Below are 230686 nucleotides of genomic sequence, written 5' to 3' on the forward strand. Positions count from 1 at the left end.
AGAGCCAGCCCGTGGAAGGTCAACGTCGTCACCCGTGACATCTCATCCCCCACAAGGTCACGCAGCCTGCTGCGCAGATCAACCACAGCCGCCCGGTTAAAGCAGAGTACGAGTATCGATGTCGGTCGAACCCGCTCAACCCGCAGAAGCCAGGCTACCCTGTGGATGACCACCCTGGTCTTGCCGGCTCCCGGTCCGGCCAGAACCAGCATGTTCTGCCCTGCCGGCGCAGAAACAATTTTCTGCTGATGCCTGTTACGCAGGGAAACCACCAGTTTTTCCCATGACTGCTCACTTGTGGCCCGTAAAATGGACTGCTTTCTACCAGGGAAAAACCGTTGGAGAAAGCTCTCCCTGTCGTCATTGAAATATGAGGCCACCAGCCGCATGGCAGAACTGATTTTCAGCAGTGCCTGGCGGGCATACTCGTTCATCACATGGATCTGGAAATTCTGCTCTTTGTAATGCGTCTCAAGCGGTTCAAAATCCTTTTTGAGATAGCGCCGTGACCTTGCCTCCGGGTGAAGGTGGATGGTCATGGCCTGGCGAAAAACAGCCAACCCCTGCTGCAGATCAATAACCCGATGCTCATGCATGAAGGTCAGAGCCCGTTCCGCGGCGGCCAGAGGATTTTTCAGCAGCGGCAGCAGGGTCAGATCCGCCTTCAACCCCTCGATAACCCGCTCCAGGGTAAAGGTGACCATGAGGGTGGCACTGGGCTTCTGATCTTTTCCAACAGCCTGCAATATGACCTCCAGCGCCACCCGGGCAGACTGCTGACGGATATGCATGGTTGTTTTGATATCCTCCCAGGTTCGAAGCAGGGAAACCGCATAGCAGTTCCCCTGGATTTTTTTAACTTTCAGCGAGCCCTTCTGCCCCGCAAGCCCTCGTCCATCCCTGCTCAGACCGTAGAGCAAATGTTGCAGTACCTCGGGATTGGAAGCCGTACTTCCCCGATCGATCAACTTCTGATTCACCTGACGAAGATCAAGCTCCAGATGCTGTTCAACTTCCGCATCCCAGGCCTCTTTGCTGAGAAGATCGACAAAGTCCCGCTCCAGTGCGCAGAGGGTCTCCAACTGCTTTTCCGCGCTGTTTTTCACCTTGTAACGCAGCCAGGCCGAAAGCGTGGTTTCCTTGGTGAGCAGTCCCTGTTCAGCCATGTCGTGCAGGGTTTTCAACACCCTCTGGCTTTCGGTTTCATCCCCTGGTTCATCCTTGTCCCTTGCAAACGCAGAATAACCAGCCAGCTCATCGGCGCTGAAACTTTCATCCTGCCTGTCTTGCTGCATCAGCTCCCTGAGGATGACAAGCCACCGCTCCTGCTGCCGTCTGGAAAGCCCCAGGTCCGCAATCTTTTTTTGAGCCTCTGCAAGATCTTTCACCAGGGGCCTGCCCTGGAAGACCCTGGTGTAGTTCTCGTTGCGCTCAAGAAAACCCGCACGTTCAAGCCAGGCCAGCGCTGTCCGTACCCGGGTTTCGGGATCTGTTTTTTCCATCTCATCAAGTTCAACCACCTGCTGGCGAATGATGTCTCCAGCGGTCATCACCACCTCACTGGTGCCTCTTGCGGCATAGCGAATCCCACGCAGGATCTGGCTGATATCCTTTCGGGCGAGGCGGGAAAAACAGGAGAGCTGAAACTGTTTTTCAATATCCTGCTCGTCAAAGACCAGCACACATTCCGCCTGCTGCAGGTCCCGTCCTGCACGGCCCGCCTCCTGGAGATAGTTTTCAAGCGATCCCGGGATATCGGCGTGGATCACCAGCCGCACATCCTCCTTGTCGATTCCCATGCCAAAGGCATTGGTGGCACAGATGATCGGTAATTCCCCGCTGATAAAAGCCTCCTGCAGACGCTTTTTTACCGGGACCTCGAGTCCGGCATGAAAGGGTTCCACCGTATAGCCCTGGTCTGCCAGAAACTCAGCCATGAGTTCGGTGTTTTTCCTGGTGGCACAGTAGATGACAACGCTGCCCCTGCCCTCTTCATATCGCTCCTGCAGCAGACTGAGAATGGTACGGTTTTTTTCACTGGTCTCCGCGCTTATCACCTGGTAGCTGAGATTGGTCCGTTCATGGCCGCCTTCAAAAAGCTTTACCTTTTTTCCAAGCTCTGACTGGATAAGGTCAACGATTTCCCGGCGGACATCCTTCTTGGCCGTGGCTGTGAAACACTGTACCGGAGGAATTGCCGCCTGCGCCTCCTCTGCCCGTTCCCGAATAAACCGGATGGCGTAGAGATAATCCGGCCGGAAATCGTGGCCCCATTTGGAAAGGCAATGCGCCTCGTCAAATACCCAGGCGCCGATCTCGCGCTGGCGGACCGTGGAAAGAAAGGAAGGGTTGCGCAACTGTTCCGGCGAGACGTAGAGGATACCGATATCACCAAGCCGCACCGCCTCGATGACTTCCGCCCGCTCCACCGGGGTCAACATGCCGTAAAGCGCGGCAGCCAGCCTGGTTCCTGTCTGCCGGCAGAAGTTATCGACCTGATCCTTCATCAGGGCCTGCAGGGGCGAGATGACAATGGTCAGTTGATTACACCGCCTGTAGCGCATTATTGCCGGCAGCAGGTAACAAAGCGACTTGCCGCCACCGGTCGGCAGGACGGCAAACATGGTCCTGTTGCCGGCCGCAGCCCGGACAATTTCCCCCTGCAGGCTTTCCCCGGTCTCTGTTGCCGGATGTGGACGAAAGGACGGAAAACCATAGTATCGTTCCAGGGCGGCCTGCGGATCGAAATGCCCGCTGCAGTAAGAACAGGCCGGATCCCTGCAGTCCACATCCCGCAATCTGCGTAGCACTGTCGTAATCTGCGGAAAACGGCGTCTCACCCAGGGCGGCAGGATGGAGTTGCCGTCCGCAACCGACAACCAGGCACTGACATAGGCATAGAGAACAGGCTCCCCAACCCCGTCGTGAAGTTCATCCACCAGTTGCTGCGCGGCTGTCCTGCAGCCATGCTTGCCGGCAAACCAGCCAAAGGCCTCAAAAAGATCTGCACCGGTCAGGAGAGGAATCCCCATGGCCGCAAGCGATTCACCAGTACCTCGAAACTGCCTGCTCTGCTCCAGAAAGCCGCGAGAGTGAACAACCGATTCATCACCGGCTGCAAACCGCTCCACCAGCGCCTGCCACTGCTCACAGAAGATGCGTCCGGCAAGACGGGCGTCATGTTCAGGATTACTCATGCTGTCCCGGACAATTTGATAATCCTTCACCAGTCGATGGTAGGGGTTTGCCGGATAGGCAAGGGGGGAGAGAACAAGGGTATCGATGGCCGGTTTTTTCAGTAGCAGAAGATCGGGGGCAATTGCCTTGAGGCGGGGGATATCATGGTCGATGATATTGTGACCGAGCAGAAACCTGGCATCCGAAGCAAACCCGGAGAGTTCTTCAAGCGTTTCAGGGGTGATCCTCTTGCCTGGTCTGCAGAGGAAAACCTCATCTCCCAATATGCCGGCCAAAGCATAGATCACCCCATGCTCGTTGACTTCAATATCAAGGAGCAGGCAGCTCTTGAGAAAATCCTGACAGGGATTGTTCACCATCTCAAACCGGTACGGCTGTTCAGATACACATAACTCTCTTGCCATATACCACAACAATCCGGAAATTTGAGGCATTTTTCATGCAATCTGCCCGGAACTCCCGGCCAATACCGCGCTGATGCTGCTGGCTGTGGCCTGTTCACTCCTTGACCGGCAGGCAGGTTGCACGACTGGCGAAGGATTTCGAAAACCAGAGCGGATTTACCGAACAGCTCTACCGGGTGCACACCACCGCCAAACGAAGGAAGATTACCTGAGCCTTCACAGATTTTGTCAGTGGTGAGCAATCGCCCCATGCGAAACGATTCGCATGGGGCGATTTTCATGTCTCCTGGACCAGGGCCAGCAGGCAGGCGCCTATGGTGAGCAGCAGGGCGGTTACCCGGCCCTGGATCAGGCGGAACCTGGTGTCCTGCAGGAGATCGGCCAGCCACTCGCCCAGGCATGCGTAGAGGAACAGGGCCGTCCCGTTGAGAACCATGAATGTCGTGCCAAGGAGCAGGCACTGGGCGGTGGTGTTGTGGTGATCATCCAGAAAGATGGGAAAGAGCACCGAGAAAAAGATGATCGCCTTGGGGTTGGTGAACGAGGTGAGAAAGCCCTGGCGGTACCGGGCCAGGGCAGTGTCGTGGCGGTCTTCCTGCCGCAGCTTGAGCGGTGTATCCTGTTTCCAGAGCCGGATGGCCAGGAGGAGGATATAACCGACCCCTACCCACTTGACCGCGTGAAACAGCAAAGGCGCGTTTTTCAGCAGCAGGCCCAGGCCCAGCGAGGCCAGCAGGATCTGGATGCTGTTGGCGCTGACATTGCCGGCAATGGTCTGGAGCGCCTTCAGGCGTCCATAGCGGATGCCGTGCGACAGGGCCAGCAGCACCGACGGTCCCGGAGTCAGCACCAGGAGCGTGACCGTGGCAACGAAGATGGGCCAGTTTTCCATATCTTCCACCCGGCCGGTGGTCAGGCCCGCTGCCGGTAATACTGCGGGTTGACAAAGGAACCGACCAGGAACAGCCCGGCCAGAAATCCGCCGATATGGGCCCAGAAGGCCACCCCGCCGCCGGCGGCGGCCAGGGCCGGCAACCCGCCGAGCAACTGGATCAGAAACCAGTAACCAAGCATGGCAATAGCCGGCACCTCGAAGGTGGTGATAAAAAAGCCCAGGAAAACAAGGGTGTGTACCCGGGCGTGAGGGTAGAGCCTGGCATACCCGCCCATTACCCCGCCGATGGCCCCGGAGGCCCCACCATGGGCAGAATCGACGAGGGCTGGGTCATGGTCTGGGCGGCCGCAGCGGCAAGGCCGCAGACGAGATAGAAGGCGAGGAAACGGACCGGGCCCATGGCGTCTTCCACATTATCGCCAAAGACCCAGAGAAACCACATGTTGCCGATCAGGTGGAACCAGCCGCCGTGCATGAACATGTGGGTGAGGATGGTATAGAAGCCTCCCTGGCCCTGGATCACGCAGTACAGGTCCCGACCGACCTGAACATGGGTTCCCGGCGGCACAAGCCCCAGAACCTTACCGGGGATCAGGCCGAAATAGCACAGCGAGCGGGCCAGAGCCTGGTGCGCGCCAAAGCCCTGGAGAAACATCCACGAGGCCACGCAGGCGACGATGATGCTGATGGTCGCCACCGGCGTTCGGACCGTCGGGTTGACGTCATGGAGAGGAAACATGGCCTACGGCACCAGCCGCACCGCGCCCTTGTCGGCCGAGGCGGCAAAATGGGCATAGGCGCGCAGGGCCGGAGACACGGTCCGCTCACGGTCCGGAGTAAAGGCTGCCTCGCCTTTGGCCTCCTCTTCGGCCCGCCGGCGGGCCAGTTCGTCCTCGGAGATCATCAGGTTGATGGTCCGCTCCGGGATGTTTATATCCACGGGATCACCGTTGCGAACCAGGCCGATGGCCCCTCCCCCGGCCGCCTCGGGCGAGACATGGCCGATGGACAGGCCCGAGGTGCCGCCGGAGAACCGGCCGTCGGTGACCAGGGCGCATTCGGCGCCCAGGTGCATGGATTTCAGGTAGGAGGTGGGGTAGAGCATCTCCTGCATGCCTGGTCCGCCCCGGGGCCCTTCATAGAGAATGAACACCACGTCCCCGGCCTTGATCTCGCCGCCGAGGATGCCCTCGCAGGCGTCCTCCTGGGAATGATAGACCCGGGCCGTACCCTTGAAGTGAAGAATGGAGGGATCAACGCCGGCGGTCTTGACGATACAGCCGTCAACGGCGATGTTGCCGTAGAGCACGGCCAGCCCGCCATCCCTTGAATAGCTGTGCTCCAGATCCCGGATACAGCCAGCGACCCGGTCCCGGTCCAGTTCGTCGTACATGGTGTCCTGCGAACCCATGACCAGGTTGCGGCCCTTGCCTGCCGGGGCCGAGCGGTACAGTTCAATGGCCTCGTCGGTCACGGTGTCGCGCATGATATCAAACCTGTCCAGGGCCTCGGCCAGGGAGAGCCCGTCGGCCCGGGAGACCGAGGTGTCCACCAGCCCGGCCCGGTCCAGCTCGCCGAGGATGCCCAGGATGCCACCGGCCCGGTTGACGTCTTCCACGTGGTAATGGGAGCTGGGCGCCACCTTGCACAGGTTGGGCACCTTGCGGGAAAGGGCGTCGATATCCGCCATGGTGAAATCCACCCCGGCCTCGTTGGCAATGGCCAGGATATGCAGCACCGTGTTGGTGGACCCGCCCATGGCGATGTCGAGCGCCATGGCGTTCATGAACGAGGCCCGGGTGGCGATGGAGCGCGGCAGAACCGAGGCGTCCTCGTTATCGTACCAGGCCTCGCACATGGCCACGATCCTGCGGGCCGCCTTTTCAAACAGACCAAGCCGGTTGCGATGGGTGGCCACCACAGTGCCGTTGCCTGGCAGGGCCAGGCCCAGGGCCTCGTTGAGGCAGTTCATGGAGTTGGCCGTGAACATGCCCGAGCACGAACCGCAAGTGGGGCAGGCCGAGCGCTCGATGACCGCGATCTCCTCATCGGATACCGAGGCATCTCCGGCCATGACCATGGCATCCACCAGGTCCAGGGCCCTGTCGCCGGCATGACCGGCCTCCATGGGCCCGCCCGAGACGAAGATAGCCGGAATATTGAGCCGCATGGCTGCCATGAGCATACCCGGGGTGATCTTGTCGCAGTTGGAGATGCAGACCATACCATCCACCTTGTGGGCGTTGCACATGTACTCCACACTGTCGGCGATCAGCTCCCGCGACGGCAGGGAATAGAGCATGCCGTCGTGGCCCATGGCGATGCCGTCGTCAATGGCGATGGTGTTGAACTCGGCCGCGAAGCAGCCCTGCTCCTCGATATATTTCTTGACCTGCTGGCCGATCTCGTGCAGGTGCACGTGGCCGGGCACCATCTGGGTAAACGAGTTGACCACCGCGATGACCGGCCGGCCGATCTGTTCTTCTGTCATGCCGTTTGCCCGCCACAGTGCCCGGGCACCGGCCATGCGCCGGCCCTGGGTGGTTACGGCGCTGCGAAGTGGAATAGCCATGGTGTAAACTTCTCCTTAACTTAAAATCACTCTTTCGATTTTTTCCTTGTATTTTACCCTGTCCACGCGATAGTACCTAATCAGGGTGCTTTGTCAATTTTTCCCTGAACCCGTGACGGAAAATTATTTCTGATATCTATGAGACAGCAGGAAATCAATTACTGGATCACCGCCATGATGCAGACCCACGGCCGGGTCTCTGACCTGAACATCACCGTGGGCCGCCCTCTCCAGGTGGAAAGCGACGGGGTGCTGGTGCCGGTGGACGTGGAACCGCCGGTCACCGAACTGACCCCGTTCCAGGCCGAGGTCTTCGCCCTCAACCTCATCGGCGGCAACCGCCGCCTGCTGCGTGACCTGGTCACCAAGGGCTCCTGCGACCTTTCCTACTCCCTGGAAGACACGGCCCGTTTCCGGGTCAACATCTTCACCCAGAAGGGCTTTTTCACCTCGGTACTGCGGAAGCTGGAAACCAAGATACCCTCCATCACCGGCTTTGACTTTCCCGAGGCCTTTGAGAAAATGGCCCGGGAAAAAAACGGCCTCATCCTCTTTACCGGTGCCACCGGTACCGGCAAGACAACCTCCATGGCCGCCATCCTCAACCGCATCAACGAGGAGCGGGCCATCCATGTGGTCACCCTGGAAGACCCGATCGAATACATCCATCCCCACAAGAAGGCTACCTTCAACCAGCGGGAAATGGGCGATGACTTCGACACCTTTGCCGGCGGCCTGCGGGCCGCGCTCCGCCAGGCGCCCAAGGTGATCCTGGTGGGCGAGATCCGTGACCGGGAGACCCTGGAAATAGCCCTGACCGCGGCCGAGACCGGGCACGTGGTCTTCTCCACCCTGCACACCATCGATGCCGGCCAGACCATCAACCGGATTCTCGGCATGTTTGAAAAGGATGAGCAGCCCCAGATCCGCAACCGGCTGGTGGATACCATCCGCTGGATCGTCAGCCAGCGGCTGCCGCCCCGGATCGGCGGCGGCCGGATCGCGGCTCTGGAGATCCTCTGCACCTCGCTGCGGATCAAGGATCTCATCCTCAACGGCGAGACCGAGGAAAAAACCTTCTACAACGTGCTCAAGGAAGGCTCGGCCCACAACATGCGCACCTTTGACCAGCACCTGCTGGAACTCTACGAGCAGGGGCTGATCACCGAGGAATCGGCCATTGCCTACTGTTCGCATCGCAGCGAAATCAAGCGCGGCCTCGATACGATCAAGGCGGCCCGGGGCGAAAAGACCTCGGACATCGAAGGACTGGCCGTGGAACAGGAAGAGAAGGACCCCTTCGGCTGGTCTTGACCGTAACCGCCCACAGAGAAAAAGAACCCGCAGAGCCCTATGATATCATCCTGCCCCCACTGCCAGACAAAACTGCAGTTCACCGAGGCCCAGAAGGCCAAACTGCAGCATGCACTGGCCCGGCTGGAACCGGGAAAAAACCTGAGCATAAAATGTCCCAACTGCCACCAGGCCATCAGGCTTGGCCGGGAACACACCACCGACAAAGGCGACCGCGGCCTGCGGCCGCCGCCACCGCCTGACATCAACTGGCTCAAAGATGGCCGCTTTGAAACCGACGACAAGATTCAGGACGTGCCCATGGCCCTGATCATGCACCCGGATCCAGCGGTGAGCGAAAAACTGAAGACCGCCATGGAGTCGGTGGGATACCAGGTCATGATTGCCGAATCCGTTGCCAACGCCCGCGAACGGATGCAGTTTGTCAACTTTGCCTGCGTGGTCCTGCACAGCCGCTTCGAGGGAAGCAGCCTGGACGAGTCCACCTTTCACCAGTTCATGCGCAAGATGGCCATGGATCGCCGGCGCTATGTCTTCTATATACTCATGGGGCCGGAATTTCACTCCCTCTACGACCTCCAGGCCCTGTCCTGCAGCGCCAACCTCGTGGTCAACGATCAGGACCTCAAATACTTCGACACCATTCTGCGCAAAGCCATTCCGGACTACGAAGAACTCTTCGGCCCCCTGCTGGAAGAACTTGGTGCCCATGGCAAACGCTGATCTGCCAACCGGGATCAGGTTGCGCCTGCCTGAAAAATCATGCAAAAAAAGACAGTTTTTCAACAGGAAACAGTTGTTTTTCGAAAACAACTTTGGTAATAGAGGGTTTTTACACCTGAACTGAGTGTTTCACTGGGCCCGTAGTGGAAAAAAATAAATCATTTTAAATGGTTTTCTTTCCAGACCGGCGTAGTCAGGCGAAACCCTTCGGGATTTTCATATTGGTCCGGCCCGCCCTGCCTGTGACCGCCTCCTGAAGGATGGACCGCCAGGGGAATTCACCGGGCTCGATACACCCCGGGACGACCTGAAAAACAACTGAGTGCAGGCAAACAGTACTGCCCATGGGGGGCAGTATTTTTATTTAACTTTTTACCCGATAATCTCAAACGGCTGGCATGTGCCGGTCAACAGAGGAAGTGCAACCCATGACTGAAAATGGAACTCAGCCCGCCATGGCGGCAGAAGAAAATGGCACCGAGGAGATGAGCTTTGCTGAACTCTTCGAGCAGGAAGACAACAACACGGTTATCAAGGTAGGCGAGGTAGCCATCGGTACGGTCGTTGACATCAACAACGATGCCGTACTCATCGATGTGGGGGATAAGGCGGAAAGCTACATCCCGCTTTCAGAATTCCGCCACGAAGATCCGGACCGGGAAATCAAGATTGGCGACCAGTTCGAGGTATTCATTGAAAAACGCAAGGAAGAGGGCGGCCTGCAGCTCTCCCGTGAAAAAGCCATTGCCATTAAAGTCTGGGAAAAGATAGCAAAAATCCAGGAAGAAGACGGCACCATCGAGGGCCGTATCGAGAACCGGGTCAAGGGCGGCATGTCCGTCGACATCGGAGTTCCGGCCTTCCTTCCCTATTCGCAGATCGACCTGCGGCCGGTCAAGGACCTGGACAGCCTCATCGGCAAGACCTTCGAGTTCAAGATCCTCAAGTTCAACCGCAAACGCAACAACGTGGTTATCTCCCGCCGTGCCATTCTCGAAGAGAAGCGGGCCAAGCTGCGCGAGAAGATGCGTTCCACCCTGGAAGAAGGCCAGACAATCCGCGGCGCCATCACCAACATCACCGACTACGGTCTGTTCATCGACCTCGGCGGCATGGACGGCCTGTGTCATATCACCGACCTCTCCTGGGGCCGGGTATCGCATCCGTCCAAGCTCTATAACGTGGGCGACGAGATCGAGGTCAAGATCCTCAAGTATGACAAGGAAAACGACCGTGTTTCCCTGGGTGTCAAGCAGCTCAAGTCCGATCCGTGGGAGCGGGTACCGGAAGAGTATGCCGTCGGCTCCCGGGTCAAGGGCAAGGTGGTTTCCATCACCGATTACGGTGTATTCGTGGAACTCGAGGAAGGTGTCGAGGGACTGGTCCACATCTCCGAGATGAGCTGGTCCAAGAAGCCGCGCCATCCCTCCAAGATGGTCACCGTGGGTGACGAGATCGAGGTTCAGGTACTCAAGGTCGAGGCCGAGACCAAGCGTATCTCTCTGGGCATGAAGCAACTGCAGCCCAACCCGTGGGATGTGGTCGAGGAGAACTATCCGGTCGGCTCCATCATCGAGGGCAAGATCAAGAACATCACCGATTTCGGTATTTTCATCGGCATTGAGGAAGGCATCGACGGCCTGATTCACGTCTCTGACCTCTCCTGGACCGAGCGGATCAAGCATCCGTCCGAGAAATATGCCAAGGGTGAGACCATCCAGGCGGTTGTCCTGAAGATCGACAAGGAAAACGAGCGTTTCTCGCTTGGTGTCAAGCAGCTGCAGCCGGATCCATGGCAGGCGGCCCTCAGCAACTACCCCACCGGCTCCACGGTGGAAGGCACGATCACCAATGTCACTGATTTTGGTGTGTTTGTGCAGCTTGAGGAAGGGATCGAAGGACTGGTGCATGTCTCCGAGATCAGCCGCGAGAAGGTCAAGACCCCCGTGGGCATGTTCAATGTCGGTGACCCTCTCAAGGCGATGGTCATCAATGTATCGCCCGAGGACCGCAAGATAGGCCTGTCCATCAAGGCGCTCGAGCAGAAGGATGAAACCGGTTCCATGCCTTCGGAATACGAGCCCAAGGAGACCGCCGGCCCCTCCACCTTTGGCGACCTGCTGAAAAAAGCGGCTGCCGGGGGACAGGACGACGAATCAAACAAATAAGATCAAACTGTAACGTATTGAATTATAAGGGTATTTGGTTTGCAACCAGTACCCTTTTCCCATTTTGCCAGGACAGGGCCCTCTCTGTGCCCCTGTCCTGGATTTGAAAGAGGTAGAGTAACAATGCTTAAACGGGAACTGGTTAATGAAGTTGCTGAGCAGCTGGGCGGATACTACAAACAGGATATCGCCCGGGCAGTGGACATCATCCTGGAAGAGATATCCCAGGCGCTGGTTGATGGACGTCGGGTGGAAATCCGTGGTTTTGGCAGTTTTTCCGTCCGGACACGCAAGCCGCGCACAACCAAGAATCCGAAGACGGGTAAGATGATGAATATTCCTGCCCGCAAAACACTCCATTTCACCATGAGTAAATCACTCAAGGAAGTGCTTATCGAGGAGTAATCGCAGGAAACCAGGTCTTGGCCGGGGCTGCAGAGGTGGCCCCGGCTTTTTTTATTTCTGATTACCACTGAAATTCAGCCACCATTGAATGAAGGTGTCGGGGCTTGCTTGTTGCACGGGTGTCTGTGGCCTGGATGGCCACAGTCAAGCCCCCAGGGACGGGTTTATGGCGTCCCGTGAAACAAGCGAGGCCCGACACCGGTTTCAATGCTGAAGATTGATGGTAATCACATTTTTTATTTTGCTTTTCACTGTCCGCAGCGAAAAGCACGGGGGACCGGGCGGAAGCTACAGGAATACGGAGATGTCGCCCTTGCCCTCACGCAGGATCTCGGGCTGGTCGTCGACGAGGGAAACAACGGTGGAGGGGTTGGGAAAGACTTCGCCGCCGTCGATTATGAGGTCCACCTGGGAGCCGAATCGGTCGGCCACATCATAGGCATCGATCACCGGCTCTTCATCGTCTTCGCGCATGGCCGAGGTGTTGAGAACCGGGTTCCCCAGGGCCTCGACGATGGCCAGACATATGGGGTTGTCCGGCACCCTGATACCAACGGTCTTCTGCTTGGTCAGCATGATTTTCGGCACCAGCTTGGTGCCGGGCAGGACAAAGGTGTACGGACCGGGCAGGTTCTTGCGCATCAGCCGGTAGGCCGTATTGCCCACATGGCTGTACCTGGCGATGTCCTTGAGGTCCGGACACATGAAGGAAAAGGGCTTGTGCTTGGGTCGCTTCTTGATCTGATAGACCCGCTTGACCGCCTTCTGATTGAAAATATCGCAGCCGATACCGTACATGGTATCGGTGGGATAACAGATGACTCCGCCTCTCTTGAGGACATCGACAACCTGGGCAATGAGCCGGGGCTGTGGATTGTATGGATTTATTTCGAGTAATGAAGCCATAGAAGAAAGATGCGGATGAACCCCGGCAGCCGGTGATGTGGTCGCCGGACCGGACGAAGCGTTCTGATTTTACTGCAGGATCAAATAAAGCAGGAATCTCCCGCCAGTGCCAGAGATATTTTTTATAACCCCGTTTTCTTTTACCGCGTAACATGCTACACTGCGCGATAGGAATAGTTACTACCTAACCGGCGCGGACTGACCGGATCCTGGTAGTTTCCAGTTACCACGAACGATGAAAACTCCTTCGGCCCCAACGGATCCGGGGGAGGTTTTCAAGTAAAAGGAGTTCCAATGTTCAACGAGGATATCCCGCCGGCATATACCTTTGACGACGTCCTTCTCATACCCGCGGCTTCCGAGGTTCTGCCATCGGAGGTCTCGCTGGCCACCCGCCTCACCAACAAGATCAAGCTCAATGCCCCCCTGATCAGCGCGGCCATGGACACGGTCACCGAGCACCGTACCGCCATTGCCATGGCCCGGGAAGGCGGCATCGGCATCATCCATAAAAATATGAGTATCAGTGACCAGGCCCGGGAAGTCGAGCGGGTCAAGAAGTCGGAATACGGCATGATCATCGACCCGGTCACGGTCACCGAGGACCAGTCGGTGGCCGATGTCCAAAATATCATGCGCACCTACAAGATATCCGGTCTGCCGGTACTCAATAAGGAAAAGCTGGTCGGCATCGTCACCAACCGTGACCTTCGTTTTGTCTCGGACGACAACCTGAAGGTGCGCGATGTCATGACCTCCAAAAACCTGATCACCGCCCCGGTGGGCATCGACCTGGAGCACTCCAAGGCCCTGCTCCACGAACATCGCATTGAAAAACTGCTCGTTGTCGACGAAGAAGGCAACCTCAAGGGGCTGATCACCATCAAGGATATCGAGAAACTGAAAAAGTATCCCAATGCAGCCAAGGACGATATCGGCCGGCTGCTGGTCGGTGCCGCCATCGGCATCTCCGGCGACATGCAGGAACGGACTGCCGCCCTGGTGGCCGCCGGCGTGGACGTGGTGGTGCTCGACTCGGCCCACGGCCATTCGGCCGGGGTCATCAAAGCCCTGGAAATGGTCAAGAATCTCTTTCCCGACCTGCAGGTGATTGCCGGAAACGTGGCCACCGCCGAAGGCACCGCCGACCTGATCAGGGCCGGGGCCAATGCGGTGAAGGTCGGGGTCGGACCCGGCTCCATCTGCACCACCCGTATCGTTGCCGGTGTCGGTGTGCCCCAGCTCACCGCACTCAAGAACTGCACCGAAGAGGCCAAGAAACACGGTATCCCGATCATTGCCGACGGCGGCATCAAGTTTTCCGGCGATATCTGCAAGGCCATCGGTATCGGCGCCCACACGGTCATGGTCGGCTCGCTCTTTGCCGGCACCGACGAGACACCGGGCGAGACCTTCCTCTACCAGGGGCGCAAATACAAGGGCTACCGGGGCATGGGATCGCTGGGCGCCATGAAGGAAGGCTCTTCGGACCGGTATTTCCAGAAAAAGGAAAGCTCCAAGCTGGTGCCCGAGGGCATCGAGGGCAAAGTTCCCTACCGGGGTCCCATCTCCGAGATGATCTACCAGCTCCTGGGCGGACTGCGCTCCGGCATGGGCTACGTAGGCGCGGCAACCATTGAAGAGCTGCACAAACGGGCCCGCTTTGTCCGCATATCGCCGGCCGGGCTGCGGGAATCCCATGTCCATGATGTCATTATCACCCGGGAAGCGCCCAACTACAGAACAGAGAGCATCTAGTCCGCCACATGCCGGGACTGATGCCAACCGACCACCCTGATACCCACATTACGTGATTCCATGGCGACACATACTGAAAAGATACTGATCCTCGATTTCGGCTCCCAGACGACCCAGCTCATTGCCCGGCGCATCCGGGAGCAGAAGGTGTACAGCGAAATCCACCCCTACAATCTGCCCCTGGAAAAGATCAAGACGCTCAAGCCGTCAGGCATTGTTCTTTCCGGCGGACCGGCCTCGGTCTACGACGAGGACGCACCGATTTCCGACCCGGGCATCTTCGAGCTCGATATCCCGGTGCTCGGTATCTGCTACGGCGCCCAGCTGATGATGCAGCAGCTCGGCGGCCGGGTGGAGAAGGCGGAGAAACGCGAGTTCGGCAAGGCCGAGCTTTCCATCGAGTACACCGGCGGTATCTTTGCCGGCATGGAAACACCACCCATTCATTACCAGGTATGGATGAGCCACGGCGACCGGATCGAGGAGCTGGCCCCGGGGTTCGAGGCCACGGCCTCCAGCCCGCACTCGCCCTATGCCGCCCTCAGGCATCGGGAGAAGCCCCTTGTCGCGGTCCAGTTTCACCCTGAAGTCGCCCATACCCTGATCGGTACCGATGTCCTGCGAAACTTCATTTTCGGCATCTGCGGCTGCACCCCTTCCTGGACAATGCATTCCTTCATCGACACCACGGTGGAGGAAATCCGCCGCAAGGTGGGTGACGACCGGGTCATCTGTGCCCTGTCCGGCGGGGTGGACTCATCGGTCACTGCCGCCCTGGTCCACCGGGCCATCGGCGATCAGCTGACCTGCATCTACGTCAATAACGGGCTCATGCGGACCGGCGAGTCGGAAAGTGTGCTCCGGTTTTTCCGTCAGAAAACCAGCCTCAAGGTCATCGACGTGGACGCGACCGACTACTTCCTCGACCAGCTCAAGGGGGTGGCCGATCCGGAGGAAAAACGCAAGCGCATCGGCTACGGATTCATCAAGATCTTCGAGGAAGAGGCGAAAAAGCTTGGCGAGGTCAAATACCTGGCCCAGGGAACCCTGTATCCGGATGTCATCGAGTCGGTTGAATTCCGTGGCAAGGCTCCCATCAAGTCGCATCATAACGTGGGTGGCCTGCCCGAGCGCATGCAGCTGGACCTTATCGAACCGCTGCGGGAACTGTTCAAGGACGAGGTCCGGGAACTGGGCCTGGAGCTTGGCCTGCCCGAGGAGGCTATCTACCGCCAGCCCTTCCCCGGGCCGGGGCTGGGTATCAGGATCATGGGCGAGGTCACGGCCGAACGGCTCAACATCCTCCGCCAGGCCGATGTCATTGTCCTGGATGAGTTTAAGAAAGAAGGCTGGTACCGAAAGGTATGGCAGTCCTTTGCCGTGCTTCTCCCCATCCAGACCGTGGGCGTCATGGGCGATGGCCGCACCTATGAACATGTGATCGCCATCCGCTGCGTGGACAGCAAGGACGCCATGACCGCGGACTGGTCCCGGGTGGACTACGACCTGCTGGGCCGGATATCCAACCGGATCATCAACGAGGTCCGCGGCGTGAACCGGGTGGTCTACGATATCTCATCCAAGCCTCCTTCCACCATCGAGTGGGAATAAAAAACAAGAGACCGGGAGACAGGGACACTGAGACAGCGGGTATTTTCTTTTCACCCCTCGTCTTGAGTCCCGACTCCCCATAGAATATGCTCAAAACCGGAATATACGTCGACGCCGAGAATATCAAGATGAGTGGCGGGTACGGCATGCGCTACGACGTGCTTGTCGATCTCGCCAACTCGGGCCACTCCGTTATGCTGCGTGCCAACTGCTACCTGGCCGAAGACCGGGAACGGACCAAGCGTGACCAGGAGTATCGCCACAAGGTCTATGCCTATCACGATATTCTCCGCCAGTGCGGGTTCAAGATCATCAAGAAGTATGTCCGCCGCTACCAGGACGAGGACGGCAACGTCACCACCAAGGCCAATGCCGACATGGACCTGGCCATCGATGCCCTGCTCCAGGCCCGCAACCTGGACCGGGTGATTCTGCTCACCGGTGACGGCGATTTCATCCGTCTGGTCATCGCCCTGCAGAACATGGGCTGCCGGGTGGAGGTCATCGGCTTCCGCAACGTCAGCCATGAACTCAAGGAGGTGGCGGACGCCTACTTCTCCGGCTACCTGATACCGGGCCTGCTGCCCATCCACCAGAACGGCAGTGTCCAGAATGACGAGTGGCAGCGGGGCACGGTGACCAGCTTCCACCCGGATCGCGGTTTTGGTTTTTTCCGGTATTATCACATGGTCGATGGTGTCCTGATCCCGCAGACGGTCTTTTTTCATCTATCCCAGTCTTCCCTGGACGGGGATTACCACTTTCAGGACTCCTCCCAGATCTTCGAGTTCCGGGTCATCAACAATCCGGCCAACGACAACCGGTCCGAGGCCAGAGACATACGGCTGGTGCGCGAAAACTGAGCCTCCCGGCCGGCAAGCAGGAAAAATCGGTATGTGGAAGGTCACAGTGGATAACGACAGATGTCAGGGCTGCGGAACCTGTGTGGACGCCTGCCCCGGCGAAGTATACGAGATGGTGGATAACCTGGCCAGGCCGGTCCGGATGGACGACTGCCACGGCTGCCATACCTGCGAGGCGCTCTGTGAGCAGGATGCCTGCCATATCGAGGCCCGGTAGCGGGAGTTGCTCTTCTCTTCGTCCCCCTGCACCAGGCACCGGCAGAGCTGACACCGGCTGTGGTGCTCCCATAACCCTGGAACCTGTTTCCCATGCATATTGATCTCCTTTTTGATCTGGATGGCACCCTGTGCGATCCTCGAACCGGTATAGTCCGCAGTTTCAACCATGCTCTGCGCGCCCTTGGCCGGCCGGAACTGCCAGGCGAGGAACTGGAGCAGTTCATCGGCCCGCCCCTGGAACAGGCTTTCGAGACGCTCTTGCCCGGCAGCGACGAGACCGTGATAGCCCAGGCAGTGGCCGCGTTCCGCAAGCGGTATGTCGCCACCGGCTGGAGAGAGAATATGGTCTACGGCGGCGTTCACGAGGTCCTGCAGGGACTGCGGAGCAAGGGCTATACCATGGCGGTCTGCACGGCCAAGCGCACCGACATCGCCAGCATGATCCTGGAACATTTCCAGCTCAGCCCCTACTTTGCCGGGGTGTTTGGCGCCGACCTTGCCGCGACCAAGTCCCGCCTGGTTGCCCGCCTGCTTGAAAACAACCTCTGTAGCGATTATACCTGGATGATCGGCGATCGGTGTTACGACATCCTTGCGGCAACGGATAACGGCCTGCGGTCCGTCGGGGTGCTCTGGGGCTACGGTTCGGCGGAAGAACTGGAACAGTGCCTCCCCAGCCTCTTTGCCCGGCTGCCGCACGACCTGAAAAACATTCATTTTTCATGACATTTTGACCTAAAAGGACTATTTTTGTCTGCTTATCGGACCCTGTGGTCCGGCGGGATGAACTCCTCCCGGTTCCACTTCTGGTCCATGCCGGACACCACAACCCGTCCTGAGCGTAACGAGGCGCGTCATGATCTCTGTTATCATTCCGATATATAACGAAAAGGATTCAATAGATCCCCTGCAGCGCGATATAGAGCGGGTAATGAAAGGACTGGAGCAGGAGTATGAGATCCTGTTCGTCGATGATGGCAGCACCGACGGTTCCACCGAGCTCATCCGGGAAAAAGAGACCAGCAGCCCGGCAATCCGGGCCATCTTCTTTCGCAAGAATTTCGGTAAATCAGCGACCCTCAACGCCGGTTTCCAGGCCTCCAGGGGAGAGATCATCTTTACCATGGACGGCGATCTGCAGGATGACCCCGAGGAGATACCCAGGTTTCTGGCCAAGCTGGACGAAGGATATGACCTGGTGACCGGCTGGAAGGTGAAGCGCAAGGATCCGCTGGAGAAACGGCTGCCCTCCAAACTGTTCAACGCCATTACCTCCAGGATGAGCGGCCTCAACCTGCGGGACTACAACTGCGGCTTCAAGTGTTACCGCCGGGAAGTGATCAAGGAAATTCGCCTGTACGGTGAACTGCACCGCTTTATCCCTTCCTGGCCCACAAGAAGGGTTTCCGGGTGGCGGAGATCCCGGTGAAGCACCATGCCCGCCGGTTCGGCCGCTCCAAATTCGGCCTGGAGCGATATTTCCGCGGCTTTTTCGACCTGTTGACCGTGGTTTTCATAACCAACTACCTGACGCGGCCCATCCACTTTCTCGGCGGCATCAGCACGGTCTTTTTCGGAAGCGGGGTGGCGATATTCTGTTATCTCTTCTTTGGACGCTGGATTCACGGCCAGTCAATCGGTACCAGCCCGCTTTTCAGCATATCCATCTTTCTGCTGGGAACCGGTATACAGATCTTCACCATTGGGCTGGTGGCGGAACTCATTGTCCACAACCGTGAACGCGATAACATCCAGAACTATTCCATACGCAAATAATAACCTTGAAACTCATTAAATTTTTCACATCTTCCAGCATCGGCACCGGCGTCGACTTCACCATCTATACCGTGCTGTCCACCTTTCTCTTTCCGCCGGTCGCCAACCTGATCAGCGCCGGGGCCGGAATGGTGACCAACTATGTCATCCAGCGCCGCTTTGTCTTCGAGGCCTCCAGGTCCATACCGGTTTCCTTCATTCTCTCGGTGCTGTTTTCCCTGGGCGGGATCGGTCTGGGTACCCTGTTCATCTATATACTGATCCACATTCCGGTCATGCGCCAGCAACCGGTCATGGCCAAGATCATCAGTACGGCCATCATCTTTTTCTACAACTACGAAACAAAGAAAATCGCTTTTGGTGACACAAAGGAGCGGTCTGTTGCGTCCAATTACTGATTTCATCCTCCAGCGATTTCCCCTTTTCATCGGTCTCTATTTTCTCGCCCACCTGTTTCTGCGCCTCCTGAGCAACAACACCCTCACCATCGACGAATCGGAGCAGATGCTGGTATCCCAGTATTTCAGCCTGGGCTATAATGCCCAGCCGCCGCTCTACACCTGGATCCAGATCCTGTTCTTCAGGATCTTCGGTCAGTCGATCCTGGCCATTGCCCTGCTCAAGAACCTTTTTCTCTACCTGCTCTATCTCTTCACCTGGCTAAGCGCCAGAATGATCAGCCGGGACAGGCTGGTGGCCGCCCTGTCGGCGCTTTCCCTGATCCTGCTCTTTCAGATCGCCTGGGTGGCCCAGATCGACCAGATCCACTCGGCCGCGGTCACCACGACCGCAGCGGCGGCCCTCTATTTTTTCCTGCGCCTGATCAACCATGGCAGGGCAGTGGATTACCTGCTCTTCGGCATGGTCTCCGGCTGCGGACTGCTGTTCAAGTACAACTTCCTCCTCCTGCTCCTGGCCATGGGCCTCACCTGCCTGTTCCATGCCGAACTGCGGCCCAGAATCCTGACCCGGAAGGTCTTTCTGGCCCTCGGTCCAATCGTACTTATCACCCTGCCCCACACCCTCTGGTTCATCCAGCACACCGGCCTGGCCACCGGCGAGACCATCCAGCGGATGAACATGGACGATATCGGCCACCCGGTCCAGGACCGGCTCCGCGGCATGGCCGATCTGCTCAAGGTCAGCCTGGCCTTTGTCAGTCCCTTCTGGCTCATCTTCCTGCTCCTGTTTCGCAGGGGCCTGGGCCCCACCCGCTACCCGCAGAGCAAAATCCTCGGCTCTATCCTGATCTGGATCGTGGTCCTCCTTGTCCTCATCATCATGGCCAGCGGCATCTCAAACATCAAGGAGCGATGGCTGCAGCCCTATCTCTTCTTCTTTCCCCTCTGGTGCCTGCTCCATGTCCACGAGTCAGCCCTGCGCACCAGGGCGGCAAAACTTGCAGCCACTGCGGCACTCTTCATGTCCCTGGTTCTCCTGATCATCCCGCTGCGGCTGGTAACCATCGATCTCACAGGGAAACCGCACCGGGAAAATTATCCCTTCAGGCAGCTTGCCCAGCGGATTCAAAGCCGGGGAATCAAACCGCAGCTGATCGTTGCCGAGGACATGTTCATCGGCGGCAACCTGCGTCTCTTCTTTCCCCAGGCCAAAGTCCGTACGCCCGCCCTGCCCATGGGACCGCCTCCCAAAGCGGAAACGATCCTCCTGGCCTGGCACAACCACAAGCCGACGCTGGCCCCGGAAGCCCTGGACCCGGAGAGCTACCAGTGCGTGGAATACAAGGAGAGCATTCCTTTCAAATTCTCCCGCAAACTGCTCTACAGGCCGCACTACCTGGTCTGCAGAGACCTGAAATGAGAGCGTTCCCGGCCATGACACATCATCAGCCCATGTTCGCAGGCCCGCAATGAAGCCCCCGCCCGCTGTCAGATCGCCGAGTGCGAAAGAAGCCGTCGCCGTCGCCGCGTCTGGTCCTCTCGTCCTGGCCGGTGATATCGGCGCGACCAAGTCGGATCTCTGCCTGTGTCGGGAAACGGAATCGGGTCTAGTGACAGTCCGGGAACAGAAATATCGCAACCAGGAGTGGAACTGCCTGGAGGCCATTATCGATGATTTTCTCTCTCTGGAGCCGGAAAAGCCCCGGGCCGCCTGTTTCGGGGTAGCCGGACCCATCCGGGACAACCGGGTGCGGATGACCAACCTTGGCTGGACCCTGGACGCAGTCAGGCTCCAGGACCGGTTTACTATCAGGCAGGTGGCGCTGATCAACGACCTGGTGGCCATGGCCCTGGGTACCCTGGAGCTGCCGTCCCGGGATCTCAAGCCCATAAACCGTGGCCAGGCAGACCCTGCCGGTGCCATAGGCGTGCTCGCCCCGGGTACCGGCCTGGGCGAGGCCTTCATCCTCCGCCTGCCCGCCGGCCCCCTGTCGGACAGTCAAGCTGTCCCACCGTCGAACAGTCGAGCTGTCCCACCGTCGAACAGTCGAGCTGTCCCACTGCCGTGCGGATCCGAAGGGGGGCACGTGGACTTCGCCCCGCGCGACGAATTGCAGATCGAGCTGCTGCGATACCTCAGGCAGCGAAAAGCGCATGTCAGCGTCGAGGATGTCTGCTCCGGCCGGGCCATTCCGATGCTCTATGATTTTCTCGACAGCCACACCGGCGCCGGCGAACGGCTGCTTTCATTCCAGGATCCGGACCTAGACCCGACAGCGGCCATTGTCCAGGCCGCCCGCCGCAGCCTGGAGGGACGGGAGGGCGGCAGCGACCTGGCAGTCAGGGCCCTCGAACTCTTCTGGGACATCCTGGCCGCCGAGGCTGCCAACCTGACACTCAAGGTGCTCTGCTGGGGCGGGATCTATATCGGCGGCGGCATGCCGCCCCGGATTCTCCCCTTTCTCAAGCCGGACCGGTTCCTGGACCGTTTTGCCCGCGGGGTCTACCGTGACCTGCTGACCGCGGTCCCGATCCATGTTATCCTGAACCCGAAAACCGGCCTGCTCGGCGCCGCTTCCCGGGCCCGGGCCCTGCTCCGGGAAAAAAGCTCCTGAACCAGGTAACCAGACATTTTCTGCGATGGGCACCCATCAGGGCAGACCATCGCTTCCTTCCACGTTCCTCATCCCGCTATGCAGCGTCGTACGGTCTATAAAATCGCTCTTGCCGGCACGGCCCTGGCCCTGTCGGTCCTGTTCTATCTCCTGGAACTGGATCAGTACCTCACCCTGGACATGCTCAAAGCCAGGCAAGGGGAGCTCACCGTTCTGGTCGCCCGCCACCGGGGCATCATGATCATTGCCTACATGATCGTCTATATCGTGGCCACCGGACTGTCCCTGCCCGGGGCCGTGATCCTGACCCTGGCCGGCGGGGCCATGTTCGGCCTGGTCACCGGCACCATCGTGGTCTCCTTTGCCTCGACCATCGGCGCGACCCTGGCCTGTCTGGCGGCCCGGTACCTGCTGCGGGACTGGGTCCAGGAACGGTTCGGGGACAAGCTGCGGACAATAAACGAAGGCATGGCCCGGGAGGGTGCCCTCTATCTATTCTCCCTGCGCCTGGTCCCGGTCTTTCCCTTTTTCCTCATCAACCTGGCCATGGGCCTGACCTCTATCCGGCTCACCACCTTCTATCTCGTCTCCCAGCTCGGCATGCTGCCGGCGACCATCGTCTATGTCAATGCGGGTCGGCAGCTCGCCCAAATCCAGTCACCAGCGGATATCCTCTCCCCGGGTCTGCTGATCTCCTTTGCTCTCCTGGGCCTTTTGCCCATAACCACTCGCAAGCTGCTGGACCTGTACCGTCGACACCGGGTTCGGCCATGAGGTGCCTCCATGGCTAAGTTTGATTATGACATCGGTATCATCGGCGGCGGGGCCGCCGGATTGACTGTCACCGCCGGCGCGGCGCGGCTCGGCGCCCGCACCCTGCTTATCGAAAGGGAACCTCTGCTGGGTGGCGACTGCCTGCATTACGGCTGCGTTCCCAGCAAGACCCTGATCCGGACGGCCCATGTCTATCACACCGTCCGGCAGACAGAGCTCCACGGCCTGCCCGGCGCAGAGATCGGCCCGGTGGATTTTTCCCGGGTGGCGGCCCGCATCCGGGACGTGATAGCCACCATCGGGATCCATGACAGCGTGGAACGGTTCCGCGGCCTCGGGCCACGGTGCTCTCAGGCCAGGCCGAATTTCTCGATGAGCACAGCGTGCGGGTCAGCGACCGGAGGATTTCGGCCAAAACGTGGGTGATCGCCACCGGCTCGTCATCGGCCCCGCCAAGGCTGGAGGCCCTGGAAAACATCGACTGTCTCACCAACCGGGATATCTTTTCCCTGGAGCGGCTGCCTGCCACCTTCATCGTGCTCGGCGGAGGGCCCATTGCAGTGGAGATGGCCCAGGCCTTCAACCGCCTCGGCAGCCGGGTCCTGCTGGTACAGCGCTCAGGCCAGATCCTCTCCCGGGAAGATGCGGACATGGCGGACACGGTCATGGCGGCCATGGCAGACGAAGGGGTGAAATTTTTCCTCAACACCACGGTCACCGATGCCCGGCAGGAGGGTGACGAGAAAATCATCACCGTGGTCTCCGGAGATGGCAGAACCATGGAACTGCGGGGGGACGCCGTGCTGCTGGCCCAGGGACGAACCGGCAATCTGACCGGCCTTGGCCTTGAATCCCTCGGCATGGAACGTACGGGCGGTTTTCTGGCCGTGGATAACCGGATGCGCACCAGCCTTCACCACATCTATGCCCCGGGCGATATCAATGGCCGCTTTCAGTTTACCCATGCCGCCGGCTACGAGGGTGGGATCGTGGTGGCCAATGCCATCTTTCACCTGCCGCGGAAGGCCGATTACACCTGGATGCCATGGTGTACATACACGGATCCCGAGCTGGCCTCCATCGGCATGAACGAAAAAAGCGCTGCCAAGGCCGGGATCGAGGTGCGCGTCTGGCGCGAAGATTTCCAGGCCAATGACCGGGCTGTTACCGAGGCACGCACCCGGGCAGTCTCAAGCTGGTTCTGGACAGCAGAGAAAGGATCCTCGGGGTGCAGATAGCCGGGCCCAGGGCCGGAGACCTGATCGGTGAGTGGGCGGCCATGGTCGGCGGTCGTATCAAACTCTCCACCCTGGCCTCCACAGTCCATCCCTATCCCACCCTGGCCGAGATCAGCAAACAGGTGGCCGGCTCGGTGCTTGGCCCGAAACTCTTTTCCAACCGGGTACGAAAGGGGCTGCGGTTTCTTTTCCGATTCCGCGGTCCGGCCGTTTCCCCTGTCCCGGAAAAAGACTGACAGGAACCGGCCCCAGGAGCCAAGATTACATTTATGCAATGGTCTTGACGGCCTTATCGCTAAGTATAATTGTATGAGCTGCGTGGAACGAATACCTGAAGATCTGCCATCTGCGGATAGTGGTGCACCGTCATCCATGGATCAGGTCAACCCATAAACCGATAGCCAATGGAGCACATCATGAGAATACGACAGCAGCGCCCGAGAATGCGCGTCATCGCCGCTCTCTTCCTCTGTTTTTCCCTTCTGCTCTCCGGCCCCGTGCTGGCAGAGAATAACAACAGCGATATCGAAATGCTTGCCCGCTCGGCCAAGGCCTTTGCCGCGGTGGTGAAAAAGGCCGCCCCGGCGGTGGTGCATGTCCGGGTGGAAAAAACGGTCCAGGGCCAGCAGGGCGGTCCCCAGGGACCCAACCCGTTTGATTTCTTCAACGATCCCTTCTTCGAGCGGTTCTTCGGTCCCCAGTTCCGTCATCCCCAGCCCCGGCAGCGCAAATTCAAGCAGCAGGCCGCAGGCTCGGGATTCATCATCTCCAGCGACGGCTATATCCTGACCAATAATCACGTGGTCCAGGACGCCGACAATATCACCGTCCGCATGGCGGACAAACAGGAGTTCAAGGCCAGGATCATAGGTACGGATCCACAGTCGGACGTGGCCCTGATCAAGATCGACGGCGAAAACCTGCCGGTCCTGCCCCTGGGTGATTCTGACAGGCTGGAGGTGGGTGAATGGGTTATCGCCATCGGCAGCCCCTTCGAGCTCAGCCAGACCGTTACCGTGGGTGTGGTCAGCGCCAAGGGCCGCTCCGGCATAGGCCTCAACGATTACGAAAACTTCATCCAGACCGATGCCGCTATCAACCCCGGCAATTCCGGTGGCCCACTGCTCAACATCTACGGTGAGGCCGTCGGTATCAACACCGCCATATTCTCCCGCTCCGGCGGCTACATGGGCATTGGTTTCGCCATTCCAATCAACATGGCCAAGGCCATTGAAAAGCAGCTGCAGAAGAGTGGCAAGGTCATCCGCGGCTGGCTGGGCGTGGTTATCCAGGATGTCAATGAAGACCTGGCAAAATCCTTTGACCTGAAAACTGCCAGCGGTGTCCTGATCTCCGAGGTGACCGAGAAGTCTCCGGCGGCCAAAGCCGGCCTGCAGCAGGGAGACGTGATCATTGCCCTGGACGGAAAGAAAATCAAGGACGTGGCTGAGCTGCGCAACCGCATCGCCCTCACCGCTCCCGGCAGCGAGGTGACCCTGACCATTGTCCGGGATGGCCGGGAAAAGAGCCTCCAGGTGACCATTGGTGAACAGCCCTCTGACTTCGGCAGTATCGCCTCCAGGGGTCCGGCCGGGGACACCGTGCTCAAGGACATGGGCCTGACCCTGCAGAACCTGAACGATATGCTGGCCGAACAGTTCGGCTACGAGAAGGGCCAGGGTATCCTGATCGCCGACGTGGCGCCGGACAGTCCGGCAGACCGGGCCGGCCTCCAGCCGGGCCAGCTCATCGAAGAGGTGAACAAGGTCCGGGTTCACAACATCAGGGAGCTGAAAAAGGCCCTGAAACGGTCCCGCTCCTCCAAACAGATTCTCCTGCGGATCCGCGCTGGTGAATACAGCCAGTATGTGGTCCTGCGGGCGGAATAATTCCTCCTGCCAGCAAAAGCGGCGCCGGTTACCGGCGCCGCTTTTTTTTTCAACCAGTGACGGGCCTGCCTGCCACCAGATGGGCACCGTTAAGGAAACGGTATGGAAATACACACTATTGACGAACTGAAACAGGCCCTGCGCGACTTCTCGGCCCGCCGGGACTGGGACCAGTTTCACACCCCCAAGAACCTGGCCATGGCCCTGATCGTCGAAGCGGCCGAACTGGTGGAACAGTTCCAGTGGCTCTCGCCGGAAGAAAGCATGGATCCTGACCCGCAGCGCCGGGAGGCGGTAGCCCTGGAAATGGCCGATGTGCTGATCTACCTGGTACGGCTGGCCGACCGGCTGGACATCGACCTGCTGGAGGCGGCCGGGCGAAAGATGGTCCTCAACGCCAGAAAATATCCGGCCAGGCTGGTTCGCGGCCGGGCCGACATGGCCGCCAGACCGGAGACCGATCCATGATGACCCCGCGGGAGGCTGCGGGTTGTTTTGTCTCTCCCGACCAGGTCGACATCCTGGAACCCCTGGGCAGCGGCAACATCAATGATACCTGGCTGCTGCAACTGACGGGCGGAGAGAAGCGGATCCTGCAGCGGCTCAACCCGGTGGTATTTACGGAGCCGGAAGGTGTTATCAGGAACATGCGGCTGGTCACCACCCATCTCCGTGAGCGGTTCCACGGCCTGGCTGCGGTCTGTACCATGGTCCCTACCCCTGAAGGGAAGTACGGGGTGGTCGATACCGACGGCTCCTGCTGGCGTCTGCTCACCTATATAGGCCACACCAGGTGTCTGAACAGCCTGCACAACAAAGACCAGGCCCGGGAGATCGGCCGGATGCTTGGTCTCTTCCACCGGGGTCTTGCCGATCTGGATCCCCATCTGTTGACCGATCCCCTGCCCGGCTTCCACGACACGCCGGCCATTCTTGCCCGATACCATGCCCGCCTGGCCCGCTCGGAGCTGAAAAACCGTCCAGAGAAGGATTGCCAGCGCTTCATAGAGGCCAGGAGCGAACTCGCCACTGTCCTGGACTCCGCCGACCGGCAGGGCAAGCTCAGCCGCCAGGTGGTCCACGGTGATCCCAAGGTGGCCAACTTTCTCTTTGCCGAAGACTCGGACACCGTGGTCAGCCTCATCGACCTGGACACGGTCCGTCCGGGCCTGCTGCTCCATGACCTGGGCGACTGTCTCCGGTCCGCCTGCAACAGGGCGGGCGAGGAGGTGAACGACCCGGAAATGGCCCTCTTTGACCGGCAGATATTTCGCGGTGTACTGGAGGGATATTTCGCCCGGGCCGGCTCCCTGCTGCAACCGGGCGACCGCGAGCACCTTGTGGCCAGTGCCCGGGTGCTGGCCTTTGAACTGGGTATCCGTTTTTTTACAGATCATCTGGCGGGAAACCGCTATTTCAAGGTACAATACGAGCAACAGAACCTGCTGCGGGCCAGGATCCAGTTCGCCCTGGTCCGGTCCATGGAAGAGCAGGAACAGGACCTGCGGGAGTGCGTGGCCTCCCTGTCGGCGTCCTGCATCCCCCAGTCCTCCGCACTCGGGAGCCTCCCATGATTATCGGCATCCTCAAAGAGATCAAGACCGACGAGTACCGGGTATCCATGACGCCTGCCGGGGTGGAAATCCTCCACCAGGCCGGGCACGAAATCCTGGTGGAAAAAAACGGCGGCATTGGCTCCGCCTTCACCAACGAGGAATACGTTGCCCACGGGGCGCAGATCGTTGACACCCCGGAGGAGATCTATCGCCGGGCCGATATGATCATGCATGTCAAGGAGCCGCAGCCCTCGGAATACCCGCTGCTGCGCCGGGGCCAGATCCTCTTTACCTACCTGCACCTGGCGGCCAGCGAGGACCTGACCCGGGCCCTGATGGACAGCGGCGCGGTCTGCATCGCCTATGAAACCATTCAAAAGGACGATGGCTCCCTGCCCCTGCTCACTCCCATGAGCGAAGTGGCCGGGCGCATGTCGGTCCAGGAGGGGGCCAAGTACCTGGAAATGGCCCATGGCGGACTCGGGGTCCTGCTCGGGGGGGTCCCCGGGGTGGACCCGGGTAACGTGCTGATCATCGGCGGCGGAGTGGTGGGTGTGAACGCGGCCCGGGTAGCCTGCGGCCTGGGCGCCAAGGTGACCATCCTGGACACCAATATTGACCGGCTCAGATATCTCTCCGACATCATGCCCAGAAACTGTTTTCCGCTCATGTCAAGCCCGGCGGCGGTCCGCGACCTGATCCAGCGGTCCGACGTGGTCATAGGTGCGGTCCTGATCCCCGGGGCCAAGACCCCGAAACTGGTGACCAGGGACATGCTGGCCACCATGAAGCCCGGGGCGGTGATGGTGGATGTGGCCATTGACCAGGGCGGCTGTTTCGAAACATCCCACCCCACCACCCACCGCAACCCGGTCTTCAAGGTGGACGGCATCATCCATTACTGTGTTTCCAACATGCCCGGCGCGGTACCCAAGACCTCTACCCAGGCCCTGACCAACGCCACCCTGCCCTATGCTGTGCAGCTAGCCGACAAGGGCTGGCAGCAGGCCATGCGGGAGAGCCCTGAAATTGCCCGGGGCGCCAACGTGGTGCTGGGCCGGATCACCTACAAAAATGTGGCCGAGACCTTTGGGCTCGAATACGTTCCCCTGGAAGAGCTTCTCTGACCCCGGGTACCGGGCGGAGCGGACTTCAATGGAAAAACAGTCTGTTCGCCCCATACTCCTGTTGCATTATCCGTGCACTCGGGCTATAAGGTTACATTGCCTTTCGTCTCCCGCCTGGAAGCCGATTCCCGCTGCTTGTACTCCGGTTCATCTGTATCCGAATCCAGCCTTTCCCTTCGAGTCAGCCTGTACGTACAACTGCCAGCCCGATTCTTTGCAGGCCCGGGCCGAACAGGCATCATTGTTCAATCCCATATCAAAAAAAAATCCATACAAACGGAGCAGTAGATGAACATCAGCGAAGGAAAACAGGTATCCATCGAATACACAGTAACCCTGGACACCAACGAAACCATTGACACCAACGTCGGCCAGGAGCCGCTGACCTACACCCAGGGTGCGGGCGAAATCATTCCGGGCCTGGAAAAAGCCGTGGAAGGAATGGCGGCCGGCGAGAGCATGACCACCACCATTGGTCCTGAAGATGCCTATGGCCCGACCAATCCGGAGGCACTGGTGGAGGTTCCCCGGGACCATCTGCCGCCCGAGGCGTGGGAAGTTGGTGCCCAGCTCCGGGCCGAAGGCCCGGACGGACAGACCGTGGAAGGGGTGGTGGCCGAGCTCAGGGACGAGACCGCCATCGTCGACTTCAATCATCCCCTGGCCGGCAAGACTCTCCATTTCGAGGTCAAGATTATCGACGTCCGGTAATACGACCGCCAGGGCCTGTTCCCTGTCCCGGAGCCGGGGCAGGGAACAAAATTCTTCGCGGCAGGGAATCAGGTGGCGCTGCGCAGAGATTTACGGACAAAGAGCAGCAGCCGGCCAAGGCTCAGCTCGCCGGCAAAGCCACGCCACCGGTTTCTGAGAACCTCGGAAAACGGTACCGGCCGCGCCGCCAGGGCCGTGCCGAAGGCCATCTGCCTGGCCGCCAGCCGGAAATCTTCCATGGTTTTAACCGTATAACCTCCCAGGGAGGCCAGCAGGGACGGTATGGAACAGGCCGGCAGTTCATGCCGCTGCCAGCCGCCGGGCAGTTCCATGAAGAATTGCATCCCCCGGCGATGCACCCGGTTGCCCATGACCACTGTCTGCTCCAGGTCACCCGCCGGGATAGCTGGCCGGGAAAAATCGATAATAACGGCGTTTTCCGGAATCCGTCGGTGGAGTCGACAGGCCATGAAATCCCGGCCCCTGGGCAGGAGATTGACAACAAAATCCACCTCCTGCAAACGACGATCGGCCTCCTGTTCATCCACCAGCCTCACATCGTCCCTGCGGGTATAGCGGACATCGACCATCACGGTCCGATAGCCGTCCGCACCAAGATTGCTCTCCAGCAGCTCTCCCAGTTCTCCTCCGCCAAGGATAGCCACCGAAACCTGCCAGGGTCGGCGCTGGCCCCTGGCCGCCATGTGATTGACCGCCTCCTGAATGCTGAAAATATTACCCATGGTGGAACTGTAAATGGGCGGTTCAATGGGAATGTTATGCCGTTTTTCAAAGATAGGCCCTAACTGTCCGGCCAGTCCGATAGCCCGGGCACCTGTAAGTTTCTTGATCCACAACATCCGCCGGAGTATGGCCTCGGCCTTGTGCCGGTTTTTCCTGAGCATAAGCTGCATGGGCGGATCAGGAATAACGAAATAGATCCCCACCGGCAGCCAACCGTCCATGATAAGGCCGGCCGGGGTGGGCCGAGCGGAAAAAAACCGCCTCAACCAGGAAATGTTGGGGCAAAGTTCATTACACTCGGTATCGTCGGTGGGGTAGACGAGGAACAGGGTTTTGATCATTCCAGTCAGGCCAAGGGCCCAGATCAGCAGCCAGAGCGGCCAGCGCAGGAGCAGGCCGTAGACCAGAAAAACAAACTGGCGCAGGTATCTTTTCATGGTGTCCTCCTTTATCTTTGTTCTCGCTTGGCCGCCTCACCCCTCCAGTGGCTTGAACAAGGCAGCAAACAGTCTCGATTCTTTTTTTATCGGTCGCTGGTAAGATATTGATTATCTGTTTGTTCAAAATTAATTACACAAGAATTACTTTTTGGTTATTTTGCGGCCTGGTTTCCGGAAAAACAGGCCGTAAAAACAAAAAAAGGCCGCGTCATCCTGCGATAACGCGGCCTCTGCCGAACCTGGATCTGTACTAAATTTTTAACCTATAACTTATCCATCAAGCTCCCGACCAATAGCGCCGGCTATCTCCTCGAGGGTATAGGGCTTTTTCAGGTAACTGCGGACTCCCAGCTCCAGGGCTTCCCGCACCCGGTCGGTCTCGGAATAGCCGGAGACGATGATCACCTTCTGGTCCGGGTGCAGCTGGCGGATTTTCCGGTAGGTATCCAGGCCATCCATTCCCGGCTCCATGATCATATCCAGCAGGACAAGATCCACCTCCATTCCCCCCTGCAGGGCCGCCACCGCCTCTTCGCCGCTGGCGACCGTCTCCACCCGGTAGCCCAGGGTGGTCAGAATGCTGTTGCCAAGGGAGCGTTGTTCCGGCGCATCGTCGACCAGAAGAATCCGCTCGCCGCTGCCATGTTCGATCCGCCGGGCTCCACCGGCCTCACGGGCCTGTTCCCTTTCCCCGGCTTCTGCGGCCGGCAGGAACACGGCGATGGCCGTGCCCCGGCCCCGAACACTCTCCACATCCAGGTAGCCGCCATGATCCTTGACCGTCCCCCAGACCACGGTCATGCCCAGCCCGGTGCCGCTGCGTCCCATGATCTTGCTGGTGTAGAACGGCTCAAAAATCTTTTCCAGGTTTTCTCTGGAGATACCCACCCCGGTATCTGTGACCGTCAGGACCACGTAGTTTCCGGGAATAATGGTGTCATACCCCTGCCGCGATGAATCGAGCCACCGATTTTCGGTGGTCACCACCACGGTGCCCTCCTGCTCGATGGCCTCAAAGGCGTTCACCAGGAGATTCATCACCGCCTTTTCCAGGTGCAGCGGCGAACCGATGACAGTCTGCAAATCTCCGGCGAGCCTGGTTTCCACCCGTACTTTGGGATATTCCTGCTTAAGGGCGATGAACTCCGGGCTCTGGAGATAGCTCCTGACGATTTCATTGAGCTGCACCTGCTCCTTGACCGAGATCCCCCGGCGGGCCAGGGTCAGGAGATCCTGGACAATGGCCGCGGCCCGCTCACCGGCCCGCTTGATATTCTGCAGCGGCACCCGCATCTCGCTCTCCGGCGGCAGTTCGAGAAGCAGCAGGTCCGGATAGCTGACAATACCGGAAAGAACATTGTTGAGATCATGGGCCACCCCGCCGGCCAACCGCCCCAGCAGTTCCATCTGCTTGGCCCGCAGCAGTTCGGCCTCCAGCCGCATCCGCTCCTCCTCGGCCCATTTCCGTTCCTCTATCTCGATCCGCAGGTGAGCATTGGCCCGCTCCAGCTCATCGGTCCTCAGGGCAACCCGGATCTCCAGCTGGTCGCGGATCTCTTCCAGCTCAGCCTCCTTCCTGCGCAACTGGTCAACGGTGTCGGAAAGAACGCGTTGTTTTTCCAGCATGGCGTCCCACGCCCCGGAGCGGCTATGCTCCACCAGAAAGGCCAGGACACTGACCAGCAGGAAAGAAGGGATGAAGCGGATGGCGAAGTCCCGGGTGTACACATTCACCAGATCGCTCAGGAGATCAAAGGTGAGGAAACCGCAGCAATAACAGAAAAGTAGACTGGTAGCCAGTATGCCCTGGCGCAGTCCCAGAAGATAGAGGGAAAAGAGGGGGAAGGTGTAGAGCCACATGAAGGCGGTGGTATGAACCCCGCCGATAAAAAAAAGATAACTGAAAAATATGCCGACAATGGTGACCCCGACACGGGAGACCAAAGGTTCGTTCCCGGTCTGGCGCAGGTAGAGAAAGAGGCCGGTATAGACAACGGCCATGACAAAATCCGCCAGGCCAAGGGCCACCGCATCCTGCACCAGGGCCACCGCTCCCAGGACCAGCAAAAGGATGATGCCGAGAATCAGGAAGGTATTAAGCAGAAAAATCCTTCTTCTGCTCTCACTTTCATGGTGCTCGCGCAGTCCACTGTAAATTAAAAAACGCATCGGAATCCCGAAAGTATTCTGCCCGGACAGGGAAACTCCCGCACCGGACCAGCCGATGACGGAGTCGATGCCTGCCCGGCAGGATCTCTTTCTCTCCCCTATACCTATATGATACCTGAAACCGGGAGGAGAATGGAAATAAAAGCTCCCTTTACGGACCCGGCCCGAAGGGTGGAGGCAGATTAAGCCTGCTTTTCTTCTTGTGGCAAGCTAAATTTTCAGCTAACACAGGGGACAGCGCCATATACTGCGCCCTACCAGATACCTTGGAACAGAACGCTGGTCAGGGAAACAGACAGAGCTCCCACATAAAAAAACAGACGGATCCAACATGCAAACAGTCACCGAGTCTCCCTTCACCCTTCTGCACAGCTCCAGCCAGTGCCGGGCCCGCTGCGGCGAGGTCAGGACCCTGCACGGTACCTTCAGAACCCCGGTCTTCATGCCGGTGGGAACCCTGGGCACGGTCAAGGGCGTGACCCCTGAAAATCTCAAGGAGCTGGGGGCCCAGATCATTCTCGGCAACACCTACCATCTCTTCATCCGTCCCGGCCACGAGCTGATCCGCTCCTTTGGCGGCCTGCACGGATTCATGAACTGGGACCGGCCCATCCTCACCGATTCCGGCGGATTCCAGATTTTCAGCCTTTCCGACCTGGCCACCATCACCGAGGAGGGCGCTGCCTTCCGCTCCCATCTCGACGGCTCGAAACTTTTTCTCAGCCCCGAAGATGCGGTCCATGTCCAGGAGGCCCTGGGCTCGGACATCATGATGGTGCTCGACACCTGTATTCCCTACCCGGCCACCCGCGACGAGGCGCGCCGGGCCACGGCTCTCACCGGCAGATGGGCCCGACGCTGCCGGGAAGCCCAGTCCGGGACCGGCCAGCTGCTGTTCGGCATTGTCCAGGGCGGCATGTATCCGGATCTGCGGGCGGAAGCGGCCCGGGAACTCATCGATATCGGTTTTGACGGCTACGCTCTCGGCGGCCTGAGCGTCGGCGAACCCAAGGAGCTGATGCTGGAGATGCTCGAGGCATCGGTTCCCCACCTGCCCCCGGAGTACCCGGTCTATCTCATGGGGGTCGGAACTCCGGAAGACCTGGTGGAAGGCGTTTATCGCGGGGTGGATATGTTTGACTGCGTCATGCCCACCCGCAATGCCAGAAACGGAATGCTCTTTACTTCGCGGGGGAGACTTGTTATAAAAAATTCCTGCTACCGGGACGACAGGCGACCGGTTGACGAGGCGTGCAACTGTTACACCTGCCGCCATTATTCACGGGCGTATCTGCGGCATCTTTTCACCAGCCGGGAGATACTCGCGTATCAGCTCAACAGTATTCATAATCTGCATTATTACTGTCAGCTGATGGCGGACATGCGTCAGGCAATCGCCGAGGACCGGTTCGAAGCATTTCGCAGCAGCTTTTACGCCCTGCGGGAGACCCCGCAGGAAGAAAGGTAGACCCCATGGCTGGAGGACGGTCACCGCGCCACCAGCCACAACAGACAGTGAAAGTCCATTCCGGACCCGTTATCGTATCCAGCGGACTTTCAGCAACAACCTTGTATCCGGAGGATATATCCATGACAGGAATTGCATATGCCGCGGGCGGAGCCCCGGCAGCCGGACCGGCCGGTGGCCTGGCCTCGTTCGTACCCCTTATTCTGATCTTTGTGATCTTCTACTTTCTGCTCATCAGGCCGCAGCAGAAAAAGGCCAAACAGCATCAGATCTTTCTCAACAACCTGAAAAAGGGCGACGAGGTGGTCACCAGTGGCGGCATCTTCGGCAAGATCACCGGTCTGACCGATACGGTCGTGACCCTGGAGATCGCCGATGGCGTGCGGATCAAGGTCACCCGCGCCTCCATCCTCGCCTCGGCGGCCGATACCCGCAAGCAGGCCGAAGCGCCTGCCAAGGGAGGATGAGGCATAGGAGGCTGCTGATTTTTCATCGTGCATGAAAAAGAGAGTTTCCAGAGGCCGGACGACTGCCAAGAGCAGTTGCCCGGCCTTTTTTCATGGTTCTTCCGCTGCCGATCAGCCTGCGGATTCCTGCCAGGCCACCCCCTGAACCCTTTCCATGGAACGTATCGTCCACAGCTCCCATGACGGCAACCATCCCACGGTGGTGGCCGACCAGGACAGTATCCGTATCCTGCGCTTTGGCACCGGGGCCCGGCAGAGCTGTGTCAACACCATGGAACCTCACCAGCTGGTCCTCGAATACACCCGCTGGATGATGACCGGCCTGCTCCTGACCCCGTCACCATCCCGGTTCATGGTCCTTGGCCTGGGCGGCGGCGCCATTGTCCACTACCTGCTGCACCGCTACCCGGGCTGCCAGATCACGGCGGTGGAACGCTCCCTCCAGGTCATCGACCTGGCCCGCTCCTGGTTCCTGCTCCCGGACGACCCCGCCCTGACCATAGTGCACGGTGACGCGGACGCCCATATTGCCCGGGACGATACGCTCTACGACATGATATTCGTGGATATTTTTGAACCAAACCACATGTCACCCCTGCTCTATGAGCCCGAATTCTACTCTCGGGTCCGGGCCCGGCTGGCCCCGGACGGTGTCATGGCGGTCAACCTGTGGAACGGTGAGAAAAAACCCTTTCTTAAGGCCAGAAACGCCGTCCGGAGCGGTTGCGGGGACCAGGTCCTTGAACTGCCGGTCAGGAAACGGAGCAACCTGATTCTGCTGGGCTTTGAAGACACTGTGCCAAGGCAGCGGATCCGCCGGGCCCGCAAGAGGGTGGTCGAACTGGAAGAGCGGCTGGGGTTGCCGGTGGGCAAATATCTGAAAAAACTGCGCCGCACCAATCGCTCCCTGCTGCGCAACCTGCTCTGTCCACTGTAAGCCGCGACCGTTTCAGGAGGAGATCCGGCTTCCCTGGTACACCCCTTTTTCCGCCAGGGCCCGGTGGAGCATGCGGGTCAGCCGCGGAGGCGGGACATCCCACCGCGGTCCGATGAGCAGGTGGAGATGGGAACGGGACCAGAGCCTGTGAATGACCACCCCGGGCGGTATGCGGGGGAGAATCTCTGTCAGCAGTTCGATGTAGGCCGGGGCGTCGAAAAGGGGAATCGGGGCCGCCCGGTGCATGGCATGGAGCGGAGTGTGGCGGATCACCTGCAGGTGGTGCAGCTTGATGGCATCGAGCCCATGGGCGCAGACCGTGTCGACCGTGGCCATCATATCCGCCCGACTCTCGCCGGGGATCCCCATGATGAGATGCACGCCAAGACCCAGGCCGACTGAGCGAATGCGGTGCGCCGCCTCAAAGTAGCACTCCACCCCATGGTTGCGGTTCAGAAGCTGCAGGCTGCGCTCGTGGACGGACTGCAGGCCAAGCTCCACCAGGATTTCCCGGCCACTTTGCCGGGCAAGATCCGCCAGGGCCCGGACCAGTCCGTCGGCCACCGCATCCGGCCGGGTGGAGAGGATCAGCCCCACGCAGTCCTCGACCCCGAGGACCTGCTCAAGCATGGGCAGCAACCGGTCCAGCGGGAGCGCAGTGCAGGTTTCCTGCTGAAAGTAGCCGAAGTAGAGGCGAAACCGGTCGCGGAGCAGATAGCGACTCCCCCGGGCGATCTGGATTTCGATGGGATCGACGGCGTGGAGATAGTTGGGGGTGAAGCTGTCGGCCAGACAGAAGATACAGCCGCCCCGGGCGCGGTTGGGACAGGGATGGCCGGTGTGGAGGGGGATCTTGCCCACCGGTTGGCCATATCGATACCGGTAATGACGACTGAAGGTATTGATCAGTGGGCCCGGGAAGTCCAGGCTGCCGGATACGGGCTCCGTGTTTCCGCCGGCCCCGGTCTGGCGCGTCACGCCGCCATCCAGCTCACAACCGCTCGTAATAGCGCTCACCGGCACAGGCGCGGCAGAGGATACGGCCATAGCGCTCCACCTCCCGGCAGTCCTGGACCCAGTCGCCGCACCCCTCACACTGGACCCGCCGTACCGGCCGGCCCGGCATGTCGCATTCGGAGATCTCCACCCGCACCTCTTCCACCTTGAACAGCTCCTCTTCCGGCATGATCCGGTAGGCGTCAAGCTGCTGCTGGTACTTGTTGCCCACCGCCGGGGCATATTTCTTCGCCAGTTCCCGCGATTCCTCCCTGGCCGTGATCCGGACCGCGCGGCCGGTCTCCAGGTTGACAAAAGTGGCAGCCATGATCCCGAAATCCTTCCAGCGCATGGAGCGCTTGCCCAGGCTGCAGCCGGTAACCGACTGGATGGCGTCGGTGGCGCACCTGTCGATCTCGACGACCACATAGAGCTTCTTGCGGTCATTACCCTTGGGATCATCAATGCCTATCAGCCTGAGCCCAAGCATGGACATCCGCACCCCGATCACCTGTCCGGCACAGACATGGCCGTGGATCTTTGTCGATATTTCAAGCAGCTTTTCAAAGGATTCCATAGTTGCAAACCTGTAGAGTTGTACAGAAAATCACCATGATCTGCCTGTTTCCATGATAATTTTCATGTTTGGTTGTGGCCGGATACTGCGCATGTCCGCTCCAGCCCTGCCGGGTTATCATGGAGCGCGGCCCAGTCGCAGGGACGGGCCCGCCACCGCCGGACGGTGGAAAGGGAAGGAGACTGAAACGCTCAATTTAGGAGAAACAAACCTACCGCGCCCGGGAGGCAGCTTACCTGGAGGCGGCAGCAGTGTCAATCAACAGCAACACGCCTGTCCTGGAGGACGAGAGGCAGGGGCCGGGAAATGGTCTCGAAAAGTTCCTTGCAAAAGCCACACTCATCGCATTGATGGGCGCACATGGAGAGGATATTGGCAAAATCGAACGACAGCCCGCGGTTATCCACGTAAAGCCGGTCGGAAAGGTGGTACATGGCGTCAAGCAGCTCCAGCAGATTACCCTCCCAGCGGTGCTCGATGTAGGCGGTAACGGTCCTGGTCAGAAATTCCGGTCCCAGGGTCCGGCCGCAAATCTTGATGGATTCCACGTGATAGAGGTAGAGGTCCGTGTCCTCCGGGCGGATGAAGGGAGACTGCAGCAGACGGTGCGGCTGCTGCTCCACCAGCCGCAGACAGCCCAGTTCCCGGTTCAGGTGATAGGTGCAGTCCCGCCCCATGAGATTGGAAAAGGCAATGTAGGCGTCATGGGACAACTTGTAGGGACAAAAGGGCAGGCAGCCCTCATTGGCCAGCAGTTCCAGGCCTATCTGCGGCAGTTCCTGGTCCCGCTGCAGGCCGATGGCGGCCAGCCGGTCCAGGTCGCGGTTCAGGGAACGATCCAGGATTATCTTTGCCGGCCGGCGGAACCCGGTTTCGCGAATATAACCCAGCTGGGCCTCGATACGGGCAAAGCTGTCGAGCATGGTGTTGACGCTGGGCACGGCCTCGAGCAGGGCCACCAGGTCGGGCGCGGCATCGGCGAGCAGCTGCAGCAGGTAATGGTCACTGTAGATGATGCCGTCTATGCCGACCCTGGAAGCACAGTGATCCAGAATCTCCACCAGGGCGCGCAGGGCTTCTGAGTCGGTGAACAGGGCAGGTGAATAGAAACGGCTGTTGAGCAGGACATAGCGCCGTGGTCCCATGATGGTGCCCAGCAGCTCCAGGGTGGACTCAAGCGCCGCGTGATCAAAACGAACCCGGCTGTCAAAGCCGTGGTTGCCCGGCAGTTCGAAATGGATGGATTCCAGGGCCGCGACATTGTCTGCCAGAAAAGAGGCATACTGCGGATCGGGGAGAAAGGGGACATTGAGAAAAGAAGTCATGGCTGCTGCTCAATCGTTTTCCTGGATCCGTAAGCTGAACGCCTCTGTCACCGGTTCATGTTCTTGCGTAAAATTCCGTGGACCTCTGCCTGGTTCAGTTCCGGTTCGGTTCGGAGAATCACCCTGTTGCCGGGATTGGCCCGATCCAGTTCCTCGCCCCGGGCGCTGATCATGCCGGTCACGATACAGGAAACCGTCTCCAGACCACGGCCAAGATACTCAACCCGGTCACCGGTCTTGAGGACATTGCGGGTCTCGATCTCAAGCGGCCTGATCCCGCGGACTATGCCCACCGGCGCAAATCCCTGAGCTGTACGCATTGTATCATAAAGCATGGCGTCAGCTGAAGGGCGGCCATCAAAAAAATTCTGGGTCTGACCCCGGGTCCCTGTTTTCTCTATTTCTTCCGAAAAGTTATGTGGCAGAATAATTTTGCGCGGATCCTCTCCGGCCTGCAGCCGGGAACCGATCCAGTCCAGGGCCGCCCGGTAGACCCTGACCACGCTCCCCACATACCCCATGGATTTCATCCGTCCCTCGATCTTGATGGAATCGACCCCGGCCTCGACAAGCTCGGGCAGGCGGGGCAGCAGACAGAGATCCTGGGAGTTGAAGATATAGGTCCCCCGCTCGTCTTCCTCCACCGGGAAATACTGGCCCGGCCGCTTCTCCTCAACCAGGTGATACGAATAACGGCAGGGATGGGCACAGTCGCCCTGGTTGGCGTCCCGGCCGGTGAAATAGTTGGAGAGCATGCAGCGGCCTGAATAGGAGATACAGAGCGCGCCATGGACAAAAATCTCCAGTTCCACGTCGGTGGCATCCCTGATCTGGCGGATCTCCCCGATGCCCAGCTCCCGGGCAAGGTTGAGCCGCCGCACCCCCTGCATGGCCCAGAAACGGGCACTGGCCGCATTGGTGACATTGGCCTGGGTGGACAGGTGAAGCACCATCTCCGGTACCGTCTCCCTGGCGGTGAGGAGGATACCGGGATCGGCGATGATCAGCCCGTCCACGCCGATGTCGGCCAGGAAACGAAGATACTCCGCCAGGCCGGCAAAATCTCGGTTATGGGCAAAGATGTTGACCGTGACATAGACCCGGACCCCATGTTCATGGGCATAGGCCGTGGCCTGGCGCATCCCCTGGTCATCAAAATTACCGGCCCGGGCCCGCAGGCTGTAGTTCCTGCCGCCCAGGTAGACGGCATCGGCCCCGTAATGGATAGCGGTGACCAGTTTCTCGAAATTCCCGGCCGGGGCCAGCAGCTCGGGCAGCCTGATATTTTTTTTACTCTGTTTTTCCAGTGTCATGGTGTACCTCTACGGGATAGAATTGGTAAGAGAGGTACCGTAATTGGCCGGGAAAGTCCAGCGCTGTGCCCGGCCCCGGCAGGAGTTCTCAACCATGGCTGACATCACCATCATCGACACCCACACCCATCTGGGCGACCGGAATTTTGATCCGGACCGGGAAGAGGTTCTGGCCCGGGCTGCGACAAAGGGCGTCCAGGCTGTCATTGCGGTGTCCGAGACCATCGAAGACGCCCTTCGCAACCTGGAGCTGGCAGGGAGCCACCCGATGATCCTCCCGGCGGCCGGGCTCTATCCCGGCTGTGTCTCCCTGGAAGCGTGTGACCAGATGACAGCTCTCATACGGGCTGCGGCGGACCGGCTGGTCGCCATCGGCGAGGTGGGGCTGGATTACCGGCTGGCAAAGGAGGACGAAGAACGGCGGCTGCAGCGCCAGGTCTTTGCTGCGTTTATCCACCTGGCCAGGGAACTGGACCTTCCCCTCAACATCCATTCCCGCTCCGCCGGGCGCCATGTGGTGGCCATGCTCCTGGACGAAAAGGCGGAGAAGGTGCACCTGCACGCCTTTGACGGCAAATGGTCCGCGGCCCGGCCAGCGGTGGAAGCGGGCTGGTATTTTTCCATTCCTCCGTCGATTGTCCGTTCGCGCCAGAAACAGAAACTGGCCCGCCACCTGCCCCTGGCCAGCCTGCTCCTGGAAACCGACAGCCCGGTGCTGGGCCCGGAACCGGGAATCCGCAATGAACCGGCCAATATCCTGGTGGCTGCAAAAGCGGTGGCCGAGCTGAAACGCATTCCCGTGGAAGAGGTTCTGGCCGCGGCCCGGGAAAACAGTCGAGCACTGTACGGCATATGAAAACATTTCTCCTAAGATCGGCCAGGTATCATCCGCAAATTACAGGCGAACAGATAGACGATTTATCAGCTCTAAACAGTTGACTTATCCTCCCGGTGCTCTACTTTACAGCTACACTCATCAGCAACAAACCAGTCCGTTCGAGAAGGAGGATAGTGCCATGCTGAAGAAAAATTACACCAAGACAGGGCGCCGTTGTCGGGTGACCTTCAAGTATCCCAACGAAGAACAGGCAAAAACTGCGGTCCTGGCCGGAGATTTCAACCAGTGGTCCACCGACGCCACCCCGATGAAAAAACTGAAAGATGGCTCCTTTTCGGTGACCATCACCCTGCCGGCGGGCCAGTCATACGGCTACCGCTATGTGCTGGACAATACCACCTGGGTTAACGATCCGGCGGCAGACCGATACGTGGCCAACGAGTTCGGTGAACAAAACTCGGTGGTCGAACTCTGATCCACCGGCCCGAACACAACACCTTACTACTCCCTAAATTGAGTATCCAGTATGGATATCCCCTATTTTCATGTCGATGCCTTTACCGATCAGGTCTTCAAGGGTAACCCGGCCGGTGTCTGCCTGCTGGAAGGGTGGCCCGCAGACTCCACCCTCCAGGCCATCGCGGCGGAAAACCGCCACTCGGAAACCGCCTTTCTGAGCCGGGATGGGGCTGACTGGCGCCTGCGCTGGTTCACCCCGTCCATGGAGGTGGATCTCTGCGGTCACGCCACCCTGGCCGCCGCGGCCGTCCTTTTTGCACAGGAACTCATCCCCACCGACCGGGTGCAGTTTCAGACCATGAGCGGTCCTTTGGCCGTGGAGCGATCGGAGAACGACCTCTATGTGCTCGATTTTCCAGCCCGTCCGGCCCAGTCCGTCGAGATTCCGGCAGGGTTGGTGGAAGGGCTTGGCCAGGCACCGCTGGCGGTCTACAAATCACGGGACCTGCTGACCATTTTCAACAGCGAGGAGGAAGTTCGGAGCCTGAAGCCCGACTTTGTCCGGCTGGCCACCCTGGACTGCCTGGCGGTGATCGCCACGGCCCCCGGAGAGGAGGTGGACTTTGTCTCCCGCTGCTTTGCCCCGGCCGCCGGCATTGACGAGGACCCGGTCACCGGCTCGGCCCACTGTACTCTCATCCCCTACTGGGCCCACCGGCTGGAACGGAAAAAACTCCACGCCCGCCAGATCTCGGCCCGGGGCGGAGAGCTACTGTGCGAAATGGCCGGGGAGCGGGTTCTGATCGGCGGTCGGGCCACCCTCTACCTCTCGGGAACCATCCACCTCTGACATAAATTTCGGGCCCGATTTTGCCGATAAAGAGCACAAATAGAAAACATCAATTTTTTCTATTCGAACTTTTCTTGACAATCCACTCTTTTCAGTTTAGAGATGCTCCCGACCATCTGGTTCAGAAACAACTTTTTTCCCGTTTCCCCCGCCTGATTTTTATATTCTGCTTCTAAGAAAAACTGTAATAAAATTCTTGCTCTTTGTGACACACTGTAGTACACGAGTAATGGTAACCACTATCTTTCACCATGCGGACCAGTCATGAACAAAGAACAGTTTTCCAAAGCTAGATCCATTCTTGGCAAGACCCAGAAACAGCTTGCTCAGCTCCTTGGAGTTTCCCTCAAGGCGGTGCAGAGTTATGAGCAGGGCTGGCGTTCCGTTCCCCTGCACGTCGAACGGCAGGTCTATTTCCTGCTTGTCAACCGTCGCCAGAAGGATCAGCCCAGGAAACGGAAGGATTGCTGGACCCAGAAAAAATGTTCCAACAAGAAAAACTGCCCGGCCTGGGAATTTCAGGCAGGCCATCTCTGCTGGTTCCTCAGCGGTACCCAGTGTGACTGCACGGTGGACAAAGACTGGAAAGGCAAGATGGAAGTATGTCGCAACTGCGAAGTTCTTGCCTCGCTCCTCTGACAGACCAGTGAGAGCCGCTCGCACAGGACATTTTCAGCGGTCTTGAAAACAGCCCGAAGCCCGAGGCTACCCGGCGCTGCCTGCTCCTTTCAGTTCCCTTTCCCGCCCCGTGGAAAAGTCCCCGGTATCCGTCTAACCCACGACAGATTCAGAGTTGCCCATGAAAATCGGTATGGCCATGAGCGGTGGCGTTGACTCCAGCACAGGAGCGGCGCTCCTGCGCAGGCAGGGTCATGAGGTGCACGGTTTTTTCATGCGGTTGCCGGTTCCGAACCAGGAGGACCAGATCCGCCGGGTCGGGCAAGTTGCCGACATGCTGGGGATCCCCCTGCATCTGGTGGACATGGACCAGGTTTTCACCGACACGGTCATCGACTACTTTCTCTCCACCTACCAGGATGGCCAGACCCCCAATCCATGTATCCGCTGCAACCGTGAGATCAAGTTCGGTTCTCTCCTGGATATCATGCAGGAACATGGCATGGAGCGGGGCGCCACCGGCCATTACGCCCGTATAGCCACGGACGGGGACAGGCCGGTGATCCGACGGGGCCGGGACCAGCGCAAGGATCAGTCCTATTTCCTCTGCCGGATCCGGCCGGAGCGGCTGTCGCGGATCCTCTTCCCGCTTGGGGAGCTGCACAAGAAACAGGTCTATGATCTGGCCGAGGAGCTGGGGCTCAGCGGCTTTCGCCAGCAAAAGGAAAGCCAGGACGTCTGCTTCCTCAGCCACTGCAGCGTGGCCGAGTTTCTCCGCCAACATGGCGGTCCGGAGCTGCCCGGAGATATTGTCGATACCCGGGGCCGGGTGCTCGGCACCCACCGGGGAATATGGAAGTACACCATCGGCCAGCGCCGCGGTCTCGGCATCCCCGATGCCACGCCCTGGTACGTGGTTGCCCTGGACGGCCGACACAACCAGGTGATCGTTGGCAAGGATGAGGAACTCTGGCGCCAGAGCATCGATCTCTGTCAGGTGGAATGGGCCCTGGCGCGGACCATGCCGTGGGAAGGTCTCATTCAGCTCCGCTCCCGCCACCAGCCGGCCCCGGCCACCGTGACCAGAACTCCCCGGGGCTGGCGTGCGACCTTCCAGAGCCCGCAGCGGGCCATCACCCCGGGACAGTTTGCCGCCTTTTATGAAGAGGACCGACTGGTGGGCAGCGGGATTATCGCTATCCCTCCTGAATCCTCAACCTGAGAATCTGACTTTTTTCACCACATGAAAAAGATTGCCATAACCACCCTGGGCTGCAAGGTCAACCAGTACGAATCAGCCTCGTTCATTTCCGGTTTCGAGGAGCGGGGCTGCGACCTGGTTCCCTTTTCCTCGGACGCCGACGTCTATGTCATCAACACCTGCGCGGTTACCGGCCGGGCCGGACAGCAGTCGCGCCAGATGATCCGCCGAGCCATGCGCGCCAACCCGGATGCCAGACTGATCATCACCGGCTGCTATGCCCAGATCTGTTCCCGGGAGATCCTGGATATCGTCGACCGGGATGTCTGTATTATCGGCAACGGCAATAAACACCTCCTGGTGGATGCGGCCCTGGCCAGGGAGCAGAGTGACCTCTCCATGCTGATGACCGATATCTCCACCAGAAAAGAGATCTGCCACCTGCCGGTCAGGCGGATGAGTGGCCGGACCAGGGCCTATCTGCGGATCCAGGACGGCTGCAACAACTTCTGCTCCTACTGCATTGTGCCCTATACCAGGGGCCGCAGCCGCAGCATGGCAATGGACGAGATCCTCAGGCAGGCCAGAGTGTTTGATGACCAGGGATACCGGGAACTGGTGATTACCGGCATCAATGTCGGCAAGTATGGGTTGGACCTGGAGGAAAAAGATCTCTCCATCTATTCACTGCTCGACCGACTCTGCCGCGAATTTCCCCATATCCGGATCCGGCTCAGCTCGGTGGAACCCACCGAGGTGAACGACGCCCTCCTGGAGCTGTTCGGCCACCGGAACTTCATGCCCCATCTCCATATCCCCCTGCAGAGCGGTGACAACGAGGTGCTGGCCCGGATGAACCGCCGCTACACAGCCGAAGACTTTGTAGGCGTGATCAAGCGGATCCTTGGTACCGTACCCCATGCCGCCATCGGCTGCGATGTCCTGGGCGGATTTCCCGGCGAGACCGACCGCGCGGCCGAAAACACCTACAACCTGCTGCACAACCTGCCCCTCACCTACCTGCACGTCTTCCCCTATTCCCGACGGCCCGGCACCCTGGCGGCCAGGATGGAGAATCAGGTGCCAAAAGACATCAAGGATGAACGGGTCCGGAGACTGCGCGAGCTCGACCAGCTGAAACGGCAGGAATTCTACCGCAACCATCTGGGACGGACCGTGGAAGTACTGGTGGAACGCCGCAACAAAAAAACCGGCCTGCTGCAGGGATTCAGTGACAATTACATCCCGGTGCAGCTCAAAGGCCCGGACCGCCTGGTCCGCTCGGTGGTCACGGTGCGCCTCGACCATCCGGGCGACGGCCACGTTCACGGCATACTGGAGGAACAGCACACTTGAATCAAGGTTGCCCTTAAAAATGAGAATTTTCGTTCGGGAACAAGGAGCGGAGAAATTAAAAAATAGCGCATATTCGGGCATATGCGAGCATTTTTCATTGCGTCGGTGACGCAGTTATCGGGCGAAAAGACAATTTTTCAGGGTGGCCTTAAACCCGGGTGACTGGTAAGATACCACTTGAAGTGGCAGCTGCATACCATCCCTAACCAGATTCCCGGGCCCGATACAGATGATTGGAGAAATCATAGCCATTGGTGACGAACTGACCTCCGGGCGCATCGCCAACACCACCAGCCGGTTTGCGGCGCACCATCTCTTTGCAGCCGGCCATGAAATTGTGGCCATGCACACCATCGGCGACACGCCGGAGCTCATCGGCGAAGCACTCAAGCGCGCCATCCGGCGGGCCGATTTCGTCATTGTCACCGGCGGGCTGGGCTCCACCACCGATGACCTGACCAACGAAGCGGTCACCCGGGCCCTGAACCGGCAGTCCATCCTCTACCCGGAGCTGCTGGAAAAAATCCGGGCCCGGCTGCGCGAAAACCACAACCAGGACAACGGGCTGGAGAAACTTGCCTGGCTGCCGGAGGGGGCCGAGATCCTCACCGACAAACGCATGGCCGGCTACATGCTTGTCCATGATGGCGTGCCCATTTTTTTCCTGCCCGGCGTGCCCTCGCAGATGAAACATCTGCTGGTGGAGGAGGTCCTGCCCCGGCTGGCCACCTGGACCGGCAACAACCGCAAGCATGTCCGGCTCCGAGTCTACCGCACTTTCGGCCTGCCGGAGCTGGAAATCAACCGGTTGCTCAGTGATATCGAGAAGACAAAGCGGGTCAAGATCGGCTACTATCCCGTGGACTGCGAGGTCCATGTCAGCCTGACCATCCTCGGCCGGGACGATGACGAGGCCCGGCGGTTATTCGAGGAAATGGACAGCGCCATCACCCGGATCCTGGGGGACGCCATCTATGGCATCGACCGGGAAACCATGGCCATGGTGGTGGGCAGACTGCTCCAGGAGAGCGATCGGACCATCGGGGTGGCCGAGTCCTGCACTGGCGGCCTGATTGCCAGTAAAATCACCGAGATACCAGGCTGCTCGAACTGGTTCACCGGCGGAGTGGTGGCCTATGCCAACAGCGTCAAGGAGTCCCTGCTCCAGGTGGACCATGACCTGCTGATCCGGTATGGAGCGGTTTCCGACCCGGTGGCCGAGGCCATGGCCCGTGGTATCGGCCGGTGTACCGGGGCCCCGGTTACCCTGTCGGTCACCGGCATTGCCGGACCCACCGGCGGGAGTGAGGAAAAACCTGTGGGCACGGTCTATTTCGGGCTGGGCTTTGACGGGAACATCTCGACCCATCTCTACCGGTTTTCCGGCAACCGCAAGGCTATCCAGGAGCACGCCGCCATGACCGGCCTGGACATGGTGCGGCGGACCCTGCTGGACGAGAGAAAGGCTCGCGGACCACAGTTCCCGGAACCACCGGTCCGGGAACTGGTCGACGACGACACAACTCAGTGTACCGGCAACAGAGAGTATTGACTTCCAGCCGCATGACCGACACGCGACAAGATTACCGGAACGTACTGTTACATACAAGGAGACATGGAATATGGCCCAGACGGCTCAGCAGATAAAGGACGGCAAACTCAAAAGCGTGGACAACGCCATCACCCAGATCCAGCGCCAGTTCGGCAAGGGATCCATCATGCGACTGGGTTCCAACGAGCGGGAGAATATCCCGGTCATCCCCACCGGTGCCCTGTCCATCGACATTGCCCTGGGGGTAGGCGGACTGCCCCGTGGCCGGGTAACCGAGATCTATGGCCCGGAATCCTCGGGCAAGACCACCCTGGCCCTGCATGTCATTGCCGAGGCCCAGCGGCGCGGCGGCACGGCCGCCTTCATCGACGCGGAGCACGCCCTGGATACCGCCTATGCCGAACGCCTCGGCGTGGACGTGGACAACCTGCTGGTATCCCAGCCCGACTTCGGTGAACAGGCCCTGGAGATTGCCGAAATACTGATCCGTTCCGGCGGCGTGGATGTGGTGGTTATCGACTCGGTGGCCGCCCTGGTACCCCGGGCCGAGATCGATGGCAATGTGGGAGACCAGCACGTGGGGTTGCAGGCCCGGCTCATGTCCCATGCCATGCGGAAATTCACCGGGGTGCTCAAGCGGACCAACACTGCCCTGATCTTCATCAACCAGATCCGGATGAAGATCGGGGTCATGTTCGGCAACCCGGAGACAACGACCGGCGGCAATGCCCTCAAGTTCTATTCCTCTATCCGGCTGGACATTCGCCGCATGACCCAGATCAAGGACGGCACCGATATCATCGGCAACCGGACCAAGGTCAAGGTGGTCAAGAACAAGGTGGCTCCGCCGTTCAAGCAGGCCGAGTTCGACATCGTCTATGGCGAGGGAATCTCCAAGATGGGTGACCTGCTCGACCTTGGAGTGGAACTCAATATCATTGACAAGTCAGGGGCCTGGTACTCCTACCAGGATGAGCGGATCGGTCAGGGACGGGAAAATGCCAAGTCCTTTCTCAAGGAACACCCCGACATGGCGGGCGAAATCGAGAGGAAAATCCGGCTGGGTTACGGTCTGCCGGTGGAAGATATGGCCGAACCGGCTGCCAAGGCTGAAGACAAACCGGCCTAGCAGACCTCCGGAGCCTGGTTCCGCCCCCTCTCCCCCGGAAAGCAAAATAAAAATCCCCTGCCAGAGAGATCTCTGACAGGGGATTTTTATTTTTAAAAAGGAGAAAAGATCAGATGGTTCCGCGCCACATCAGTCGATGGCAATTTTCTTCTGCTTGGACTCCTTGGTGCGCGGCAGGCGAATTTCCAGCACACCATCTTTGAACGAAGCCTTGGCCTTGTCGCCATTCACATCTTCCGGCAGCCGGAAGCTGCGGGTGAAGGAACCGTACCTCCGCTCGATCCGGTGATAATCCTTCTTGTCCACCTTCTCTTCCTGCTTCTTCTCTCCGGAGATGGTCAGGCTGTTTTCGGTGATGGTCACGTTGAGATCATCCTTGTTGATGCCAGGCAACTCGGCCTTGACCACCACTTCATTGCCATCCTCGTAGATATCCACCGATGGATTGAGCCCTTCCATTTTCGGGACCGGCATCAGTGGACTGGACAACATGGCGAAGGGGTTACGGAAAAAGGTTTCAAAATAGCGGTCCATTTCCTCAAACGGGGAAACAGCCTGCATCTCTTCTCTTGTAACCAGTTCTCCCTTATCTTTCTTCTTTCCCATGACACACCTCCTTGTCCCAGAGTTTTTGGATTGAATGGAAATCACTCAATTCCAACTGGTTACAAAATAAGCAGACAAAGGAGCATGTCAAGATCTCCCGCCCTGTACCAGTGAAAAAATTCAAAGCTGATACGTCTCATGCTGCCCCGGCATGCAGGTATGCCTGTGGCCCAGGGTGCGGGCGAAACTCTCCATGGCCTCCTCTTCACCGTGGACCAGGAAGACATGCTCCGGATCACCGGTACGGCGAAACCACTCCAGCAGCTGGCTGCGTCCGGCATGGGCGGAAAAACCGCCGATGGTGTAAATCGAGGCCTCGACCGGGATCACTTCGCCAAAGATCTTCACCTCCCTGGCCCCGTCGATGATCTGCCGGGCCAGGGTGCCCCGGGCCGCGTAGCCGACAAAGATCACGCTGCACCGCTTCCGCCAGAGATTATGCTTGAGGTGATGGCGGACCCGGCCGCCGGTGGCCATGCCGGAACCGGCCATGATCACAGCCCCGCCCCGGATGGCGTTGATGGCCATGGACTCGCTGGTTTCGCGGGTAAACTGCAGCCCCGGCAGGTCAAAGGGATCGCGGCCGTCATGGAAAATACGGTAGGCTTCCCTGTCGAAACACTCGGGGTGGCGGCTGAAAATCCGGGTGGCCGAAATCGCCATGGGCGAATCGAGGAAAACCTGCATGATCCCGGGAAGATCCCCCTTTTCTACCCCTTCCCGGAGGTAATAGAGGACCTCCTGGGACCGCTCCAGGGCAAAGGTGGGGATCACCACGTTACCACCCCGGCGAAAGGTGGACATGATAGCCTCGTAGAGTTCCTGGACCGAGGGCAGCAGCTGTTTGTGTTCCCGGTCACCATAGGTGGTCTCCATGACCACCACGTCCACCGGCGGCGGATGGGCGGGATCGCGAAGAATGGGCCGATCCGGATAACCCAGATCGCCGGAGAAGAGTACTTTTTTCCGACACCCTTTTTCCTCGAGCTCCAGGACAATACTTGCCGAGCCCAGGATATGGCCGGCATCGATGAAGGTGGCCTGGATACCGTCCCACAGTTTGAGGGGCTTGTTGTACCGGGCGGTGCGACCGAAATAATCCAGGGCATTCAGGGCGTCCAGGGTAGTGTAGAGAGGCTTGATATCCTCTGCCCGTCGGCCGTGCCGGGCGGCTTTTTTCGACTTCCAGCGGGCATCTTCCTCCTGGATGTGGGCCGCGTCCAGCATGACCAGCCGGGCCAGTTCGCGGGTGGCCCCGGTGGTGATGATCTCGCCCCGGAAACCGCGCTCCACCAGCAGCGGAATCCGGCCGCAATGGTCGAGATGGGCATGGGTCAGGAGAAGATAATCCACGGTGGACGGATCAAAACCGAAATCCCCGCGGTTTTCCTCTTCGATCTCCCGGCCACCCTGGTACATACCACAGTCGATCAGGATCCGGCGGCCCCGGCAGGTGACGAGATGACAGGAACCGGTTACTCCCCTGGTGGCGCCATGGAATGATATCTTCATTTTTTCCTCCCCCGGCACTCCGGCCCGGCCAGGAGCGGGCTGTCGTTTTTCTCGTGCCATTCCAGGATGCCCTGCCAGACCTCTTCGGCCTCCTCGGCATACCAGAACAAATCCCGGTCCTCGGGATCGATCACTCCCTCGTCCACCAGAAAGTCCACATCCACGGTCTGCCGCCAGAACTCCTCCCCACCAGGACCACCGGCAGGGGGGCGATCTTGCGGGTCTGGATCAGGGTCAGGGCCTCGAACAGCTCGTCCAGGGTCCCGAAGCCGCCGGGAAAGGCCACCAGGGCCTTGGCCCGCAGCAGGAAGTGCATCTTTCTGATGGCGAAATAATGGAACCGGAAACAGAGTTCCGGGGTAATGTAGGGGTTGGGAAACTGTTCATGGGGCAGGGTGATGTTGAGCCCGGCCGACTTGGCCCCCACGTCATAGGAGCCCCGGTTGGCCGCCTCCATGATCCCGGGACCGCCGCCGGTGATCAGGATGAGCCGGCAGTCCTCGGGCCCGGTCCCGGCATTGCCCACCAGACGGCCAAACTCGCGGGCCACCTCGTAATAGCGGCTTTTGGCCTCCAGCCGGCGGGCGATTTCCAGCTGCCGCGCCAGCCCCTTGTCCCGGGGATGCTCGGCAACCTCCTGCTCCAGCTTCTCCACCCGTCGCCGGGCCGCGGCCGGTTCCGGGATCCTGGTGGATCCAAAGGCGACAATGGTATGCCCCACCCGGTGCTCCTCCAGGAGCAGTTCAGGCTTGAGGTAATCGATCTGCAGCCGCACCCCGCGGGTCTCGTACCGTTTGAGGAAATCCGGATCTTCATCTGCCTGGCGATAGCCCGGGCTCTGCATGATGGTTTCAACCCGGGACAGGGCCTGAGGGTCATCCTGCAGGTCTTTGGGCAGGTGCCACGGCAGGGGAGTGGAACGGAAATGGGGATGGGCCGGGGCGGGTATTTCCCGCTTCCGGCTGTGCCTGGTTCTTTTTTTCATCGGTACACTCCAGAAGGTTGTGGGCAGGGCAGCCTGATTAGAATTTACGGGCCGAGAGTCCGAGCATCAGGAGGGCAAGGCCATCCACCATCAGGCTGATCCCGACCAGGACCCCCACCAGCCACATGGCGGAAAATGGCCAGCTGACCAGAAACACGCCGGCCATGATCATGGAGAGTATACCGTTGAACAGGGTCCAGCCCCAGCCGGGCAGGGGCCGCAGAACAAAAGAAAAGCTGATGGAGGCAAAGCCGTCGAGGAGGAAATAGATGATGAGTACCAACCCCAGTGCCGCGGCGCCGGCTGCGGGATAGAGGCCGATCAGCAGCCCCAGGGCAATGAGCAGAAAAGGCTTGAGCCAGGCCAGGGCGGTGCGGGAATAGTTGATCCAGGTCAGGTAGGCGACCACCACCCCGCTGAGCACCAGCAGAAAAGAAATCAGCAGGGAAATGGCCACGGTGATCACCTGGGGCATGATCACCCCGATCAGGCCCAGAACCAGCAGAACAACACCGGTGATAATGGTCGCCCTGCGGGTCCGACCGTCCATGAAGATATCCAGGGATACGCTGCGCATCGCTCTTCCTCCTTGTCCGTTATTGTGTCCTGGCGCCTGGTGACGCCCCTCTTTTATACTCCATAGTAATCGAGTCAGACTCTTGTCAAGGTCAGCACATCGGTCCCGGCCTTGAACATCAGAACCTGGGCAGGTATGGTGTGCAGTATGCCGCGTCCCGTGAACCTTTCCCGAAAAATGGCCTCTTTCCGTGATATCGCCAGCCACCACCTTTTCAGACAGCTGCTGGTGGTTATCCTGGTCTTTTCCCTCTTTTCCGCCATCGGTTCCATCGCCCGGGCCCACACGGCCCAGTTCGAAGCCTGGATCGGCTCCCTGGGACTCACCGGCATGCTGGTCTTTCTGGCCGCCATGACCGTGCTGCCGCTCATCGGCGTGACCCAGACCCTGTTCGCCTTTGTCGGGGGACCCTGTACGGCCTCATGCCCGGGCTGATCATCGTCCTGACCGGGGCCACGTTGAACTCCACCCTGGCCTGGTTTCTTGGCCGGATCCTGCTGGCCGAACGGGTGGCCCGCTCGCTCGAAAAACGGCCCCATCTCCACATGATCGTCCAGAAAGCCCGAAACGCCGGACCCGGCGTCCAGATCCTCATCCGGTTGCTTCCCCTGCCCGCCGCGCCCCTGTGCGAGGCTCTGGGAGCTGCCGGAGTGCAATTTACTCCATTTTTTATCGGAAACCTGGGCGCAATCCCCATTTGCCTGCTGCTCAACTATTTCGGCTATACCGCCGCCCATGTCACCCGGGCTACCTCGGGCACTTCCACCCTCAGCTCCACACATATTACATTGCGTATCCTGGGACTTGCATTATTGTTTATCTGTATTTGCCTCACCATCCGATTTGCACAGCGAAAACTTCTCACAGGGAATGACAGGAAGCCATCATGAAACAGACAAATTTCATCGGGAACGGAAAAAAACCTGACATCGAAATCAACAAGACCACCCAGGAGAAGTTCTGGCAGAGCCCGGGCTTCACGTTTCTGCTCTACCTGATTTTCATCATGGTCTCCTTCCAGCTCTACCAGGGGTACCAGCAGGTCAAGCAGGAAGAGATTCCCTATTCGCAATTTCTTGAATACGTGAACAACGGCCAGGTGGCCGAGGCCGTGGTCACCGACAAGGTGATCACCGGAACCCTGACCCTGCGTGACGAACGGACCGGCAAACAGCGCCGCTTCATCACCGTTCCGCTGTCCTGGAATCCGGACCTGGCCGAATCCCTGGAAAAGAAAGGGGTCAAGTTCACTGTCCGCCAATCCAACAACTACCTGGCCAACTTCTTCTTCAACTGGGTGCTGCCCTTTGGCCTGCTCTTCTTCCTCTGGGGGGCCATGGCCAAGCGCATGGGCAATATGGGGCGTGGTTTTCTCAATATCGGCAACAAGATCCACATCCACCCCGACGATGCACCCAAGGTCACCTTTGACGACGTGGCCGGGGCCGAGGAGGCCAAGCAGGAACTCAAGGAGATCGTTAATTTCCTCAAAGATCCAAGCAAGATCCAGAAGCTGGGCGCCCGGATGCCCAAGGGCGTGCTCATGGTGGGCCCCCCAGGTACCGGCAAGACTCTGCTGGCCCGGGCCGTGGCCGGTGAATCCGATGTGCCCTTTTTCAACATTTCCGGCTCCGAGTTCATCGAAATGTTTGTCGGTGTCGGCGCGGCCCGGGTACGGGAACTCTTCGAGCAGGCCCGCAAACATGCACCCTGCATCATCTTCATCGACGAGATCGATGCCATCGGCCGGGCCCGCGGGGCCGGACCGGTGATGGGTGGCCACGATGAACGGGAGCAGACCCTCAACCAGCTGCTCACCGAGATGGACGGCTTTGATTCCTCCACCGGCGTGGTGGTCATGGCGGCCACAAACCGGCCGGAAATCCTGGACAAGGCCCTGCTCCGGGCCGGCCGGTTCGACCGCCAGGTCCTGGTGGACAAACCCGACCTCAAGGACCGGGAGGCTATCCTCAAGCTCTATGCCTCCAAGATGCAACTGGCCGACGACGTGGATCTCCACGTGGTGGCCCAGCGTACGCCCGGCTTTGTCGGCGCCGACCTGGAAAACATCTGCAACGAGGCCGCCATACAGGCCATCCGTCAGAACCATGACAAGGTCACCATGCGTGATTTCGAGGCAGCCATCGACCGGGTCATCGCCGGGCCGGAGAAGAAAAACCGGGCCCTCAACCCGGAAGAAAAACACCGGGTTGCCTACCACGAATCAGGACATGCCCTAGTGGCGGAGACCGTCCCCACCGGCGAACCGGTACACAAGGTATCCATCATTCCCAGGGGCGTGGCGGCCCTGGGCTACACCCTGCAGCTGCCGGTGGATGAAAAGTTCCTTTCCACGGAACAGGAACTCAAGGATCAGATCGCCATCCTGCTCGGCGGCCGCGTGGCCGAGGAGCTGATCTTCGGCGACGTGTCGAGCGGGGCCTCCAACGACCTGGAACGGGCCTCGGAGATCGCCCGCTCCATGATCACCCGGCTGGGCATGAGCAAGAAACTCGGCCCACTCACCTATGGCAAGCATCACCAGCTGCAGTTCCTGGGCGGCGAGGACCATGAAGAACGCAACTATTCCGAGGAAACTGCCCGGATAATCGACGAGGAATGCCGCGAGCTGGTGGAAGAGGGCCATGCCCGGGCCCGGAACATCCTCACCGAAAACCGGGCCGCCCTGGACGCCCTGGCGTCCACCCTTGAGGAAAAGGAGGTCCTGGACGGCGAAGTGGTCAAGGAGATCATCGAGAAACATTCGAGCGATAAATAACGGTCATGACCGGCCGGGAATTGAAGAAAAGAGCGCCCGAGGAACCTGCGGAACTGCTGAGCCTTAAGGAAGTGATCGCCATGGGCGTGGGCGGCATGGTGGGCGGCGGGATTTTCTCCGTCCTCGGTCTGGCCATTGCCCAGGCCGGTCATGCCGCACCGCTTGCCTTTGTCCTGGGCGGGGTGATCGCCATGCTCACCGGGCTCTGCTATGGTCGGCTCGGGCTCAGATTCCGCTCCGACGGCGGCAGCTTCACCTATCTCGAACACGCTTTCACCAATCAGAACCTGGCCGGGATCGGCGGCTGGCTCCTCCTGCTCGGATACGTGGGCACCATGGCGCTCTACAGCTACACCTTTGCGGTCTACGGCTCGGCCATGCTCGGCACCGACATGCCGGCAATGCATCACCTGCTGGAATCCCTGATCCTGCTGGCCTTTTTCGGCATCAACCTGTACGGGGTCAAGGCGTCCGGTACCAGCGAGCTGATCATTGTCACCGTCAAGATGCTGATCCTGCTTCTCTTTGGAATCATCGGCCTGTTCTATGCCCGGACCGACTATCTGCTGCCCCTGTTCAACAAGGGCGTGGGAGGGCTGTTCATGGGGGCGGCGCTCATCTTCGTGGCCTACGAGGGATTCGAACTGATCCCCAACGCGGTGCATGAAATGGAGGACCCGGACCGAAATCTGCGCCTGGGCATTATCTGGTCCATAGCCCTGACCATCGGGGTCTACCTGCTGGTCTCGCTGGTGGCGGTGGGCAACCTGCTGCCTGAAGAGATCAACAAGTACAAGGAATACGCCCTGGCCGAGGCGGCCAAACCCTTCCTCGGCCAGGCCGGCTTTCTCCTCATCGGCCTGGCGGCGCTGTTTTCCACGGCCTCGGCCATCAACGCCACCATGTTCGGCACCGCCCGGCTCGGCATGGTGATGGCGACGGAAAAGGCCCTGCCCCGGGTCTTCGGCTTCCGGCGGCGTCAGAACAACATTCCCTGGGTCAGTCTGATCATTATCACCGTTCTGACCCTGTTCTTTGTCAACATTGCCGACCTGACCATCATCTCCTCCTTTGCCAGCTCTACCTTTCTGCTCATCTTCGCGGCCATCAACCTGACCGCCTTCCGGCTCCGCCACCGGATCGGCCTGACCACGGGAATACCTCTCTCCGGGTTAGCCCTGACCACGATCTCGTGGCTGACCCTCATGTACTACCTCTACCGCTCGAGTCCGGAGAGCCTGGGCTGGATTGGCTGTTTCTACCTGTCGGTCATCGTGGTAGAACTGTTCTTCTCCAAGCGCAGGCGTATCTTCCCGGTCCAGAGCCCGGCATGAGAACCATTTTGACGGACCGATTCCAGGAGCGATGAACAGATGAGCGTTATGACCGAATACGCCATGTATGCCAAGACATTCATCGGCATCCTGTCCATTGTCAATCCCCTGGGGGCCATCCCGGTCTTCCTTTCCCTGAGCGTGGACAGGTCCCCGGACGAGTGCAGGAAGATCGCCAGGATCAGCGCCGTGGCCGTGGCCGTCATTCTTCTGGCCGCAGCCTGGACCGGCGACACCATGCTGGCCTTTTTCGGCATCAGCCTGCCGGCCTTCCGCACTGGCGGCGGCCTGCTGATCCTGCTCATGGCCATTGCCATGATGCATGCCCGCCAGAGCCATGCCAAACAGAGCCCCGAGGAGGCCGATGCCAACCTGGAAAAGGACGATATCGCCGTGGTGCCGCTGGCCATCCCCCTCATGGCCGGACCGGGTGCCATCAGCCTGGTCATTGTCGAAGCCCATCACGCCGCGGCCACCGGCCTGATGGAACGGCTGCTGCTCAGCGGCTGTATCGTCCTGGTCGCCTGCGCGGCCTGGCTGAGCCTGCGGCTGGCCGAGCCCATCGGCAAGCGGCTGGGCACCACCGGCTTGAACATTGGCATCCGGATCATGGGGCTTCTGCTCTGCGCCATCGGGGTGCAGATGATCGCCGAGGGGTTGAAACAGCTCTTTCCCGCCCTGGGCTGACCCCGGCCACGGGCGTGGGATACATTATTCAGTCAAGCTACAAAGGAACAAAGAACCATGGACATCCACATCCTGCAACACGTCCCCTTCGAGGGACCGGGCCATATTCTCACCTGGACTGAAAAAAACGGCCACCGGGTCACCTACAGCCGTCTCTTTGACGATCCCGCCCTGCCTGACCCGAACACGGTCGATCGGCTGGTCGTCATGGGCGGGCCGATGAATATTTACGAATATGACCGCTATCCCTGGCTGCGGGCGGAAAAGGCGTTTCTTGGCGAAGTCATCGAAGGCGGAGGCAGGGTGCTCGGCATCTGCCTGGGCGCCCAGCTGATCGCCGACGTCCTCGGGGCCAGGGTCCATGCCGGCGCGCACAAAGAGATCGGCTGGTTCCCCATTTCCCTGACACCGGAGGCCCGGGAAACCAGGGTCTTTGGTTTTCTGGAACCGGAACTGACCGTCTTTCACTGGCATGGCGACACCTTTGCCATTCCCGAAGGGAGTATCCACCTGGCCCGTAGCGAGGCGTGCGAAAACCAGGCCTTTCTTTACGACGACCGGGTCCTGGGGCTGCAGTTTCATCTGGAATCCACCCCGGAGAGTGTCGAGCTGATAACCCGCCACTGCCGGGATGAACTCGTCCCGGCGGCCTGGATCCAGAGCGGACGCGAAATAAAAGAGGTTCCCCGGGAGCGCTTCCTGGCCATCAACACGGCCATGGAAGGTATCCTCGACCGACTTTTCAGCTAAATGAATCTCCAGCGGATGACGGGCCTGACTGCTTCGCTCGGGACAGCCCCTGAACCTCCCTGTCAGCCAGGACCTGGCTTTCCCGGAAACGAATAAGGGCGGCCAGGGTATCGCAGGTGGGGGTTTCCACCCCGAGACGCTGGCCCTGCTCGGCCACATAACCCACCAGGGCGTCCACCTCGGTCCTTTTGCCGTTTTCCAGGTCCTGGAGCATGGAGGGCCGATGGTTGCGGGTCAGGGGCAGGAGATGATCATAGAAGACCCGTCGGTAGGCCTCGGCGTCGGGCCACGGGGTGGAGCCGCCCATGGTCTCGATGACATCAAAGGTCTCGTCCATGATCCGATCCATGACCCGCCGGGTTTCACCATGGTCGCCCAGGGCCCCGTAATGGACCCCCAGCAGGGCGCCGAGGGGATTGAGGGCGCAGTTGTAGAGCAGCTTGGCAAAGAGGTCGCGGTGGATATCCTCCACGGCGATGCAGGGAAGACCGGCATGGTTGATGGCCTCGGCCAGGTGGGCGGCAGACTCGGGGATATGGCCGGGCCGGACCGAGCCTATGTGGATATCGTCCGCCGTGGCGGTGATCCGCACCAGGCCGGGCCGCTGGATTTCGAACCCGGTGATCACCCGGGCCCGAGCGTCCGCTCCTCGCCAAAAACCATGGCCACCTTTTCCACGTTGCCACAACCATTCTGCATGGATACCACCGGGCCATCAAACCCGTGAAGACCGGCCAGGGCCTGGACCGCGGTCTCTGTATCATAGGCCTTGGTGGTGATCAGTCCATAGTCGTATCCTGCCCCGTCAACCCCTTCCAGGTTCGACAGCAGGCCCACCCTGTCCAGGGGAGCGCTGAACTCGCCAAATATCCCGCTGACCTGCAGGCCGGCATCACCAATGGCCTCGATGAACCGGGCCCGGAGCACCAGGTCGACCCGGTGGCCATCGGCGGCCAGCATACATCCCAGGGCCTGCCCCAGGGCCCCGGCTCCAAAAATCAGAAATCGCATTGTCTCCACCCTGTACTGTCTGAAGGGTACCTTGAAAAATCAGATATTTTGTTCGAGTTCAAGGAACAGTGAAAAATAAAAGCGCAGCATATTAACCATATGTGAGCATTTTGTTTTTCGCTGTGACGCAGAAATCGGGCAAAATGGCAATTTTTCAAGGTAGCCTGAATTGCGGTTGCTCTCTTCCCAGGAAGAACAGGAAAACTCCATCCACGGAGAAGACAGATAAACCTTGTCATGGTATACCATTTTCTTATACAAGCCCTGCCACCACTCCTCAATCCGTAAGCGACATGGTAAACGACATTCTATGGAAATCATCCTCATCGCGGCCATGGCTGCCAACCGCGTGATCGGCCACAACAATACCATCCCCTGGGATATTCCCGGTGAACAGACCCGGTTTAAGGAAATCACCATGGGCCACTCCCTGATCATGGGCCGTAAGACCTGGGAATCCATCGGCCGGCCCCTGCCCGGCCGGCGCAACATCGTGGTTACCCGCAACCGGGACTACCGCGCCCCGGGCGCGGAAACCGTACACAGCCTGGACGAAGCCCTGGAGCTTTGCCGGAGCGACCGGGCGGCCCGGGTTTTCGTCATCGGCGGCGAACAGCTCTACCGCCTGGCTCTGCCCCTTGCCCATACCCTGATCCTGACGGTCCTGGACCGGTCCTACCCGGGAGACACCTCCTTTCCCCCCTTCAGTGAAGAAGAATTCCAGCTGAAGGGCTCGGTGGAGGTGGCCGCCGTCCAACCCTACACCATCCAGACCTGGCAGCGCCGGTAGGGACAGCGTCCGGAGAAAACAATAATCTTTCTCAAATTCCTGTTGACAGGTCTACGCTGTCCAGGATATATCTTTTCTATAACCTGGACGCTGGTTATCGGTTTATCCTATTGATCGCCAGAGTTTTCCATTCATATCAAACCCGGGAGGGATCCATGAAACAAAATGATCTCAAGAAACTCCTGGCCAGCCTGGGTGTGGCCGGCCTGATCAGCGCAGGTGGCATGGCGCCGCCGGCCGTACAGGCATCGGGCAGCGGTGGCAGCGGCTGAGGCGGCAGTGACCAGGTCAGCAGCGCCGGGAGCGCTGCAGAAGAAGAGCAGATGACGGAAGAAACCAAGAAGAAAATACTGGAAACGGCCGAACAGGAGGCCGAGGAAATCACCAGAAAGGCCAGTGAAGAGGCCAAAGAGGCTGTTGAAAAAAACCTCAAGAAAAAGAGTGGAACCAGCGGCTGAGGCGGTTCGAAAAATTAAACGTGCAGGCTGCACGTTCAGAAAACAAGAGAAAGCCGGTAACCCATTGAGGTTACCGGCTTTCTGCGCTTTTGCCCCGCCCTTGCCCATTACCCCCCGTTGTTCCAGGAGCCGCTCGTGAAAAAATCCAGCCCGGAAAATATCTACTCCGCCTGCTGCCGGTATCTACCGCCCCTGCCGACCGTACCGGACCATGACCTGGTCTCCTGGCTGGCAGACCATCCACATCTGTATACCGAACATCCTTTTCTCCCGGACCTGGCGCGACTGGAACAAGCCCTTCACTTCCTGCGCCACACCCCTCCGCCCCTGCCGGAAACAGTGGACAGGCGGCAGATCAACCCGGCCCTGGAACTGCTGTCGCTGAACTGGCGCCAGCTGTCCCGGCTGCTGGACGATCCGGCGATCCGGCCCGAGCCGGGGCAGGAATTCGTTCTCGCGGTCCGAAAGCCGGACACCGGCGAGGTGACGGTCCGCACGGCCACCAGCCATGACCTCCTGGCCCTCAAGCTGGTCAGCGAGGACATGGATGAACGCCAGACCGCCCGGGAAGGCGGGGTCCCGCTGGCAACCATCGAGGCCATCCTGTATCAGGCCATGGAGCAGGGGCTGATCCTTTCGCCCCCCTCGCGCATAGCCAGGCCGCCGGACTTCCCCCGGGGCGAGGTCTCGGATCCATCGTTTTTCACCGCTTCTGTCTTCACCCTCCAGTGGCATATCACCCAGACCTGCGATCTCCACTGCCGCCACTGCTACGATCGCAGCGACCGGGCCACAATGGAACTGGCCCAGGGCATCAAAATCCTCGATGATCTCTATGATTTCGCCAAGGCCCACCATGTCCATGCCCAGGTCACCTTTACCGGTGGCAACCCTCTGCTTTATCCTCACTTCAACGAGCTCTACCGGGAAGCGGCCGAGCGCGGTTTTCTAACCGCCATCCTCGGCAATCCCATGCCCAGGCACCGACTGGAAGAGATGCTTGCTGTCCAGAAGCCGGAGTTCTACCAGGTGAGCCTGGAGGGGTTGCAGCCCCATAACGACTATATCCGCGGCCCGGGCCATTTCGAGCGGGTGCTGGCTTTTCTAGACCTGCTCCGGGAACTGGACATCTACTCCATGGTCATGCTGACCCTGACCCGGGCCAACATGGACGAGGTGCTGGAACTGGCCGAACTGCTGCGCGACAGGGTGGATCTCTTCACCTTCAACCGGCTGGCCATGGTCGGTGAGGGCGCTTCCCTGGCCTCGGCCCCGTTCGAACGGTTCGAACAGTTTTTAAACAGGTACATGGAGGCCTGCCGGGACAATCCCTGCATGGGGCTCAAGGACAACTTTTTCAATCTGGTACGCCACAAAAAAAAGATGGAGTATACCGGCGGCTGTGCCGGATACGGCTGCGGGGCGGCCTTCAACTTTGTCTCCATACTGCCCGACGGAGAAGTCCATGCCTGCCGCAAACTGCCCTCCCCCATGGGCAATATCTTCGAGAACTCCCTCCAGGAGATCTATCACAGCCCGCAGGCCCGCAAGTACCGCCGCGGCTCCTCGGCCTGCGCGGACTGCGCCATCCGCCCGGTCTGCGGCGGCTGTCTGGCCGTGACATACGGCTTTGGCCGTGATATCTTCACCGAGTTGGACCCCTACTGTTTCAGATAACACCCCACATCACTTCCCGGAAACCTGAACATGCGCCGATTCTTCATAGACCCTGACCAGGCCGGAAACGACCAGGTGGAGCTCAGCGGTCCGGAGGCCAGACACCTGCGCACCGTACTCCGCATGCAGCCCGGTGACCGAATCGAGCTCTTCGACGGTACCGGGGGGTAATGACGGCCGAAATCTCCGGTTTCGGTCCACACACCGTGGTGCTGCGCATCCTTGAGCGCCACCGGGCCGCCCCTCCGGACCGGGCGTCGCTGACCGTGGCCCAGGCCCTGCTCAAGGGCAAGAAGATGGACCTGCTGATCCAGAAATGCACGGAACTTGGGGTGCACACCCTGCAACCGCTGCAGACGCGGTTTGGCGAAAACAGGACCCGCCTGGACCGCCAGCACCAGCGGTGGCAGCGGATCATGCTCGAGGCCTGCAAGCAGTGCGGCCGGACCTGGCCCATGCGGATCTGCGAACCCAGAAGCCTGGAACAGTTCGACACCGACAATTTCTGCGAAAAACTCCTGCTCTGGGAACAGGAAAGCCGCAACCCGCTGCCTGCGACCAATTGGCCGGCCTCGGCCTCCATCTGCCTCCTGCTCGGCCCCGAGGGAGGATTTCACCAGGCAGAAGTGGCCCTGGCCCGGAAACGCGGTTTTGACACCGTATCCCTTGGCCGCCTGGTCCTCCGGGCCGAAACCGCGACCCTGGCGGCGGTCTCCATCATCCAGTTCCACACCGGTGCCCTGCTGCCGGCCTGAAATCCCTTCCTCTCTTTTCCGTACCTGCGAACCTCTTTTGAAATCCCATCGGTTTCATGCTAGAGTGCGGGACCGATTTGCCAAGGCAGGGGCTTGGCCCCCTTTTCTTTTTCTGCAACCGGAATTATCCAACATATTCTCATGCGGGCAGTACTCCAGAGGGTGAAACAGGCACGGGTTACGGTGGACGGGCGGGAGACCGGCGCCATAGGCGCGGGGCTGCTGGTCCTGCTCGGTGTCCACCGGGACGACACACCAAAAGATGTTACCTGGATGGCCGACAAGGTGGTCAACCTGCGGATATTTGAAGACGAACAGGGGCGGATGAACCGGTCTGTTATTGATATAGCGGGTGAAATCCTGGTAGTATCCCAATTCACCCTGCTTGGCGACTGCCGCAAGGGGAGGCGGCCCTCCTGGTCGCACGCCGCTCCGCCCGAGATGGCCGACCGGCTCTACCGCGATTTTGTCAGGGCCATCGAGGCGCGCGGCATCCGGACGGCCACCGGCGAGTTCCAGGCCATGATGGAGGTCTCCCTGGTCAACTCCGGACCGGTGACCATGCTGCTGGACTCGCACAAAATTTTTTAGCCGGCAATGTGATCCCTTCAGGGGATACCATCGCCTGAAAGGTGCTTCCGGCGTGCAGCAACAAGGACTAACACCGCCACAAGCGGTGGTGACCGTACGAAACAGAGGCGTTGAAACCTGAAACTCTCACAATCCTGGCAATCATCCATGACCACATTTACTCCCGGCACCACCTACAGCTCCTTTCGGCTTAAGCGCAGCCAGTACATCGAAGAGATCGACTCCACGGTCTACCTGTTCAGGCATGAGCAGCTGGGCACCCCGGCACTTGCCATCAAGAACAGCGACCCGAACAAGACGTTCTGCATCGCCTTCCAGACCGTGCCCACCGATTCCACCGGGGTGGCCCATATCCTGGAGCACTCGGTGCTCATGGGGTCGAAGAAATATCCGGTCAAGGATGTGTTCGGAGAAATCCACAAGGGCGGGCTCATGACCTTTCTCAACGCCATGACCGGCTCCGACACCACCTGGTATCCCTTTGCGACCAGGAACATGAAAGAGTACTTCAACATCATGGATGTCTACTGTGATGTGACTCTCAACCCCCTGCTCGAGCGGACCACCTTTGAACAGGAAGGATGGCATTATCACAAGGAAGCGGAAGACCAGCCGCTGCAGTACCAGGGCGTGGTGTTCAACGAGATGAAGGGTGCCTTCTCCGACCCCATCCGAGCCATTTTCCACCACATGTTCGGCGGCCTGATGCCCGGCTCCACCTATGCCCACGAATCCGGTGGAGACCCGCGCCACATCCCGGATCTCACCTATGAACAGTTCGTGGCCTTTCACCGCAAACATTATCATCCCGCCAACGCCATGCTCTTCTTCTACGGCGACGCTCCTCTGGAAGAGGAACTGGCGTACGTCCAGAACAACTTCCTGGCCGATTTTGCCACCGCTGATGCACAGGGACGGGGCAAGGTGGCCATCGAACCCGGCCGGGAAATCGACGAGCCGGTGTTTATCGAGGACACCTACGGGGTGCAGCCCGGCAGCGACACGAAGGAAAAGACCTTTCTGGCCGTTGGCTCGGCTGTGGGCGACATGACCCAGCGCAAGCGCAATGCCGCCTTTCAGATCATCGCCTCCATTCTCTACAATTCCGATGCCTCACCCCTGAAGAAAGCCATCCTCAAAGCCGGTCTCTGCAAGGATTTCGGTGGGCTGTTCCTCTCCAACTCCTGTTTCAAGACCTTCATGATGACCTATCTCATCGGGTCGGATCCGGACAAGCGCGACCAGTTCCTGGCCCTGTACCAGGAGGTCCTGCAGACCATGGTGGACCAGGGGCTGGACCGGGAGCTGGTCCTCGCGGAACTCAACCGGTACGAATTTTCCGTCCGCGAAGAGGGCAACAAGGCCCAGCGCGGCCTGGACCTGATTTCCAAGGCCATGCCGGCCATGAAGTACGGAACCGATCCTTTCGAGGCCCTGCAGATCGACGAACTGCTGCGCGAAATCCGCCGGGACGCCCTGGAAAGTGATTATTTCGAGCGGCTGATCCGTGAACGGCTGCTGGAAAACCCGGCCACCGTGGCGGTGACCCTGAAACCGGACCCGGAGAAGATGATCCGGACCATGCAGGAAGAGCAGGCCCGGCTGGCGGCCTACGAGGCCACCCTGGACAAGGAGGGCATCCAAAATCTGATCCGGCGGACCCGGGAGCTGATGGAGCTCCAGCACCAGCCAAACGACGAGGAGAAGCTCAAACTCCTGCCCCGCCTTGGCCTTGACGACCTGGAACGGAACATCGATTTCCACCGCTGTACGCCCCGGGACCTGGCGCAGCGCCCCTTCCTGGTCAACGAGCTGCCCACCAACGGTATCGTCTACCTGGACATAGGCTTTGACTGCCGGGGACTGGACCGGGAGCAGCTCCTGGCCCTGAACCTGTTTGGCACCATTGTCACGGAGATCGGTACCTCGCGCCTGGACTACATGGCCTTTGCCAAGGAACTGGGTATCTGCACCGGCGGGTTCCACCACTCGTTCCATGCCCACCTCCATCTCGAGGACCCGACCAGCCCCCGCCCCACCCTCTGGTTCCACGTCAAGATGCTCTCCAGCTACCTGGACCGGGCGCTTACCCTGCTGGAGGAGGTGTTCACTGATGTCAGCTTCGCGGACCGGAGCCGGATCCGGGAGATCGTCCAGCGCGAATTCGCCTGGACCGAACATTCGGTGCAGAGCGAGGGCTACGGCCTGGCTTCCACCCGGGTTTTTGCCCGCCTCGGACTGGCCGGCCAGTACAACGAACATGTCAGCGGGGCGGTCAACTACCTGAATCTCAAGGACCTGGCCAGCCGGTACGAAGAGCGGGAAGAGAAGTTCCTGGAAACCCTGGAGACGATCCGGCGCCATGTCTTCCGGCGGGGCAGCGTCATGCTCGCAGTCACCGCCGGCCGGGAAGATATCGCCAGGCTGGAGGCCCGGATGCCCCTGGTCAGCAGCCTGCCGGAGAACGGGGACAATACCGCTTCCCAGCTCGCTCTGCCCGATTTCCCCACCTTCCCGGCCCGGCAGGCCTTCTGCACGTCGGCCGAGGTGGTGTACAATGTCATGGGCTGCACCCTGTTCCCGGACCCAGAGAAGTATGACGGCCAGTTCGAAGTTCTCAAGACCTGGCTCTCCAGAGATTATCTCTGGAATACGGTCCGACAGATGGGCGGGGCCTACGGCTGCTTCATCCAGTTCAACCACATAAGCGGCAACTTTGCCCTGGTCAGCTACCGCGACCCGCAGATAAGAAAAACCTACCAGGCCTACGAAGCCATAGAAGAGCAGGTCCGGGAGCTGAACCTGCCCGAGCCATCCCTGGAACAGCTGATCATCGGCACCTATGCCAACTTCAACCCCCACCAGGGACCGGCAAGCAAGGGAGCCACAGCCCGCAACGAATACCTCTCCGGCATCACCCCTGCCTACAAGCAGCAGCGGATCAGCGAAATCCTCGATACCCGCTGCGCCGATCTGCAAAAATTCGCGCCTCTCTTCAAGTCCCTGCGCACGAAAGGCAGCCTGGCAACCATCGGCAATATCGAAAAAATTCAGGAAAACAAAGACCTGTTCGAGAACATCGAAAAACTGTAGTCGGGGGAGTTGGAGTCAAGTCTGCCATTGACCTTTTTCGAGCATTATCTTTTTCTCTATGCTCTCCAACTTTTGCCTCAGCTCAACATCCCGCTGTAACTGTTTCCTGATCCGGATGACCGCACTGGAGACACTGCTGTAAGTTGGCAGGTTGAACCGCTGGGTATAGACCCCGTTCACATGACGCATGCAGCGGGAAATGTTCCCTTCCGGAGTCCGGACCAGCAGGTGATAACGGTTTGGCATCAGACAATAGGCAGCCACCCGGAGATGATGCATTTCCACGACTTCCTGGAGAATTTTGAGAAAAAGACGGTAATCCGCCGCTCCGGGGAAGATTTCCTCCCCCCGCCGTCCCCGGTTCATCACATGATACCGTGCACCGGGATATGCTATTCCGAAGTGGTCTTGACATATTCTGCGTTTATACTCCTTACCAACAAAAGTCAACACGGACCTGATCCCCGACGCCACATTATAATTTCCGGAAATATTCAACATTAAAACTTCCGGGTATTACAATTATCCTTCTCGAAAACTCTCCCTGCAGAACAGTGCGACAATTTGCCATATTTCATTAATCCCACATCGTAGTAATCCTTTACAGGTAAGCAATTGCCCCGCGGAAGAACTGCAGTTCAAGCGGCAACAGTGTAGAGTTATTTTCCCTGCCAAAAAACAATCCCTGCTCTCCCCGCGGATGCCCGCGGCGGTCCCGAGATTGTCTTTCCGTGTTGTCGTTTTTCCCTGACTGCAGGCTACCTTGATCGGTTGCCACTGTTCATCCGGCCTGCAGATAGAAAGCATCTTTTTTCACCATCGATGCCCTGCGGCGGCAATTTTTCACATACATTTTTTATCTGGAGGATGGGGACAACGAACAACAACTGCAACACCAACAAAAAAAGGAGGAACATCGAGCATGAAAAAAAGCACACAAAGAACACTGATCGCGGCCACCTGCCTGGGCCTTGTCTTTGTCCTTGGGCGGGTCACCACGCTTTCCGCCCAGGAGGCGGATTCAAGCAGTGCCTGTATCAACTGCCATACCGATCTTGAGGAGATGGACAGTTACGGAGCGGCGTCGGCCAGTGGCGGTGCCGCCATTGCGGGCTGAGGCGTTTCAGCCCCTCAGGTGAGGGGCCGGGACACCTTTGGCGTTGCCAGGGATTTTGTTGAATCAGAACATGGAGAAATAGGCTGCATCAACTGTCATAAGGGACAGAACGTCGACGACAAGGATGAAGCGCACAAGGACATGGTCAAGGATCCGTCGGAAGAAGGCGGCGGTGGCGTGTGCAGGGAATGTCACGAGGAGATTGCCTCCACCTACAAAAACGCCATGCACTACAATCTGACCGGCATCCTGGATATCGTCGGCACCATCACCTCCCCGCACAAGATGGCAGACACCTTGCTGCCGGAGGCCTGGAAACTTGACTGTGCAGACTGCCATGCCAGCTGCGGTTCCTGTCATGTAGCCTGGCCTGCTGTAGCCAAGGGCGGCCTGCTTGACCGCCACCGATTCAAACGAACACCCCCCATGGACAAAACCTGCTATGCCTGCCATGGTTCCCGCTTTGCCGGTGAATACATGGGCCGACTCGGCGCCACCGCCGACGTCCATTACGAAAAGGGCCAGATGGTCTGCACCGACTGCCATTCGGCCGAGCAACTCCATAACACCCAGCCCGAAGGGGTGAAACGCTACTATGCCACCAAGACCATCCGCTGCGAACAGTGCCATCCGGATGCCGCCAAGGCTGGTGAATCCAAGGTAGCCATGCACAACGCCCATCCGCAGGGCACCCTTGCCTGTGCTGTCTGCCATGCCAATACCTACTTCAACTGCGCCAACTGCCACGTATCGCTGGATATCAAGAAACCCGGCGAGATCAAGGTCATCTTCCCGTCCGAACCCCTGTACACGTTCAAGATCGGCACCAACATCGACCGTTCACCGGAAAATCCCTACAAGTACAACCTGGTACGGCACACGCCCATGAAGAAGGACTCCCTGGCCTCGCTGCGCTACTTCCAGGCAGTGCTCAAGGGTGCGCCCGGACCGGAAGACCTGGTCGCCAACTACGACGCCCTGCCGACCTGGAATTCCGCCTCAGTGCACAATATTCAACGTCGAACGAAACAGAACAGCTCCTGTAATGCTTGTCACGGCCACAAGGAACTCTTCCTCACCGAAGCTGACCTGGCCAGGGACGAACCAGCGGCAAATCAGAAAATTGTCGTGAAGAAAATCCCGGCTGAGATCAAAAAGTAAGATGGTCGGCAACGTGGAGACAATCATGCACAGGCAAGAACAAAGGAGTATTTCAATGAAAAGGAAACTGTTAGAATCTGCGATATGCACGCTGTTGCTGGCCGTGGCGGTTTTCATGGCCGCCCCGGCGATGGCCGGCACCACCCCGCTGGTAACCACCCAGTGGCTGGCAAAGAACCTTGGCGCCAGGGACCTGGTCATCATCGACGTCCGAACCGCGACCAACTATGGAGTCGGCCATATCCCCGGCTCCTTCAACATTCCCTATGTCGGCTGGGAGCCCTTCAGTGAGAAGCGCCAGTGCCAGCTGATGCCCAAGCCTGAAGATTTTACCATGATGCTCCAGGGCATCGGGGTGAACAAGTCGTCCCACGTGGTCATCTACGATCACGGCAACTCCATCGGCGATGCCACCAAGGGCGCGGCCACGGTCTGGATTCTCGAGGCCATGGGCCATACCAATGTCTCCTACTTGAACGGTGGCTTCACCAAGTGGACCTTTGAAGGCCGGATCATCGACAACAAGCTGCCGAAATCCGAGCAAGGCGATTTCGTCGCCCACTTCGATCCCGCCAAAGTAGTTTCCCTGGAGCAGATGCTGGCCACGGTGCAGAAGAAAGACGCGATCATCGTCGATGCCAGAAGCAGCAGCCAGCATTTCGGGGCCAGCAAGCGCGGTGATGTGGAACGGTTCGGCCATGTTCCCGGTTCCATTAACCTGCCGGCACCCTATCTGAACAATGCCGGTGCCAACCGGGCGCCTGCGACCATCAGGAGCAAAAATCAACTGGCCGCCATGACCAGGGGCGTCGGTATTCCGGCGGACAAAAACGCCAGGATTATCGTGTATTGCAACACCGGCCAGTACGCCGGCATGGATTATTTCATTCTCCATGACATTCTCGGCTACAAGAACGTCGCTGTCTACGACGGCTCGATGCTCGAGTATGCCGCAGACGATGATCGGCCGCTGGTTACCTTCTCCTGGGGCAGGTCAGGCAAATAGGCCTGGCCGCAACCAGCAGGAACGGATCTTTGTCCGGACCGCAGCCACCAGTGCAATGAAATACTCCGACGCCAGCTGTTCCCGGCGACGGATACTTTTCTGGTAACTCATGGAGGAATAGAATGAAGAGAGCGTACCAACAAAAAACGTCCTTTCTGGGCGTACTGCTGTGCATATTCTTCCTGCCCGGCCTGGTTATGGCCGCAGGGAGTTCCCTGGTAAGCGTCGAATGGCTTGCCAAAAACCTGAACAAGAAGAATCTCGTCATCCTGGATGTGAGCGAATTCATCCATTACGAGAGCAAACACATCCCGGGCGCGGTCAAGGCCTTTGGCCCGTGGATGACCATGAACAGTGAATTTGTCGGCTTCATGATGCCGGATGAAACGGAGCTGGTCAGCATGCTGCGGGGATATGGGGTGAACAACGACTCCTTTGTCGTGGTCTACGACGAGGGCATCACCTCCAGGGACACGGCCAAGAGCGCCCGCGCCCTCTGGACCCTGCACGCCCTGGGCCATGACCAGGTCGCCATCCTGGATGGCGGCATGGCAGCCTGGGAGCAGAGCGAGCAGCCGGTAACCACCAGGGCGGCCACGCCCTTTGGAGGCAACTTCAGCGGCAAGCTGCAGGCCAGCAAGATCGCCACCCTGGCCGAGGTCAAGGCCAAACTGGGTTCAGGCAAGGTCACGTTTCTGGACAACCGTTCGCCGGACCAGTACTTCGGCCACGAGAAGAACAGTGAAATAAGCCGGGCCGGCCACCTGCCCGGATCGCTGCTCTGGCCCGAGTCCTTCATGACAATCGCCGGGGTTGACTTTGCTCCCTCCTATTTCAGGGACAAGGATGAACTGGAAAAAATGGCCAGGGGAGTCTACCTGCCAGCCGATAAAAAGGCGGAAATCATCACCTACAGCAACCACGGCCTGGCCGCATCCATGGGCTATTTCGTCCTCCACGACCTGCTTGGCTACAGGAACGTCAAGGTCTTTGACGGCTCCATCCTGGAGGTCGCCCCGGCAGAAGACGTCCCCATGGTCGTCCAGAGATGGGGATGGGAGAAGATGTAACCTGAACCACTGACCATTCGTTGTCCCCGGATGGAGAGAGGCGGGAATGCCCGCCTCTCTTTTTTTGTCCAAAAGGCAAACCATTCCTCGCGACATACGTCCTGCTGCGGCGTTGCTCCTCGTGACATCCGCTTCCATGAGAAGGCTTGTCAAGAAAAGTTCGACGTGGCGAACCATTTTTTTTATAAATCCCTGTAACGTCAGGCTTCCATTCGCATTCATATAAAGAGCTCAGCCATAAGCTCGATGCATCGTACAATCCGTCGTGGAAGCTGCAACCTCCGCGGCGGTCTTTGAATATGTCACTGGCTGATGACGGACCGAGCGGTGTCACGCAGTCTTCCGGACGGGACGTTTTTTTGAGGGAGATATTAAAAACTCTCAACTGCCTTTGGAAACAGAAGGAAAAACATCCTTTTTTCCCTTTGTTCACTCTCTGGTTCAACCGGGTTTTCTACGCAGCCTTTGCCAGGGGGCGAGATTGCGGTTTGTAAAAAGGGTCATATATCTCACCGTGCTGCCAGAGGCGATGCATGAGTACCGCCAGTTTTCTGGCTACGGCAACCACGGCACGACGCTTTGCGTTTTTACCTCCCCTGGCTGCCAGGCGAAGACCAAATCTTCGTAAATTGCAATCCTCTCCAAAAGGTCCCAGGATGTACTGGGCCGAACCGACCAGTAACCTCCGCAGATAGGGGTTGCCCGCTTTGGTTATCCGAAGCTGCCTGTCGGTTTCTCCTGACTGGTCGCGGCGGGGAGTCAGGCCAAGAAAACATCCAACCTGTCTACTTTTGCCAAATCGTGCCGGGTCTTCCACGATTAATAGAAAGGCCAGGGCCGTCAGAGGACCAACTCCTTTTATGGCCCGCAATAATTCGGTCTCCGGGTATCGCTCCGCACTGATACGCTCTATTTCCCTGTCAAATTCTTTGATCTGGGACGTAATCTGGCCGATAATTGTCAATACAGGCTCCAGAGCGCCACGTAAGTCTTCAGGAAGATGTTCATCTGCCTGCCGGTGAAAACTGTCTGCGCTGCATCCCGGCAGGCGATATCCCAGCGCCTTGACACTGCCACGAACATGGTTGATCAGGCTGGAGCGGTTCCTCACCAGGACATCCCTGGCCTGCAATATCTCCAGATCAATCTGGGCCTGTTCGCCCCTGTGGTTGACCGGATAGAGCAGATCAGGATCCATCCGGGCTATGCGGGCCAGCATTTCAGCGTCTCTGGTATCTGATTTATCGTTGCTGTCCCAGATGGCGCGTAATTTACGAGGGTTGCCAACCAAAACATGGCAGCCCAGCCTGGATAACAGCCTGCTGATCCAGGCCGAATGGGTACCGGCTTCAAGGGCAACAGTTGCCCCTTTATGGGGTGAGAAAAACTCACTCAACGCCTCTCTGGTATTAGTAACCGTATCTCGACGCACGATTCGGCCTGCATGATCAACAATACAGATAACATGATTTTTATCGCCAAGGTCCATTCCGATTGTTACATTGTGCATGGCTGGTTCTCCCAGGTTGTGCAGCATTCGACTGCGGTTATTCTTGAGCGTGTTTATAACACAGCTCGCGGGGAATCAGCCTTCTCATTTTACCTCCGCGGTGTCACGTATCGGCAGGCGGAAATGACGAGGTTGCCGGAGGTTGCCTCCCCGCTCCTGCGGGGTAAACGCCATAGGCGGGCGACAGGGAAGGAAGATCCACCGTAAAGATGGCCGTCCTCTTTTTTATTCAAATATTTCTGAAAAAGTTTTCCTTATAACCGCAGGGATTTCCTGCTTCGCCAGGGAATAGTAGGATGTCTTCCCCTCATTGCGAAGATGCACGATACCACCCTGCCTCAACAGTTTTAACTGCTGGCTGGTGGCGGGAATGGAGAGTTGCAGTATTTCGGCCAGTTCACATACACATAATTCTCCACCCTGCAGGCTCATAATGATCTTCAGCCTGGTGGCATTCCCGAGCAGCTTCAGTTTTTCGGCAACTTCCTGCAGGGCATGCTCATTACCGATTATTTCTTTTGCCTTGCGTATATTCTCTTTAGACTTGCAGTTTATCCTGCAGACTTCTTGCAAATTTTTCATAAAGTTTCTCTGCAGTCGATTCAACCAGGTCATGAAAGGTCATAACCAGGAACGCAGCAGGCAGCGGGATCAACCCGCTACCTGCGCCGTATGGCATGGTTTCCGACCAGAGACTATGCCTCCCGGCCAAGCTTAGGGGCACAACTCAAAATATTTTCCATAATCTGTTCTTTCGTAATCTTGCCCGTCACCCTGACCTTCAGTTCCCTGTCAGGTACAATTTCAAAAGACTCCACATTCTCTCTGAATGCCGGGGTGCAGCACTGACACGTCCCGCTCTGGCATTCCTGTACCTGCTTTTCGATCAACTCTCGTGGTATTTCATCAGAAAAAATAATCTCAACACAACCTTCTCCCTGCTCCACCGTTGCCGGTATGTCCTTTTGCTTCCCGCTCATAACGACCTCCCTGGATGAATGATGGAATCAAAATCATTTTCGAATATTCGAAATACATAAAACGTAAATTTTTGCCTGTCAATTTTCTTCAGACTGTGCAGCCAAAAATCCTTTCCGCTTTCCTGTAGCCAGGCCGTCCTGTTTTGTGAACCGGGGAACTCATGCCGGAATATGGTGAAACAATCAAGCAGTACGTTCCTGGAGCTTGGGGAGAAAACGAGGCCTGCTTGAGATCCTGGATGCACTTGAAGGAAAACGGTTAATGGGATAGGGTTCTGTTACCGGCAAAAATCGCCCACCATGGAGTACCATGCCCCGTGACCCCCTCTTCCCCTTCCCCGGATATCCTGCTGAGAAGAGCGACCCGAGCCTCGGTGGCCGTCGCCGTGGTGCTGATCGTCGGCAAGCTGGCGGCCTGGCTGCTGACCGGATCGCTGAGCGTCATGGCCTCGCTGGTCGACTCTCTCATGGATGCGGCCGCCTCGACCATCAACCTGGTGGCCGTGCGGTTGTCCCTGAACCCGGCCGACAGCGAACACCGCTTCGGCCACGGCAAGGCCGAATTCCTGGCCGGTCTTGCCCAGGCGTCCTTTATTGCCGGCTCCTCCTTCTTCCTGCTCATCCACGCGGTGGAGCGGATGCGCAACCCGCAACCCCTCAATGACGCCCGGGCGGGTATCATCATCATGGTACTGGCCATTGCCATCACGCTCCTGCTGCTGGCCTACCAGTACCGGGTCATCCGAAAAACCAACTCGACCGCCATCAGGGCGGATGCCCTCCACTACGCAACCGATATCCTGACAAACGCCGGGACCATACTAGCCCTGGTCCTGGCCCGCTATGGCTGGCCCGGACTCGATCCGATCTTTGCCATAGTCATTGCCGGTTTCATCTTCTACAGCGCCTGCAAGATCGGCTACGATGCCGCCCAGATGCTGATGGACCGCGAGCTGCCTGCCGAACTGCGGGAAAAAATAATCAGCATCGCCGAGAGACCGCCCCAGGTCCGCGGCGTGCATGACGTGCGGACGAGGCAGTCGGGCCAGACTATCATGATCCAGCTCCACCTGGAGCTGGACGACGATATGCCTCTGCTGCGTGCCCATGGCGTGGCCCGGGCCGTGGAAAAGGATATCCTGCGCAACTGGCCCGAAGCCGATGTCATCATCCACCAGGACCCGGTCAACATCAGCCGGAAACTCGGCACCACCAGGTTCACCGACTGAAAACAGGATGATCATTCCGGCAATCAAAAAACTCAAGGCGACAACGACGCACCAGTCGACAACCAGCAGCTCAAGCGCTCGTACAGCAGCAGGCCCCAAATTACCGCCACGTTAACGAGCGTCATAAAAACAGCGCCTGAACCGATATCCTTGGCCCGCCCGGAGAGAACATGGTGCTCAAGACTGATACGATCGACAACTGCCTCGATGGCGGAGTTGATCAGCTCGACAATCAGGACCAGTAGCAGAGAGCCAACCAGCAGCGATCTCTCTACGCCTGAATTTCCCAACCATAGCCCCAGCGGTAGCATCACCGCAACCACCAGCAACTCCAGCCGGAATGCCTCTTCACACCGGAATGCCGCAGCCAGCCCCTTGAACGAGTGAAGCATGGCCTGGTACACATGGCGGAGTCCCCGGTAATCGGGCTTATTACAAAGATGCACCCCTCTGTTCTTCCCCTTCTGTTCCATACAGGATCTCGCTCCCTTGCCGACTTGATGCCCTCAACAACGTTACAATATCTCACGGCCTGCCCTGTTACGGGCTGACCGGGATCACCCTCCTTGCAGTATCCTCAAAACTAAGCCTACAACCTAACCCATTAAAAAATCAATATTTTTAAAAAATTTTCCAAAACCACTGCTGCCAGGAGATCTTCTGCCGGCAGATTCAGATGAACCTGATATCTGCCGCGTTTTTCGTCGTTATCGGGCCTGGGAGTTTCGGATATGCATATTGCTCCTTGAATGAGTGGAAATGATTGAGTATAGACAAATTTCGTGGAGATGAAGCTGTGGAGGAACTTCTTTATCAGAACTAAAAGGAGAAATTGTATGGGGGCGTACGAGGAAATTTTCAAAAAAAGCATTGAAAATCCGGAAGAATTCTGGGCCGAGGCGGCCGAAGGCATTGACTGGTACAAGAAATGGGACACTGTGCTGGACCGTTCCAATCCTCCCTTTTACCGCTGGTTCTCCGGCGGTGAAATGAACACCTGCTACAATGCGGTGGACCGGCACGTGGAAAACGGCCGCGCCGACCAGCCCGCGATCATCTACGACTCACCGGTCACCGACACCATCCGCAAGATCACCTACCGCGAACTGCGTGACGAAGTAGCAAGCTTCGCCGGAGCCCTGAAGGGCCTTGGCGTGGAAAAAGGCGACCGGGTCATCATCTACATGCCCATGATTCCCGAGGCCCTGGTGGCCATGCTGGCCTGTGCCCGGCTGGGGGCCATCCATTCGGTGGTCTTTGGCGGGTTTGCTGCCAACGAGCTGGCCATCCGCATCGACCATGCCCAGCCCAAGGTCATAGTCTGTGCGTCCGGCGCCATCGAGGGCAAGAAACAGCTGGCCTACAAGCCGCTGGTGGATTCGGCCATCGAGCAGTCGGATCACAAGCCGGAGAAATGCGTGGTCTTCCAGCGCGACTTTGTTACCGCCGAGCTCCAGGAAGGCCGCGACCTGGCCTGGCAGGACATTGTCAAAGACGCCGAGCCTGCCGACTGCGTGCCGGTCCTGGCCACGGATCCGCTCTACATCCTCTACACCTCCGGGACCACCGGTATGCCCAAGGGCGTACTGCGCGACAACGGCGGCCATGCCGTGGCCCTGCACTGGTCCATGAAAAACATCTACAACGTGGATCCCGGCGACGTCTACTGGGCGGCTTCTGATGTGGGCTGGGTCGTGGGCCATTCCTACATCGTCTACGGGCCGCTGCTCAAGGGCTGCACCACCATTGTCTACGAGGGCAAACCCATCGGCACCCCGGATGCCGGGGCCTTCTGGCGTGTCATCTCCGAGCACGGGGCCCGGATCATGTTTACCGCACCCACGGCCTTCCGGGCGATCAAGAAGGAAGATCCCAACGGCGAGCTGCTGAAAAAATACGACCTCTCCAAATTCGAAACCCTGTTCCTGGCCGGCGAGCGGCTCGATCCGGACACCTATCACTGGGCATCGAACCTCCTCAAGGTGCCGGTGATCGACCACTGGTGGCAGACCGAGACCGGCTGGGCCATTGTCGCCAACCCCATGGGCATCGAGCAGTTCCCGGTCAAGCCCGGCTCGCCCACCAAGCCGGTCCCGGGCTATGATGTACGTATCCTCGATGATACGGGCAAGGAACTGGGTCCGAACGAGGAAGGCAACATCGTGGTCAAGCTGCCCCTGCCGCCGGGTACCCTGGCGACCCTGTGGCGTAACGACGAGCGGTTCATCAAGTCCTACATGGCCACCTTCCCGGGTTATTACGAGACCAGTGATGGTGGCTATATCGACGAGGACGGCTACGTGTATGTCATGGGCCGGATGGACGATGTCATCAACATTGCCGGCCACCGGCTCTCCACCGGGGCCATGGAAGAGGTGATCGCCACCCATCCGGACGTGGCCGAGTGCGCGGTCATCGGCACCGATGACCAGCTCAAGGGCCAGATCCCGGTGGGCTTTATCGTCCTCAAGGCCGGGGTGACCAAGGATGCCGAGGAAATCAAGGCCGAGCTGGTTCAGATGGTCCGGGCCCAGATCGGTCCCATTGCCTGCTACAAACAGACCGCGGTGGTGACCAGGCTGCCCAAGACCAGGTCCGGCAAGATCCTCCGCGGCACCATGCGTGCGATCGCCGCCGGCAAGGAGTACCGGATGCCGTCCACCATCGACGATCCGACCATCCTGGAAGAGATCACCGAGGATCTGAAAAAGCTGGGCTTTCCCAAGTAACAGCAAGCAGGCGATGGATCCCTTCAAGAAATACCATCGCCCGGCTTACATCCCGGAGAAATGAACAGGGATAACACCGCCTTAAGCGGTGATGTCCCTCTCTGTTTACATGCTATAGCAAAACTGGGAGAAGCAGGGATTTCACCGTCTTTCAGGCGAAGACATCCCTCTCTAACGCGATGAAACTACATGAATACCAGGCCAAGGAACTCTTTGGCCGATACGATCTGCCGGTGCCTGAGGGGCAGGTAGCAGAGACGGAAGAAGACGGGCTACGCATAGCGGAAAAACTCGGCTGTCCCGTTGCCGTCAAAGCCCAGGTGCATGCCGGTGGCCGGGGCAAGGCCGGCGGGGTCCGGCTGGCCCGGAGCCAGGAAGAGGCCCGGGAAGCGGTCCAGACGATCCTGGGCATGACACTCCAGACCGCCCAGACCGGCGGCCAGGGAAAAATAGTCCGCAAGATCCTGCTGGAAAAGGGCGTGGACATCGAGCATGAATACTACCTCTCCATTCTTCCGGACCGGGCCACGGCCAGCCTGATGATCATCGGTTCCACCGAGGGTGGGATGAACATCGAGGAGGTGGCAGCAACCACACCGGAAAAAATCATCCGGGTCCGGGTCAACCCGCTGACCGGCCTCCAGCCCTTTCATCTGCGCCGGATGGCCTTTGGCCTCGGCCTGACCGGCGACCCGTTCAAAAAATTCTGTGTCCTGCTTTCCAACCTGTACAGGGCTGTGACAGAAAACGACCTCCTGCTGGCCGAGATCAACCCCCTGGCCAGGACCTCAGATGGTGCTTTCGTGCTGCTCGATGCCAAGGCCGAGGTGGATTCCAGCGCGCTCTTCCGCCACAAGGACCTTGCCGCGCTGCATGACAGCGGAGAGGAGGATCCCCTGGAGGCCGAGGCAAAAAAATATGGCCTCAATTATATCCGGCTGGATGGTACTATCGGTAATATGGTCAATGGTGCCGGCCTGGCCATGGCCACCATGGACATGATCAAGCAGGCCGGGGCCGAGCCGGCCAATTTCCTCGACGTGGGCGGCGGTGCCGATGCGGAGATGATCGAGAACGGCTTTCGTATCCTGCTCTCCGATCCCAAGGTGGAGGCCATTCTGATCAATATCTTCGGCGGCATTCTCCGCTGCGACGTGCTGGCCACCGGCGTGGTGGAGGCGGCCCGGAAGATCGGCCTGTCCCTGCCGGTGGTGGTCCGCATGGAGGGCACCAATGTGGAGGAAGGGCGAAAGATCCTCGCGGACTCGGGCCTGGACCTGATTTCAGCGACAGATCTCCAGGACGCGGCGGAAAAAATAGGCAAAATCGCCACCGCTGCAGCGGCGCACTGAGGCAGAGACAAGACCATGAGCATATTCATCGACCAAAACACAAGACTTCTTGTCCAGGGGATCACCGGCCGGGAAGGACGCTTCCATACCCGGCAGTGCCGGGACTACGGCACAAACGTTGTTGCCGGCGTCACGCCGGGCAAGGGTGGTCAGGACGTGGACGGGATCCCGGTGTTCAACACCGTGCGCGACGCCGTGGCCGCCACCGGGGCCAATGCTTCGCTGATCTTCGTGCCGCCGCCCTTTGCCGCCGATGCCATCCTGGAGGCGACCGACGCCGGGGTGGAGCTGATCGTCTGCATCACCGAGGGTATCCCGGCCTACGACATGCTGCGGGTCAAGACGGCCCTGGACGCCACCCCCTCGCGGCTGATCGGCCCCAACTGTCCCGGTATCATCACCCCCGGCCAGTGCAAGGCCGGCATCATGCCCGGCCCCATCCACACCCCCGGACCCATTGGTGTCATCTCCCGCTCCGGCACACTGACCTATGAGGTAGTGCACCAGCTCACCGGGGTGGGGCTTGGCCAGTCCACCTGCATCGGTATAGGCGGTGATCCGGTCATCGGCACCAACTTCATCGACTGCCTTGAAGCCTTTGCTGGCGATGACGCCACCGAGGCGGTCGTACTGGTGGGCGAGATCGGTGGCAATGCCGAGGAAGAGGCGGCCCGTTTTATCCGCGACAACCTGGACAAGCCGGTGGTCGGTTTCATTGCCGGGATCACCGCTCCCCCGGCCGGCGCATGGGACACGCCGGGGCCATTGTCAGTGGCGGATCGGGCACGGCCGAGGCCAAGATCCGCACCATGCGGGAATGCGGCATTCACGTCTGTGAACAGTTGGGCAGGCTGGGACAGTTCTGCAGAGAGGTGTTTTCATGAAGGAAATTACCTGGGACGAATTTACCCAAGTCGAGCTCCGCACCGGTACCATTGTCGAGGTGGAGGATTTTCCCGAGGCCAGGAAACCGGCCTATCGGCTGGTGGTCGATTTCGGGCCGGAGATCGGACGAAAAAAGTCCAGTGCCCAGATCACCGACCTGTATGACAAAAAGGAACTGCTGGGCCGCCAGATCATCGGGGTGGTCAACTTTCCGCCCAAGCAGATCGGGCCGGTCCTGTCCGAGTGCCTGGTAACCGGTTTTGTCCGGGACGACGGCTCGGTGGTCCTGGCCGTCCCGGAACGGAGGGTGGACAACGGTCTTAAGCTGGCATGACAGATAAAGATAAGTACAGAGTACTCATAGGAAAACCCGGCCTGGACGGCCATGACCGGGGCGCCAAGTTCATTGCCCGGGCCCTGCGCGATGCCGGGTTCGAAGTGATCTACACCGGCATCCGCCGCACACCCGATGAAATCGCAGCCGCGGCCATCCAGGAAGATGTGCACGCGGTCGGCCTCTCCTCCATGTCCGGGGCCCATCTCCGGCTCTTCCCGGCAGTGGTCGAGGCCCTGCAAAAGGCCGGCGGGGGCGACATTCCCGTGCTGGGCGGCGGGATCATTCCCGAGGAGGACATCCCGGTTCTCGAGGAGGCCGGTATCCGGGCCGTTTTCACACCCGGCACGCCCATCGACACCATCATCGATGCCTTTGCCCGGGCCAGCAAAGAGCAGCAGGCACAGCGCAGCCAATGAACACCTCCCTGGCCAGTCGTCTCCACGAGGGTGATCCCCGGGCCGTGGGCCGGGCCATCTCCCTGGTGGAAAACCACGATCCGGCCGGCCACGAACTGCTGGCCTCCCTGGACCGGGAACGGATCAACCAGTGCCTGGTCCTGGGCATCACCGGACCGCCCGGGGCCGGCAAATCCACCCTCACCGGGCAGCTCATCCGCTGTATCCGCGAACGGAAGATGCGGGTGGGCGTCATTGCCGTGGACCCCTCGTCGCCCATCTCCGGCGGCGCCCTGCTTGGCGACCGGATCCGGATGATGGACCATGCCCTGGACCGGGACGTGGTGGTCCGCTCCATGGCCACCCGTGGCCGTCTGGGCGGACTCTGCGGCGCCGCCGGGGCCGCAGTCCGGATCATGGCGGCCAGCGGCTGCCGGATCGTGATCATCGAAACCGTGGGTATCGGCCAGTCGGAAATGGACATCGTCTCCCTGGCCGATCTGACCCTGATGGTGCTGGCGCCTGGTTTCGGCGACGACATTCAGGCCATGAAGGCCGGGATCCTGGAGGTGGCGGACCTGCTGGTGGTCAACAAGAGTGACCAGCCCGGGGCCAGAAAGCTGTTTCTCGATATGATCACGGTCCTGCGTGACCCGGAAGAGCGGGAACAAAGGATCATCGAAACCGTGGCCAGTGAAGGCCGTGGGGTGGCTGAACTCCTGGAGCGGGTCCTGGAGATGGAAGCAAAGCAGCGGAGCCAGGGGTTGTTCCAGCGCCGGCGGGACGAATCCTTTATTACCGAAACCCTGGACTGGGCCATGGAACTGCTGGCCCATCCCCTGCGCGAACGGATCCGCCGGACCGCTTCCACCGAGACCGATCCGCGACTGGCCGCGGAACACCTACTGCGTAATATCTTGAAATGACAGAAAAAAAGAGAAAGACAAAACATCCGGCCCAGAAAGATTGGGAAGAAAACGAGCTCAAGCGATCCCTGGATCGTTTTCCCGAACGCAGAGAGAAGTTCACCTGCCACGGCGGCCGCGAGGTCCCTCGGCTGTCCCTGCCACGGGAGATCGACCGTGACTACCTGGAAAATCTCGGTTTTCCCGGTCGCTACCCTTTCACCCGGGGTGTACAGCCCACCATGTACCGGGGGAGGCTGTGGACCATGCGCCAGTATGCCGGGTTCTCCACCGCCGCGGCCTCCAACGAGCGCTACCGCTACCTGCTCGACCAGGGCCAGACCGGGCTTTCTATTGCCTTTGATCTGCCGACCCAGATAGGCTACGACTCCGATGATCCCCTGGCCATGGGCGAGGTGGGCAAGGTGGGGGTGGCCATCGACACCCTGGCCGATATGGAAGTCCTCTTTGACCGCATCCCGCTTGATAAAATATCCACCTCCATGACTATCAACTCGCCGGCCATGGTCCTGCTGGCCATGTATGTGGTAGTGGCCGAAAAACAGGGGGTGGCGGCGGACAGGCTGCGCGGCACCATCCAGAACGACATCCTCAAGGAATACGTGGCCCGGGGAACCTATATCTTTCCGCCCCGGCCAAGTCTTCGGCTGATTACCAATATCTTTCAGTGGTGCGCGGAAAAAGCACCGCTCTTCAACACCATCTCCATCTCCGGGTACCATATCCGCGAGGCCGGCTCCACGGCCAGCCAGGAGGTGGCCTTCACTCTGGCCAATGGCATGACCTATGTCCAGACCGCCCTGGACGCCGGACTGGAGCTGGAAATCTTTGCCAGGCGTTTGGCCTTTTTCTTCAATGCCCACAACAACCTGCTCGAGGAAATCGCCAAGTTCCGGGCTGCCCGTCGTCTCTGGGCCCGGATCATGAAGGAGCGGTTCGGGGCGAAAAAACCGGCCTCCATGATGCTGCGTTTCCATACCCAGACCGCGGGCTGCACCCTCACCGCCCAGCAGGTGGACAACAACATCGTCCGGGTCACCCTCCAGGCGCTGGCCGCGGTGCTCGGCGGCACCCAGTCCCTGCACACCAACTCCCGGGACGAGGCCCTGAGCCTGCCCACCGAGGAGTCGGTCCGCACGGCGCTGCGGACCCAGCAGATCCTGGCCCACGAGTCCGGGGTGGCGGATATCGTGGACCCGCTGGCCGGTTCCTGGTATATTGAACAGCTTACCGACACCATCGAACGTGAGGCCGTGGAGCTGATCGACCAGATCATGGAGGCCGGCGGGGTGGTGGCCTGCATCGAGAACGGCTTTATCCAGGCCCAGATCGAGGACGCCGCTTACCAGTACCAGCAGGAGATCGAACGGGGTGAGCGGATCATTGTCGGGGTCAACCGGTTCCAGAGCGAGGAGGAAACCCGGGTGCCGGTGATGCGGGTGGATCCGGCCGTGGAAGAGGAACAGGTCCGGCGACTGCAGCAGGTACGGGCGGAGCGGGACACCGGGGCCGCCACCCGGGCCCTGGCCAGGCTGAAGGCCGCCGCCGAGCGGTCGGAGGCCAACCTCATGGAACCGGTCCTGGAGGCCGTGCGCTGCTACTGCTCTCTGGGAGAGATCTGCAACGTCCTGCGGGACGTCTTCGGCGAATACCGGGATTACTGACCCGGTTGATACAGAGTGCCGGATACAATATAAAAACACAAAGAATCAGCAGATACAGCTGTTATGCTCAAAAAAATAGATCACATCGGCATTGCCGTTCACTCCATTGAAAAAGCGCGGGTCTTTTACGAAAAGGTCCTGGGACTTCGGTGTGAACGGATCGAGGAGGTGGAATCCCAGCAGGTCCGGACCGCTTTTTTCCCCATCGGCGAGACCCACATCGAGCTCCTGGAGCCCACCTCGCCTGACAGTCCGATAGCGAAATTTCTGGAAAAAAGAGGAGAGGGCTTCCACCATATCGGCTACCTGGGCGACGACATCGACCATGTACTGGCCGTGGCCAGGAGCAAGGGATGCCGGTGTATCAACGACGAGCCGGTTCCAGGGGCGGGGGGCAAAAAAATCGCTTTTCTCCACCCCAAATCCACCTTTGGAGTGCTCACTGAAATCTGCGCCCGGGAGGACGACTGATGCAGGACATCATCCGCAGGCTCGATGCCAAGCGGGCTGCGGCCCGTCTCGGCGGCGGCCAGGTCCGGATCGACCGCCAGCACGGCAAGGGCAAGCTCACCGCCCGTGAGCGGATCGAACTCTTTCTCGATGCCGGTACCTTTGAAGAGTGGGACATGTTTGTCGAACACCGATGCAACGAGTTCGGTATGGGCAAACAGAAAATTCCCGGTGACGGAGTGGTCACCGGTTATGGTACGGTGTGCGGGCGGCTGGTCTTTGTCTTCAGCCAGGATTTCACCGTCTTTGGCGGCTCGCTTTCCATGGCCCATGCCGAGAAGATCTGCAAGATCATGGACCACGCCATCAAGGTGGGGGCGCCGGTGGTAGGGCTCAACGACTCCGGCGGCGCCCGGATCCAGGAGGGTGTCGAGGCCCTGGCCGGCTATGCCGATGTCTTCCAGCGAAACGTTCTGGCCAGCGGGGTGATCCCACAGATCTCCATGATCATGGGCCCCTGTGCCGGCGGAGCGGTCTACTCCCCGGCCATGACCGACTTCATCTTCATGGTCAAGGACACCTCCTACATGTTCGTCACCGGACCGGACGTGGTGAAGACCGTGACCCACGAGGAGGTGACTGCCGAGGAACTGGGCGGCGCCCGGACCCACACCACCCGCTCGGGAGTGGCGGACCTGGCCTTCCAGAACGATGTGGAGGCCCTGCTGATGTTGCGGAGGTTCCTCAACTTCCTGCCCTCCAACAACCGGGAAAAACCACCGGTCTGGCCCACCACCGATCCGGCGGAGCGGGTGGAGATGTCACTGGACACCCTGATCCCCGATGATCCCAACAAGCCCTACGACATGAAGGAGCTGGTCACCAAGGTGGTGGATGAGCACGACTTCTTCGAACTCCAGCCCGATTACGCCGCCAACATCATCATCGGCTTTGGCCGCATGCAGGGCTCCACCGTGGGCATTGTCGCCAACCAGCCCATGGTCCTGGCCGGCTGCCTGGACATTGCCTCGTCGCGCAAGGCGGCCCGGTTCGTCCGCTTCTGCGACGCCTTCAACATCCCCATCGTCACCTTTGTCGATGTGCCCGGCTTTCTCCCCGGTACGGCCCAGGAATACGGAGGCATCATCAAGCACGGGGCCAAGCTCCTGTACGCCTTTGCCGAAGCCACGGTGCCCAAGGTCACGGTCATCACCCGCAAGGCCTACGGAGGCGCCTACGACGTGATGAGCTCCAAGCATCTGCGCGGCGATGTGAACTTTGCCTGGCCCACGGCCGAAATCGCGGTCATGGGACCCAAGGGCGCAGTGGAGATCATCTTCCGCAAGGACATGGATGACGAGGAGAAAATCAAAAACCACACCGAAGAGTACTGCAGCCGGTTCGCCAACCCGTTTGTGGCCGGCAGCCGGGGATTCATCGACGATGTGATCATGCCGCACAACACCCGCACCCGCATCTGCCGCTCCCTGACCATGCTCAGAGAGAAGAAACTGGAAAACCCGTGGCGCAAACACGGCAACATTCCGCTGTAGAAAACCAGGGTGGCGCGGAAAAGAAAACAGGGCATCGGGACAAGAGAAAAAACAAAAATATATGTTTAAAAAAATATTGATCGCCAACCGAGGGGAAATCGCCTGCCGGGTCATCAAAACCGCCCGGAAAATGGGCATTGCGACCGTGGCCGTCTACTCCGACGCCGACCGGAGGGCATTGCACGTGCGGATGGCGGACGAGGCCGTCCATATCGGGCCGTCGCCCGCCACCGAGAGCTACCTGGACATGGACCGGATCGTGGCCGCCTGCCTGAAGACCGGGGCCGAGGCTGTCCACCCGGGCTACGGCTTTCTGTCCGAAAACCCCATGTTCTGCGAGATGCTGGAACGGGCCGGATTGATCTTCATCGGCCCGCCGGTGGAGGCGATCCGGGCCATGGGCGACAAGATCACCTCCAAGCAGATCGCCGCCCGGGCCGGGGTCAACACGGTGCCGGGCTTCGACGGAGTGATCCGCGATGTGGACCATGCCCTGGAGGTGGCGGCCGATATCGGCTACCCGGTGATGCTCAAGGCCACGGCCGGGGGTGGCGGCAAGGGTATGCGGGTGGCGTGGAACGAGGATGAGTGCCGGGAAGGTTTTGTCCGGGCCGCTTCCGAGGCCGGATCAAGCTTTGGCGACGACCGGATCCTGATGGAAAAATTCATCCAGGAGCCTCGTCACATCGAGATCCAGATCATGGCCGATTCCCACGGTAACGTGATCTATCTCGGCGAGCGGGAATGCTCGATCCAGCGGCGACACCAGAAAATCATCGAGGAGGCTCCTTCGCCTTTCCTCGACCCGGAAACCAGGCAGGCCATGGGCGAGCAGGCCGTGGCCCTGGCCCGGGCTGTTCGTTACGAATCGGCCGGAACCGTGGAGTTCATTGTCGATGCCGCCCGGCCGGGCCAGTTTTACTTCCTGGAGATGAACACCCGGCTGCAGGTGGAGCATCCGGTGACCGAGATGGTCACCGGGCTCGACCTGGTGGAGCTCATGCTCCGGGTGGCTGCCGGGGAAGAGCTGAGCCTTGGCCAGGACGAGGTCCCCCTCGACGGCTGGGCCATGGAGTGCCGGATCTATGCCGAGGATCCGCTGCGCGGCTTCCTGCCCTCCACCGGCCGGCTGATCCATTACCTGCCGCCCGGGGAGGAGCGCCGGGTGCGGGTGGATGACGGGGTGTACGAGGGCGGCGAGATATCCATGTACTACGACCCGATGATCGCCAAGCTCATCACCTGGGGCGAAACCAGGGAGCTGGCCATCGCCCACATGCAGGACGCCCTCGATGAATACGTGATCCGGGGCGTGGAGCACAACATCGGTTTTCTCGGGGCGATCATGGCCCATCCCCGGTTCCAGGAGGGGCGGCTGTCCACCAACTTCATTGCCCAGGAGTACCCGGACGGCTTCCATCCCTCCTGTTCCCTGCAGGAAGACCCGGCCCTGCCAGTGGTGGTGGCTGGCATCATTCACCGCCTCTACATGGACCGGGCGGCCTGTATCAGCGGTCAGCTGCCCGGCCATGAACGCAATGTCCAGGATGACTGGGTGGTAATCATCAACGGACACCGGCACGATATCATCGTCAAACCCTTCCAGGCCGACTGCGGCTACCTGGTGGACTACGACGGCCGCGATTACCGGGTGACCACGGACTGGTCCTTCTGCCAGCTCCTGTTCCGCGGCGTGATCAATAACCGCCAGGTGGTCTTTCAGGTGGAGCGTGACGGGGTGGGCTACATCCTCCAGCACCGGGGCAACCGGATCCATACCCTGGTACTCACCCCGCGGGCCGCGGAACTCTTCCAGCTCATGCCGCCCGAAGAAGAAGCCGATCTCTCCCGCTACCTGCTGGCCCCCATGCCCGGCCTGCTGACCAAGGTAAGTGTTCAGGTCGGCGACTCGGTGAAGAGTGGCGAGGAACTGGCCATCATCGAGGCCATGAAGATGGAAAACGTCCTGCGGGCCCCGTGCGACGGCATCATTGCCGACATCATCGCCAAGCCCGGCGACTCCCTGTTCGTCGACCAGATCATCCTTGAATTCGCGGTGGAGAAGCCATGAGCAGCCTGCCGACCCTTGACCTTGGCCAAACAACCATCAGCTGGCTCACCGGCGGCCATTTCGAACTGGATGGCGGCACCATGTTCGGGGCTGTACCCAAGGTGCTGTGGAGTAAAAAATATCCGGCCGACGCGGACAACTATATCCGCATGCTCAACGCCCCGCTCCTGGTCCGGACCCCGGAACATTGCCTGATCATCGACACCGGAGTGGGCAACAAGCTCAGTGACAAGCAGAAGCAGATATTCAGGGTCTACGAAGGGTGGAACCTGGTGGACGAGCTGGCCGGCCTCGGTCTTGGCCGGGAGGATATCGACGTGGTCATCCTCACCCACGGTGATTTTGACCATGCCGGCGGGGTGGTCATGCATGGGAATAGCGGTGAACCGGAACTGACCTTTCCCCGGGCGCGACATGTGCTCCAAACCCTGGAATGGGAGGATATCCTCCACCCCAATATCCGCTCCAGCCATACCTACTGGCCGGAGAATTTCGCCGGGCTTGCGGAAAGTGGGCTGCTCGAGCTGGTAGACGGAGACCGTGAGATCGTGCCGGGGGTCACGGTCCGCCTCACCGGTGGCCATACCCGGGGCCACCAGCTGGTGGAGATCCGGGGCGAAGCGGATTCGGCCGTCCACCTTGGCGATGTCCTGCCCACCCACGCACACACCAATCCCCTGTGGATCATGGCCTATGACAACTTCCCGCTGGATATCATCGACCGGAAACAGGAGCTCCTGCCCCGCTACCAGCAGAAGGGGTGGTGGTTCACCTTCTATCACGATATCCACATGCTGGCCTGCCGCCTGGACGGCCGGGGCAAGGTGGTGGAAACCTTTCCAGATTACTGATTATCTCCCTCTTTTCACCTCCGGGTGACCGGGAGACAGAAACGAGAATTTTTCTTGACAGGCCGGGGGAGTTCCTTTATACAAGACTATAATTATCTCATATATCTTCTTTGAGCGCTCGCGGGGCCCTGCCCTGATTCAGTTTTTTGTTCCATCAAATCAACATGTTATTCAAAAAGGGGTGTACCAATGATTGCCTACTGGATTGAATCCGCCTCCCTGGCGCAGCTACAGGAACTCTGGTGGCTGCTCTGTTCCGTGGTCGGCTCGCTGTTTCTCTTTCTCACCTTTGTTCAGGGCGGTCAGTCCCTGCTCTGGCAGGTTGCCCGGACCGAAGATGAGAAAACCCTGATCATCAACTCCCTGGGCCGTAAATGGGAACTTACCTTCACCACCCTGGTGCTCTTTGGTGGTGCCCTGTTCGCCGCCTTTCCCAAGTTCTACGCCACCTCCTTTGGTGGCGCCTACTGGGTCTGGATCCTTATTCTCTTCACCTTCATTGTCCAGGCGGTCAGTTACGAATTTCGTAAGAAACCCAACAATCTGCTCGGTTCCAAGACCTACGAGGCCTTTCTCTTCATCAACGGTTCAGTGGGCATCCTGCTCATCGGCGCGGCCGTGGGTACCTTTTTCACCGGCTCCAACTTTGTCCTGAGCAACTATAATTTCGTCACCTGGACCAGTTCGCTGCGCGGACTCGAAGCGGCCTTTTCGCTGTTCAACCTCTCGGTGGGACTGTTCCTGGTTTTCAATGCCCGGGCTCTGGGCGCCATGTACCTGGTCAACAACATCGACTTCACCGGCGTCGAAGAGCTGGAAGGACGGCTGCGCGAGGCAGCACTGAAAAACTTCAAGCTCAGCCTCCCCTTCCTGATCTGGATGCTGATCCACCTCCTGCCCATGGACGGTTTTGCGGTCAACGAGAAGGGCGAGGTCTTCCGCCAGACCTGGAAGTACCTGCTCAACCTCAACGCCAACCCGCTCCTGGGATTGGCCCTGGTCTCCGGCCTGATCCTGGTGACCGCCGGAGCACTCATCACCGGCAGGACCCGCTCCACCGCCGGGATCTGGTTCGCCGGCCTGGGAACGGTGCTCTTTGCCCTGGCTGTCTTCGGCACCGCCGGATACAACAACACCGCCTTTTATCCGTCCAAGGTGGACCTGCAGTCCTCCCTGACCATCTATAATGCCTCCAGCAGCCGCTACACCCTGCAGGCCATGAGCTGGGTGGCCCTGGCAATCCCCTTTGTCCTGGCCTATGTGGCCTATGTCTGGAAGGCCATGGACCGTAAAAAACTTACCCTGGCTGAACTCACTGGCAAAAACGCCAGGGAAGTCTATTAGCAGGCAGATCTGTTTTCAGGTGGCACCGCGATGGTATCCCCTCGGATACCATCGCATTCTCCCTTCCCCGGTCCCGGGGAAAAAAGCTGTTAACGGGAATATTTTCCACTTGACAACGATTTCTCTTTTCAATATAAGACATAAACAATCTTATATATCATCTTTATCGTATTATAACTGACACCATGAGACTGACCCGAGCAGGAGAATACGCCATCCGCTGCATGGTGTATCTGGCAAAACAGGGACGCGGCGTTCTGACCAGCCGCCAGGAAATTGCCAGAAAAGCCGACATACCATCCCATTTCCTGGCCAAGATCGCCCAGGACCTGGCCAAGGCCGGCTTTATCGAGATCCGCCAGGGAGCCCGGGGCGGGTTTGTTCTCCTTCGGGATCCGGACAAGATCAGCCTGCTGGAAGTGGTCGAGACCATGATCGGCGAGATCTATCTCAACGACTGCGTGGCCCGGCCGGCATCCTGCAAGGTGACCTATGGCTGCGCGGTGCACCGGGTCTGGATGGAGGCCAGGGACCAGCTGCGCAGCACCCTGAACGCGGTCACCTTTGACCAGCTGGTGGAGGAAGGCTCCTGTATCCCGCTTTTCCCGGTGACCGAACTCTCCGAAACTCCGCCGGAAGACAAGGCCGCCGACCAGGTCGAGAAAATACAGTAGGAGGAGGGTATGGAACCACAACTTGCCATGGAACAACCCGGTATTATCACCCGCATCATCCGCTTCTATATGGACGGATTTCGCTCAATGACCCTGGGAAGAACGCTCTGGAAGGTGATCATCATCAAGCTGATCATCATGTTCGGAGTGCTCAAGTTATTTTTTTTCCAGGATTTCCTGGAATCACGCTTTGCAACAGATGAGGAACGGGCCGGTTACGTGCTGGAGCAGATCACCAGGCCAGTCCAAAGCCAACCAAATGTAAGGAGGTAGGAAGTCATGATTGAAAACTTTGACATGTCAATGGTGAACTGGGCCAGGGCCCAGTTTGCCCTGACAGCCATGTACCACTGGATTTTTGTGCCGCTGACCCTGGGTATCACCTGGATCATCGCTTTTTACGAGACCCTGTATGTCAAGACCGGCAACGAACACTGGAAACACATCACCAAATTCTGGGCCAAGCTCTTCGGTATCAACTTCGCCATCGGTGTGGCCACAGGTATCATCATGGAGTTCGAGTTCGGAACCAACTGGTCTAACTACTCCTGGATGGTCGGTGATATCTTCGGCGCCCCGCTGGCCATCGAAGGCATCATCGCCTTTTTCCTGGAGGCCACGTTCTTTGCCGTGATGTTTTTTGGCTGGAACAGGGTTTCCAAGCGTTTCCACCTCTTCTCCACCTGGATGGTCGCCCTGGGCTCCAACCTGTCCGCCATGTGGATTCTGGTGGCCAACGGCTGGATGCAGTTCCCCACCGGCATGGCCTTCAATCCGGACACGGCCCGCTTCGAAATGCAGAACATCATGGAGGTCATCCTCTCGCCGGTGGCGGTGTCCAAGTTCACCCACACCACCAGCTCCTCCATGCTGCTGGCCTCTCTGTTCATCATCTCCATCTCTTCCTGGTTTCTGCTCAGGGGCCGCCACATCGAGATGGCCAAACGGTCGATTATCGTGGCCGCGGTTTTTGGCCTGATCACCTCGGCGGTTGTCGGCTTCACCGGGGACGAGGCCGCCTATGAAGACGCCCAGCATCAGCCCATGAAGCTGGCCGCCTTCGAGGGACTGTATAAGGGTGAGAAAAATGCCGGCATCGTTGCCATCGGCATGCTCAACAGCGACAAGAAACCCGGAGATGACCAGAAACCCTTCAACTTCCAGATCCGTATCCCGGCCCTGCTCTCCCTGCTGGCCAACCGCTCACCGGGCAGCTTTGTCCCCGGCATAGACGATCTGGTCTACGGCAACGAGGAATACAACATCATGGGCGCGGGCGAGAAGATCGAGCGTGGCAAGATAGCGCTCTCGGCCCTGGATACCTATAAGAAGGCTAAAAAGGAAGGGAACGGGGACATGGCGGCCGCCGCCCTGGCCTCCTTTAACGAGAACCAGGAATACATGGGCTACGGCTTCCTGGAAAAACCCGAAGATATCGTGCCGCCGGTGGCGACCACGTTCTACAGCTTCCATATTATGGTGGCTCTGGGGACGCTGTTTCCGCTGGTCTGCCTGGCCTTCCTCTACTTCACCATGAAGGACCAGCTCCTTAACAAAAGATGGTTGCTGGCCGCAGGCGTACCCATGTTCTTCCTGGCCATGATCGCCTCCCAGGCCGGCTGGGTTGTTGCCGAGGTCGGCCGTCAGCCCTGGGCCATCCAGGGGCTGCTGCCGGTTTCGGTCGCGCGCTCCAACCTGACCGCCGGCACAGTACAGACCACATTTTTCATGTTCGCGATCCTGTTCACCATCCTGCTCTTTGCCGAGGTGCGGATCATGACCAAACAGATTTCCATTGGACCGGAGGGCGAGTAAAATGATCGGAAGCCTTGATACAACGACACTGCAGCATCTCTGGTGGCTGCTCTGCTCCGTGGTTGGAGCCCTGTTCATCTTTCTCACCTTTGTCCAGGGTGGGCAGACCCTGCTCTGGCAGGTGGCCAAGAGCGACCTGGAAAAATCCCTGGTCATCAATTCCCTCGGCCGCAAGTGGGAACTGACCTTCACCACCCTGGTCCTGTTCGGCGGGGCGCTGTTCGCCGCCTTTCCCAAGTTCTACGCCACCTCGTTTGGCGGCGCCTACTGGGTATGGGTGCTTATCCTGTTCACCTTCATCGTCCAGGCGGTGAGCTACGAGTACCGCAAAAAGGAAAACAACCTGCTGGGTGAAAAGGTCTACGAGCTGTTCCTGTTTATTAACGGCTCGGTGGGCATCCTCCTGATCGGGGCGGCAGTCGGCACCTTTTTCACCGGCTCCAACTTTGTCCTCAGTGGCTACAATTTTGTCACCTGGACCCATCCGCTGCGCGGCCTGGAGGCGGCCTTTTCGCTCTTCAACCTGTCGCTCGGGCTCTTCCTGGTGTTCAATGCCCGGACGATTGGCTCCATGTATCTGATCAACAATATCGATTTTAGCGCCACCCCGGAACTGGAGACCCGGCTGCGCAACGCCTGCTGGACAAGTTTTCTCTGTTCCCTGCCCTTCCTGGGTTATGTCCTGGTCAGCCTGCTGCTGATGAAAGGATACACCGTTGACGGGAATGGCGTGGTCTCCATGGTATCGCGCAAATATCTGGCCAATCTGCTGGCCAATCCCTGGCTGCTGGGACTTTTGGCCGCAGGTCTTGTGCTGGTGATTTCAGGTGTACTGTCCACCGCCAAAACCAGCAAAACCGGTGGCATCTGGATGGGTGGCCTTGGTACGGTTCTGGTGGGGCTCACAGTCCTCCTGCTGCCGGCCTATAACAACACCCCGTTCTATCCGTCCAAGGCGGATCTGCAGTCGAGCCTGACCATCGCCAACGCCTCGTCGAGCCATTACACCCTGACCGCCATGACCTACGTGGCCATCGCGATTCCCTTTGTCCTGGCCTACGTGGCCTACGTGTGGTGGGCCATGGACCGGACCAAGCTGACCGCCGACGAGGTACAGAGCGAGGCCTACTGATCTTTTTTCAATATCCCGGTGCCGGCGCTGACGGCTGGCACCGGCTGCATTCCACAGGAGGAACACCATGGAAACTTTTCTGCTTCTTCTCTGGGTCGCCATGATCGGCGTATCCTACAAAGCCGCGGTCATAGCACTGGACAAGGCGAACCTATTATAGAATAATATCTTCAAGTCTGCCGGGCGGTTTTCTTCCTGCTTCTCCTTCCGCCCGGCAGCCCTTGCTGCACACTTATCCTATCCACCTTATCCCCGGGGTCCGACCATGACCGACCAGGCAACGCTGAAACTTCTCTTTCTCGGCTCGAACGTAAAAATCTGGAACCTGCCCGTCAAGGAGGTCAGCCTTCTGGAAGAGGGCAGCCTGCCCGCCTACGGATACAATCCCGGCGATGACATCGACCTTCTGGCCGGTAAGGTCAGTATCGAGAACGGACGTCTGGAGCAGTGCCTGACCTGGCTCAGCTCCTACCTGGCCAGCTCCGAGCTCACGCCCAGGCTCAACACCCTGACGTACGGGAAGGAAAAGCACGTCTACCAGATCTTCCGCAAGCATTCTTCCGGGGCGGTGGACAAGCCGGATCACGGCTGGTACATGATCAACCAGATCCTTCCTTCCGAGGGTCGTGGGGTCCAGAACGACTCCTTTGTGGTCAACGGCAACAACCTGGATATCATCGCCGGCAACAACGGTATTCTGCTTATCGACGACTCCGGGGTTCCGCCCCAGGTCTGCGAGGATATCGTCGAACTCAACCCCGGCATGTGGTGCATCGCCATGGGCATCTCGGTGGCCCACTGGCAGAAATGGGCCACCATCCTCCAGGACCGGTTCACCCTCTTCTGCCGGCTCTCCGACCTGGAAACCACCCGGATGGAGATGGACAGCTCGGTCAACTGGGAAACCATTGTCGCCATGTGCCTGCGGGCCCTGCGCACGCCCGAGGTGGGGTTGTGGGACGAACAGCAGCACCGGTTTCTCTGCCATATTGTGGTGGAGATGTTCCCCCACGGCCTGCTTTACGTCGGCCCGGTCGGCACCTTCTTCCGCTACCGCAAAGGACACCTGCCGGAGAAAAGCGCGCCCCGGCAGCGGGGCTCGGTGCCCTGCTACGATACCATGGTGACCTCCATGCTTTCCATGGACGCCATGCGTTTTGACGGTTTCCAGTTCGGCCGCAACTATTTCTACGACTTTTCCAAGCGGGTCCTGCTCAACTGGCAGGTGCTCAACGAGTGCGGCTACTACTTCAACGACGGGCTGGAGTTCCCCAATCTGGATTTCTCCTCCACCTATCCGGACGGCTCGCCCTGCTCGTTCATCGACAACAGCCCGGATCCCTCCTTTGTCGAACTGCCGAAGTTCTCGGCCGACTTCGACTCCACCCTGGAACTGGTCTCGAGCCAGGTGTGGAACGAGGACAAGAAAAAGGCCCTGCGCTCCTTTTTCCGCCACCGGCGTTACTCACCGTCCGGCATCTACCAGACGACCAGTTACGACTACATGGACGTGATCGTCTCGGTGCTCCACTGCCTCAAGGAGGAGGTCAACCGGGGCCGCGGCTTCAACGACCTGCCCATCTTCCAGGTCGGCCACCTGCGGACCACGGACCCGGCCGAGATCGACCCGGTAATCACCCTCCACAACGTCATGGACTCCTATGTCTCCAAGGACCGGGTTCTGCGGCCGCTGTGCATCGGAGTGTTCGGCCCTCCCGGTTCGGGCAAATCCTTTGCCGTCAAACAGGTGGCCAACGTGATCTCCAAGAATTTCGAAGGCAACCCCTTTGATTTCTTTGAGTTCAACCTGACCCAGTTCGCCAGTCCGGACGAAATCAACTCGGCCATCGATCCCATCCGGGCCTCGGTGGCCCAGGGCAAAGTCCCCATCGCCTTCTGGGATGAATTCGACTGCCGCTACGATGACTACGAGTTCGGCTACCTGCGCTACTTCCTGCCCTCCATGCAGGATGGCGTCACCTACGTCCACGGTATTCCCTACCACATCGGCAGGGCAATCTTTGTCTTTGCCGGTGGAGTCAAGGCCAGCTGGGCCGGAATGGAGGAACTGCTCACCCCGGAGGACCCGAAAGCGCTGCAACTGGCAAAGACCCTCAAGATTCCCGACTTCATGAGTCGGCTGCGGGTTGTACTGGATATTGATGGCATTGAAATTCCGGACGAACTGCTGCGGGATTCTGCCTCGGAAGAGGAACTGGAAGAGCTGCGCCGCATCCTGCTCAAGCGGGCCTTCATCATTGCCCACCAGATGCAGACCCACTGGCGGACCGCGGCCCGCAAGACCTCGGGCTTGCTCCTGCGGCTGCTGCTGGCCCGCTACAAGTTCGGAGCCCGTTCCATCGAGGCGGTCATCGAGGCCAGTCGGGCCGCGGACCGGCTTGTCTACGGCCTGCCCGAACTGATCGCGCCATCGGCCGCGCGCATCCATGCCGAGTGGCGCATCGAGCTGGAACGGCGCATCGACCAGATCAGAAAGAGCAAGGGGCTGCGGGCGGTCTGGTAAACCCGGGGTCGGGCACAGAACGGCTCAACGGCAAATTACCTGTTTTTGTTTTTCTGCCGCAGTTTTTCCAGAGCCCGGCCCACGGTCGGGGCCTGGTCGATGAACCGCTGCAGTTTTTCGCAGATATAGTCGGGACACAGGGCGCAGTGATCCAGGTCCCGGTCCCGGCAGCAGGCCCGGACCGGACACTGGCCGCAGAAGGAAAATTTGACCCCTTCCTCCTTGCAGCCCGTGCAGTTTATATCGTCTACCGTCAGCTCACACTGGTAGCGGACAGACCATTTCGCCGCGATCTCCGCCCGGGTCTTTTCGTCATCATCCCTGGTTGCCCGGTAGGTCTCGCACCGGCTGCAGTCCAGTCCACAATAGGCAATCATCCCCCACCTCCCCGTTTTTTGTTATCAGCGAATCTCTGCACCATCCGGTCCTGCTTTCTCCCGCCACTCACGGCAGAGGCAGCGAATCGGGAAGAAAATCCGCCAGGACACCGTTACCCACCACCACCTTTTTCAGCTCATCCAGGACCCGGGCAAACCGCAGCTGCTCCTCGGGTGGGACCAGAAATCCCGGCAGGGGCCGGTTGGGAACACTCCTGTCCCGGTGGTCGGTGAGCAGGTCGAGCATGTTGCCGCTGACCCCGTCCCGATCCAGGTGCTCGATAACCTGATAGAGGGCCAGGTTGAAGGTGAAGAGAAAGGGCGGCATCACCGCTTCCCCCTGTCCGACACACCGTTCCAGGGAGACCATGGCCCGGCAGGCAAAGGGTCGGTGGTCATACACCGTGCAGTGCCCGCTCCGGTCCAGCAAAGGGCAGCTTCCCTCTCCGTGTTCCCCGGTCTCCACAGGTGCATCGCGGCGCAGAAAACAGGCTTCGGCCAGTTCATTGGTGGTCAGGTGGGGCCGAAAATGTGGCCTGTCGGCGGCCCGGCCCAGTCGTTTGCCCAGTTCCGGCTCCTGAAGCGCTTCTGCCCGGCGCAGGTAGTCGCCCTCCAGGCTGGTCATGGTCACGTTGACCGAACAGCATGTTGCGCAGCCACCGGTGCAGACCAGCCCGAAACGGGCCGTCAGGGAATCGTGAAACCGGTATACCGCTTCAAGGGCATCGATATTGTTCATGGAAATCCTCATGCTGTGAATTCAAGACAAAAATAGAGCCCGAGGCCGAGAAAAAAGGCCAGGTACCCCAGACCCAGAAACTGCAGGGTAAACTGAAAGGGCTGGCCTGTCGACCTGTGGTTTGTGTAGAGCCGCCAGGCGATGAGATTGGCCAGCGAACCGACCAGACTGCCGAAGCCACCCACCGAAGAGCCCCACAGCAGAGCCTGCCAGTGGGGTGTGAACTTGGCAAAGAGCAGGGTGGCCGGCACGTTGCTGACCATCTGGCTGGCCAGGGCCGAGAGGAGAAAGACATGGTCGGTATGCTCCAGAGTGGGAGCGAGGAGTTCTTTCAGGTTCTCGGCCAGGCCGAAAAAACAGAAAAAAGTCACCAGCAGGCCGTAGTCTATCCGCAGGGCCCTTCGATCCCGACAGATCGCATAGAGCGGCACAGCCGCGGTGACCGCCAGGGGCAGGACACGGAGCACCGAGAGCAGGACGAGCACGAGCAGGACCGCGTGAACCACTGATTGCCCGCCAATCCGGATGGCTCCATCCCGTCTTTCCGTGCTGTCCTGGACCCTGACAAGGAAGGCAGCCAGCATGATGAGGAGAAAAAATATGGCGGAAAAAGGGGCGATCGCGGCCACGAATCTGGCCGGAGCGATATGGTAGTACCAGTAGAGAAACAAGTTCTGCGGATTGCCAAACGGGGTGAGCGCGGAACCGGCATTGACCGCCAGGGCCTGGAGGATCACCAGGATATCCTTCCGGTCTGTCCGCAGGGAAAGGGTCAACGGCACCAGGACCACCAGGGCGACATCGTTTGTCACCACCATGGAGAGAAAAAAGGCACCACCGGTGAGCTTGAGGGCCATGTACCTGCCCTGCTCCAGGCGGTGGGCCAGGTAGTCAATCAGGCCGCTGGCCTCAAGGCCCCGGACCGCGACCAGGAGTGTCGCCAGGAGGTAGACGACCTCCAGGTCTGCGCGGGAAAAGGCGGGCAGACCCTTCCGGCAGAGGGAGGTGACCAGCAGGCCGGCCACCGAGGCCAGGAGCAGCCATTCTCCCGTGATATAAGCCGATATTTTCTGCCGGGTTGGAAGCGAAAACATACCTTCCATCGGTAGACAATCCTCCCTGGACTGTCAACCGCGCTGACAAAAAAGCCGGTCTTTTCCCGGCGAAAAATGCCTGGAAAAGACCGGCCCCTGGAGAGAAACCGTGATGAACCCAGCTACTGTTCAGGCAACCACGTTGATGATGTTGCCCCGCCCGTCCTGGGTCGGTCCAGCTGCCTGGGCAGCCTGGGCTGGTTGCTGCCCACCCTGCATCTGCATGCCGGCCTGACTCTGGACGGTCTTCTGGATAAGCTGACCAGCCAGTTCCGTCTGGCGGTTGGCCGATTTCAACACCGAGGACGAAGGCGACGCCTGCTGCCCTTTCTGGGATTGCTGGGACTGGTACATCGCTGTCTGCATACTGCTATTTGCCTGGGATATCTGCATGGCATGACCTCTTTATTGTCTTTGAGAACGATTATCAATATAATATCCATCCAGGCCTGCAAAAGCAAGCAAAAGGCGCAGAAAAAATTCGTGGTGGATTTCTGGCTGGCAACTCGGCGGGAAGACAAAAAAAACGGCAGGGCCCGAAAGCCCTGCCGCAGCGATGGATGGGACGAGGAGGTGTCAGCCATGCATCAGCATCTTTTTCCTGGCCACCGTGGCCAGCGCGGCCAGGCCGGTACCGAAAAGCAGCATGGTGGCCGGCTCGGGTACCGGGGCCGTGCCGTCAATGGCATCGTTGCCGCAGGACATGGTCCAGTGCACATCAACACCCGTAAAGGCGGACAGGCTCAGGGACGAAATATCGAAGGAGACGATCCGGTAATAGGAATCTGCCGCCGAGTCGTAGCCGGCCGAAGTGGAGCCGGTGGTGACCAGGTTGCCCTCCTCCATGGCAAAGGGAGCGGACTCGGCAAAATAGATGTCGTTATTCCACTCGGTAACCTCGTAGAGACCACTGTCGTCAGTGGTTCCGAGTGTACCGTAATAAGAATCCGTGTACAGTCCAAAGTCGAAGGCATACTCGTAATTGCTCGGGTCACCGTCAAAGGAGAGGGCCAGATCACCGCTGTAATACCACTTGCCACCGTGCCGGACACGGCCGTCCTCAACGTCGAAGCCGGTCTGCAACCCGATGGAGAGCGTGTCCCCCTCCAGACTGTAAAACAGGTACTCGGCATCAAAATCCTGTCCACCCCAGCCTGGATCGACAAACCCGTTGTTCCCTACGCCGTCGTCATCGGCGATCATGATCCAGGCCGGATCGGCGCTGAACACATCCAGCGGTGCAGCCATTACCTGCCCGGCAACCAGGAGCACTGCTGCGAGAACCATGGAACAGGACAGCAATTTGATGGAAGCTTTCATAGGTACCCTCACAGGGCTGGCGGCGACCGCCTACCCGCGCACGGTGTTCTTCTAAAAAACTCAACTTGACCTGCCCTTTATAAGCATGAATCATGCCATGTGCTATTATCTAAAATTACCACGCATAAACAATAACTTACACCATGCACTTTTACGCGGGAATCTGGCCGGAGACAAAATGACCACTTTCTCGGAAAAATTTCAATCTAGTCCGTAAAACTGGAAAACCATCAGTTCCAGAGGACTAAAAAGATCGGGTAGGGGGAGAAAGAGGGGGGTACTGGAGGGAAATAGCGACAAAACCAGGCTGAAATCCGGTTTTTTATCGTCAACTTTTCCGGAAACACAGAAAAACAGGCTCGGTAACCAACGGGGTTCGGGACGTCTCCAGAATGGTGACCGGGCCTCGGCAGAAAACGTTACCGCAACTCAAGACCGGCCAGGATCCGATCCAGCGCGTCGCGCACAGCGGAAAACCGGATCCGCTCCTGCTCCAGACGCACGGCCCTGCCCAGACGGTCTTCACGCAGTTCCAGGTAGAGGGCGTGCTCGGGATCGGTCAGATGGTCCAGGTCACGGAGGCATCGCTTGCCTTCCTCTTCCTGCCCCCAGAGTGGCCGGTGGGCCAGCAGGGTTGGCATCCGCCTGGTATTTCTTCCTGCACCAGCATCCACCCGTGCCGGCCGGCATATGCGGTTTCCAGGCCCGCTGCACGGTCAGGGTGCAGGCGCCGAAATCTTCCTCCACCAGGCCCTCCAGGACAAGTGGGCCGCCATCCAGCAGCAGGCCTCGATAGCGCCGGAAGACCCGGGGGAAAAAGGTACATTCCACCACCCCGGTTTCGTCATCAAAACTGAGAAACTCCATGGCTTCACCGGTCCTGGTGGAGATGATCTTACCGCTGATGCACCAGCCCAGGTACCGTACCCGCCGGCCGGCATGGTGTTCCAGGTCCCTGGCCAGGATGGTGCGCAGCCTGCTCCGTATCGTATCATACAGGGTGACCGGATGGCGCTCGCAGAGAAAACCAAGAACCCGGAACTCGGCCCGCAACCGCTCAAGCGACGAGGGCTGGGGCAGGACCGGCGGCCGGACACGGACCGGGAACAGGGTCTGGCCGTTTTTGCGCTTATGGTGCCAGGCAGCGGCCATCCAGAGCAGTTCCGGACGGCCGACCTCTTCCAGGCTGTCCAGGGCCCCACTGTGGACCAGGGCCCGGATCTCGTCCTCGTCCGGCCGGACCCGGTGGAGGAAGTCGAGCATGGAGGCAAAAGGCCGCCCGGCCAGGATCCGCTCCCCGGTCTCCCGGCCAAGTCCCCGCACGGCCATGAGCCCCACCCGCAGATGTTGCGCCGTTCCCTGCCACTGCCAGTCGCTTTGCTGCACGTCAGGCCGCAGTATGCGCAGCCCCAGGCGCATGGCCTCGCCCACGTAGGCCAGGGTGGAATAGTAGCCGCCCTGGTTGCTGATCACCGCAGCCATGAACGGGGCCGGATGATGGGCCTTGAGCCAGGCGGCCTGGAAGGAAACCCGGGCATAGCTGGCCGAGTGGGGCTTGCAGAAAGAGTATCCCTCGAAACTGCGCATCATCTCCCATATTTTCCCGGCTGTATCCGGATCGATCCCGCACCGGGCAGTGCAGCCAAAGAACCTGTCCTGGAAGATCTCCAGGGTTTTCTGATTGTCCTTCTTGGCCATGATCTTGCGCAGCCGGTCCGCCTCCTCATGGGTAAAACCGAGCCGGACCGCCACCCGGGAAACATCCTCCTGGTAGGCCATGATCCCGTAGGTCTCGTCCAGCACCCCGGCCAGCAGCGGATGAAGATGCTTCCAGGAACCACCGTGCAGACGGCGCAGATACTCGCGGATCAGGGTATTGGCCGCCGGTCGGATAATGGAGGAGTGGAGTACGAGATGCTCGAAATCACCCCGGCCGGAACGTTGCTGGAGAAGCCTCATGGCCGGACTCTCGATATAGAAACAGCCCATGGTCCCGCCCCGGGCCAGCATCCGGCGGGTAACGGGATCCTCCTCCGGGCGCCACGGGCGGGGAACAGCGCTCCCCGGCACCCGGGCCAGGGCGTCGCGGATCACCCCCAGGCTGCGGTTGCCCAGCAGATCGATCTTGACCAGGCCCGCCGCCTCCACCCCGTCCTTGTCCCACTGGACAATGGGTATCCCCCGACCACTGGATTGCACCGGCACATAGCCGCACAGGGGCCTGGGGGTAATCACCACCCCGCCAGGGTGCACGGAAATATGGCGGGGCCTGCCCACGAGTTGCCGGGCCAGGGAGAGCACTTCGGGCCAGGGCGCTTCCAGGGTATCCCGATCTTCCGGTGACCGGTGATCAGCCTCCAGCTCCAGGTGGTGGGCCATGGTCTTGATCTCGGCCGCGGGCAGCCCCATGACCCGGCACACCTCCCGCAGGGCCATGCGGGGTCGGAAACCGATCACCGAACAGACCATGGCGGCCCGGTCCCCGTACCGGTCCAGGACCTGGCGCAGGACCTGGTCCCGTTCGTCCCAGGCAAAATCGATATCGATATCCGGGGCGTCCCGGCGGCCGGGATTGAGAAACCGCTCAAAGTAGAGGTTATGGGTAATGGGACAGACATTGGTGATCTCCAGGCAATAGGCCACCAGCGAGGCTGCCCCCGAACCGCGGCCGCAGGTGCGGGAAACCGGCCTGACGATGTCGCGCACCACCAGGAAGTAACTGCAAAAACCCATCTGGTGGATCACTGCGAGTTCATGGTCCAGCCGCCGGCGTACCTTTTCCGGCAGGGGATGGCCGTAGCGTTTCCTGGCTCCGGCCAGGGCGGCGCGGCGCAGGGTGGCCGCGGCCTGGCTCGCGGTGTGGTTCCGGTACGGCGGCAGCACCAGGCCGGACTCCGGCCCCTGAAAACCGCTGCACTCTTCGGCCAACTCCCGGGCCGCCTTCAGTGTCTCGGGCCAGGGGGCAAAACGGCGGGCAAAAAGCCCGGGATCCGGCAGAAAACGATTGGCGGGAACATGATCCCGAACCTGGTCCAGGCGACAGCGGCCGGCCACAGCGCGCAGGAGCCGGTGCAGTCCATGATCGGACGGTCTGATAAACCAGCTGTCCTGCAGGGCCACGGCCGGACAACCCAACTGGCGGGCCCGGCTTCGCAACCGGTAATTATGACCATCCGGCGCCCCGGTCAGGGCCGCGGCCACCCGGTGACCATCCCGGTGCAGATCCGCCAGCCGGTCCGGGTCCTCGACCAGCAGAACCAGGCCGCTGGTATCCCCGGGCACCATTGCCCGGTCAGCAGCCCCACGATGCCACCGGGTCAGCAGAAAACAGAGGTTCCGGTAGCCGGTGGCCGAGGTCACGAAAAAAAAGAGCCGCCCTGGCCGCCGGCCCGTTTCCGCTCCGATAATCGGGGCAAGACCTGTCTCCCGGCAGGAGGCGACCAGGTCCCACAGGCCGTGCAGGTTACCGCTGTCGGTCAGGGCCAGGTGGGTGTACCCCAGACTTGCCGCGGCCCGGCAGAACCGGGCGGGTGAACCAGTGCCGGCGAGCAGAGAAAAATGTGAGTGCATACCCAGGGCTGGAACTATCACTTGGCAAGCAGGGAGCCGCGGACCAGCTTGGCGCGGCCAAAACGTTTATGAATCGTGTCCAGGGCCGTACTGAGGGCATGGTTGCGCTGCTGGCGCTGGTTGACCAGTCCGAAAAGTGAAAGCTGGTGGACCGGGGTGCGCAACCGGTCGCAGACGAGAGCCAGGGAACGGATGCGCAGCCGACGGCGCCAGGCCCGGTGAAGAAGAAGCTCCGCCTGCAGGAACAGGGACCGGTTGTCGGACAGGATGGTGCGGAAGGAGGCCTGGCGGCGGGTAGAGATCCCATCGCTGTAGGTGAGCACCAGGCTCATCCGGCAGCAGCCCAGTCCCTGCTGCCGCAGCCGGTAGCCGACCTCCTCCACCAGCAGGGCCAGGCCACACCGGACCTCGTCTTCCCTGTTGCTGTCCGGAGTGAAAAGGTGGGAGGTACGCACCACACCCCGGGACCGGGTCCGGGGCTGGACCGGGGTGTGGTCGATCCCGCGCACGGCCTGAAAAAGAAACCGCTCCCGGCCCGGACAGATCACGGCCAGCTCGGCCGGGGAAAGAGCGGCCACCTGGCCGGCCCGCACAAGATTATACTCGCGCAGCCGCTCGCGCAGCCGACGGCCGAGCCCCGGCAGCAACTCCAGGGACAGCGGGGCCAGGAGTTGCTGTTCCCGGCCGGACTCGACCAGGAACTCGCCCTCGGGCTTGACAAGGCGGCTGGCCACCTTGGCCACCAGTTTATTGGGGGCCAGGGTCCAGATGGGCTCCAGGCCGAGTTCCCCTCGCACCTGGCGCCGCAACCGTAAGGCCACGTCCCGGGCAGGACCGTGCAGACGCCGGGTACCGGAGAGATCAAGGTAGAGATGTCCATCGCCGGGCGCCTGTTCCACCAGCGGCGTCAAGGGCCGGGCCAGCTTGAGCAGGTGCAGCATGGCCTTTCCATACCGTTCCGGCCGTGGCGGCAGGATCACCGCCCCGGGGCAGAGACGCCGGGCCCGCCACAGGGGCATACCCTTGCGTACCCCCTCCCGGTAGGCCTCATCGCTCATGTCATAGACCAGGCTGCGCGCCACCGGCAGACCGATGATCACCGGCCGGTGGCGCAGACTGGAATCGCAGAGCCGTTCCACGGCTGTGGCGAAATCAGCAATGTTGAGATGGAGAACAGTGCGTTGCATGAGCAAATGTAAAGATATAACTTTACATTTGTCAATAAGAAGGGCCAAAAAAAAGAGGGTGCCCGGAACCATCCCCGGAACAGAGGTACCACCGTATGGAACGGTGTGATCCCCTGTCGAGCACACCCATGTTCCGGGTAAAGGCGATGGGATCCAAGGGATCACATCGCGGGAGAGAAGGAGGAATGGTCAGCGGGTTTCAAAACCCTCCGGGCCGCGGTGGATACCGATGACCTTGCCCTGAATGAGCACCTCGCCAAGCTGGCAGCGCAGGGGCTGGTAGGCCGGGTTTTCCGGCCTGAGTTCGATATGATCGCCATGGTACCAGAATCGTTTGACCGTGGCCTCCTCGTTGTCAACCAGGGCCACCACTATCTCACCGTTTTCGGCAAACTGGCGCGGCTCGCAGATGGCCAGGTCGCCGTCCAGGATCCCGGCATCCCGCATGGAATCGCCCTGGATCCGCAGGGCAAAGAGGTTGTCGCCGCGGTAGATACGGGGGTCCACCACCAGGTAGCCGTCCCATTCCTGCTGGGCATACAGCGGCAGACCGGCGGCGATCCGGCCGATGACAGGCACCTTCCGGCCCGTACCGGAGAGTTCCCCGACCGGCTCCACCAGGCTGATGGCCCGGCTGGACTGGCCGCGGCGGCGGATATAGCCCTTTTCCTCCAGGACCCGCAAGCCATTGGAAACCGCAGTATGGCTGATCCCCAGCGCCTCACCGGCCTGACGCAGGGTGGGCGGTATCCCGGTTTCCCGGATGGTCCGGCGCAGATATTCAAGCAGCTGCTGCTGTCTGGAAGAAAGGATTGAATCCGGCATCATGTATTCCCCTGGAAAGAAGAGATATCCATATGGTGCCCCAGCAGATGACAAATGTCAAGCTGACAGGACCCGGAAAAACGGCCCGGTACATAATTTTCCTAGTCCGGCGATGACGCTCCCCCCTTTTCCCGGTACTGCTGGGCAACGATATTGTGACGCCGCATGATCTTCTGCAGGGCGGCCCGGGTCAGGCCGGACATCTCGGCGGCCCGGGAAACATTGCCACCGGTTTTCTCCAGCAGCTCGGTGACATACTTGACAGTGAAGGTGTTGATAGTCTTGTCCTTGGCCACCTTGTACTGCTCCACCTCCCGGGGGGAATGGCGGCCCCGGACCCGTCTCTCCTGCTCCGGTCTCCGCAGATACCGGGCATCGATGATCTCGTGGGGACAGAAAAGGACCGCGCCCCGGATCACGTTCTGCAGTTCCCGGACATTACCCGGCCATTCCCTGTCCACCAGCTCCTCGACCGCTTCCAGGGAAAACTGTTTTTCCGGCAGCTCCAGCTCGCTGCAGACCTTTCTGGTAAAATGATCGACGAGCAGGGGAATATCTTCCCGGATCTCGGCCAGGGAGGGCGTGTGCAGGGTGACCACGTTGAGCCGGTAGAAAAGATCTTCCCGAAACGATCGTTCCCGGATCTTCTTCTCCAGATCACGGTTAGTCGAGGCGATGATCCGCACATCGACAGACCGGGTCCTGGTGCTGCCCACCGGCTTGACCTCATGCTCCTGGAGAACGCGCAGCAGCTTGGTCTGGACCGCCACCGGCACGTCTCCGATCTCATCGAGGCACAGGGTGGATTTATCAGCCTCGACAAAGAGCCCCTTCTGGTCCCGGTCCGCTCCGGTAAAGGCCCCGCGCGTGTGACCGAACAGCTCGCTTTCCAGGAGATGCTCGGGAATGGCCGGACAGTTTACCATCAGAAGAGGCCGGTTGCGCCGCTTGCTGAGACTGTGGATGGCCCGGGCGGTCAGTTCCTTGCCGGTACCGGATTCCCCGCGGATCAGGACCGTATAATCGGTCCGGGCTGTAGTCCTGATTGCATGATAAAGCTGCTGCATGGGCTTGGATTCACCGACAAAATCGGCAAAGGGCGCCGTTTCCCGGACCCGCTGGCGCAGGTTGGCGTTTTCCCGCACCAGCAGGTTATGCTCCAACCCCTTGCGGACCGTGCGGAACAGCCCTGCCTTGTCAAAGGGCTTGGTGATGAAATCATAGGCCCCGGCCTTGATGGCCTCGACCGCGGTTTCGATACTGCCATAGCCGGTCATCATGATCACGGTTATGCATCTGTCCGCCCGCTGCAGCTTTTCCAGCATCTCGAAGCCGTTCATTTCAGGCATCTGGATATCGAGCAGGACCAGGTCGATGGACTTGGAGGCCACCAGGTCCAGGGCCTCCACGGTGTCCACGCGGGTGAAGATCGAAAGCCCGGGAAATTCCCGACCAAGCATCCGTTTCAACCCCTGGAGGAGGTCCGGCTGATCATCCACTATCAAAATGTTCTGCAATACCAAATCGTTTTCCATAAACTCTCTCGTACCTTACCGTCCATCGTTGGCTCAGCGTGCCCCGGAAGGCTGCACCGGCAGGATAATGGTGAAACGGGTCCACTTGCCCGGTTTTGATTCCACCTGAATATCGCCGTCGTGGTCCCGGACGATCCCGTAGCTGACCGACAACCCCAGCCCGGTGCCGCCGCTCTGGGACTTGGTGGTGAAAAAAGGATCAAATATTTTGTCCACCACCTCCCGGTCGATGCCGCGGCCATTGTCCTCCACCGTGACCACCAGCCGGTTATCCTCAGCCTCATAACGGCTCACCACCAGGATGACGCCCTCATCGTCAATGGCGTGGGCCGCGTTCATCAACAGGTTCAGGAAGACCTGTTTCATCTTGTCAAGATCAAGAAAGATATCGGGCAGCTCATCCTCGAGATGGAGGGTCAGGCGGATTTTCTGCTTGAGAAACTGCTGCCGCACCAGGGCCACCACCTCTTCGATGGCCCGGTTGATGGAGCCGTGGCGCTTGTCGGTCTTCTGGCTCCGGGAGAAGTTCAGCAGGTCGGTGACAATCCGCTGGCAGGACCGGGCGTGTTTCTCGATAACCCGGATGTCCTCGAGGACAGATGGATCAAGGTCCTCGTTGTCTTCGAGCAGGTTGTCGGTGTAACAGAGGATGATCCCCAGGGGATTGTTGATCTCATGGGCAACGCCTGCGGCCAGCTGGCCGAGGGAAACCAGTTTTTCCGTCTGCTGGATTCGCTGCTCCACCTGCTTTTTCTCCGTGATGTCCTTGGCATAGCAGACCACGTTACGGACCTCGCCCCGGTCGGAGAACAGAGGGTAAAAATTGACCTCATAGATGTGGCCGTCCCGGCCGTCAATCTGTTCCACCACCGGCGTCTCGGGCAGCTGGGCAAGCGGGGTTCTGCAGGCGGTGAAGGGACAGGGGTTCTTCAGGGGCAGCTCGATGAGGGAGCGGTTGAGAATCTCTTCCAGATGCAGCCCGTGCCGGTCGAGAAAGGCCTTGTTGACCATCTTTATCCGGTACTCGGCATCGAGCAGGATCACCACGTCGGTGATCCCGTCGAATACCGACTGGAGCAGTTCCTTGCTCTCGACGAGCCGGGCAATATTCTGCAGGCTCTCGATGGTGATGCCGATCTGGTGGCCGATGGAGAAGAGCAGTTCCTGAAGCTGGACATCCACCTCCTCCAGGTCGCGGCCGACAAAGGTCATGACGCCCAGGACCTGGGACCGGCAGCAGAGCGGGACATTGAAGTTGTTCACCAGCACAGCCTCCTCCCCGGTCAGACTGAGGCGGCTGCAGGCCGCCTCCTGGATAAACCGGTCAAAATCAAGCATCTTCTCGTCCAGAAAGGGAAGGCAGACCAGGGGATCAAAGGGGATGGTCTCATCAAGAATCTCAGCCCGTTCCCGGCACTGGAGGACCAGCCTGGCCCGCTGCCGGTCAAGCAGATAGATTCCCGCCCCTTCGGCCGGGATGACCTTGAGGGCCTGCTGCAGTACCTTGGGCAGAATATCGGCCAGATGAACAGACTGGGTAATCAGCTCGCTGATGGTATTCAGGGTCCGCAGCTCCTGGCCGCGGGTGATCACCTTTTCCCGCAGGCTCTGTTCCGAGCGCCGCAGGGCCAGGGTCCGTTCCTCCACCTTTTTCTCCAGATTCTTGGCATAATCCTCGAGCTGGTGCCGGGTCGTACGGAGATGGCGGGCCACCGCCTGGACCGAGGCCGCCAGTTCGCCGAACTCGTCTTTTGTCCGGGCCTGCTCATAGAGCTGGACGCCGTATTCGTCGCGCAGGTTGTCGCGGAAGATCTCCAGCAGGCCGCGCAGGTCGCGGATAATGAGTTTATTGAAGAAAAACCAGACAATACCGTAGAGGAGAAAAACGGAAATAAAGGTTGTGCAGAAAACCTTCCAGGCCACCTCCATGATGGGCACCAGGCCCACGTCCACCGGCACCCCGACACTGACCACCCCGCTGACCACGTCCAGCCGACGGCCAAAACCACGCTCATTGCCATACAGATCGACAACAGCCTGCGGTGCATCGTCGGGATCTCCGTGGCAACGGAAACACGGCGGGGTAAAGCGCACCGGCCGGAAACGCATGTACATGTGCCGGCTCCCTGATTTTACAATCCCGTGCCAGTCGTCTTCCTCGGGATGTTCGGCAAAGTAGTTGATCTTTGCCAGCTCAAGATCATTGGCCTCGAATTTCGGATTGCGGGCATTGATGGCCACCCGCCGGTAGGCAAAGGAGGGCAGTTTGTCCTGGAAACGATCCATCACCACCCTGCCGATGTACGAGGTGGACATGGCCTCGAGAACAAACGTTTCATCACCGAGCACCTCATACATCTTCGGCCGGAGTACCTCCCGCACATACCCCCTGGTTGACTCCACGGCCGCCATGATCAGTTCTGTCTTCTGATAGACATCCTCTTCAAGCAGTTTCTTTTCGTGCAGGTAGAGAAAGGCGGTCACCACGATACAGAAGCAGATGAAGATACAGGCCAGCCCGAGCATAAACCTCGACTGCAGGCCGATGGAGGAGTTGCTGATGCCGGAAGAAAGGGTGTGGTTCTGTTCCATGATTGTCTTTCCTTTTCACTTCATATCGCGGACAGGCCGGGAAAGAAAACGATGGCTGCCTCCCGGCGTACACACTGCATCCACGCGGAGGCACCTGGCCGTTGTTGCCTGGTACAGCCCTGGCAGAGGGCTGACTGCATCCTTAAGGAAGCACCATATCGTGTTTTTGCGCCACAACTTTCCCTGCCAGCAGACAAAAAACCTGGAAAACATAAACTAACTACCTGTGATTTCATAATTATCTTCCAAAAAACCAGGGCAAGTAACTTTTGGGCCCTGAAATTGCTTTAAAAAGATTCCAGCTGGAACCGCCGCTTAAAAAGATATTTTTTCAACAAGATAGAAGGAGACCGTTATGGACAGACCACGCCAGAGTACAATCATCCTGCTCCTGCTGGGCATCATCACCGCCCTTCTTCTCATCGCCAGAACGGATCTCATGGTCCCGGTGATGCGGTTTATCCTGGACACTGACCAGGGAACCCCGCTGCAGCTCATCGCCACCACGGTGGCAGGCATCCTCGGCCTCTGGCTGATCTATCTGCTCCTCGACATGGTGGGCAGCTATTACTCGCATAAGCTCGATTCCCTACATTCAACCGAAAAGTCAGTACAAGGAGGTGACCGACCCTGAGACAGACAATGCATTTTTCAGACCATGGAGCAGCGGCCCGGCCGCAAGACAACCATTGATACCCCCCTGAAAAATCCATCCGGCAGCATGGGGTTACCGGGTGATTTTTCGATAAACGCAAAAGGAGAGAAATTATGGCCCAGACACAGGACAATAAGCCGCTGTTCATAATCAGCGGCCTCATGATACTCTACGCGATGCTCGCCAGCAGCGGCATCCTGCATCCACTGATGAAATATCTGCACACCGCCAAGACAGCGGATCTCCAGGTTACCATGGGCTTCATAGCCGGTGGCATCGGCATCCTGGGTGCCATTGTCAACTCGGTGCGCAAACCCGGCAACACCATCCTTGACCGATTTGTCCTCCAGCCCCTGCCCGGTATTCTTCTCATCCTGGTGATGGCCATGGCCATCCGCTGGTATCTGGAGCCGGTGGTCAAGCTGATCAGCCATAGCCTGCAGCCGGTCCTCGGTTTTAAAATCTACAAAGTCCTCAACCTGAACTATGTTATTCTCGGTCTGCTGGCCGGTGTCATCCTGACCAACACCTACGGCATTCCCAAGTTCGCCCAGGCCGGGGTCAAATGCGCCCGGTTCGTCCTCAAGATGGGCGTTATCATGCTCGGCGCCCGGTACAGCTTTGCCGAGCTGGCCAAGCTTGGCACCTACAGCATCTTTCTGGTCGGCACCTTTGTCCTTGGCACGGTCTTTTTTGTTCTCTGGCTGGGCAACATATTCAAACAGCCCAAGACCATGACCGGTGTCCTCTCCGCGGGCATGGGAGTCTGCGGTGTTTCGGCAACGGTAGCGGTGGCGCCGGTAGTCAAGGCCAAGAGTGAAGAGATGGCCTATACCATCGGAACCATCCTCTCCTTCGGTATCATCTGCATGTTCGTTTTCCCCACCATCGGCCACCTGGCCGGCATGAACGCGGTCCAGTTCGGGGCCTGGGCCGGAACCGGTATCCTGAACTCGGCCCAGGTCGCGGCCGCGGCCCTGGCATTCAACGCGGTGGATATCAAAACCCTGAAAGTAGCGGAAATCTTCAACATCACCCGTATCCTCTTCCTGCCGATCATCGTTCTGGTGCTGGCCACCTGGTTTGGCAAGGAAAGCGGCAAGAAACTGACCTTCAAGGAAGTGGTTATCGACAAGTTCCCGATTTTTATCCTCGGCTTCCTGCTGCTGTTTGCCATGTCCTCCATGGGTCTCTTTTCACCCCCGACCCACTACAAGGGTAAATTCATCGATTTCAGCTATAATGAAAGGACCCAGGTGACGGAAAAGGAATGGGAAACCCTGAAAAAGGCCGTGGAGACAGGTGCGATCCAGGGATTGACTCCCGAGCAGATGGAAGCGGTCAAGGACCTTGTCGCCCAGCGGCAGATCGCCGGTAACTATGAAAACCGTAACGACAAAAAGCTGTTTTACAAGCAGGGTGAGCAGCGGATGTTCCAGCTTGAATCCGTGGTTGCTGCGGCCAAGGCCAAAGCCATCGAGATGCCATCCGAGGTGACCTCGGCAATCAAACATGCTGTCAAGCAGGTTCATAAGAAATCAAAAACCGTCACCACCCTGACCGACTGCATGATCTGGTTCTTTGCCTTCGGCCTGATCGGGCTTGGTATGCAGATCACGAAAAAGGCCATCTTCCAGGCCGGTGGCTGGCCCCTGGTCATAGGTGTTATTTCCGGCATCACCAAGGCGAGCCTGTCCTTCCTGGTTGTCCTTTGGCTGGTAAAAGATGTGGTGCTCAAATAGCGGATCGGCACCAGCAAGCGATGAAAGCAAAGCCCGGAATGTGGAGCCCTGGCTCCCTGTTCCGGTATATTTTCCGGAGGTAATACAATGAGTGATGATAAACTGAAAATAGAGACCGGTGACGCCGGTAAAGGAGAGACTGAAATCGCCCGGGAGGCCAACACGGACGAGCTCGAAGAGCGTGCCCTTTCTGTTTTCTCCAGTGAGCGAAATGAGGATCTCACGGCCCTTATCCTGTCACTGATTACCACCTTTCTGGTCCTGCTTTTCACCAAGTGGATGTAAGCTGGCTCCAGAATTATCACAAACAACACCCCCTCCGGCATTTCCGTGCCGGAAGGGGTGTTTTCTCCCGCGCCTGCCAGCGCGGATAACCTCAGATACTCTTTTAGATATGTTTACCTCTCTTCTTCTCTGCACCCATGGAACAGACGGCGCCAGACGGGCCGAACAACTTGTCTTTACCGAGCTGTGCACCCGGAATCCTGAACTGCAGGTCACGGTCCTGACCATCATCGACCAGGACTGGCAGTCCATGACCGGCGATGACTGGCTCAACTCCAGCAAGACCCACACCACCTTCCTGGACCACGTGGAAAAACAGATGCAGGAGGAAAATGAAGAAGACTGGCAGCGAATCAGGGAACAATACCCTGCCGCCGCCAGGGCGGTCTTTGCCGGCGTGGTTGGACCCATCGAACAGACCATTGCCGATGAGGCCAGGAAAAGAAACTGCGATCTGATTGTCATCGGCCCTTACCGGGAGAGCCGGAGACTGTTCAACCTGGCTATGGAAAAAGGGCTGAGGTCCCGAATCGATGCGCCCGGTCTGCACAAGATACTGCCCTGCCCGATGCTGGTTGCTCCGCCACTTCCCGGACCTGCGAGCTGACATGGAACGTATTTATGACCTGTACCTGCCGGTTTCGGCCGCAGACCTCGATATCAGCAGGATTCTCGATGAAGAGAAACTTCTCCATCTCCACCCCCACTGGTTTGTCGAGGAAACTGATCCGCGGGACATCGGGTTGTTTGCAATCCTGCGCGACTATGCCACCGACCAGTTCTTCTCCCTGGAACTGCGCCTGGACCTGTCGTCGGTCCCGGCACCGGACGATCCCGGGGATTGCCGGCTGATCATGCGGATCTTTCTTTTTGATTATCATGTCGAGGAACTGCTCTTCTTCGCCGACCGGGAAAAATCGCGGGTTCGGGTCCGCTTTGTCGCCGATCGGGTCAGTGACGAGGAGGAACAGGATATCCTCCTGTGGATACGAGCGATTCAGGAATACCTCAGGCTCTATACCGCCACCACGCCGCGGACGCTGTTCTTCCGTCTGCTCATGAACAGGATGGTCCTGCAGATGAACCCGTCCCAGCGCAAGATCTGCCTGATGCTGACCAAGATCACGATCATTGAACTTCTTGTTATCCTGGTCCTCGTTTTGGGGTATGCTTATTTCATACGCTAAGGAGGAGCCGTCGGAAACGGTTCCTCTCCCGGAACCCCTGACCAGCTGATTTCATCCCTCTGCCCCGGACCGGAAACCAAACCCGGTATGCTGACAGAGGCTGCCCTGCTGCGGAAATCCCACGTCAGAGTCCTGCCAACGAGGTGGAAGGCGCCCTGACCCATCAATACCAAGCCTCACCACGTTCAGTCGCCACCACCAACAGTCTGCCAATATCCTGGTTCAAGAGTGCGCCATCATGTCCACCCTCCAGATCGGTGATACCCTCGACACCTTCGCCATCGACAGGATTGTCCATGGCGGGGCCATGGCCCGTATCTACAGGGCCGTGGACCTGCTCACTGACCAGAGAGTGGTCCTCAAGATCCCCCTGGGCGATATCTTCAACCATCCCATGCGGTTCTACCATTACCAGAACGAGGAACGAATCGGCCGTTTCCTCGATCATCCAGGTGTCGTCCGCTTCCTGTACCGGAAACGATCTCGGCCCTATATCATCCAGGAATACGTGGAAGGACAGGAACTCCGGACCCTGGTCGGTCCCGGACGGACCATCCCCCTGGAGCGGGCCTGCAGCCTGGTGGGCCAACTCGCCCGGACCCTTGCCTATCTCCACGACCAGGGTATCTGCCATCTCGATCTCAAGCCGGAAAACATCATCATAACCAGCCAGGGAACCACCCGGCTGCTTGATTTCGGCCTGGCGACCAGGAGAGGCATGGAGGACCTGCTGGGCGAAGATTTCCCGGTCCCCCACGGAACGCCCTACTATATCGCCCCGGAACAGCTGCAGAAAAGGCAATACGTGGAGGCAAGCGACCTCTACAGTCTGGGGGTGATACTCTATGAAATGCTCACCGGCCACCTGCCCTTTCCCAGGTCCGGAAAACTCTCCATCACCCGCTGGCGCCTCAAGGTGCGGCCGGTGCCGCCACGCTGTCATGCCCCGGACCTCCCGCCCCAGCTCCAGGAAATCATCCTCACCTGTCTTGAGCGGGACATCACGGCCCGTTTTGGGAGCGGTCTGGAGCTGGCCCGGGCCCTGGATCATTGGCGGAATGCTCCTGTAACCGAGCTCGGCACGAGAACCCGTAATCCGTGGCAATGGGTCGCCTTTCTTCTTCCCTCACCACCGCCACTGGCACAAGCGGATCCAGCAGACCACCTCAGCGATGGAAAGAAGTGCTACCACGTGCTCGGAGCGGTGATCAACGACAACGCCGCCGAACCGGTGGTCGAGGAAGTGCGGCACCAGGCCCTGCTCAACCACGGCCGGGCCACACTGCTCTTTGTCATCGAGGATGAGGGGGACGACCAGTTCCTCAAATACCGCCGGCAAATAGAAGGCGAACAGTTTCGCCAGCGCCTGGAAACCTTTATTCAGCGCTTTCGTCATTATAACCTGGATCCCACCATCCGCCTGGTACGCGGCCATGTCGTGGAAACCATCCTTGAAATTGCCGACAAAATTCAGGCTGAGCTGATCGTTCTCGGTCCGCCCCGCCGACCCGATTCTCTTTTCAGTCAATCGGTGGTCGATGCGGTCACGGCCGGCAGCCATGCTCCGGTCCTGATCGCTCATCCGCTCGATAACGACGAGATCTGGAAACTGGTCGAGCGTCCGCCCCACGACCTGAGCGGCCGCCAGGTGCTGGCCCTGGATCTTTTTCTGATCGACTGCTGGTTCGATCACGTGGCCTGGATCGGGGACCTGGCTCTGGCCCTGGTACGGAAAAATGCTCCGCCCCCGGATCCGGGGGCACACCATTGCTGTATCCAGGAGTGGCTTGAGCTTCTCCGTTCCTCCCCCGGCTGGCAGGAGGTGGGCGAACTCCTGGAGCCGATCCACACCGAGATACACGCTATTGGCGAAGACATGCGGACCCGTGCCGGAGAGGATGAGGCCTTGAAATCTCTCTATCTCCACCGGGCCCTGCCCTGTGCCTGCCGATTTCGCGAACAGCTCCAGAAGGTCAGTAGACTTGTCCGCAACCTGTCCGGCCAGCGACAGCTGGAGCAGCTGACCACCCTGTCGGCGACCTGCTGCCCGGTGTATGCCACCACCATGCCCTTCGGTGGACCGCTGCTCCAACTCCACACCATCAGGCAATACATGGAAAATCATCCCGGACCATCGACATCCGGTACCAGTGGAAGATCCAACTGATGCGTCTGGCCGTATTTGCCGATATCCATGCCAACCTGGAGGCACTGGTGGCGGTACTCGATGATGCCGCCGGACGCCACGTACATCGCTATTTCTGTCTCGGGGACATCGTCGGCTACGGACCAGACCCCAACGGGTGCATCGAGCTTGTCCGCTCCCTGCCCCGGGCCAACTGCCTCGCCGGCAACCACGATGCCGCCGTCACCTGGCGATACTCGCCCTACAATATGAACAGGAAGGCCACCGAGGCCATCTTCTGGACCATGGACCAGCTGACGAAAAAGCACAGCGATTTTCTCGAAGACCTGCCTCTGATCCTGCCCATGGGCGACATGCTCTTTGCCCATGCCAACCCCTATAACCCGGGGGCCTATCGCTATGTTCTCAGCAGCAAGTACGCCCTCCGTTCCTTCCGGGCTACCCGGGCACGGCTCCTCTTTGTCTCCCACACCCATCGGCCGATGATCATCACCAGGAAAAACTTTTTTCAGGTCGAATTTTTCGAGCCACAAGGGGAGATCACCTGCAGTCTCAACCCGGAAAAACGCCATATCATCAACTGCGGCTCTGTCGGCCAGCCCCGCGACCGGGACCCAAGGGCCTGTTACTGCATTCTCGACACCAGAAAAAACACCTTGGAATTTCGCAGAGTTGAATATGATATCGGCCAAACAGCGAAAAAAATACAACGCATCGACGGCCTCTCCGACACCCTGGTCCAGCGGCTGCTCCAGGGGAAATGACCGGCGGCTGCTCCCGCACCAGACCCCATCTCTGATCGGGACCCGTCACCGGAACAGACAGGGAAAGAAACCATGATCAAGTACGTGAATGATATGAACCTGCGCACCAAATTCCTGCTCTGGTCGGCGCTGCTCCTTGTCGGCTTTGGCCTCCTGGCCTCCACCCTCTACTACCTTCACCTCAAATCCATCCTGGTCCGGGACGCACTCGACACTTCGGAGGTGATTCTCCTGGAAGTGGAATCCATTCGCGAATACGTACGGGACGTGCTGCGGCCGACCATATCCCGCCGCGAACCTCCGGATACCTTTATCATCGAGGCCATGTCATCCACCTTTGTCAGCCTCAACATCATGCGCCGCTTCGGAACCAAAATGGAGGGCTACAGCTTTCGCCGGGCCGCCCTCAATCCACTCAATCCCGACAACCGGGCCGATGACTTTGAAGAGGAAATGTTCTCCTGGTTCGAAGAGGATCCCTCACGGACCCTGTGGCGCGGCATCGTGGTGCGAAACGGCCAGCTCTCTTTTGTGACCATAATCCCCGACTACATGGAAAAAAGCTGCCTGCGCTGCCACGGCGATGCCTCCCGGGCCCCGGCCGAGGTGGTCCGCCGGTACGGCACTGCGGGCGGTTTTCGCTTCAAGGAGGGGGACCTGGCCGGTATCAATTCCGTGTCCATCCCGGTGGCCGAGGCCTTTGCCCGGATCAGGCGCAACTCCATCATCGTCTTTGTCGTCATCCAGGCAGGCGCCGCCCTGCTCCTGTTTCTCTTCAGCGTCCTCTTCAACAACCTGGTCATCAGACGGCTCACCCATGTGAACCACGCCCTGGTGGCAAAGAAAACCTCCAGGCAGCCGAACCAGGATGAGCTGGATATATTGCGGCAATCGGTAACCTCCCTGTCCCGGTATGTCCGGGCTGCCCGCAAGGGAGCCGGCCTGCAGCCGAATTTCATCGACTCCTGGTCCATCGGACCGCCGATAACCGGCGGCACCCTTTCCTGGATCTACCAGGGACGGGACCTGGCCGTAAACAGAGACATATCGCTGAAGATCGGCCTGAGCGAAGTCCTGGCCAATCCCCTGTACGAGACCTGCCTGCGGACCGAGCTCAGGATATTTGCCAGCTTCCACCATGAATGCGTGCCGGAGATCATCGCAACACGCGAGGATATGCTGGTCATGGAGCCGCTACCGCAAATGGATCTGGCCGAATGGATAGAATCGACCCGAAACCACACCCTGGGCAGGAAAACCATCCTGGCCAGGCTCTGCGACCTGGTGGCCACCATGCACACTGCCGGCATAGTCCACCATGATCTGCGGCCGGAAATCTTTCTCGTCGGGGACACGGAGAAGGAGATAAAAATCATCGACATGGGACTGGCCTCCTGGCGCGAAATCCCCGATGTCATCCTCTCCTCGGGTCTCGGCCCCCAGGGAGACTTTGCTTCCATGGCCCCGGAACAGCTCCGGGGTGAGCGGTCCAATCCGCTTAGCGATATCTATGCACTTGGAGTACTTCTCTACCGGATGGTCACCAGAACCATGCCGTTTGCAGCCCGTCCTTCAGGCCCCAGGGGTTGGCTCCAGGCCAAAAAAGAGGTGGTGCCCCCCTCTGCCCGTGGTGCGGACATCACCCCGGAGCTGGAACAGATCATTCTCAGGGCCATGGCCTGGGAACCGGCGAAACGGTATCAGTGGATCGAAGACCTGTGGGAGGACCTGAAAAGAGCCCTGTAATCCACACGCTCAAGGACGGGATCACACTGCAAAACACGGCGTGATCCCTCTTCAGGGACATCCGTACATGAACGGAGGAATGGAATGTCGGTCGCCCGGCAGGCCCGCTACACCAGCGGCACGAAGGAGACACCGAGGATTTCCCGGGCTTTGATGTTGCCCCCGGTGTCCTTTTCCACCAGGTAGAGCTTCTGATAGCTGTAGGGCTCTCCCACCGGGATGACCAGTCTGGATCCGGGCTTGAGCTGCTCTATGAGCGGTGAAGGAATATGACTGGCGGCAGCGGTGACGATGATGCCATCATAGGGCGCATGCTCGGGCCAGCCCTCGTAGCCGTTGCCTGTCTTGAGATGGATGTTGTCGTAGCCAAGCTCCCTGAACAGTCGCTGCGCGGTGGAGCTGAGTTCCGGCACCACCTCCACGCTGTACACCTCTTTGCACAGCCGGGAGAGGATGGCGCTCTGGTAGCCGGAACCGGTCCCGATTTCCAGCACCCGGTGTTCCGGCCTGGTCCGCAGCAAATCGGTCATCAGGGCCACGATGAAGGGCTGGGAAATGGTCTGGCCGTGACCGATGGGCAGCGGGCCGTTGTCAAAGGCGGCATGTTTCAGGTGATCCGGGACAAAGGCGTCCCTTGGTACCTCACGCATGGCGTCCATGACCCTTGGGTCCAGATGATTCCGGCCGATCAGCTGGCGGGTGTAGGCCACCTCCCTTTCGATGTCCTCGATCATGCGCTGCTGCCCGTTCTTCCTGTTCATGTACCCTCCTCCCAGGATGCGAGATACTCCCGCTGTTCCGGTGTCAGCTCATCGATGGCAATGTCCATGGCTGCCAGCTTGAGTCGGGCCACTTCGCTGTCGATTTCCTGTGGCACTCCGTGAACCCGTTTCTCCAGGGCCTGCCCGTGGCGGGCCAGGTATACTGCACAGAAAAGCTGGTTGGCAAAACTCATGTCCATGGCAGCCTCCTCATCCCCTGTTCTACCTATTATCTCCCCCTTCGAGGTTCCGGATGGCCGAGTTGCGACAGGATGGCACGGGTGGTCAGAGGGAGAGAAAGCCGTCCGGGGCCAGGCTGGTGGCCAACATCACCGCATTGATATCCAGATGTTCCTTCCAGGTTGCAGCCTCCCGGTTGAGGGGATCGAGCCAGAAGGCCTCGATCTCTCCGGCCAGGGACTGATAGCCCCTCAGGCGGCCCACCACTTCCGGCAGGCGACCGTGACTTTCATACTGTTCAGGCTGTTGGCAGGTCGATCGATGGAGCCGCTCCATGGCCCGCAGGCCGATGGCGAGCCCGAATTCCCGAAACGGCAGCCGGTACGGTGCCGGCAACCGGAGGGGTTCGGTGAGAACAAAAGCGTGCAGGCCAGCCGCAGCGCTGTCCACTATGGTCGTGAGCAGTCCAGGCTGATTGAATCCACACTGGATCATCATCTGCGCCAGCTTCCAGCCGTCGGTCAACAGCCCGCCAATGCCCAGCGCATCATCGGTTGCCCAGTTCCGGTCCCGGCAGATCTCCGCCAGTTCCCTGATCTCGTTGCCAAGATCCACAGCCGCGGGATCGGTTTCGCCCTCTGGCAGGCAAAGCTGGAGCTGGTTGTAGGTGATGTAGCCGTCCAGGGGATCATGCTGCCCCATTGAGGGCACCAGTGGCCGGCTCAGGTCGATGCTCATCTTCCAGTACATCCGCCGGGGACCACCGGAAGGAGGCAGGTAGGTGAAGCGAGCGTGGACGGCCCTGGCCATTTCCACCGCCCAGCGGTTATAGGTGGGATCGCCCGTGACCCGGCTCAACCGGTTCAGAGCGTGCATCCACTTGGTCAGATAATGGAAGTACTGGCCGTCCCGCTTCCACTCCAGGGCTTCGTCAAAAGGATCTCCGGGAGCACGTTCATTCATTTTCTTGCCGATGCGCAGGCCGCCGATGGTGGGATGGTGCTCGCCTTCCGCCTCGCCAAGACCACTGATCCAGCCTTTGCGTGCGTCATCGGGTCGATGGCGCCCCAGGGTGTGATGTACCTGGTCCACCAGGGCCAGAGCCAGGTCCAGATATTTCCGCTCACCGGTCTGGTCATGAAGTCCCAGGAAATTGCAGACTGCAAAGGCGTCGGTCCACAGGTACCGCCGGGGCTGTTCCGTGGCCGGTGACAACCCGGTCCGGCGGGCAAACTCGATCATCAGCTCTTCAATCATGGCCTGTTCCTCCAGACCTCATCCCCGCATTCCGAAGACATACCTTTCTCTCCGGTTCATCACCGTGAAGACGCCACCGGAGAATGCCACAGGCTCAAGAGTGCCGGATCAGCCATGCACGAAACCGACTCTGCACCCCCAGGAACAAAGAACGATAAATAAACAGAGATGAGCCGCACCACCCGATCCTTCCCGGCAGGGAGTCGAGCCGGTGACTGATATATTTAACACCCATGCACGCTCCCACGACCTGCACAACAAAACATGAAAGCTGTTGTCCCCCTGGAGGATGGAACAAGACTTTCACATAAAAAGTAATCATCAGCAGAATCGAGTAGGGTGAGGCAAGTTAATTACGCTTGCCTCATCCCTCTCACAGAACCGTACGTACGGGTCTCGTATACGGCTCCTGTTTATTTTCCTTCATATTGAAACAGAGATTCCAGTAGATACAGCACCAAGATCAAAGAGACCCAAGCCCCGGTGTAAATATCCGTTGGGCAGGGCATAATGGCTCAAAGGACTTGCCGCATTGGCCCAGGAGTTCATTTTGATCGCATCAAACTTCCCCCTGTATCCAAGCTGCCTCAGCCTGCGGTGAAGCCGATTGGGCTTCTTCCACAATTTCAGCTGGATGGCTCGCAGTCTTCTCCGAATCCATCTCATCAGCCTTGAAAATTCTCCTGTGCAGTTCGCTATCCGGAAGTAGTTGGCAAATCCCCTCAAGAGCGGATTGAGATCTGCAATCACTTTCTCAAGATTCACCGGGGAATTACGCCGGGTCATTGCCTTGACCTTTGCCTTGAAAGACTTAATCTTGCCTCGCTGGATTTGCGTATACTGAGAGCATACGGATACTCCCAGAAAGTTTACGCCCCGACTGCTGTGGCAGATATGGGTCTTTTCACGGTTGACAGTCAGCAGCAATTCTCCTTCAAGATAGTGCCGTGCCTGCTCAAGAGCATTCTCGGCCGCTTTCTTTGATTGGCACAGAATCAGGATATCGTCCGCATAGCGGACTATTCGGTGGCCACGATTCTTCATGAATTGATCAAAAGAATCGAGATACACATTGGCTATCAGAGGGCTGATCACGCCGCCCTGTGGACTGCCGATCTCGCTAGCCGTAAATCCCGAATCCGTCATTACACCGCTCTTCAGAAACTTCTCCAGGAGACCGAGGATACTCCCGTCCCTGATCCGGCGACGAAAGGCGCTGAGGATGAGATCATGGTCCAAGGTGTCAAAGCATTTGGACAGATCCATATCAACTACCCACTTTCGATCGTAGTCACGGATAAACATCGTCGCCTTGGATATCGCCTGATGACAACTGCGGCCTGGGCGATAGCCATAGCTCGACGGGTGGAAATCCCGATCGAATATCGGCAGGAGAATGTCGAGCAGTGCCTGCTGCACTACACGGTCACGGACTGCTGGAATACCGAGCAACCGAACTCCTCCGGTTGGCTTGGGTATCTCTACCCGGCGCACGGCCAGTGGCTGGTAACTCTTTTCCCACAGTTCCTTCAGGAGACAGTCGATGTTGGCTTCGGCTGATGCGGCAAAGTCCTTGATGGACTGGCCGTCTATTCCGGCAGCTCCCTTCGCAGACCTCACCTTCCCAAACGCCTTGTGCAGAGCGTCCCTGCTCAGCATCCGGTCATACAGACTGTACCAAACGTCAACCATGCTCCTGTCCTGCGTCCCCATCCCTCCACTTCTGCCTGGAATCCCCGGGTCTTCACCCAAATGAGAGCGCCTTCTATCCCAATGGGCAATGTACGCTCAACTGTTCAGGTTACTCCGATGAACGGCCAAAATCAGCAGACGGCCTCTCACAGCATACCGCCGAAAATGTGCCCCGCCCCGTCGGGCAGCTTGTGTTCTGACTCCAGACCTCCATGATCTTCAGGGAACCTTCAAATAAACTTCATCCCTTCGCAACTGATACCGCTTTTGGCAAATACCAGCCCCTGTCAAACAACGCTGACAGGTCATCCCGGTTTTATCCTCCACGCTGTTACCAGGCTTCTCCGGCCGGGATTTCATCACTACTACGGAATCATCTGCCACCTCCCACCGCTTCGGTAGGCCTTGGATCTCTCCTTGAACCTTCCTTAACTCTCGTACTGCAAGTACGCTAGGAGGCTTCCCCGGTTAAGGCGAACTCCCGGTGAGCAATCCCATCCTCAATCACGCCAAAGGTCTGACCAGGTATCGGGCTTCACGCTATTGTGCACGCTTACCCACCTATGACGCCGAATCAGGTTCACTTACGCTATGTACCGCTCACTTCCTATCGCTTCCTTCAGACCCTGCCGTTGCCAGCAACGCCCTTGCGATTCGGATTGTCTTCCCCCTGGTCGGGGTGACGCCTGCGTTCCGCAGGCTGGGTTTGCCCGCCATGCCGGGCAAATCGAGTAGGGTGAGGCAAGTTAATTACGCTTGCCTCATCCCTCTCACAGAACCGTACGTACGGGTCTCGTATACGGCTCCTGTTTATTTTCCTTCATATTGAAACAGAGATTCCAGTAGATACAGCACCAAGATCAAAGAGACCCAAGCCCCGGTGTAAATATCCGTTGGGCAGGGCATAATGGCTCAAAGGACTTGCCGCATTGGCCCAGGAGTTCATTTTGATCGCATCAAACTTCCCCCTGTATCCAAGCTGCCTCAGCCTGCGGTGAAGCCGATTGGGCTTCTTCCACAATTTCAGCTGGATGGCTCGCAGTCTTCTCCGAATCCATCTCATCAGCCTTGAAAATTCTCCTGTGCAGTTCGCTATCCGGAAGTAGTTGGCAAATCCCCTCAAGAGCGGATTGAGATCTGCAATCACTTTCTCAAGATTCACCGGGGAATTACGCCGGGTCATTGCCTTGACCTTTGCCTTGAAAGACTTAATCTTGCCTCGCTGGATTTGCGTATACTGAGAGCATACGGATACTCCCAGAAAGTTTACGCCCCGACTGCTGTGGCAGATATGGGTCTTTTCACGGTTGACAGTCAGCAGCAATTCTCCTTCAAGATAGTGCCGTGCCTGCTCAAGAGCATTCTCGGCCGCTTTCTTTGATTGGCACAGAATCAGGATATCGTCCGCATAGCGGACTATTCGGTGGCCACGATTCTTCATGAATTGATCAAAAGAATCGAGATACACATTGGCTATCAGAGGGCTGATCACGCCGCCCTGTGGACTGCCGATCTCGCTAGCCGTAAATCCCGAATCCGTCATTACACCGCTCTTCAGAAACTTCTCCAGGAGACCGAGGATACTCCCGTCCCTGATCCGGCGACGAAAGGCGCTGAGGATGAGATCATGGTCCAAGGTGTCAAAGCATTTGGACAGATCCATATCAACTACCCACTTTCGATCGTAGTCACGGATAAACATCGTCGCCTTGGATATCGCCTGATGACAACTGCGGCCTGGGCGATAGCCATAGCTCGACGGGTGGAAATCCCGATCGAATATCGGCAGGAGAATGTCGAGCAGTGCCTGCTGCACTACACGGTCACGGACTGCTGGAATACCGAGCAACCGAACTCCTCCGGTTGGCTTGGGTATCTCTACCCGGCGCACGGCCAGTGGCTGGTAACTCTTTTCCCACAGTTCCTTCAGGAGACAGTCGATGTTGGCTTCGGCTGATGCGGCAAAGTCCTTGATGGACTGGCCGTCTATTCCGGCAGCTCCCTTCGCAGACCTCACCTTCCCAAACGCCTTGTGCAGAGCGTCCCTGCTCAGCATCCGGTCATACAGACTGTACCAAACGTCAACCATGCTCCTGTCCTGCGTCCCCATCCCTCCACTTCTGCCTGGAATCCCCGGGTCTTCACCCAAATGAGAGCGCCTTCTATCCCAATGGGCAATGTACGCTCAACTGTTCAGGTTACTCCGATGAACGGCCAAAATCAGCAGACGGCCTCTCACAGCATACCGCCGAAAATGTGCCCCGCCCCGTCGGGCAGCTTGTGTTCTGACTCCAGACCTCCATGATCTTCAGGGAACCTTCAAATAAACTTCATCCCTTCGCAACTGATACCGCTTTTGGCAAATACCAGCCCCTGTCAAACAACGCTGACAGGTCATCCCGGTTTTATCCTCCACGCTGTTACCAGGCTTCTCCGGCCGGGATTTCATCACTACTACGGAATCATCTGCCACCTCCCACCGCTTCGGTAGGCCTTGGATCTCTCCTTGAACCTTCCTTAACTCTCGTACTGCAAGTACGCTAGGAGGCTTCCCCGGTTAAGGCGAACTCCCGGTGAGCAATCCCATCCTCAATCACGCCAAAGGTCTGACCAGGTATCGGGCTTCACGCTATTGTGCACGCTTACCCACCTATGACGCCGAATCAGGTTCACTTACGCTATGTACCGCTCACTTCCTATCGCTTCCTTCAGACCCTGCCGTTGCCAGCAACGCCCTTGCGATTCGGATTGTCTTCCCCTGGTCGGGGTGACGCCTGCGTTCCGCAGGCTGGGTTTGCCCGCCATGCCGGGCAAACACACAAAAGCAAGCGCGGCAACAGGGGCCGCGCCTGCTGATATAACACGGAAAGACAGGCTGTTGTGCGCGGGTGGATAAGGGCGGATCCGGGCGGATCCACTTTCTGTTATGGAAAGAGCTGCCACAGGATAATGGGTGGGGGTGCAAAGCCCGGAGCGCATTTCTCTTCCGGCCAGAAACGGTTGCCGGGCTGCCGCTGGCAGTGGTGGGAACCACAGTCGATCACCCCCCGTCGGCACAGGGTCCGGCGCCACTCGTACTTGATGAATTTGACCAGTACCGGCTTTCCGGCCGCCCTGAAGTTCACCCGGCGAGCGGGCGACCAGGCGGATTCGCCGAAACCGGTGCCGGCGAAATTCCGCTTCTGCGACCGGAAGTGGTTGCGTCCCGACAGGTCGGACGGCAGGCTGTAGCGGCGCTCATGTCTCCGCTGTTTCTCGGGAAAGACAGCCACCCCGATGACTCCCATGGCGCTGCGATCACCCCAGGCGGCAGCATACGAATCCGATACGTTGGTGAAATAAAACCGACTCTCCCGTTCGAGGCTGGTCCGCCAGCCACTGTACTCGGCCGTTGCCCATGGCCCCAGGACATAGAGCGGCTCATTGGAACAAAGATCGGAACGGCGGCCGGAAATAATATTGCGTCCATCAACAGCAATCACCACCCCGATCCTCTCACCGGAGTTGTTCCGGATACGGATACGGTAACGCTCATCCCGGCGGACCGCGATATAGCTACGCAAGGCCCGTCCGGTGGACGGGGCCGGATACTGTTGCAGCTCGCCCCGGTGATCGGAGACAACCTCGACATCAATGGAATAGTGGTTCAGAGAACGGGCCTCGGTCTGCATGGTCCAGGTTAGAATCAGGGTAATGGCAACGGAAAATAACAGTGTTTTCTTGTTTTTCATAATTTCCTCCCTGCACCGGCCAGGCCTGGCTGCCCTGATCCGGCTGCTTGATGAACAATGATCGGCCTGTTTGTCTCCAACATTAGGGCAGCAGCCTGAATGAAAAAAGACGATACGGGGCCAAACAGGGAGAAATTGAACCCGATGTCGGGTCGTCATGAATGAAAAAACAACAAGATAGAACAAAAGGCGCCGACTGTACGGAAGTACCGGTAACCGGACCTGAACAGGAGACTAACAGGGTTTACAGATGCTGCAGAACCATGATCGCCTGGACAACATGCCAGGAGGCGTCGGGAAAGATATCAGTTTATCCCTCTGCCTCAGCATTCGTTTAATTGAACTGTGTGTCCAGGAGGACAATGCAAATAATCGTATACTAAATATGCAATTTTCTTGTTCACAGGCGGACGCTTTGCTATACCCATAAAAGAGGTACTTGAAAAAATCCCGATTGATACCGGCAGGCTGCCGTCTTTTTCCTGCCATATCCACAGCAAACAAGCCTGGTTCAACCTGTGGCATTCTCTTCCGGCTCAACCGGTTCGGGGAAATTGCCAGGTCTGTAATCTGTTTGCCGGCCGCAGGTCCTTCAAACCGAGCATCACTGCAAGTGGCCCGGTCTCCTGCGCTTGAGCAGACGCAACCACAGAAAAACAATGAACAGCTCCATATTTCTGATCGCAGGCCTGCTGGGCCTGGCCATTCTTGTTCTCTTTCTGATCCTCAGAAAACGTTCTGCAGGGTCTCCACCGGCAGAAAAAACAGAAGCTCCCATCCCGCCCCCCACCCAGGAGCAACCGGTCGTGACCGAAGAACAGGAGGAGGAAGTTGAAGACGGAGAGATTGAACCGGTTGCCGAAGAAAAGGTCCCTGAAGCTGAAATCCCGGCAGAGGAGGATTCTGCCGGGGAAAAGGCCTCTGTCGAACCTGGTGTTGCCGAACTGACGGAACAAACTGCCCCGCCCGAAGAATCCCAGGGGGAACAGCCCGCCGTCACCCTGTCGCTTGGTCTGTATGAACAGCGGCTGATGGGCTACCGGGAACAGCGTCTCCGCGACCTGACCAGGGCCATGGAAGAGGAGAATGAAGCGCAGCGGGAACAGCTCCAGGCGGAACTGGTGGTGGTCACCGAATCGCTGAACTTCCTCGAAATCAGCTATGAACAGGAACTCGCCTGCCGGAAGCAGGCCCTGGAAGCTCTGGGCCAGATGGATCTGGCTTCGGAAGAGTATGAACAGGCCAGGGTGTCCATCGAAGAGGATGATACCGCTGTTGCCGGCCAGATACTTGATGATGTCGCGGCCAGAAATCCCTCCCGGGCCGCCCAGGCAGCCTACCTCAGCGGTCGCCTCGCCGAGTGCCGGGTCGATCTCAACAGGGCCATGGATCGATATGAACAGGCCGTGACCCTGGACGACAACACTCCGGAATATCTCCGGACCGCTTCCGCACTGGCCAGAAGACTGTACCGCCATAAGAAGGCACTGGCCTGGTCCCACCGCCTTGTCGAGCTACTGGAGGACGAAGGCGAGCACACGGTGGAACTGGCCCTGGCCCGCCGCGACCTGGCGTACACCTCGGCCCTTGTGGGACAGCACAAGCAGGCCGGCAGCCTCTACAAACAGGCCATGGTCAGCCTGTCCAAACTCAAGGGCAGCGACGATCCGGAACTGGGCATCTGCTGGCTTCAGATCGGCAAACTGCAGGAAGCCCTGGGCCGGTATGAAAAAGCAGAAGATGGTTATGTGAAGGCCCTGGCCATTGTGGAGAAGGTGGATGGCCACGTGGCCCTGGGAGAAATCCTGGAAAAACTTGCCGGGCTCTACATGGAACTGGAGCGGGAAAAAGAGGCCATTCCCCTGTTGGAACGCCTCTGCGCCGTGAAGGAACAGTCGAGTAACCCGGACCGGGCAAGCCTGATCATGGCCTACAACAACCTGGCCGAGGCCTGCAGGATCTGCGGCAGGTATGCCCAGGCCGAGGAAAACTACCTCCGCAGCCTGGCCATAACCGAAGACCTGCGCGGCCCCGACCATCCGGCCGTGGGAAGCATACTCCAGGAACTGGGCAAGCTCTGCCAGCGACAGGGGAAACAGGACCAGGCCGAACAATACCGCCAGCGTGCCTCAGCCATTTTTCAGCGCCTCATGGAGGAAGAAGAAAAGGCCGGTCGACAGCAGGCCAGCCTGACCCTGCAGGAATAATCCCGATCCACTGCAACGCTTAACTGTAGCCGTTTCACATAGTAGCGCTTGTTCGTTCGGGCGGAGCTACTTGATCTCGGCCCAGGAAGCCGAAACGCTTCTGCCGGGGAAGTGAGCATGGAATGATATTAGGCGCTTTTTATCCTGCCAAAGCCGAAGGATATACAGACAAAACGCACTCAATTTACTGTTTTTACGTTGTCAACACAAGGGACTGGGGCAGGTTATCCAGACCTGTATAATTACTTGTTATGTGTTGCGAAAATTACTAGGAAGTAAAAAGTGATAAAGAAGATCGAAATTGAAAACATCAAAGGTATTGGGGCAGACACACCAAATAAATGTTTTGAGTTTGACCTTTATCCCAATAAGCCAAATATTTTTGTTGCGCCAAATGGTTTCGGGAAAAGCTCGCTAGCTATTGCTTTTAAGTCCTTAAATCAAAACAGGATTAACCTTGATAGCGATCATCACTATGAAGAAAATGAAGATAATGTTCCGTCAATAGAAATATCATACATAGATAATGATGGGGTTTTGCAACTGAAAACAGCTACAAACAATTCAAATGAAATTAAGGATACATTTGGATGGTTTGTAATCAACAGTCAAGTTTTCGCGAAAGCAAGACAATATGGTGGTAATTTTACGGCTTCAGCCTCACTTGAAACTCCCACTATTGTTTTGCAAAGCACAATACCACAAAATATAAAAATTGGTTATTCAGTTAACAACCAAAGACATTCGTTTGGCAACAATGGCAAGGTATTACCCAATATCTCTGATATTTATGACAACAAAAAGTTTATGAAATCATTGTCCCAGGTGTTTACAACACTTGGGCGAATATCAAACCAAGGCGTCCAAAACAGAATAAACGCTTTTAAAGACAGAGTAAATGCACAACAAGGAACAAGAAACGAACTACTAGAGTGGATTGATGATAATGAATTGGAATCTCTAGATAGTATTCCAAACTTAACTATAATTTCGCAGCTAATAGCCTCTTTTGATTTAGGATTTGAGAATGAATCAGAAATTCATTTAAGTGCTATTCAGATTGCCAGTGATTACAATGAAAATCGGTCTCAATTCAAATCAGCGGTTAAAAGGAAAATATACGAATTAAAAAAAGAGAAATGCATAAAATTATTCAACGACTTCAATTCAAGCTGGAAGTCATTCGTACCCAAAGAAAAAAACGGAAAACTAATTGCTGAAATACCAAAAACAATACACATATCAAATGGCCAACGAGATATAATGTGCTTTGTGGCATTGTTAATACAGGCTGAAATCAAGCTTACCAAAGAAAACAGTATTCTTATTATTGATGAAATTTTTGATTACTTAGATGATGCTAATTTAATTGCAGCCCAATATTACATCACAAAGTTAATAAAAAAATTCAAAACTAATGACGGGAAAAAAATTTATCCGATTATTTTAACGCACCTCAATCCACATTTTTTTAAAAATTTTACATTTAGCAATCAGAAAGTATTTTTTCTTCAACAAAAAGAAGCCAAAACAAATGAACATCTAAAAAAAATTCTAATAAAAAGGGAAGATCCATCTATTAAAGAGAACCTAGCAAAATACCATCTTCATTTTGACCCAACTGGCATCAACATACGGACTGAATTTGAAAATTTAGGGCTAAAACCAACGTGGGGAGTTTCTTCTAATTTTGAAACATACATCGATGAACAGTTTTCATTATACCTTGCCGAAGAGACTGTTTATGATCCCCATGCTGTCTGCTGTGCTATCAGGAAGAAAGTCGAAGAATTGGCATATAATCAACTAGATGATGCTATATTTAAAGATGAATTCTTAACCACCCACACTACCCCCAAAAAATTAAATTATGCTGAGGAAAAAGGCGCAATAATACCAGAAACACATTACTTACTTGGAATAATTTATAATGATGGTTTGCATTGGAAAAATAATGAATCTGCAATAGCTGGTAAGCTTGAGAACTTAACCATACGAAAAATGATAAGTGAAATACAATGACCCTGCATCAGTATTTACCTATCAGCTTGAAACCACATAACAAATCAATTAACTTGACCCGCGTGCACGCGCGTTTTCCTGAGTTTCCCTAAGCATTGTGCTACGCATAAATTTGGTTGCTAAACCCAAGGCGGGCAAGTGATCTCAAGCGTTAGGCGCTTGAAAATTGGGAGGCCAAGCGAGCTTTGATTATGAAATTAGTTTTTACTGGATCGTTTGAAGATCTCCAAGCTGCTTTAGCAGGCGTTAATGGAAAATGGGACTCTTCCCAACCCAATAAGAAAGTACTGAGGGCGCGTGGAGGTGTGCTCAACTGGTATGTATCTACTGGCACCATACAGTTACAGGGAAAGGAACCGGGGAGAACTTGGTTAGAAAATCAAGCCAAATATGCTCTTTCTCCCAGTGAATTCCCATCAGAAGAATCCGACATTGAAGCCCCGTGGGATTCCGAATCCCCAGAGGAACCAACGAATGCTGACAGTACAGAGATAACACCAGCCGAGAAATACCTTGCTGGAGCCTTCGAAGAATCTGAGCTTGTAATAGGCATCGTTACAGCTGTTGGAACTGAGACCGAACGTGTAGTAACCCCATTGACTGATCGGCTGAAACATTTTGGCTATGAAGTAGAACACATTCGCGTATCGACTCTTTTAACCGCCGAACACGCAGAAAACGAGTACGAAAGAATCAAGGGACTCATGGCGGCGGGCGATGAAATCAGAAAAAACTCCGGGAACAACGCAATTCTGGCTTATGGTGCGGCCAAATTGATCCATGAACGGCGAGACGAAAGTAAAGCTAAACGGGCCTATATAATAAATTCGCTTAAGCATCCAGATGAAGTCGGGTTGCTACGCAAAATTTATGGCCAGGGTTTTTACCTATTTGGTGTTCATGCCGACAAAGTAAGAAGGCTAAGTTATCTAACCAACGACAAGGGACTAACGCCGACACAAGCAGCCGAACTCACGGATATTGATGAAGACGAGAAAATCCCTCATGGCCAACGGACACGGGACACTTACCACTTGGCAGATTTCTTTCTGAACTTTGGAAAAAATGACGACCAAGTAAAAAACACCATACAGCGCTTTCTCGAACTGATTTTTTCCCATCCATATAAAAATCCAACCTTCGATGAATTTTCGATGTTCATGGCGTTTTCGAGCTCTGTTAGGTCAGGGGATCTATCTCGTCAAGTTGGAGCGGTAATAACCCGAAACCAGCAAATTATCGCCACTGGAGCAAATGAATGTCCGGTATCAGGGGGAGGTCTCTATTGGTCCAAGGTCGACCCGGAAACCGGTGAGGTTATTGATTCTGGCGACGGCAAGGACTACACGAGAGAGCAAGACTCAAACAAGGCTGAACAGCAGGAAATCATCCAAAGCATCCTGAGCCAGCTCATTTCAGTAGCTGGTACAGATGAAGAACTAAAGGATAGGTTTACCAAGGTTCTTGAGCAGAGCCGTATCAGCGATCTAACCGAGTTTGGACGTGTAGTGCATGCGGAGATGGAGGCCATAATTTCTTGCGCAAGGGCTGGTATCGATTGTGTGGATTCCACAATGTATTGCACCACATTTCCCTGCCATAACTGTGCTAAACATATTATTGCTTCTGGTATTTCTCGGGTTGTGTATGTCGAGCCGTACCCCAAGAGCAAAGCATTAGAGCTGCATTCGGAATCGATAGAATTGAAGACTAAGCTGGATGCGGAGATTAATACAGATCGTGTTGTATTTGAGCCGTTCACCGGAGTTGGGGCCAGACGGTTTCTAGATTTCTTTTCTATGAATCTTGGTGTGGGAAATAAACTTCGCAGAAAGAACAAGGATGGAACTACAGTATCCTGGGAGAAGAAAAATGCAAAGCTTAGAGTTCCACTTTTGCCTGCCTCATACCGTGATATAGAAGAAACTTCGGCTAGTTTGTATGCAAAAGTCACTGACGCCTAACAAGCCGCTACCTTTAGGCGAAAAAAGTCAAGCCTCTCCTTTGAAGATACAAAAATGCAATAAAAACTCCTTAAAGTCCAATGCAATCCGTTCACGACTGGCAATCCTACCAAGCTTCGGTCCTGGCCCAATCAGGGGGCGGGACGGCCATACTTTATCGGCCATGTCGGGAACACCCGGCCCGAGTGACGGATTGTGCACCTGATGATTCCGTAAAGGATCACGAGCGAATTGCGGTCATCTCCGGACCGGGGTTCACCGGACTTTTTCTTGCTGTTTTTTCTACAACATCTCTGTCATGCTGCTTTGGCCATCGTTTCGTACCTGCTTTGACAGGTAAAAAATCGTCGCTCATCAAACGCTTCTCCCGAACGATACCAACCAAATATCTTTTTGAGCAGATGCCTGGCCACAATGGTCATGGCCTTGTTTCCGGGCATTTTGGTTTCATCTTTCTTTTTGTGATAAAATTCCCCATAGAGGCGCCCTTTCTTGACCAGCGGCAGGACTATTGCCTGCAGGACTTTCCTCAGCAGTTTTCTTCCTTTTTTGCTGATTTTATTCTGGCCCTGGTATGTCCCGCTCTGCCTGGTTTTGAGATTGAGACCGGCATAGCGCATGAGTTTGCGCCAGTTAGCGAAATCAGAGAGCGGGCCGGTTTCCGCAAGCAGCCTGGCAAGATTTTTTTCAGAGATGACATGCGGTGTTGGTGGCGGAATCAACGGGTCATCCAGGCGCAGTTTCTCCAGAATCTCAACCATCTGTTCCGTGATTTTCTCTTTTCGTTCCAATACGTTGAAATAGTCGTCCAGTCGGTCGTAGAGATATTGTTCAAGCACCTGCACATATCCAGGAGGCAATACGTTCAAAACGGAACTATTGGCATCTTCCCACAAACGTTCCAAGGTGCGGGACATGATCCGCGGTGCTGCCTTTCGCATCTTCCGGCAAAAAATCTGATAACCATCATCGACTATCCGGTATGGATTGCATCCGTACTGCGCAACCAGGGCAAGACCGGAGTTGCTGTACAGAAAATCTTTTTTAAAGGAATAATCGCAGAAAAGCTCAACCAGCAACTTGCTGATCCGACAACGATGGCTGGTAATAGCAACATCGCATTCATCGCAGATTTTGTGCAGTTTTCTGAGCATCAAATATTTTTCTCCGATCATGCGGAACCTGATGACCTTATTCAGTTTTCCCAGGGTATTGATAACTCGCGGATCCTTTTTGTCGGTTTTGTTGTTATCATTGGACTCCACTACTCGGAATTTTGCTACGGACTCGGCATTGACATAGTTGGTGAAAAATCCAAGTCTCCTGGCAGTTCTCATGAGTTTATTCTGAAACTGTCCGGTCGGTTCGCAGATGATCCGCAACCCCTTTCTGCCATGCTCAAGGGCTATATCACGATAACTGATAAGCCTTTTTTCAATAATTGTCGTACGGTTGCTGCAGGTGTAGGAAAATTCAGCCCCGTCGATTTCAAAGAAAAAGCACAGGGTATCTTTGTGAACATCCACCGAAATATCGACAATATTATCCATGTTGATTTTCTGAGCAGTTCGCGTAACTTTCATTGTGGCTTCTCCTTTTGTGTTGATAGTATCCGTTGTGATCGAAACACTCACATTATACATCAGCTCTTGAAGGAGAAGCCTTTTTGCCTGGCTGCCTAATAGTATGTTCAAGCAGGACGCATTTTTCGCTCGCTGCGCTCCCTACAAATGCGCCTGTTAAGCTGGACGTTCGGCTGATTATGGATGAAGTGAGAAACGTGGCTTATAGGCAGATTTATTATTGCGTATCGCAATATAAGAAACCAATGTCAGGGCGGATTGCCTTCGACACTCCTTGATCATTTATATGCCTGAAATGTTCCATTTCGCATAAGAGTGCCTATAAGCCACAATTCTCATTTTAATTTCGATAAAATGTCTTCACTCGAAAAACTAAAACAAACAAATTCACTCAGTGATCTTGCTAAATTAATAGGATATAAACCGAACTCACTTGCTTATATTATATATAAAATACCTAATGAAAAAAAATACATAGAATTTAAAGTTCCTAAAAAAACTGGTGGTGAAAGGATAATCAAATCGCCTACTAGTAGATTAAAAAAATTACAGCGAAGGGTTGCTGATCTCCTAAATGATTGTCTTGAAGAGATCTTATCGGAAAATAAACATTCACTCTCACATGGTTTCAGGAGGAACCACTCGATTATATCAAATGCTCAAAAACATGTTAAAAAACGGCATGTTTTTAATGTTGATCTAAAAGATTTTTTTCCTTCAATAAACTTTGGTAGAGTAAGAGGTTTTTTTATCAAAAACCATCATTTTAAATTAAAACCTAAGATTGCCACAATTTTGGCTCAAATTGCGTGCCACAATAACGAATTACCTCAAGGGAGTCCATGTTCTCCGGTTATTTCAAATTTGATAGGGCATTTAATAGACATAAGGATGGTGAACCTTGCAAAAAGAGCTAAATGTACATACTCAAGATATGCTGATGATCTCACATTTTCTACAAATAAGAAAGAGTTTCCAAACATAATAGCGGTTAGAAAAGAAAATGGTTCAAATATATGGATTCCTAGCAGAACCTTAGTAAATGAAATCAAGAAAATAGGCTTCGAGGTAAACGAATCAAAAACTTCATTACAGTATAAAACTTCTCGTCAGATAACTACAGGCCTCATTGTAAATAAAAAAGTCAACATAAAAAAAGAATACTACCGAATGGCGAGAGCTATGTGTAATGAATTATTTGCAACTAACGAGTTTTACTTAAAAAGTGATATTGATGGGGAAGAGGCCAAGAAAGGAACTGTTAATCAATTAATTGGTATTGTAAACTTTATTTATTATGTGAAACGATTGCATGATAAGAGAAAACTGAACGAAAGACATTACAACCCTAGTTCAATTACAAAGCTATACAGGCGACTGTTATTTTATAAATATTTTTATGCCCTTAAGTGTCCATTGCTTATATGTGAAGGTAAAACGGATATAATCTATCTTAGATGCGCCCTTAAGCAACTCGCAAAAGATTTTCCAACACTTATAGAAAAAAAAGACGAAAAATATAACTTTAATATTGCTTTTTTGAAGTTTTCTAAACAATTGCGAGATGTTTTCGCTATAGCCAAAGGAACATCTGGTCTTTGCCGGATACTTGAAATGTATCCGAAAATAATGAGTAAATTTTATGCACCAGGAAAAGTATTTCCAGTGATAATAATTATCGATAATGATGATGGAGCAAGCAAAATAAATAGTATTTTGCAGAATAAATATAAAATCAACAATCATTGCAACAGAGAATTTAATTATATTTGTGATAATTTATATGTTGTGCATATACCTAGTCTAGAAGGACAAAATGTTTCAATTGAAAGTCTATTTAATCCGGAATTGCTAAAAACTAAAATTGATGGGAAAATATTTAATCCAAAATCATATTTGGATAAAAAGAAAGAATATAGCAAGACAGTTTTTGCAGAAAAGGTTGTTAGAATGAACCAAAACGACATCGACTTTACAGGTTTTAAACCACTTTTCAATCGAATCGAGTTAGCTATTCAAAATTACACTCAAATAAACGCCGAACACTTAGAAGGCCCCTGGTTGTCAAGAGACAAAAATAATTTTGAAGCGAAAATTAATCGCCCTTCAGCCGAAGGCTGACTGATCTTTGAAAACGCCCTGTCTTGGGTTTCATATTCGATGACAGCAATTCAGCACCAAACACTCGTCGTATCTTACGATACCACTATCGATGATCAACCCTCCGGCAGCAGGTAAGAACTTGGCTCTACCTCGGAGCGGACAAGGTGTCCGGCCGAGAATGGGCCCTCAAATTGCTCGTCGGAGGCCGGACACCTTGTCCGCGGACTCACAATAGATCCCGCTGTCGGACAGCTGCAGAAAATTACCAACTTTCCGCGTCCTAGAAACGATCACGTACCCTCATGCCGTCCCAGTCAAAGAAGCGTGGTCATGCAAAAACTCAGCATGCCGGAGTTAGTGTCGGGTTCGGGGGAGGAGCAGAACCATATCAAAGAATCAGTATGTAAACGGAGCAGGACGGACGGCCAATCAAAGCAACTGGCTGCCGAGATGCGGCATAGCACCGACCAGTGTGATTTCACCACATGATGCGTGTTCATCAATATCCGGTGCAGATACATGCTCGCTGAAAAACAACAACGGTGGCTCCAGTTAGACGTCCGGTTCATCCGTCCCCTCCAGCTCATGCGGCAAGAAATCTGTTCATATCAAACCCCTGTCTGTTTTTGAGCATAAAGTACACGGCCCTCCCCAGCTTGTGGGCCAGGATGGACAGGGCCTTGCCCTTGCCGTGCTTACTGGTGACCTTCTGGAGATAGTGCTGTCCCCGCTCGTTACCCTTGAGAAAAAGCTGCGCTGCCCTGAAAAAGCCCAGCGCAGATGGGCATTGCCGATCTTCCTGCCGGCCGTGCCATACTTTTTGCCATTGGACTCCTTGGCGCACTTGACCAGGGGGCAGTAGGAGGCGAAATCCTGCACCCTGGGAAAACGGTCGATATCCTCGATCTCATAGAGCAGGTTCAGACAGGAGTTTAACCGCTAACCCCCGGATCAGCAAAAATACCATTTAATATCAACATGATAGCTACGGCCAACCCGTAGGCCCCTTCCGTTTTACGTTTCCAGCCAATAATTTTTTCGAAAAAACCATCTGATAAATATTTTTTCTTGATCACGTAGGCCCCTACTCGTATAATATCCGTATGGCGCATATACATAAGAAAATTAAAAAGGGGCGACCCTACTACTACATCAGGGAAACCGCCAGGGTTAACGGCAAGCCCAGGGTGATCAACCAGGTCTACCTGGGCTCACCCGAGCGGATCATGAAAATGGCCGCGGGCGAGCTGTCAGGTCCGGATAGAATCCAGATCCAGGAGTTTGGCGCGCTCTGGCTGGCCAACCTGATGGACAGCGAGGTCGATATTGCCGGTATCGTCGATTCCGTTGTCCCAAGGTCCGCGCGGGAGAAAGGCCCCAGTGTAGGTGAATATTTTTTGTATGGCGTCCTGAACAGGATGGTTGACCCTCGCTCCAAAAGGGCGCTGCCCGAATGGTATTCATCAACCGCTGTTCAGCATATCCGGCCAGTGGACATAAACGCCCTTACCTCGCAGAGATTTTGGAAGAAATGGGACCGGGTCGATGCGAATCAGCTGCGGGAGATCGCCAGCCGATTTTTTCAACGTATTGCGGAGCTGGAACCTGGCACATCTGACTGTTTCCTGTTCGATACGACGAACTACTACACGTTCATGGCGAGTGATACTCCTTCCGATCTTGCCCGGCGCGGCAAGAACAAGGAAGGCAGAAACTGGTTGCGCCAGGTTGGCGTTGCCCTGCTGGTGTCCAGGAAAAGCAAGTTGCCCCTGTACTATCGCGAATACGAGGGAAATCGCCATGACTCAAAACTGTTTCTGCGGGTTATGGAGGAGCTGTTTTCGGTCATGAATACGCTCTCCGGGCGGGAGAGCGACATGACCCTGGTTATTGACAAGGGCATGAACAGTGAAGAGAATTTTGCCTTGATTGATGCCAATCCCCATGTGCATTTCATCACCACCTATTCCACCTATTATGCCGAAGACCTGATTCACGTTGATCTCAACAAGTTTCAGCCGGTTGATACGGACAAAAACCGGGTGTTGCGTGAACAAGGTCGCGAGGATGACCAGCTGGTAGCGTGGCGGACAAGCGGTGCGTATTGGGGCCAGGACAGGACAGTGGTGGTCACCTATAATCCCAGGACCGCCACCAGGCAGCGTTACGGTTTTGAGAAAAAGCTCCTGCGGCTTGGGGAAGAGCTTGCCCTGATGCGGGCCAAGGTCAATGGCGGGGAACGGAACTGGCGTAACAGAGACCGGGTTTGGCGGCGGTATGTTGAGCTTTGTGCAGGTCTTCATCTGCCGGACAACCTGTACAAGATGGAGCTGTATTTTGACAATGGACGGTTGCGCATGTCCTGTCGCAAGAATCATTACCGGATAAGCCGTTATATTGACCGGTTCGGCAAGAATATTCTTATCACCGACAACACATCCTGGACAACCGACGAGATAGTTCGAGCCAGTCTTGACCGGTACGGCGTGGAAAGTAATTTTCGGCAGAGTAAGGATACTGGCCTGGTCAGCCTGATGCCGTTACGGCACTGGACCGACAGCAAGATTCGGTGCCATATTTTTACCTGCATTGTTGCGTTGACCTATCTCCGCAGGATTGAGCTGATGGCACGTCGTGCCGGATTAGAGATGAGCTCAGCAACCATCATGGATACCATGCACAGGCTTCACTCCTGTCTGGTGTGGAACAAGGGGAGGAGAAAACCGGAGCGACTGCTTGAGGAACCGAGCGTGAAACAGGCAGCCATTCTGAAGGCGTTCGGGTATTACATTGACGGTGGGGTCTTACAAAGGGCCGGAGAGTAACTTTTTGTTTTTACAAGTTTATGCTGGAGTGTCGGTTTTTATCGGTTAAACTCCTGTCAGAGCAATGATGCGACCCACGCCAGGGATGGTCTTGGGGGGTCCTGGACGGGGGTTCTGGGGACAGGATATATATCTTTACTGCGCCAGGCCAATCTGTTACCTTTTTTGTATGGCAAGAATAGCAAGAGTTGTCTGTCCGGGGATTCCTCATCATATCACCCAGCGGGGGAATCGACGGCAGCCTGTTTTTTTCTGTGACGATGATTATCTCGCTTATATCGAGTTGATGGGGGAGTGGTGCCGTAAACATGGTGTCGGAATCTGGGCCTGGTGTCTAATGCCGAACCATGTCCATCTGGTTGCTGTGCCGCAAACGGAAACCGGGCTTGCCCGTGCCATTGGCGAGGCCCATCGCCGCTACACCAGAAGAATCAATTTCAGGGAGAACTGGCGTGGCCATTTATGGCAGGAACGATTTGCCTCCTTTCCCATGGACGAGCATCATCTGCTTGCATCAATTCGCTATGTGGAGATGAATCCGGTGGCGGCTGGGCTGGTGTCTGAACCGGGTCAATACCGCTGGAGCAGCGCCCGTGCTCATCTTGAAGGAACAGACGACCTACTGGCGTCTCCCTTCCCTTTTCCGGAACTGATCCCTCGTTGGGATGATTTCCTCCACCTGTCCACAGCCGAAGAACTTGAGAAACTGAAACGCCATGAGCATACCGGCCGGCCCCTGGGCAGCGACTCTTTCGTGGAGAGCATGGAGAAAACCCTGGGGAGAATTCTGAGACCCCAGAAACCCGGTCCTAAAAAGCGTTAGTTGGGTATCCTGTCCCCGGAACTCGCGGCCATGCCGACGGTCTCCAGGACTTCCCGGACCCGCTTTTTGCGTTTCGCCGCCGACCAGTTCTGCACCATTGCAGGGGCTATTCGATGTTTTCAAAAACCGTCAACCACCGGGCTCAGGTTGAAATCCTGGAAGATAAAACCAATATGCCGGGCAGGTATGCCATGCTCGAGGTACGGGATACCGGTGAGGACATACCCGGGGAGATCATGGCAAAAATCTTTTATCCCTACCTTACCACCAAAAGGCAAGGACAAGGGTACAGGACTGGGACTGAATAAGAAGGGTAAGGAACTTCAGAAAAACCAGGACCGGTCCCGGTGTCCTTGAAAGAATGTGGGAGAGGAAGAGATCATTTTCCCCGAGCGTAGGCTCAACGAGAACAAGGGCCTGCGGGGATCTCCCGCTGTCTCGTAGTTGATCTGCAGCCGATGGCCCTGGAGCCTGATCTCCTGTTTCATCTCTGCAAGTGGTCAATGGGGCGCATCCCCGGAAAGCCTTCTTGCGCTCCTGCCCGGTCAGCCCCACCGAAGCTGACTACCGTGCTCCGCATGGCATGGACACCGGGCCAGGAAAGTACCAGATTCCGCTCGAGTCGTCGAGAAGCCTTACCTTTTCCGCCAGAAATATGCCATGATTTCATCAATCTCTGCCGGCAGGTACTCTTCCCGCAAAAGCGCCTGTTTGTATTCGCGAAGTACGGTTGCAGCACGAAAAGCGTCATTTCCCTGGACATAGAGATGATAAAGTAATCGTACCAGTGCGTCATTTGTTGGAGCATGGGGCAGAGCCTGCCTGACCAGAGCTATTGCTTCCTCATATAATTCCTGTTCCCTCAAAATTGTGCCCCAGCTTTCAACACCACGGATATACAGGTCCAAAATTTCCGCGCTGAACCATGAGGTGACTTCGTCCACATCCGTTTCCATCGGCAAAGGCCCCTGCCAGAGCTGAAAGGCACGATGGAATGCATTGGCAGCCTGCCATTTATTTTCTTTTTTCATACAAGCAAAGCCAGTCTCTACAAAATGCTTGAATTCCACAACATCTATCTGAGCATTGGCCAGTTTGAGCATCCCTTTGTCCACCATCAGGTAGCGCTTTGCAGGGGATGGTCTCATCAGCTCATTAATAACTGTACGAAGCCGACTGATCAGAGTGTCACATCTTGATCGTGCCTTGTTGGGTGGAATGTCCGGCCAGAAGACAAGCTGAAATTCTTCAAGCGAAACCTGCTGACCCGGAACCGAGGCAAGATAACAGATCACCCGTCGCTGAGCCGGAGTCAATACCACTTTATGACCCGTATTCGCCCCGGAGTTTGACAACTCAACACGCCCCAGAACCTGTACCCTGAGCAGGGGAAAAAACTCACCGCTGTCGAGAACCCCGGAATTAAAACGACGCCTGGCAAGATGCTCAGCATAGTTTTTTTCTATGTCAAGGTGAACGGCTTTTCCAAGCAGGGGCACCATGACCTGTGGTGCCCAGCTGAAGAAATAATCAAAACCGCCCCTGCGCATCCTGCCGAGTCCCTCGAGCAGATCCGCCCGCATCTTTTTCTCATCGCCACGTTGCAGCCACAGAAAAGCCCTGTGCAGGAAGGCAGCAGCCAGGAGGTGTGCATCACTTACCTCTGTAAAAATCCTGAGGGCCTCTTCCAGACTGTTTTCCGCCTCGGCCAGCAGGCCGAGCTGGACAAAAGCCGCCCCGGTATACAAATGATGCAACCCCAGAAATCGATATCCACCGGCCCGTTCACGGTGTTTCAGGGATTTTTTTGCTGCGGCCAGAGCCTCATCCCGCTTCCCTTCACAAGCAGCGATAAAAGCTAAGAGGTACTTGTACTGACTCTGTAAATGGGGACTGCCGGCGGCATATCCTTCCTCAAAAGCCGTATTCAAAATTTCACGCCCATCACCAAGGCGGCCCTCGGCGATGGCAAAGGTTGCAGACCATGAATAAAGGAAGGCCTTGATCTGGCCCTGGGAGACCAAGTCCTTTTCTGCTTTTGCAAACAGTACCCGTTTCAAGCGGAGATAATTCTGAAAATCACCCTTGAGGGCAAGAAAGGTGATCTGGGTTTCCAGTAGATGTTGTCTGCTGGAAGGGCTGACTCCGGAGCTCTGCATGAGCGAGAGGGAGTTTTCAATCTCTCTGCTGAAGGCTTGCCAGTCTCCGCCAAAGGCATGCACGTAGAACAGGATAATGATTGAGCTGGCTGAAATTTCTTCAAAACCGTGTCGCCGTGCCCTTGCAAGGCTGAGCTCGGCAAAATATCGCGCCTTTTCAAGATCACAATGAAAGAAACAATAGCCCCCGCCCAGAGCCTGTTGAAGACGAATCCGCACGACTTCGGGCAGGCTGTCGCCATGGTCACGATACAGTTGCTCCGCCCGTTCCAGCAGCGGATAACCCTTTTTGAAAAACCCATCAACGGAGATATGAAACGCCACCAGCTGGGTGATTGAAATAATTTCCCCTAATATATCTTCCTGTTTACAAAAAAGAGCATGGGCCCTGGCAAGCAGAGGATAACTTTTTGCCGGTTGGGTGTCCATGGCCAGAGTTCCGAGGAAAAAAACCAGCCAGGCATGTTTTTGGATGAAGTCTTCCGGAATGTCATCAATATTTTTTTTAAGGGTCAGGAGCTGTTTGGTCGCCAGTAGGGTCAGACCGAAACGACGGAGAATCTCTTCCATGGCCCGGTAATCTTTTGCCAGCCGGAAATATCGCAAAGCGGTCTTCCAGTCTGTACGCTGCAGGTAATACGCGCCAGCCGCCAGATAGGCCCGCTTCTGTTCCTCCCTGCTTAATATCGCTCTAGATTTTTGCCAGAGAAACAACCGGAAAAGATGATGGAACAGTACAATACGATTGTCCGGATCCGTGTAGCTGACAAAAAAATTTTTCTCGACCAGGGTGACGAAAAACCTTTCAATATCGATGTCCGGGAATAACCCCTGAACCAGGGGTAGCGGCACTTCGTCAAAAAGAGCAAGGTACAAGAGGATATGCTGCTGATCTGCGGGAAGAAGGTCCAGGAGTTCGCCGGCAAAATAGTTGAACATTTCCAACCGAGCCGCATCATTCATCAAAGGCCCCTGAATGTCAATGGCCAAGTATATTGACCCACATAAGGCCAACAATTTTGACCCATTTCGAGGCTGAAACGGCAGCCGTTTGGCTGTATCCTCTCTCCTTTTCCCAACCATACAAACCGGGAGGAGGCAACCTTGAAGGGGTGGAACATGATACACAAAATCAAAGCGTTACATAGCAATGGGTCGGGGATGTCCATCCGTGGCATTGCGCGACGGCTGGGGATCTCCCGCAACACGGTCCGGAAGTACCTGGCCATGTCCGAAGAGGAGATCCAGGCCCGGCAGAGCAACCGTGAGAGGCGCAAGCTCCTCGATCCCCACCGGGCCTACATCCGGCATCTCATGGAGTCGTTTCCCGGCTTGAGCGCGGTGAAGATCCACCGCAAACTTAAGGAGAAACACCCTGACCTGCCGGTGTCGATCCGGACGGTGCGAAGATACGTGGCCCGGCTCAAGCAGACCTCCACGCTCAAGCAGGAGCGCTATTACGAGCCGGTTCTGGACATGGTCCCCGGGGTCCAATGCCAGGTGGACCCCGGGGAGTTGCGGGGAGTCCTGGTGGCCTGCCAGCCGACGACCGTCTACTTCGTGGTCTTTGTCCTCTCCTATTCGAGGCTGATGTACGTGGGGCTTTCTCCCCGGCCTATCGACACCGGCACGTTCATCCGCATGCACGACGCAGCGTTTCGGTACTTCGGCGGTCGGCCCGAGGAGTGCGTCTACGACCAGACCAGGCTGGTGGTGATCAAGGAACGCTACCGGGAGCTGACCCTCAACGAGCAGTTCCATGGCTATGCCACCGTAGCCGGTTTCCGGATCCGGGCCTGCGAGGGATACGACCCCGAGAGCAAGGGCAAGGTGGAAGCCGGGGTCCGGTACGTAAAGGGTAATGGACTGGCCGGGGAGCATTTCGACTCCTGGGCCGACCTGGAAGCCTATATGGCCGAATGGCTCGACGCCACGGCCAACGCCAGAAAGCACGGCAGCACTGGCGAGTCACCGCGGCAGCGCTACGAGCGGGACGAACGGCGCCACATGCGGCCCTACCTCACCCCGAGCATCGACTTCACCCCCGCCTGCCGGGAGACCCGCAAGGCGGACAAGACCGGGCTCGTCTCCTGGAAGAGCAACCGTTACTCGGTGCCCATGCGTTACCAGCGCGCCACGGTGGGGGTGCGCGAGGAGCAGGACTTCCTGGTGTTCCTGGACCTGGAGACCGGCGAGGAGATCACGCGGCACGCCCTGTGTCACGGCCGGGGCCAGGTGATCAAGAAGAAGTCCCACTACCGGGACAAGGCCCGGCGGATCGCCGACTGCGAGGCGGAGATCCAGCGCCGCCTGGGCGACGACGGCATCCGCATGAGCGCCCTGCTCAAGAAGGGCGCGCCGGACATCTACAAGGACCAGCTGACCGGCCTGATCCGCCTGCTGGACCGCCACGGGATCCCGGCCCCCCTGCTGGCGCATCTCCTCGACCAGCCGCGCCTGACCACCTCCCGCATCGAGGACTACCTGGAGGCGTACCGGAAGCGCCCGGACCTGCTCGACGAACTGCGGACAGGCCAGGAGCCCCGGGAGCGGCCGGCAGCCGCGGCCGACAGCGCCACCAGGGCCATGCTGCGCCCATACGCCGCTATCTGCGAGACAGGGGAGGTGAGCGATGCCGTCCATTGAGACCACCGTTGCCAAGTTCCGCGGCCTGCGCTGTACCAGCATCGCCGCCGGCCTCCCGGACCTGCTCGCCGCCGCCGAGACCAACGAGGTCTCATACCTGGAGTTCGCCGACATGCTGGTGGAGCACGAGCGCCGGCAGCGCAACCACAAGCGCATCCTCCGCAACCGCAAGGCGGCGGGCTTCCCCACAATCAAGCGGCTGGAGGAGTTCGACTACAGATACCAGACCACCATCACCAAGCGCCAGGTCAACGCCCTGCTCGATTTCTCCTTCATCGACAACCGCGAGAACCTGATCTTCATCGGCCCCCCGGGCGTGGGCAAGACCCACCTGGCCATCGGCATCGGCCACAAGGCCGTCGAGGCCGGCTACAAGGTCCTCTTCACCCGGGCCGCCGAACTGGTGGAGTCGCTCGACCTGGCCCTGGCCAAGGGCGAGCTCAAGGCCAGGATAACGGCCCTGGCCAAGAACGACCTCCTGATCATCGACGAGCTCGGCTACCTGCCCATGAACAAAACCGCGCTCTACAACCTCTTCCAACTCGTCAACAGCCTGTACGAGTACCGCTCCATCGTCGTCACCACCAACAAGGAGTTCACCGCCTGGGGCGACTTCTTCCACGACGACAACGTGGCGGTGCCCATCATCGACCGCCTGGTCCACCACTCCCGCGTCTTCATGCTCGGCGGCGAGAGCTACAGGCTGCGCCAGAAGCTGACAGGGTGACCGCCATGCAGGAGCGTCACGACAACGCATATCGCCTCCGTGGTCTCGACCTGGAACTCTCCCAGCCCGCTCTCCTTGCGGGCACCGGACAGGCTCTTGGCCAGGGGCCTCGGGTGGGTCAATTTTTTTGTCCGGGTGGGTCAATTTTGTCGTCCGGTAGTGGGTCAGTTTTTTTGGCTATTGACACCCTGAAAATAAAAATCTGCCTGTGGCCTTTGCCTCAAGACATGCTGGGCCATAACCAACCCCATGACCCAGCCATCTGTCAGGGTGTGCAATTCGGCAATCTGATCAACAGGAAGAGCAAGCTCGAGAAGAGAGCAGTACAACTCGGCAATTTCTTCTGGTTGAAACGCCAGGTCACTGTTTGTCAGCCGGTGAGAACCCGTGACTCCATAAAAGCCCGCCTGCCGAAGCGAGGATCGGCTCAACAGCAAAAATCGGTTCGAGCTTCCCGGCCATTGAACAAGAGCACGGATACAATCAAGAGTGGCGGTGTTTTCAAGAAGATGCAGATCATCGAAAATGATAAGCAACCCGTCTTGAAAAGCGGCTTCCACGCCCCGGTGAATCAGGTTGACAACTTCAGGCAACGTTTCCTGAAAGACCTCGCCCCCGGCGATCTTTTTCTCAACCAGCGGGGCTGAAAAAGTGGAGCCAACCGATTTAAGGCCGGTGATGAAAGAAAGGAGAAAGGTGATCAGATCCCGGTCGGTCTCATCGATATTGTACCACAAAAAAGGCTGCTCAATGTCTTTGAGATATTGAGCAGCCAAAATGCTTTTCCCCTGTCCGGCCTGGGCCTCGATAACAACAGAGCTAAAACCAGCAAAGGCCTCATTGAGGTATTTTGTCAGGCGGGGACGGTCAAGATGAACCTCTGTCCTGAATACCGGCGAACTATACTTCGTCTCGGAACGCTGATTCTGCAACGTAGCTGGCACTTGTGAGCTCCTGCCCAGGACGGAGCCTGGCCACTCTTGGTTCCAAGGCCGTGCTCCCTCTCTGTTATTCTCATATTCTTATTTCTCTAAGCCGGCCTTTATGTGGCCTTCCTGTAATTCCCTAGTAATTCCTGCCAGATTTCAGGGCACATCCATGATAAATAATGTCAGATGGAGGGGCCAATTCGGCGAATTGGAATCGCGCGCGCCAGATCCCGAACCGGGAATCAAAAAAACAGCGCAACCGGAGTTCCACCCTGTTGTCGGTCAATTTTTCACCATATTCAGCGGGGGAGCCACCCGGAGAGGTAGTCCCCAGATCTGAAGAAATGCCAGTTTACACCATGATAAGGAAAAGTCCTGCTAAAGTGAAAAGAAAACTGAATGGGATCATCAGAGGCTTAATATTGAGAACACTTCCGGCAATGGTACGCTCAGTCAACCTGTACGTGGCATACAGCGATGCCAGCAAGCCACCTATAACAGTCAGCGCTTTCAACACATAGGTACTGTCTGAACTTATCAATCGAATGTTTTCGTATGAGTATTGCAGGCCAAGCCATTCTTGAATGTTAGGGACAATACGCCCTGCTCCGCTGATAAAAGCTTCCAGATGGACTGCCATAAACCCACCAAGGATCAATGGGATAAAACCATAACCCAAAAGTGGGAGCAGGGTCTCTCTTTCTATTTTGGCATATAAACACTGAGACGTAACCATGAAATAGTAACCAAGCTGGAACACAAGGATAAGTGTAAAAAAAATCAAACTTCCTGCTAGAAAGTCTGGTAGCACCACCCCAATTTCCGCTAAATCAGCCACCAACAGGTCAACCAGATGTGAAAACTTCTCGTGCAGAGCGAAAGGAAAAAATATTGCCCCCATGGAAATTATAAGGAAACTGTCTGCCTTTCTCGGGTTTTTCAGCGTCCATAATTCATTCGGGGCCAGCCTGATATTTAACTGAATCGAGCTGTTGTTACAGTTTTTTATGCAGTTTGCGCACATGATGCAGTCTCGATTATTATCAACCAGGTACGGATGCCTGAACATGGGACATCCCAGACCAGTGGCGCCTCCCACGAAGCAGGCATGCTCCTGGCAACGATTCAGACAGACATGCCGATTTGAGCGTAATTCAACAATCGAAGGCATGGAAAAAATCGCATTTACCGCACCAAGCGGGCAGAGATAACGGCACCAGGATCTCCTCGAATACAGGACACTGAAAATGATTGATCCGGTGGTTACGGCAAGGATAATTCCGCCGGTGAGCCAGGGACTATTGTACGCATCCCAGACAATTTCCACCCAGAAGACAAGGATACATAAAATGGCCATTATCCAGCCGGAATTATTCTTTATATAGGATGGCGTCTTCTTTTGTGGTTTCACCAGGTTCTGAAGTATTCTTCCCGGAACAGCAAGCGTACAGACACTGCACCAGGTTCGGGCCAGAAAGAAAAAAGAGAAAAACATCAGAGGCCAGCCAATATACCAACCCATTGTTATTCCCGCATTTGAAACACCATGTTGTGGCCCGGAAAAAAGAGCGATAACCGTGATAAGCAAAAAGAACCCAACAACTATCCGGGGGCCAAGCGGAAAAATCGAACTGCTCAGAAATTTTCTTATCCAGGGGATCCGTAAGATATTGTATTCCCATTTTCCTTCACTCTTTGGCAAGCCGAGAAGGATTTCCTCCGGGAGTATTTCGTCATTCTGGGCGAGCATTACAGCTCGACGCATAACACTGGCCAGTTCCGTCAAATTACCAGGCCAGTCATAGTGCATCAGGATGCCGAGAGTTTCTGAAGACACTCTGTAGATTTTTTTCTCGTATTCTTTGCTGTAACGATCGAGATAATATGAAATAAGCAGTGGAATATCTTTTTTGTGCTTGCGCAAGGGAGGCACATGGAAATGGTGCTTCTCAAAAAAATTAAGCAATTCCGGCAGAAGCTTTTTCGATTTTCCAAGTTGGCGAAAAGAGAAGGTGGAAATAAAAACAATTCGAGACCTTACAGCCAACTGGCGATCGCTGTCTACCGGGGTAAAGGTCTTCCTTTCTATTGCCTGGAGCAGGCGCCTCTGCAACCTTTCACCCATGAGATGAACATTGGTAAAAACCAGTGTCCCGCCGGAGACCCGGAGGGCACCTGCCTGTCGCATCTGCGCAAAGGGATAGACACCCTGTTCCGTACCAAAAAGTATTCTTTCAAGCCATTCCGGTTCATATTCTCTCAGGTCGATCTCCTGGTATGGACCATCTGTCCAATCAGCCTGAGAGTGAATTTGCCGGGCTATGAATGACTTGCCGGTGCCCGCTTCTCCAGTGATCATATATGGCTCGCTCTCCGCAACAAACCTGTCTATTGCAGCCTGGATTTTCTGAGCCGTTCTGGAGGGCCGAATAGTATCGTTTTTGTTTTTTATTAACCCGGACACCTGGTCTGCAGAGAAGGATTTCTCCTTAAAGAGAATTAATTCAGCCGCTTTTAATGTCTCTTTGTCCGGCTGTTGCACACCCGCAGGATCGGCATAGTCATGAAATGCGACCCTTAACCGCTCTGCCAGAAGAGCATCGAGGCGATTGTGGATCTTCTGGTTGGATAGAATAGTTGTCTTGAAAAAATATTTGTCAAAACAGATAACAACAAGATCACAAAGTGCACGTGCCCCGACCGAATGTGGTTTTGAGCTCAGAATGCCGGTTTCTCCAAAATGACCGCCTGCGTCAATTCGTCCGACAACACTCTTCACTCCATCATCCCGTGTTACAACGAGTTCCGCTTCTCCAGTGGCAACGATATAAAAGACATCACTGGGATCACCCTGCCTGTACACGTACTGTCCCTGAGAAAAGTTTTGCACACGGGCATTCGCTGCATAGGATGCCAATTCTGATTCACCGACATCCTGGAAAAGGAGCGAGCGCTGCAAATTCCTGACAATAAATTCACCTTCCATACTTGCTGAAGCCAGTTGTGAAATCATCAATATTTTTACTTAAGAGAGCTCAGAACCCACTATTCTAATAATTTTTTTCCGGGCCCGGTTTCTTTTTTCTCAATGGGCGGGAAACGAGCTGCTCAAGATGATCAATAAAAGTGTCTCCTCCCAGTGGCCGCCCGGCGCAAACCATCTTCGGACTCAGGGGTTGCTATCAGCAGGACATGGTTCGGCATCAGGCAATATGCCCGGATCTGCACATTGCAGCGACTGCACCATCCGGCCATCAGGCACAGGTGTTCCTCATAGTCAGCGTCAGCAAAGAAAGTCTCCATCTGACGGTTGCCGCGCCGGGTAATATGATGGGGTATTCCCGGTGCTACCACTCTTGCTATTCACACCATGTCTCAAGGATACTACTTTTCAACCCGGAGTCAATTAATTAGGCATGTTGTCTCCGGAACTACTATGTCCCCGGAACTACGTACAAAAAAGATCATGGAGAATCTCCTTCCAACTCTTCTTGATGTTTGTTGTATCCAATCGTGGTATTGCTTCTATACCCAGGGCTATAATCTCGTGGATATTGCTCTGAATGTCTAAGCCTGCAATAAGGAGATAGGCATGAACAACAGAGTATCAGGTCTGTTATACGGAGTGGATGTAGGTTCGACCACTGCCAAGATCGCCATACTGGACCAAAAATTTTCCTTGTTATATGAGAAAAGGACCAGAACGAATGGTCGGCCCGCAGAGGCGGTTTACAGGCTTCTCAAAAGCATCCTGAAGGGTTTCCATTCCCCTGAAAAGCGAGCATCATTTGTCTTCACCGGCACTGGAGGACGACTGTTGTCAAAAATTCTGGGTGGAACTTTTGTCAACGAGATTATGGCCCACACGGAAGCCGCTCTTTTCTATTGCCCCGATGCCAGAGCGGTTCTTGATATCGGCGGCCAGGATACCAAGCTGGTCCTTCTGGCCCCGGGCGAAGGTGGTCGAATGCAGGTCGAAGACTTTGCCCTCAACAGCCTGTGCGCAGCCGGCACCGGTGCCTTCCTGGACCAGCAGGCTGGACGCCTCGGTATCTCCATTGATGAATTCAGCCGTCTGGCTCTCAAGGCAACATCCCCAGCCCGACTGGCAGGAAGATGTACGGTATTTGCCAAGAGTGACATGATCCACCTCCAGCAGGCGGCAGTACCGGAAGAAAACATCATTGCCGGACTCTGCATGGCCCTGGCCCGCAATATCAAAGCCACCCTGGCAAAAGGAAGGATTCTGCAGCCGCCGCTTGTCTTCCAGGGCGGAGTGGCGGAAAATCACGGGGTGGCGAGAGCGCTCAAGGAGGTATTTCGCCTGGCCGACGACCGCCTTGTCATCCCTCCCCATTTTCGCATGATGGGAGCCATCGGCGCAGTTATCAAGGCGACCCGGGAAGAGAAGCTGGAACCGGGATTCAAAGGGCTGGACGCCCTGGAGGCCTTTATCAAAGACAGGGCTCCGCAGCTCAGGAGACTTCCCCGACTTGTGCCCAGGAACATCTCCGGTTCCCGGAAAAATAATGCTCCGGGCCCGGGTCGGGCGAGAGAAAAAAATTTGCTCTTGGGAGTGGATGTCGGTTCTGTCAGCACCAAAATAATTGGTTGTGACAGCAGAGGCAGGATTGTCGCCTCCTACTACGGTCCGACCGCTGGTCGTCCAATCGAGGCCCTGAAAAAGGGGCTGGCGGAGCTGCGCCTGCAACTGGGGTCAGACACTACTTTCAAGGCGGCAGGTACCACCGGCTCCGGACGCTATCTGGCGGCGGATTTCATTGGTGCCGATTCGGTGATCAACGAGATCACGGCCCAGGCCAAGGCTGCCATGGTCCTTGATCCGGAAGTGGATACGATCTTCGAGATCGGCGGTCAGGATTCCAAATATATCAGGATCGAACGGGGGGTCGTAAAGGACTTCATGATGAATCGGGCCTGTGCGGCAGGAACCGGTTCTTTTCTTGAAGAGCAGGCAACCAGGCTCGGGGTGGGTCTGGAAGAGTTCGGCACCATAGCCCTTGAAGCCTCCTCCCCTGTGAAAATGGGACAAAGATGCACCGTTTTCATGGAATCGGACCTTGTCCACTATCAGCAGCAGGGGGCCTCGACACCGGATCTGGTGGCCGGACTCTGTTACGCCATAGCCCATAACTACATGAACAAGGTTGTGGAAGGCCGTCCCATAGGCAGACGGGTGTTCTATCAGGGAGCGACCGCTCTGAACAAAGGAGTGGTGGCGGCCTTTGGAACGATCCTGGATCGTCCTGTTACCGTGCCGGATAACTGCGGCCTGACCGGCGCGCTGGGAGCAGCGCTCATTGCCGGGGAAAGAACTTCCGGAATAAGTGGATTCAAAGGTCTTGAAGCTGCCGATGTCCAATTCAAGACCCATACCTTTGAGTGTAAAGCCTGCCCCAACCTGTGCTCCATCAGCAAAATAAGCATCCAGGGACAAAATTCCTTTTTCTACGGAGGCCGATGTGAACGCTATGAAACAGGCGGAACGTCCTCCGGGCACAGTGCGGCAAGGTATCCGGATCTGGTCCAGCAGCGCCAGGGGCTTCTCTTGTCCTATGGCTGCAAAGATCTGGAAGAGGCCAGGAGCTTCCCCAAGGGCCCCATGGGCCTTCCCTATGCCCTCGTCCTCCAGGAATGGCTGCCCTTTTTCGCCACCTTCCTGCGGGAACTTGGCTATGGTCCGCTCATTTCCGGGCCAACCAGCAAGGCCCTTATCAGGAAAGGAGCGGAGGCCGTGGCCAATGAACCCTGCTTTCCGGTCAAGGTGGGCCATGGTCACGTACTGGAGCTGATAGAACAAGGTGTCGGAAAAATTTTTATCCCGGCCGTCATAGAGCTGCCCTTCCGCCGGCCTGCCACAGGAGGACAGGTTTGTCCCTATGTGCAAAGCTTTCCCTATACCGTGCAGGCCGGGGTGGATTTTGAGGCCCTCAACACCCGGTTGCTGACCGTCGCCCTCAGGATGGGCGCAAGAGAGAAACTCTCTCCCGGCACCACCGCTGCTCTGTGCCATTTATTCAAGGCCGGACCCGGTACCGTTGCCAGGGCATGGAAGGCAGCCTGGAAAGCACAGGACGGCTTTGCTGCGGAGTGTCTGCGCCGTGGACGGGAGGCTCTCGAGGCCCTCGAGCCGGGCCTCAAGGCGGTTCTTCTTGTCGGGCGCCCCTACAACGCCCTGGATCCCGGAGCTAATCTGGGAGTCCATCACAAGCTTCTCAGGCTCGGGATAATGCCCATCCCCATGGACCACGTCTCCCTGAACGAGCATATCAGGGATATCCCGACGCTCGAGAGCATGTATTGGAGATATGGTCAGAAGATTCTGGCAGCCGCTATCAAGGTGGCGCACGACCCTGGACTTCGAGCCATCTACATTACCAATTTCGGCTGCGGTCCCGACTCCTTTCTACTGCACTTTTTCAAGGATATAATGGGGGACAAACCGTTTCTGGAGCTGGAAATCGATGAACACAGTGCCGATGCCGGTGCTCTTACCAGGATAGAGGCCTTTCTGGATACGGCGGGAGAGGCAGAAGGAGCGAAACAGTTTAACAGCCTATCCTCGTCCATTGGGAGCCAGGCGTCTCCTACCAGGAACAAAGGCGGGAAATCAGCCAGGGAAAGGACCGTCTATATCCCTTATATGTGCGACCATTCTCACGCGGTAAAAGCCGCCATGAAAGGTTGCGGCTGCAGGGCCGAGGTACTTCCCGCCACCGACGAGGAAAGCCTGGAACTTGGCCTCAGGCATACAAGCGGCAAAGAGTGTTATCCGGCCGTTTTGACCACCGGAGACCTGGTTAAAATGATCAACCGGCCGGACTTTGATCCAAAGAGAGCCGCCTTCTTCATGCCGGCTGGCGCCGGCCCATGTCGTTTTGGGCAATATCCCAGCTTCCACCGGCGGGTTCTGGACCGTCTGGGCCTGAGCGAGGTGCCTGTTATCAGCCTGAATCAGGATATTTCCTTTTACAGCGAGGCGGATGAGCTGGGAAAAAACTTTCCCCGACTGGCATGGCAGGGGGTTGTGGCTGTAGACCTGCTTGACAGGATGACCAGAGCGGTCAGGCCCAGGGCGGAGAACGCTCAGGAGGTCAACGCTCTCTATAAGGAAGGCCTGAGCGAGATCTGCAGGGCTCTGGAATCCAGAGGTGATGCCGGTCCGATATTGAGGAGACTGGCGGATACCTTTCTGGCACTGAAGCGCCACGATACACGAAACAAACCACTCATAGCGGTGATAGGCGAGATTTATACCAGAGTCAACCCCCATGCCAACACCTCGCTGGTGGCTCTCCTGGAGGAACTGGGGGCTGAAGTGCTCCTGCCATCCATGAGCGAATGGATTCTCTACACCAACTTCACGGCCCTGAGGAGGGCCCGGAGAAAAGGGGAATGGAAGACATGTTTACGCCTTGTGGCCGAAAACATCATCCAGATCCGCGATCTCCGAAAGCTCGAAAGCATGGTCTTTGATCTGCCGGGCGGCAAAGAGCAGGGCATCCGCAAAGTGCTCACCAGGGCTAAGCCTTTTATCAGCCTGGAATACGAAGGCGAGGCCATCCTGGGTGCCGGCAACACGGTAGATTATATTGAAAACGGTACCCATGGAATAATAAATGTCATGCCCCTGTCCTGCATGCCGGGAACCATTACCAATGCCCTGGTTGCCAAAATCCGCAAAAAGCTTGGTCCCAAGCCCTTCCTGGTCCTGGCCTGTGACGGTCAGCAGGAGACAGGCAGGTTGCTGCGGCTCGAGGCCTTTGTTCAGCAGGCCAGGCAGCAACATGGCTCCAACATGGTTGCCTCCTGAGCGGCTTACGACCCGGAAAGATGGCCGGGGAGGTCTCCCCGGTGCCGGAGGGTACATGGACACCGGTCCCCTGGTGACGGGAAGATGCCCCGACACACGCATCGCAGGGGCAAGCTCCTGTGCCTGCCCGCTCGCCACGGAGAACCTGAACAAAAATTTCCCCCTTGCCGGCCATGGAACTGGTGAGATATTTGGGTCGAACAGGGCGACGAAGGGTTAGATAACATCCTGTCACCCCATGGGTAAAACCCGGGCGGCCGCGGGGGGCCGCCCTACAGGGGCGATCCCTGTTCGAGGGTGTGGAGATGGATGGTGGTCTCGAGCTGGCCTGCCAGCTCAACCACCCGGTGGTGGTGGGTGAAGAGGATGATCTGGTTCTTTCTGCCCACCTCGGCCAAGAGTTCCAGGGTGGCGCGGGAGCGGTCATCGTCGAAGTTGATAAGGATATCGTCGGCGATAAAAGGCATGGACTGGCCGGCCTGGGCCCGCTGGAGAAGCGAGGCCAACCGGAGGCAGAGGTAGAGCTGATCGCGGGTGCCGGTGGACATACCCTCTACCCCGAGGCGCTGGTTGTCACCCCGCAATCCCACCAGTACCGGCTTGCCCTGACCGTCGATGTCGGTGGCCAGGCCGGTGAAGGAGTGCAGAGTGATCCGGGCGAACATGGCCGAGGCGGCCTCCAGGAGTGGATCGCGATTTTCTTCCCGGAAACGGTCGATCCCGCGCCGCAGGAGGCCGGCGGCCAGGCGGAGGCGGATATAGCGCTCGGCATGCTCCCGCAGCAGGGCCAGGTTTTCCTCAAGCTCGGATGCCCGGAGCGCAGCCTGGCTGGTGCCGTCCATCTGGGCCAGTTCCCGCTTAAGTTCGCCCCTCTGCTCGGCCAGGTGCCTGAGTTCCGGTTCAAGATCCTGCTCGATTTCCCGTCGCAGCTCCCCGATGCGTTCGGGCAGGGTATCGCTGTCTTCGGCGGCCACCTGTTTTTCAAAGCTGTCCAGAGATTGGTCGCCGGCCAGGGGACGGAGATCGGTTTCCAGAGCCTGGATCGCCTCCTGGAGCCTGGCCTGTTCCGCGGCCCTGCGCTCGACTTCGACCAGCTCCTGTTCCGCCCGGCATCCGGCCTCGGTGAGAAGTTTCTCCAGCTCCTCCTCCCAGAAACCGATCCTGGTTTCGAGCTCTCCCAGTTCCTGCTCCAGGATTTCTACCTGTTCTTCCCAGGTACGCTGCCGGGTCTCGATCTCCCGGGCCTGACCAAGAAGCCGGTAAAGGTGCTCGGCGCAATCATCCGGCCGGTCTTCACCGAGCTCCGGGGCAAGCTGTGCCGCCAGCTGGCGGATCTCCCGGGCAAAGGTTTCGGCGTCCCGGTTGATGCCCCGGATCCGGCTGGTATCCTCGTCCATCTGCTCAAGGAGATGGAAGAGCTTTTCCACTGCCTCGAGAATCCCCGGGGCGCTGCCCGGATCCAGAGGCACTGCACCCTCCGGCAGGCTGACCGCTGTTTGCCACTGTGCCTGCCAGTCTTCCTGCTGGCGGGCCGTTTCCGCAAGTTCCCGGTCCACCTCTTCGAGAAGCTGCTGCTGGCGGGCCAGCTCGCGGTCGTGTTCCCGGGCCAGGGACTGCTGCTCTTCCAGGTCGGTCAGGTGTGCGGCGACCAGGTCGATGACCGGGGCCAGCTCCGGGCCGGACGGTGCGGTTTCCCTGTCCAGCAGGGACAGGAGCGCGGCCCGGTGTTCTTCCCGCCGACCGGCCAGGTCCCCGAGCCGAGCCTGCTGTTCCTCCAGGGCAGCTGCCTCGGTTCGCAGGTTCTCCATGCGTCGCAGCCAGGCCTGCATCTCGGGCGGTGTGAGCGGAGTAATACCCAGCGGCTGCCAGAGCCCGGTCCAGGACAGGGCGAGCTGTTCCCGTTCCCTGGCGAGTTTTTCCCGTTCTTCCTCCAGGATGGCCAGCCGGGTGGCGTAGAGCTGTTCATCCGCACCCAGGGCAGCGAACTTGTGGACCCGCTCCGCTTCCAGGCGCAACCGATCGGCCAGGGTGTCGGCCTGGAGAACGAGTTGTTCATACTGGTCGGCCGGATCGTCCGGAGCCCACTGGTGGAGTAAGTCACCAATCCCCTCCCCCTGCAGCCAGGCCTGGCGGATGAGACGCCAACCGTGATCCCGATTCCGGCGGATTGTTGCCAGTTCCTCTTCCTTGGGTACGGTCCCGGCCAGTTCCAGTTCACGCCGGTCCCGGCGCAGTTGCTCCAGCCGTTCCCGTGTTTCGGCAATGGCCTGGTCCTGGCCGGCCAGACGGATCTCCAGGTCCCGGAACTGTTCCGCAAAGCGACTCACGCTTTCCTCGCCGGGCAGCCGGAGCCGGACCAGGTCCGCTGCCGTGCCCTCCCACAGCTGCTGACGGGCCAGCTCACGGTCGCAGTGGAGGGCCAGGGCAGCGATTTCCCGCTCGAGCGTCCCGATAGCGATGTCGATGTCACCCAGACGGCGGGCCGCGTCCAGGGCCAGGCGCAGCCTTTCCATGGTTCGCGGATGGGGTGGTACCAGGGACTGGTCCTGCAACTGCTTGAGCCTCTGCAGGATGGTCCTGCGGCGACGGCCGGTGTCCTGCCGGGCCTGATCCAGGGCCTCGAAGCGGGTGAGCAGGTGGCGCACCCTTTCCCGGTTGCGCCACAATTCGCCAAGCCGGTCGGCCTGGTCCAGCTCCAGGTTCGGGGCCGCCATTTTCAGGGCCCTTCTTGCCTCCCGCCGACGGGTGGCGCGCAGCCCCTCGATCCGTGGCAGGTCGCGCTGGGCCTTGCGGTACTCGCTCACCTGCTGGTAGAAGAACTCGATCCGGGACTCCTGCTCCAGCAGGGCCCGATCGGTGTCCAGGGAACCAAGTTTTGTCTTCAGTTCCGCCAGTCTTGTCCGGTTACCGGCCTCCTGAAGGCGCAGGTCGCGCAGCTGTTCCTGGACTTTGAGCCTGCGGGCAGAAAAATCTGGCGCCAGGGGGTGTACCTGGCCAAGTTCGGCCAGCTGCCTCCGCAGGGCACGGCGGCGACCGATCAGGGAGAAGGCCCGGTGGATCCGGTCCAGAGAACGGATCCTTTGTTCCAGCTCCCGCCTGATTGCATCCAGGTCCCGGTAGCGGTCAGTCACTTCCCGCAGTTCCCGGTCCGCTTCCAGGTAGCGCTCCGGGGCCAGGGACAGGTCGCGGATCTCCTTTTTCAGTTCCCGGTGACGGGCGATGGCCTTGTTGATCAACGGAAGCTGGCCGCCGGACTTGAAAAGACGGCCGCTTTCCTCGTCCAGGCTGGCCATGAGCCGGTGTAAAGAAGCAACCCCGGTGGAAGCGGCAAAGAGGATGTCGCCCAGTTCACCCCGCTGTTCCAGAATATCGCGGCCACCCTGGACCAGCCGGTCGTGGTCGATCCCGTACAGAGCTTCGAAGAGCTGCTGGTCCAGGGAGTGGAGGAAAGGATCAAGCGCCCCGGTCGGCAAGGGATTGCCGTCCGGATCGAGCAGGTCACCCTTGTTGCGCTTGCGGCGGTAGAAACCCAGGCGCTTGCCCTGCTCCTCGATCTCGCCGCCCACCAGGAGCTTGTTGTAGGGATGGAGGAAGGCGTCAGCGGTGCGGACCGGAAAACCGAAGAGCCAGGCTTTGAGCGCCCGCAGCGAGCTGGACTTGCCGGCCTCGTTGGGACCGAATACCAGGTGCAGGCCGGGCAGGTCCGAGGAAAAATCGAGAACCCGGCGCGTGAAGGGGCCAAAGGCGGCAATATCCAGGCGAAGAATTCTCACGGGGTCCCCCGGTGGCCAAGGATCCGGCCCAGGAGCAAGTCCCGGGCCGTGCTGAGCAGTTCGCGGCTTTGGGCGGGATCATCGGGGAGGAGGGATTCCCGGCCGCCGAGTTCCGGGGGCAGCCTGCCAAGGAACTTTTCCAGCTCCGGCGCCAGCTCCAGGGGGGAATCGATCTCCGCAAGCAACCGCTCCAGGTCTTCCAGCCCGGGGTCAGCCGTTACAGGATCGCAGGCAGGGGGCCGGGTACGCAACCGGATCTTTTCCAGCCACACCTCGCCCAGGTCACCGGCCAGGGCCATAAGTTCCGACACCAGGTGCTCCCGGTCCCGGTGCAGCTCCGGATGACAGGATACCTCGCCGCTCAGTTCCAGACGGACCGCCACCGGCCGGCCATCGGCCCGGTCCGCGGTATCACTCAGGTCATGACCGGTCCGTTCCAGAACCTCGTCCACACTGGTGCAACCGGTAAGATCCACCCGGCACAGGCTCCAGCGCACCACGTCCAGGTCCCGGTGCTCCACTGCGGTGACCTTCCCGTTTTCCACCGTCACCAGGGTGGCGCCCCGGGGTCCGGCCTCGCGGATGTGGCGCCCCTGAATGTTGCCGGGAAAGACGATCCAGGGGTCCCGGTGCACCACTTCGCGCTGGTGCACATGACCCAGGGCCCAATAGTCGTAGCCTCGGCTGACCAGGTCCTCCACCGTGCACGGGGCATAGGGTTCGTGCCCGGGACGGCCGGAAAGCCCGGTGTGGAGCAGGCCGATGTTGAACATGTCCGGGTCCGGATCCGGATAGGAAAGGGCCAGATTGTCGGTGACCGCTCGCCGATCGTAGCCGCGGCCATGGATCGCCACCCGCAGATCCTCCAGGACCACGGTCTCGGCCCGCCGGGTGGAAAACTGGACCACATTGTCCGGTAACCGCAGGGCCGTGGTAATCCGGCTGGAGGCGTCATGGTTGCCGGAGACCAGGAAAACCCGGATCCCGGCCCGGCCGAGGCGCTGCATGTGGCTGATGAAATAGAGCCCGGTGTGGTAATCCTTCCAGGCCCCGTCGTAGAGGTCGCCTCCGATCAGAACGAAGGCCACCTGCTGATCCAGGGCCAGCTGAACCAGGTCGGCAAAGGCGCGGCGGACCGCGCCGCGAATCACGGAGCCATCCTGTTCCCGCAGGGCCAGATTGCGCAGCGGACTGTCCAGGTGAATATCGGCGCAGTGGAGAAAGATAAACAAAAGATCGACTCTCGGAAAAAGGGGGACGGAAAATACGGCGCACTGTCTGCCGGACCTCAGGAGCTCGGGACAGTGGACCGAAACGACCAGCCGATCGGGACCGGTCAGGAATCGAAGTCGCCGGAATCCTCCCGGAGCAGGTTCAGCAGCCGGGTGGTGTAGAACTCGGCCAGGAAGGCGGCGTCCCGGGCCCGGGAATCGAGAAACTCGATACCCACGTGATGGCGCAGGGTCCAGCGGACCCGGGCGTCGGATTCAAAATCCAGCCCGCCCAGCCGCAGTTCCACGTGAATCAAGTCCCCTTCGCGCAGGGAATGACCTGGCAGGATAAAGGACATGCCGTTCTGGTGCAGATCCCGGAGTACCGCATCCTGCCACCTGGTTTTTTCCACCCCGGCCACCTGGACATTGATCGAGCCGTTTTCCGCCAGCAGGGCCTGTTCCACCACCTGCCTGGGAATCCGGACCGCCCGCCGGTTTTCGGTGAAGCCGGAATCAAGCTTGCGTGAGCCCTGGCCCGGCTCGACCTGCTCCCTTTTCTGTGCAATCATCTCTTCTCCCTCCCATCTGTGTGCACGTTGCCTGTCCCCTCACGTGTCTCTCTGTATCAGCGGGATTTTATTCACGATATATAACCAGTACCTGGCCGAAAAATCAATCAGATACTCAGCAGGCGGTCCGGACAGCGGGCAAACCGTTGGCGGGCAATGCAAACACAGGGGATCGTCGAAGGGAATTTTCGTCTCGTCAGGTGCACCGTGGAATCACGGGGAGGAGCGGGGCTGCCGGCGGGGAGGCAACATCAAAGGGACGCGGATGGTGGCCCGGGTCCTGTTGTTTCAGCTCCCTGCCGCTTTCGGGGCATAGTCAAAGGAGAGCGCCGGCCTGAGTTTGCCGTCCGGGCCGCTGACATTGCAGTTGATGTAGGTTGTGGCGCCGTTTTTCACTACCCCGTGATTACTATGTATGTGGCCGAAAACATGGTACTTTGGCCTGAATACATTGACCGCGGCGGTGAGATCGCAGCAGCCGTGGGCGACCGGGCCGTCCTGGTCCAGGATCCCGGCTGGCGGCGAATGGGTAACCAGAATATCGATACCAGGGGGGATCATTGCCCATTTTTCCTCCAGTGCCCTGCCACGGGGCAAGGCAAAGGCATCGCAGGCCCGGTCGTTGAAGACCGGCTGCCAGGGCGCACCGTATATAGTCAGGCCGCCGATCACGACCAGTTCATCCTGGAGGTAGATGGCCTCGGGGAGGAGCGCCTTGGCTGCCTGGGGGTTTTGGGCGAGCTGATGGTCATGGTTGCCGCCGATCACGACTTTGTGGTGGTGGGGAAGGGTTGCAAGAAAGCTGTTGAAGTCGGCCACATCCTGTTCGTCCCGGCAGTTATTCATGTCGCCGGCAAAGATCAGGATATCGCCGGGGGGAATGCTGACCTGGTTATGGCGGGTATGGGTGTCGCTCAGTACGGTTATCTTCATGGTCACTGTCTCTTTTCTGGTCTGGAACAGGTGGTCTGACGGCGGCCGGGTCTCCGCACATCTCTGCCCCGGAGGATACCGATCCTCTGTCAGTAAGCCGTTAGAAAGCCGTTATGTCTCTGATATGAAAAAACAGCCACAGTACCACAACGGGTGACAGTTCATCCAGAAAAAAAGCCGGGGTGATCAGGAGGGCGACAGCCCGTCCGGGCCCGGTTTTTCGTCGGAAGCGGGATCCCGAAGGTCCAGATCCAGGATTTCGGGACTTGAACCTGGCAAGGCACCGGCAGATGCGCTACACTGGACGAACGATTCTGGACTCTATCAGTTGAAACCGCAAGGAGGAAACAAATGACCATTGACTGGGCATACCTGCGCAAGGGCTGAAAATCGTGCATCAGGGCACAGGCTGTGTTTGACGAGAAGGGCATTGAAATAAAAGAGACGGTGGAAGCCCGGAAAGAGAAAATCGAGGGGGACGATGCCTGGGCCATCCTGTCCGGGGCCAGGGAAATCGTGGTCGGCCGGGGGAAGAAGTTCCAGGTCCTGGATCCGGCCACGGACGACCGGGACGAAATACTGAGGCTCTGTCTCGGCCGGACCGGCAACCTGCGGGCGCCGACCCTCAAGATCGGCGACCGGGTCGTGGTCGGTTTCAACGAGGCGATGTATGAACAGTATGTTCAGGGCTGACAGCGGTCGCATCCGATGACGACCTCATTGCACAAACGTTTGGCCGGCCGGCTGGAGCGGCTGGAGGACGAAGGACTGCGCCGCAACCTGGTGGAACTCATTCCCGGGCCGAACAACCGTATCCGGGTGGGTGGCCGGGACTACCTCAACCTGGCCGGCAACGACTACCTGGGGCTGGCGGCCGACCCCGGGCTGGTCCGCCGGTTCTACGACAGCCTCGATGACCGGAACCTGCTGGAACGCTTTGCCCCCGGGGCCCGGGCCTCACGGCTGATGACCGGCAACAGCTCCCTGTACAGGGAACTGGAGACCCGGCTGGCCACCCTGTACGGGAGCGAAAGAGCGCTGGTCTTCAACTCCGGCTACCACATCAACATCGGTATCCTCCCGGCCCTGGCCACCAGGGACGACCTGATCCTGGCCGACAAGCTCTGCCACGCCAGTCTTATCGACGGCATGCGGCTCTCGCGGGCCGAGGTGATCCGCTATCCCCATCTCGACTACCAGCGGATCCGGACCATCCTGGAACAGAAACGGGAGCGGTTCGACCAGGTGTTCCTGGTCACGGAATCCATCTTTTCTATGGACGGCGACCTGGCCGACCTGGGGGAGCTGGTCCGGATCCGGGACGAGTTCGATCTCTGCCTGTACGTGGACGAGGCCCATGCGGTGGGGGTCGCTGGCCGGCAGGGCCTGGGCCTTGCCGAGGAGCAGAACGTCAGCGGCCGTATCGACCTGCTGGTCGGCACCTTCGGCAAGGCATGGGGGGGCCAGGGCGCCTTTGTCGCCTGTTCGGATATTATCGCCGATGGGCTGATCAACCAGGCCCGGTCGCTGATATTCACCACCGGACTGCCCCCGGTCAACCTGCACTGGCTTCTCTTTCTGAGCCATATCATCCCCGGGATGGAGGAGAAGCGGGACCGGCTGCGGGCCATCTCGGCCTGGCTCCGGGAAGGGCTCCTTCAGCGGGGCCTGCGCACCGGCGGCAACAGCCAGATCGTGCCGGTGATGATCGGCGACGCGAGCCGCACCGTGGCCGTGGCCGAGCGGCTGCGCGAGGCCGGTTTCTGGGTCAATGGTGTGCGGCCGCCCACTGTGCCGCCGGGTACCTCGCGGCTCCGTTTCTCCCTGAGCGCCACCATGACCGAAGAGGAACTGGCCACTCTCCCGGATCGGATCGAATCGGTGCTTGCCTGATGCAGACCCACTGGCTTGTTCAAAAAGGGCATACCCGCTGCCTGCTCTTTTTCGCCGGCTGGTCCATGGATCCCAGGCCGTTTCAGGAACTGGACTGGGGCCGGCGGGACGTGCTGCTCTTCTATGATTACCGGGACCTCACCCTGCCCGACCTGGAGATATTTTCCACTCGTCGGTCTTCGACCCTTTCCCGCAACCTGGAGCTGCTGGCCTGGTCCATGGGGGTCTGGGTTGCCGGCCACCTCCTGGCCGACATCCCCCTGGTCACGGCTACGGCCCTGGGCGGGACCTGTTTTCCAGTGGACGACCGCAGGGGTATCCCGGTCCGGGCCTGGAAGGCCAGTATCCGCGATTTTACCCCGGCCTACCCGGAACAGTTCCACCGCCAGATGTTTGACGACCAGGCGCAGTGCGACCGTTTCCTGGCTGCCAGACCCGGGCGGACCGGCAGCTCGCTGCACGGAGAGCTCACCCGGCTTGACCGATCCGTAAGCGATCTGGGCCCGGCACCGGACATCTATACCAGGCGTATCATCACTACCCGCGACCGGATCTTTCCACCCCGCAACCAGGTACGGGCCTGGAGGCGCGGGACGGCAACGAGCATCAAGCTACCCCATTTCCCCTTTTATGCCCCCGATTCAAGGCCGAGGTTCTGGGAGAATAACACGCCTGTGAGCGGCCCGCCCCCTGTCAGGGCATATCGGTCGTGACTGTCGGAACTACCAGGGACCTCTTGTCGCCCAATGGTTTTTTCGCCCGCCTCCCCCGGCTGACCGGGAAAGTGGACCGCAGGTGGACTATCTGTTGACCCGTGGATAACTATATGTTATTAGGTAATTATTCTTTTTCTACACCGCGAAACTCCCGGCAACGTCATCGGCCGGCAGCCACAGCTGCCCTTCTGGAGGACCATGTATCTCAGACATTTTCAGTTACGGGAAAAACCCTTTGAGATCACCACGGATTCGCGGTTTCTCTGGCTGGGGGAAAAACACCAGGAGGCCTTTGCCACCCTGCGTTACGGCATCCTGGACAACAAGGGGTTTCTGCTCCTGACCGGCGATGTGGGTACCGGCAAGACCACCCTGATCAACGCCCTGATCAACAGCCTGGACGACGAGGTGATCGTTGCCCGGATCTCGGATCCCGACCTCAGCCTGGGTGATTTTTTCAAGACCATCGGTTCGGCCTTCCAGCTACCGCGCCAGCCGGAGAACAAGGGCGAATTCCTCGAACTCTTCAGGGAATTTCTCGAACAGGCCTACGAGGAGGGAGACCAGGTCCTGCTGATCATCGACGAGGCCCAGCGGTTCCGCCACGAGATGCTCGAAGAGATCCGGTTGCTTTCCAACATCGAAAAGGAACACGCCAAGCTGCTCAACATCTTCTTTGTCGGCCAGAACGAGTTCCACGACACCATCCTCAAGCCGGAAAACCGGGCCATCCGCCAGCGGATCACGGTGAACTACTGCCTCAACCGGCTCAGCGAAGAAGAGACCGCCAGCTATATCAGCCACCGGCTCAAGATAGCCGGCGCCGAGCGCGACATATTCACCGCCGAGGCGGTGCGGGAGGTCCACCTCTTTTCCGGCGGCGCCCCGCGGCTCATCAACATCATCTGCGACCGGGCCCTGCTCACCGGCTTTGTCGATGAGAAAGAGAGCATTGACAGGGACATCATCCGCGAATGCGCCACCGAGCTGGAGATTATCCCCTACACCCCGAGGAACAGGACAGCGGAGAAACCAGTGCCGAACCGGAAAACACCTCGCCGTCCCGACAAGCTGCGGCCGACGATGCCGGATCCGGGCCTGAAATTCCCTCCCGCCGCCGGAAAAAAGGCAGTGGCCTGGGACTTTTCCTGATCTTCTTTCTCCTGGCCGTGGTCCTGGCCGCCGCGGTGTTCTTTTTCTTTTTCTCGCCCGAAGACTTCTCTCTCAACCTGCCGTTTATCCAGCAATCAGCCATATCCATCCCTGCAGGAGGGCAATGATGAACCTACGTTCCCGGTTACTCGCGCTGATGGGTGTGTTCAGCATTCTTGCCACCATCCTCATCGGCGTTGCCAGCTACAAGCTCAGCGAACAGACCGCCATCCAGGAGGCGCGGCAGAAGGGAAAGATGATCTTTAGCTACATCATGGCCTCGCGCAAGTACTTCAAGGAACAGCAGCGGCCGCTCATCCTGGAGCTGGTGGAACAGAACCGTTTCTACCCGGAACTGATGTCCGGCTTTGTCATCAGCCGGGGGGTGTGGGACGAATTCAAGGGTGATGCGGGCGGTATCCTGTTCAAGCAGGCCACCCTGGATCCGCTCTACCACGAAAATCTGGCCGACGCGCAGGAACAGCAACTCATCGAAACCTTTCGCAGAAACAGTGATCTCACCCATCTTGAAGGGGTGGTCACCAAAGGCGACGCCACCTATTACTACATGGCCAGGCCAGTGCGGGTGAAGAGTAAGGGTTGTCTGCGCTGCCACGGGGATCCGAACACGGCGCCCAAGGATCAGATCGAGATATACGGCACGGAAACCGGCTACCACTGGAAGATGGGCGATACGGTTTCAGCCTATGTGGTCTACGTCTCCATCAAGCAGGCCCTGCAGCAGGCAAAACGGTCGGCCGGTATTCTCTTTCTGGTCAGCCTGGGTGCCTTCTTCGGGGTCCTGCTCGCCATCGGCTACTTCATCGATCGCCGTATCATCGAGCCCGTCCAGTATCTCAGCGAACGGGCCGAGGAGATCAGTGTGGGTAAATTTCTCGATGAAAAGGTGGACTATGAACGCAACGATGAGATCGGGGTTCTGGCAAGGGCCCTGGAGCACCTGCGACGAACCCTGCTGAAAAAATCGGAATAACAGTCATGACGATCCTGCCCCTGTCCGTTTCCCGTCGCCTGGTCACTGTCCTGTTACCGGGGATTTTCCTGGCCCTGGTTGCGCTTCCCCGGCCGGTGCTGGCCGACTGCGTCAAAATCCGGGCCGGCCTGCGGCAGGAAAAGGGGCTGATCAAACGCCACAAAATCCTCAAAGAGGCGATCAAGGAGTGCCCCGACGATCCAAAAATCACCTACTTCTTTGCCTACAACCTGGAACGGCTGCGCAAGTATGATCAGGCGCGGGAACTCTACCGCCGGGCCGTGGAACTCGACCCTGATTTTGCCCGGGCCTGGTTCGGTCTTGGCGAGATGTACCTGGCCGGTGGTGACCCGGAAGATGCCATTCAGGCCCTGGAAAAGGGACTGGCCATCGAGCCGGCCAACATCTGGGCCCAGCGCTCCCTGAAGGAGGCACGGCAAAAGGCCCTGGAAGCGGAGAAAAGCGCCCGGCCGACCGTTGCTGTCGACAGGGGAGCTGAGGAGGGTGTGGAACCGCCGACGGTGGCAGGCGAAGGGGAAAAAACAGCTTCCCAGGCTCCGGCCGGTTCGCTCCAGGAGCAGGTCACGACCGCAAAAGAGGCCCCGCCGCAGGATAGGCAGGCCACCGATACAGCGGCGGCCCCGGTAGCCGGGAAGGAACAGGCCCCTGCCCCGCCGTCACCTCCTGCGCCTGCAGACCTGCAGCTGGCCGCTGCATCCGGCGGCGAGATACGGCGCGGGGACACGATAGAACCGCTGCCTCCTCGGCAGACAAAGGCACCGACGACTCCGGCCCCGGAGACCGCACCGGCCACACCGGAAAAGAAAGAACAAGAGAAAAAGAACCGGATCGTGGTCCGGGCCCTGACCGAGGAGGAAATCGTCAGCTTCATGGAACTGCATCCGGCCCGGGAAAACACCGACCCCGCAGCAGACACCCCGGGCCTGCGCATGCCCATCCAGTTCGAACGCAACTCCGGAGAGTTGACCGAAGAGGCCCGCAAAATCATCGACCAGGTTATCTGTCCGGCGCTCAAGAACGACAAGCTGGCCGGCGCTGTCTACGAACTCTCCGGACACACCGATGACCGGGGTGATTTTGACACCAACATGTACCTCTCCCGAATCCGGGTCAACACGGTTCGCGACTACCTGGTCGCCGGCTGCGGCATCGATCCGGCCCGGCTGCGGGTGGTCTACTACGGTCCCACCAGGCCCCTGGTCCCCAACACCAGCGCGGTCAACCGGCGGCTCAACCGGCGGGTGGAAATCCGGCGCCTGCAGTAACACGTCAACCTTTCTCCTGTCCTTATCTCCCTGGTTCGATTATTATCTCCTGAATAATGTCCAAACCGGACCGAACCCACATTGAAGTAGCACGTCCCTTATACATGCCCACAGATAAAAAACAGATAGGCCGCCGCTTTGCCCGGGCTGCGGCCACCTATGACAGCCAGGCCCACATCCAGTACCGGGTGGCGGACCGCTTGCTCGACCTGGTCGAGGAATCCGGCTGTACCCGGCCCCAGGATGTGCTGGAAATAGGCTGCTGCACAGGACTGCTCTCCCGGAGGCTGGCCGCCCGGTTCCCCTCCATCCAGACCCTGTACTGCAACGACCTGGTGGATTTTTCCGTCACCATCCGAGAAAAGCTTGGCGGGCACGCCCTCTCTCCTGTGTTTCTTCCCGGGGATATCGAAACCATTGACCTGCCCGCCCACTTCGACCTGATTATCTCCTCGTCCACCTTCCACTGGCTCCATGACCTGCCGACCCTGCTGGCCAAACTGCGCAACCACCTGCAGCCGGGCGGTTTTCTCGCCTTTTCCATGTATGGGCCGGAAAATCTGCGCGAGGTGCGGGAGATAAGCGGTATCGGCCTGGAGTACCCGGACCTGGCGACGGTGGAAGATATGCTGGCCGACCACTACCGACTTCTGCACTCCAGTCAGCACCTGGAGGAATTCTTTTTCCCCGACCCCATGGCCATACTTCAGCACCTGCGCCAGACCGGGGTCAACAGCGTGCGCTCCACCCGCTGGAGCAAGGGCAGGCTGCAGCGGTTTATCGAGGCCTACCGCCAGCGGTTCAGTGGGGACCAGGGGCTTTCCCTGACCTATCATCCGATGTACCTGGTGGCCCGGTTGTGCTGACCTCCTCCCCGGATGGTTGCGGCTGGAAACGGCTGAGAAGCGGAGTGACGGTCAAACCCTGGACCAGGATGGAAAAGGCCATTATCACGTAAGTGACCGGGATCAGGATGTCACGTTCCGGGCCCGCTGGCAGGGCCAGGGCCAGGGCCACCGAGATGCCGCCGCGCAGCCCGGCCCAGGTGAGAATCACCACGGTTCCCCGGCCGAAAGAACGGAAGCGAGCCAGGATCCGCACCACTCCGCCCACGGAAAGAAAACGGGCCAGAAGAACAAAGGGGATCAGGAGAAACCCGGCCCCGAGTGCCCAGAGATCATGGGGCAGGAGCAGGATCTCAAGGCCGATGAGGACAAAGAGCACCGCGTTTAAAATCTCGTCCACCAACTCCCAGAAGGTGTCGAGATGACGCCGGGTCATGGGCGACATGCCCAGGTGCCGGCCGTGGTTGCCCACCAGCAGCCCGGCCACCACAATGGCCAGCGGCGCCGAGACGTGCAGGAGTTCGGCCAGCCGGTAGCCACCCATGACCAGGGACAGGGTGAGAAGAATTTCCACCTGGTAGTTGTCCACCCGCTTGAGAAGCTGGTAGCAGAGCAGGCCCAGCCCGGCCCCGAGCAGGATACCGCCCCCGGCCTCCAGGCCAAACAGCACCCCCACCTCCTGCCAGTGCATCTGCCCGCCATTTGCCAGGGTGGCCAGCAGGGCCAGGAAGATGACCACCCCCATGCCGTCATTGAACAGCGACTCCCCGGCAATGGTGGTTTCCAGCTCTTTTGGTGCCCCGGCCTGTTTCATGATCCCCAGTACCGCGATGGGATCGGTGGGTGAGATCAGGGCCCCGAAGAGCAGGCAGTAGAGAAAATCGACCTCCAGACCGAGAAACCGGAGGATGGCCCAGGCAAAACCGCCGACCAGCAGAGTAGAGGCCAGGACTCCGGCCGTGGCCAGGCCCGAGATGATCCATCCCCGGGAGAGCAGGTCATCGAAGTTCACATGCAGCGCTCCGGCAAAGAGCAGGAAGCCGAGCATGCCGTGCATGAGGGTGTCGTAGAAGTCAAGCCGGCCCAGCAGGTGCTGCACCTGCGCTTCCAGGGGCAGAATCCCGGCCCGACCCAGGGTCAGGAGGACCAGGGAGACCGCCAGGGACATGGCCATCAGACCTATGGTCCGGGGCAAACGGAGGTAGCGGGCATTGACATAGGCAAAAATTGCTGCCAAAGTAACCAGGATGACCAGAATATCGTATAAGCCCATGGCGACGCTGCTCCAGAAAGCGTTTTTTTGAGTTCCACAGAAGTTCAGCCCCAGGACAGGGTCGCATCGCTATGCATCGTCAACAGCCTGGCCTGGATGGTAATCACAAAACGTTTTCCGTGATGAACCTGCCCTCTCGATAACACAGATAACGGATTATGGCCAAGATAGCTGTCTGCGCAATAGATACCGATATCGGCAAATCAGTGGTGACCGGCCTGCTGGCCAGGTTTCTCAAAACAGGTGGTGCCACCGTGACCACCATGAAACCGGTCCAGACCGGCTGTCTCGGCAAGCCGGAGGACATTCTCATGCACCGGCGGATCATGGAGTCCGACTGGGACCAGTGGGACGAACAGGGGCTGACCTGCCCCTACTGCTTTCCCTTTCCCGGCTCCCCCCATCTCGCCGCCCGGCTGGCGGATACAGCCATTGACCCGCAACGGCTTGACCGGGCCATGGAAGAGCTCCAGGCCCACCACCGGTGGCTGGTGGTGGAAGGCGCCGGCGGCCTGCTGGTGCCGCTTGGCGAAGAACTGACCTGGCTGGAGTATCTCCGCGGGCGCCGGATCCCGGTGATCCTGGTCACCTCGCCCCGGCTGGGCTCCATCAACCATACCCAGCTCAGCCTGGAGGCCATCAGGGCCCGCGGTGTCCACCTGGCCGGCCTGGTCTACAACCTCCATGGCGACCACCCCAAAGAGATCGTCCTGGATTCCCTGCGGGTCTTCCGCCGGGCGCTTGGCCAATACGGTTTTCCCGAGAAGGTGATTCTCCTGCCAGATACCCGGGAGAGCCAGTCCACCAACTGGGGGCCCCTGCTGGAAGATATCGAAGGAGAGGGGTGACCTGAGAGGCAGTTCAGGAACCCTGTTGCTGCTCTTTCCGGCCCCACTGTTCGTAGAAGACCAGCTCGTCCAGGTTGAGACGGGGCAGCCAGCCGGCCTGCTCCAGCTCCGGGCGCTCTGGAAAATGGCTGACAAAGCCGATGCAGAGATAGGCGATCACCACCACTTCATCGGGCAGGTCGAAGATCTCGCGCAGTTCCCGTTCCTGGATGATGGAGACCCAGCCCACCCCAGCCCCTCGGCCCGGGCGGCCAGCCACAGGTTCTGGACCGCGCAGACCGTGGAGTAGACATCCATTTCCGGCTGGACAGTGCGGCCGATCACCACCGGGCCTGTACGCGAACGGTCACAGGTTACCAGCAGGTTTATCGGCGCCTCGCGGATCCCTTCCAGCTTGAAGGTCCGGTATTTTTCCCGCCGTTGCTCGTCAAACATGGCTGCCGACTGCTCATTTGCACGTTTGAATGCCTGATGTACTTTATCCTTTGTGGACCGGTCCCGGATCACCAGAAAATTCCATGGCTGCATAAAACCCACCGAAGGCGCATGGTGTGCGGCCCGGAGTACCTTTTCCAGGAGTACATCGGGTACCGGTGTGTCGATAAACTGGGCCCTGATATCCCGGCGCTGGAAAATAGCCCGGTATACGCCCTCTTTGTGCTTTTCTGAAAATTCGTGTTTATTCATACAGTTACCATGATTCAAACAATATTAATGTAACAGAGCCTGTCACCCCGAAGAACAATCAGATGAAGGAACGAAGAAAAAGAAAATTCAAGTTCCTCGTGCTCCGAAAGAAAGCTGGTATTTGGCGAACCATTCCCTCTGGTTACATAAACAACATTCCATAGAATTCCCAAAAAATAAAATTCTTGTTTTGTCCGGAAAAAGGTGTTAATATTAATTATCAATAACGCTATATCCTGGAGAAAAACCATGTGCCTTGAAATACGAAAAACATGCAAATGCGGTAAGAAAAACGTACAGTTTCACATGCGTGATAACGTGATGAGCCAGGAAGTCCTGGTCGAACTCTACTGCCCGGAATGCGCCACAGGTGTGGAACTGAACCCGGAAACCATGCTCTCAGATAACGGCTGGGTCATTGAATACGATATGGAACTGGCCACTTTTTTAGCGGTCACCAAGCTGCAGGTTGATCCGGACCTGGTCCGACCAGGATACCTGTTTGACGAAGGGTTGGCCACCTGGCTGGAAATGTATCCCGGTGAACAGCAGGACATTCTGGCAGAGCGCCAGAATATCATGGACATGCTCAAGGACAACCCCAGGAAATACCTCGAAACGATTAACTCCTGGAATATTGCCCGGGTCGAACAGCTCAAGGCTGACGGCTGGCGCAAAGCCCAGGCTGCCTGATTTTCTTTTTCTCTCTCTCTTTCTTCTTCCTCCTTGTTCTCTCCCTCTCCGGCTGCGCCCTCGGCGCAGCCATTTTTTTTGCTTTCTTCCACTGTTTTTTTGTCAGACAAATACTCGTAGTGGTAGTATTTAAAAAAACAGTCTATTGCCCTGATTCTTTGCTGCAACGTACGTCGACATCATACGGCAATACTTCCGACACAAATACGGTCCGCGCCGGAGAAACGAATGGAACACCAGCAGGACGAAACCTTTATTGCCCGCTGTATCAGCGAAACCCTGGATGGTCTGAGTGACGGCATGTCGCATTTTTCCGGGCCCAGCCGGACAGCTGTAATATACTGCATCTCCAAGGACAGCGAGATGATGATCTGCGATCCGCAGAATCTGCTCCAGGAACATAAACCAAAGCTTAACGCACTGTTTGTACAGGATGACTCCTGGCGCGCCACGGTTCCGTGGGAACCGGACCGGACAAAATTCAGCCAGATTCATCCTCTGGAAGATCCGGAACTGACCGGACTGATCTCCTATGGCGGCCGTTCCAGTTCGGTATTTTACCAGATGTGGTTTACCGAGCATCATCCGGACCTCTGCTCCACCGGCCCGACCCAGCGCTGGCTTGAGCATGCGGTGTGGCGCTTTTCCCACGACATGGCCAACGACAAGGAACTGTACACCGGCATTTCAGGCGCCTTCCTGCGTGAATATGCGGTTCATGCAGTGCACGACCACATTGTCGATGAGATGAATATCCATCTCGGCTGGGATTCTCAGGTGCGGATTTATCCGGTACTGGATGCTGTTCTGGGGATCTCCCGAACGCGTGAGGAAGGGGACTGGCCGGTGGGAGAGCTGGTCATCATTGATCCGCAGCTCCTGGAAAAAATTCGCTTTGTCGCCAGGTTTATCAAAGATGAACAACCGCAGCTCGAAAACTTCAAACACGTGCGCAAGCTGCTCCTGACCGTCGAAGGATCGGATTACAAACTGGTTTCAGACGGAAAATCCATCCTGGGGATATGCGAAGACATCATGCCTCGTTTTTTTATCTGCGCTGATTTTCGAGGAAGACACGGTTTTCTGAAGATAAACCGGGACAAGATATGCAGCTTTTCGGAAGGCCATTTCAGCTCGACAACCCATCGGGCCAAACTGGTCCAGGTGGAAGAAGCCCTGCTGGAATCATCTCTTCCTCCGCAGGCCAGAAACAATATTTTCCGGATTGTTACCAGCCTGGCGCACCACGCCCAGCAAAAAAAGCATGGCTGCACCCTGGTGATTGACCTGAATCCCGACCCTGTAACCATTTCAGGCCAGTCGCTCGATCCGCCTCTTGACCTGCGGCAGCCGCATCTTCTGGCGCTGAGCAAGGCCCTGGCCAGGGTGGATGGTGCCCTGCACATAGGGGCGGATCAGCATCTTCACGGTTTCGCCTGCCTGCTGGATGGCCGGACCATTCCGGGAGAGGATCGCGCCCGGGGCGCACGCTACAACTCGGCCCTGCGTTTTACGGCAGAGCATAACAATATTATTGTGGTGGTGGTTTCTTCAGACCGACCGGTCTCCATCATCCAGGATGGCGTGGAAATCAGCGGCATCTGCCACTGGAGACCGGAAAATCGCTGCATTTTTGCCACAGAACCGCTGAACCTGTGGTGCAGCAGGTATTAGAGAGTGTCCATCCGAAAATACCATTTCTGGATGGGCACTAGCCCGCATATTTCACAAGCGATCTACTGCAAGGCCTGAAAACACCTCGCCTGCTGCGTCACAGCTTCAAAAAGAGTCCTCGAAATATTTCAATATGTCTGCGGCTCTTTTTGAAGCTGTTCCTTTCATCCCCGGCGTTTTCAGGCCTTTCGCCACGATCATTGTGAAATATGCGGGCTAGAGAATCTGCTCCAGAAATTTCCGGGTCCGTTTGTGCTCAGGATTCTCGAAAAAACGGTCCGGCGGCGCCATCTCCACAATCTTTCCCTCGTCCATGAACACCACCTTATCCGCCACCTCGCGGGCAAAACCCATCTCGTGGGTTACCACCACCATGGTCATGCCCTCCCTGGCCAGATTGATCATGACATCAAGCACCTCACCGATCATCTCGGGATCAAGAGCCGAGGTCGGTTCGTCAAAAAGCATGATCTTTGGCTCCATGGCAAGGGCCCGGGCGATGGCCACCCGCTGCTGCTGGCCGCCGGAGAGCTGCACCGGATACCAATCCGCCTTCTCCCGGATACCGACCTTGTCCAGCAGCTTGAGCCCCAGCTCTTCCGCCTGAGATTTGGGCATTTTCTTCAACTTGATGGGTGCCAGGGTCAGATTTTCCAGCACGGTCATGTGGCGGAACAGGTTGAAACTCTGGAAGACCATGCCCAGTTCCATCCGGATGCGGTTGATATCCTGGGACGGATCGTAGAGGTTGCGGCCATCGACGATGATGGTACCGGAATCAATGGTCTCCAACCGGTTGATGGCCCGCAGCAGGGTGGATTTGCCAGAGCCGGACGGCCCCAGGACCACCACCCGCTCGCCCACGGATACATCGAGGCTCACATCATCGAGGGCCTTGAAGGTACCAAAGGTCTTGTTGATGTTCTTGATCTGGATGATCGGTTCAGCGGCGTTCATAATGACTGAGACGGTGCTCCATGTTGGAAATCAGCTTGGACAGAACCAGGGTGATCAGGAGATAGATCAGGGCGATCATGGTATAGGTTTCAAAATAGTTGAAACTCTCGGAAGCGTACTCCCGACCCCGACGCAGGATATCGGACACAGCGAGAATGGAAACCAGAGAGGTATCCTTCAACAGAGCGATAAACTCGTTGCCCACCGGAGGCAGGATGGTCCGCCAGGCCTGGGGCAGAATGACATAGGTCATGGTCTGGCGCTGGTTGAAGCCCAGGGAAAGCGAGGCCTCGGTCTGCCCGAAGTCGATGGACTTGATCCCGGCCCGGAAGACCTCGCCCATGTAGGCGCCATAACAGACCGACATGGCGATCACGGCGGCGACGATATCGGGTACCCGGACAAAACGGCCCAGGGCGAAATAGATGTAGAACAGCTGCACCAGCAGCGGTACCCCGCGGATCACCTCCACGTAGAGCGAAGCCATCAGGTTGATAAACCGGTTCTTGGATATCCGGCCCAGGCCCGTGAGCAGGCCGATGACCATGGCCAGGGAGATGGACATGATGGTCACCTTGAAGGTCACCAGGATGCCGTCAGGGATGAAACGCAGGATGTCGGCGTACGGATCCGGCTTGACCATGGGGAGGATGACGATCAGCCCGATGGTACCGACAAAGGCTATCCACCAGGCGGACAACAATCCCCTGTCTTCCGGCTTGGGAATCGCTGCGCCGTCACCGATTTCAATGACTGTGGGTTCTTGTTCTGCCATTTCAAAAGCTACTGGTTTCCAGGTCCGAAAGCGACGGAGCCCGGGATTATGAAACGAAATGGCCGGACCTCACGGCCCGGCCAGGAAACTGCTCGGCAACCAGATATTACTGGCCGATCCACTTCTTCTTGAGTTCCTCGTCAATACCCTTGGCCTTGACGGCGCGGATACCCTTGTTGATCAGATCCAGCACCTTCTTGTTGCCTTTGCGTACGGCGATACCGTAATTCTCCACCGTGCCGGTCTCGATAACCGAGGCGATCTTGAGGGTGTCCTTGTACTTGATCATGGCGTAGTTGGCCGCCACCGGATCGTCACAGACCACGGCGTCGATACGGCCGACATTGAGATCTTCCATGGCCAGGCCGATCTCATCGTAGGACTTGGGAACCACGCCCTTGGCCGCCTTGATGGCGAAATAACCGGTGGTCCCGATCTGACCGCCGACCTTCTTGCCCTTGAGATCGGCAAGACTCTTGACCGGCTCGTCCTTGCGGACGATCAGGGCCTGGCGAACGGTGAAATAGGGCTCGCTGAAATCCATGGCCTTTTTGCGCTCCTCGGTGATGGAGACCGAGGAACAGATGGCATCGTACTTGCCTGCAGCCAGCCCGGCGAAGATACCATCCCAGGCGGTGTTCTTGAAGACCGGCTTGAATCCGGCTTCCTTGCCGGCTGCGGTCATGTAATCGATGGAATAGCCGACAAGCTCTTTGTCGCTGTTGATGAATTCCATGGGGGGCCAGGTGGCATCGGTGGCAAAAACAATGGTGGTCTCGGCCCAGGCCGATCCGTACATGACAGCCAGCGTCACAAGGGCAAAAACAGCGCGTTTCAACATGGTTTCCTCCTGAAATATGAGTAACAACTGAAAACAACCAGAAACTTCCTCTACCACTCTCCGCCAATCCAGGCAATAAAAACTGACCCTGCAGCCTGATCTTTTTCCCTGGTTGAAAAAAACCACCTGATCGGCGCAAACCTTTCCTGCCCAGTGTGGAACCCGGCCAAAAAACCAGATCTTCAGGCAGGAGAGAGCCCGTTACCGAATATTTGAAAAATTCAAAGAATTCCGGGCAGCCAAGCGCGGTGTTCCAGTCCCGGGATCCCCTTGATTTTTCTTGACGGTCGCTCGGGCAAACAGGTACTATGACGCTGTTTCAAACGACAGTTCTCCCATTCCCGCATACAAGGAGGTACCATGATGCACCCCTTTCGGATTATCCCGGCTGTTCTGCTGGGCCTGCTGCTGATGGTGGCCGGTGGTTGCAGCAAGAAAACCATCATGCCTTACCCGACGGGTAACGGTGCCGGTGCCCCGGAGGCCAAGTCCATCGACTATCCTGCCGGCCAGGAGGCCGGAACCATCACCGAGGAAGATATGGCCGCACCCCAGGTTGATACCCTGGACACCACCACGGCCGCCGGTAAATCCCTGGGTGGTTTTGCCATCAGCGGTGATCAGAACAGCGAGGAGTACAAGAAACTCCATGGCCGCTCCTCGCCGCAGATGCAGCCCATTTATTTCAATTTCGACCAGGCGACCATCCGGGCCGACCAGATTCCGCGGCTGGAGGCCAATGCCGCCTACCTGAAGAACAATCCCGGAGTCAAGGTGGTGATCGAGGGGAACTGCGATGAGCGGGGCACCAACGAGTACAACCTGGCCCTGGGAGAACGGCGGGCCCTGAACGCCAAGAAATACCTGGTGGTTCTGGGGGTTGAGCCGCAGCGGATCCGGACGGTGAGTTACGGCGAGGAACGGCCCCTGTTCACCGGGGACGACGAGTTCTCCTGGTCCCAGAACCGGCGAGATGATTTTATCCTTGAGTAACTGATAGACTTTTCATCTCCTTTCTGTAAAGGGAGAAGGCAGCGCGACTGCCTTCTCCCTTTTTTTAGTTTGCCCGGCATGGCGGGCAAACCCAGCCTGTGTTAAGCAGGCGTCACCCTGACCAGGGGGAAGACAATCCGAATCGTAAGGGCGTTGCTGGTAACGGCAGGGTCTGAAGGAAGCGATAGGAAGTGAGCGGCACATAGCGCAAGCGAACCTGATTCGGCGTATCAGGAGGGTAAGCGTCCTAAATAGCGCGAAGCCCGATACCTGGTCAGTCCTGATACGTGATTGAGGATGTGGTCGCTCACAGGGAGTTCGCCTTAACCGGGGAAGCCTTGCACTGTTTCCGCATTAAGCGGAAAAAGAGAAGCACAAGGAGAAATCCAAGGCGGATCGAAGCGGTGTGAGGTGGCAGATGATTCCGTAGTAGTGATGAAATTCCGGCCTGTGAAGCCTGGTAACAGTGTGGAGGATAAAACCGGGATGACCCAACGGCCTGGTTCGTTGGGGGCAGTTATGAGCCAAAAGCCATATCTGTTGCGAAGGGATGAAGTTTATTTGAAGGTTTTCCGGAATCTATGGACACCTGGCAGACTGAACACAAGCCGTCCGACGGGACGGGGCACGCTATCGGCGGTATGCCGTGACAGGTCCTCTGCCGATTTTGGCCGTTCATCGGAGTAGATGGGAGTGTTGATCGTATATTGCCCATGAGGATAGAAAGCGGTCGCGCCCATTGAAGAACCGAAGTCTCCACGTGGAAATAGAGGAAGGGAAACGCAGGACAGGAGCATGGTTGACGTCTGGTACAGCCTATATGATCGAATGCTGAGCCGGGAGAACCTGGTCAAGGCATTCTACAAGGTGAAATCCTCGAAAGGAGCTGCCGGTATAGACGGCCAGTCCATCGATGATTTTGCCGGATCACTTGCGACCAATATCGATCATCTCCTGACGGAACTGCAGGACAAGAGCTACCAGCCGCTGGCCGTGCGACGGGTGGAGATCCCGAAGCCGAACGGCGGGAAACGGCTACTCGGCATACCTGCAGTCCGTGACCGTGTGGTACAGCAGGCCCTGCTGGATATACTTCAACCAATATTTGACCGCGATTTCCATCCGTCGAGCTACGGCTACCGTCCTGGTCGGAGTTGTCACCAGGCAATCAGCAAAGCCACGATGTTCATCCGGACGTACGAGCGGAAATGGGTAGTGGACATGGATCTGTCGAAATGCTTCGACACGTTGAACCATGACCTGATCCTTGCCTCGTTCCGTCGCCGGGTCAGCGATGGAAGTATTCTTGGTCTGCTGGAGAAGTTTTTGAAAAGCGGTGTTCTGACAGGAGATGGTTGGCAGGCCAGCGAGGTCGGCAGTCCGCAGGGCGGAGTTATCAGCCCGTTGATTGCCAACGTATACCTTGATTCCTTCGATCAGTTTATGAAGAATCGTGGCCACCGCATCGTCCGCTATGCGGACGACATCCTGATCCTGTGCCAGTCAAAGAGCGCAGCCGAAAATGCACTGAACCAGGCCAGTCGTTATCTTGAAGAAGAACTGCTGTTGACCGTCAACCAGGAAAAGACCCATATAAGCCACAGCCTCAAAGGGATTAAATTTCTTGGAGTTTGTATCCACTCCGTGATGACCCGAATACAGCGAGGCAAGGTGAGGGCCTTCAAGGCAAAGGTCAAGGCGATGACCCGGCGTAACTCCCCGGTGAACCTTGAGAAGGTGATAGCCGACCTCAACCGGTTGCTGAGGGGTTTTGCCAACTACTTTCGGATAGCGAACTGCAAGGGTGAGTTTTCTCGGCTGATGAGGTGGATCAGAAGACGGCTGCGTGCTGTTCAGTTGAAGCTGTGGAAAAAGCCGTGCAGGCTACACCGCAGACTGAGACAGCTGGGCTATAGAGGAGAGTTCAAAAGTATCAAGATGAACTCCTGGGCCAATGCAGCAAGTCCACTGAGCCATTATGCCCTTCCCAACAGCTGCCTGCATGGGGAAATGGGGCTCTTTGACCTCGCATCTGTACAGACCGGAATTTCTGTTTCAGTATGAAGGAAAAATAAACAGGAGCCGTATACGAGGCCCGTACGTACGGTTCTGTGAGAGGGATGAGGCAAGCTTAATTACCTTGCCTCACCCTACTCGATTGCTGTTTTTACATAGAGATAAAACATAAAGGAAAAAAGTTATCATTTTTCGTTGACACAATAATAGTTATCAACTACATTCCCTGTTAAGAATAATAACCATGAAAAACAGACTATGAAAAAACAGCTGCGCATGACCCATCAGCGGGAAGTGATTCTCGATGAGCTGAGAAAATGCAAAACACATCCCACGGCCGATGAGCTGTACGAACGGGTCAAGAAAAAGCTGCCCCGGATCAGCCTGGCAACGGTGTACCGGAACCTGGAGGTTCTCTCCGGTGAAGGACTGATCCGCAAGCTGGAGATCAGCGGCAGACAGAAACGATACGACTGGGAACTCCAGGAGCATGACCATATCTACTGCATCCAGTGCCACCGGGTCGAGAATATCGATCTGAAACGGGACCGGGGCTTTGAGGTCCTGCCCGAAAATGCCAAGGGGTATTCGGTGGAGGGATGCAGGGTTGAATTTTTCGGACTCTGTCCGAAATGCAGACAAACCAACAAGATGCAAAAGAAAGGAGAAACGACTATGGGTTGCAAGACATGTGGAACCGGAACCTTGAGTGACAAACAGCGGGAGGTGCTTGAGGCGCTTTCAAAGTGCAATGAGCCATGCGGCAGCAAGGATATCGCCGCTTCAACCAGCCTGGAACCCAAACAGGTCAGCTGCCAGATCACGGCACTGAAGAAAAAAGGCTATGTGGCAAGTCCTGCTCGCTGCAAATACGAAATCACCGAAGAAGGTAAAAAAGCACTCGCATAACGGAGGAAAGACCATGGGATCCCTCAAGGGAACACGTACGGAAAAAAATATTCTCACCGCATTTGCCGGCGAATCACAGGCCCGCAACCGCTACTCCTTCTACGCCAAGCAGGCCAAGAAGGAAGGATATGAGCAGATTGCCGCCATCTTTGATCGCACCGCCGAACAGGAGCGGGCCCACGCCAAGGCCCTTTTCAAGATGCTCGAAGGCGGCGAAGTGGAAGTAACCGCGGCCTTTCCCGCCGGGGTCATCGGCACCACCCTGGAAAACCTGGAAGCCGCGGCAGCCGGTGAGGAGCACGAGTTCGAGGAGATGTATCCGGAATTCGCCAAGGTTGCCGAGGAAGAGGGCTTTTCCGAGATCGCCTGTGTTTTCCGGGCCATTGCCACCTCCGAGAAACAGCATGCCAAACAGTACCGGGACTTTATCGACAACCTCAAGTCTGGCAAGGTATTCAAGCGCGAAGATACCGTTGTCTGGTACTGCCGCAAATGCGGATACATCCACGAGGGTACCGAGCCACCGAAGAAATGCCCGGCCTGTGCCCATCCGCAAAGCTATTATGAGCTGCTGGGTGAAAACTGGTAACACTCTTTTGTCCCAGCCACTATAATATCGCTATGGGGCCGGAGATCCACTCCGGTCCCATGGCGGATTCCGTCAGGAACAACTCGAAACCTGAGTCCATCATCCAAACCAGCATGGCTGGAACACGAAGCATCTTTTCCAGCCAGACTATAAAACCGGGTACCAGGGAAACAGGCCACACCACCATACCAGTGGTTGCCATACCTGAACCGTTCAAAATAACAATACAAACATATCGAGGAGATATCCAATGAGCACACTTGTTACCAAACAGGCCCCTGATTTTACCGCTGTCGCCGTTATGGGTGACAACTCTTTCAAGGAAGACTTTACCCTTTCCGACTACCGCGGCAAGTACGTCATCCTCTTCTTCTACCCCCTGGACTTCACCTTTGTCTGCCCGTCCGAGATCATCGCCTTTGACAAGGAACTGGACAAGTTCAAGGCCCTGAACTGCGAAGTGATCGGCGTCTCCATCGACTCCCAGTTCAGCCACTGGGCATGGAAAAACACCCCGGTCGAGCAGGGTGGTATCGGTCAGATCCAGTATCCGCTGGTGGCTGATCTCGACAAGTCCATCTCCCGCCGCTACGGCGTGCTGCTCGATGCCGGTGTAGCCCTGCGCGGTACCTTCCTGATCGACCGGGAAGGCGTTGTCCGCCACTGTGTCATCAACGACCTGCCGCTGGGCCGTAGCGTGGAGGAGGCCCTGCGGATGGTCAAGGCCCTGCAGTTCCATGAGGAGCACGGTGATGTCTGTCCGGCCAACTGGAAGGAGGGCGAAGAGGCCATGAAGCCCACCGCCGAGGGCGTGGCCGAATACCTGGCCAAGCATTCCAAATAGGGAACCAACGCAAGTTCACGGAAACAACCCCACAGACTCACCCAGCTCCGTGTCGGTTCTTTCCATCCACGGTGCGGGAACCCGTGTTTCCGCACCGTTCAAGCCAAAATGCAAGAGGTATCACCATGACGAAGAAAAACGAGGTCTACAAATGCGCCCTTTGTGGTAATATTGTAGAAGTTCTGCATGCGGGTGCCGGTGAGCTGGTCTGCTGCGGCCAGCCCATGGACCTGGTAAGCGAGAACACCGTCGACGCGGCCCAGGAAAAGCATGTGCCGGTGGTTGAAAAAACCGATAACGGCTACAAGGTCACTGTCGGATCCGTGGCCCATCCCATGGATGAAAAACACTGGATCGAGTGGATCGAGCTGGTGGCCGACTCCATTGTGTACCGCCAGGCGCTCGTCCCGGGCGATGCACCGGAAGCCTCTTTCTGCGTGGACGCGACCGAGGTCTCTGCCCGCGCCTACTGTAACCTGCACGGACTGTGGAAAGGCTGAGCAACCATCGCCCTGGACCGGTTTCGGCCAGGGCGGTCAGGTAAACACCATATAGGAGGCATTGCTGTGAAGAAATACAGATGCGTTATCTGCGGTTATGAATATGATCCCGAAGCTGGAGATCCGGCAAATGGTGTGGAGCCGGGAACCAGTTTCGAGGATATTCCCGATGACTGGACCTGCCCGGTATGCGGGGCAGGCAAGGACGACTTCGAAGAGGTCTGATCGAAAGCCCACCGGGGCCCCGGGCCTTGCCAGGCCCGGGGCTTCCGTCCCCTGTAAGTCTTCCCTGGAGACCTGACCGGCTTCCAGAGGACGGAAGCTCCCAAAAATATCCCTTCACCAGAATCCACAGGAACACCCCATGCAAAAGAAAACCATAATCTTTGCCTTCCGCGGCGATCCCATGTGCTTTGTCCACGTCCTGCTCAACGGCCTGGATCTGGCGTCCAGAGGAATGGAAGGAAAAATCATCGTCGAGGGCGACGCGGTCAAACTGATCCCGGAGATGGCCGATACGAAACATTTTCTGCACCAGCTCTACACCCGGGCCCTGGAGGCAGACCTGATCGTCGGCGCCTGCCGGGCCTGTTCCACCAAGCTGGGGGTAGCCGAAGCCATCGAGGCCCTCGACGTCGAGCTGATCGGCGAGATGTCCGGCCACCCGGCCATGTCAAAATATATGGAACAGGGCTACACCATTGTTACTTTTTAAAAATATTTGAGGAGGATCCAACAGTGCAAGCGGTCGAAATTGTAAAAAATATTTACTGGGTTGGAGCCATCGACTGGATTACGCGTGACTTTCATGGCTATTCCACCTATCGGGGGACAACCTATAACGCCTTTTTGATCATCGATGAAAAGATCACCCTCATCGATACGGTCAAGGCAGAATACCGGAGCGAGCTGATGCACCGCATCCGCAGCATCATCGATCCGAAAAAAATTGATTACATGGTGGTGAACCATGTGGAAATGGATCACTCAGGCTCTCTGCCGGAGGTGGTCAGGGAAATCAATCCGGAAAAGGTCATCTGTTCAAAGATGGGACACAAGGCTCTGCTCCAGCATTTCCACCAGGAAGACTGGCCCTACCACGTGGTCACCCCGGGCGAGGAGCTGAGCCTGGGCGAGCGGACCCTCTCCTTCCTGGAAACCAGAATGCTCCACTGGCCCGACTCCATGTTCACCTATGTCAAGGAAGAGGAGCTGCTCTTCTCCAGCGATGCTTTCGGCCAGCATCTGGCCACCAGCGAACGGTTTGACGACGAGGTCAACCAGGATGTGCTCATGCACGAATGCGCCAAGTACTATGCCAACATCCTGACCCTCTACTCGCCGCTGGTCAAGAAGCTCCTGGCCAAGGTGGCCGAGATGAACCCGCCCATCAAGATGATCGCCCCGGATCATGGCGTGATCTGGCGGGGCAACCCGGGCAAGGTACTGGATGCCTATTCCAAGTGGTGTGTGCACGAGGGTCAGGGCAACGCCCTGATCATCTACGATACCATGTGGCATTCCACCGAGAAAATGGCCAAGGCCATTGCCGGCGGCCTGCTGGAAGAGGGTATCAGCTACAAACTGCTCGACCTCCAGGTCAATCACCGCAGTGACGTGATGACCGAGGTCCTTAACGCCAGTGCCATCATCCTGGGTTGCCCGACCCTGAACAACGGCATGCTGCCGCGGATGGCCGGTTTTCTCATGTACATGCGCGGCCTGCGCCCCACCAACAAGATCGGGGCCGCCTTTGGTTCCTATGGCTGGTCAGGGGAAGCGGTCAAGCTGATGAACCAGGCCATGAAGGAGATGAAGTTCACCATCTGTCACGAAGGACTCAGGGTGCAATATGTGCCCGAGCACGACAACCTCAGGGAATGCGCCGAACTCGGTCGCCACGTGGGCCGGACCCTCAAGGATTTCATGGCCGGCAAGGAAGTGGAATCGGTTATCTGATTATCCATTCAACAAAAGGGCACCTTGAAAAATCAAGGTGGTCATAAAAGAGACAACAGTACCGGGTAGCCGGTTCAAGGAGACTACCATGAAAATTACCATCGATAAGAACATCATCGAATTCCAGCCGGAAAATCCTCAGGAAACCACGGACATGGAAACCCTGTGGCGGTTACTGGTGGACTGCGTGCAGGACAACAAGCGCATCGAACCCATAGGGGAGTTCATTCCTGCCAAGTCCAACGTGGCCCGCTTCATCATCGAAGGGATCAGCTCCAAGACCGAGTACACCGATGATCAGGTCCAGGAAGAATGTACTGTTGTCTGCACCACCTGCAACAAATACATGCACCTCAAACCCGGGGACAATGTGCCGGTCTGCTGCGGCAGGGCCATGGAAGGGGTTGACTGAGTCCCCCTCCCTCCGCCGATTCTCCCCCCCGCCGGGGTGTCCACCGGACACCCCGGCTTTTTTTCTCTTCCCCGCACCCCTTTTTTCATTTTTTCCACCTCACCCCTCCCGCTATCCTTTTTTTACCCAACACCTTGTTTTATCAATAATTTTCCCGACCTGTTCAAAAAAATTGATGTATTGTAACGCAATAATAGATTTTTATTTCCCCGCCAATCCCGTTACAACTAGAATCGTCAAGAGAAAGTCTACCGTACCTTTCAACGGTATATCAGCCAATTAGACATAAATATCCATGCAACATCGTGGTCTTTGTCATCCCTGGATCGAAGGAAATCATAGAATGAACTGCTGAGAACGGAAAAAAGATTTTGCAACTTCCTGAATGTAACTATGTGGTTCTCTGACGATACCTTCGGTAACCAGACATCTGGATCTAAAGTGACAAAAAAAATCAGCAGTATTCAGAAAAACTGATCTATACCTGCTGTTTTTGTACAGTTTCTCCGTATATCGGCCCGCAGAGAGGCCTCAACCCTGGAGACCGGACATGCCGGTAACAGGCCTGCAAGAAGAACAGCTGGAGGGAAGTTTATGAAAAAATCGGTCTACAGCTTGTGTGGAATGTGTGCAGTCCGCTGTCCACTGCGGGCTGAAGTCGAAGGCGACGAAGTGACCTGGCTTGAGGGAAATCCGCACATTCTCGGAGGTGCCCTCTGTGCCAAGGGATCTGCCGGTATAGCCAGGTACCGTGACGATGAGCGGCCCCATGGACCGTTGATCCGCGAAGGAGAACGGGGCGAGGGCCGGTGGCGTCAGGTGTCCTGGGACGAGGCGATCACCTATGTGACCGACAAACTTAAGGCCATCCAGAAAAAATATGGCAAGGAATCGGTCATGGTCACCTCCAGGGGCGGCCCATTCCAGAACCAGTACAAGACCTTCTGCCACGCCATCGGATCCCCCAACTACACCAACCACGACTGCACCTGCGGCCGCAACACCCACCATGCGAGTAAGAGCCTCTATGGTCTGGGACGTAAAGGCCTGGCCTATGACTACAAAAACGCCCGGCATCTCGTCCTGTTCGGGCGCAACATCCTCACATCCCTGAAGGTGGCCGAGGCCTCCGCCGTGGTTGAGATGCTCCGCCGCGGCGGCAAAATAACGGCCGTGGATGTCAGGGTCACCCCGACATCGGGCAAGGCGAACCGGTTCTTTCTGGTCCGGCCGGGGACCGATTATGCCCTGGCACTGGGCATGGTCAACGAGATGCTCAAGCAGAAGGCCTACGACCAGAAGTTCATCAAGAAGTACGTCAAGGACTTCAGCAAGCTGCAGTCGTTTGTCAAGCCCTACACCGCAGCCTGGGCGGCCAAGGAGTGCGGGGTGGACGCTGCGACCATCAAGGCCTTTGTCACGGACATCAAGCAGGACATGCCCAGGGTCATTTTCCATCCCGGCTGGAACCTGGCCCGGTACAAGGATTCCTTTTACGTCTCGCGGATGCTCCACATCATGAACATCCTGATGGGCAACATCGAGGTCGAGGGCGGCCAGTTCTTTCCCAAGAGTCCGGCCGACTGCGGCAAAAAGGGGCTCCGTAATGTAGACTGCCCCAAGCCCGATATCGAGCGGGCCGACGGCTGCGGCTCCACCTATCCACACCTGGACAAGGGTCCGGGCCTGGAGCACCTGCTCCTGCCGCCCATGAAGACCGGCAAGCCCTATCCCATCAAGGCGCTCATCTCCAACCGGCATGATCTCATGGCATCCCTGCCGGACAAGGAACAGCTCCTCGACTATCTCAACCACTGTGAGCTCCTGGTCTCCATGGATGCCCTCTGGGGAGAGTTCACCTGGTACTGTGACGTGGTGCTGCCCGAATCCACCTTTCTGGAACGGTCCAACCAGCTGGTTACCCAGAAAGGTCTCAAGCCACGCTTTGCCATTCGCCAGCAGGCGGTCAGCCCGCGCTACGACACCAAGCCTTCCTGGGAAATATACAAGATGCTGGCCGACAAGATGGGCGTAGGCGAATACTTCCCCTACGAAACCATAGAGGATTACTGGAACTGGCAACTGGAGCCCACCGGATACTCCATCGAGGATTTCCAGGAAAAAGGCTTTGTCGAGCTCACCGACGAGCCGGTCTGGTATGACCGCGACAAGCTGGACGGTAAGTTCAAGACCCCGTCCGGCAAGATCGAGATCATCTCCAAGATGCTCGAAGATGCCGGTATCGAGTCCCTCAAACCCTACGAACCGCCCCAGGCGCCTGAAAAAGGTACATTCCGCCTGGTCTACGGCCGGCCAGCCTGGCTCGCCCACAACCAGTCCACCAACAACCCGATACTCAGCCAGCTGACCCCGGGAAACCGCAACAATATCTGGATCAACAGGGAGGTTGCCGAGAGCCTGGGTATCAGGAATGGCGACTGGGTGGAGGTCAAATCAGCCGGTGAATACGGCGGTCCCCTCCAGGCCTTTGTCACCGAGTATATCCATCCAGAGGCAGTGTACACCGACCATGGATTTGGCAAGGAAGTTCCCGTACAGTCCAGGGCCTACAACAAAGGTGTCAGTGACGCCAAACTTATGACCGGTCTGCTCGATGTCTGGGACAGGGCTGGCGGCGCGGTGGCTTTGTGTGAATCCTTTGTCACTCTGAGCCCATGTGAGCCGCCCGCAGACGCGTAGCAGGCGCACGTTCAAACCAACAGCCCTTCATGAATCGGGAACAAGCGGAGAGAAGGAAATGAGTAAATATATCGTGACCCATGATGTGAACAGTTGTATCGGCTGCCGGGCCTGTGAAGTGCACTGCAAGGAAAAAAACGACTCTCCTCCCGGAGCGAACTACTGCAAGATCATAACTGTCGGCCCCTATGAACGCCAGGGAATCCCCCGGTTCGACTTTGTTTACATGTCCTGTTTCCACTGCGAAAAACCGTGGTGCGTGGACGCCTGCCCCACCGGGGCCATGCAGCGCCGGGAAAAGGACGGGATCGTCTTTGTCGACCAGGGCTCCTGTGTGGGCTGCAAGGCCTGCATCGCCGCCTGTCCCTGGGGAGTGCCACAGTGGAACGCGGATACCGGCAAGGTATCCAAATGCGACCTGTGCAAGGATCGGATCGACGAGGGACTGCGGCCGGCCTGCGTGTCCAAGTGCGTTACCGGCTGCCTGGAATTCACCACTCCCTCCGAGGCCTCTGAAAGCAGGCGCCAACATTTCGCCGAACAGATGCTTCGGGTCCAGGGCTAGGGAGCAGCAGCCATGACGCCGGCAAACCCTTTATCGGAATACGTCGGGATCCTGATCCTGCTTCTCTTCGGTATCGTCTTCGGGGTGGTCACCCTGTGGATCGGCAGATTTTTCCGGCTCCAGCGGCCCTACAGGGAAAAGCTGGTGGCCTACGAGTCGGGCAATCCGCCTACCGAGGCACCCAGGATGCGCTTCTCGGTCAAGTTCTACCTGATTGCCATCCTGTTCGTGGTCTTTGACGTGGAAGCGATCTACCTCTACCCCTGGGCCGTAACCTATGACAAACTGGGGCTGTTTGGCCTGGTGGAGATGCTGATCTTCATCTTCCTGCTCCTGGTCGGCTACATCTACGCCTGGAAAAAGGAGGCCCTGCAATGGGAGAAATAAAGGAAAAGCCACATGTTATCGAGCAGGACGGGGTGCAGATTTTCCCTGGGGCCAACGCCATTGTCGGCCCGCTCAACAAGCTGATCAACTGGGGCCGTACCGGTTCCATCTGGCCGGTAACCTTCGGGCTCGCCTGCTGCGCCATCGAGATGATGGATGCCGGCGCCTCGACCAACGATCTGGACCGGTTCGGGGTTATCTTCCGGGCCAGCCCCCGGCAGGCGGACTGCATGGTGGTGGCCGGCACCCTGACCAAGAAGATGGCCCCGGTGCTGCGGCGGGTCTATGACCAGATGCCCGAACCGCGCTACGTGATCGCCATGGGCAGCTGTGCCTGCAGTGGCGGCGTCTTTGACACCTACAGCGTCACCCAGGGCGTGGACCAGATCGTGCCGGTGGATGTCTTTGTCCCCGGCTGCCCGCCCCGTCCGGAAGCGCTGTTACAGGGGTTTATCCGCTTGCAGGAAAAGATAATGCAGGAGCAGTTTCGATGGAGCAAATGGAGATAGCCAGACAGCTGGAGCAGAGGTTTCCCGACGAGATTCTGGAGATCTACGAATACCAGAGGCAGGTGGGTGTCCTTGTCCGCCGGCAGCGGATAGTCGAGATCTGCCGCTATCTCAAGGAGACCCCGGAACTCCGTCTGGACCACCTGATGTGCCTGTGCGGGGTGGATAACCTCAAGCGGCCCGGCAACGAAAACCTGCTCCGCTTTGAGGTGGTTTACAACCTCTACTCCGTGGGCCACCGCCACAGCATCAAGCTGCGAGCCCAGATCCCGGAAGACGAGCCGGAAATCGACTCGGTCACTCCGGTCTGGTGCGGGGCCGACTGGCCGGAACGGGAATGTTACGACCTGATGGGTATCCGGTTCAGAGGCCACCCGGACATGAGGCGCATCCTCCTGCCCGATACCTGGGAGGGCCACCCGCTGCGCAAGGAGTACCCGTTGCGCGGAGAGGCTGAATGGCCGGAATTCGATGTCTTGCGCCAGAAGGTTGTGGAACTGAGAAAGTATGATTTCCATCCCGGTGACGGTGACCAGAATGGTTCTTGCAGCAAGGGAGACAGACAATGACCAGGCCTATGACAACAACCATGGAAATCCCGGTCGCCGACGGTGAGTCGGAGCGCTATACGGTGCGCATGGGTCCGCAGCATCCCGCTACCCACGGCGTTTTGCGGGTGGACCTGGAACTGGACGGTGAAACCATCATGAAATGCACTCCGCACGTGGGCTACCTCCACCGGGGTTTCGACAAGCTGGCCGAACACCGCACCTACGCCCAGGCCCTGATCCTCACCGACCGTCTCGACTATATCGCGGCCATGGCCAACAATGTGGGCTACTGTGTCGCGGTGGAGCAGCTGCTCGACATCCCGGTCCCGCTGCGGGCCAAGTACATCCGCACCATGGTCTGCGAGATGTCGCGTATCTGCTCCCACCTCCTCTGGCTTGCCACCCATGCCCTGGATATCGGGGCCATGACCGTGTTCCTCTGGTGTTTCCGCGAGCGGGAGATCCTGCTGGAACTCTTCGAGGAACTCTGTGGCGCCAGGTTGACTTTTTCCTACCCTCGCCTGGGTGGCGTCCGCCAGGACGTCACCCCCCATTTCATGGAGAAGCTGCAGCGATTCGTCAACGAATTCCCGGGTCGAATAGAGGAGTATGAAACCCTTATCGACAAGAACCGGATCTGGCTCAAGCGAACCGTGGGCGTGGGCGTGGTCTCCGGCGAAAAGGCCCTGGAACTCGGCCTCACGGGGGCCAGCCTCCGGGGATCGGGCATCGATTATGACATCCGCAAGCACCGGCCCTACGATGCCTACGACCTGGTGGAGTTCGAGGTACCCCTCGGTACGGACGGCGATATCTACGCCCGCTACCGGTGCCGGATGGAGGAGATGCGCCAGTCCAACCGAATCCTCCAGCAGTGCCTGGACCAGCTGGTGCCCGGACCCATTGTCAGCGAGGAGGCGCCCGACCTGGTCATGCCTCTTCAGGGACACCGCAAGCAGGAAGCCGGCGCCACCCGCTTCGGTACCGGTCTGGTCAGGCTGCTTGACGAGTACGACCAGTTTCCGGTGGGAGATCTCTACGTCTCCACCGAGGTGCCCAAGGGTGAACTTGGATTTTACTTTATCAGCGACGGCAGCGGCAGGCCATACCGCATGCACATACGCTCACCCTCCTTCATCCATGTCGGTGCGCTGCCGACTATCACCGAGGGAGGACTCATAGCCGATCTCATTGCCAATATCGGAACCCTGGACGTGGTTCTCGGCGAGTGCGACAGGTAAAAGGTTTACGGTCCATGCAGCACTTCTCCTACCTGCAAACCACCCGTGTCCCGCTATATGGACCGTAAACCCGATACCTTATCAAGTGTGTCGAAGACAGACGAAAGGATAAAGAAGAATGCAGATCCTGATAATACTCATAGAAATACTGGTCCTGTTTGCCATCGTCATGCTGCACGTGGCCTATGCCACCTATTTCGAGCGCAAGATCATCGGTCACATGCAGGTGCGGATGGGACCGATGCGGGTGGGCTGGCACGGTCTGCTCCAACCCATTGCCGATGGTATCAAGAGCTTTTTCAAGGAAGATATCATCCCGGAGCAGGCGGACCGGGTCACCTTTCTCGGGGCCCCGATCATCTGCCTGGTGGCGATGATGACCTCGCTGGCGGTTCTGCCGTTTGCCCGCGGCTGGGTGATTGCCGATATCAACATCGGTCTGCTGCTGGTCTTTGCCATGAGTTCTCTGGCCAGTTACGGGGTGGTGCTCGCCGGCTGGGCCTCCAACTCCAAGTTCACCTTCCTGGGCGGCCTGCGTTCCATGGCCCAGGTGATCAGCTATGAAATCGCCATGGGCATGAGCCTTGTGGGAGTGATGATGCTGTCAGGCACCCTGAACCTGAGCAAGATCGTCGAGGCCCAGGGCGATTCTTTCTGGGGTATGTACCTCTTTCCGCAGATCATCGGCTTCTTTGTCTTCTTCATCGCCATGCTGGCGGAGACCAACCGGGTCCCCTTTGACCTGCCGGAGGCGGAAACCGAACTGGTGTCGGGCTACTGTACGGAATATTCGGGCATGCGCTATGCCATGTTCTTCATGGCCGAGTACATCGGCATGATGGTCATGGCCTCCATCGGTACCATCTGTTTTCTCGGGGGCTGGAACGGACCGTTCACCGTCTCGATTTTCCCGCCCTTCTGGTTCGTGGCCAAGGTGTACATTTTCATGTTTCTCTTCATCTGGATCCGGGCCACCATGCCCCGGTACCGGTATGACCAGCTGATGGAGCTGGGATGGAAGGTGCTCATCCCCCTGGCCCTGGCAAACATTGTACTCACCGGCATCGTCAAGGCCTTCACCGGCTGATCCGGAGGTATCCATGCGCGTACAGTATGATCTGAAAAAAAGTCTCTTTGAAACCGTCTTCCTGACCGAACTGGCCAGGGGCATGATGCTGACCCTGAAACGGCTCTTCTCCAAGCCGATCACCAGGCAGTATCCGGACGAGAAGCCGCCTGTGGCCCTGGGGTTCCGCGGCCAGCACGCCCTGGTCCGTGATCCCCGGACCGGCGGTTCCAAGTGTGTGGCCTGCATGCGGTGCGCCACTGTCTGTCCGTCGCGCTGCATCCATATCCGTTTCCACGAGGAAGACGGCCGCCGGGTGGTGGACAGCTACGATATCGAAGCCCTGCGCTGTGTCTACTGCGGGTACTGCGAGGAAGTGTGCCCGGTCAACGCCCTGGTGCTGACCGAGGTGTTTGATTACTGCGAATATGACAGGGAATCCCTGTTTTTCACCAAGGAGGATCTGCTGGCCAACTGGGACAGGTTCCTGGAAGACAGCGGACACCGGGAAGAGACCTATGTCAATCCGTTCTGGCGTCCACGGGGACTGCCCGAATCCATGCTGCCGGCCGGCAAGCGCCTCAAGGTGCCGGACAGCTGGACAGAGGATGGACAGGTCGTGGGAACCCGTTACAGGAGGAGTTAGAAACCATGTTCATGCAGCTCTTCTTTCTATACTGTGCTGTGATGATCCTGGGATGCGGCCTGCTGGCCGTGACCATGAAGAACCCGGTCCACTGCCTGCTCATGGTCCTGGTCCTGTTCTTCCACATGGCTGCGGTCTACCTGACGCTCAGTGCCGAGTTTCTCGCTGCGGTCCAGGTCATCGTTTATGCCGGCGCCATCCTGGTCCTCTATCTCTTTGTCCTCTTCCTGGTCTCGGTCCGGGAGGAACTGACCGTGGAACGGTTTGTTGATTCGGCCTTTTTCGGCCGTACCATAGCCGGCGGCCTTGCCGTGATCCTGGTGGGGATGCTGCCCGCCTTCACCCTGGGTGCCAGGGGACTGTGGCCCCTGGAGCGGGTCATCGAGGCGACCCACACCAAGGCTCTGGCCATGGAACTCTACACCACCAACATCCTGCCCTTTGAGATCGCCGGCCTGATCCTGCTCATCGCGGTCATCGGCGGGTTGACCCTGGCAAGAAAAAACGGCGTGAACCACAACCGGAACGACGCTGCAGACAGCGTGACAGACGACTCGGCCAAGGAGGTGACCCGGTGATTCCTTTGAGCTGGTACATGACGCTCTCGGCCCTGCTTTTCGCCATTGGCGTTCTGGGCTTCCTGACCCGGCGTAACATCATCATCATGTTTCTGTCCATCGAACTGATGCTCAACGCGGTCAACCTGAACCTGGTGGCCCTGAGCCGTTATCTGGACTCCATGCAGGGCCAGGTGTTCACCTTTTTCATTATTACCGTTGCCGCTGCCGAAGCAGCCATTGGCCTGGGTATAGCTATTTCACTCTTTCGCAACCGGCGCACAGTCTACGTGGATGGTGCCAATCAGTTGAAGGGATAATCATGCCAAGTTATCTGCTCCTCATACCGTTTCTGCCGCTTGCCTCGTTTGTCGTCACCTTTCTCTTTGGCAAACGGATGGGCGTACGATGTCACTGGATACCGATCCTCACCGTGCTGACCTCGTTTGTCTGCGCACTCAAGGCCCTTTTCATGGTCAAGTCCGGGACCATCATCGACCATGACATCTACACCTGGATCAGTTCCGGCAGCCTCAAGGTGTCGGTGGGCTTTCTGGTCGACCAGCTCACCGTGGTCATGCTCATCGTAGTCACCAGCGTCAGCTCGCTGGTCCATATCTACTCGGCCGGCTACATGAAAGGCGAGGACGGCTACTACCGGTTTTACTCCTACCTGAGCCTGTTCACCTTTTCCATGCTCATGCTGGTACTTGGCAACAACTTCCTCCAGCTCTTCTTCGGCTGGGAGGCGGTGGGTCTGTCCTCCTACCTGCTCATCGGTTTTTACTATGAAAAGGTCTCTGCGGCGGACGCAGGAAAAAAAGCTTTTATTGTCAACCGGTTCGGTGACTTTGGATTCAGCCTGGGACTGTTCCTTCTCTTTCTCAGCTTCGACACCCTCCATTACGGTGCGATCTTCTCCCAGGCTGAATCCATTGTTGGCGAAACGTTTTCCATCTTCGGCATGCAGTTCGACCTGCCGACCACCATCGCCCTGCTGCTCTTCTGCGGGGCCATCGGCAAGTCGGCCCAGCTGCCGCTCCATGTGTGGCTGCCCGATGCCATGGAAGGCCCGACCCCGGTCTCGGCCCTGATCCACGCCGCCACCATGGTCACCGCCGGTGTCTTTCTGGTGGCCCGCTGCAACCCGCTTTTCGAGCTCTCAACCTTTGCCCTGAACGTGGTCACCATCGTTGGCACCATCACCTGTCTGTTCGCGGCCACCATTGCCCTGGTGCAGACCGACATCAAGCGGGTGGTCGCCTACTCCACGGTGAGCCAGCTGGCCTACATGTTCATCGGCTGCGGCGTGGGGGCCTACTCGGCCGGAGTCTTCCACCTGTTCACCCATGCCTTCTTCAAGGCGCTCCTCTTCCTGGGCTGCGGATCGATCATCATCGCCATGCACCATGAACAGGACGTCAAGTACATGGGCGGTCTCAAAAAGTACATGCCGATCACCTACTGGACCTTTCTCCTGGCCTCGCTCTCCATCTCCGGCGTACCGGGACTGGCCGGATTCTTCAGCAAGGACGAGATCCTGACCATGGCCTTTGCCTCTCACATCGGGGCCGGAAAATTCGCCTGGTTCATCGGCACCTTTGTTGCCTTCCTTACCGCCTTCTACTCCTTCAGGCTTTTCTTTCTCATCTTCCACGGAGAATTCCGCGGCACCGAAGAGCAGAAGGCGCACCTGCACGAGACACCGCTGGTCATGACCGGGCCACTGATGATACTGGCCGTGGGCGCGGTCGCAGCTGGCTGGCTGGGTATCCCGGCCATCCTCGGCGGCCATAACAGGTGGGCCCATTTCCTGGCCCCGGTTCTGGGCCATCCCGAGGTGCATCTCTCCACCTATGGTGAGTCCCTGCTCATGGGGTCGTCCATCCTGGCCGGTGGCACCGGTATCTTCCTGGCCTGGCACATGTACGTCTTCCACCCGGAGATGCCGGCGAAGATAGCCGCCCGCTGGAACCGGTTCTACACCCTGCTCAAGAACAAGTACTACGTGGACGAAATCTACATCAACTACCTGGTGGAGCCGACCAAGGCCTTCAGCAGCAACGTGCTGCTCCGGATCGTTGATCTCGGGATCATCGAAAACATCGTCAACGGCATCCCCCGGGGTATCGGTTTCCTGTCGACAAAGATCCGGAGACTGCAGGACGGGCAGGTCTCCCATTACCTGGCCTGGATGGGTGGCAGCGCCCTGTTCATCGTTGTCTGGATGTTTACCCGGTAGACGGACGTACCCGGGATACGACCGCGGACCCTGGCCCGTGCAACCCAAAACTGAACATATGGAATCTGCATCATGTCAGTACCACTTTTAAGCGCACTCATATTTTTCCCGATCATCGGCAGCCTGTCGCTGCTGTTCGTGCGGCGCGAAAACAGCCACACCATCCGGCTCATGGCGCTGATCGTCAGCCTCATCGAGCTCCTGCTCTCGCTGCCTTTGTGGTTTCTGTTCGACAAGTCCACGTACAGGATGCAGTTTACGGAATTCCACCCGTGGATCTCCGCCTTCAACATCAACTACCACCTGGGCATCGACGGAATTTCGATCCTCTTCATCCTCCTTTCGACTCTGATCACCACCCTGTCCATCCTGGTATCCTGGAACTCCATCCAGGAAAAGGTCAAGGAGTTCTTTATCTCCCTGCTGTTCCTGGAAGGGGCGATGATCGGCGTCTTCTGCGCCCTGGACTTTTTCCTCTTCTATATCTTCTGGGAGGCCATGCTGATCCCCATGTTCCTGATCATCGGAATCTGGGGCGGTCCCAAGCGACTCTATGCCACGGTCAAATTCTTTCTCTACACCCTGATCGGGTCCCTGCTGATGCTGATCGGCATCATCACCCTGTACCGGGCCGGTGGCAACACCTTCAACATCCTGGAACTGGCCGGCCAGAGCTACCCCCTCAAGCTGCAGATGATCCTCTTCTGGGCCTTTTTCGCTGCCTTCGCGGTCAAGGTGCCCATGTGGCCGGTCCATACCTGGCTGCCTGACGCCCACACCGAGGCCCCGGCCGCCGGATCGGTCATCCTGGCCGGGATCCTGATCAAGATGGGGGCCTACGGGTTTCTGCGCTTCTCCATGCCCATTCTGCCTGAAGCCACCAAGGCGATGATGATCCCCATGGTGATCCTCTCCCTGATCGGCATCATCTACGGCGCCATCATCTGCGTGGCCCAGACCGACCTCAAGCGACTCATCGCCTACTCCTCGGTGAGCCACATGGGCTTTGTCACGCTCGGTCTCTATTCACTGAACACCCAGAGCATGGAGGGCGGCATCCTCCAGATGATCAATCACGGGGTGGTCACCGGAGCCATGTTCCTGGCCATCGGTATGATCTATGAACGAACCCATACCCGGGCCATTGCCGATTACGGCGGACTGGCCACCACCATGCCGGTCTTTGCCTCCTTTTTCCTGCTCTTTACCCTGGCCTCGGTAGGATTACCCGGAACCAACGGCTTCATCGGCGAATTTCTCATCCTGCTGGGCGGGTTCCTCAACCGGCCGTGGGCCGCCTTTTTCGCCGCCACCGGGCTGATCCTGGGGGCATGGTACATGCTGTGGCTCTACCAGCGGATCTTTTTCAATCCTGTCAATGACAAGGTTGTCGGCCTGCCGGAAATGACCGGCCGGGAAATAGCCACCCTGGTCCCCATGGTGGTGCTCATCTTCTGGATCGGGCTCTACCCGAATTCCATGCTCAGCTTCATGCATGTGTCGGTGGCCCACCTGCTCGACCAGGTGCACGGCACCACCACGGTGGCTGACGCGGTGGAAACGGTCCGCCAGCTGGCGATGTAGGGAAGAGGCAGGATGTTAGAAACTTTTTTTACTGGCTGAGGAATAACGTATCATGACGCAAACAGTTGTCACCTGGGCTGCTTTTGAACCGGTCCTGCCGGAAATGCTGCTGGTGGGGGTCGGAATCGGGCTGGTCTTCATGGACCTGTTTTTCAGGAAACAGCGGGAGCTTCTGCCCTGGCTGACCATTCTCGGCAGCCTCACTGTGCTGGGCATGGTGCTGGGAGAGCGGTACACCAGCGGCTTTGGCGGGATGTTTCTCACTGACTCCTATGGCGTTTTTTTCAAGGTAATCTGCCTGATGGGGCTGATCATGACCGCCCTGATGAGCGAGCACCATAACCGGGTCCAGGGCCTTCACCAGGGCGAGTACTACAGCCTGATGGTTTTTTCCGCCGTGGGCATGATGATCATGGCCTCGGCCGGCGACCTGATGGTCCTCTATCTGGGACTGGAGCTGATGGCCCTGTCGGTCTACTGCCTGGTGGGTATGCTCAAGGGGGACCAGCGGGCCAGCGAGGCAGCGGTGAAATATTTTCTCATGGGCGGCTTTGCCTCGGCGATCCTGCTCTACGGTATGTCCCTGCTCTACGGGTTGACCGGAACCACCAGTATCACGGGAATCGCCAGCTATATCAACGATACCGGCCTGATCGCCAATCCGGTCCTTCTCGGCGCCCTTGGTCTGCTGATCGTCGGCTTCTGTTTCAAGACCGCAGTGGCCCCATTCCATTTCTGGACCCCGGATGTGTACGAGGGGGCCCCGACGACGGTGACCGCCTTCATGTCGGTGGGACCCAAGGCGGCCGGGTTTGCCGTCTTCGGCCGGGTCCTCGTCCAGGGTTTTCCGGAACTGCACGGCCAGTGGGGTACCCTGCTCGCCTTTCTCGCCCTGCTGACCATGGCAGTGGGAAATATCACAGCCCTGTCCCAGACCTCGATCAAGCGGATGCTGGCCTACTCGGCCATTGCCCATGCCGGTTACGCCCTGCTCGGAGTCCTGGCCGGTACCCCGGAGGGTCTGTCCGCTACCATGAATTACCTGCTCATCTACGGCTTCATGAACATGGGCGCCTTTGCCATCCTGGTCCTGCTGGCCGGCAAGGATAACCGGCGGGAATCGCTCGACGATTACCGGGGTCTTGCCAGGAGCAATCCCCTGGCCGCCATGCTGATGCTCATCTTCATGTTTTCTCTCACCGGTATTCCGCCCATGGCAGGATTCATCGGCAAGTTCTATCTCATCAAGGCGGCGCTGGGCGCCGGCTACACCGGGACGGTCATAGGCGCCGTCATCTTCAGCACCATCTCGGCCTACTATTACCTGCGGGTGGTGCGTTACATGTACATGAGTGACCCGCAGGGGACACTCGAACTCAGCTATTCTCCGGGTATCTCAGCCGTACTCGGGTTGGCACTGCTTGGGGTTATAGGTCTTGGCCTGGCCCCTGGCACAGTGATTGGCCGGGCAGCGATGTCGCTGCTTGGTCAATAGGGATGTGGATGCGTCTTGCCAGCGAGTCCACCTCTCCTTTTCCTTCTTGGGGAGCGGCCAGCCATAGGGGCTGGCCGCATTTTTTGAAACAGGGAGTGAGGAACCGGAAACGGTTCAGACAGGGCACAACAGACACCGCCAGACGCGGTGGTACGGGCGAAGGGGAGCTCAGACCTGCCCCGGTACTGACCGGCGGATATGGGCCAGCATAGTTTCCACCACCTTCCCGGCATCCATGGTCGAGGAATCGATCACCACCGCATCAGGGGCCGGTTTCAGGGGCGCTATGGGCCGTTCCCGGTCGTCGCGGTCCCGCTGGATTATCTGTTCAAGGATCTCCTTTTCATCGACCTCCACCCCCCGGGCTCTGAGCTGACCGATACGCCGCCTGGCCCGCTCTTCGGGGCTGGCATCAAGAAAGAACTTCCAGGCCGCATCGGGAAAGACTACGGTCCCGGTATCCCGTCCTTCGGCGACAACCTTTCCCTGGCGGCCGATCTCCTGCTGCATGCGGGTCAGTCTGTCCCGTACCGGCCGCAGGGCCGAAACCGTCGAGGCCAGCATCCCGGTTTCCGGGCTGCGCAGTTCCAGCCCCAGTTCTTCGCCGTTGATCAGAACCCGCACATCCCCGTCCTCTTCGTCCGGAGGCAGGAGCTGGATATCCAGGGTATCGAGTAACCGGGCCACCGGTTCTTCGTCCCGGACATCCACCCCGGCCCGCTTGCAGGCCAGGGCCACGGCCCGATACATGGCGCCGGTGTCGAGGTAGGTGTAGCCCAGTCGGGAGGCCAGCAGGCGACTGACCGTGGATTTGCCGACCCCGGAAGGGCCGTCGATGGTGACGACCTCCAGTTTCCGCTCAGCCTGCGACATAGCCAAGCTCCTTGAGAGATTTGGCCAGTGCAGCGACAAAACGGTGGTTTTCCGCCTCGGTACCCACGGTGATACGGATGAAATCAGGAAAACCGTAGGCCTTCATGGAACGGACAATTACCCCCTGGCGAAGCATGGACTCGTAGAGAACGGTCGCATCACCGCGCACATCGATGAGAAAAAAATTGGTATGCGAGGGGTAGGCCCGACAGCCGAGCTCCTCCACCTGCTCACTGAGCCATTGCCGTCCCTCCCTGGTCCCGTTCAGAGTTTTTTCGTAATGGGCCGTGTCCTTGAGGGCGGCCAGGGCCCCCACCTGTCCGGGCAGGTTGATATTGAACGGCTGGCGGACCCGGTGGAGCAACTCGGCAATGTCCCGGTGCATTATCCCGAATCCCACCCGCAGCCCGGCCAGGCCAAAGGCCTTGCTGAAGGTCCTAAGCGCCACCACTGCCGGGATACCATCGGGCTTTCGGATACGGGAAAGGACGTCTATCCGCTCGGCGGGATCGACAAAATCCACGTAGGCCTCGTCCAGGACCACTATCACGGTCTCGGGCAGGCTGCGGAGAAAATCTTCAAAACGTTCCGGGGAAATCAACGTGCCGCAGGGATTGTTGGGGTTATCGAGAAAGATGAGCCGGGTACGCTCCGACACTGCCCGGCTTATGGTCTCCAGATCATGGGTCATGTCCCGCAGGGGTATGACCGTGTTCTCCCCGCCCCGAACCTGGACAAACTTCTGGTACATGAGAAATGAGGGATGACTGGTGATCACCTCGTCCCCGGCCTGGACAAAGGCCTTGACCAGGAACTCAATCACCTCGTTGGAGCCGTTGCCAAGAACGATCTCTTCCGGCGCGCAACCCACCCAGTCGGCCACGGCCCTGGTCAGGTAATAGCTGGACCCGTCGGGATAGCGGTGCAGTCCGGTGAGGCAGCCCTGGATCGCCTCCACGGCCAGGGGTGAAGGGCCCCAGGGGTTTTCGTTGGAGGCCAGCTTGATGGAATCGGTTATCCCATATTCCCGTTCCAGCTCGTCCAGGGGCTTTCCGGGGGGATAGGGAACGATGGCTTTAATATTATCTGCGACGTGGAGTTTCATGCAAAATCGTTTTTCAAGATTGAAAGGCAGCAGGGCATTGCAAAGATCCCCGGCAATTTAATCAGCTTGTTTCTAACCAGCATAACTGGACCAGGTAAGCGACCGAAGGGAGACTCCGGGTTTCGGCACTGGTCCAGCCACAACAGATAGTGAAGACTTCGACCCATGAAAATCAACCTGCAATTACTTAAGGTTGTGGCGATTTTCGGATAAACCACGAAGGACACGAAGAAAAAATAACTTCGTGTCCTTCGTGTTGATATGATCTGTCAAGCCAATACCATTGATTGACAGGTCTATAACTGTGGCTTTTTCTCCCTGACTCCGGCCCGCTGTTCCAGGTTCCAGGCCGCCCGGAGCAGTACTTCCTCGTTGAAATGGGCCGCCTGCATCTGGATACCGATGGGTAATCCGTCGCTGGAAAATCCCGCCGGGACCGAGATCCCGGGAACTCCGGCCAGATTGGCGGAGATGGTCAAAATATCCGAGAGGTAGTGGGCCAGAGGATCATCGCTCTTATAGCCAATCTTCCAGGCCGGTGTCGGGGTAACCGGTGAAACCACCAGGTCGCAGCTGGAAAAGACTTTCTGGTAATCCTCCATGATCAGTGTTCTGACCTGGGAGGCCTTTTTGTAATAGGCATCATAGTAGCCGGCCGAGAGGGCGTAGGTTCCGATCAGAATGCGGCGCTTGACTTCATCGCCGAATCCTTCGGAACGGCTGCGGCAGTACATATCGATGAGGGAATCCGCCTCCATGTTGCGGTAGCCGTACCGGACCCCGTCGAAGCGGGCCAGGTTGGAGCTGGCCTCGGCCGGGGCGATCAGGTAGTAGACAGCCACACAGTACTGGGTATGGGGCAGCGAGACCTCGACGATCTCAGCCCCGGCCTCCCGGAGCATGTCGATACCGGCCCGGACCGTCTTTTCCACCTCAGGGTCCAGCCCTGCGCCGAAATATTCCACCGGCACACCGATCCGGATTCCCCCGAGTCCATCCTTGAGACTGGCGGTATAGTCGGGTACCGGACGGTTGACCGAGGTGGAGTCCCGGGGGTCGTAGCCGCTGATCACGTTCATCAGCAGGGCGCAATCGGCCACATCCCGGGCCAGGGGACCGACCTGGTCCAGGGAGGAGGCAAAGGCCACCAGCCCGAAACGGGATACCCGGCCATAGGTGGGCTTCATTCCGACCACCGAACAGAGCGAGGCCGGCTGGCGGATGGAGCCGCCGGTATCCGAACCCAGCGAGGCCAGACACTCTCCCGCGGCCACCGAGGCGGCCGATCCACCACTGGACCCTCCAGCCACATAGCCAGGTTTCCAGGGGTTCTCCGGGACCTTGAAGGCGCAGTTCTCACTGGTGGAGCCCATGGCGAACTCATCCATGGCCACCTTGCCAAGCAGCACCGCCCCTTCCTCTTTCAGGCGCCTGATTACGGTGGCGTCATAGGGCGGAATGAAATTCTCCAGCATCCTGGAGCCGCAGGTGGTGGGCAACCCCTCAGTGCAGAGCACATCCTTGATGGAAAGGGGCAGACCGCAAAGGGCCCCTGCCCTCCCCTCCCTGCGTTCGCTGTCCGCCTCGGCGGCCCGGGCCAGAGCCCCGTCCCGGTCCAGATGCAGATAGGCCTTGACCCGGTCCTCCACCGCATCGATCCGCTCAAGCAGAGCCTCGGTGAGTTGCAGGGCTGTTATATCACCCTGTTCCAGCAGTTTCCTGGCCTGGAGCAGAGTCAGTGCATGTAGTTCCATAATCTATCCGGATTGAACTTTTTTTGAAAACAACTAACTGATGATCCTGGGTACGACAAAGGACTCGCCATTATCCCGGGGCGCATTGGCCAGGGCCTTTTCCCGGGGCAGGGAGGGCTTGATCTCATCGTCGCGAAAGGCGTTGACCAGCTGCTGGGTATGGGTGGTGGGAACCACGCTCCCGGTATCCAGCTCATCGAGCTTGGCCACGTAGCCAAGGATGGAGTCAAGTTGCCGGGTCACGCGCTCCATCTCCGCATCGGACAGCTCCAGCCGTGCAAGCCGGGCCACCTTTTCCACTTCCTGTTTTGTTATATTCATGGCATCAAACAGCACATCTCGGGTTTCAGGTGCCACAGCACCCGGTAACTGATGGTCGTATACCACCTGATTCAGATTACTGTTTATACAGCGACTGGGCAGAAAGGACAACCTCGGCAAACTCTTCGACCAGTTCCGGATCAAACTGGGTTCCGGCACAGTTTCGAAGTTCAGCCACGGCTTCCACCCGGGTGAGATTGCGACGGTAGTTTCGGCGTGAGGTCATGGCATCGTAGCTGTCGGCAATGGTGATGATCCGGGTGAGGATATCGAGATCGTTTTCACCTATACCATCGGGATAGCCCTTGCCGTCGAGACGCTCATGGTGGTGTCTGATGATATGGCGTTCCCGCTCCATGAAGGTGAGCGGTTCGATGATACTGGCCCCCACTTCCGGATGCTTGCGGATAAGTTCCCATTCCTCGGCCGTGAGACTGCCCGGCTTCTGGATACAGGAGAGATCGATGACCAGCTTGCCGATATCATGGAACTGGGAGGCCCGCCGGAGAATCACGTACTCCTCCTCGGGGAGCTGTATCTTTTCCGCCAGCATCATCGAGTATTCGGTTACCCGGCGGGTATGCCCGGCCGTATACTCGTCCTTCTCTTCCATGGCGGCCTGGAGACTGGACATGATCTGGACGGTGGCGTTTTCCAGGTGATGGCTGTACTTCTCAAGGAGAATATTCTTTTCCGCCAGTTCCCTTGTCTTGTCACGGACCTCCTCTTCCAGGCTCTGGCGGTAGATTTTTTCCTGGCGGACATAGTTGCGCTTTTCGATGGCCCGGCGGATCTTGACGTGGAACAGTTCCAGGTCTTCGATGGGTTTGGTCATGAAGTCATAGGCCCCCAGGTTGATGGCCTTGACCGCATAATCCATGGAACCGGCCCCGGTCAGGAAAAGGACCGGTATATCGAGCTTTTTATTGTTGATTCCCTCCAGGGTTTCAAAACCGTCCATATCCGGCATATTGATGTCGAGCAAAATGACGTCAAAGTCGTCGTTGACCTTTTCAAGAACCTCGCGGCCGGATGAAACGGCTATCACTTCATGGTTGAACATGAGCAGGATCTTCTCCACCGCCATACGGACAAGATCATCGTCATCAGCTATGAGAATTTTGGAACCCATTTTTGTCGGTCACTTCATGTAAGAGTTCATCAGGATCAGAATACCGGTACATCTCCGGGGTGTGGATAAACCGAAGTCCGTCATCCAGACACGAACCGGTTCGAGAACATGATTGCTCGAAAAAAACGTTTTTTTTCACCTGAATCCAAGCGTGACGCACTTGCAACAGGTGTAGCGACTTTCAACACCTGCTACGTGCAGTGTCGCATAAATTTGTCCCGGTGCAAAACAAAAAAACCACCGGTCGGCCTCCCGCTTATATTTTCCAGTATGATCTGGTCACATTCATGGCCTGATCCAGAGAGGCGAGCTGGACCGCCGAACTGGACAGATTCTCGGCCGTGGTCGGATCAAGCCATGGCTTTGCTCCGAGCTGTTCACCGCAAAGCTCCTCAAGGACCGCCAGGGCGCCGTCCCGCATACCCCGCAGATTGTAACCTCCCTCCAGGGTAACCAGCAGCCGGCCTTCGCAGAGTTTTTCAGCCAGGTTGACCATAACCCTGGTCAGGTAGGCAAAACCGGCCGGGGTGACCTTCATGGCTCCCAGGGGGTCGCCATCATAGATATCGAATCCGCAGGAGACAAGGATAAGCTGCGGCTCGAACCTCCGGGCCACCGGTGCTATCAGCTCGTTGAATATGCGGGCATACTCCATATCCCCCTGTCCTCCCGACAGGGGGACGTTAACCGTAAATCCCTCGCCACTCTCCCGGCCAGTCTCCATCACCGCCCCGGTGCCGGGATAATAGGGAAACTGGTGGGTCGAGCAGTACAGAACCCTGTCGGTTTCATAAAAGCTGTGTTGGGTCCCGTTGCCGTGATGGAGATCCCAGTCGACTATAAATATCCGTTCCAGGCCCAGGTTGGCCTGGGCCCAGCGGGCACCAACCGCCACGTTGTTAAACAGGCAAAAGCCCATGGAGCGGTCCTTTTCCGCATGGTGGCCCGGCGGACGAACCAGGCAGAAACCATTATCCATCTCGCCGTCGTGTAGCCGCCTGATACCATCGATCACCGCTCCGGCGGCCAGCATGGCCGCGTCATAGGAACGGGCCGAGGTCTGGGTATCGGCGTCCAGGTAATCGTGACTCCTGCCGGCGGTCTCGGCCACCCGCTCATAGAGCTCCCGATCATGGTTGCGGATAATATCCCCGGCTGTTGCCGGTGCAAACTCGGGATAGAAGAAACGGGAGCCGATCTCGTCCCGATCCAGTTGTTCATAGATGACCCGCAGACGGTCCGGTGATTCTGGATGGCTGATGCCGGGTTCATGTTCCAGAAAGAGATCGTCTCGGTAAACTGCTGTCTTGCGCATGGGATTTAGCTCCTGCATGTAAGAATCCGCTTCTCGGTGACCACCATGTCCATCAGTTGATCATGGGGTTCCACCGGTACCCTGTCCACCACCTGCAGCTCATAGGCAAGCCCTATCCGCTTCGCCCGGGGAGCCTGATGGCAGAGAAACCGGTCATAGAAGCCACCTCCGTAACCAAGCCGCCCTCCCCGACTGTCAAAAACCGAACCAGGCACCAGGACCAGATCAATGGCGGCCGGATCCACACTCTGGCGGACTGCCAGTTCGGGCAGTGGTTCCGGTATCCCACAGTAACCGGGCGTAAGATCCCCGGCCGGATCGGTTATCCGGACCGCGAGCAGTCCCGGCGGCCGGACAATGGTCAGCGGTACGGACACCACCTTGCCCATAGCCAGACATCGGTCGATAAACCCTGTGGTCCGGACCTCGTCACGGAAATTGACATAGGCAAATATGGTTTCTGCCTGGTCAGTTTCGGGCAGGCTGAGAAGATTTTCCATAATGCGGCGACTCTTCTCTTCCTGTTCCTCCGGGCTCTGGGAACGGCGCCGTTCAAGCACCTGCCTGCGCAGCGTCTGTCGATCCGGGCCTGTATGGTTCACAGACATACCTCCTGCCTTTTTCCTTATCCACCAAGTGTACCTTTTTTTGACCGGTGGGAGGACAAAAAAAATCGCGGTACCCTGGAAAACCGGGCACCGCGATCCTGACGTTTTGTAGTGGTTATCAGTATTCCGATCACATGGGTACGATCAGCTTATTGCTGTCCTCGTTCCAGGTAACGACCACATACCACAGGGCCATGACAAGTCCGATAAGAAGCAGGGTCGGTCCGTATCCCATGACATCGGGCAGGTAGACATACTTTCCGAGAACACCGTCGGCCTCGAAATCCATATCCTTGAACCAGGCGGTCATAATGGAGTTGGAGATACCGAAGAAAGGTACCACCAGCCACAGTTTGATCTGCCCTTCACCCACACGCCACAGGGTTCCGGAACCGCAACCACCGGCAAACATGGCACCGAGACCGAAAATAAAACCACCGACAACGCCGCCCCAGCCAAAGGTGCCGCGGACATAGTTCGCGGGATCGAGTACCGGATCGCCATCAAAACGCATGGCCACACCATACTTGAGAACAGCAGCGCCAACGGCAACAATAAAAATGGACAGAGCAACGGATTTCGCCAGGGTACAGTCACCGGTCATATGCGGCTCCCTGAAACCCTGAACCATGCACCAGCGGCCGCGCTGCATGGCATAACCCAGGCCGGCGGATATGATCAGGATACCGGAAAGGGAGTTGATGTAATCGCTGTAGTCATCTCCGTCGAAACTGGTGTAGTTGTAGGCGCCCCAGACCAGAACAGCCAGAGCGATGAGACCGAGGATGAACTGGACCGCCATGGGAAATTCAATGGTCTTGGCACCACCGGATCCCCAGGTTATGTATTCCATTTCCTTGTACAACAACCACAGTCCAAGTACGACACCAAGCACAAGCCCGAGCCACATGGCAAAACCGTTGGCAGCCAGGTTACCGATGGCATTGTACATGCCACCTACATTACAACCGCCTGCCAGGGCTGACCCGATACCCATCAGGATACCGGCTATAACCGCCTTGACCAGCTCACGTATCGGGGGGAAGCGCAGAGCAAACTGACCGCCCAGACAGGCGGAAAGAAAGGCACCACCGACAAAGCCAAGACCGATGACCGAGCCGGAATTGTACCATATGGACTTGGTAAGCACCCTGCTGCCTTCATCATTAATAAAACCGACGAGTTCCTGCATGTCGGTGTCCGAATACCATCCCACCATGTAGAGTATCCAGTCACCCCAGTTGCGGATGGCGCCAACCGCACCCCAGGGCCTCCACCAGGCCATGATCATGACACTCAGAAAGGCGACAATGATACCTGTGACGGTGGCATTCCACTCATCCTTACAGAGTACCTTATACAACTGCTTGATTTTCTGAGCAAACAAGCTCTCGCTACTCATAAACTCCCCTCCTCTCTGTTCCTTGAATTTCCGATGAAGGCCGAAGCGCTCCGGGAACCTGAAACCCCTTTCAGCTCATCGTTTTTCCGACATGAGATCCTCTCAATATTCTCTTCCTCGCGTAATTCTTTACCGTTGCCCACTATATTTGTCAAGGTCGTTGACCATTCAGGCGGCAAAGAGCCACTTTTTTATTTAATTTTCTTTAAAGGAATTAATACGTTAAGGCCAATTACAATTTTGAATCACGATTCAATTATAACTTGACAGACAAAGTGGTTTTCTGTATACAAAGCAATGCCGTATTATCTCTGCAGTCTTTCCGGGGAACAGCATACGGCAATTCAATGAAAACATTCCTGTTTTCATCCCTTTCATCATTATTTCTTAGGTAGGAGGATCAAATGAGTGATTTCAAAGTAGCTCCTGATGGACTGGAGGTAGCAGCAGTACTGGATGCCAAGGGCCTGAGCTGTCCCATGCCCCTGCTTCGCACTAAGAAGGAAATCGGCAAACTGAAGTCCGGGGAAATTCTGCAGGTCGATGGTACCGATCCAGGTTCCCGTAACGACATACCTGGCTGGTGTGAGCGTGCGGGCCACGAGTATCTGGGCGAGAAGGAAGAGTCCGGCTACATCAGCTTCTTTATCAAAAAAGGCTGATTCCTTACGCTGTTAACTTCACCCAAGGAGGAAAAAGCCAATGGCTGCTGACCCGAATAAACTCGGTATATTTGTTACCTCTCCGCAGAATATGCGGCATATTCTCGGCCTCACCAAGGCTGCAAAACGTGCCGGAAAGAAGGTTATGGTATTTTTTACCTACAAATCCATCCATCTGACCAAGAGCCCTGAATTTGTCGAACTTTCCGAACTCATCGATGTAGAGGATCTTGCAATCTGCGCTGACAGCTACACCTGTGAGGGCTATGACACGGTCAAAGATATTCCCCGTGGTCTCATCGACAAGCAGATGCGTACGCAGGCCTTCCATGGCGCCATTCTTGAAGAATGCGGCAAGTACATCGTAATGTAAGGAGAGAACAATGGAATCTTTGAAAGTATACATCCTGATTGCCAACCGGACCTACAACGACGGCATCCGTTCCGGACTGGGTCTTGCGGTTGAAAATCATTATGCCTATCCGGTTGTCATGAATGGTGAGTTCCCAACCATGTCCGAGTACATGTCCGAGAATATCGCCTGGATCTATGATATGGAAGGCGAAGTCCTGACCTGCGGTGCCCCTGCTCCTGAAAACCTGCCCGAGGGTGTGGAGTTCAAGGAAGTAAGCCTTGAGGAGCTTGGAGAGAGAATGCGGGAAGCCGATGTAATCATTCCCTACGGCCTGCCCAAGCAAACCAACGAACCGCCGCCAGCCTGTGCTGAATAGGAAAGGAGACCAGCCATGAGTGATGAAGCAAAAATGAAGATCCTGCAGGTATACCGGTCCGAGCCCAATGACGATGTCAAAAAGCTGGTTGAGATCCTCAACCGCGACCGGGACGCCGATGAGTTCAAACTCTATATTGATAATCCCAATTACGATATCCTGGTACAGAAGATTTTTGCCGCAGATAAAACCGTCTGCTGGTGGTAATCTACCAGAGAAACAGATGTTGTATGCAGAAAAAACCTCTGTCCAGGCGGCAGGGGTTTTTTTGTGTCATTCTTCGATCATGAAAAGGCCCGGGCAGTGGGCCTGATCCCCTCCTTTTTTACCCCTGCCTATTCCTGCTACTCACATTCCTGCAGAGCAGTGATGACCCGGTCGTGAAACCAGGGTCTGAACTGCCTGATCTTTTCGTTTTTCCTCGAAGGATGCACCCTGTTGGTGAGCAGGACGATAATCGACTCCTTTTCCGGATCTATCCAGAAGGAGGTTCCTGTATAGCCCAGGTGTCCCACACTGGCCGGTGAAAGGAATCTTCCCCCGGAGGATCCTCCCGGGGTCGGGGTGTCAAAACCAAGACACCAGGTAGTCTCCTGCCCTGCCCTGCTCAAGGCCTCCCGCAACAGATCAGGAGCAAAGGGCAACACCCTGGCCTGGCCGCACCAGTGACTCAGAATTGCCATACATAGCCCCAACACCCCCTGACGGTTCCGAAGAGACCGGCATGCCCACTGACCCCACCCATGAGGTAGCAATGCTCGTCATGGACCTCTCCCCGCAGCACCCTGCCCCGCCAGAGACATTTTTCTGTCGAGGCAAAGCGGCCGCTGTCCTCCGTTCGGAATGGACCGGGCCGGAAAAAGAGAACTCTTTCCAGACCCAGAGGACTGCTCAGCCTTTTCCGGAAGAAGTTATCCAGGGAGCTGGAACTGCACTGTTCAACCACTTCGCCAAGGAGCATGAAGCCAAGATCAGAGTAGCAAAAATCCTGTCCTGGAGGATGGAGGAGCGGTTCATTGGCAACCAGGCGCAACAGCCTTTCTCGCCCCTCCCGGCTGCAGTACGGTCTGAAACCTTTGAAAAAGGGTTTATACGGAGCCATTCCTGAACAATGGGATACCAGATACCTCAGGGGTATATCTTTTTTATCAGCCGGTATTCTGGCCCCCAGATGGTCGCCAAGCAAAGTATCCCAGGTAGTCTTCTGTTCGCCGATGAGTGTGAGTAGACTCAGGGTGATAACCAGTGGTTTGGTCAGCGAGGCCAGATCAAAAACCGTGTTCTGATCTACCTCTTGCTCCCTCTCTCCATATCCCGTTGAACCAGCCCAGGAAAATACCTTTATATTTCCAGAAGTTAATCTCCTGAAAATCCCGGCAGCCGCTCCGGGAAACACTCCATCGGCAACACCACGTTCAAGCAGCTGTTTCAACAGGCTGGTAAGTTGTCTATCTGGTCGATTTTCCATTTTTTTAAAAATGTTAAAAAGTTGTAAAAAAGGGTGTTTTCTGCTATAATATTCCCATTATGGAAAAACATGTGCAAAATTGTGTGTACAGCCTGTTCAAACCTATGTTGAAAACTTGTACAAAGAGAGGAAAAACCGGTTATACACAAAATGCCAAGAAAGTATCCATACGATGCTGTTAAAATAAATTTATAATGATTTTAACATGTTAAACACTATATCCACAAACTAACACCCCTAATAGAAACAACAAGGTTTTTAATATAATCAAGGAATTTATTATGGCGTTTCATTTTAACATCTCCCGGACAGATCTCCTCAGGGCCATCGGCGCCCAGCAGAACATCACGAGCAAGAAAGGTACGCTGGCCATTTTGTCCAACGTTCTGCTCAAGGTGGAGCAGAACCGCATCATCTTCACCGGCACCGACCTGGAAATAGGACTCAAACAGACCGTCCCTGCCGAAGTGTTCGAGGAAGGAGTACTGACCCTGCCGGCTAAAAAACTCTTTGAAATAACCAGAGAATCTGCCTCTGACACCCTCAGCTTTGTCGAAAAGGAGAACAACTGGGTGGAAATCAGCGCCGGTCCGGCCCGCTATAAACTGGCCGGCATGGTTTCAGATGAATTCCCCGCCTTTCCTGAATTCAATGAAGAGACACTGGTGGACATGGAAGGCGATGTACTCGGTGATCTGATTGACAAGACCATCTTTTCCATAGCCCATGACAAGGAAAATATGTACAGCCTCACCGCCGGACTCCTGGAAAAGGAGGAGGTGGACGGGAAAAAATACCTGAAAATAATCTCCTCGGATGGACATCGGCTCACCATTATGAGCAAGGAGGTTGATGGAGCCACCTTTGACGGTCTGACCCTCAATCCGGTCACTCTTATTCCACGTAAGGGTGTGCAGGAGATGCGTAAATTCTGTGAAGAGAATCCCACCTTCAAGATGGGGATCGAGGAAAAGCAGGCTGTACTGAAAAGTGATGAATCCCTGCTGATCGTCCGGCTTATGGAAGGCGAATTTCCCGATTACCGCGGTATTCTCAATGTGATCAGCCGGGATAATATTATTAATATCAACAGAGTACGATTCCTTGAATCACTCAAGAGAATAAATCTGTTTACCGAGGATATGTTCCATGCCATCAAAATGGAAATACAGGATAATAACCTGGTGCTCACCTCGCAGAATGCGGATTTCGGCTCAGCCAAGGATGAATTTGAAGTAGGCTATGCCGGGGATCCACTCTTTCTGGGTTTCAACTGCCGCTACTTTATCGATACCCTGCAGGTCATGGAAGGCGATATTATCCAGGCCGCCATCAGCTCCGATGAAAGTCCCTGTCTGATAACGTCTCCTGATGACGAAGGGTTTCTGTCCATCATCATGCCGATGAAGCTGTAACCTGCCAGCTGCCCTGAAACAGAACCGGACCCTGTTATCCGTACGGCCCCTCAGAATGCGCCGGCTCCGGATAGTTCTCTGCAAAAAAGTCATATCATTTAGCAGGGAAACACATCGGGTGGAATGTCTGTAACCACGACGTTATTATGCGGAACATAAGAACATTCAGGGAAGAGGACTGGACGTCTGTCTGGCCGATGCTCAGGCAGGTCTTCCGAGCTGGAGAAACCTATGCCCTGCCTCCGGATATATCCGAACAGCAGGCCCGCAGGGTCTGGATAGACGTACCGGTAGAGACCTTTGTTATGACCGGTTCCGGAGGCGAGATTCTGGGGACATACTATCTGAAGGTAAATCATCCCGGTCCCGGTTCCCATGTCTGTAACTGCGGCTATGTTGTGGCCGCAGAGGCCAGGGGACAGGGAGTGGGCAGAGCTCTGGGTAGCCATTCCCTGCGTGAGGCGAAGGAGCGCGGTTTTCGGGCCATGCAGTTCAATCTGGTGGTGTCGACCAACGTGGTTGCCCTACGGTTATGGAAAAAACTGGGTTTTAGGACAATAGGAACAGTACCAGGAGCATTCAATAGTCCAAAGTACGGATATGTTGATGCTTTTGTAATGTATAGAGAATTAACTTAAAAAATGATATAGTTATGAATAACAACAAAGATAAAAAAATATTTAGTGAATATTTTTCAAAAATGAAAACCACGTCGAAAAGTCCGCCTATGGTTAGTTTTTCTGAAATTTTATGGTCATGGATAGGTGCTTTTCTTGGTATTGCTGCAGTATCGTTTATCCATTACAATATTCTTGATAAAACAGATCTTGTCATGGTTATAGGTTCTTTTGGCGCATCTGCAGTTCTCATATATGGTGCCATTAAAAGTCCCTTAGCGCAGCCGAGAAATCTCGTTGGCGGCCATATCATATCAGCGATTATTGGCGTTACCTGTTATAAGCTGTTCCATTCCCAGATGTGGCTGGCATCCTCGCTGGCCGTTGCCACGGCTATTGCCGTCATGCATGCCACCAAGACCCTACATCCTCCCGGCGGCGCCACCTCGCTGATTGCGGTTATCGGGAGCCAGAAGATCCATAACCTGGGCTACCTCTATGCTCTGATGCCGGCAGGACTGGGGGCGCTTATCATGCTCGCAGTCGCCCTGCTGGTAAACAACATACCCAGAAGCCGCAGATATCCTGATTTCTGGGTTTGACAGGAAAACTCATTTTGGTCCGGAAGTAACCCCGGTTGAAACAGGTATTTGTTACAGTTTTTTTATTAAGTTGTACCGTGTTTATATTGAATGGATGACTTGAAAAAGAATTTTTTCAAGGATCCTGTATTTTACATTGGAACTACATAAAGGATTTTATGAACGAGCAACAGAAGTCGTCCTACGGGGCAGAACAGATCAAGGTTCTTGACGGTCTTGAGGCGGTTCGGAAACGGCCTTCCATGTACATAGGCAATACGGCGGAGGAGGGACTGCATCATCTCATCTACGAGGTGGTGGACAACTCCATTGACGAGGCCCTGGCAGGCTACTGCAACCGGATCCGGGTCGTCATCCATGAAGACAACTCCGTTTCGGTGGAAGATAACGGCCGCGGCATTCCGGTGGACATGCATCCCACGGAAAACATGTCGGCCCTGGAACTGGTCATGACCACCCTTCATGCGGGCGGCAAGTTCGACCACTCCACCTACAAGGTCTCAGGCGGTCTGCACGGAGTGGGTGTGTCGGTGGTCAATGCCCTTAGTGAACATGCCATGGCCGAGGTCCGCCGCAACGGCAAGATTTACCGCCAGACGTATGAAAAAGGTATGCGTACCAGTGATCTCGAAGTGGTGGGTGAATCCGAGAAGACCGGTACCAAGATCGTTTTCAAGCCCGATCCGGAGATCTTTACCGAGACCACGGTCTTCAAGTACGAGATTGTCCGCAACCGGCTGCGGGAACTGGCCTTTTTGAACCGTGGCGTCCGCATCTATCTCAAGGATGAACGGTCCGGTGCCGAGGACAAGTTTCACTTCGAGGGCGGGATCGTCTCCTATGTGGAGCATCTCAACCGCAAACGGACCCCGATCCATCCGGAACCTATCTTTATTTCCGGTGAAAAGGATCAGGTCCAGGTGGAGATCTGTTTCCAGTATTTCGACGGTTATTCAGAACGCCTCTTCTCCTTTGTCAATAACATCAACACCAGGGAAGGCGGTACCCACGTGGCCGGGTTCCGGGCTGCCCTGACCAAGTGCATCAACCGCTATGCCAGCGATGACACGGTGCCCAAGAATCTGCGGGCCAAGATGGGCGGCGATGACGTGCGTGAAGGGCTGACCTGTGTGGTCTCGGTCCGGGTTCCCAATCCCCAGTTCGAGGGCCAGACCAAGACCAAGCTCGGCAATTCGGAAGTCAAATCCATTGTCGAATCTATCTGCAATGAAAAGCTGGGCGCCTACCTGGAACAGCATCCAGGCGATGCCAAAAAGATTCTTTCCAAGGCTGTGGATGCGGCCCGGGCACGGGAGGCGGCCCGGCGAGCCAAGGAACTGTCACGCAAGAAAGGCGGGTTGTCAGTGATGATGGCCGGCAAGCTGGCCGAATGCCAGTCCAAGGATCCGGCCAAACGGGAGATATTTATAGTCGAGGGAGATTCGGCCGGCGGCTCGGCCAAACAGGGCCGTGACCGGTCCATCCAGGCTATTCTCCCCCTGCGCGGCAAGATCATGAACGTGGAAAAAGCCCGGTTCGACAAGATACTGGGCAGTGAAGAAATCAAACATCTCATCGCCGCTCTTGGAACCGGTATTGGCCGGGACGAATTTGACATTGAGAAGCTGCGCTACCACAAGATCATCATCATGACCGATGCCGACGTGGACGGGGCCCATATCCGGACCCTGCTGCTGACCTTCTTCTACCGACAGATGCTGCCTCTCATCGAAAACGGCCATGTGTATATCGGCCAGCCACCCCTCTACCGGCTGGGCCGGGGCAAGAAAGAGCTCTACTTTCTCGATGATGATGCCTTAAACGATTATCTCTATGACCAGGCAAGCCAGTTCATCCGTATCCGGAGGGAAAACGGCGAGGAGATCGAGGGCGAGAAAATGGTGGCCATGCTCCGCCAGCTCTCTCTGTTTGAACGACTGTCCGCCTACCTGGAACGGCTTAATATCCAGGAAGAGATGACCATCTTCCTCCTGGAAAACAATGTCCATTCCGCGGATCAGTTCGTCGAGCGGCAGTTTATTGAAGATCTGGTAGAAAAACTGAAAGTGCTCAACCCGGTGATCGGCAATATCCGCTCCTGCCGCTGGCGGCCGAGCTGTTATGAGGTGGATGTGGCCTTTCGCGGCCGTTCCCATGCCATGACCACTCTTGGTCCCAATATCCCCCTGATTGCCGAATACCGGCACGGACTGGAGATCTATCCCCATATCCAGAATTATCTGCGAGGTACCTTTACCATTATCCGTACCACGGCTTCAGGGACAGAAAAGGAGATCCAGGCCGACAACTGGCATGATCTGATTCGGATGGTACGGGAGGAGACCTTCAAGGGCAGTCATCTGCAGCGCTACAAGGGTCTGGGTGAAATGAATCCCGAACAGCTCTGGGAGACCACCATGAACCCGGAAAACCGTTCCCTGGTCCAGGTCACCATCGACGACGCGGAAATGGCCGACGACATGTTTACCACTCTCATGGGTGATAAGGTGGAACCACGGCGCGAATTTATCCAGAACCACGCCCTGGAGGTATCGGAACTCGATATCTGATGGGACTGGTGGGTCGGTGGGTTTCGTCCAGGATTGCCGTTCAGAGGCAGCGGATGGAATATATTATCTTTTATTTGTAATTAGCGTACTGATATGACGACAGAAATAGAACAAAATCAACAAAAGAACCCAACCATTGCCATTGAAAAAGAACTGCGCAAATCCTACCTGGATTATGCCATGTCGGTCATTGTCGGCCGGGCCCTGCCCGATGTACGCGATGGCCTAAAACCGGTGCACAGGCGCACGCTCTTTGCCATGCGTGAGCTGGGAGTCACCTATAACCGGCCCTTTGTCAAATCGGCCCGGATCGTCGGTGATGTCATAGGTAAGTATCATCCCCACGGCGATACCGCAGTCTATGATACCCTGGTCCGCATGGCCCAGGACTTCTCCCTGCGCTATCCCCTGGTGGACGGTCAGGGTAACTTCGGTTCCATGGACGGGGATGCGCCGGCGGCCATGCGGTATACCGAAGCGCGCATGACCAAACTCGACCAGGAGATAGTCGCCGATCTGGACAAGGAAACCGTTGACTTTATACCTAACTATGACAATTCACTTCTGGAGCCGTCGGTATTACCTTCCAGGATACCAAATATCCTGATCAACGGATCCGAAGGTATTGCGGTGGGCATGGCCACCAAGATTCCGCCCCATAATCTGACCGAGGTTATTGACGGCCTCATCGCCCTGATTGAAGATCCCAACATCACGGTTCACCAGTTGATGGAAATCATCACTGGTCCGGATTTTCCCACCGGTGGTTTTATCTGCGGCCGGGCCGGGATCCGGGAGGCGTACGAGACCGGACGCGGCGTGGTGATCATGCGTTCACGCACCCACGTGGAACAGCGTAAAAATGGTCACGAATCCATAGTCATCACCGAAATTCCTTATCAGCAGAATAAGGCTTCGCTGGTGGAGAAGATCGCCCTGCTGATCAAGGAAAAGAGGATTACCTCCATATCCGAGGTCCGGGACGAATCCGACCGCCATGGGCTGCGGATCGTGCTCGAACTTAAAAAAGATGAAATGCCGGAAATCGTCATTAACCAGCTCTACAAGATGACTCCGCTGCAGAAGAGTTTCGGAATCATCCTGCTCTGTATTGTCAATAACAGGCCGGAGATTCTCAATCTCAAGCAGATGCTTGAGCATTTTATAGCCCACCGTAAGACCGTGGTCTATCGGCGCACAGCCTATGAACTGCGCAAAGCCGAAGAAAAGGCCCATCTGCTGGAAGGCCTCAAGATAGCCATATCCAATCTCGACGAGGTGGTACAGCTCATCAAATCCTCGGCAAGCCCGGCCGAAGCAAAGGCCGAGCTGATTCGTCGTTTTGAACTGTCAGAGCTGCAGGCCCAGGTTATTCTCGATATGCGCCTGCAACGGCTCACCGGCCTGGAACGTGATAAGATAATTCAGGATTACGAAGAGATCCAGGAGAGGATCGCCTGGTACAAAAAGGTATTAGCCGACGATAACCTGGTGATGCAGATAATCCGGGAAGAATTTGAAAAAATTCGCGAAGAATATGGCGACGAGCGGCGGACAGAGATAATAGATGCGCCGGATGAGATCCTGCCCGAGGACCTGATTGCGCCCGAGGAGATGGTGGTTACCGTATCCCATGCCGGATACATCAAGCGTAACCCCATTACCCTGTACCGGGCCCAGCGGCGTGGCGGTAAAGGGGTCAAGGCAATGACCACGCTGGAAGAGGATTTTGTCACCAAACTCTATATTGCCTCCACGCTTGATACCTTCCTCTTCTTCACCAATCACGGCAAGGTTTTCTGGCGCAAGGTATATGAGCTGCCGCTGGCTGGACGCACCGCCCGGGGAAAAGCCATTGTCAACCTGCTGGAACTGGCTGAAGGCGAGAAGGTCATGGCTATCCTGCCGGTGTCCAATCTGGCTGAGGCCGGTGAATCCCAGACAGTATTCATGGTTACCAGAAAGGGAAGAATCAAGAAAACCAGTCTGGCCGAATTCAAGCGGCCGCTCAGGAAAGGAAAGATAGCGCTGACCATCCGTGAGGATGACGAGATCCTGTCTGCTGCAATTACTTCCGGTAACGACGAGATATTCCTGGTAACCAGGAACGGTATGTCTATCCGCTTCCATGAATCTGACGTACGGACCATGGGCCGGACCGCAGCCGGGGTCAAGGGTATCACCCTTGGCGAAGGCGACGAAGTGGTTGGCATGGTGGTGCTGCAGGGTGAGGCGTCCATTCTCACGGTGACGGAAAACGGGTATGGTAAACGGACGGCTGTTTCAGAATACAAGCTGCAGAACCGCGGTGGCAAGGGTGTCTTTGCCATCAAGACCAGTGAGCGAAACGGGAAGGTCGTTGGCGCGCTTCAGGTTGAGGATACGGATCAGGTCATGCTGATTGCCAATTCAGGCAAGGTTATCCGTATCCCGGTGGATACCATCCGCATTATCGGGCGAAACACCCAGGGTGTGCGTCTGATTAACCTGGATGATGGTGAAAAGGTTGTTGCCATGTCCATGCTGGCCCGGGAAGAAGAAGTGGATGAAACGGACGAGACCGATGGAGATAGCGAAAATTAAAAAAACCGCTGTAATCGGGGCTGGCAGCTGGGGTACGGCCCTGGCCAAGTTGCTCGGAGACAAGGGCGAACAGGTATATCTCTGGTCGCACCGCTCTGAGCACGCGGCAGCACTTCTCCGTGACCGGGAAAACAAAAAATACCTGCCCGGTGCCAGGTTGCCGGAAAACGTACAGCCAACAGATGATATTAGAGTGGTCAGCCGGTGTCAATGCGTGCTCATGGTGGTGCCTTCCCATGGTTATAGAGACGTTTTTGCCCGGCTGGCTCCCCTGCTCGTTGAGGATACGTCCCTGGTTTCTGCGGTCAAAGGTATTGAAATCGGTACACGCCATACCATGACTCAAGTCATGGCCGATGAACTGCAAAAGATTGGAACGGGAAAAAAACTCTATTTAGGGGTTCTTTCGGGACCGAGTTTTGCCGAAGAGGTGGCGGCTGGTCAACCCACAGCGGTTACAGTGGCCTTTAAAGAGCAGCATGCAGCCCGATCCGTGCAGCATCTGCTTTCCACTGCATTCTTCCGCGTTTATTCCAGCACCGATGTGATCGGGCTGGAGATTTCCGCGTCCATGAAAAATGTCATTGCCATTGCCGCCGGTATCGCCGACGGACTGGGCTATGGCCTGAATACCAGGGCTGCGCTTATAACCCGCGGCCTGGCTGAAATAACCCGTCTCGGGGTCAAACTGGGCGCTCATCCTCTCACCTTTTCCGGTCTTGGGGGGCTGGGCGATCTGGTTTTGACCTGTACGGGCAGCTTGAGCCGCAACCGGACAGTTGGTTTGAAACTTGGCCAGGGAAAGAGTTTGCCACAGGCATTGGCCGAAATGACCATGGTGGCTGAAGGTGTGAAAACCACCAAGTCCTGCTTTAATCTGGCAAAGGAATTAGGCGTGGAAATGCCCATTCTGGAACAGACCTACCAGGTACTGTATGAGGGCAAGGACTGCAAATTGGCGGTGGAAGAGCTCTTTAAGCGTAGTCTCAAGGAAGAAATGGAAATGGGGTGAGTATGGGCGACACAGTAGCCCGTCGCCTCGTACCCACCCCGATATTTTCTCTACCCTACTCTTCTTTTTCCCATTCCGAGTGATCCGGTTTGGGCGGTTTCTGTTCCATGAGACGCTGCTTCAGCCAGACCAGAACCTTGTCAAACTCGGCGGCAAATTCGGCCATGGCTTTGCCCCGGTGACTGACCTTGTTTTTCTCTTCCATGGGAATCTCTGCAAAGGTCTTGCCCAGTGGCGGATAGAAAAAAACCGGATCATAACCAAAACCCGATTCACCACGCCGCTCCGTGGTTATCTCCCCCTCGCAGCTTGCCTCCCAGGTCAAGGCCGGACCGCCTGGCGTGGCCAGGGACAGCACACACATAAACCTGGCACTGCGGTCCTTTTTCCCTTCCATTTCCTTGAGTAGCTTTTCGCAGTTATCCCAGTCGGTGGCATTTTCCCCGGCCCAGCGGGCGGAATAGACGCCGGGCGCTCCGTCCAGGGCATCAACCACCAGGCCAGAATCGTCGGCCAGACAGGGCAGACCGAGTACCCTGGCGTAATGGGATGATTTTTTGTATGCATTGTCATCAAAGGTCGCTCCGTCTTCCACTACCCCGGGCAGTGGCCCGTAATCCTTGAGACATTTTATCTCCACCGGGAAATCCTTGAGCAATTCCTTAAATTCCCTGACTTTGTTCTGGTTGTTGGTTGCCAGGACAATGATATTGACCATGTTGTGACTCCTGCGTGGTTATCTTCGTTTCTTTTTACGCAATTTTTTGTCGTACCGTTCCTGCTCACTGTAGATACATCCGCAGTATGGCTGCCGGTATAACCCCATGGCTATGGAGCCGTCAATGCCTACCTGCCATCCTTCCCGGAAATCTTCATAATAGAAGGCCACTCCATATTTTTCAGCCAGGGCCTCGCATTTCTTTTTCAGCAGATCATGGTTTTGATACCGGGAATAGAGCAGGGTCGAGGTGAATGCGTCAGCCCCCTGCTCTGCCGCTCTTTTCACGGTTGGTTCCAGGCGCATGTCGTAACAGATCTGGCATCGCTGCTGTTCATGGAACACCACCTGGCGCAGGTATTTTGTGAGGCCGTAGTTGCGGTCGATTTCCACCGGTAGCCCGGTTTTATCGGCCAGTTCCACAAGGGCACCGATTCGCCGTTTGAACTCCCGGTAGGGATGGATATTCGGGTTAAAAAAATAGCCTTCGACAACATGTCCCTGCTCCCTGAGCCTTGAGAGCGGATAGATGGTACAGGGACCGCAGCATACATGCAGCAGGATATCCATTATCTGGTCTTGAACTGTTTGGGATCGATCCTGTAATTGTGGATCTTGTAGTTGATGATGCGCAGGCTGGTGTCCAGGTATTTGGCTGCCCGAGTCTGGTTGCCCTTGCATTTCTTCAGGGCGTCGATAATCAGCTCACGCTCAAAATTTTCCACAGCCGTGGCCAGGGAGAGCGGTTTGTCCGAGTTGACCGTCTCCGCACTCTGGAGTGTGGGCGGCAGGTGGATGGACTTGATGGTCTCGCCGTCGCAGATTAGAACGGCCCTTTCCATGCAGTTCTGCAGTTCCCGGACATTGCCCGGCCAGTGGTACTGGATGAGCAGGTCGATGGCCGAGGTGGAAATCCTGCGAATGACCTTGTTATTTTCCCGGGCGTACTTGTCGAGAAAGTATTCGGCCAGCAGCAGGATATCGGTGCGCCGTTCCCGCAGGGGCGGGAGATAGACCGGAAAGACATTGAGGCGGTAGTAGAGATCCTCACGGAAGTGACCTTCCTGGACCGCTTTTTCCAGATCCCGGTTGGTGGCCGCCACCAGCCGGATGTCCGCCTTGAGGATCTCGCTACCCCCGAGACGCTGAAAGGTGCGCTCCTGGATCACCCCCAGCAGCTTGACCTGCACAGCCGGGCTTATTTCGCCGATTTCATCTAAAAACAGGGTACCCCCCTTGGCCACCTCAAATCGTCCTTTCTTGCGCGAGTTTGCCCCGGTAAAGGCCCCTTTCTCATGACCGAAGAGCTCACTTTCCAACAGTGTTTCCGGCAGGGCCGAGCAGTTGACCACCACAAAGGGGCCGTTGCGGCGTCCCGAGTTATAGTGCAGAGCCTTGGCCACCAGGGTCTTGCCTGTACCCGATTCGCCCCGCAACAGTACGGTGGCGCCGGAATCAGCGACCCGGTGCACCATATCAAAGACCTCCTGCATGCGCGATGAATTGCCGATGATTTCTTCGATCCGGTTGCGGGCCGAGAGCTCGCGACGCAATTTGGAATTTTCCTGGCGCAGGGCTTCTTTTTCTTCATTGACCTTCTGTACCCGTTGTACGGTCTGGGCAATGAGCCCGGAAACCACGGTGAGAAAGCGCAGGTCATTTTCCGACTGGCTGCCAAACCCATCCGGGTACTCCCGGTCGATGGACAGGGCGCCTATGGACTGGCCGTCAACCTTGATGGGAACACAGAGAAAAGAAGCCTTTTTCTTGCGTTCATCGCCCCGGGTTCTGGTCCGGTTGAGAAAGAGCGGTTCGTCGCCTATCTGGGGAACCAGGATGGGTTCGCCGGTGGCCACCACCTTGCCGGTTATCCCCTCCCCCAGCTTGTAACGCCCGCGGCGACGGGCCTCGGCGGTGATGTTATGGGCCACCTCGATCTCCAGTTCGCCGGTGGTCGGGTTGACAATGGTCACTGTACCATTCTCCATACCCTTTTCCGCCGCCAGGGTTGCCACCACCTTTTCCAGGCAGTCCTGGAGGTTGGAGGCCGAGGCGAGATGTTTGGTTATTTCGTAGAGACAGCTCAGGTTTTTGAGTTCGTTTTCCTGCTCTGTAACTGGCAATTGTTTATTCGTATTCATAAACCTTCAAGCACGAGGAGAATATTGACAGTCTCCCTGTGAAATGGTATTTAGCTCCATGTCTGGAGGGATGGCCGAGTGGTTTAAGGCGGCGGTCTTGAAAACCGTTGTACGAAAGTACCGTGGGTTCGAATCCTACTCCCTCCGCCAAACAATTACTTGTATTTCGGAGAGATGACCGAGTTGGCCGATGGTGCTCGCCTGCTAAGCGAGTGTGGGGGTTATACTCCACCGAGGGTTCGAATCCCTCTCTCTCCGCCATGATATCCAAACCCGCTTTTCGTTCTCGAGGAGCGGGTTTTTGTATTTTGTTCGCTCTTCCCGGTGCCAGGTCCTTTTTTCCCGGCAGGTCGTCCATGTCGCCATGGCGCTAGGCGGGCTAAAATCCCCACAACAGACTGCGCTTGATCCAGCCGGTCACCCCCTTGGGATGTTCGACCTTGACCCAGCCGTCCTTGCGGTCCAGCGTCTTAAATACCACTCCGTAGTAAGCTTTTGCAACAATTCGATACTTGGTACCCGGTCCACTGCGGACATTGATCCTTTTCTTTGAATTCTTGTGGACCTTGACGATCATGTGCGGGGTTCGATTCACCAGTTTTTTGTTCACCCAGCCAATGGTGCCCTCAAAGTCCTTGACCCGGAGCCAGTTGCCGGACCGTTTAAGCACCTTCAGGGGAAAGCCTTCCCCAAGGATCCACAGGACCCGGTATCTTGTTCCCGGTCCGGAACGCATGTTCACATTGTTGCCGCTGATAGCCACCATTTCGGCCATGGCCGCGGTGCTCCCTGAAGCTACCAGAAGAAAGAGAATGATACAGAGCAGTCGTCGCATGGGTATAAAATGTGTCAGAAGGTATTTTCCGGTCCGGAGAGATTCCTGGACCGCTCTCTTTAAACCGGAGGTGGTCCTGTTCTTTTTTCTCTCAGTTATCCCCCACAGAGGTGTGGGTGGACGCCTTTTTTCGACTGGTTTTGCCGCTCACCGGGAAGCCGGCCACTTCCAGGGAAATGGCGTTGAAGCTGCACGCCCCGGTCAGACATTTCATGCAGCTGATACATTCCGGGCTGTCCGGGGTCTCGTTGAACCTGATTTCCACCGGACAAACTGTATGACAGGCCCCGCATTTTGTACAGGCATCCGGGTCTAATTGCAACTTAATCAGCCGGAAGCGGTTGAACAGGCCGTAAAAGGCGCCCAGGGGACAGGTGGTTCGGCAAAATGGGCGCGAGGAGACCACAGACCAGAATATGAAGCCGGCGAGGATGGCCATCTTGTTGACGTAGAGCCATCCCAGGGTCGAGCGCAGGTCAGGCTGGAGGATGATCATGGGAATCCCTGCCTCCAGCGAGCCGGCCGGACAGACGTATTTACAGAACCACGGTTGTCCCAGGCCGAACTGATCCACCAGGACCAGGGGAAAGACAACCACAAAGAAGACCAGAAAGAGATACTTTCCCCAGTTGAGTATGGGTGGAATACCATACTTCGGTGACGGTATCTTATGCAGCAGTTCCTGTATCATCCCGAACGGACAGGCCCAGCCGCATATGAATCGCCCAAAGACCGCTCCCAGAAGACCGATGGAGCCGACCACAAAGGTTCCCACATAGTACTGGCCGGTCTGCAGAGAAAACCGGACTCCAAGCAACAGCTGCTGAATACTGCCGATGGGACAGTAGGTGGTGGCGGCAGGACAGGAATAACAGTTGAGCCCCGGGGAACAGATGACCTTGAGTGGTCCCTGGTAAATATTCCCTGTGCTCGGGAAGCCCAGGAAGCCATTGACCAGCATGGCCCAGAGCAGCTGGACCCATATGCGTATCTTTTCCATCGGTCTACCCTATGCCGATACAGGCCAGGCAGATGGACCAGGCCTGTTCCAGCACCCTGGTCGGTTCTCCCAGGCTGACCCCTATCAGCCACATGAAGAGAAACAGGGTAATCAGGATAAAGGGACTCTTGCGTACTTGGGATTTTTTCTTCACCTTGATCGTTCCTCCAGTCGCCTGCGCACGGCCCGCTGTTTATCGCCGAGAGTCCGCTGCACATCCCGCCGATCATCAAGGACGATCTGGGTAACCACCCTTTCCACGCCACTGATAAACGGCAGCTCATGGAGCTGGCCGGCCAGTTCCAGGAGTTCATGCACCTCCCCCTTGATGACCGTGCCCATGTCGTTCAGCACATAGGGTATCTCCTTGTCCTCCAGCAGCTGCACCACATCGGCCACATAATCGCCCACGCTCGGAGTTCCGGTGCCAAGGGGAATGATGGTTATCTGCATGAGGGCCATAACATCACCTCATCGTCCGAAGGTTGTTGAAGGTCCGGATCGTTCAATCTCTCCAGACCAATATTGCACTTATCTAGCTGTTTTTTGAAAATTATTCAAGAATTCCAAACAAGAATCATGGTTGGTTAAAACCCGGAATCCCTGAAGACTGGTACCAGCCTTTCGTCTCATCCGGATCGCTTCGCTCCGACTGACCTGAGCCGGGATCGAGAGACCACCTACCTCCACTTCTACTCTTCCCCTTTGGATCAGCCGGTGAGCATGCTCACCAGTCTGTCCAGGTCATCGCTTGAGTAGTATTCAATTTCCAGCTTGCCCCGGGTCCCGTTCTGAATGATCCGAACCTTGGTGTTGAGGTGGTTGGTCAACTGGGTCGCCAGGGCCTTGCAATAGGTCTGCGGCAGCTCATCACCGGATTGCCTGGGTTTACTTGGGGTGGACCTGGGTGTCTTCTTGACCTTTTTCTGGCGACATATCTTCTCGGATTCACGAACCGAGAGTTTCTCCGAAACGATCCGGTTCCTGACTTCCTGCAGTTTCTCCGGATCATCCTTGATCCGCAGCAGAACCCTGGCATGCCCTTCTGACAGTATTCCCTGGGCCACATCCAGCTGGATGGATTCAGGAAGGTTGAGCAGCCGCAGGACATTGGTAATGGTCGACCTCTTGCGCCCCACTTTCCTGGCCACCTCATCCTGGGTCAGGTCGAACTCGTCGATCAGCCGGGCATAGGCCGTGGCCTCCTCGATGGGATTGAGATCATGGCGCTGGATGTTCTCGATCAGGGCCAGTTCCAGGCTTTCATTGTCTGTGCCCGAATCCATGACCACCACCGGGACCTCATCCACACCGGCCATCCGCGCTGCCCGCAGCCGCCGCTCCCCGGCGATCAGGATGTACCTGTTGCCCTTGCCCGGGCTGACCAGCAGGGGTTGAATCACCCCCCTCTCCCGGATGGAATCGGCCAGTTTCTCCAGTTTTTCCTCGTCAAAGTACTTGCGTGGCTGGTTTGGGTTTGGTTCTATCTTGTCAATATCACAAAGAAAAAATTTATCTCCCTCTTCCTGAAAAGGGTCGTCGGATAACAGCGCCTCCACTCCCCTGCCCAGTACGCTCTTGCTGCTCATGGTCTATTTACTCCGTCGCAGAAATTCATTTGCCAGCTTCATGTAGGCCTTGGCGCCGGTGCTTGATTTGTCATATTCAAGAATGGTCTTGCCGTGGCTCGGGCTTTCACTGAGACGTACATTTCTCGGGATCACGGTCTTGAAAACCAGGTCTCCGAAATGTTTCTGTATCTCGCTGGCCACCTGGTGGGTGAGCCGGTTACGGCGGTCATACATGGTCATCAGGAGACCTTCGATAAAAAGACCCCTGTTAAGACCCTTCTTGACCTTGCGGATGGTCTCCACCAGCAGGGCCAGTCCCTCGAGGGCAAAGTATTCGCACTGCAGAGGGATCAGAACTGAATCCGCCGCAGTCAGACCGTTGATGGTCAACAGTCCGAGAGATGGCGGGCAGTCTATAAAGATGAAGTGATACCTGTCCTTTACCGGCCTGAGGATTCTAGCAAGTTGTTTTTCACGGTTTTTCACCGAGATAAGTTCCACTTCCACCCCGACAAGATCGATGGAACCCGGCAGGATATCCATATTTTTCTGACCGGTCGCCATGATACAGCTTGCCGCCTCTCTGTCATTCATGAAGCAGTGGTAGAGATGTTTGTCTCCACTGGACTTAAAGACCCCTACCCCGCTGGAGGCGTTACCCTGGGGATCGGAATCCACCAGCAAGACCTTTTTACCCTTGGCGGCCACTGCTGCGGCCAGGTTCAGTGCTGTAGTGGTCTTCCCCACCCCACCTTTCTGGTTGGCCAGGGCAACGATTTTGGTTTGCAGTTTTTTCATGGACTAATACCGTAGACTTGTTGACTGTGTTTGCCGGGAGTATACTATACTCTCTTTTTCGGGTGAACCCTTTTCTCGATGTTTCACGTGAAACATCGGTTCTTTTCCATGAAACATACGGGATACCTTTATGTATAGAGCAGATGTGCTGGTCATCGGCAGTGGAGTGGCAGGGCTCTCTTTTGCCCTCAAGGTGGCGGATCGTTGCAGGGTGACGCTGATAACCAAGAAGGCCAGGGCGGACACGGCCACCAATCTGGCCCAGGGTGGGGTGGCGGCCGTCCTGTCCGGAGTGGATTCAACCGAGTTGCATGTGGCTGATACGATGCGCTCCGGTGACGGACTCTGTAACGAGGAAGTGGTGCGGTTGGTGGTGGAAGAGGGACCGGAACGGGTCCGGGAGCTGGTGGATTTCGGGGTCGCATTCCAGAAGGGAGAGGGTGGTGAGGAATTTGATCTGGGTATGGAAGGGGGGCATTCGGCCCGCCGGGTGGCCCATGCTTTTGATCTCACCGGTCGGGAAATTGAACGGGCGCTGCTGACCAGGGTTGAGGAAAATCCAAATATTCAAGTTCTGGAAGATCACCTCGCCATTGACCTGCTGCTGGAGTCCAAGGCCAAGGGGCAATCGGCGGATGGTCGGGATCGGTGCCTGGGGGCGTACGTCCTGAATCGATGCACCATGGAGGTGGAGACCTGGCAGGCTGCTGTGACAGTGCTCTGTACCGGCGGCTGTGGCAAGGTCTATCTCTATACCACCAATCCCGATATTGCCACCGGTGATGGTTTGGCCATGGCCTACCGGGCCGGGGCCGAGGTGGCCAACCTGGAGTTTGTTCAGTTTCATCCAACCTGTTTTTTTAACCGCCGGGCCAAGAATTTTCTTATTTCCGAGGCAGTGCGAGGTGAAGGAGGCATCCTTATCAATGAAAAGGGTGAGCCCTTCATGCACCGGTACGATGCCCGGGGAGATCTTGCCACCAGGGATGCGGTGGCCAGGGGTATTGACGCGGAAATGAAGGCCTCGGGAGCGGACTGCGTCTATCTGGATATTAGCCATAAACCAGCCGATTTTGTCCGTGAGCGGTTTCCCACCATCTATGCCACCTGTAAGAAGTATGGGGTGGATATAACCCGGGAACCCATACCCGTGGTCCCGGCCGCCCATTACATGTGCGGCGGCGTACGGGTGGATGTGTGGGGAAGGACCACTGTGGATAACCTCCTGGCCCTGGGGGAAGTGGCCTGTACAGGCCTGCATGGCGCCAACCGGCTGGCCTCTAATTCCCTGCTCGAGGCCGTGGTTTTTGCCCATCGCTCGGCTCTCTGGCTGCGAGACCAGTGGGAGAATATTGTCGGAAAGGGCGGGGAGGTACAGGTGGCAGACTGGCGGACCGGCAAGGCCCGGTCCATCGAGGAAAATGTCCTCATCAGTCACAACTGGGATCAGATACGGCGCTTGATGTGGAACTACGTGGGAATTGTCCGGCGGGAGAAAAGGCTGAAACTGGTCCGGCGGCGTCTTGGTCCGATTCTGGAAGAGATCCAGGAACATTTCCATGACTATCTCCTTACTCCTGACCTGGTAGAGCTCCGCAATATTGCCGTGGTGGCCGAACTGATCATCCGCTGTGCCGGGCGGCGAAAGGAATCACGCGGCCTGCACTACATGGTGGATTATCCTGAAAGGGATGATTTCCATTTCCGCCAGGATACCGTGCTCCAGCGGGAGCGGGACGGGGAAGGGTGGTGGTAGGTAACTATTTGATATAATAACTATTTATTGGTTTTGCAGGAGCTATTTCAGGGCAGGTCCGGTGATGAACACCTTGACCATCACAGACGGTGCCTGACCATGTGGCCGAAAATCACCGGACTCTATTCAGGGGATGGATTGTGACACCGGGAACGGGGGAGGACGTTCTCGGGTTAAACCGCGTTCTACACTGATTGGTAACAGACCGTTGTGGCAGTACTCCCGTGGTGCACCTGTCAGTCTGGCTTCCGGCCATGGCTGAAAACAGAGAAACACTAGGCATGTCATGCCCAGTGGAAGCAAGCCTGTACGGGCTCTTTTTGGATTCGGATGGGGTAGACTGACAGGGAAGGGCAGGGGATACGCGGTATTCTGGAGCGCCTTAAAAAAAACCGGTTATGACACTGGTCATAACCGGTTTAAACGAATGGCGTCCCCAACCGGATTTGAACCGGTGTTGCCGGCGTGAAAGGCCGGTGTCCTGGACCTGACTAGACGATGGGGACGTGTTCCGCAATGTCTTTTTGGTGGGTCGTGCTGGGCTCGAACCAGCGACTCTCTGCTTAAAAGGCAGATACTCTACCGACTGAGTTAACGACCCCCTATTCAGAGAGTAGACTCTGTACCCTTTTCTGTTAAATCTGTCAACAGAAAAGAACCTGTTTTTTTTCTTTTCAAATCCGCACCTGCCAGCTCTGACCGTCGACCCGGCCAGTGCGGATTTGCCTTGTTGGCTGGACAGGCGTTTGCTATATCAGGACGTCAGAATACAAAGTATTGGCGAAATATGCAACTGTTCCGATTTCCCAGGTACTCCTGCTGTCGTGTTGGCAGGGGGAAGGCTGGTGGGACGGAACTCCACGGAGTGGTATAAGTTATGGGTTTTATAACAGGATCCGCATCGTTTATGCGGTTTTCAGTGGAAGGAGAGCCACCACCTGGGAATTTCTGGGATTTTGTCGCTGAACGGGTGGCAGCCCATTCCTTTCGTGATATCGACGATACCCTGGATGAATATTCCATTGGCTGGGTATCGGTGGCCAACATGTTTGACAGTGATTTTGCCTATGGTTCCTATGCAGCCGGTGATTATGTGGTCCTGTCCATGCGGATCGATGAACGCAAGGTGTCGTCGGCAGTGCTGAAGAAGTATGTTCTCAAGGAGGAGGAGCGGGTACGGGCCGAACGCCAGGTTCCTAAACTGAGCCGGTCGGTACGTCTGGAGATAAAGGAGCGGGTCCGCACCGAGCTGGTGCGCAAGGCGCCGCCCATCCCGGTGGTCTACGACCTTTGCTGGAACCTGGCCAACTCCACCCTGCTGTTCTTTTCCACCTCCAAGAAGGCCATGGTTCTGCTCGAGGAGCTGTTCCGCGACACCTTTGACATGTCCATCGTCCTGCAGATCCCGTGGAATACGGCCCTGCACCTGCTCGATGAGGACCGGGCGGCGAGACTCGATGATGTCCGGCCGGCCATCCTCATGTAGGGGCGTTTCTGGAGGCCAGACAGGGGGCGGGCAGAGTTGCATAGAGCTTCGTATTGTACGGACGATACGTGCCGGCTCCTCCCGAGGGGCCTAGCTCTTTTTTCATGCGGAAGGACCATTCGATGCGGCACGAAAAATTCACCCATGTTTCACGTGGAACCGGATAAGGGAAACCAATGGATTTAGTTGATCTCATACAGGAAAAAAGATTTCTGGGCCAGGAATTCCTGGCCTGGCTCTGGTACAAGTCCGAGGAGCGCGGCGGCAGCGTCGAGATTCCGGGCCGCGGCGATATTCTCGTGGTCTTTGAAAAACATATGCTTCTGGAGTATGGTGAGGGTGAGGCCAGCGAGAAGGTGATCTGCCGGGGATTGCAGACCGAACTGCGCGAGGCGCGGGCCGGTCTGCTCATGGGCAAGAAACCGGAACAGGCGAGAATACGCCTGGCCAGTGGCGACAATGAATTCAGTGTCACCCTGACCGCCGCGACCATGGAGTTTCGCAATGTACGGTTGCCCAAAACTGTGGCCGCCAGCGATGAGGGTGATGACCCGGAGTCCCTGGAAGGACGCATCCTGGAGCGGATCAGCCTCCTGGAAGAACTGACAGGGCTCATCGACGAGCTCTACCGTATGTTTCTTGAAATCCGGGTCTCGGACCTGTGGCCCGCTGAACTGAAAAATATCCGTGACTGGGTGAACCAGGCCACAGCGTGATCCTGGCCCCCCGGCCATTTTGCCCACAACAGTCAACCTGCAATCTGGATTTATGGACTTTGAAACCGTAATCGGGCTGGAAATCCACGCCCAGATGAAGACCAAGAGCAAAATTTTCTGTTCCTGTTCCACCGAGTTCGGCGCTCCACCCAACACCCACGTCTGCCCGGTATGTCTGGGAATGCCCGGGGTGCTGCCGGTCCTGAACAGGGAGGTGGTTGCTTCGGCCATCAAGCTGGCCCTGGCCACCGATTCGGCTATCAACCGGGAAAACCGGTTTGCGCGGAAAAATTACTTCTATCCGGACCTGCCCAAGGGGTACCAGATCTCCCAGTTCGAACTGCCCATCGCCGAGCACGGACGCATCGAGATCGAGGTGGACGGGGTCCGCAAATCCATCGGTATCACCCGGATCCACATGGAAGAGGATGCGGGCAAGCTGGTCCACGACGAGGTGGAGCCGGTCAGCTACGTGGATCTCAACCGGACCGGAACCCCGCTGCTGGAGATCGTCTCCGAACCGGATATCCGCTCACCGGAAGAGGCGGCCGCCTACCTGCGCAAACTGCACGCCATTGTCCGCTATCTCGATATCTGCGACGGCAACATGCAGGAGGGCTCGTTCCGCTGTGACGCCAATATCTCCCTGCGTCCGGTGGGGCAGGAGGAATTCGGTACCCGCACCGAGCTCAAGAACATGAATTCCTTTCGCAATGTCCAGTTGGCCCTGGAGTACGAGGTTCGTCGCCAGCGCGATATCCTCCTGGACGGTGGCGAGGTGATCCAGCAGACCCTGTTGTGGGACCCGGACCGGGGTCGAACCGAGCCCATGCGCGGCAAGGAGGAGGCCCACGATTACCGTTATTTCCCTGATCCGGACCTGGTTCCGGTCCAGGTGGACGAGGCCTGGATCGAGGAGATACGGGAGAATATGCCGGAGCTGCCCGATGCCCGGCGGCTGCGGTTCATGGAGACCATGGGGCTGCCGGAATACGATGCGACTCTCCTTACCGCCTCCAGGGAGCTGGCTGATTTTTTCGAGGCCGCCCTGGCCGTGTTTGCCAATGCCAAGAAGCTCAGTAACTTCATCGGTACCGAACTGCTCCGGGAATACGGACCGGAGCGCATCGGCTCCTGCCCGGTGGATCCGGCCCATCTCGGCCGGTTGCTGGCCATGGTGGACGAGGGGACCATCTCCGGCAAGATAGCCAAGACCGTCTTTGGTGACATGCTCGAGTCCGGAGGCGACCCTGAGGTGATCGTCAGGGAAAAGGGACTGGCGCAGATGAGCGACGAGGGTGAGCTCCTGACCTATGTCCGGGAGATCATCGAGGCCAACCCGGCCCAGGCCCAGCAGTTCCGGGAGGGCAAGACCAAGGTGATCGGCTTTTTTGTTGGCCAGCTCATGAAAAAGACCAAGGGCCAGGCCAATCCGCAGCTGGCCAACAAACTTTTCCAGCAGGAACTGTCGTAACCCGGCCGGGACAGCTGGTAGAGAACCCGGCGGGCTCTGGCCGATCCGTCATCCCGGAACACCATAAAGATCATAACACGACACTGGAGCCCTTGGACAAGAAAGACTGGCAGGAGAGGGGAGCAGGCCACCGGCAGCGGCTGCGGGACAAGTTCCTTGACCAGGGTATCGAGGCCTTTTCCGACTCCGAGATTATCGAGCTGCTACTCACCTTCGGCACTCCGCGCCGGGACTGCAAGGAACCGGCCCGGGCGGCGCTGGAGGAACTGGGCTCTCTGCCCGCGGTCCTGGACGCTCCCTATGAACGTCTCCGCCGGATCAGGGGAATTGGTCCGAAAAACATCTTTGCCCTGCACTTTATCCAGGGCGTAGCCCGGCGCTATCTTAAACAGCGGATCAAGGGCAGGAACTATATCTCCTCATCCAGGGAGGTGGCCGATTACCTGATCCATTCCATGCGGGGCCTCTCCCGCGAGATCTTTACCGTCCTCTACCTCGATGCGGCCCATGGTATCATTGACACCGAGGTGCTCTCGGAGGGCACCCTGACTGTCAATACCGTCTACCCCCGCGAGGTGGTCAAGGCGGCCCTGGACCGCAACGCCGCCGCCCTGGTGATCGCCCACAACCATCCTTCGGGCAATCTCAGGCCATCCAGTCAGGATGAACAGCTCACCCGGACCCTGTACCTGATCTGTTCCTTCATGCATATCCGGCTGCTGGATCATCTGATTATCGGCCAGGGGGACCAGGTGTACAGTTTTGCCGACCGCGGTCTGATGGATAGCATACGGGATGAATGCCAAAAGCTCACCAGCTCCCTTGTCTGAACCAGTCCAGGCCGCCGGGCTCTATGTCCATGTGCCGTTTTGCGAGCGCAAGTGTCCCTATTGCAGTTTTTTTTCCATTGCCGAAGGCGGCAACAGGGAGCTGCAGCAACGCTATGTCCGCGCAGCCCGAATCCAGATGGAGCGTCTTGCGGCCGGGGCAGGGGAGGAGGAGATATCCCGGCCCCGCACGGTGGACACCATCTTTTTCGGTGGCGGGACACCGGCGGTCCTGCCTGTCCATCTCCTGGCCGACCTGCTCTCCACCAGCCTGGAACTGTTCGATACGCCCGGGGAATCGCTGGAAGTTTCCCTCGAGGTCAATCCCGGCACCGTGGATCGCGACGACCTCCTCTCCCTGCGACGGGCCGGGTTCAACCGCATCTCCATCGGAGTCCAGTCCCTGGACGACGGCGAACTCCGGCGCCTGGGCCGCATCCACGACCGGGCTCAGGCGGAGCAGACGGTGACCTGGGCCCGGCAGGCCGGTTTTTCCAACCTGAGCCTGGACCTGATGTTCGGTCTTCCGGGGCAGGACCTCTGTTCCTGGCGCCGGACCCTGGAGCAGGCCCTGGCACTGAAACCAGACCATCTCTCCATCTATGAGCTGACCCTGGAGGAGAACACGTCCTTTTATCTCCGGGCCAGGCAGGGGGACTTGCATCTGCCCCCGGAAGAGATCATCTGTGAGATGATGGAGTGGACACAAGAGCAAACCGCGGCCGCCGGGTTGCGCCGCTACGAGATATCCAATTATGCCCGGCCTGGTGTTGCCTGTCGCCATAACCTGAAGTACTGGGACAACTCCAGCTATATCGGCATCGGACCCGGGGCGGTATCGTTTCTCGCCAACACCCGGATGGCCGCTATCGAGGACGTGGCCGCCTACTGCCGCCTCCTGCTGGACGGGGGAACCGGAGACGGGTGGCGCCGGGTGTGGGTGGACAGCGAGACCCTGGACCGGCAGGGCCGCTTCCGGGAAACCGTGATCATGGGGCTGCGCCTGGTGCGGGGGGTCTCGCGGACCAGGTTGCAGGAGCGTTTCGGCCTGGATATCGAGACGTTCTACGGGCCGGTGCTTGAACGGCTCAGGGAGGCCGGCCTGGTGGAATGGGCCGGAGAGTATCTCCGCCTGACCCCGGCAGGTCTGCGGCTTGCCAACACTGTTATGGCCGAGTTGGTCTAAATCGGGTACAACCTCAAGTCAGGTGTTTCTGCAGTCGGTACCTTGCAAAAGGTATATGATTACAGGTAGTTTTTCTTATGGCGTGTTGCCTGTGGCGATATGAAACGCGCCCGGTTTGAGTTACAACAGTTCAATATAGAAAAAAAATCCAACGGAGAAAAAACGGTCACAGCCGTGGCTCCGGTACCAGGGAAAAAGAATTTCGGGTTCACCACCAAAGGAAAGGGATCATGGGTAGTATTGTCAGTCAGCTGTATAGAAAAATTGATAGGGATTTCGAATACTGTTTCAACGTGGAGTCCAGTCGCGCTCTTGGCGAAGACGAGCTTGACCGGTTGCGACTGCTGCTGGCCGAGGGTTTTCTGCCCGAAACCGTGACCGACATGCCGACCCTGACCGGCGAACGGGTGGTGGAGGTGGGGCCACGGCTCAACTTTGCCACTGCCTGGTCCTCCAACATGGTCTCCATCTGCCGGGCCACCGGCCTGGACTGCATCACCAGGATGGAGCGTTCCCGCCGCTACCTGGTCCCGGAGGGCGAGGATATGGAGGCCTTTGTCCAGGCCCACCACGACCGGATGACCGAGTGCCCTTATCCCGAGCCGCTGACCACCTTCGAGACAGGCATAGAACCGGAACCGGTCTATGAGGTGGATCTCATGGGCAAGGGACCCGATGCGCTCCTGGAGATCCCGGGCATATCCATGGATGAGCGGGACCGGAATTTCTACTACGACTATTTTGTCAACAAGCACCACCGCAATCCCACCATTGTCGAGATCATGGATCTCAACAATGCCAATTCCGAGCACTCCCGGCACGGTTTTTTCCGCGGACGCCAGGTGATCGACGGCCAGGAACAGGAGGAAACCCTGTTCGACCTGGTCACCGACACCCTCAAGGCCAACCCAAAGGGCTCGGTCATCGCCTTCAAGGACAACTCCAGCGCTGTGCGCGGCTACACTATCTCCACCATCTATCCCCTGCAGCCGGGAGAGCCGTCGCCTTTCAACCCTGTCAGTCCCACCTATCACGTGATCTTCACCGCCGAAACCCACAACTTTCCCACCGGCGTTGCCCCTTTTCCCGGGGCAGAGACCGGGACCGGGGGCCGGATACGCGACGTCCAGGCCACCGGCAAGGGCGGTTTTGTTGGCGCCGGCACCGCCGGTTACTGCGTGGCCAACCTCCACATCCCCGGCTACGAGATGGAGTGGGAAGGCGATGAAAACGGCCAGCCGCTGCCCTGTCCAGACAACCTGGCTTCGGCCCTGGAGATTGAAATCGAGGCCAGTAACGGGGCCTCGGATTACGGCAACAAGTTCGGCGAGCCGCTGATCCAGGGTTTTACCCGTTCCTTTGACATGCGCTTGCCCTCGGGCGAACGGTGGGGCTTTCTCAAGCCCATCATGTTCACCGGCGGTATCGGCCAGATAGACGATCGGCATACGGAAAAGGGTGAAGAACAAAAGGGTATGCTCATTGTCCAGGTGGGCGGACCGGCCTACCGGGTCGGCTTCGGCGGTGGTGCGGCTTCCTCCATGCTCCAGGGGGAAAATGTATCCGAGCTGGATTTTGACGCTGTCCAGCGTGGTGACGCCGAGATGGAGCAGAAGATGAACCGGGTCATCCGGGCCTGCAACGAGATGGGTGACAAGACGCTTGTTGATGTGATCCATGACCAGGGTGCCGGTGGTCCGGCCAACGTGCTCAAGGAGCTGGTGGAGCATTCCGGCGGCCGGATCGAGATCCGCAACATCCGGGTGGGGGATCCCACCATGTCGGTGCTGGAGATTTATGTGGCCGAGTATCAGGAGCGCAACGGCTTCCTGATCCGTCCCGAAAATATCGAAAAATTCCAGGCTATCTGCGAGCGGGAAAAGGTGGCCTGCGAGGTCCTGGGCGAGGTGACCGGCGACCTGCGCTTCGTGGTTCACGACGAGCGTGACGATTCCACCCCCGTGGACCTGG

General features: G+C 57.4%; 206 protein-coding genes, 4 tRNA genes and 5 pseudogenes (2 of these 215 cut by a window edge). 138 read left to right on the forward strand and 77 right to left on the reverse strand.

Annotated elements, in window-relative coordinates:
- The 4 genes and pseudogenes from GF1_RS14330 to ilvD form a co-directional block, all read right to left on the reverse strand.
- Positions 1–3602 carry the 5' portion of a RecQ family ATP-dependent DNA helicase gene (locus GF1_RS14330; RefSeq protein ID WP_267927234.1) on the reverse strand. The gene continues 1642 nt to the left of window position 1, outside the view, so 3602 of the gene's 5244 nt are visible here — the first part of the coding sequence; it begins with the start codon at positions 3600–3602; its stop codon lies beyond the left edge, outside the window.
- A gap of 277 nt (positions 3603–3879) precedes the next feature.
- Positions 3880–4494: a LysE family translocator gene (locus tag GF1_RS14335; RefSeq protein WP_267927235.1), complete on the reverse strand. Its 615-nt coding sequence runs from the start codon at positions 4492–4494 to the stop codon at positions 3880–3882.
- A 20-nt stretch (positions 4495–4514) separates the two neighbouring features.
- Positions 4515–5236: pseudogene (locus tag GF1_RS16540) on the reverse strand (rhomboid family intramembrane serine protease).
- 3 nt (positions 5237–5239) lie between these two features.
- Entirely contained in the window at positions 5240–7069 is a 1830-nt protein-coding gene (gene ilvD / locus GF1_RS14350; RefSeq protein ID WP_326491564.1) for a dihydroxy-acid dehydratase, read from the reverse strand.
- A gap of 138 nt (positions 7070–7207) precedes the next feature.
- Between ilvD and GF1_RS14355 the strand changes: the two genes are divergently transcribed.
- The 4 genes from GF1_RS14355 to GF1_RS14370 all read left to right on the forward strand — a co-directional run bounded on the left by GF1_RS14355 (position 7208) and on the right by GF1_RS14370 (position 11679).
- The gene (locus tag GF1_RS14355; RefSeq protein ID WP_267927238.1) at positions 7208–8383 is read left to right on the forward strand and encodes a type IV pilus twitching motility protein PilT; all 1176 of its coding nucleotides are present in this window, start codon (positions 7208–7210) and stop codon (positions 8381–8383) included.
- A gap of 39 nt (positions 8384–8422) precedes the next feature.
- Entirely contained in the window at positions 8423–9106 is a 684-nt protein-coding gene (locus GF1_RS14360) for a hypothetical protein (protein WP_267927239.1), read from the forward strand.
- 398 nt (positions 9107–9504) lie between these two features.
- The gene (locus GF1_RS14365; RefSeq protein ID WP_326491565.1) at positions 9505–11274 is read left to right on the forward strand and encodes a 30S ribosomal protein S1; all 1770 of its coding nucleotides are present in this window, start codon (positions 9505–9507) and stop codon (positions 11272–11274) included.
- Positions 11275–11397: 123 nt separating this feature from the next.
- A complete protein-coding gene (locus GF1_RS14370; protein ID WP_267927241.1) occupies positions 11398–11679 on the forward strand; it encodes an HU family DNA-binding protein in 282 nt (93 codons plus the stop codon).
- A gap of 288 nt (positions 11680–11967) precedes the next feature.
- On the opposite strand, the gene GF1_RS14375 is transcribed toward GF1_RS14370, so the two are convergent.
- Positions 11968–12585, reverse strand: coding sequence for an L-threonylcarbamoyladenylate synthase (locus GF1_RS14375; RefSeq protein ID WP_267927242.1), 618 nt, complete (start codon positions 12583–12585; stop codon positions 11968–11970).
- Between the two features lie 294 nt (positions 12586–12879).
- Between GF1_RS14375 and guaB the strand changes: the two genes are divergently transcribed.
- The 18 genes and pseudogenes from guaB to GF1_RS14465 all read left to right on the forward strand — a co-directional run bounded on the left by guaB (position 12880) and on the right by GF1_RS14465 (position 29123).
- Positions 12880–14343: an IMP dehydrogenase gene (gene guaB, locus GF1_RS14380; protein WP_267927243.1), complete on the forward strand. Its 1464-nt coding sequence runs from the start codon at positions 12880–12882 to the stop codon at positions 14341–14343.
- 60 nt (positions 14344–14403) lie between these two features.
- The gene (guaA, locus tag GF1_RS14385; RefSeq protein ID WP_267927244.1) at positions 14404–15954 is read left to right on the forward strand and encodes a glutamine-hydrolyzing GMP synthase; all 1551 of its coding nucleotides are present in this window, start codon (positions 14404–14406) and stop codon (positions 15952–15954) included.
- Positions 15955–16040: 86 nt separating this feature from the next.
- Positions 16041–16817, forward strand: coding sequence for a LabA-like NYN domain-containing protein (locus GF1_RS14390; RefSeq protein ID WP_267927245.1), 777 nt, complete (start codon positions 16041–16043; stop codon positions 16815–16817).
- 31 nt (positions 16818–16848) lie between these two features.
- A complete protein-coding gene (locus GF1_RS14395) occupies positions 16849–17034 on the forward strand; it encodes an ATP-binding protein (RefSeq protein WP_267927246.1) in 186 nt (61 codons plus the stop codon).
- Between the two features lie 92 nt (positions 17035–17126).
- A complete protein-coding gene (locus GF1_RS14400; protein WP_267927247.1) occupies positions 17127–17762 on the forward strand; it encodes an HAD hydrolase-like protein in 636 nt (211 codons plus the stop codon).
- Between the two features lie 130 nt (positions 17763–17892).
- Positions 17893–18465, forward strand: coding sequence for a glycosyltransferase family 2 protein (locus GF1_RS14405; RefSeq protein WP_267927248.1), 573 nt, complete (start codon positions 17893–17895; stop codon positions 18463–18465).
- A complete protein-coding gene (locus GF1_RS14410) occupies positions 18462–18812 on the forward strand; it encodes a hypothetical protein (protein WP_267927249.1) in 351 nt (116 codons plus the stop codon). The genes GF1_RS14405 and GF1_RS14410 overlap by 4 nt, the downstream gene beginning before the upstream one ends.
- Before the next feature lie 5 nt (positions 18813–18817).
- The gene (locus GF1_RS14415) at positions 18818–19210 is read left to right on the forward strand and encodes a GtrA family protein (RefSeq protein WP_267927250.1); all 393 of its coding nucleotides are present in this window, start codon (positions 18818–18820) and stop codon (positions 19208–19210) included.
- Positions 19194–20633, forward strand: a complete 1440-nt coding sequence (locus GF1_RS14420; RefSeq protein ID WP_267927251.1) for a glycosyltransferase family 39 protein — start codon at positions 19194–19196, stop codon at positions 20631–20633. The genes GF1_RS14415 and GF1_RS14420 overlap by 17 nt, the downstream gene beginning before the upstream one ends.
- 49 nt (positions 20634–20682) lie before the next feature.
- On the forward strand, positions 20683–21828 hold the full coding sequence (locus GF1_RS14425; protein ID WP_267927252.1) for a glucokinase: 1146 nt from the start codon (positions 20683–20685) through the stop codon (positions 21826–21828).
- 78 nt (positions 21829–21906) lie between these two features.
- Entirely contained in the window at positions 21907–22602 is a 696-nt protein-coding gene (locus tag GF1_RS14430; RefSeq protein WP_267927253.1) for a TVP38/TMEM64 family protein, read from the forward strand.
- Between the two features lie 9 nt (positions 22603–22611).
- Positions 22612–23028: an FAD-dependent oxidoreductase gene (locus GF1_RS14435; protein ID WP_267927254.1), complete on the forward strand. Its 417-nt coding sequence runs from the start codon at positions 22612–22614 to the stop codon at positions 23026–23028.
- Positions 22986–24076: pseudogene (locus tag GF1_RS14440) on the forward strand (dihydrolipoyl dehydrogenase family protein). The gene GF1_RS14435 and the pseudogene GF1_RS14440 overlap by 43 nt, the downstream one beginning before the upstream one ends.
- A gap of 180 nt (positions 24077–24256) precedes the next feature.
- Positions 24257–25729, forward strand: coding sequence for a DegQ family serine endoprotease (locus GF1_RS14445; RefSeq protein ID WP_267927255.1), 1473 nt, complete (start codon positions 24257–24259; stop codon positions 25727–25729).
- Positions 25730–25831: 102 nt separating this feature from the next.
- On the forward strand, positions 25832–26197 hold the full coding sequence (locus GF1_RS14450) for a nucleotide pyrophosphohydrolase (RefSeq protein WP_267927256.1): 366 nt from the start codon (positions 25832–25834) through the stop codon (positions 26195–26197).
- Complete coding sequence (locus GF1_RS14455) at positions 26194–27303, forward strand: phosphotransferase enzyme family protein (RefSeq protein ID WP_267927257.1); 1110 nt, start codon at positions 26194–26196, stop codon at positions 27301–27303. The genes GF1_RS14450 and GF1_RS14455 overlap by 4 nt, the downstream gene beginning before the upstream one ends.
- Entirely contained in the window at positions 27300–28412 is a 1113-nt protein-coding gene (gene ald / locus GF1_RS14460; RefSeq protein WP_267927258.1) for an alanine dehydrogenase, read from the forward strand. Before GF1_RS14455 ends, ald begins: the two co-directional genes overlap by 4 nt.
- A gap of 288 nt (positions 28413–28700) precedes the next feature.
- Positions 28701–29123, forward strand: a complete 423-nt coding sequence (locus tag GF1_RS14465; protein ID WP_267927259.1) for an FKBP-type peptidyl-prolyl cis-trans isomerase — start codon at positions 28701–28703, stop codon at positions 29121–29123.
- A 68-nt stretch (positions 29124–29191) separates the two neighbouring features.
- On the opposite strand, the gene GF1_RS14470 is transcribed toward GF1_RS14465, so the two are convergent.
- Positions 29192–30304 carry a hypothetical protein gene (locus GF1_RS14470; RefSeq protein WP_267927260.1) on the reverse strand — a complete coding sequence of 371 codons (1113 nt, stop codon included), beginning with the start codon at positions 30302–30304 and terminating at the stop codon, positions 29192–29194.
- 273 nt (positions 30305–30577) lie between these two features.
- Positions 30578–32476 (reverse strand): response regulator, encoded by a 1899-nt coding sequence (locus tag GF1_RS14475; protein WP_267927261.1) that lies wholly within the window; start codon positions 32474–32476, stop codon positions 30578–30580.
- 331 nt (positions 32477–32807) lie between these two features.
- On the opposite strand from GF1_RS14475, the gene tgt reads away from it, so the two are divergent.
- The 3 genes from tgt (at position 32808) to GF1_RS14490 (ending at position 35348) form a co-directional block, all read left to right on the forward strand.
- On the forward strand, positions 32808–33944 hold the full coding sequence (gene tgt, locus GF1_RS14480) for a tRNA guanosine(34) transglycosylase Tgt (protein ID WP_267927262.1): 1137 nt from the start codon (positions 32808–32810) through the stop codon (positions 33942–33944).
- A 122-nt stretch (positions 33945–34066) separates the two neighbouring features.
- Positions 34067–34411 (forward strand): preprotein translocase subunit YajC, encoded by a 345-nt coding sequence (yajC, locus tag GF1_RS14485; protein ID WP_267927263.1) that lies wholly within the window; start codon positions 34067–34069, stop codon positions 34409–34411.
- A 154-nt stretch (positions 34412–34565) separates the two neighbouring features.
- Positions 34566–35348, forward strand: coding sequence for a fused MFS/spermidine synthase (locus GF1_RS14490; protein ID WP_267927264.1), 783 nt, complete (start codon positions 34566–34568; stop codon positions 35346–35348).
- A gap of 12 nt (positions 35349–35360) precedes the next feature.
- Here the strand turns inward: GF1_RS14490 and mnmL are convergent, their stop codons facing one another.
- From mnmL to GF1_RS14510, 4 genes are all read right to left on the reverse strand, one after another.
- Positions 35361–36395, reverse strand: a complete 1035-nt coding sequence (gene mnmL, locus GF1_RS14495; protein WP_267927265.1) for a tRNA modification radical SAM protein MnmL/YtqA — start codon at positions 36393–36395, stop codon at positions 35361–35363.
- On the reverse strand, positions 36340–36921 hold the full coding sequence (locus GF1_RS14500; RefSeq protein WP_267927266.1) for an FmdE family protein: 582 nt from the start codon (positions 36919–36921) through the stop codon (positions 36340–36342). The genes mnmL and GF1_RS14500 overlap by 56 nt, the downstream gene beginning before the upstream one ends.
- Positions 36922–37175: 254 nt before the next feature.
- Positions 37176–38246 (reverse strand): hypothetical protein, encoded by a 1071-nt coding sequence (locus GF1_RS14505; RefSeq protein ID WP_267927267.1) that lies wholly within the window; start codon positions 38244–38246, stop codon positions 37176–37178.
- 47 nt (positions 38247–38293) lie between these two features.
- Positions 38294–39559: a peptidase U32 family protein gene (locus GF1_RS14510; protein ID WP_267927268.1), complete on the reverse strand. Its 1266-nt coding sequence runs from the start codon at positions 39557–39559 to the stop codon at positions 38294–38296.
- 94 nt (positions 39560–39653) lie between these two features.
- Between GF1_RS14510 and GF1_RS14515 the strand changes: the two genes are divergently transcribed.
- The 8 genes from GF1_RS14515 (at position 39654) to recA (ending at position 47562) form a co-directional block, all read left to right on the forward strand.
- The gene (locus GF1_RS14515; protein ID WP_267927269.1) at positions 39654–40415 is read left to right on the forward strand and encodes a TatD family hydrolase; all 762 of its coding nucleotides are present in this window, start codon (positions 39654–39656) and stop codon (positions 40413–40415) included.
- 160 nt (positions 40416–40575) lie between these two features.
- On the forward strand, positions 40576–40872 hold the full coding sequence (locus GF1_RS14520; protein ID WP_267927270.1) for an isoamylase early set domain-containing protein: 297 nt from the start codon (positions 40576–40578) through the stop codon (positions 40870–40872).
- 51 nt (positions 40873–40923) lie between these two features.
- Entirely contained in the window at positions 40924–41706 is a 783-nt protein-coding gene (locus GF1_RS14525) for a PhzF family phenazine biosynthesis protein (RefSeq protein ID WP_267927271.1), read from the forward strand.
- Between the two features lie 264 nt (positions 41707–41970).
- The gene (locus GF1_RS14530) at positions 41971–42345 is read left to right on the forward strand and encodes a helix-turn-helix domain-containing protein (protein ID WP_267927272.1); all 375 of its coding nucleotides are present in this window, start codon (positions 41971–41973) and stop codon (positions 42343–42345) included.
- A 160-nt stretch (positions 42346–42505) separates the two neighbouring features.
- A complete protein-coding gene (gene mnmA / locus GF1_RS14535) occupies positions 42506–43546 on the forward strand; it encodes a tRNA 2-thiouridine(34) synthase MnmA (protein WP_267927273.1) in 1041 nt (346 codons plus the stop codon).
- A gap of 21 nt (positions 43547–43567) precedes the next feature.
- Positions 43568–44881, forward strand: coding sequence for a tRNA (N(6)-L-threonylcarbamoyladenosine(37)-C(2))-methylthiotransferase MtaB (gene mtaB / locus GF1_RS14540; RefSeq protein WP_267927274.1), 1314 nt, complete (start codon positions 43568–43570; stop codon positions 44879–44881).
- Positions 44882–45110: 229 nt separating this feature from the next.
- Positions 45111–46433 (forward strand): CinA family nicotinamide mononucleotide deamidase-related protein, encoded by a 1323-nt coding sequence (locus GF1_RS14545; RefSeq protein ID WP_267927275.1) that lies wholly within the window; start codon positions 45111–45113, stop codon positions 46431–46433.
- 70 nt (positions 46434–46503) lie between these two features.
- Positions 46504–47562 (forward strand): recombinase RecA, encoded by a 1059-nt coding sequence (recA, locus tag GF1_RS14550; protein WP_267927276.1) that lies wholly within the window; start codon positions 46504–46506, stop codon positions 47560–47562.
- Between the two features lie 129 nt (positions 47563–47691).
- Here the strand turns inward: recA and GF1_RS14555 are convergent, their stop codons facing one another.
- From GF1_RS14555 to GF1_RS14575, 4 genes and pseudogenes are all read right to left on the reverse strand, one after another.
- Positions 47692–48168 carry an Hsp20/alpha crystallin family protein gene (locus GF1_RS14555; protein ID WP_267927278.1) on the reverse strand — a complete coding sequence of 159 codons (477 nt, stop codon included), beginning with the start codon at positions 48166–48168 and terminating at the stop codon, positions 47692–47694.
- A 120-nt stretch (positions 48169–48288) separates the two neighbouring features.
- On the reverse strand, positions 48289–49680 hold the full coding sequence (locus tag GF1_RS14560; RefSeq protein WP_267927279.1) for an MBL fold metallo-hydrolase RNA specificity domain-containing protein: 1392 nt from the start codon (positions 49678–49680) through the stop codon (positions 48289–48291).
- Positions 49677–50665, reverse strand: a pseudogene (locus GF1_RS14570) (LOG family protein). The gene GF1_RS14560 and the pseudogene GF1_RS14570 overlap by 4 nt, the downstream one beginning before the upstream one ends.
- Before the next feature lie 37 nt (positions 50666–50702).
- Positions 50703–51242 (reverse strand): HdeD family acid-resistance protein, encoded by a 540-nt coding sequence (locus tag GF1_RS14575; RefSeq protein WP_267927282.1) that lies wholly within the window; start codon positions 51240–51242, stop codon positions 50703–50705.
- Positions 51243–51389: 147 nt separating this feature from the next.
- On the opposite strand from GF1_RS14575, the gene GF1_RS14580 reads away from it, so the two are divergent.
- The 6 genes from GF1_RS14580 to GF1_RS14605 are packed head-to-tail and all read left to right on the forward strand — an operon-like array spanning position 51390 to position 56792.
- Positions 51390–51677, forward strand: coding sequence for a hypothetical protein (locus GF1_RS14580; RefSeq protein WP_267927283.1), 288 nt, complete (start codon positions 51390–51392; stop codon positions 51675–51677).
- On the forward strand, positions 51665–52132 hold the full coding sequence (locus GF1_RS14585; protein ID WP_267927284.1) for a VTT domain-containing protein: 468 nt from the start codon (positions 51665–51667) through the stop codon (positions 52130–52132). Before GF1_RS14580 ends, GF1_RS14585 begins: the two co-directional genes overlap by 13 nt.
- Positions 52129–54021, forward strand: coding sequence for an ATP-dependent zinc metalloprotease FtsH (ftsH, locus tag GF1_RS14590; RefSeq protein ID WP_267927285.1), 1893 nt, complete (start codon positions 52129–52131; stop codon positions 54019–54021). The genes GF1_RS14585 and ftsH overlap by 4 nt, the downstream gene beginning before the upstream one ends.
- 5 nt (positions 54022–54026) lie before the next feature.
- A complete protein-coding gene (locus tag GF1_RS14595) occupies positions 54027–55355 on the forward strand; it encodes an APC family permease (RefSeq protein ID WP_267927286.1) in 1329 nt (442 codons plus the stop codon).
- A 39-nt stretch (positions 55356–55394) separates the two neighbouring features.
- Positions 55395–56042, forward strand: coding sequence for a MarC family protein (locus tag GF1_RS14600; RefSeq protein WP_267927288.1), 648 nt, complete (start codon positions 55395–55397; stop codon positions 56040–56042).
- Between the two features lie 57 nt (positions 56043–56099).
- Positions 56100–56792 carry a type 1 glutamine amidotransferase gene (locus tag GF1_RS14605; RefSeq protein ID WP_267927289.1) on the forward strand — a complete coding sequence of 231 codons (693 nt, stop codon included), beginning with the start codon at positions 56100–56102 and terminating at the stop codon, positions 56790–56792.
- On the opposite strand, the gene GF1_RS14610 is transcribed toward GF1_RS14605, so the two are convergent.
- Positions 56785–57420 carry a ketopantoate reductase family protein gene (locus tag GF1_RS14610; RefSeq protein WP_267927290.1) on the reverse strand — a complete coding sequence of 212 codons (636 nt, stop codon included), beginning with the start codon at positions 57418–57420 and terminating at the stop codon, positions 56785–56787. The two genes, GF1_RS14605 and GF1_RS14610, sit on opposite strands and share 8 nt — an antisense overlap.
- A complete protein-coding gene (locus tag GF1_RS14615) occupies positions 57417–57803 on the reverse strand; it encodes a ketopantoate reductase family protein (RefSeq protein ID WP_267927291.1) in 387 nt (128 codons plus the stop codon). Before GF1_RS14615 ends, GF1_RS14610 begins: the two co-directional genes overlap by 4 nt.
- Before the next feature lie 310 nt (positions 57804–58113).
- On the opposite strand from GF1_RS14615, the gene GF1_RS14620 reads away from it, so the two are divergent.
- From GF1_RS14620 to GF1_RS14655, 8 genes are all read left to right on the forward strand, one after another.
- A complete protein-coding gene (locus GF1_RS14620) occupies positions 58114–58593 on the forward strand; it encodes a dihydrofolate reductase (RefSeq protein WP_267927292.1) in 480 nt (159 codons plus the stop codon).
- Positions 58594–58748: 155 nt separating this feature from the next.
- A complete protein-coding gene (gene sbtA / locus GF1_RS14625; RefSeq protein WP_267927293.1) occupies positions 58749–58865 on the forward strand; it encodes an SbtA family thio(seleno)oxazole RiPP natural product precursor in 117 nt (38 codons plus the stop codon).
- Positions 58866–58916: 51 nt separating this feature from the next.
- Positions 58917–59051, forward strand: coding sequence for a hypothetical protein (locus GF1_RS14630; protein ID WP_267927294.1), 135 nt, complete (start codon positions 58917–58919; stop codon positions 59049–59051).
- A gap of 135 nt (positions 59052–59186) precedes the next feature.
- Entirely contained in the window at positions 59187–60728 is a 1542-nt protein-coding gene (sbtM, locus tag GF1_RS14635) for a thio(seleno)oxazole modification radical SAM maturase SbtM (RefSeq protein ID WP_267927295.1), read from the forward strand.
- Positions 60729–60758: 30 nt separating this feature from the next.
- Positions 60759–60899, forward strand: a complete 141-nt coding sequence (locus GF1_RS14640) for an RNA methyltransferase PUA domain-containing protein (RefSeq protein ID WP_267927296.1) — start codon at positions 60759–60761, stop codon at positions 60897–60899.
- Positions 60899–61483: an RsmE family RNA methyltransferase gene (locus GF1_RS14645; RefSeq protein WP_267927297.1), complete on the forward strand. Its 585-nt coding sequence runs from the start codon at positions 60899–60901 to the stop codon at positions 61481–61483. The genes GF1_RS14640 and GF1_RS14645 overlap by 1 nt, the downstream gene beginning before the upstream one ends.
- 141 nt (positions 61484–61624) lie before the next feature.
- Positions 61625–62074: a D-aminoacyl-tRNA deacylase gene (gene dtd, locus GF1_RS14650; protein ID WP_267927298.1), complete on the forward strand. Its 450-nt coding sequence runs from the start codon at positions 61625–61627 to the stop codon at positions 62072–62074.
- A gap of 147 nt (positions 62075–62221) precedes the next feature.
- On the forward strand, positions 62222–65167 hold the full coding sequence (locus GF1_RS14655) for an insulinase family protein (RefSeq protein WP_267927299.1): 2946 nt from the start codon (positions 62222–62224) through the stop codon (positions 65165–65167).
- A gap of 15 nt (positions 65168–65182) precedes the next feature.
- Here the strand turns inward: GF1_RS14655 and GF1_RS14660 are convergent, their stop codons facing one another.
- On the reverse strand, positions 65183–65533 hold the full coding sequence (locus GF1_RS14660; protein WP_267927300.1) for a transposase: 351 nt from the start codon (positions 65531–65533) through the stop codon (positions 65183–65185).
- 556 nt (positions 65534–66089) lie between these two features.
- Here GF1_RS14660 and GF1_RS14665 point away from each other — a divergent pair.
- The 4 genes from GF1_RS14665 (at position 66090) to GF1_RS14680 (ending at position 69521) form a co-directional block, all read left to right on the forward strand.
- Positions 66090–66284: a hypothetical protein gene (locus GF1_RS14665; protein ID WP_267927301.1), complete on the forward strand. Its 195-nt coding sequence runs from the start codon at positions 66090–66092 to the stop codon at positions 66282–66284.
- A gap of 18 nt (positions 66285–66302) precedes the next feature.
- Positions 66303–67445, forward strand: a complete 1143-nt coding sequence (locus GF1_RS14670; RefSeq protein WP_267927302.1) for a hypothetical protein — start codon at positions 66303–66305, stop codon at positions 67443–67445.
- A gap of 55 nt (positions 67446–67500) precedes the next feature.
- The gene (locus tag GF1_RS14675) at positions 67501–68451 is read left to right on the forward strand and encodes a sulfurtransferase (RefSeq protein WP_267927303.1); all 951 of its coding nucleotides are present in this window, start codon (positions 67501–67503) and stop codon (positions 68449–68451) included.
- A 122-nt stretch (positions 68452–68573) separates the two neighbouring features.
- The gene (locus GF1_RS14680; RefSeq protein ID WP_267927304.1) at positions 68574–69521 is read left to right on the forward strand and encodes a sulfurtransferase; all 948 of its coding nucleotides are present in this window, start codon (positions 68574–68576) and stop codon (positions 69519–69521) included.
- Positions 69522–69975: 454 nt separating this feature from the next.
- Here GF1_RS14680 and GF1_RS14685 read toward each other — a convergent pair whose 3' ends face one another.
- The 3 genes from GF1_RS14685 to GF1_RS14695 form a co-directional block, all read right to left on the reverse strand.
- Positions 69976–71031, reverse strand: a complete 1056-nt coding sequence (locus tag GF1_RS14685) for an IS110 family RNA-guided transposase (protein WP_267926464.1) — start codon at positions 71029–71031, stop codon at positions 69976–69978.
- 225 nt (positions 71032–71256) lie between these two features.
- Entirely contained in the window at positions 71257–71613 is a 357-nt protein-coding gene (locus GF1_RS14690; protein WP_267927305.1) for an ArsR/SmtB family transcription factor, read from the reverse strand.
- A 113-nt stretch (positions 71614–71726) separates the two neighbouring features.
- A complete protein-coding gene (locus tag GF1_RS14695; protein WP_267927306.1) occupies positions 71727–72011 on the reverse strand; it encodes a hypothetical protein in 285 nt (94 codons plus the stop codon).
- Between the two features lie 317 nt (positions 72012–72328).
- Between GF1_RS14695 and GF1_RS14700 the strand changes: the two genes are divergently transcribed.
- Entirely contained in the window at positions 72329–73240 is a 912-nt protein-coding gene (locus GF1_RS14700) for a cation diffusion facilitator family transporter (RefSeq protein ID WP_267927307.1), read from the forward strand.
- A gap of 32 nt (positions 73241–73272) precedes the next feature.
- Here GF1_RS14700 and GF1_RS14705 read toward each other — a convergent pair whose 3' ends face one another.
- A complete protein-coding gene (locus tag GF1_RS14705) occupies positions 73273–73713 on the reverse strand; it encodes a diacylglycerol kinase (RefSeq protein WP_267927308.1) in 441 nt (146 codons plus the stop codon).
- Between the two features lie 363 nt (positions 73714–74076).
- Between GF1_RS14705 and GF1_RS14710 the strand changes: the two genes are divergently transcribed.
- The 17 genes and pseudogenes from GF1_RS14710 to GF1_RS14790 all read left to right on the forward strand — a co-directional run bounded on the left by GF1_RS14710 (position 74077) and on the right by GF1_RS14790 (position 93942).
- Complete coding sequence (locus GF1_RS14710) at positions 74077–75969, forward strand: propionyl-CoA synthetase (protein WP_267927309.1); 1893 nt, start codon at positions 74077–74079, stop codon at positions 75967–75969.
- A 179-nt stretch (positions 75970–76148) separates the two neighbouring features.
- Positions 76149–77321 (forward strand): ADP-forming succinate--CoA ligase subunit beta, encoded by a 1173-nt coding sequence (gene sucC / locus GF1_RS14715; RefSeq protein WP_267927310.1) that lies wholly within the window; start codon positions 76149–76151, stop codon positions 77319–77321.
- 15 nt (positions 77322–77336) lie between these two features.
- Positions 77337–78205, forward strand: a pseudogene (gene sucD, locus GF1_RS14720) (succinate--CoA ligase subunit alpha).
- Positions 78202–78540 (forward strand): tRNA-binding protein, encoded by a 339-nt coding sequence (locus GF1_RS14725; RefSeq protein ID WP_267927311.1) that lies wholly within the window; start codon positions 78202–78204, stop codon positions 78538–78540. Before sucD ends, GF1_RS14725 begins: the two are co-directional and overlap by 4 nt.
- Positions 78537–78959, forward strand: coding sequence for a cobalamin B12-binding domain-containing protein (locus tag GF1_RS14730; RefSeq protein WP_267927312.1), 423 nt, complete (start codon positions 78537–78539; stop codon positions 78957–78959). Before GF1_RS14725 ends, GF1_RS14730 begins: the two co-directional genes overlap by 4 nt.
- Complete coding sequence (gene meaB / locus GF1_RS14735; RefSeq protein WP_267927313.1) at positions 78956–79864, forward strand: methylmalonyl Co-A mutase-associated GTPase MeaB; 909 nt, start codon at positions 78956–78958, stop codon at positions 79862–79864. The genes GF1_RS14730 and meaB overlap by 4 nt, the downstream gene beginning before the upstream one ends.
- Positions 79861–81528 (forward strand): acyl-CoA mutase large subunit family protein, encoded by a 1668-nt coding sequence (locus GF1_RS14740; RefSeq protein WP_267927314.1) that lies wholly within the window; start codon positions 79861–79863, stop codon positions 81526–81528. The genes meaB and GF1_RS14740 overlap by 4 nt, the downstream gene beginning before the upstream one ends.
- Positions 81529–81591: 63 nt before the next feature.
- Positions 81592–81999, forward strand: coding sequence for a methylmalonyl-CoA epimerase (gene mce, locus GF1_RS14745; RefSeq protein WP_267927315.1), 408 nt, complete (start codon positions 81592–81594; stop codon positions 81997–81999).
- Positions 81999–83531, forward strand: coding sequence for an acyl-CoA carboxylase subunit beta (locus GF1_RS14750; protein ID WP_267927316.1), 1533 nt, complete (start codon positions 81999–82001; stop codon positions 83529–83531). Before mce ends, GF1_RS14750 begins: the two co-directional genes overlap by 1 nt.
- Positions 83532–83592: 61 nt before the next feature.
- Positions 83593–85602, forward strand: coding sequence for an acetyl-CoA carboxylase biotin carboxylase subunit (gene accC, locus GF1_RS14755; protein ID WP_267927317.1), 2010 nt, complete (start codon positions 83593–83595; stop codon positions 85600–85602).
- Entirely contained in the window at positions 85599–86453 is an 855-nt protein-coding gene (locus tag GF1_RS14760) for an MBL fold metallo-hydrolase (protein WP_267927318.1), read from the forward strand. Before accC ends, GF1_RS14760 begins: the two co-directional genes overlap by 4 nt.
- A 189-nt stretch (positions 86454–86642) precedes the next feature.
- Positions 86643–87797: a cytochrome d ubiquinol oxidase subunit II gene (gene cydB / locus GF1_RS14765; protein WP_267927319.1), complete on the forward strand. Its 1155-nt coding sequence runs from the start codon at positions 86643–86645 to the stop codon at positions 87795–87797.
- A 185-nt stretch (positions 87798–87982) separates the two neighbouring features.
- Entirely contained in the window at positions 87983–88471 is a 489-nt protein-coding gene (locus tag GF1_RS14770) for an RrF2 family transcriptional regulator (RefSeq protein ID WP_267927320.1), read from the forward strand.
- Between the two features lie 9 nt (positions 88472–88480).
- The gene (locus tag GF1_RS14775; RefSeq protein ID WP_267927321.1) at positions 88481–88744 is read left to right on the forward strand and encodes a DUF4492 domain-containing protein; all 264 of its coding nucleotides are present in this window, start codon (positions 88481–88483) and stop codon (positions 88742–88744) included.
- Positions 88745–88750: 6 nt separating this feature from the next.
- Positions 88751–90286, forward strand: a complete 1536-nt coding sequence (locus tag GF1_RS14780) for a cytochrome ubiquinol oxidase subunit I (protein WP_267927322.1) — start codon at positions 88751–88753, stop codon at positions 90284–90286.
- Between the two features lies 1 nt (position 90287).
- Positions 90288–91418: a cytochrome d ubiquinol oxidase subunit II gene (gene cydB / locus GF1_RS14785; protein WP_267927323.1), complete on the forward strand. Its 1131-nt coding sequence runs from the start codon at positions 90288–90290 to the stop codon at positions 91416–91418.
- Positions 91419–91683: 265 nt separating this feature from the next.
- On the forward strand, positions 91684–93942 hold the full coding sequence (locus GF1_RS14790; protein ID WP_267927324.1) for an AAA family ATPase: 2259 nt from the start codon (positions 91684–91686) through the stop codon (positions 93940–93942).
- Positions 93943–93977: 35 nt separating this feature from the next.
- Here GF1_RS14790 and GF1_RS14795 read toward each other — a convergent pair whose 3' ends face one another.
- The 11 genes from GF1_RS14795 to GF1_RS14845 all read right to left on the reverse strand — a co-directional run bounded on the left by GF1_RS14795 (position 93978) and on the right by GF1_RS14845 (position 107181).
- Positions 93978–94319 carry a DUF3795 domain-containing protein gene (locus tag GF1_RS14795; protein ID WP_267927326.1) on the reverse strand — a complete coding sequence of 114 codons (342 nt, stop codon included), beginning with the start codon at positions 94317–94319 and terminating at the stop codon, positions 93978–93980.
- Positions 94320–94386: 67 nt separating this feature from the next.
- Entirely contained in the window at positions 94387–95058 is a 672-nt protein-coding gene (locus tag GF1_RS14800) for a YkgJ family cysteine cluster protein (protein WP_267927327.1), read from the reverse strand.
- An 8-nt stretch (positions 95059–95066) separates the two neighbouring features.
- Entirely contained in the window at positions 95067–96152 is a 1086-nt protein-coding gene (locus GF1_RS14805) for an SLC13 family permease (protein WP_267927328.1), read from the reverse strand.
- Between the two features lie 129 nt (positions 96153–96281).
- Complete coding sequence (locus tag GF1_RS14810; protein ID WP_267927329.1) at positions 96282–96518, reverse strand: hypothetical protein; 237 nt, start codon at positions 96516–96518, stop codon at positions 96282–96284.
- Positions 96519–96728: 210 nt separating this feature from the next.
- A complete protein-coding gene (locus tag GF1_RS14815; protein WP_267927330.1) occupies positions 96729–97472 on the reverse strand; it encodes a PEP-CTERM sorting domain-containing protein in 744 nt (247 codons plus the stop codon).
- Between the two features lie 419 nt (positions 97473–97891).
- Complete coding sequence (locus GF1_RS14820) at positions 97892–98113, reverse strand: Wadjet anti-phage system protein JetD domain-containing protein (RefSeq protein ID WP_267927331.1); 222 nt, start codon at positions 98111–98113, stop codon at positions 97892–97894.
- A complete protein-coding gene (locus GF1_RS14825) occupies positions 98046–101042 on the reverse strand; it encodes a DNA polymerase III subunit alpha (protein WP_267927332.1) in 2997 nt (998 codons plus the stop codon). The genes GF1_RS14820 and GF1_RS14825 overlap by 68 nt, the downstream gene beginning before the upstream one ends.
- A gap of 17 nt (positions 101043–101059) precedes the next feature.
- Positions 101060–102229, reverse strand: coding sequence for a DNA polymerase Y family protein (locus GF1_RS14830; RefSeq protein WP_267927333.1), 1170 nt, complete (start codon positions 102227–102229; stop codon positions 101060–101062).
- Positions 102230–102418: 189 nt separating this feature from the next.
- The gene (gene lexA, locus GF1_RS14835; RefSeq protein ID WP_267927334.1) at positions 102419–103057 is read right to left on the reverse strand and encodes a transcriptional repressor LexA; all 639 of its coding nucleotides are present in this window, start codon (positions 103055–103057) and stop codon (positions 102419–102421) included.
- Between the two features lie 98 nt (positions 103058–103155).
- Entirely contained in the window at positions 103156–104589 is a 1434-nt protein-coding gene (locus tag GF1_RS14840) for a sigma-54-dependent transcriptional regulator (RefSeq protein ID WP_267927335.1), read from the reverse strand.
- 33 nt (positions 104590–104622) lie between these two features.
- On the reverse strand, positions 104623–107181 hold the full coding sequence (locus GF1_RS14845; protein ID WP_267927336.1) for a c-type heme family protein: 2559 nt from the start codon (positions 107179–107181) through the stop codon (positions 104623–104625).
- A 355-nt stretch (positions 107182–107536) separates the two neighbouring features.
- Here GF1_RS14845 and GF1_RS14850 point away from each other — a divergent pair, with 355 nt between their 5' ends.
- From GF1_RS14850 to GF1_RS14885, 8 genes are all read left to right on the forward strand, one after another.
- Positions 107537–107815, forward strand: coding sequence for a hypothetical protein (locus tag GF1_RS14850; protein ID WP_267927337.1), 279 nt, complete (start codon positions 107537–107539; stop codon positions 107813–107815).
- A gap of 134 nt (positions 107816–107949) precedes the next feature.
- On the forward strand, positions 107950–109578 hold the full coding sequence (locus tag GF1_RS14855) for a YeiH family protein (RefSeq protein WP_267927338.1): 1629 nt from the start codon (positions 107950–107952) through the stop codon (positions 109576–109578).
- An 87-nt stretch (positions 109579–109665) separates the two neighbouring features.
- A complete protein-coding gene (locus GF1_RS14860) occupies positions 109666–109863 on the forward strand; it encodes a hypothetical protein (protein WP_267927339.1) in 198 nt (65 codons plus the stop codon).
- Positions 109864–109972: 109 nt separating this feature from the next.
- The gene (locus GF1_RS14865; protein ID WP_267927340.1) at positions 109973–110470 is read left to right on the forward strand and encodes a universal stress protein; all 498 of its coding nucleotides are present in this window, start codon (positions 109973–109975) and stop codon (positions 110468–110470) included.
- 1 nt (position 110471) lies between these two features.
- The gene (locus GF1_RS14870; RefSeq protein ID WP_267927341.1) at positions 110472–111050 is read left to right on the forward strand and encodes a hypothetical protein; all 579 of its coding nucleotides are present in this window, start codon (positions 110472–110474) and stop codon (positions 111048–111050) included.
- A gap of 238 nt (positions 111051–111288) precedes the next feature.
- Positions 111289–113217 (forward strand): serine/threonine protein kinase, encoded by a 1929-nt coding sequence (locus GF1_RS14875; RefSeq protein WP_267927342.1) that lies wholly within the window; start codon positions 111289–111291, stop codon positions 113215–113217.
- A complete protein-coding gene (locus GF1_RS14880) occupies positions 113217–113960 on the forward strand; it encodes a metallophosphoesterase family protein (RefSeq protein WP_267927343.1) in 744 nt (247 codons plus the stop codon). The genes GF1_RS14875 and GF1_RS14880 overlap by 1 nt, the downstream gene beginning before the upstream one ends.
- A 72-nt stretch (positions 113961–114032) precedes the next feature.
- The gene (locus GF1_RS14885) at positions 114033–115706 is read left to right on the forward strand and encodes a c-type heme family protein (protein ID WP_267927344.1); all 1674 of its coding nucleotides are present in this window, start codon (positions 114033–114035) and stop codon (positions 115704–115706) included.
- A 107-nt stretch (positions 115707–115813) separates the two neighbouring features.
- On the opposite strand, the gene GF1_RS14890 is transcribed toward GF1_RS14885, so the two are convergent.
- The 6 genes from GF1_RS14890 to GF1_RS14915 form a co-directional block, all read right to left on the reverse strand.
- Positions 115814–116467: a protein-L-isoaspartate(D-aspartate) O-methyltransferase gene (locus GF1_RS14890; RefSeq protein ID WP_267927345.1), complete on the reverse strand. Its 654-nt coding sequence runs from the start codon at positions 116465–116467 to the stop codon at positions 115814–115816.
- Complete coding sequence (locus GF1_RS14895; protein ID WP_267927346.1) at positions 116464–116667, reverse strand: adenosylhomocysteinase; 204 nt, start codon at positions 116665–116667, stop codon at positions 116464–116466. Before GF1_RS14895 ends, GF1_RS14890 begins: the two co-directional genes overlap by 4 nt.
- An 85-nt stretch (positions 116668–116752) precedes the next feature.
- Positions 116753–117904, reverse strand: coding sequence for a glycoside hydrolase family protein (locus tag GF1_RS14900; protein ID WP_267927348.1), 1152 nt, complete (start codon positions 117902–117904; stop codon positions 116753–116755).
- Positions 117905–118327: 423 nt separating this feature from the next.
- Complete coding sequence (gene ltrA / locus GF1_RS14905; protein WP_267926322.1) at positions 118328–119596, reverse strand: group II intron reverse transcriptase/maturase; 1269 nt, start codon at positions 119594–119596, stop codon at positions 118328–118330.
- A gap of 820 nt (positions 119597–120416) precedes the next feature.
- Positions 120417–121685 (reverse strand): group II intron reverse transcriptase/maturase, encoded by a 1269-nt coding sequence (gene ltrA, locus GF1_RS14910; RefSeq protein WP_267926322.1) that lies wholly within the window; start codon positions 121683–121685, stop codon positions 120417–120419.
- A gap of 835 nt (positions 121686–122520) precedes the next feature.
- The gene (locus GF1_RS14915; protein ID WP_267927349.1) at positions 122521–123327 is read right to left on the reverse strand and encodes a hypothetical protein; all 807 of its coding nucleotides are present in this window, start codon (positions 123325–123327) and stop codon (positions 122521–122523) included.
- Positions 123328–123986: 659 nt separating this feature from the next.
- On the opposite strand from GF1_RS14915, the gene GF1_RS14920 reads away from it, so the two are divergent.
- The 3 genes from GF1_RS14920 (at position 123987) to GF1_RS14930 (ending at position 129520) form a co-directional block, all read left to right on the forward strand.
- On the forward strand, positions 123987–125534 hold the full coding sequence (locus tag GF1_RS14920; RefSeq protein WP_267927350.1) for a tetratricopeptide repeat protein: 1548 nt from the start codon (positions 123987–123989) through the stop codon (positions 125532–125534).
- 282 nt (positions 125535–125816) lie between these two features.
- Positions 125817–127556 carry a hypothetical protein gene (locus GF1_RS14925; RefSeq protein ID WP_267927351.1) on the forward strand — a complete coding sequence of 580 codons (1740 nt, stop codon included), beginning with the start codon at positions 125817–125819 and terminating at the stop codon, positions 127554–127556.
- 191 nt (positions 127557–127747) lie between these two features.
- Complete coding sequence (locus tag GF1_RS14930; RefSeq protein ID WP_267927352.1) at positions 127748–129520, forward strand: anti-phage dCTP deaminase; 1773 nt, start codon at positions 127748–127750, stop codon at positions 129518–129520.
- 296 nt (positions 129521–129816) lie between these two features.
- Here GF1_RS14930 and GF1_RS14935 read toward each other — a convergent pair whose 3' ends face one another.
- On the reverse strand, positions 129817–131163 hold the full coding sequence (locus tag GF1_RS14935; RefSeq protein WP_267927353.1) for a transposase: 1347 nt from the start codon (positions 131161–131163) through the stop codon (positions 129817–129819).
- A gap of 294 nt (positions 131164–131457) precedes the next feature.
- Here GF1_RS14935 and GF1_RS14940 point away from each other — a divergent pair, with 294 nt between their 5' ends.
- Positions 131458–133224, forward strand: coding sequence for a retron Ec67 family RNA-directed DNA polymerase/endonuclease (locus GF1_RS14940; protein WP_267927354.1), 1767 nt, complete (start codon positions 131458–131460; stop codon positions 133222–133224).
- 565 nt (positions 133225–133789) lie between these two features.
- Here GF1_RS14940 and GF1_RS14945 read toward each other — a convergent pair.
- Both GF1_RS14945 and GF1_RS14950 read right to left on the reverse strand, forming a co-directional pair.
- Positions 133790–134130, reverse strand: a pseudogene (locus GF1_RS14945) (transposase); the annotation flags it as partial.
- An 8-nt stretch (positions 134131–134138) separates the two neighbouring features.
- Positions 134139–134282, reverse strand: a complete 144-nt coding sequence (locus tag GF1_RS14950) for a hypothetical protein (protein WP_267927355.1) — start codon at positions 134280–134282, stop codon at positions 134139–134141.
- A 27-nt stretch (positions 134283–134309) separates the two neighbouring features.
- Between GF1_RS14950 and GF1_RS14955 the strand changes: the two genes are divergently transcribed.
- Positions 134310–136031, forward strand: coding sequence for an IS1634 family transposase (locus tag GF1_RS14955; protein WP_267927356.1), 1722 nt, complete (start codon positions 134310–134312; stop codon positions 136029–136031).
- A 169-nt stretch (positions 136032–136200) separates the two neighbouring features.
- Entirely contained in the window at positions 136201–136854 is a 654-nt protein-coding gene (locus tag GF1_RS14960) for a transposase (protein ID WP_267927357.1), read from the forward strand.
- 635 nt (positions 136855–137489) lie between these two features.
- Here GF1_RS14960 and GF1_RS14965 read toward each other — a convergent pair.
- A complete protein-coding gene (locus GF1_RS14965) occupies positions 137490–140096 on the reverse strand; it encodes an ATP-binding protein (RefSeq protein ID WP_267927358.1) in 2607 nt (868 codons plus the stop codon).
- A 78-nt stretch (positions 140097–140174) separates the two neighbouring features.
- Between GF1_RS14965 and istA the strand changes: the two genes are divergently transcribed.
- Complete coding sequence (gene istA, locus GF1_RS14970; RefSeq protein ID WP_267926246.1) at positions 140175–141659, forward strand: IS21 family transposase; 1485 nt, start codon at positions 140175–140177, stop codon at positions 141657–141659.
- A complete protein-coding gene (gene istB / locus GF1_RS14975; RefSeq protein ID WP_267926245.1) occupies positions 141646–142386 on the forward strand; it encodes an IS21-like element helper ATPase IstB in 741 nt (246 codons plus the stop codon). Before istA ends, istB begins: the two co-directional genes overlap by 14 nt.
- Here the strand turns inward: istB and GF1_RS14980 are convergent.
- The 3 genes from GF1_RS14980 to GF1_RS14990 form a co-directional block, all read right to left on the reverse strand.
- Positions 142356–142508: a hypothetical protein gene (locus tag GF1_RS14980; RefSeq protein ID WP_267926244.1), complete on the reverse strand. Its 153-nt coding sequence runs from the start codon at positions 142506–142508 to the stop codon at positions 142356–142358. The two genes, istB and GF1_RS14980, sit on opposite strands and share 31 nt — an antisense overlap.
- A 42-nt stretch (positions 142509–142550) precedes the next feature.
- A complete protein-coding gene (locus GF1_RS14985) occupies positions 142551–143330 on the reverse strand; it encodes a MalT transcriptional regulator family protein (RefSeq protein WP_267927360.1) in 780 nt (259 codons plus the stop codon).
- Positions 143331–143667: 337 nt separating this feature from the next.
- Positions 143668–146328, reverse strand: a complete 2661-nt coding sequence (locus tag GF1_RS14990) for a sigma 54-interacting transcriptional regulator (RefSeq protein WP_267927361.1) — start codon at positions 146326–146328, stop codon at positions 143668–143670.
- Between the two features lie 579 nt (positions 146329–146907).
- On the opposite strand from GF1_RS14990, the gene GF1_RS14995 reads away from it, so the two are divergent.
- Positions 146908–151149, forward strand: a complete 4242-nt coding sequence (locus GF1_RS14995) for an acyl-CoA dehydratase activase (protein WP_267927362.1) — start codon at positions 146908–146910, stop codon at positions 151147–151149.
- Positions 151150–151421: 272 nt separating this feature from the next.
- Here the strand turns inward: GF1_RS14995 and GF1_RS15000 are convergent, their stop codons facing one another.
- The 4 genes from GF1_RS15000 to GF1_RS15015 form a co-directional block, all read right to left on the reverse strand.
- Positions 151422–154922 (reverse strand): ATP-binding protein, encoded by a 3501-nt coding sequence (locus GF1_RS15000; protein ID WP_267927363.1) that lies wholly within the window; start codon positions 154920–154922, stop codon positions 151422–151424.
- Positions 154919–156154, reverse strand: coding sequence for a metallophosphoesterase family protein (locus GF1_RS15005; RefSeq protein ID WP_267927364.1), 1236 nt, complete (start codon positions 156152–156154; stop codon positions 154919–154921). The genes GF1_RS15000 and GF1_RS15005 overlap by 4 nt, the downstream gene beginning before the upstream one ends.
- 104 nt (positions 156155–156258) lie before the next feature.
- Positions 156259–156705 carry a PilZ domain-containing protein gene (locus GF1_RS15010; RefSeq protein WP_267927365.1) on the reverse strand — a complete coding sequence of 149 codons (447 nt, stop codon included), beginning with the start codon at positions 156703–156705 and terminating at the stop codon, positions 156259–156261.
- A gap of 288 nt (positions 156706–156993) precedes the next feature.
- The gene (locus GF1_RS15015) at positions 156994–157638 is read right to left on the reverse strand and encodes a metallophosphatase domain-containing protein (protein ID WP_267927366.1); all 645 of its coding nucleotides are present in this window, start codon (positions 157636–157638) and stop codon (positions 156994–156996) included.
- A gap of 396 nt (positions 157639–158034) precedes the next feature.
- On the opposite strand from GF1_RS15015, the gene GF1_RS15020 reads away from it, so the two are divergent.
- The 7 genes from GF1_RS15020 to bioC all read left to right on the forward strand — a co-directional run bounded on the left by GF1_RS15020 (position 158035) and on the right by bioC (position 164545).
- A complete protein-coding gene (locus GF1_RS15020; protein WP_267929153.1) occupies positions 158035–158331 on the forward strand; it encodes an ArsC family (seleno)protein in 297 nt (98 codons plus the stop codon).
- Between the two features lie 27 nt (positions 158332–158358).
- Entirely contained in the window at positions 158359–159531 is a 1173-nt protein-coding gene (locus GF1_RS15025) for an aminotransferase class I/II-fold pyridoxal phosphate-dependent enzyme (protein WP_267927367.1), read from the forward strand.
- Positions 159531–160244 (forward strand): pimeloyl-ACP methyl esterase BioG family protein, encoded by a 714-nt coding sequence (locus GF1_RS15030; RefSeq protein WP_267927368.1) that lies wholly within the window; start codon positions 159531–159533, stop codon positions 160242–160244. The genes GF1_RS15025 and GF1_RS15030 overlap by 1 nt, the downstream gene beginning before the upstream one ends.
- Positions 160245–160445: 201 nt before the next feature.
- Entirely contained in the window at positions 160446–161399 is a 954-nt protein-coding gene (locus GF1_RS15035) for an ExeA family protein (protein WP_267927369.1), read from the forward strand.
- 124 nt (positions 161400–161523) lie between these two features.
- Positions 161524–162393: a Tll0287-like domain-containing protein gene (locus GF1_RS15040; protein ID WP_267927370.1), complete on the forward strand. Its 870-nt coding sequence runs from the start codon at positions 161524–161526 to the stop codon at positions 162391–162393.
- A gap of 5 nt (positions 162394–162398) precedes the next feature.
- Complete coding sequence (locus tag GF1_RS15045) at positions 162399–163679, forward strand: OmpA family protein (RefSeq protein ID WP_267927371.1); 1281 nt, start codon at positions 162399–162401, stop codon at positions 163677–163679.
- 104 nt (positions 163680–163783) lie between these two features.
- Entirely contained in the window at positions 163784–164545 is a 762-nt protein-coding gene (gene bioC, locus GF1_RS15050) for a malonyl-ACP O-methyltransferase BioC (RefSeq protein ID WP_267927372.1), read from the forward strand.
- On the opposite strand, the gene GF1_RS15055 is transcribed toward bioC, so the two are convergent.
- Complete coding sequence (locus tag GF1_RS15055) at positions 164481–165797, reverse strand: cation:proton antiporter (RefSeq protein ID WP_267927373.1); 1317 nt, start codon at positions 165795–165797, stop codon at positions 164481–164483. The two genes, bioC and GF1_RS15055, sit on opposite strands and share 65 nt — an antisense overlap.
- A gap of 158 nt (positions 165798–165955) precedes the next feature.
- On the opposite strand from GF1_RS15055, the gene bioD reads away from it, so the two are divergent.
- Complete coding sequence (gene bioD, locus GF1_RS15060) at positions 165956–166645, forward strand: dethiobiotin synthase (protein WP_267927374.1); 690 nt, start codon at positions 165956–165958, stop codon at positions 166643–166645.
- A gap of 13 nt (positions 166646–166658) precedes the next feature.
- On the opposite strand, the gene GF1_RS15065 is transcribed toward bioD, so the two are convergent.
- Together GF1_RS15065 and bluB are read right to left on the reverse strand one after the other, a co-directional pair.
- Entirely contained in the window at positions 166659–166874 is a 216-nt protein-coding gene (locus tag GF1_RS15065; protein ID WP_267927375.1) for a nitroreductase family protein, read from the reverse strand.
- Positions 166802–167332 (reverse strand): 5,6-dimethylbenzimidazole synthase, encoded by a 531-nt coding sequence (gene bluB / locus GF1_RS15070; protein WP_267927376.1) that lies wholly within the window; start codon positions 167330–167332, stop codon positions 166802–166804. Before bluB ends, GF1_RS15065 begins: the two co-directional genes overlap by 73 nt.
- A 306-nt stretch (positions 167333–167638) precedes the next feature.
- On the opposite strand from bluB, the gene GF1_RS15075 reads away from it, so the two are divergent.
- Entirely contained in the window at positions 167639–168025 is a 387-nt protein-coding gene (locus GF1_RS15075; RefSeq protein ID WP_267927377.1) for a hypothetical protein, read from the forward strand.
- Between the two features lie 228 nt (positions 168026–168253).
- On the forward strand, positions 168254–169699 hold the full coding sequence (locus tag GF1_RS15080) for a DNA integrity scanning protein DisA nucleotide-binding domain protein (RefSeq protein ID WP_267927378.1): 1446 nt from the start codon (positions 168254–168256) through the stop codon (positions 169697–169699).
- A 216-nt stretch (positions 169700–169915) separates the two neighbouring features.
- On the opposite strand, the gene GF1_RS15085 is transcribed toward GF1_RS15080, so the two are convergent.
- The 3 genes from GF1_RS15085 to GF1_RS15095 all read right to left on the reverse strand — a co-directional run bounded on the left by GF1_RS15085 (position 169916) and on the right by GF1_RS15095 (position 172272).
- Positions 169916–170656 carry an amino acid ABC transporter ATP-binding protein gene (locus GF1_RS15085; protein ID WP_326491567.1) on the reverse strand — a complete coding sequence of 247 codons (741 nt, stop codon included), beginning with the start codon at positions 170654–170656 and terminating at the stop codon, positions 169916–169918.
- The gene (locus GF1_RS15090; protein WP_267927379.1) at positions 170643–171431 is read right to left on the reverse strand and encodes an amino acid ABC transporter permease; all 789 of its coding nucleotides are present in this window, start codon (positions 171429–171431) and stop codon (positions 170643–170645) included. Before GF1_RS15090 ends, GF1_RS15085 begins: the two co-directional genes overlap by 14 nt.
- Before the next feature lie 106 nt (positions 171432–171537).
- Entirely contained in the window at positions 171538–172272 is a 735-nt protein-coding gene (locus GF1_RS15095; RefSeq protein WP_267927380.1) for a basic amino acid ABC transporter substrate-binding protein, read from the reverse strand.
- 360 nt (positions 172273–172632) lie between these two features.
- Here GF1_RS15095 and pal point away from each other — a divergent pair, with 360 nt between their 5' ends.
- From pal to GF1_RS15210, 23 genes are all read left to right on the forward strand, one after another.
- On the forward strand, positions 172633–173265 hold the full coding sequence (pal, locus tag GF1_RS15100; protein ID WP_267927381.1) for a peptidoglycan-associated lipoprotein Pal: 633 nt from the start codon (positions 172633–172635) through the stop codon (positions 173263–173265).
- A gap of 795 nt (positions 173266–174060) precedes the next feature.
- Positions 174061–175329, forward strand: a complete 1269-nt coding sequence (ltrA, locus tag GF1_RS15105) for a group II intron reverse transcriptase/maturase (RefSeq protein WP_267926063.1) — start codon at positions 174061–174063, stop codon at positions 175327–175329.
- A 210-nt stretch (positions 175330–175539) separates the two neighbouring features.
- Complete coding sequence (locus GF1_RS15110; RefSeq protein ID WP_267927382.1) at positions 175540–176190, forward strand: transcriptional repressor; 651 nt, start codon at positions 175540–175542, stop codon at positions 176188–176190.
- A gap of 13 nt (positions 176191–176203) precedes the next feature.
- Positions 176204–176779: a rubrerythrin gene (rbr, locus tag GF1_RS15115; RefSeq protein ID WP_267927383.1), complete on the forward strand. Its 576-nt coding sequence runs from the start codon at positions 176204–176206 to the stop codon at positions 176777–176779.
- A 250-nt stretch (positions 176780–177029) separates the two neighbouring features.
- Complete coding sequence (locus GF1_RS15120; RefSeq protein WP_267927385.1) at positions 177030–177623, forward strand: peroxiredoxin; 594 nt, start codon at positions 177030–177032, stop codon at positions 177621–177623.
- Between the two features lie 125 nt (positions 177624–177748).
- Positions 177749–178123 carry a desulfoferrodoxin gene (locus GF1_RS15125; RefSeq protein ID WP_267927386.1) on the forward strand — a complete coding sequence of 125 codons (375 nt, stop codon included), beginning with the start codon at positions 177749–177751 and terminating at the stop codon, positions 178121–178123.
- Between the two features lie 66 nt (positions 178124–178189).
- Positions 178190–178348, forward strand: a complete 159-nt coding sequence (rd, locus tag GF1_RS15130) for a rubredoxin (protein ID WP_267927387.1) — start codon at positions 178190–178192, stop codon at positions 178346–178348.
- Between the two features lie 139 nt (positions 178349–178487).
- Positions 178488–178838, forward strand: a complete 351-nt coding sequence (locus GF1_RS15135) for a cytoplasmic protein (protein WP_267927388.1) — start codon at positions 178488–178490, stop codon at positions 178836–178838.
- Positions 178839–178861: 23 nt separating this feature from the next.
- Positions 178862–180082 carry an FprA family A-type flavoprotein gene (locus tag GF1_RS15140; protein WP_267927389.1) on the forward strand — a complete coding sequence of 407 codons (1221 nt, stop codon included), beginning with the start codon at positions 178862–178864 and terminating at the stop codon, positions 180080–180082.
- An 88-nt stretch (positions 180083–180170) separates the two neighbouring features.
- The gene (locus GF1_RS15145) at positions 180171–180494 is read left to right on the forward strand and encodes a hypothetical protein (protein WP_267927390.1); all 324 of its coding nucleotides are present in this window, start codon (positions 180171–180173) and stop codon (positions 180492–180494) included.
- 594 nt (positions 180495–181088) lie between these two features.
- Entirely contained in the window at positions 181089–183194 is a 2106-nt protein-coding gene (locus tag GF1_RS15150; protein WP_267927391.1) for a molybdopterin-containing oxidoreductase family protein, read from the forward strand.
- A 58-nt stretch (positions 183195–183252) separates the two neighbouring features.
- A complete protein-coding gene (locus GF1_RS15155; RefSeq protein WP_267927392.1) occupies positions 183253–183759 on the forward strand; it encodes a 4Fe-4S dicluster domain-containing protein in 507 nt (168 codons plus the stop codon).
- 12 nt (positions 183760–183771) lie between these two features.
- Positions 183772–184146 carry an NADH-quinone oxidoreductase subunit A gene (locus tag GF1_RS15160; protein WP_267927393.1) on the forward strand — a complete coding sequence of 125 codons (375 nt, stop codon included), beginning with the start codon at positions 183772–183774 and terminating at the stop codon, positions 184144–184146.
- The gene (locus GF1_RS15165) at positions 184134–184655 is read left to right on the forward strand and encodes an NADH-quinone oxidoreductase subunit B (RefSeq protein WP_267927394.1); all 522 of its coding nucleotides are present in this window, start codon (positions 184134–184136) and stop codon (positions 184653–184655) included. The genes GF1_RS15160 and GF1_RS15165 overlap by 13 nt, the downstream gene beginning before the upstream one ends.
- Positions 184637–185224, forward strand: coding sequence for an NADH-quinone oxidoreductase subunit C (locus GF1_RS15170; RefSeq protein WP_267927397.1), 588 nt, complete (start codon positions 184637–184639; stop codon positions 185222–185224). Before GF1_RS15165 ends, GF1_RS15170 begins: the two co-directional genes overlap by 19 nt.
- On the forward strand, positions 185221–186447 hold the full coding sequence (locus GF1_RS15175; RefSeq protein ID WP_267927398.1) for an NADH-quinone oxidoreductase subunit D: 1227 nt from the start codon (positions 185221–185223) through the stop codon (positions 186445–186447). Before GF1_RS15170 ends, GF1_RS15175 begins: the two co-directional genes overlap by 4 nt.
- A gap of 118 nt (positions 186448–186565) precedes the next feature.
- Entirely contained in the window at positions 186566–187534 is a 969-nt protein-coding gene (gene nuoH, locus GF1_RS15180) for an NADH-quinone oxidoreductase subunit NuoH (protein WP_267927399.1), read from the forward strand.
- Positions 187535–187547: 13 nt separating this feature from the next.
- Positions 187548–188159 carry an NADH-quinone oxidoreductase subunit NuoI gene (nuoI, locus tag GF1_RS15185; RefSeq protein ID WP_267927400.1) on the forward strand — a complete coding sequence of 204 codons (612 nt, stop codon included), beginning with the start codon at positions 187548–187550 and terminating at the stop codon, positions 188157–188159.
- 5 nt (positions 188160–188164) lie between these two features.
- On the forward strand, positions 188165–188737 hold the full coding sequence (locus GF1_RS15190) for an NADH-quinone oxidoreductase subunit J family protein (protein ID WP_267927401.1): 573 nt from the start codon (positions 188165–188167) through the stop codon (positions 188735–188737).
- Positions 188734–189036: an NADH-quinone oxidoreductase subunit NuoK gene (nuoK, locus tag GF1_RS15195; protein WP_267927402.1), complete on the forward strand. Its 303-nt coding sequence runs from the start codon at positions 188734–188736 to the stop codon at positions 189034–189036. The genes GF1_RS15190 and nuoK overlap by 4 nt, the downstream gene beginning before the upstream one ends.
- Positions 189037–189038: 2 nt before the next feature.
- Positions 189039–190958, forward strand: coding sequence for an NADH-quinone oxidoreductase subunit L (gene nuoL, locus GF1_RS15200; protein WP_267927403.1), 1920 nt, complete (start codon positions 189039–189041; stop codon positions 190956–190958).
- Between the two features lie 72 nt (positions 190959–191030).
- The gene (locus tag GF1_RS15205; protein ID WP_267927404.1) at positions 191031–192542 is read left to right on the forward strand and encodes an NADH-quinone oxidoreductase subunit M; all 1512 of its coding nucleotides are present in this window, start codon (positions 191031–191033) and stop codon (positions 192540–192542) included.
- A gap of 52 nt (positions 192543–192594) precedes the next feature.
- Positions 192595–194037, forward strand: a complete 1443-nt coding sequence (locus GF1_RS15210) for an NADH-quinone oxidoreductase subunit N (protein ID WP_267927405.1) — start codon at positions 192595–192597, stop codon at positions 194035–194037.
- A 168-nt stretch (positions 194038–194205) separates the two neighbouring features.
- Here GF1_RS15210 and cmk read toward each other — a convergent pair whose 3' ends face one another.
- The 8 genes from cmk to GF1_RS15250 all read right to left on the reverse strand — a co-directional run bounded on the left by cmk (position 194206) and on the right by GF1_RS15250 (position 202547).
- The gene (gene cmk / locus GF1_RS15215; RefSeq protein WP_267927406.1) at positions 194206–194910 is read right to left on the reverse strand and encodes a (d)CMP kinase; all 705 of its coding nucleotides are present in this window, start codon (positions 194908–194910) and stop codon (positions 194206–194208) included.
- Positions 194897–196015, reverse strand: coding sequence for a histidinol-phosphate transaminase (hisC, locus tag GF1_RS15220; RefSeq protein ID WP_267927407.1), 1119 nt, complete (start codon positions 196013–196015; stop codon positions 194897–194899). The genes cmk and hisC overlap by 14 nt, the downstream gene beginning before the upstream one ends.
- Before the next feature lie 296 nt (positions 196016–196311).
- On the reverse strand, positions 196312–197769 hold the full coding sequence (gene gatA / locus GF1_RS15225) for an Asp-tRNA(Asn)/Glu-tRNA(Gln) amidotransferase subunit GatA (RefSeq protein ID WP_267927408.1): 1458 nt from the start codon (positions 197767–197769) through the stop codon (positions 196312–196314).
- A gap of 33 nt (positions 197770–197802) precedes the next feature.
- A complete protein-coding gene (gatC, locus tag GF1_RS15230) occupies positions 197803–198090 on the reverse strand; it encodes an Asp-tRNA(Asn)/Glu-tRNA(Gln) amidotransferase subunit GatC (RefSeq protein WP_267927409.1) in 288 nt (95 codons plus the stop codon).
- Between the two features lie 76 nt (positions 198091–198166).
- Positions 198167–199222, reverse strand: a complete 1056-nt coding sequence (locus GF1_RS15235; RefSeq protein WP_267927410.1) for a response regulator — start codon at positions 199220–199222, stop codon at positions 198167–198169.
- Positions 199223–199478: 256 nt separating this feature from the next.
- Entirely contained in the window at positions 199479–200537 is a 1059-nt protein-coding gene (locus tag GF1_RS15240) for a histone deacetylase family protein (protein ID WP_267927411.1), read from the reverse strand.
- 5 nt (positions 200538–200542) lie between these two features.
- Positions 200543–201139: a 5-formyltetrahydrofolate cyclo-ligase gene (locus tag GF1_RS15245; RefSeq protein ID WP_267927412.1), complete on the reverse strand. Its 597-nt coding sequence runs from the start codon at positions 201137–201139 to the stop codon at positions 200543–200545.
- Positions 201140–201275: 136 nt separating this feature from the next.
- Entirely contained in the window at positions 201276–202547 is a 1272-nt protein-coding gene (locus GF1_RS15250; protein WP_267927413.1) for a YeeE/YedE thiosulfate transporter family protein, read from the reverse strand.
- Positions 202548–202951: 404 nt separating this feature from the next.
- Here GF1_RS15250 and GF1_RS15255 point away from each other — a divergent pair, with 404 nt between their 5' ends.
- From GF1_RS15255 to GF1_RS15270, 4 genes are all read left to right on the forward strand, one after another.
- Complete coding sequence (locus tag GF1_RS15255; RefSeq protein ID WP_267927414.1) at positions 202952–203209, forward strand: sulfurtransferase TusA family protein; 258 nt, start codon at positions 202952–202954, stop codon at positions 203207–203209.
- A gap of 145 nt (positions 203210–203354) precedes the next feature.
- Positions 203355–203582 carry a hypothetical protein gene (locus GF1_RS15260; RefSeq protein WP_267927415.1) on the forward strand — a complete coding sequence of 76 codons (228 nt, stop codon included), beginning with the start codon at positions 203355–203357 and terminating at the stop codon, positions 203580–203582.
- A 10-nt stretch (positions 203583–203592) separates the two neighbouring features.
- Positions 203593–203940, forward strand: coding sequence for a hypothetical protein (locus GF1_RS15265; RefSeq protein ID WP_267927416.1), 348 nt, complete (start codon positions 203593–203595; stop codon positions 203938–203940).
- Between the two features lie 15 nt (positions 203941–203955).
- A complete protein-coding gene (locus tag GF1_RS15270; RefSeq protein ID WP_267927417.1) occupies positions 203956–204147 on the forward strand; it encodes a hypothetical protein in 192 nt (63 codons plus the stop codon).
- 137 nt (positions 204148–204284) lie between these two features.
- Here the strand turns inward: GF1_RS15270 and GF1_RS15275 are convergent, their stop codons facing one another.
- Together GF1_RS15275 and GF1_RS15280 are read right to left on the reverse strand one after the other, a co-directional pair.
- Positions 204285–204623, reverse strand: a complete 339-nt coding sequence (locus GF1_RS15275; protein ID WP_267927418.1) for a serine hydrolase — start codon at positions 204621–204623, stop codon at positions 204285–204287.
- Positions 204611–205408 (reverse strand): serine hydrolase domain-containing protein, encoded by a 798-nt coding sequence (locus GF1_RS15280; RefSeq protein WP_267927419.1) that lies wholly within the window; start codon positions 205406–205408, stop codon positions 204611–204613. The genes GF1_RS15275 and GF1_RS15280 overlap by 13 nt, the downstream gene beginning before the upstream one ends.
- A 281-nt stretch (positions 205409–205689) precedes the next feature.
- Here GF1_RS15280 and dnaN point away from each other — a divergent pair, with 281 nt between their 5' ends.
- The 6 genes from dnaN to GF1_RS15310 all read left to right on the forward strand — a co-directional run bounded on the left by dnaN (position 205690) and on the right by GF1_RS15310 (position 214207).
- On the forward strand, positions 205690–206823 hold the full coding sequence (dnaN, locus tag GF1_RS15285; RefSeq protein ID WP_267927420.1) for a DNA polymerase III subunit beta: 1134 nt from the start codon (positions 205690–205692) through the stop codon (positions 206821–206823).
- 146 nt (positions 206824–206969) lie between these two features.
- Positions 206970–207461, forward strand: a complete 492-nt coding sequence (locus GF1_RS15290) for a GNAT family N-acetyltransferase (RefSeq protein ID WP_267927421.1) — start codon at positions 206970–206972, stop codon at positions 207459–207461.
- 14 nt (positions 207462–207475) lie between these two features.
- Complete coding sequence (locus GF1_RS15295; protein WP_267927422.1) at positions 207476–208042, forward strand: HPP family protein; 567 nt, start codon at positions 207476–207478, stop codon at positions 208040–208042.
- Positions 208043–208200: 158 nt separating this feature from the next.
- Positions 208201–210612 carry a DNA topoisomerase (ATP-hydrolyzing) subunit B gene (gene gyrB / locus GF1_RS15300; RefSeq protein ID WP_267927423.1) on the forward strand — a complete coding sequence of 804 codons (2412 nt, stop codon included), beginning with the start codon at positions 208201–208203 and terminating at the stop codon, positions 210610–210612.
- A 93-nt stretch (positions 210613–210705) separates the two neighbouring features.
- Positions 210706–213195: a DNA gyrase subunit A gene (gyrA, locus tag GF1_RS15305; RefSeq protein ID WP_267927424.1), complete on the forward strand. Its 2490-nt coding sequence runs from the start codon at positions 210706–210708 to the stop codon at positions 213193–213195.
- Positions 213176–214207: an NAD(P)H-dependent glycerol-3-phosphate dehydrogenase gene (locus GF1_RS15310; RefSeq protein WP_267927425.1), complete on the forward strand. Its 1032-nt coding sequence runs from the start codon at positions 213176–213178 to the stop codon at positions 214205–214207. Before gyrA ends, GF1_RS15310 begins: the two co-directional genes overlap by 20 nt.
- Positions 214208–214262: 55 nt before the next feature.
- Here GF1_RS15310 and GF1_RS15315 read toward each other — a convergent pair whose 3' ends face one another.
- Genes GF1_RS15315 through GF1_RS15325 form a run of 3 tightly spaced genes read right to left on the reverse strand, consistent with a single transcriptional unit; the run spans position 214263 to position 217066 of the window.
- Positions 214263–214925: an XTP/dITP diphosphatase gene (locus tag GF1_RS15315; protein ID WP_267927426.1), complete on the reverse strand. Its 663-nt coding sequence runs from the start codon at positions 214923–214925 to the stop codon at positions 214263–214265.
- An 18-nt stretch (positions 214926–214943) separates the two neighbouring features.
- Complete coding sequence (locus GF1_RS15320; RefSeq protein WP_267927427.1) at positions 214944–215495, reverse strand: epoxyqueuosine reductase QueH; 552 nt, start codon at positions 215493–215495, stop codon at positions 214944–214946.
- On the reverse strand, positions 215495–217066 hold the full coding sequence (locus GF1_RS15325) for a sigma 54-interacting transcriptional regulator (RefSeq protein ID WP_267927428.1): 1572 nt from the start codon (positions 217064–217066) through the stop codon (positions 215495–215497). The genes GF1_RS15320 and GF1_RS15325 overlap by 1 nt, the downstream gene beginning before the upstream one ends.
- Positions 217067–217130: 64 nt before the next feature.
- On the opposite strand from GF1_RS15325, the gene GF1_RS15330 reads away from it, so the two are divergent.
- Positions 217131–217216: transfer RNA gene (locus GF1_RS15330), tRNA-Ser, on the forward strand.
- An 18-nt stretch (positions 217217–217234) separates the two neighbouring features.
- Positions 217235–217327: transfer RNA gene (locus GF1_RS15335), tRNA-Ser, on the forward strand.
- 118 nt (positions 217328–217445) lie between these two features.
- On the opposite strand, the gene GF1_RS15340 is transcribed toward GF1_RS15335, so the two are convergent.
- The 6 genes from GF1_RS15340 to GF1_RS15365 form a co-directional block, all read right to left on the reverse strand.
- Positions 217446–217901: an SH3 domain-containing protein gene (locus tag GF1_RS15340; RefSeq protein ID WP_267927429.1), complete on the reverse strand. Its 456-nt coding sequence runs from the start codon at positions 217899–217901 to the stop codon at positions 217446–217448.
- Between the two features lie 91 nt (positions 217902–217992).
- On the reverse strand, positions 217993–218901 hold the full coding sequence (locus GF1_RS15345) for a 4Fe-4S binding protein (protein ID WP_267927430.1): 909 nt from the start codon (positions 218899–218901) through the stop codon (positions 217993–217995).
- A 4-nt stretch (positions 218902–218905) separates the two neighbouring features.
- Positions 218906–219055 carry a CD1871A family CXXC motif-containing protein gene (locus GF1_RS15350; protein ID WP_267927431.1) on the reverse strand — a complete coding sequence of 50 codons (150 nt, stop codon included), beginning with the start codon at positions 219053–219055 and terminating at the stop codon, positions 218906–218908.
- A complete protein-coding gene (locus GF1_RS15355) occupies positions 219052–219363 on the reverse strand; it encodes an MTH1187 family thiamine-binding protein (RefSeq protein ID WP_267927432.1) in 312 nt (103 codons plus the stop codon). Before GF1_RS15355 ends, GF1_RS15350 begins: the two co-directional genes overlap by 4 nt.
- Before the next feature lie 248 nt (positions 219364–219611).
- Positions 219612–220490 carry a ParB/RepB/Spo0J family partition protein gene (locus tag GF1_RS15360; protein WP_267927433.1) on the reverse strand — a complete coding sequence of 293 codons (879 nt, stop codon included), beginning with the start codon at positions 220488–220490 and terminating at the stop codon, positions 219612–219614.
- A gap of 3 nt (positions 220491–220493) precedes the next feature.
- A complete protein-coding gene (locus GF1_RS15365; RefSeq protein WP_267927434.1) occupies positions 220494–221270 on the reverse strand; it encodes a ParA family protein in 777 nt (258 codons plus the stop codon).
- Positions 221271–221400: 130 nt separating this feature from the next.
- Here GF1_RS15365 and nadB point away from each other — a divergent pair, with 130 nt between their 5' ends.
- Complete coding sequence (gene nadB / locus GF1_RS15370; protein ID WP_267927435.1) at positions 221401–223026, forward strand: L-aspartate oxidase; 1626 nt, start codon at positions 221401–221403, stop codon at positions 223024–223026.
- 428 nt (positions 223027–223454) lie between these two features.
- On the opposite strand, the gene GF1_RS15375 is transcribed toward nadB, so the two are convergent.
- Together GF1_RS15375 and GF1_RS15380 are read right to left on the reverse strand one after the other, a co-directional pair.
- Positions 223455–223532 (reverse strand) — tRNA-Glu (locus GF1_RS15375).
- Positions 223533–223551: 19 nt separating this feature from the next.
- Positions 223552–223627, reverse strand: a tRNA-Lys gene (locus GF1_RS15380).
- A 276-nt stretch (positions 223628–223903) separates the two neighbouring features.
- Between GF1_RS15380 and rdgC the strand changes: the two genes are divergently transcribed.
- From rdgC to purL, 6 genes are all read left to right on the forward strand, one after another.
- Positions 223904–224512 (forward strand): recombination-associated protein RdgC, encoded by a 609-nt coding sequence (rdgC, locus tag GF1_RS15385; RefSeq protein WP_267927436.1) that lies wholly within the window; start codon positions 223904–223906, stop codon positions 224510–224512.
- A gap of 176 nt (positions 224513–224688) precedes the next feature.
- Positions 224689–225228 (forward strand): hypothetical protein, encoded by a 540-nt coding sequence (locus GF1_RS15390; protein WP_267927437.1) that lies wholly within the window; start codon positions 224689–224691, stop codon positions 225226–225228.
- A 52-nt stretch (positions 225229–225280) separates the two neighbouring features.
- The gene (gene gatB / locus GF1_RS15395) at positions 225281–226702 is read left to right on the forward strand and encodes an Asp-tRNA(Asn)/Glu-tRNA(Gln) amidotransferase subunit GatB (protein WP_267927438.1); all 1422 of its coding nucleotides are present in this window, start codon (positions 225281–225283) and stop codon (positions 226700–226702) included.
- Between the two features lie 92 nt (positions 226703–226794).
- On the forward strand, positions 226795–227532 hold the full coding sequence (gene radC, locus GF1_RS15400; RefSeq protein WP_267927439.1) for a RadC family protein: 738 nt from the start codon (positions 226795–226797) through the stop codon (positions 227530–227532).
- Complete coding sequence (hemW, locus tag GF1_RS15405) at positions 227525–228715, forward strand: radical SAM family heme chaperone HemW (RefSeq protein WP_267927440.1); 1191 nt, start codon at positions 227525–227527, stop codon at positions 228713–228715. Before radC ends, hemW begins: the two co-directional genes overlap by 8 nt.
- 230 nt (positions 228716–228945) lie before the next feature.
- On the forward strand, positions 228946–230686 hold the 5' end (the start) of the coding sequence (gene purL / locus GF1_RS15410; protein ID WP_267927441.1) for a phosphoribosylformylglycinamidine synthase. Its footprint extends 2075 nt past the window's final position; 1741 of the gene's 3816 nt are visible here — the first part of the coding sequence; the start codon lies at positions 228946–228948; the stop codon falls past the right edge of the window.

The organism is Desulfolithobacter dissulfuricans, from assembly GCF_025998535.1.
GTDB lineage: Bacteria > Desulfobacterota > Desulfobulbia > Desulfobulbales > Desulfobulbaceae > Desulfolithobacter > Desulfolithobacter dissulfuricans.

What these genes read in the sequence shown, in the direction of transcription:
- mnmL (WP_267927265.1), bottom strand. Translation starts at nt 36,395, where the DNA reads ATGGCCGTATCCTCTGCCGCGCCTGTGCCGGTGAGCGCTATTACGAGC.
- GF1_RS14875 (WP_267927342.1), top strand. Translation starts at nt 111,289, where the DNA reads ATGTCCACCCTCCAGATCGGTGATACCCTCGACACCTTCGCCATCGAC.
- yajC (WP_267927263.1), top strand. Translation starts at nt 34,067, where the DNA reads ATGACAGGAATTGCATATGCCGCGGGCGGAGCCCCGGCAGCCGGACCG.
- rdgC (WP_267927436.1), top strand. Translation starts at nt 223,904, where the DNA reads ATGGGTTTTATAACAGGATCCGCATCGTTTATGCGGTTTTCAGTGGAA.
- GF1_RS14940 (WP_267927354.1), top strand. Translation starts at nt 131,458, where the DNA reads ATGTCTTCACTCGAAAAACTAAAACAAACAAATTCACTCAGTGATCTT.
- GF1_RS15075 (WP_267927377.1), top strand. Translation starts at nt 167,639, where the DNA reads ATGCGTGATAACGTGATGAGCCAGGAAGTCCTGGTCGAACTCTACTGC.
- GF1_RS14750 (WP_267927316.1), top strand. Translation starts at nt 81,999, where the DNA reads ATGCAGGACATCATCCGCAGGCTCGATGCCAAGCGGGCTGCGGCCCGT.
- GF1_RS15095 (WP_267927380.1), bottom strand. Translation starts at nt 172,272, where the DNA reads ATGTTGAAACGCGCTGTTTTTGCCCTTGTGACGCTGGCTGTCATGTAC.
- GF1_RS14365 (WP_326491565.1), top strand. Translation starts at nt 9,505, where the DNA reads ATGTGCCGGTCAACAGAGGAAGTGCAACCCATGACTGAAAATGGAACT.
- GF1_RS14585 (WP_267927284.1), top strand. Translation starts at nt 51,665, where the DNA reads ATGCCCGGGCTGATCATCGTCCTGACCGGGGCCACGTTGAACTCCACC.
- ilvD (WP_326491564.1), bottom strand. Translation starts at nt 7,069, where the DNA reads ATGGCTATTCCACTTCGCAGCGCCGTAACCACCCAGGGCCGGCGCATG.
- GF1_RS14655 (WP_267927299.1), top strand. Translation starts at nt 62,222, where the DNA reads ATGACCACATTTACTCCCGGCACCACCTACAGCTCCTTTCGGCTTAAG.
- guaA (WP_267927244.1), top strand. Translation starts at nt 14,404, where the DNA reads ATGGCGACACATACTGAAAAGATACTGATCCTCGATTTCGGCTCCCAG.
- GF1_RS15080 (WP_267927378.1), top strand. Translation starts at nt 168,254, where the DNA reads ATGGAACACCAGCAGGACGAAACCTTTATTGCCCGCTGTATCAGCGAA.
- GF1_RS14725 (WP_267927311.1), top strand. Translation starts at nt 78,202, where the DNA reads ATGAAGGAAATTACCTGGGACGAATTTACCCAAGTCGAGCTCCGCACC.
- GF1_RS14510 (WP_267927268.1), bottom strand. Translation starts at nt 39,559, where the DNA reads ATGACACTGGAAAAACAGAGTAAAAAAAATATCAGGCTGCCCGAGCTG.
- rbr (WP_267927383.1), top strand. Translation starts at nt 176,204, where the DNA reads ATGGGATCCCTCAAGGGAACACGTACGGAAAAAAATATTCTCACCGCA.
- GF1_RS15390 (WP_267927437.1), top strand. Translation starts at nt 224,689, where the DNA reads ATGGATTTAGTTGATCTCATACAGGAAAAAAGATTTCTGGGCCAGGAA.
- GF1_RS15345 (WP_267927430.1), bottom strand. Translation starts at nt 218,901, where the DNA reads ATGGAAAAGATACGCATATGGGTCCAGCTGCTCTGGGCCATGCTGGTC.
- GF1_RS14825 (WP_267927332.1), bottom strand. Translation starts at nt 101,042, where the DNA reads ATGCACTCACATTTTTCTCTGCTCGCCGGCACTGGTTCACCCGCCCGG.
- GF1_RS14375 (WP_267927242.1), bottom strand. Translation starts at nt 12,585, where the DNA reads ATGGCTTCATTACTCGAAATAAATCCATACAATCCACAGCCCCGGCTC.
- guaB (WP_267927243.1), top strand. Translation starts at nt 12,880, where the DNA reads ATGTTCAACGAGGATATCCCGCCGGCATATACCTTTGACGACGTCCTT.
- meaB (WP_267927313.1), top strand. Translation starts at nt 78,956, where the DNA reads ATGAACACCTCCCTGGCCAGTCGTCTCCACGAGGGTGATCCCCGGGCC.
- gyrA (WP_267927424.1), top strand. Translation starts at nt 210,706, where the DNA reads ATGACGACAGAAATAGAACAAAATCAACAAAAGAACCCAACCATTGCC.
- GF1_RS15280 (WP_267927419.1), bottom strand. Translation starts at nt 205,408, where the DNA reads ATGGAAAATCGACCAGATAGACAACTTACCAGCCTGTTGAAACAGCTG.
- GF1_RS15190 (WP_267927401.1), top strand. Translation starts at nt 188,165, where the DNA reads ATGTTCATGCAGCTCTTCTTTCTATACTGTGCTGTGATGATCCTGGGA.
- GF1_RS14815 (WP_267927330.1), bottom strand. Translation starts at nt 97,472, where the DNA reads ATGAAAGCTTCCATCAAATTGCTGTCCTGTTCCATGGTTCTCGCAGCA.
- GF1_RS14675 (WP_267927303.1), top strand. Translation starts at nt 67,501, where the DNA reads ATGAAAAGGAAACTGTTAGAATCTGCGATATGCACGCTGTTGCTGGCC.
- GF1_RS15340 (WP_267927429.1), bottom strand. Translation starts at nt 217,901, where the DNA reads ATGCGACGACTGCTCTGTATCATTCTCTTTCTTCTGGTAGCTTCAGGG.
- GF1_RS15240 (WP_267927411.1), bottom strand. Translation starts at nt 200,537, where the DNA reads ATGCGCAAGACAGCAGTTTACCGAGACGATCTCTTTCTGGAACATGAA.
- GF1_RS15175 (WP_267927398.1), top strand. Translation starts at nt 185,221, where the DNA reads ATGACCAGGCCTATGACAACAACCATGGAAATCCCGGTCGCCGACGGT.
- GF1_RS15155 (WP_267927392.1), top strand. Translation starts at nt 183,253, where the DNA reads ATGAGTAAATATATCGTGACCCATGATGTGAACAGTTGTATCGGCTGC.
- nadB (WP_267927435.1), top strand. Translation starts at nt 221,401, where the DNA reads ATGTATAGAGCAGATGTGCTGGTCATCGGCAGTGGAGTGGCAGGGCTC.
- GF1_RS14710 (WP_267927309.1), top strand. Translation starts at nt 74,077, where the DNA reads ATGGGGGCGTACGAGGAAATTTTCAAAAAAAGCATTGAAAATCCGGAA.
- GF1_RS14665 (WP_267927301.1), top strand. Translation starts at nt 66,090, where the DNA reads ATGAAAAAAAGCACACAAAGAACACTGATCGCGGCCACCTGCCTGGGC.
- GF1_RS15040 (WP_267927370.1), top strand. Translation starts at nt 161,524, where the DNA reads ATGATGAACCTACGTTCCCGGTTACTCGCGCTGATGGGTGTGTTCAGC.
- GF1_RS14525 (WP_267927271.1), top strand. Translation starts at nt 40,924, where the DNA reads ATGGATATCCCCTATTTTCATGTCGATGCCTTTACCGATCAGGTCTTC.
- GF1_RS14890 (WP_267927345.1), bottom strand. Translation starts at nt 116,467, where the DNA reads ATGAACAGGAAGAACGGGCAGCAGCGCATGATCGAGGACATCGAAAGG.
- GF1_RS14520 (WP_267927270.1), top strand. Translation starts at nt 40,576, where the DNA reads ATGCTGAAGAAAAATTACACCAAGACAGGGCGCCGTTGTCGGGTGACC.
- GF1_RS14935 (WP_267927353.1), bottom strand. Translation starts at nt 131,163, where the DNA reads ATGTATAATGTGAGTGTTTCGATCACAACGGATACTATCAACACAAAA.
- GF1_RS14955 (WP_267927356.1), top strand. Translation starts at nt 134,310, where the DNA reads ATGGCGCATATACATAAGAAAATTAAAAAGGGGCGACCCTACTACTAC.
- GF1_RS15160 (WP_267927393.1), top strand. Translation starts at nt 183,772, where the DNA reads ATGACGCCGGCAAACCCTTTATCGGAATACGTCGGGATCCTGATCCTG.
- ftsH (WP_267927285.1), top strand. Translation starts at nt 52,129, where the DNA reads ATGAAACAGACAAATTTCATCGGGAACGGAAAAAAACCTGACATCGAA.
- GF1_RS15145 (WP_267927390.1), top strand. Translation starts at nt 180,171, where the DNA reads ATGAAAATTACCATCGATAAGAACATCATCGAATTCCAGCCGGAAAAT.
- GF1_RS14605 (WP_267927289.1), top strand. Translation starts at nt 56,100, where the DNA reads ATGGACATCCACATCCTGCAACACGTCCCCTTCGAGGGACCGGGCCAT.
- GF1_RS14450 (WP_267927256.1), top strand. Translation starts at nt 25,832, where the DNA reads ATGGAAATACACACTATTGACGAACTGAAACAGGCCCTGCGCGACTTC.
- GF1_RS14445 (WP_267927255.1), top strand. Translation starts at nt 24,257, where the DNA reads ATGAGAATACGACAGCAGCGCCCGAGAATGCGCGTCATCGCCGCTCTC.
- GF1_RS14850 (WP_267927337.1), top strand. Translation starts at nt 107,537, where the DNA reads ATGGACAGACCACGCCAGAGTACAATCATCCTGCTCCTGCTGGGCATC.
- GF1_RS14560 (WP_267927279.1), bottom strand. Translation starts at nt 49,680, where the DNA reads ATGAAGATATCATTCCATGGCGCCACCAGGGGAGTAACCGGTTCCTGT.
- GF1_RS14600 (WP_267927288.1), top strand. Translation starts at nt 55,395, where the DNA reads ATGAGCGTTATGACCGAATACGCCATGTATGCCAAGACATTCATCGGC.
- GF1_RS14615 (WP_267927291.1), bottom strand. Translation starts at nt 57,803, where the DNA reads ATGCGATTTCTGATTTTTGGAGCCGGGGCCCTGGGGCAGGCCCTGGGA.
- GF1_RS15170 (WP_267927397.1), top strand. Translation starts at nt 184,637, where the DNA reads ATGGAGCAAATGGAGATAGCCAGACAGCTGGAGCAGAGGTTTCCCGAC.
- GF1_RS14915 (WP_267927349.1), bottom strand. Translation starts at nt 123,327, where the DNA reads ATGAAAAACAAGAAAACACTGTTATTTTCCGTTGCCATTACCCTGATT.
- GF1_RS14545 (WP_267927275.1), top strand. Translation starts at nt 45,111, where the DNA reads ATGATTGGAGAAATCATAGCCATTGGTGACGAACTGACCTCCGGGCGC.
- GF1_RS14830 (WP_267927333.1), bottom strand. Translation starts at nt 102,229, where the DNA reads ATGCAACGCACTGTTCTCCATCTCAACATTGCTGATTTCGCCACAGCC.
- GF1_RS14760 (WP_267927318.1), top strand. Translation starts at nt 85,599, where the DNA reads ATGAGCAGCCTGCCGACCCTTGACCTTGGCCAAACAACCATCAGCTGG.
- GF1_RS14810 (WP_267927329.1), bottom strand. Translation starts at nt 96,518, where the DNA reads ATGCAGACAGCGATGTACCAGTCCCAGCAATCCCAGAAAGGGCAGCAG.
- nuoI (WP_267927400.1), top strand. Translation starts at nt 187,548, where the DNA reads ATGCGCGTACAGTATGATCTGAAAAAAAGTCTCTTTGAAACCGTCTTC.
- cydB (WP_267927319.1), top strand. Translation starts at nt 86,643, where the DNA reads ATGATTGCCTACTGGATTGAATCCGCCTCCCTGGCGCAGCTACAGGAA.
- GF1_RS14400 (WP_267927247.1), top strand. Translation starts at nt 17,127, where the DNA reads ATGCATATTGATCTCCTTTTTGATCTGGATGGCACCCTGTGCGATCCT.
- GF1_RS14580 (WP_267927283.1), top strand. Translation starts at nt 51,390, where the DNA reads ATGCCGCGTCCCGTGAACCTTTCCCGAAAAATGGCCTCTTTCCGTGAT.
- mce (WP_267927315.1), top strand. Translation starts at nt 81,592, where the DNA reads ATGCTCAAAAAAATAGATCACATCGGCATTGCCGTTCACTCCATTGAA.
- GF1_RS14470 (WP_267927260.1), bottom strand. Translation starts at nt 30,304, where the DNA reads ATGAAAAGATACCTGCGCCAGTTTGTTTTTCTGGTCTACGGCCTGCTC.
- gatC (WP_267927409.1), bottom strand. Translation starts at nt 198,090, where the DNA reads ATGAATATAACAAAACAGGAAGTGGAAAAGGTGGCCCGGCTTGCACGG.
- GF1_RS14685 (WP_267926464.1), bottom strand. Translation starts at nt 71,031, where the DNA reads ATGCACAATGTAACAATCGGAATGGACCTTGGCGATAAAAATCATGTT.
- GF1_RS15110 (WP_267927382.1), top strand. Translation starts at nt 175,540, where the DNA reads ATGAAAAAACAGCTGCGCATGACCCATCAGCGGGAAGTGATTCTCGAT.
- GF1_RS14800 (WP_267927327.1), bottom strand. Translation starts at nt 95,058, where the DNA reads ATGAACAATATCGATGCCCTTGAAGCGGTATACCGGTTTCACGATTCC.
- GF1_RS15355 (WP_267927432.1), bottom strand. Translation starts at nt 219,363, where the DNA reads ATGGCCCTCATGCAGATAACCATCATTCCCCTTGGCACCGGAACTCCG.
- GF1_RS14965 (WP_267927358.1), bottom strand. Translation starts at nt 140,096, where the DNA reads ATGGTTGGGAAAAGGAGAGAGGATACAGCCAAACGGCTGCCGTTTCAG.
- GF1_RS15265 (WP_267927416.1), top strand. Translation starts at nt 203,593, where the DNA reads ATGGAATCTTTGAAAGTATACATCCTGATTGCCAACCGGACCTACAAC.
- istB (WP_267926245.1), top strand. Translation starts at nt 141,646, where the DNA reads ATGCCGTCCATTGAGACCACCGTTGCCAAGTTCCGCGGCCTGCGCTGT.
- ltrA (WP_267926063.1), top strand. Translation starts at nt 174,061, where the DNA reads ATGGTTGACGTCTGGTACAGCCTATATGATCGAATGCTGAGCCGGGAG.
- GF1_RS15085 (WP_326491567.1), bottom strand. Translation starts at nt 170,656, where the DNA reads ATGAACGCCGCTGAACCGATCATCCAGATCAAGAACATCAACAAGACC.
- gatA (WP_267927408.1), bottom strand. Translation starts at nt 197,769, where the DNA reads ATGGAACTACATGCACTGACTCTGCTCCAGGCCAGGAAACTGCTGGAA.
- GF1_RS15250 (WP_267927413.1), bottom strand. Translation starts at nt 202,547, where the DNA reads ATGAGTAGCGAGAGCTTGTTTGCTCAGAAAATCAAGCAGTTGTATAAG.
- GF1_RS15055 (WP_267927373.1), bottom strand. Translation starts at nt 165,797, where the DNA reads ATGGGCTTATACGATATTCTGGTCATCCTGGTTACTTTGGCAGCAATT.
- GF1_RS14575 (WP_267927282.1), bottom strand. Translation starts at nt 51,242, where the DNA reads ATGCGCAGCGTATCCCTGGATATCTTCATGGACGGTCGGACCCGCAGG.
- GF1_RS15210 (WP_267927405.1), top strand. Translation starts at nt 192,595, where the DNA reads ATGACGCAAACAGTTGTCACCTGGGCTGCTTTTGAACCGGTCCTGCCG.
- GF1_RS14960 (WP_267927357.1), top strand. Translation starts at nt 136,201, where the DNA reads ATGGCAAGAATAGCAAGAGTTGTCTGTCCGGGGATTCCTCATCATATC.
- ald (WP_267927258.1), top strand. Translation starts at nt 27,300, where the DNA reads ATGATTATCGGCATCCTCAAAGAGATCAAGACCGACGAGTACCGGGTA.
- GF1_RS15015 (WP_267927366.1), bottom strand. Translation starts at nt 157,638, where the DNA reads ATGAAGATAACCGTACTGAGCGACACCCATACCCGCCATAACCAGGTC.
- pal (WP_267927381.1), top strand. Translation starts at nt 172,633, where the DNA reads ATGATGCACCCCTTTCGGATTATCCCGGCTGTTCTGCTGGGCCTGCTG.
- GF1_RS15010 (WP_267927365.1), bottom strand. Translation starts at nt 156,705, where the DNA reads ATGATTGCACAGAAAAGGGAGCAGGTCGAGCCGGGCCAGGGCTCACGC.
- dtd (WP_267927298.1), top strand. Translation starts at nt 61,625, where the DNA reads ATGCGGGCAGTACTCCAGAGGGTGAAACAGGCACGGGTTACGGTGGAC.
- GF1_RS15150 (WP_267927391.1), top strand. Translation starts at nt 181,089, where the DNA reads ATGAAAAAATCGGTCTACAGCTTGTGTGGAATGTGTGCAGTCCGCTGT.
- ltrA (WP_267926322.1), bottom strand. Translation starts at nt 121,685, where the DNA reads ATGGTTGACGTTTGGTACAGTCTGTATGACCGGATGCTGAGCAGGGAC.
- GF1_RS14770 (WP_267927320.1), top strand. Translation starts at nt 87,983, where the DNA reads ATGAGACTGACCCGAGCAGGAGAATACGCCATCCGCTGCATGGTGTAT.
- GF1_RS14355 (WP_267927238.1), top strand. Translation starts at nt 7,208, where the DNA reads ATGAGACAGCAGGAAATCAATTACTGGATCACCGCCATGATGCAGACC.
- GF1_RS14870 (WP_267927341.1), top strand. Translation starts at nt 110,472, where the DNA reads ATGGAACGTATTTATGACCTGTACCTGCCGGTTTCGGCCGCAGACCTC.
- GF1_RS14995 (WP_267927362.1), top strand. Translation starts at nt 146,908, where the DNA reads ATGAACAACAGAGTATCAGGTCTGTTATACGGAGTGGATGTAGGTTCG.
- GF1_RS14930 (WP_267927352.1), top strand. Translation starts at nt 127,748, where the DNA reads ATGAAATTAGTTTTTACTGGATCGTTTGAAGATCTCCAAGCTGCTTTA.
- GF1_RS15260 (WP_267927415.1), top strand. Translation starts at nt 203,355, where the DNA reads ATGGTATTTTTTACCTACAAATCCATCCATCTGACCAAGAGCCCTGAA.
- GF1_RS14990 (WP_267927361.1), bottom strand. Translation starts at nt 146,328, where the DNA reads ATGATTTCACAACTGGCTTCAGCAAGTATGGAAGGTGAATTTATTGTC.
- GF1_RS14730 (WP_267927312.1), top strand. Translation starts at nt 78,537, where the DNA reads ATGACAGATAAAGATAAGTACAGAGTACTCATAGGAAAACCCGGCCTG.
- recA (WP_267927276.1), top strand. Translation starts at nt 46,504, where the DNA reads ATGGCCCAGACGGCTCAGCAGATAAAGGACGGCAAACTCAAAAGCGTG.
- gyrB (WP_267927423.1), top strand. Translation starts at nt 208,201, where the DNA reads ATGAACGAGCAACAGAAGTCGTCCTACGGGGCAGAACAGATCAAGGTT.
- GF1_RS14435 (WP_267927254.1), top strand. Translation starts at nt 22,612, where the DNA reads ATGGCTAAGTTTGATTATGACATCGGTATCATCGGCGGCGGGGCCGCC.
- sbtA (WP_267927293.1), top strand. Translation starts at nt 58,749, where the DNA reads ATGAAACAAAATGATCTCAAGAAACTCCTGGCCAGCCTGGGTGTGGCC.
- GF1_RS14515 (WP_267927269.1), top strand. Translation starts at nt 39,654, where the DNA reads ATGGCTGACATCACCATCATCGACACCCACACCCATCTGGGCGACCGG.
- GF1_RS14900 (WP_267927348.1), bottom strand. Translation starts at nt 117,904, where the DNA reads ATGATTGAAGAGCTGATGATCGAGTTTGCCCGCCGGACCGGGTTGTCA.
- GF1_RS15310 (WP_267927425.1), top strand. Translation starts at nt 213,176, where the DNA reads ATGGAGATAGCGAAAATTAAAAAAACCGCTGTAATCGGGGCTGGCAGC.
- GF1_RS14500 (WP_267927266.1), bottom strand. Translation starts at nt 36,921, where the DNA reads ATGGAATCCTTTGAAAAGCTGCTTGAAATATCGACAAAGATCCACGGC.
- GF1_RS14695 (WP_267927306.1), bottom strand. Translation starts at nt 72,011, where the DNA reads ATGAGCGGGAAGCAAAAGGACATACCGGCAACGGTGGAGCAGGGAGAA.
- GF1_RS15205 (WP_267927404.1), top strand. Translation starts at nt 191,031, where the DNA reads ATGTCAGTACCACTTTTAAGCGCACTCATATTTTTCCCGATCATCGGC.
- GF1_RS14335 (WP_267927235.1), bottom strand. Translation starts at nt 4,494, where the DNA reads ATGGAAAACTGGCCCATCTTCGTTGCCACGGTCACGCTCCTGGTGCTG.
- GF1_RS14595 (WP_267927286.1), top strand. Translation starts at nt 54,027, where the DNA reads ATGACCGGCCGGGAATTGAAGAAAAGAGCGCCCGAGGAACCTGCGGAA.
- GF1_RS14805 (WP_267927328.1), bottom strand. Translation starts at nt 96,152, where the DNA reads ATGTTTTCGCTTCCAACCCGGCAGAAAATATCGGCTTATATCACGGGA.
- GF1_RS14820 (WP_267927331.1), bottom strand. Translation starts at nt 98,113, where the DNA reads ATGCCAACCCTGCTGGCCCACCGGCCACTCTGGGGGCAGGAAGAGGAA.
- GF1_RS15120 (WP_267927385.1), top strand. Translation starts at nt 177,030, where the DNA reads ATGAGCACACTTGTTACCAAACAGGCCCCTGATTTTACCGCTGTCGCC.
- GF1_RS14370 (WP_267927241.1), top strand. Translation starts at nt 11,398, where the DNA reads ATGCTTAAACGGGAACTGGTTAATGAAGTTGCTGAGCAGCTGGGCGGA.
- GF1_RS14860 (WP_267927339.1), top strand. Translation starts at nt 109,666, where the DNA reads ATGAGTGATGATAAACTGAAAATAGAGACCGGTGACGCCGGTAAAGGA.
- GF1_RS14490 (WP_267927264.1), top strand. Translation starts at nt 34,566, where the DNA reads ATGGAACGTATCGTCCACAGCTCCCATGACGGCAACCATCCCACGGTG.
- GF1_RS14795 (WP_267927326.1), bottom strand. Translation starts at nt 94,319, where the DNA reads ATGATTGCCTATTGTGGACTGGACTGCAGCCGGTGCGAGACCTACCGG.
- GF1_RS14390 (WP_267927245.1), top strand. Translation starts at nt 16,041, where the DNA reads ATGCTCAAAACCGGAATATACGTCGACGCCGAGAATATCAAGATGAGT.
- mnmA (WP_267927273.1), top strand. Translation starts at nt 42,506, where the DNA reads ATGAAAATCGGTATGGCCATGAGCGGTGGCGTTGACTCCAGCACAGGA.
- GF1_RS15045 (WP_267927371.1), top strand. Translation starts at nt 162,399, where the DNA reads ATGACGATCCTGCCCCTGTCCGTTTCCCGTCGCCTGGTCACTGTCCTG.
- accC (WP_267927317.1), top strand. Translation starts at nt 83,593, where the DNA reads ATGTTTAAAAAAATATTGATCGCCAACCGAGGGGAAATCGCCTGCCGG.
- GF1_RS14740 (WP_267927314.1), top strand. Translation starts at nt 79,861, where the DNA reads ATGACAGAAAAAAAGAGAAAGACAAAACATCCGGCCCAGAAAGATTGG.
- nuoH (WP_267927399.1), top strand. Translation starts at nt 186,566, where the DNA reads ATGCAGATCCTGATAATACTCATAGAAATACTGGTCCTGTTTGCCATC.
- GF1_RS15315 (WP_267927426.1), bottom strand. Translation starts at nt 214,925, where the DNA reads ATGGTCAATATCATTGTCCTGGCAACCAACAACCAGAACAAAGTCAGG.
- hisC (WP_267927407.1), bottom strand. Translation starts at nt 196,015, where the DNA reads ATGAAACTCCACGTCGCAGATAATATTAAAGCCATCGTTCCCTATCCC.
- mtaB (WP_267927274.1), top strand. Translation starts at nt 43,568, where the DNA reads ATGAAAAAGATTGCCATAACCACCCTGGGCTGCAAGGTCAACCAGTAC.
- GF1_RS14430 (WP_267927253.1), top strand. Translation starts at nt 21,907, where the DNA reads ATGCAGCGTCGTACGGTCTATAAAATCGCTCTTGCCGGCACGGCCCTG.
- GF1_RS14780 (WP_267927322.1), top strand. Translation starts at nt 88,751, where the DNA reads ATGATTGAAAACTTTGACATGTCAATGGTGAACTGGGCCAGGGCCCAG.
- GF1_RS14620 (WP_267927292.1), top strand. Translation starts at nt 58,114, where the DNA reads ATGGAAATCATCCTCATCGCGGCCATGGCTGCCAACCGCGTGATCGGC.
- GF1_RS14395 (WP_267927246.1), top strand. Translation starts at nt 16,849, where the DNA reads ATGTGGAAGGTCACAGTGGATAACGACAGATGTCAGGGCTGCGGAACC.
- GF1_RS15360 (WP_267927433.1), bottom strand. Translation starts at nt 220,490, where the DNA reads ATGAGCAGCAAGAGCGTACTGGGCAGGGGAGTGGAGGCGCTGTTATCC.
- ltrA (WP_267926322.1), bottom strand. Translation starts at nt 119,596, where the DNA reads ATGGTTGACGTTTGGTACAGTCTGTATGACCGGATGCTGAGCAGGGAC.
- GF1_RS14660 (WP_267927300.1), bottom strand. Translation starts at nt 65,533, where the DNA reads ATGAACCGGGGACGGCGGGGGGAGGAAATCTTCCCCGGAGCGGCGGAT.
- GF1_RS14880 (WP_267927343.1), top strand. Translation starts at nt 113,217, where the DNA reads ATGCGTCTGGCCGTATTTGCCGATATCCATGCCAACCTGGAGGCACTG.
- GF1_RS14630 (WP_267927294.1), top strand. Translation starts at nt 58,917, where the DNA reads ATGACGGAAGAAACCAAGAAGAAAATACTGGAAACGGCCGAACAGGAG.
- GF1_RS15270 (WP_267927417.1), top strand. Translation starts at nt 203,956, where the DNA reads ATGAGTGATGAAGCAAAAATGAAGATCCTGCAGGTATACCGGTCCGAG.
- GF1_RS15290 (WP_267927421.1), top strand. Translation starts at nt 206,970, where the DNA reads ATGCGGAACATAAGAACATTCAGGGAAGAGGACTGGACGTCTGTCTGG.
- GF1_RS14360 (WP_267927239.1), top strand. Translation starts at nt 8,423, where the DNA reads ATGATATCATCCTGCCCCCACTGCCAGACAAAACTGCAGTTCACCGAG.
- GF1_RS14405 (WP_267927248.1), top strand. Translation starts at nt 17,893, where the DNA reads ATGATCTCTGTTATCATTCCGATATATAACGAAAAGGATTCAATAGAT.
- GF1_RS15365 (WP_267927434.1), bottom strand. Translation starts at nt 221,270, where the DNA reads ATGAAAAAACTGCAAACCAAAATCGTTGCCCTGGCCAACCAGAAAGGT.
- sucC (WP_267927310.1), top strand. Translation starts at nt 76,149, where the DNA reads ATGAAACTACATGAATACCAGGCCAAGGAACTCTTTGGCCGATACGAT.
- GF1_RS14920 (WP_267927350.1), top strand. Translation starts at nt 123,987, where the DNA reads ATGAACAGCTCCATATTTCTGATCGCAGGCCTGCTGGGCCTGGCCATT.
- GF1_RS15235 (WP_267927410.1), bottom strand. Translation starts at nt 199,222, where the DNA reads ATGGGTTCCAAAATTCTCATAGCTGATGACGATGATCTTGTCCGTATG.
- bioD (WP_267927374.1), top strand. Translation starts at nt 165,956, where the DNA reads ATGGCCAAGATAGCTGTCTGCGCAATAGATACCGATATCGGCAAATCA.
- GF1_RS14640 (WP_267927296.1), top strand. Translation starts at nt 60,759, where the DNA reads ATGCGCCGATTCTTCATAGACCCTGACCAGGCCGGAAACGACCAGGTG.
- GF1_RS14645 (WP_267927297.1), top strand. Translation starts at nt 60,899, where the DNA reads ATGACGGCCGAAATCTCCGGTTTCGGTCCACACACCGTGGTGCTGCGC.
- gatB (WP_267927438.1), top strand. Translation starts at nt 225,281, where the DNA reads ATGGACTTTGAAACCGTAATCGGGCTGGAAATCCACGCCCAGATGAAG.
- bluB (WP_267927376.1), bottom strand. Translation starts at nt 167,332, where the DNA reads ATGAATAAACACGAATTTTCAGAAAAGCACAAAGAGGGCGTATACCGG.
- GF1_RS15090 (WP_267927379.1), bottom strand. Translation starts at nt 171,431, where the DNA reads ATGGCAGAACAAGAACCCACAGTCATTGAAATCGGTGACGGCGCAGCG.
- GF1_RS14505 (WP_267927267.1), bottom strand. Translation starts at nt 38,246, where the DNA reads ATGACTTCTTTTCTCAATGTCCCCTTTCTCCCCGATCCGCAGTATGCC.
- GF1_RS14845 (WP_267927336.1), bottom strand. Translation starts at nt 107,181, where the DNA reads ATGGAACAGAACCACACCCTTTCTTCCGGCATCAGCAACTCCTCCATC.
- GF1_RS15325 (WP_267927428.1), bottom strand. Translation starts at nt 217,066, where the DNA reads ATGAATACGAATAAACAATTGCCAGTTACAGAGCAGGAAAACGAACTC.
- GF1_RS15125 (WP_267927386.1), top strand. Translation starts at nt 177,749, where the DNA reads ATGACGAAGAAAAACGAGGTCTACAAATGCGCCCTTTGTGGTAATATT.
- GF1_RS15275 (WP_267927418.1), bottom strand. Translation starts at nt 204,623, where the DNA reads ATGGCAATTCTGAGTCACTGGTGCGGCCAGGCCAGGGTGTTGCCCTTT.
- istA (WP_267926246.1), top strand. Translation starts at nt 140,175, where the DNA reads ATGTCCATCCGTGGCATTGCGCGACGGCTGGGGATCTCCCGCAACACG.
- GF1_RS14775 (WP_267927321.1), top strand. Translation starts at nt 88,481, where the DNA reads ATGGAACCACAACTTGCCATGGAACAACCCGGTATTATCACCCGCATC.
- GF1_RS14690 (WP_267927305.1), bottom strand. Translation starts at nt 71,613, where the DNA reads ATGAAAAATTTGCAAGAAGTCTGCAGGATAAACTGCAAGTCTAAAGAG.
- GF1_RS15295 (WP_267927422.1), top strand. Translation starts at nt 207,476, where the DNA reads ATGAATAACAACAAAGATAAAAAAATATTTAGTGAATATTTTTCAAAA.
- GF1_RS14885 (WP_267927344.1), top strand. Translation starts at nt 114,033, where the DNA reads ATGATCAAGTACGTGAATGATATGAACCTGCGCACCAAATTCCTGCTC.
- GF1_RS15255 (WP_267927414.1), top strand. Translation starts at nt 202,952, where the DNA reads ATGAGTGATTTCAAAGTAGCTCCTGATGGACTGGAGGTAGCAGCAGTA.
- GF1_RS14840 (WP_267927335.1), bottom strand. Translation starts at nt 104,589, where the DNA reads ATGGAAAACGATTTGGTATTGCAGAACATTTTGATAGTGGATGATCAG.
- GF1_RS14555 (WP_267927278.1), bottom strand. Translation starts at nt 48,168, where the DNA reads ATGGGAAAGAAGAAAGATAAGGGAGAACTGGTTACAAGAGAAGAGATG.
- GF1_RS14865 (WP_267927340.1), top strand. Translation starts at nt 109,973, where the DNA reads ATGTTTACCTCTCTTCTTCTCTGCACCCATGGAACAGACGGCGCCAGA.
- GF1_RS14855 (WP_267927338.1), top strand. Translation starts at nt 107,950, where the DNA reads ATGGCCCAGACACAGGACAATAAGCCGCTGTTCATAATCAGCGGCCTC.
- bioC (WP_267927372.1), top strand. Translation starts at nt 163,784, where the DNA reads ATGCCCACAGATAAAAAACAGATAGGCCGCCGCTTTGCCCGGGCTGCG.
- tgt (WP_267927262.1), top strand. Translation starts at nt 32,808, where the DNA reads ATGCAAACAGTCACCGAGTCTCCCTTCACCCTTCTGCACAGCTCCAGC.
- GF1_RS15320 (WP_267927427.1), bottom strand. Translation starts at nt 215,495, where the DNA reads ATGGATATCCTGCTGCATGTATGCTGCGGTCCCTGTACCATCTATCCG.
- nuoL (WP_267927403.1), top strand. Translation starts at nt 189,039, where the DNA reads ATGCCAAGTTATCTGCTCCTCATACCGTTTCTGCCGCTTGCCTCGTTT.
- GF1_RS15035 (WP_267927369.1), top strand. Translation starts at nt 160,446, where the DNA reads ATGTATCTCAGACATTTTCAGTTACGGGAAAAACCCTTTGAGATCACC.
- GF1_RS15165 (WP_267927394.1), top strand. Translation starts at nt 184,134, where the DNA reads ATGGGAGAAATAAAGGAAAAGCCACATGTTATCGAGCAGGACGGGGTG.
- GF1_RS14455 (WP_267927257.1), top strand. Translation starts at nt 26,194, where the DNA reads ATGATGACCCCGCGGGAGGCTGCGGGTTGTTTTGTCTCTCCCGACCAG.
- dnaN (WP_267927420.1), top strand. Translation starts at nt 205,690, where the DNA reads ATGGCGTTTCATTTTAACATCTCCCGGACAGATCTCCTCAGGGCCATC.
- GF1_RS14790 (WP_267927324.1), top strand. Translation starts at nt 91,684, where the DNA reads ATGACCGACCAGGCAACGCTGAAACTTCTCTTTCTCGGCTCGAACGTA.
- lexA (WP_267927334.1), bottom strand. Translation starts at nt 103,057, where the DNA reads ATGATGCCGGATTCAATCCTTTCTTCCAGACAGCAGCAGCTGCTTGAA.
- cydB (WP_267927323.1), top strand. Translation starts at nt 90,288, where the DNA reads ATGATCGGAAGCCTTGATACAACGACACTGCAGCATCTCTGGTGGCTG.
- GF1_RS15030 (WP_267927368.1), top strand. Translation starts at nt 159,531, where the DNA reads ATGCAGACCCACTGGCTTGTTCAAAAAGGGCATACCCGCTGCCTGCTC.
- GF1_RS14425 (WP_267927252.1), top strand. Translation starts at nt 20,683, where the DNA reads ATGAAGCCCCCGCCCGCTGTCAGATCGCCGAGTGCGAAAGAAGCCGTC.
- GF1_RS14475 (WP_267927261.1), bottom strand. Translation starts at nt 32,476, where the DNA reads ATGCGTTTTTTAATTTACAGTGGACTGCGCGAGCACCATGAAAGTGAG.
- GF1_RS14895 (WP_267927346.1), bottom strand. Translation starts at nt 116,667, where the DNA reads ATGGACATGAGTTTTGCCAACCAGCTTTTCTGTGCAGTATACCTGGCC.
- GF1_RS14680 (WP_267927304.1), top strand. Translation starts at nt 68,574, where the DNA reads ATGAAGAGAGCGTACCAACAAAAAACGTCCTTTCTGGGCGTACTGCTG.
- GF1_RS15135 (WP_267927388.1), top strand. Translation starts at nt 178,488, where the DNA reads ATGCAAAAGAAAACCATAATCTTTGCCTTCCGCGGCGATCCCATGTGC.
- GF1_RS14465 (WP_267927259.1), top strand. Translation starts at nt 28,701, where the DNA reads ATGAACATCAGCGAAGGAAAACAGGTATCCATCGAATACACAGTAACC.
- GF1_RS14530 (WP_267927272.1), top strand. Translation starts at nt 41,971, where the DNA reads ATGAACAAAGAACAGTTTTCCAAAGCTAGATCCATTCTTGGCAAGACC.
- GF1_RS14705 (WP_267927308.1), bottom strand. Translation starts at nt 73,713, where the DNA reads ATGGAACAGAAGGGGAAGAACAGAGGGGTGCATCTTTGTAATAAGCCC.
- cmk (WP_267927406.1), bottom strand. Translation starts at nt 194,910, where the DNA reads ATGTCGCAGGCTGAGCGGAAACTGGAGGTCGTCACCATCGACGGCCCT.